The 212,266-nt window shown below is 67.4% G+C and carries 181 protein-coding genes, 4 tRNA genes, 1 other RNA gene, 1 pseudogene and 1 riboswitch; of the genes and pseudogenes, 70 read left to right on the forward strand and 117 right to left on the reverse strand.

Translation table 11 applies throughout. From position 1 onward, the window contains the following. Positions 1-71: 71 nt before the first annotated feature. From pgsA to AC1Q5A_RS07730, 7 genes are all read right to left on the reverse strand, one after another. Positions 72-671 carry a CDP-diacylglycerol--glycerol-3-phosphate 3-phosphatidyltransferase gene (gene pgsA, locus AC1Q5A_RS07700; protein WP_492699866.1) on the reverse strand — a complete coding sequence of 200 codons (600 nt, stop codon included), beginning with the start codon at positions 669-671 and terminating at the stop codon, positions 72-74. 72 nt (positions 672-743) lie between these two features. Next, on the reverse strand, positions 744-2,585 hold the full coding sequence (gene uvrC, locus AC1Q5A_RS07705; protein WP_492699868.1) for an excinuclease ABC subunit UvrC: 1,842 nt from the start codon (positions 2,583-2,585) through the stop codon (positions 744-746). A 39-nt stretch (positions 2,586-2,624) separates the two neighbouring features. Then, entirely contained in the window at positions 2,625-3,404 is a 780-nt protein-coding gene (kdsB, locus tag AC1Q5A_RS07710) for a 3-deoxy-manno-octulosonate cytidylyltransferase (RefSeq protein ID WP_492699870.1), read from the reverse strand. 54 nt (positions 3,405-3,458) lie between these two features. After that, the gene (gene aroA, locus AC1Q5A_RS07715) at positions 3,459-4,769 is read right to left on the reverse strand and encodes a 3-phosphoshikimate 1-carboxyvinyltransferase (protein ID WP_492699872.1); all 1,311 of its coding nucleotides are present in this window, start codon (positions 4,767-4,769) and stop codon (positions 3,459-3,461) included. Next, positions 4,766-5,854 carry a prephenate dehydratase gene (gene pheA, locus AC1Q5A_RS07720; protein WP_492699874.1) on the reverse strand — a complete coding sequence of 363 codons (1,089 nt, stop codon included), beginning with the start codon at positions 5,852-5,854 and terminating at the stop codon, positions 4,766-4,768. The genes aroA and pheA overlap by 4 nt, the downstream gene beginning before the upstream one ends. Before the next feature lie 323 nt (positions 5,855-6,177). Then, a complete protein-coding gene (serC, locus tag AC1Q5A_RS07725) occupies positions 6,178-7,266 on the reverse strand; it encodes a 3-phosphoserine/phosphohydroxythreonine transaminase (RefSeq protein WP_492699875.1) in 1,089 nt (362 codons plus the stop codon). A 79-nt stretch (positions 7,267-7,345) separates the two neighbouring features. Further along, the gene (locus AC1Q5A_RS07730) at positions 7,346-8,113 is read right to left on the reverse strand and encodes an FHA domain-containing protein (protein WP_492699876.1); all 768 of its coding nucleotides are present in this window, start codon (positions 8,111-8,113) and stop codon (positions 7,346-7,348) included. 89 nt (positions 8,114-8,202) lie between these two features. Between AC1Q5A_RS07730 and AC1Q5A_RS07735 the strand changes: the two genes are divergently transcribed. Both AC1Q5A_RS07735 and infA read left to right on the forward strand, forming a co-directional pair. Beyond that, positions 8,203-8,478, forward strand: a complete 276-nt coding sequence (locus tag AC1Q5A_RS07735; protein ID WP_492699878.1) for a polyhydroxyalkanoic acid system family protein — start codon at positions 8,203-8,205, stop codon at positions 8,476-8,478. Positions 8,479-8,593: 115 nt separating this feature from the next. Beyond that, positions 8,594-8,812: a translation initiation factor IF-1 gene (gene infA, locus AC1Q5A_RS07740; RefSeq protein ID WP_007508585.1), complete on the forward strand. Its 219-nt coding sequence runs from the start codon at positions 8,594-8,596 to the stop codon at positions 8,810-8,812. Between the two features lie 109 nt (positions 8,813-8,921). Here infA and clpA read toward each other — a convergent pair whose 3' ends face one another. Both clpA and clpS read right to left on the reverse strand, forming a co-directional pair. Next, positions 8,922-11,192 carry an ATP-dependent Clp protease ATP-binding subunit ClpA gene (gene clpA / locus AC1Q5A_RS07745; RefSeq protein WP_492699880.1) on the reverse strand — a complete coding sequence of 757 codons (2,271 nt, stop codon included), beginning with the start codon at positions 11,190-11,192 and terminating at the stop codon, positions 8,922-8,924. A 67-nt stretch (positions 11,193-11,259) separates the two neighbouring features. After that, a complete protein-coding gene (gene clpS, locus AC1Q5A_RS07750; RefSeq protein WP_492699882.1) occupies positions 11,260-11,586 on the reverse strand; it encodes an ATP-dependent Clp protease adapter ClpS in 327 nt (108 codons plus the stop codon). A 122-nt stretch (positions 11,587-11,708) separates the two neighbouring features. On the opposite strand from clpS, the gene AC1Q5A_RS07755 reads away from it, so the two are divergent. The 3 genes from AC1Q5A_RS07755 to hflD are packed head-to-tail and all read left to right on the forward strand — an operon-like array spanning position 11,709 to position 13,973. Further along, positions 11,709-12,194 (forward strand): NUDIX hydrolase, encoded by a 486-nt coding sequence (locus tag AC1Q5A_RS07755; RefSeq protein ID WP_492699884.1) that lies wholly within the window; start codon positions 11,709-11,711, stop codon positions 12,192-12,194. Continuing rightward, entirely contained in the window at positions 12,191-13,339 is a 1,149-nt protein-coding gene (gene mnmA, locus AC1Q5A_RS07760; protein ID WP_492699886.1) for a tRNA 2-thiouridine(34) synthase MnmA, read from the forward strand. Before AC1Q5A_RS07755 ends, mnmA begins: the two co-directional genes overlap by 4 nt. 10 nt (positions 13,340-13,349) lie before the next feature. Beyond that, on the forward strand, positions 13,350-13,973 hold the full coding sequence (hflD, locus tag AC1Q5A_RS07765) for a high frequency lysogenization protein HflD (protein ID WP_492699888.1): 624 nt from the start codon (positions 13,350-13,352) through the stop codon (positions 13,971-13,973). Between the two features lie 290 nt (positions 13,974-14,263). On the opposite strand, the gene AC1Q5A_RS07770 is transcribed toward hflD, so the two are convergent. Beyond that, positions 14,264-15,547 (reverse strand): porin, encoded by a 1,284-nt coding sequence (locus tag AC1Q5A_RS07770; protein WP_492699890.1) that lies wholly within the window; start codon positions 15,545-15,547, stop codon positions 14,264-14,266. Between the two features lie 194 nt (positions 15,548-15,741). Here AC1Q5A_RS07770 and rnt point away from each other — a divergent pair, with 194 nt between their 5' ends. The 6 genes from rnt to phoU all read left to right on the forward strand — a co-directional run bounded on the left by rnt (position 15,742) and on the right by phoU (position 21,069). Beyond that, entirely contained in the window at positions 15,742-16,401 is a 660-nt protein-coding gene (gene rnt, locus AC1Q5A_RS07775) for a ribonuclease T (protein ID WP_492699892.1), read from the forward strand. A 123-nt stretch (positions 16,402-16,524) separates the two neighbouring features. Further along, a complete protein-coding gene (gene pstS, locus AC1Q5A_RS07780) occupies positions 16,525-17,559 on the forward strand; it encodes a phosphate ABC transporter substrate-binding protein PstS (RefSeq protein WP_492699893.1) in 1,035 nt (344 codons plus the stop codon). Positions 17,560-17,665: 106 nt separating this feature from the next. Then, the gene (gene pstC / locus AC1Q5A_RS07785) at positions 17,666-18,661 is read left to right on the forward strand and encodes a phosphate ABC transporter permease subunit PstC (protein WP_492699895.1); all 996 of its coding nucleotides are present in this window, start codon (positions 17,666-17,668) and stop codon (positions 18,659-18,661) included. Next, positions 18,661-19,527: a phosphate ABC transporter permease PstA gene (gene pstA, locus AC1Q5A_RS07790; RefSeq protein WP_492699897.1), complete on the forward strand. Its 867-nt coding sequence runs from the start codon at positions 18,661-18,663 to the stop codon at positions 19,525-19,527. Before pstC ends, pstA begins: the two co-directional genes overlap by 1 nt. After that, positions 19,520-20,329 (forward strand): phosphate ABC transporter ATP-binding protein PstB, encoded by an 810-nt coding sequence (pstB, locus tag AC1Q5A_RS07795; RefSeq protein WP_492699899.1) that lies wholly within the window; start codon positions 19,520-19,522, stop codon positions 20,327-20,329. The genes pstA and pstB overlap by 8 nt, the downstream gene beginning before the upstream one ends. Before the next feature lie 17 nt (positions 20,330-20,346). Further along, positions 20,347-21,069, forward strand: a complete 723-nt coding sequence (gene phoU, locus AC1Q5A_RS07800) for a phosphate signaling complex protein PhoU (RefSeq protein WP_492699901.1) — start codon at positions 20,347-20,349, stop codon at positions 21,067-21,069. 106 nt (positions 21,070-21,175) lie between these two features. Here phoU and sugE read toward each other — a convergent pair whose 3' ends face one another. From sugE to rnr, 4 genes are all read right to left on the reverse strand, one after another. Continuing rightward, positions 21,176-21,493, reverse strand: coding sequence for a quaternary ammonium compound efflux SMR transporter SugE (sugE, locus tag AC1Q5A_RS07805; protein WP_492699903.1), 318 nt, complete (start codon positions 21,491-21,493; stop codon positions 21,176-21,178). Between the two features lie 76 nt (positions 21,494-21,569). Next, positions 21,570-21,839, reverse strand: a complete 270-nt coding sequence (locus AC1Q5A_RS07810) for a CBU_0592 family membrane protein (protein ID WP_492699905.1) — start codon at positions 21,837-21,839, stop codon at positions 21,570-21,572. Next, entirely contained in the window at positions 21,836-22,582 is a 747-nt protein-coding gene (gene rlmB / locus AC1Q5A_RS07815; RefSeq protein WP_492699907.1) for a 23S rRNA (guanosine(2251)-2'-O)-methyltransferase RlmB, read from the reverse strand. Before rlmB ends, AC1Q5A_RS07810 begins: the two co-directional genes overlap by 4 nt. Further along, a complete protein-coding gene (rnr, locus tag AC1Q5A_RS07820; RefSeq protein WP_492699909.1) occupies positions 22,579-25,086 on the reverse strand; it encodes a ribonuclease R in 2,508 nt (835 codons plus the stop codon). The genes rlmB and rnr overlap by 4 nt, the downstream gene beginning before the upstream one ends. A gap of 261 nt (positions 25,087-25,347) precedes the next feature. Between rnr and AC1Q5A_RS07825 the strand changes: the two genes are divergently transcribed. Then, a tRNA-Leu gene (locus AC1Q5A_RS07825) sits at positions 25,348-25,434 on the forward strand. Between the two features lie 129 nt (positions 25,435-25,563). On the opposite strand, the gene AC1Q5A_RS07830 is transcribed toward AC1Q5A_RS07825, so the two are convergent. Continuing rightward, positions 25,564-25,971, reverse strand: a complete 408-nt coding sequence (locus AC1Q5A_RS07830) for a VOC family protein (protein WP_492699911.1) — start codon at positions 25,969-25,971, stop codon at positions 25,564-25,566. Between the two features lie 216 nt (positions 25,972-26,187). After that, a riboswitch (glycine riboswitch) is annotated at positions 26,188-26,288 on the forward strand. Positions 26,289-26,327: 39 nt separating this feature from the next. Between AC1Q5A_RS07830 and gcvP the strand changes: the two genes are divergently transcribed. Further along, positions 26,328-29,228, forward strand: a complete 2,901-nt coding sequence (gcvP, locus tag AC1Q5A_RS07835; RefSeq protein WP_492699913.1) for an aminomethyl-transferring glycine dehydrogenase — start codon at positions 26,328-26,330, stop codon at positions 29,226-29,228. Positions 29,229-29,451: 223 nt separating this feature from the next. On the opposite strand, the gene AC1Q5A_RS07840 is transcribed toward gcvP, so the two are convergent. The 3 genes from AC1Q5A_RS07840 to AC1Q5A_RS07850 form a co-directional block, all read right to left on the reverse strand. After that, on the reverse strand, positions 29,452-29,718 hold the full coding sequence (locus AC1Q5A_RS07840; RefSeq protein ID WP_492699914.1) for a hypothetical protein: 267 nt from the start codon (positions 29,716-29,718) through the stop codon (positions 29,452-29,454). Between the two features lie 211 nt (positions 29,719-29,929). Beyond that, the gene (locus AC1Q5A_RS07845; RefSeq protein ID WP_492699916.1) at positions 29,930-30,688 is read right to left on the reverse strand and encodes an anti-sigma factor family protein; all 759 of its coding nucleotides are present in this window, start codon (positions 30,686-30,688) and stop codon (positions 29,930-29,932) included. Continuing rightward, positions 30,685-31,176, reverse strand: a complete 492-nt coding sequence (locus tag AC1Q5A_RS07850) for an RNA polymerase sigma factor (RefSeq protein WP_492699918.1) — start codon at positions 31,174-31,176, stop codon at positions 30,685-30,687. Before AC1Q5A_RS07850 ends, AC1Q5A_RS07845 begins: the two co-directional genes overlap by 4 nt. Positions 31,177-31,297: 121 nt before the next feature. Here AC1Q5A_RS07850 and AC1Q5A_RS07855 point away from each other — a divergent pair, with 121 nt between their 5' ends. Beyond that, positions 31,298-32,545 (forward strand): S8 family serine peptidase, encoded by a 1,248-nt coding sequence (locus tag AC1Q5A_RS07855; RefSeq protein ID WP_492699920.1) that lies wholly within the window; start codon positions 31,298-31,300, stop codon positions 32,543-32,545. 106 nt (positions 32,546-32,651) lie between these two features. Continuing rightward, positions 32,652-33,677, forward strand: coding sequence for a hypothetical protein (locus tag AC1Q5A_RS07860; protein WP_492699922.1), 1,026 nt, complete (start codon positions 32,652-32,654; stop codon positions 33,675-33,677). A 112-nt stretch (positions 33,678-33,789) separates the two neighbouring features. On the opposite strand, the gene alr is transcribed toward AC1Q5A_RS07860, so the two are convergent. Next, positions 33,790-34,866, reverse strand: coding sequence for an alanine racemase (alr, locus tag AC1Q5A_RS07865; protein WP_492699924.1), 1,077 nt, complete (start codon positions 34,864-34,866; stop codon positions 33,790-33,792). After that, entirely contained in the window at positions 34,866-36,146 is a 1,281-nt protein-coding gene (locus AC1Q5A_RS07870) for a D-amino acid dehydrogenase (RefSeq protein WP_492699926.1), read from the reverse strand. Before AC1Q5A_RS07870 ends, alr begins: the two co-directional genes overlap by 1 nt. Before the next feature lie 147 nt (positions 36,147-36,293). Here AC1Q5A_RS07870 and AC1Q5A_RS07875 point away from each other — a divergent pair, with 147 nt between their 5' ends. Beyond that, complete coding sequence (locus tag AC1Q5A_RS07875) at positions 36,294-36,806, forward strand: Lrp/AsnC ligand binding domain-containing protein (protein ID WP_492699928.1); 513 nt, start codon at positions 36,294-36,296, stop codon at positions 36,804-36,806. An 80-nt stretch (positions 36,807-36,886) separates the two neighbouring features. On the opposite strand, the gene AC1Q5A_RS07880 is transcribed toward AC1Q5A_RS07875, so the two are convergent. The 8 genes from AC1Q5A_RS07880 to AC1Q5A_RS07915 all read right to left on the reverse strand — a co-directional run bounded on the left by AC1Q5A_RS07880 (position 36,887) and on the right by AC1Q5A_RS07915 (position 45,506). After that, entirely contained in the window at positions 36,887-38,179 is a 1,293-nt protein-coding gene (locus tag AC1Q5A_RS07880) for an adenylosuccinate synthase (protein WP_492699930.1), read from the reverse strand. Positions 38,180-38,241: 62 nt separating this feature from the next. After that, complete coding sequence (locus tag AC1Q5A_RS07885) at positions 38,242-38,424, reverse strand: DUF2065 domain-containing protein (RefSeq protein WP_492700186.1); 183 nt, start codon at positions 38,422-38,424, stop codon at positions 38,242-38,244. 10 nt (positions 38,425-38,434) lie between these two features. After that, positions 38,435-39,301 (reverse strand): protease modulator HflC, encoded by an 867-nt coding sequence (gene hflC / locus AC1Q5A_RS07890; protein ID WP_189339716.1) that lies wholly within the window; start codon positions 39,299-39,301, stop codon positions 38,435-38,437. Beyond that, the gene (gene hflK / locus AC1Q5A_RS07895) at positions 39,301-40,371 is read right to left on the reverse strand and encodes an FtsH protease activity modulator HflK (RefSeq protein WP_492699933.1); all 1,071 of its coding nucleotides are present in this window, start codon (positions 40,369-40,371) and stop codon (positions 39,301-39,303) included. Before hflK ends, hflC begins: the two co-directional genes overlap by 1 nt. A 167-nt stretch (positions 40,372-40,538) precedes the next feature. Further along, positions 40,539-41,840, reverse strand: coding sequence for a ribosome rescue GTPase HflX (gene hflX / locus AC1Q5A_RS07900; RefSeq protein WP_492699935.1), 1,302 nt, complete (start codon positions 41,838-41,840; stop codon positions 40,539-40,541). A gap of 57 nt (positions 41,841-41,897) precedes the next feature. After that, positions 41,898-42,185: an RNA chaperone Hfq gene (gene hfq, locus AC1Q5A_RS07905; RefSeq protein ID WP_492699937.1), complete on the reverse strand. Its 288-nt coding sequence runs from the start codon at positions 42,183-42,185 to the stop codon at positions 41,898-41,900. 134 nt (positions 42,186-42,319) lie between these two features. Further along, positions 42,320-43,288: a tRNA (adenosine(37)-N6)-dimethylallyltransferase MiaA gene (gene miaA / locus AC1Q5A_RS07910; RefSeq protein WP_492699939.1), complete on the reverse strand. Its 969-nt coding sequence runs from the start codon at positions 43,286-43,288 to the stop codon at positions 42,320-42,322. 100 nt (positions 43,289-43,388) lie between these two features. Continuing rightward, positions 43,389-45,506: a hypothetical protein gene (locus AC1Q5A_RS07915; RefSeq protein ID WP_492699941.1), complete on the reverse strand. Its 2,118-nt coding sequence runs from the start codon at positions 45,504-45,506 to the stop codon at positions 43,389-43,391. Between the two features lie 139 nt (positions 45,507-45,645). Between AC1Q5A_RS07915 and tdh the strand changes: the two genes are divergently transcribed. The 3 genes from tdh (at position 45,646) to kbl (ending at position 51,809) form a co-directional block, all read left to right on the forward strand. Next, on the forward strand, positions 45,646-46,680 hold the full coding sequence (tdh, locus tag AC1Q5A_RS07920; RefSeq protein WP_492699943.1) for an L-threonine 3-dehydrogenase: 1,035 nt from the start codon (positions 45,646-45,648) through the stop codon (positions 46,678-46,680). Between the two features lie 212 nt (positions 46,681-46,892). Beyond that, a complete protein-coding gene (locus AC1Q5A_RS07925; protein WP_492699945.1) occupies positions 46,893-50,522 on the forward strand; it encodes a DUF748 domain-containing protein in 3,630 nt (1,209 codons plus the stop codon). 87 nt (positions 50,523-50,609) lie between these two features. Next, a complete protein-coding gene (gene kbl / locus AC1Q5A_RS07930; RefSeq protein ID WP_492699947.1) occupies positions 50,610-51,809 on the forward strand; it encodes a glycine C-acetyltransferase in 1,200 nt (399 codons plus the stop codon). Positions 51,810-51,840: 31 nt separating this feature from the next. On the opposite strand, the gene AC1Q5A_RS07935 is transcribed toward kbl, so the two are convergent. From AC1Q5A_RS07935 to acnD, 5 genes are all read right to left on the reverse strand, one after another. After that, the gene (locus tag AC1Q5A_RS07935) at positions 51,841-52,620 is read right to left on the reverse strand and encodes a pseudouridine synthase (RefSeq protein ID WP_492699949.1); all 780 of its coding nucleotides are present in this window, start codon (positions 52,618-52,620) and stop codon (positions 51,841-51,843) included. A gap of 121 nt (positions 52,621-52,741) precedes the next feature. Then, the gene (locus AC1Q5A_RS07940; protein ID WP_492699951.1) at positions 52,742-53,854 is read right to left on the reverse strand and encodes an OmpA family protein; all 1,113 of its coding nucleotides are present in this window, start codon (positions 53,852-53,854) and stop codon (positions 52,742-52,744) included. A gap of 359 nt (positions 53,855-54,213) precedes the next feature. Then, a complete protein-coding gene (locus AC1Q5A_RS07945; protein ID WP_492699953.1) occupies positions 54,214-55,665 on the reverse strand; it encodes a bifunctional 2-methylcitrate dehydratase/aconitate hydratase in 1,452 nt (483 codons plus the stop codon). A gap of 133 nt (positions 55,666-55,798) precedes the next feature. After that, a complete protein-coding gene (gene prpF, locus AC1Q5A_RS07950) occupies positions 55,799-56,983 on the reverse strand; it encodes a 2-methylaconitate cis-trans isomerase PrpF (protein WP_492699955.1) in 1,185 nt (394 codons plus the stop codon). Between the two features lie 121 nt (positions 56,984-57,104). Continuing rightward, positions 57,105-59,714 (reverse strand): Fe/S-dependent 2-methylisocitrate dehydratase AcnD, encoded by a 2,610-nt coding sequence (gene acnD, locus AC1Q5A_RS07955; protein WP_492699957.1) that lies wholly within the window; start codon positions 59,712-59,714, stop codon positions 57,105-57,107. Between the two features lie 313 nt (positions 59,715-60,027). Here acnD and AC1Q5A_RS07960 point away from each other — a divergent pair, with 313 nt between their 5' ends. Continuing rightward, positions 60,028-60,699: a TerC family protein gene (locus tag AC1Q5A_RS07960; RefSeq protein ID WP_492699958.1), complete on the forward strand. Its 672-nt coding sequence runs from the start codon at positions 60,028-60,030 to the stop codon at positions 60,697-60,699. Positions 60,700-60,749: 50 nt separating this feature from the next. On the opposite strand, the gene prpC is transcribed toward AC1Q5A_RS07960, so the two are convergent. Both prpC and prpB read right to left on the reverse strand, forming a co-directional pair. After that, entirely contained in the window at positions 60,750-61,895 is a 1,146-nt protein-coding gene (prpC, locus tag AC1Q5A_RS07965; protein WP_492699960.1) for a bifunctional 2-methylcitrate synthase/citrate synthase, read from the reverse strand. A gap of 115 nt (positions 61,896-62,010) precedes the next feature. Further along, complete coding sequence (prpB, locus tag AC1Q5A_RS07970; protein WP_492699962.1) at positions 62,011-62,895, reverse strand: methylisocitrate lyase; 885 nt, start codon at positions 62,893-62,895, stop codon at positions 62,011-62,013. A 122-nt stretch (positions 62,896-63,017) separates the two neighbouring features. On the opposite strand from prpB, the gene AC1Q5A_RS07975 reads away from it, so the two are divergent. The 3 genes from AC1Q5A_RS07975 (at position 63,018) to ahpF (ending at position 66,760) form a co-directional block, all read left to right on the forward strand. After that, on the forward strand, positions 63,018-64,244 hold the full coding sequence (locus tag AC1Q5A_RS07975) for a citrate/2-methylcitrate synthase (protein ID WP_492699964.1): 1,227 nt from the start codon (positions 63,018-63,020) through the stop codon (positions 64,242-64,244). 231 nt (positions 64,245-64,475) lie between these two features. Then, positions 64,476-65,039, forward strand: coding sequence for an alkyl hydroperoxide reductase subunit C (gene ahpC, locus AC1Q5A_RS07980; RefSeq protein ID WP_492699966.1), 564 nt, complete (start codon positions 64,476-64,478; stop codon positions 65,037-65,039). Positions 65,040-65,170: 131 nt separating this feature from the next. Beyond that, the gene (gene ahpF / locus AC1Q5A_RS07985; RefSeq protein ID WP_492699968.1) at positions 65,171-66,760 is read left to right on the forward strand and encodes an alkyl hydroperoxide reductase subunit F; all 1,590 of its coding nucleotides are present in this window, start codon (positions 65,171-65,173) and stop codon (positions 66,758-66,760) included. A gap of 100 nt (positions 66,761-66,860) precedes the next feature. Here ahpF and prpE read toward each other — a convergent pair whose 3' ends face one another. The 3 genes from prpE to AC1Q5A_RS08000 all read right to left on the reverse strand — a co-directional run bounded on the left by prpE (position 66,861) and on the right by AC1Q5A_RS08000 (position 71,192). Beyond that, positions 66,861-68,756, reverse strand: coding sequence for a propionate--CoA ligase (gene prpE, locus AC1Q5A_RS07990; RefSeq protein WP_492699970.1), 1,896 nt, complete (start codon positions 68,754-68,756; stop codon positions 66,861-66,863). A 163-nt stretch (positions 68,757-68,919) separates the two neighbouring features. Then, the gene (locus AC1Q5A_RS07995; RefSeq protein ID WP_492699972.1) at positions 68,920-69,903 is read right to left on the reverse strand and encodes a malate dehydrogenase; all 984 of its coding nucleotides are present in this window, start codon (positions 69,901-69,903) and stop codon (positions 68,920-68,922) included. Positions 69,904-69,992: 89 nt separating this feature from the next. Further along, positions 69,993-71,192: a pyridoxal phosphate-dependent aminotransferase gene (locus AC1Q5A_RS08000; protein WP_492699974.1), complete on the reverse strand. Its 1,200-nt coding sequence runs from the start codon at positions 71,190-71,192 to the stop codon at positions 69,993-69,995. A 212-nt stretch (positions 71,193-71,404) separates the two neighbouring features. On the opposite strand from AC1Q5A_RS08000, the gene AC1Q5A_RS08005 reads away from it, so the two are divergent. Continuing rightward, a complete protein-coding gene (locus tag AC1Q5A_RS08005; RefSeq protein WP_492699976.1) occupies positions 71,405-71,671 on the forward strand; it encodes a GlsB/YeaQ/YmgE family stress response membrane protein in 267 nt (88 codons plus the stop codon). A gap of 119 nt (positions 71,672-71,790) precedes the next feature. On the opposite strand, the gene AC1Q5A_RS08010 is transcribed toward AC1Q5A_RS08005, so the two are convergent. The 3 genes from AC1Q5A_RS08010 to AC1Q5A_RS08020 form a co-directional block, all read right to left on the reverse strand. Next, positions 71,791-72,222 (reverse strand): YidB family protein, encoded by a 432-nt coding sequence (locus tag AC1Q5A_RS08010; RefSeq protein ID WP_492699978.1) that lies wholly within the window; start codon positions 72,220-72,222, stop codon positions 71,791-71,793. Positions 72,223-72,361: 139 nt separating this feature from the next. Next, on the reverse strand, positions 72,362-72,871 hold the full coding sequence (locus tag AC1Q5A_RS08015; protein WP_492699980.1) for a peptidylprolyl isomerase: 510 nt from the start codon (positions 72,869-72,871) through the stop codon (positions 72,362-72,364). 76 nt (positions 72,872-72,947) lie between these two features. Continuing rightward, positions 72,948-74,738 (reverse strand): 3-hydroxybutyrate oligomer hydrolase family protein, encoded by a 1,791-nt coding sequence (locus AC1Q5A_RS08020; protein ID WP_492700188.1) that lies wholly within the window; start codon positions 74,736-74,738, stop codon positions 72,948-72,950. A 151-nt stretch (positions 74,739-74,889) separates the two neighbouring features. On the opposite strand from AC1Q5A_RS08020, the gene AC1Q5A_RS08025 reads away from it, so the two are divergent. Next, on the forward strand, positions 74,890-75,549 hold the full coding sequence (locus AC1Q5A_RS08025) for a response regulator transcription factor (RefSeq protein WP_492699982.1): 660 nt from the start codon (positions 74,890-74,892) through the stop codon (positions 75,547-75,549). A 54-nt stretch (positions 75,550-75,603) separates the two neighbouring features. Here the strand turns inward: AC1Q5A_RS08025 and AC1Q5A_RS08030 are convergent, their stop codons facing one another. The 4 genes from AC1Q5A_RS08030 to AC1Q5A_RS08045 form a co-directional block, all read right to left on the reverse strand. Further along, positions 75,604-77,217 carry a glucosyltransferase domain-containing protein gene (locus AC1Q5A_RS08030; protein WP_492699984.1) on the reverse strand — a complete coding sequence of 538 codons (1,614 nt, stop codon included), beginning with the start codon at positions 77,215-77,217 and terminating at the stop codon, positions 75,604-75,606. 191 nt (positions 77,218-77,408) lie between these two features. After that, entirely contained in the window at positions 77,409-80,717 is a 3,309-nt protein-coding gene (locus AC1Q5A_RS08035) for a PAS-domain containing protein (RefSeq protein WP_492699986.1), read from the reverse strand. A gap of 805 nt (positions 80,718-81,522) precedes the next feature. Next, the gene (locus AC1Q5A_RS08040; RefSeq protein ID WP_492699988.1) at positions 81,523-82,545 is read right to left on the reverse strand and encodes an extracellular catalytic domain type 2 short-chain-length polyhydroxyalkanoate depolymerase; all 1,023 of its coding nucleotides are present in this window, start codon (positions 82,543-82,545) and stop codon (positions 81,523-81,525) included. Between the two features lie 163 nt (positions 82,546-82,708). Next, complete coding sequence (locus AC1Q5A_RS08045) at positions 82,709-84,931, reverse strand: TonB-dependent receptor (RefSeq protein ID WP_492699990.1); 2,223 nt, start codon at positions 84,929-84,931, stop codon at positions 82,709-82,711. A 199-nt stretch (positions 84,932-85,130) separates the two neighbouring features. Here AC1Q5A_RS08045 and AC1Q5A_RS08050 point away from each other — a divergent pair, with 199 nt between their 5' ends. The 3 genes from AC1Q5A_RS08050 (at position 85,131) to AC1Q5A_RS08060 (ending at position 90,082) form a co-directional block, all read left to right on the forward strand. Beyond that, positions 85,131-86,528 (forward strand): GntP family permease, encoded by a 1,398-nt coding sequence (locus AC1Q5A_RS08050; protein ID WP_492699992.1) that lies wholly within the window; start codon positions 85,131-85,133, stop codon positions 86,526-86,528. Positions 86,529-86,678: 150 nt separating this feature from the next. Then, positions 86,679-88,508, forward strand: coding sequence for a translational GTPase TypA (gene typA, locus AC1Q5A_RS08055; RefSeq protein ID WP_492699994.1), 1,830 nt, complete (start codon positions 86,679-86,681; stop codon positions 88,506-88,508). Positions 88,509-88,756: 248 nt separating this feature from the next. Next, on the forward strand, positions 88,757-90,082 hold the full coding sequence (locus AC1Q5A_RS08060; protein WP_492699996.1) for a carbohydrate porin: 1,326 nt from the start codon (positions 88,757-88,759) through the stop codon (positions 90,080-90,082). 15 nt (positions 90,083-90,097) lie between these two features. On the opposite strand, the gene AC1Q5A_RS08065 is transcribed toward AC1Q5A_RS08060, so the two are convergent. Next, a complete protein-coding gene (locus tag AC1Q5A_RS08065; RefSeq protein ID WP_492699997.1) occupies positions 90,098-91,048 on the reverse strand; it encodes a LysR family transcriptional regulator in 951 nt (316 codons plus the stop codon). Positions 91,049-91,309: 261 nt separating this feature from the next. Here AC1Q5A_RS08065 and acnA point away from each other — a divergent pair, with 261 nt between their 5' ends. After that, positions 91,310-94,060: an aconitate hydratase AcnA gene (gene acnA, locus AC1Q5A_RS08070; RefSeq protein WP_492699999.1), complete on the forward strand. Its 2,751-nt coding sequence runs from the start codon at positions 91,310-91,312 to the stop codon at positions 94,058-94,060. A gap of 96 nt (positions 94,061-94,156) precedes the next feature. Here acnA and AC1Q5A_RS08075 read toward each other — a convergent pair whose 3' ends face one another. Next, entirely contained in the window at positions 94,157-94,603 is a 447-nt protein-coding gene (locus AC1Q5A_RS08075; protein ID WP_492700001.1) for a hypothetical protein, read from the reverse strand. Between the two features lie 139 nt (positions 94,604-94,742). Here AC1Q5A_RS08075 and AC1Q5A_RS08080 point away from each other — a divergent pair, with 139 nt between their 5' ends. Further along, positions 94,743-96,425: a long-chain-fatty-acid--CoA ligase gene (locus tag AC1Q5A_RS08080; protein ID WP_492700003.1), complete on the forward strand. Its 1,683-nt coding sequence runs from the start codon at positions 94,743-94,745 to the stop codon at positions 96,423-96,425. A 70-nt stretch (positions 96,426-96,495) separates the two neighbouring features. Here the strand turns inward: AC1Q5A_RS08080 and AC1Q5A_RS08085 are convergent, their stop codons facing one another. Further along, positions 96,496-96,867 carry a PilZ domain-containing protein gene (locus AC1Q5A_RS08085; protein WP_492700004.1) on the reverse strand — a complete coding sequence of 124 codons (372 nt, stop codon included), beginning with the start codon at positions 96,865-96,867 and terminating at the stop codon, positions 96,496-96,498. Between the two features lie 42 nt (positions 96,868-96,909). On the opposite strand from AC1Q5A_RS08085, the gene AC1Q5A_RS08090 reads away from it, so the two are divergent. From AC1Q5A_RS08090 to arsC, 5 genes are all read left to right on the forward strand, one after another. Next, positions 96,910-97,446: a hypothetical protein gene (locus AC1Q5A_RS08090; protein WP_492700006.1), complete on the forward strand. Its 537-nt coding sequence runs from the start codon at positions 96,910-96,912 to the stop codon at positions 97,444-97,446. A gap of 308 nt (positions 97,447-97,754) precedes the next feature. Beyond that, entirely contained in the window at positions 97,755-98,687 is a 933-nt protein-coding gene (locus AC1Q5A_RS08095; RefSeq protein WP_492700008.1) for a segregation and condensation protein A, read from the forward strand. 38 nt (positions 98,688-98,725) lie between these two features. Further along, positions 98,726-99,499 carry an SMC-Scp complex subunit ScpB gene (scpB, locus tag AC1Q5A_RS08100; protein ID WP_492700190.1) on the forward strand — a complete coding sequence of 258 codons (774 nt, stop codon included), beginning with the start codon at positions 98,726-98,728 and terminating at the stop codon, positions 99,497-99,499. Then, entirely contained in the window at positions 99,496-100,989 is a 1,494-nt protein-coding gene (locus AC1Q5A_RS08105; protein ID WP_492700010.1) for a pseudouridine synthase, read from the forward strand. Before scpB ends, AC1Q5A_RS08105 begins: the two co-directional genes overlap by 4 nt. 10 nt (positions 100,990-100,999) lie before the next feature. Next, positions 101,000-101,344: an arsenate reductase (glutaredoxin) gene (gene arsC / locus AC1Q5A_RS08110; RefSeq protein ID WP_492700012.1), complete on the forward strand. Its 345-nt coding sequence runs from the start codon at positions 101,000-101,002 to the stop codon at positions 101,342-101,344. Positions 101,345-101,394: 50 nt separating this feature from the next. On the opposite strand, the gene AC1Q5A_RS08115 is transcribed toward arsC, so the two are convergent. From AC1Q5A_RS08115 to AC1Q5A_RS08125, 3 genes are all read right to left on the reverse strand, one after another. Beyond that, complete coding sequence (locus AC1Q5A_RS08115) at positions 101,395-102,195, reverse strand: amidohydrolase (protein ID WP_492700014.1); 801 nt, start codon at positions 102,193-102,195, stop codon at positions 101,395-101,397. Between the two features lie 2 nt (positions 102,196-102,197). Further along, positions 102,198-103,340, reverse strand: a complete 1,143-nt coding sequence (locus tag AC1Q5A_RS08120) for a pyridoxal phosphate-dependent aminotransferase (protein ID WP_492700016.1) — start codon at positions 103,338-103,340, stop codon at positions 102,198-102,200. A 61-nt stretch (positions 103,341-103,401) separates the two neighbouring features. Continuing rightward, the gene (locus tag AC1Q5A_RS08125; protein ID WP_492700018.1) at positions 103,402-104,376 is read right to left on the reverse strand and encodes a LysR substrate-binding domain-containing protein; all 975 of its coding nucleotides are present in this window, start codon (positions 104,374-104,376) and stop codon (positions 103,402-103,404) included. Between the two features lie 113 nt (positions 104,377-104,489). Between AC1Q5A_RS08125 and AC1Q5A_RS08130 the strand changes: the two genes are divergently transcribed. Together AC1Q5A_RS08130 and AC1Q5A_RS08135 are read left to right on the forward strand one after the other, a co-directional pair. Beyond that, on the forward strand, positions 104,490-105,074 hold the full coding sequence (locus AC1Q5A_RS08130; RefSeq protein ID WP_492700020.1) for an FMN-dependent NADH-azoreductase: 585 nt from the start codon (positions 104,490-104,492) through the stop codon (positions 105,072-105,074). Between the two features lie 144 nt (positions 105,075-105,218). Beyond that, complete coding sequence (locus AC1Q5A_RS08135) at positions 105,219-106,886, forward strand: amidohydrolase (RefSeq protein WP_492700022.1); 1,668 nt, start codon at positions 105,219-105,221, stop codon at positions 106,884-106,886. Between the two features lie 54 nt (positions 106,887-106,940). Here the strand turns inward: AC1Q5A_RS08135 and AC1Q5A_RS08140 are convergent, their stop codons facing one another. Further along, the gene (locus AC1Q5A_RS08140; protein ID WP_492700024.1) at positions 106,941-107,726 is read right to left on the reverse strand and encodes an SDR family NAD(P)-dependent oxidoreductase; all 786 of its coding nucleotides are present in this window, start codon (positions 107,724-107,726) and stop codon (positions 106,941-106,943) included. Between the two features lie 270 nt (positions 107,727-107,996). Between AC1Q5A_RS08140 and AC1Q5A_RS08145 the strand changes: the two genes are divergently transcribed. Genes AC1Q5A_RS08145 through AC1Q5A_RS08165 form a run of 5 tightly spaced genes read left to right on the forward strand, consistent with a single transcriptional unit; the run spans position 107,997 to position 111,299 of the window. After that, positions 107,997-108,338 (forward strand): hypothetical protein, encoded by a 342-nt coding sequence (locus tag AC1Q5A_RS08145; RefSeq protein ID WP_492700026.1) that lies wholly within the window; start codon positions 107,997-107,999, stop codon positions 108,336-108,338. A gap of 3 nt (positions 108,339-108,341) precedes the next feature. Then, the gene (locus tag AC1Q5A_RS08150) at positions 108,342-108,731 is read left to right on the forward strand and encodes a GntR family transcriptional regulator (RefSeq protein ID WP_114342546.1); all 390 of its coding nucleotides are present in this window, start codon (positions 108,342-108,344) and stop codon (positions 108,729-108,731) included. Then, a complete protein-coding gene (locus tag AC1Q5A_RS08155) occupies positions 108,728-109,585 on the forward strand; it encodes an ABC transporter ATP-binding protein (protein ID WP_492700028.1) in 858 nt (285 codons plus the stop codon). Before AC1Q5A_RS08150 ends, AC1Q5A_RS08155 begins: the two co-directional genes overlap by 4 nt. After that, complete coding sequence (locus AC1Q5A_RS08160) at positions 109,582-110,556, forward strand: hypothetical protein (protein WP_492700030.1); 975 nt, start codon at positions 109,582-109,584, stop codon at positions 110,554-110,556. Before AC1Q5A_RS08155 ends, AC1Q5A_RS08160 begins: the two co-directional genes overlap by 4 nt. Positions 110,557-110,588: 32 nt before the next feature. Next, positions 110,589-111,299 (forward strand): YggN family protein, encoded by a 711-nt coding sequence (locus AC1Q5A_RS08165; protein ID WP_492700031.1) that lies wholly within the window; start codon positions 110,589-110,591, stop codon positions 111,297-111,299. Positions 111,300-111,513: 214 nt separating this feature from the next. Here AC1Q5A_RS08165 and AC1Q5A_RS08170 read toward each other — a convergent pair whose 3' ends face one another. Then, positions 111,514-112,896, reverse strand: a complete 1,383-nt coding sequence (locus AC1Q5A_RS08170) for a class II fumarate hydratase (RefSeq protein ID WP_492700032.1) — start codon at positions 112,894-112,896, stop codon at positions 111,514-111,516. A gap of 229 nt (positions 112,897-113,125) precedes the next feature. On the opposite strand from AC1Q5A_RS08170, the gene purB reads away from it, so the two are divergent. Beyond that, complete coding sequence (gene purB, locus AC1Q5A_RS08175) at positions 113,126-114,493, forward strand: adenylosuccinate lyase (protein WP_492700034.1); 1,368 nt, start codon at positions 113,126-113,128, stop codon at positions 114,491-114,493. Positions 114,494-114,625: 132 nt separating this feature from the next. Here the strand turns inward: purB and gstA are convergent, their stop codons facing one another. Then, positions 114,626-115,246, reverse strand: coding sequence for a glutathione transferase GstA (gene gstA, locus AC1Q5A_RS08180; protein ID WP_492700036.1), 621 nt, complete (start codon positions 115,244-115,246; stop codon positions 114,626-114,628). Positions 115,247-115,404: 158 nt separating this feature from the next. On the opposite strand from gstA, the gene AC1Q5A_RS08185 reads away from it, so the two are divergent. Together AC1Q5A_RS08185 and AC1Q5A_RS08190 are read left to right on the forward strand one after the other, a co-directional pair. Then, complete coding sequence (locus tag AC1Q5A_RS08185) at positions 115,405-115,788, forward strand: winged helix-turn-helix transcriptional regulator (protein WP_492700038.1); 384 nt, start codon at positions 115,405-115,407, stop codon at positions 115,786-115,788. Between the two features lie 215 nt (positions 115,789-116,003). Next, positions 116,004-116,504, forward strand: coding sequence for a hypothetical protein (locus tag AC1Q5A_RS08190; protein ID WP_492700040.1), 501 nt, complete (start codon positions 116,004-116,006; stop codon positions 116,502-116,504). 112 nt (positions 116,505-116,616) lie between these two features. Here the strand turns inward: AC1Q5A_RS08190 and cysK are convergent, their stop codons facing one another. Both cysK and cysG read right to left on the reverse strand, forming a co-directional pair. Next, positions 116,617-117,558, reverse strand: coding sequence for a cysteine synthase A (gene cysK / locus AC1Q5A_RS08195; RefSeq protein ID WP_492700042.1), 942 nt, complete (start codon positions 117,556-117,558; stop codon positions 116,617-116,619). Between the two features lie 68 nt (positions 117,559-117,626). Beyond that, the gene (cysG, locus tag AC1Q5A_RS08200; RefSeq protein WP_492700044.1) at positions 117,627-119,096 is read right to left on the reverse strand and encodes a siroheme synthase CysG; all 1,470 of its coding nucleotides are present in this window, start codon (positions 119,094-119,096) and stop codon (positions 117,627-117,629) included. Positions 119,097-119,404: 308 nt separating this feature from the next. On the opposite strand from cysG, the gene AC1Q5A_RS08205 reads away from it, so the two are divergent. Further along, positions 119,405-120,400, forward strand: a complete 996-nt coding sequence (locus tag AC1Q5A_RS08205; protein WP_492700192.1) for a LysR substrate-binding domain-containing protein — start codon at positions 119,405-119,407, stop codon at positions 120,398-120,400. Between the two features lie 142 nt (positions 120,401-120,542). Here the strand turns inward: AC1Q5A_RS08205 and AC1Q5A_RS08210 are convergent, their stop codons facing one another. From AC1Q5A_RS08210 to AC1Q5A_RS08220, 3 genes are read right to left on the reverse strand one after another with little or no spacing between them, the layout of a single operon-like run. Then, complete coding sequence (locus AC1Q5A_RS08210; protein ID WP_492700045.1) at positions 120,543-121,265, reverse strand: phosphoadenylyl-sulfate reductase; 723 nt, start codon at positions 121,263-121,265, stop codon at positions 120,543-120,545. Further along, positions 121,262-122,962, reverse strand: coding sequence for an assimilatory sulfite reductase (NADPH) hemoprotein subunit (cysI, locus tag AC1Q5A_RS08215; protein WP_492700047.1), 1,701 nt, complete (start codon positions 122,960-122,962; stop codon positions 121,262-121,264). Before cysI ends, AC1Q5A_RS08210 begins: the two co-directional genes overlap by 4 nt. A gap of 1 nt (position 122,963) precedes the next feature. Beyond that, complete coding sequence (locus AC1Q5A_RS08220) at positions 122,964-124,763, reverse strand: assimilatory sulfite reductase (NADPH) flavoprotein subunit (RefSeq protein ID WP_492700049.1); 1,800 nt, start codon at positions 124,761-124,763, stop codon at positions 122,964-122,966. Positions 124,764-124,931: 168 nt separating this feature from the next. Between AC1Q5A_RS08220 and AC1Q5A_RS08225 the strand changes: the two genes are divergently transcribed. The 9 genes from AC1Q5A_RS08225 (at position 124,932) to pilH (ending at position 136,035) form a co-directional block, all read left to right on the forward strand. Then, positions 124,932-125,684, forward strand: coding sequence for a sulfite exporter TauE/SafE family protein (locus AC1Q5A_RS08225; RefSeq protein WP_492700051.1), 753 nt, complete (start codon positions 124,932-124,934; stop codon positions 125,682-125,684). A 34-nt stretch (positions 125,685-125,718) separates the two neighbouring features. Beyond that, complete coding sequence (locus tag AC1Q5A_RS08230; RefSeq protein WP_492700053.1) at positions 125,719-126,912, forward strand: JmjC domain-containing protein; 1,194 nt, start codon at positions 125,719-125,721, stop codon at positions 126,910-126,912. Then, positions 126,909-127,856: a GNAT family N-acetyltransferase gene (locus tag AC1Q5A_RS08235; protein ID WP_492700055.1), complete on the forward strand. Its 948-nt coding sequence runs from the start codon at positions 126,909-126,911 to the stop codon at positions 127,854-127,856. The genes AC1Q5A_RS08230 and AC1Q5A_RS08235 overlap by 4 nt, the downstream gene beginning before the upstream one ends. Positions 127,857-128,143: 287 nt before the next feature. Continuing rightward, positions 128,144-130,984: a 2-oxoglutarate dehydrogenase E1 component gene (locus tag AC1Q5A_RS08240; protein ID WP_492700057.1), complete on the forward strand. Its 2,841-nt coding sequence runs from the start codon at positions 128,144-128,146 to the stop codon at positions 130,982-130,984. An 84-nt stretch (positions 130,985-131,068) separates the two neighbouring features. Further along, the gene (gene odhB / locus AC1Q5A_RS08245) at positions 131,069-132,268 is read left to right on the forward strand and encodes a 2-oxoglutarate dehydrogenase complex dihydrolipoyllysine-residue succinyltransferase (RefSeq protein WP_492700059.1); all 1,200 of its coding nucleotides are present in this window, start codon (positions 131,069-131,071) and stop codon (positions 132,266-132,268) included. Positions 132,269-132,410: 142 nt separating this feature from the next. Then, on the forward strand, positions 132,411-133,850 hold the full coding sequence (gene lpdA / locus AC1Q5A_RS08250) for a dihydrolipoyl dehydrogenase (RefSeq protein WP_492700061.1): 1,440 nt from the start codon (positions 132,411-132,413) through the stop codon (positions 133,848-133,850). A 132-nt stretch (positions 133,851-133,982) separates the two neighbouring features. Then, positions 133,983-134,579 carry an LOG family protein gene (locus AC1Q5A_RS08255; protein ID WP_492700063.1) on the forward strand — a complete coding sequence of 199 codons (597 nt, stop codon included), beginning with the start codon at positions 133,983-133,985 and terminating at the stop codon, positions 134,577-134,579. Between the two features lie 22 nt (positions 134,580-134,601). Then, positions 134,602-135,600, forward strand: a complete 999-nt coding sequence (locus AC1Q5A_RS08260; protein ID WP_492700065.1) for an acrylyl-CoA reductase family protein — start codon at positions 134,602-134,604, stop codon at positions 135,598-135,600. A 69-nt stretch (positions 135,601-135,669) separates the two neighbouring features. Next, positions 135,670-136,035 (forward strand): twitching motility response regulator PilH, encoded by a 366-nt coding sequence (gene pilH / locus AC1Q5A_RS08265; protein ID WP_008435575.1) that lies wholly within the window; start codon positions 135,670-135,672, stop codon positions 136,033-136,035. 69 nt (positions 136,036-136,104) lie between these two features. On the opposite strand, the gene AC1Q5A_RS08270 is transcribed toward pilH, so the two are convergent. Together AC1Q5A_RS08270 and AC1Q5A_RS08275 are read right to left on the reverse strand one after the other, a co-directional pair. Further along, complete coding sequence (locus AC1Q5A_RS08270) at positions 136,105-137,004, reverse strand: DnaJ C-terminal domain-containing protein (RefSeq protein ID WP_492700067.1); 900 nt, start codon at positions 137,002-137,004, stop codon at positions 136,105-136,107. Between the two features lie 96 nt (positions 137,005-137,100). Next, on the reverse strand, positions 137,101-137,559 hold the full coding sequence (locus AC1Q5A_RS08275) for an Hsp20/alpha crystallin family protein (RefSeq protein WP_492700069.1): 459 nt from the start codon (positions 137,557-137,559) through the stop codon (positions 137,101-137,103). A 142-nt stretch (positions 137,560-137,701) separates the two neighbouring features. On the opposite strand from AC1Q5A_RS08275, the gene AC1Q5A_RS08280 reads away from it, so the two are divergent. Then, entirely contained in the window at positions 137,702-138,184 is a 483-nt protein-coding gene (locus AC1Q5A_RS08280; protein ID WP_492700071.1) for a peroxiredoxin, read from the forward strand. A gap of 46 nt (positions 138,185-138,230) precedes the next feature. On the opposite strand, the gene gyrA is transcribed toward AC1Q5A_RS08280, so the two are convergent. The 41 genes from gyrA to AC1Q5A_RS08485 form a co-directional block, all read right to left on the reverse strand. After that, positions 138,231-140,849 carry a DNA gyrase subunit A gene (gene gyrA, locus AC1Q5A_RS08285; protein WP_492700072.1) on the reverse strand — a complete coding sequence of 873 codons (2,619 nt, stop codon included), beginning with the start codon at positions 140,847-140,849 and terminating at the stop codon, positions 138,231-138,233. A gap of 139 nt (positions 140,850-140,988) precedes the next feature. Then, positions 140,989-141,399, reverse strand: a complete 411-nt coding sequence (locus tag AC1Q5A_RS08290) for a GtrA family protein (RefSeq protein WP_492700073.1) — start codon at positions 141,397-141,399, stop codon at positions 140,989-140,991. After that, positions 141,399-142,415, reverse strand: a complete 1,017-nt coding sequence (gene mtnA / locus AC1Q5A_RS08295; RefSeq protein ID WP_492700075.1) for an S-methyl-5-thioribose-1-phosphate isomerase — start codon at positions 142,413-142,415, stop codon at positions 141,399-141,401. Before mtnA ends, AC1Q5A_RS08290 begins: the two co-directional genes overlap by 1 nt. Positions 142,416-142,469: 54 nt before the next feature. Continuing rightward, positions 142,470-143,537: a class III poly(R)-hydroxyalkanoic acid synthase subunit PhaC gene (locus AC1Q5A_RS08300; RefSeq protein WP_492700076.1), complete on the reverse strand. Its 1,068-nt coding sequence runs from the start codon at positions 143,535-143,537 to the stop codon at positions 142,470-142,472. Positions 143,538-143,548: 11 nt separating this feature from the next. Next, positions 143,549-144,517 carry a poly(R)-hydroxyalkanoic acid synthase subunit PhaE gene (locus tag AC1Q5A_RS08305; RefSeq protein ID WP_492700078.1) on the reverse strand — a complete coding sequence of 323 codons (969 nt, stop codon included), beginning with the start codon at positions 144,515-144,517 and terminating at the stop codon, positions 143,549-143,551. Positions 144,518-144,640: 123 nt separating this feature from the next. Further along, positions 144,641-146,746, reverse strand: coding sequence for a polyribonucleotide nucleotidyltransferase (gene pnp, locus AC1Q5A_RS08310; RefSeq protein WP_492700080.1), 2,106 nt, complete (start codon positions 146,744-146,746; stop codon positions 144,641-144,643). An 82-nt stretch (positions 146,747-146,828) separates the two neighbouring features. Beyond that, positions 146,829-147,098, reverse strand: a complete 270-nt coding sequence (rpsO, locus tag AC1Q5A_RS08315; protein ID WP_114342474.1) for a 30S ribosomal protein S15 — start codon at positions 147,096-147,098, stop codon at positions 146,829-146,831. A 166-nt stretch (positions 147,099-147,264) separates the two neighbouring features. Then, positions 147,265-148,191, reverse strand: a complete 927-nt coding sequence (gene truB / locus AC1Q5A_RS08320; protein WP_492700082.1) for a tRNA pseudouridine(55) synthase TruB — start codon at positions 148,189-148,191, stop codon at positions 147,265-147,267. Positions 148,192-148,218: 27 nt separating this feature from the next. Then, the gene (gene rbfA / locus AC1Q5A_RS08325; protein WP_492700084.1) at positions 148,219-148,602 is read right to left on the reverse strand and encodes a 30S ribosome-binding factor RbfA; all 384 of its coding nucleotides are present in this window, start codon (positions 148,600-148,602) and stop codon (positions 148,219-148,221) included. A 125-nt stretch (positions 148,603-148,727) separates the two neighbouring features. Continuing rightward, positions 148,728-151,526, reverse strand: coding sequence for a translation initiation factor IF-2 (gene infB / locus AC1Q5A_RS08330; RefSeq protein WP_492700086.1), 2,799 nt, complete (start codon positions 151,524-151,526; stop codon positions 148,728-148,730). 130 nt (positions 151,527-151,656) lie between these two features. After that, positions 151,657-153,162, reverse strand: a complete 1,506-nt coding sequence (gene nusA / locus AC1Q5A_RS08335) for a transcription termination factor NusA (RefSeq protein WP_492700088.1) — start codon at positions 153,160-153,162, stop codon at positions 151,657-151,659. A gap of 238 nt (positions 153,163-153,400) precedes the next feature. After that, positions 153,401-153,943: a ribosome maturation factor RimP gene (gene rimP / locus AC1Q5A_RS08340; RefSeq protein ID WP_492700090.1), complete on the reverse strand. Its 543-nt coding sequence runs from the start codon at positions 153,941-153,943 to the stop codon at positions 153,401-153,403. A 196-nt stretch (positions 153,944-154,139) separates the two neighbouring features. Then, positions 154,140-154,216 (reverse strand) — tRNA-Met (locus AC1Q5A_RS08345). Positions 154,217-154,294: 78 nt separating this feature from the next. Further along, a complete protein-coding gene (gene nuoN / locus AC1Q5A_RS08350) occupies positions 154,295-155,749 on the reverse strand; it encodes an NADH-quinone oxidoreductase subunit NuoN (protein WP_492700092.1) in 1,455 nt (484 codons plus the stop codon). A gap of 12 nt (positions 155,750-155,761) precedes the next feature. Then, a complete protein-coding gene (locus AC1Q5A_RS08355) occupies positions 155,762-157,270 on the reverse strand; it encodes an NADH-quinone oxidoreductase subunit M (protein ID WP_492700093.1) in 1,509 nt (502 codons plus the stop codon). A 14-nt stretch (positions 157,271-157,284) separates the two neighbouring features. Then, positions 157,285-159,330 (reverse strand): NADH-quinone oxidoreductase subunit L, encoded by a 2,046-nt coding sequence (nuoL, locus tag AC1Q5A_RS08360; RefSeq protein WP_492700095.1) that lies wholly within the window; start codon positions 159,328-159,330, stop codon positions 157,285-157,287. A 4-nt stretch (positions 159,331-159,334) separates the two neighbouring features. Continuing rightward, positions 159,335-159,640 (reverse strand): NADH-quinone oxidoreductase subunit NuoK, encoded by a 306-nt coding sequence (gene nuoK, locus AC1Q5A_RS08365; RefSeq protein WP_492700097.1) that lies wholly within the window; start codon positions 159,638-159,640, stop codon positions 159,335-159,337. Next, positions 159,637-160,284 (reverse strand): NADH-quinone oxidoreductase subunit J, encoded by a 648-nt coding sequence (locus tag AC1Q5A_RS08370; RefSeq protein WP_492700099.1) that lies wholly within the window; start codon positions 160,282-160,284, stop codon positions 159,637-159,639. Before AC1Q5A_RS08370 ends, nuoK begins: the two co-directional genes overlap by 4 nt. A gap of 8 nt (positions 160,285-160,292) precedes the next feature. Further along, positions 160,293-160,784, reverse strand: a complete 492-nt coding sequence (gene nuoI / locus AC1Q5A_RS08375) for an NADH-quinone oxidoreductase subunit NuoI (protein ID WP_492700101.1) — start codon at positions 160,782-160,784, stop codon at positions 160,293-160,295. A gap of 3 nt (positions 160,785-160,787) precedes the next feature. Continuing rightward, positions 160,788-161,816 (reverse strand): NADH-quinone oxidoreductase subunit NuoH, encoded by a 1,029-nt coding sequence (nuoH, locus tag AC1Q5A_RS08380; protein WP_492700103.1) that lies wholly within the window; start codon positions 161,814-161,816, stop codon positions 160,788-160,790. A gap of 5 nt (positions 161,817-161,821) precedes the next feature. After that, positions 161,822-164,164: an NADH-quinone oxidoreductase subunit NuoG gene (nuoG, locus tag AC1Q5A_RS08385; RefSeq protein ID WP_492700105.1), complete on the reverse strand. Its 2,343-nt coding sequence runs from the start codon at positions 164,162-164,164 to the stop codon at positions 161,822-161,824. Continuing rightward, the gene (nuoF, locus tag AC1Q5A_RS08390) at positions 164,161-165,471 is read right to left on the reverse strand and encodes an NADH-quinone oxidoreductase subunit NuoF (RefSeq protein WP_492700107.1); all 1,311 of its coding nucleotides are present in this window, start codon (positions 165,469-165,471) and stop codon (positions 164,161-164,163) included. Before nuoF ends, nuoG begins: the two co-directional genes overlap by 4 nt. Next, a complete protein-coding gene (gene nuoE, locus AC1Q5A_RS08395) occupies positions 165,471-166,040 on the reverse strand; it encodes an NADH-quinone oxidoreductase subunit NuoE (RefSeq protein ID WP_492700109.1) in 570 nt (189 codons plus the stop codon). Before nuoE ends, nuoF begins: the two co-directional genes overlap by 1 nt. 21 nt (positions 166,041-166,061) lie before the next feature. Continuing rightward, a complete protein-coding gene (locus AC1Q5A_RS08400; protein WP_492700111.1) occupies positions 166,062-167,315 on the reverse strand; it encodes an NADH-quinone oxidoreductase subunit D in 1,254 nt (417 codons plus the stop codon). A 2-nt stretch (positions 167,316-167,317) separates the two neighbouring features. Then, positions 167,318-168,052, reverse strand: coding sequence for an NADH-quinone oxidoreductase subunit C (locus AC1Q5A_RS08405; protein ID WP_492700113.1), 735 nt, complete (start codon positions 168,050-168,052; stop codon positions 167,318-167,320). A gap of 26 nt (positions 168,053-168,078) precedes the next feature. Further along, positions 168,079-168,636, reverse strand: coding sequence for a NuoB/complex I 20 kDa subunit family protein (locus AC1Q5A_RS08410; RefSeq protein ID WP_114342441.1), 558 nt, complete (start codon positions 168,634-168,636; stop codon positions 168,079-168,081). Next, positions 168,627-168,983, reverse strand: a complete 357-nt coding sequence (locus AC1Q5A_RS08415; RefSeq protein WP_114342439.1) for an NADH-quinone oxidoreductase subunit A — start codon at positions 168,981-168,983, stop codon at positions 168,627-168,629. The genes AC1Q5A_RS08410 and AC1Q5A_RS08415 overlap by 10 nt, the downstream gene beginning before the upstream one ends. A 275-nt stretch (positions 168,984-169,258) precedes the next feature. Further along, positions 169,259-169,612 (reverse strand): PilZ domain-containing protein, encoded by a 354-nt coding sequence (locus AC1Q5A_RS08420; RefSeq protein WP_492700115.1) that lies wholly within the window; start codon positions 169,610-169,612, stop codon positions 169,259-169,261. A gap of 105 nt (positions 169,613-169,717) precedes the next feature. Continuing rightward, positions 169,718-170,731, reverse strand: coding sequence for a PIG-L deacetylase family protein (locus tag AC1Q5A_RS08425; RefSeq protein WP_492700117.1), 1,014 nt, complete (start codon positions 170,729-170,731; stop codon positions 169,718-169,720). Next, a complete protein-coding gene (gene holB, locus AC1Q5A_RS08430; RefSeq protein ID WP_492700119.1) occupies positions 170,722-171,657 on the reverse strand; it encodes a DNA polymerase III subunit delta' in 936 nt (311 codons plus the stop codon). The genes AC1Q5A_RS08425 and holB overlap by 10 nt, the downstream gene beginning before the upstream one ends. After that, complete coding sequence (gene tmk / locus AC1Q5A_RS08435) at positions 171,654-172,295, reverse strand: dTMP kinase (RefSeq protein WP_492700121.1); 642 nt, start codon at positions 172,293-172,295, stop codon at positions 171,654-171,656. Before tmk ends, holB begins: the two co-directional genes overlap by 4 nt. Beyond that, positions 172,292-173,320: an endolytic transglycosylase MltG gene (gene mltG, locus AC1Q5A_RS08440; protein WP_492700123.1), complete on the reverse strand. Its 1,029-nt coding sequence runs from the start codon at positions 173,318-173,320 to the stop codon at positions 172,292-172,294. The genes tmk and mltG overlap by 4 nt, the downstream gene beginning before the upstream one ends. Next, positions 173,317-174,144, reverse strand: a complete 828-nt coding sequence (gene pabC / locus AC1Q5A_RS08445) for an aminodeoxychorismate lyase (RefSeq protein ID WP_492700125.1) — start codon at positions 174,142-174,144, stop codon at positions 173,317-173,319. The genes mltG and pabC overlap by 4 nt, the downstream gene beginning before the upstream one ends. Further along, the gene (locus AC1Q5A_RS08450) at positions 174,144-175,490 is read right to left on the reverse strand and encodes an aminodeoxychorismate synthase component I (protein WP_492700127.1); all 1,347 of its coding nucleotides are present in this window, start codon (positions 175,488-175,490) and stop codon (positions 174,144-174,146) included. The genes pabC and AC1Q5A_RS08450 overlap by 1 nt, the downstream gene beginning before the upstream one ends. 2 nt (positions 175,491-175,492) lie before the next feature. Continuing rightward, positions 175,493-176,731 carry a beta-ketoacyl-ACP synthase II gene (gene fabF, locus AC1Q5A_RS08455; protein WP_492700129.1) on the reverse strand — a complete coding sequence of 413 codons (1,239 nt, stop codon included), beginning with the start codon at positions 176,729-176,731 and terminating at the stop codon, positions 175,493-175,495. 240 nt (positions 176,732-176,971) lie between these two features. Continuing rightward, the gene (acpP, locus tag AC1Q5A_RS08460) at positions 176,972-177,211 is read right to left on the reverse strand and encodes an acyl carrier protein (RefSeq protein WP_007513179.1); all 240 of its coding nucleotides are present in this window, start codon (positions 177,209-177,211) and stop codon (positions 176,972-176,974) included. A 197-nt stretch (positions 177,212-177,408) separates the two neighbouring features. Next, complete coding sequence (gene fabG, locus AC1Q5A_RS08465) at positions 177,409-178,152, reverse strand: 3-oxoacyl-ACP reductase FabG (protein WP_492700131.1); 744 nt, start codon at positions 178,150-178,152, stop codon at positions 177,409-177,411. A gap of 35 nt (positions 178,153-178,187) precedes the next feature. Next, the gene (gene fabD / locus AC1Q5A_RS08470) at positions 178,188-179,141 is read right to left on the reverse strand and encodes an ACP S-malonyltransferase (protein ID WP_492700133.1); all 954 of its coding nucleotides are present in this window, start codon (positions 179,139-179,141) and stop codon (positions 178,188-178,190) included. A 144-nt stretch (positions 179,142-179,285) separates the two neighbouring features. Continuing rightward, entirely contained in the window at positions 179,286-180,260 is a 975-nt protein-coding gene (locus AC1Q5A_RS08475) for a beta-ketoacyl-ACP synthase III (protein ID WP_492700135.1), read from the reverse strand. 157 nt (positions 180,261-180,417) lie between these two features. Further along, the gene (rpmF, locus tag AC1Q5A_RS08480; protein WP_068091089.1) at positions 180,418-180,612 is read right to left on the reverse strand and encodes a 50S ribosomal protein L32; all 195 of its coding nucleotides are present in this window, start codon (positions 180,610-180,612) and stop codon (positions 180,418-180,420) included. An 84-nt stretch (positions 180,613-180,696) separates the two neighbouring features. After that, positions 180,697-181,170 carry a YceD family protein gene (locus AC1Q5A_RS08485; protein WP_492700194.1) on the reverse strand — a complete coding sequence of 158 codons (474 nt, stop codon included), beginning with the start codon at positions 181,168-181,170 and terminating at the stop codon, positions 180,697-180,699. Positions 181,171-181,356: 186 nt separating this feature from the next. Between AC1Q5A_RS08485 and AC1Q5A_RS08490 the strand changes: the two genes are divergently transcribed. Genes AC1Q5A_RS08490 through AC1Q5A_RS08515 form a run of 6 tightly spaced genes read left to right on the forward strand, consistent with a single transcriptional unit; the run spans position 181,357 to position 186,965 of the window. Further along, positions 181,357-181,812 (forward strand): hypothetical protein, encoded by a 456-nt coding sequence (locus AC1Q5A_RS08490; protein WP_492700137.1) that lies wholly within the window; start codon positions 181,357-181,359, stop codon positions 181,810-181,812. Then, positions 181,809-182,405 (forward strand): Maf family protein, encoded by a 597-nt coding sequence (locus AC1Q5A_RS08495; RefSeq protein WP_492700139.1) that lies wholly within the window; start codon positions 181,809-181,811, stop codon positions 182,403-182,405. The genes AC1Q5A_RS08490 and AC1Q5A_RS08495 overlap by 4 nt, the downstream gene beginning before the upstream one ends. 50 nt (positions 182,406-182,455) lie before the next feature. Beyond that, positions 182,456-183,397 carry an AAA family ATPase gene (locus AC1Q5A_RS08500; protein ID WP_492700140.1) on the forward strand — a complete coding sequence of 314 codons (942 nt, stop codon included), beginning with the start codon at positions 182,456-182,458 and terminating at the stop codon, positions 183,395-183,397. Further along, positions 183,397-184,350, forward strand: a complete 954-nt coding sequence (locus AC1Q5A_RS08505) for a DUF58 domain-containing protein (protein ID WP_492700141.1) — start codon at positions 183,397-183,399, stop codon at positions 184,348-184,350. Before AC1Q5A_RS08500 ends, AC1Q5A_RS08505 begins: the two co-directional genes overlap by 1 nt. Then, complete coding sequence (locus AC1Q5A_RS08510; protein ID WP_492700143.1) at positions 184,347-186,332, forward strand: transglutaminase TgpA family protein; 1,986 nt, start codon at positions 184,347-184,349, stop codon at positions 186,330-186,332. The genes AC1Q5A_RS08505 and AC1Q5A_RS08510 overlap by 4 nt, the downstream gene beginning before the upstream one ends. A 48-nt stretch (positions 186,333-186,380) precedes the next feature. Further along, on the forward strand, positions 186,381-186,965 hold the full coding sequence (locus AC1Q5A_RS08515) for a Slp family lipoprotein (protein ID WP_492700145.1): 585 nt from the start codon (positions 186,381-186,383) through the stop codon (positions 186,963-186,965). A 61-nt stretch (positions 186,966-187,026) separates the two neighbouring features. On the opposite strand, the gene AC1Q5A_RS08520 is transcribed toward AC1Q5A_RS08515, so the two are convergent. From AC1Q5A_RS08520 to AC1Q5A_RS08555, 8 genes are all read right to left on the reverse strand, one after another. Then, complete coding sequence (locus AC1Q5A_RS08520; protein ID WP_492700146.1) at positions 187,027-187,371, reverse strand: histidine triad nucleotide-binding protein; 345 nt, start codon at positions 187,369-187,371, stop codon at positions 187,027-187,029. A 24-nt stretch (positions 187,372-187,395) separates the two neighbouring features. After that, positions 187,396-187,998 carry a recombination mediator RecR gene (recR, locus tag AC1Q5A_RS08525; protein ID WP_492700148.1) on the reverse strand — a complete coding sequence of 201 codons (603 nt, stop codon included), beginning with the start codon at positions 187,996-187,998 and terminating at the stop codon, positions 187,396-187,398. Between the two features lie 105 nt (positions 187,999-188,103). Further along, a complete protein-coding gene (locus AC1Q5A_RS08530) occupies positions 188,104-188,427 on the reverse strand; it encodes a YbaB/EbfC family nucleoid-associated protein (protein ID WP_114342394.1) in 324 nt (107 codons plus the stop codon). Beyond that, positions 188,427-190,103, reverse strand: coding sequence for a DNA polymerase III subunit gamma/tau (gene dnaX / locus AC1Q5A_RS08535; RefSeq protein ID WP_492700150.1), 1,677 nt, complete (start codon positions 190,101-190,103; stop codon positions 188,427-188,429). Before dnaX ends, AC1Q5A_RS08530 begins: the two co-directional genes overlap by 1 nt. 81 nt (positions 190,104-190,184) lie before the next feature. Beyond that, positions 190,185-190,281, reverse strand: an RNA gene (gene ffs, locus AC1Q5A_RS08540) — signal recognition particle sRNA small type. Between the two features lie 82 nt (positions 190,282-190,363). Beyond that, positions 190,364-190,453, reverse strand: a tRNA-Ser gene (locus AC1Q5A_RS08545). Between the two features lie 293 nt (positions 190,454-190,746). Further along, positions 190,747-191,505: an MBL fold metallo-hydrolase gene (locus AC1Q5A_RS08550; protein WP_492700152.1), complete on the reverse strand. Its 759-nt coding sequence runs from the start codon at positions 191,503-191,505 to the stop codon at positions 190,747-190,749. Then, positions 191,502-192,239 carry a 3-deoxy-D-manno-octulosonic acid kinase gene (locus AC1Q5A_RS08555; protein WP_492700154.1) on the reverse strand — a complete coding sequence of 246 codons (738 nt, stop codon included), beginning with the start codon at positions 192,237-192,239 and terminating at the stop codon, positions 191,502-191,504. Before AC1Q5A_RS08555 ends, AC1Q5A_RS08550 begins: the two co-directional genes overlap by 4 nt. A 34-nt stretch (positions 192,240-192,273) precedes the next feature. Here AC1Q5A_RS08555 and AC1Q5A_RS08560 point away from each other — a divergent pair, with 34 nt between their 5' ends. Further along, the gene (locus tag AC1Q5A_RS08560; protein ID WP_492700156.1) at positions 192,274-193,317 is read left to right on the forward strand and encodes a glycosyltransferase family 9 protein; all 1,044 of its coding nucleotides are present in this window, start codon (positions 192,274-192,276) and stop codon (positions 193,315-193,317) included. A 13-nt stretch (positions 193,318-193,330) separates the two neighbouring features. Here AC1Q5A_RS08560 and AC1Q5A_RS08565 read toward each other — a convergent pair whose 3' ends face one another. From AC1Q5A_RS08565 to hisS, 3 genes are all read right to left on the reverse strand, one after another. Further along, on the reverse strand, positions 193,331-193,729 hold the full coding sequence (locus tag AC1Q5A_RS08565; RefSeq protein WP_492700158.1) for a DUF6165 family protein: 399 nt from the start codon (positions 193,727-193,729) through the stop codon (positions 193,331-193,333). Positions 193,730-193,757: 28 nt separating this feature from the next. Next, positions 193,758-195,653: an HAL/PAL/TAL family ammonia-lyase gene (locus AC1Q5A_RS08570; protein WP_492700159.1), complete on the reverse strand. Its 1,896-nt coding sequence runs from the start codon at positions 195,651-195,653 to the stop codon at positions 193,758-193,760. A gap of 63 nt (positions 195,654-195,716) precedes the next feature. After that, a complete protein-coding gene (hisS, locus tag AC1Q5A_RS08575; protein ID WP_492700161.1) occupies positions 195,717-197,096 on the reverse strand; it encodes a histidine--tRNA ligase in 1,380 nt (459 codons plus the stop codon). Positions 197,097-197,262: 166 nt separating this feature from the next. Between hisS and AC1Q5A_RS08580 the strand changes: the two genes are divergently transcribed. After that, positions 197,263-197,339, forward strand: a tRNA-Pro gene (locus AC1Q5A_RS08580). A gap of 139 nt (positions 197,340-197,478) precedes the next feature. Continuing rightward, a pseudogene (locus AC1Q5A_RS08585) lies at positions 197,479-197,694 on the forward strand (transposase); the annotation flags it as partial. Between the two features lie 187 nt (positions 197,695-197,881). Here the strand turns inward: AC1Q5A_RS08585 and lhpI are convergent. Both lhpI and AC1Q5A_RS08595 read right to left on the reverse strand, forming a co-directional pair. Continuing rightward, a complete protein-coding gene (gene lhpI, locus AC1Q5A_RS08590; RefSeq protein WP_492700163.1) occupies positions 197,882-198,856 on the reverse strand; it encodes a bifunctional Delta(1)-pyrroline-2-carboxylate/Delta(1)-piperideine-2-carboxylate reductase in 975 nt (324 codons plus the stop codon). Positions 198,857-198,902: 46 nt separating this feature from the next. Next, positions 198,903-200,204: a purine-cytosine permease family protein gene (locus tag AC1Q5A_RS08595; protein ID WP_492700165.1), complete on the reverse strand. Its 1,302-nt coding sequence runs from the start codon at positions 200,202-200,204 to the stop codon at positions 198,903-198,905. 176 nt (positions 200,205-200,380) lie between these two features. Between AC1Q5A_RS08595 and AC1Q5A_RS08600 the strand changes: the two genes are divergently transcribed. Further along, a complete protein-coding gene (locus AC1Q5A_RS08600; RefSeq protein ID WP_492700166.1) occupies positions 200,381-203,080 on the forward strand; it encodes a winged helix-turn-helix domain-containing protein in 2,700 nt (899 codons plus the stop codon). Positions 203,081-203,150: 70 nt separating this feature from the next. On the opposite strand, the gene AC1Q5A_RS08605 is transcribed toward AC1Q5A_RS08600, so the two are convergent. Both AC1Q5A_RS08605 and AC1Q5A_RS08610 read right to left on the reverse strand, forming a co-directional pair. Further along, positions 203,151-203,390 carry a hypothetical protein gene (locus tag AC1Q5A_RS08605; protein ID WP_492700168.1) on the reverse strand — a complete coding sequence of 80 codons (240 nt, stop codon included), beginning with the start codon at positions 203,388-203,390 and terminating at the stop codon, positions 203,151-203,153. 26 nt (positions 203,391-203,416) lie between these two features. Continuing rightward, the gene (locus AC1Q5A_RS08610) at positions 203,417-204,610 is read right to left on the reverse strand and encodes a M24 family metallopeptidase (protein WP_492700170.1); all 1,194 of its coding nucleotides are present in this window, start codon (positions 204,608-204,610) and stop codon (positions 203,417-203,419) included. Positions 204,611-205,174: 564 nt separating this feature from the next. On the opposite strand from AC1Q5A_RS08610, the gene AC1Q5A_RS08615 reads away from it, so the two are divergent. The 4 genes from AC1Q5A_RS08615 to AC1Q5A_RS08630 are packed head-to-tail and all read left to right on the forward strand — an operon-like array spanning position 205,175 to position 212,106. Further along, positions 205,175-207,442: a TonB-dependent receptor gene (locus AC1Q5A_RS08615; RefSeq protein WP_492700171.1), complete on the forward strand. Its 2,268-nt coding sequence runs from the start codon at positions 205,175-205,177 to the stop codon at positions 207,440-207,442. A gap of 48 nt (positions 207,443-207,490) precedes the next feature. Continuing rightward, positions 207,491-209,587, forward strand: coding sequence for a hydantoinase/oxoprolinase family protein (locus AC1Q5A_RS08620; RefSeq protein ID WP_492700173.1), 2,097 nt, complete (start codon positions 207,491-207,493; stop codon positions 209,585-209,587). After that, the gene (locus AC1Q5A_RS08625; RefSeq protein ID WP_492700175.1) at positions 209,580-211,250 is read left to right on the forward strand and encodes a hydantoinase B/oxoprolinase family protein; all 1,671 of its coding nucleotides are present in this window, start codon (positions 209,580-209,582) and stop codon (positions 211,248-211,250) included. Before AC1Q5A_RS08620 ends, AC1Q5A_RS08625 begins: the two co-directional genes overlap by 8 nt. Continuing rightward, the gene (locus tag AC1Q5A_RS08630) at positions 211,243-212,106 is read left to right on the forward strand and encodes a hypothetical protein (protein WP_492700177.1); all 864 of its coding nucleotides are present in this window, start codon (positions 211,243-211,245) and stop codon (positions 212,104-212,106) included. The genes AC1Q5A_RS08625 and AC1Q5A_RS08630 overlap by 8 nt, the downstream gene beginning before the upstream one ends. The last annotated feature ends 160 nt before the right edge of the window (positions 212,107-212,266 follow it).

The raw sequence follows: 212,266 nt of genomic DNA on the forward strand, positions 1-212,266 counted from the left end.
CGCATCGGAGCCGCGCATTCTAATACGTGAATGCAGATCGTCAAGCCCGGGCCACGTCGTCCTGGACGCGCTCAACCATGCCGCACGCCCGATACCCCGTCGGCACGGAGGCTCGGCCAGGCGGCCCGCAGGTAATGCAGGCCCGACCAGATCGTGAGCACGCCGGCGATCACCAGCAGCGCCTCGCCGATGTGGTACAACCGCAGCGCTTCGGCGGCCTTCTCGTGCTGCACGATCAGCACCACCAGGGCGATCATCTGCATCACCGTCTTCAGCTTGCCGATGAAGGCGACCTTGACGGTAGCGCGCATGCCGATCTCGGCCATCCATTCGCGCAGCGCCGACACGCTGATCTCGCGCCCCACGATGACCGCCGCGGTCACCGCCATCAGGATGCCGGACCAGCCGCCGCGATGGGATTCGACCAGCAGGAACAAGGTCACCGCCACCATCAGCTTGTCGGCAACCGGGTCGAGGAACGCGCCGAACGCCGAAGTCAGGTTCATTCGCCGGGCCAGGTAGCCGTCCAGCCAGTCGGTGACCGCCGCCAGCAGGAACACGATCGCCGCGGTGATGTTGTGGCCGGGGAACGGCAGGTAGAACACCGCCACCATGACCGGCAGCAGGGCAACGCGGAAGAGGGTCAGCCAGGTCGGCAGGTTGATGCGCATGATTCGTTCCAGGGATTTGAGGCAGTCTCGCACGAGGGCACGCCAGTGCCGAGTGAAGGCGTGCGCCGATGTTCAGCCATGCAGGCTGGCGTAGATGCGTTCGGCCAGGCCCCGGTCGATGCCTTTCACCTGCATCAGTTCCTCGACGCCGGCGCGCTCCAGCCCCTGCATGCCGCCGAACGCCTTCAGCAGTGCGGAACGCCGGCGTGCGCCGATGCCCGGCACGTCTTCCAGCACGCTGCGCTCGCGCGCCTTCTCGCGCCGCTTGCGGTGGCCGCTGATGGCGAAGCGGTGCGCTTCGTCACGCACCGCCGCGACCAGGTGCAGTGCGGGCGATGCGCTGCCCGGATGCAGCTCGCGCCCGGGACTTCCCGATTCAAGTCGCGCGAGCACCAGCGTCTCCTCGCCGGCGCGCCGCCCCGGCCCCTTCGCCACGCCGACCACCTCGATACCGTCGACGCCAAGTTCCTTCAGCACATCCAGCGCCTGCGCCACCTGGCCGCCGCCGCCGTCGATCAGCAGCACGTCGGGACGCGCGCCCTCGCCTTCAGCCACCTTGCGGAAGCGCCGGGTCAGCGCCTGGTGCATCGCCGCGTAGTCGTCGCCGGGCGTGATGCCGGTGATGTTGAAGCGGCGATAGTGCGATTTCTCCGGCCCCTCCGGGCCGAACACCACGCACGAGGCGACAGTCAGCTCACCCAGGGTGTGGCTGATGTCGAAGCACTCGATGCGCCGGGGCGACACCGCCAGTCCGAGCACCTTCTGCAAATCGTCGAAGCGCGTGCCCAGGGTCTGCCGGCTGGCCAGCCGCGCGGTCAGCGAGGCCTGCGCATTGCGCTCGGCCATCTGCAGGAATTGCGCACGCTCGCCGCGCACGCTGGACTTCAGCTCCACCGCATGGCCGGCCTGCTGGCCGAGCAGCTCGGCGAGGATCTCCTGGTCGGCCAGCGGCTCGCCCAGGATCAGCTCGCGCGGCACCGGCCGGTCCAGGTAGTACTGCGCGATGAACTGCGCCAGCACATCGGCCGGCTCGGCATCCAGCGGCAACCGCGGAAAGAAATCGCGCGTGCCCAGGCTGATGCCGTTGCGGAAGAACAGCACGCTGACGCAGGCCAGGCCCGCCTCGATGCGGCAGGCGATCACGTCCATGTCGGCGCTGGCGCCCTGTACGTGGTGCTGCGCCTGCAGCTGGCGCAGCGCGGCCACCTGGTCGCGCAGTTTCGCCGCGCGCTCGAACTGCAGCGCCTTGCTGGCCTGCTCCATCGCCTCGGCCAGTTCGTCGATCACCGCGTTGCTGCGCCCTTCCAGGAACATCTCGGCGTGGCGCACGTCGTTGCGGTAGTCCTCCACGCTGATCAGCCCCACGCAGGGCGCGCTGCAACGGCCGATCTGGTACTGCAGGCAGGGCCGCGTGCGGTTGCGGAAGTAGCTGTCCTCGCACTGGCGCACCTTGAACAGCTTCTGCATCAGGCTGAGGCTCTCGCGCACCGCGTAGGTGCTCGGGTATGGCCCGAAGTAGCGCCCGGGCAGGTTCTTCGCGCCGCGGTGGAAGGCCAGCCGCGGATAGTCCTCACCGCTGGAGAGGTAGATGTACGGGTAGCTCTTGTCGTCGCGCAGCAGGATGTTGTAGCGCGGCTTCAGCGACTTGATCAGCTGCGATTCCAGCAGCAACGCCTCGCCCTCGGTGCGGGTGACGGTGATCTCGACGCGGGCGATCTGCGCCACCATCGCCGCGATGCGCGGTTCCATCCGCGGCTTCAGGAAATAGCTGCCGACGCGCTTCCTGAGGTTGCCCGCCTTGCCCACATAGAGCAGCTCGCCGGCCGCGTCGAAGTGGCGGTAGACGCCGGGCGAGGAGGCCAATGTGCGGACGAAGGCCTTGCCGTCGAAGGGGAGCGGTTGCGCGGACTGCATGGGGTCATTCTAGCGGCGATGATCCATGCAGATGGAGGCTCATGGCCGTGCGCGCAACCACTGCTCCGCGCGCACCAGGTCGGCATCGGTGTCGATGCCCGGCGGGAACGGTTCCGGGGTCAGCCGCACCGCGATCGCGTGGCCATGCTCCAGCACGCGCAGCTGTTCCAGCGATTCGGTCTGTTCCAGCGGCGTGCGCGGCAAACGGCTGTAGCGGTCCAGGAAGCCGGCCCGGTAGGCGTAGATGCCGATATGCCGCAGGAACGGCGAACCGGACGGCAACGCATTGCGGTCGATGGCGAACGCATCGCGCGCCCACGGCAGCGGCGCGCGGCTGAAGTACAGCGCGCGGCCGTTGGCGGCGCGCACCAGCTTCACCACGTTCGGATCGAACAGTTCCTCGGCGTCGATGATCGGCGTGGCCAAAGTCGCCATCGGCGCGTCGTCGCCGGCCAGCGCCTGCACCACCGCACGGATGCCGGCGGCCGGCGCGAACGGCTCGTCGCCCTGCAGGTTCACCACGATGCTGTCGGCGGCCCAGCCGTAGTGTTGCGCGCACTCGGCCAGCCGGTCACTGCCCGAGGCGTGGTCGCTGCGGGTCATGCACACGTCCACCCCTTCCAGGCCGGCCAGTGCGTCGGCAATGCGGCGGTCGTCCACCGCCACCACCACCTGGCTGGCGCCGGCCTGCAGGGCGCGTTGCGCCACCCGCACCACCATCGGCACGCCGTCGATCGCACGCAGCGGCTTGGCCGGCAGGCGGGTCGAGCCATAGCGGGCGGGAATCGCGACGATGAACGGGGGCACCGCGTTTGACATGGACGATCCTTGGGGTCAGGCGGCAAGCCTAGCGCAACGTGGCGCACCGCCGATTCACGGCGCAGCCTGAAGCGCGAAGCCACAGCCGTTGGCCAGCTCGAGGAAGCCGGGGAACGAGGTGGCGACGTGGCTGCAGTCGCTGATCCGCACCGTTCCGGCGGCGACCAGGCCGGCCACCGCGAAGCTCATCGCGATGCGATGGTCGAGGTGGCTCTCCACCGTGCCGCCGCCGAGTCGGCCGCCGTGGATGATCGCGCCGTCCGGGGTTTCCTCGATCGCCGCGCCGAGCGTGCGCAGGCCGGCGGCCATGGTGGCGATGCGGTCGGATTCCTTGACCCGCAGTTCGGCTGCGCCGCGGATCACCGTCGTACCGTCCGCCACTGCGGCGGCGATGAACAGCGCGGGAAACTCGTCGATCATGTCCGGCACCAGCGCCTCGGGCAGCTCGACGCCGTGCAGCGGCGCGTGGCGTACCACAAGATCGCCCACCGGCTCGCCGCCGGCTTCGCGCTGGTGCTCGACCGCAATGTCCGCACCCATCAGCCGCAGCGCCTGCAGCAGGCCGGTGCGGCGTGGATTCAGGCCCACCGCCGGCAGGCGCAACTCGGAGCCGGGCACGATGCTCGCGGCGACCAGGAAAAACGCTGCCGAGGAGAAATCGGCCGGCACCTCCACGTCGGTGGCGCGCAGCACATGGCCGCCGGAGAGTTTCGCCCGGCCCGGCGCGAACGCGATCGGCCAGCCGAACGCGGCCAGCATCCGCTCGGTGTAGTCGCGGGTCGGGTGCGGCTCGATGATCTCGGTGTCGCCCGCCGCATACAGGCCGGCCAGCAGCAGCGCGGATTTCACCTGCGCGCTGGCCACCGGCAGCTCGTAGCGGATGCCCTGCAGTGGCTGGCCGCCATGCACGTGCAGCGGCGGCAGGCCGTCGTGCGTGTCGATGAGCGCACCCATCAGCGCCAGCGGCCCGGTGACCCGGCGCATCGGCCGCTTCGACAGCGAGGCGTCGCCGATCAGGGTGCTGTCGAACGCCTGTCCCCCCAGCAGTCCGGCCAGCAGGCGCATGCCGGTGCCGGCGTTGCCGCAGTCCAGCGCTTGTGCCGTACCACGCAGGCCGTGCAGGCCCGCGCCGTGCACCACGCGCTCGCCGGACGACGGCGTGTCGATGCGCACGCCGAGCTGCGCCAGCACGGCGGCGGTGGCGCGGGTGTCCTCGCCTTCGAGAAAGCCGCAGATGCGCGAGTCGCCCTCGGCGATCGCCGCCAGCATCAGCGCGCGGTGCGACACCGACTTGTCGCCAGGCACCCGCACGCTGCCGTGCAGCGGACCGCTCGCCCGGCTGCTCCAGTCCAGGCGGCCGCTCAAGGCAGCGCCACCGGGTAGGAGCCCAGCACGCGGACGGTCGCCGCCGACGTTCCGATCTCCTGCACCGCCGCCTGCAGCGCGGGGCTGTCGATGTGGCCGGAGACGTCGATGAAGAACGCGTACTGCCACTTGCCGGTATGCGCCGGCCGCGACTCGATCCGGTTCAGGCTGACGTCGTGCTTCGCGAACGGGCTGAGCACGTCGTACAGCGCGCCGGGCTTGTCGTTGACCGTGATCAGCAGCGAGGTGCGGTCGTTGCCGGACGGCGGGAACAGCGAGCGGCCGATCACCAGGAAGCGCGTGGTGTTGTCGGCGCGGTCCTCGATACCCTGGGCGACGGCCTTCAGGCGATAGACCTTGCCCGCCGTCTCGCCGGCGATCGCGGCCGCATCATCGGCATGCAGGGCCAGCCGTGCGGCCTCGGCGTTGCTGGCGACCGCGATGCATTCCACCTCGGGCAGGTTGATGCGCAACCAGGTCTTGCACTGCTGCAACGACTGCGCGTGGGCGTAGACCCTGCGCACGTCCTCCAGGCGGCCGCTCACCGAGTGCAGGCACTGGTGCACGCGCAGCTCGATCTCGCCGCAGATGGTGGCTTCGGAGGTGAGGAACATGTCCAGGGTGACCTGGATCATGCCCTGCCCCGAATTCTCCACCGGCACCACGCCGAAGTCGGCGTGCCCGGCGGCTACTTCCTGGAACACCTCCTCGATGCTGCCCAGCGGCAGGCCATAGGCGGCGTGGCCGAAGTGCTTGCGCACGGCCTGCTCGCTGAAGGTGCCCTCCGGGCCGAGGAAGCCGATCTTCAGCGGGTCTTCCTGGGCCAGGCATGACGACATGATCTCGCGGAACAGCCGCACCATCTCGGCGTCGGACAGCGGGCCCTGGTTGCGGTCCACCACCATGCGCAGCACGTGCGCCTCGCGCTCGGGGCGGTAGTAGTCGATCGCGGAAAGCCCTTCCCCCTTTACCTTGGCCACGGTCTGCGCGTGCCTGGCACGTTCGGAAATCAACTGCTGGATCTGCCGGTCGATGCTGTCGATGCGCTCGCGCATCTCGCTCAACGGGGTCTTCGGGTCGGTCATGCGTACAGCCGCCTGGATGGATGGAAGTCCAAATGATGAAGCGGCATCTTGCCTGAAAATACCGCTTTCGTGCGCTCAGCGCTTGTGAAGAAAACCACTTCCTGTGGTTTTCTTCTGTCGCGAGTCCGGTACACGCCCGGACTCGCTCACATGAAACAGTCACTGGCGTGACTGTTTCATGCCCGGCCCTCGGGCAACTGCCCCCGGCATCGCCTCAACTCGGGCATCGGGCAACCGCTCCTGCGTTGCCTCCACTCGGGCATCCATGCCCTCGCCATGCCCTCGCCGTGGCCGGTCTGAGAGGTTGAAAAACTCACAACCTCTCAGCCATGTCGCTGCGCGAAATCCCGCATGAACGCCGCCAGCGCCTCGACCGCTTCCAGCGGCACCGCGTTGTACAGCGAGGCGCGCATCCCACCGAGCGCCTTGTGGCCCTTCAGCGCGAGCAGGCCCGCTGCCTCCGACTCCTGCAGGAATGCCGTGTCCAGCGCAGCGTCGTGCAGGGTGAAACGCACGTTCATGCGCGAGCGCGCTGACGGCTCGATCGGGTTGCGGTAGTAGCCGCCAGAGCCGTCGATGGCCCGGTACAGCAGTTCGGCCTTGGCCCGGTTGCGCGCCGCCATCGTGCCGAGCCCGCCCTGTTCCTTGAGCCACTGGAAGGTCAGCCCGGCCACGTACCAGCCCCAGGTGTTCGGCGTGTTGAGCATCGAATCGGCGGCGGCGTGCTCGGCGTAGCGGAAGATCCGCGCCATCGGCCGGCCGGCCCGCTGCAGCAGGTCGCGGCGGATGATCATCAGCACCAGGCCGGATGGCCCGATATTCTTCTGCGCGCCAGCATAGATCAGCCCGAAGCGGCTCACCTCCAGCGGCTCGGACAGGATGTTCGAGGACAGGTCCGCCACCAGCGGCACCGTGCCGCCGACGTCGGGGATGTCGTGGAACTCGACGCCGTGGATGGTCTCGTTCGGCGTGTAGTGCACGTAGGCAGCGCCCGGGTCGAGCCGCCAGCTGCCGCGCGAGGGCAGCTTCAGGTAGTCGTCCGGCTCGTTGCTGGCCGCCACGTTCACCCGCACGTAGGGTTTGGCCTCGCTGACTGCCTTCGCGCTCCAGTGGCCACTGACGACGTAATCCGCGCTGTCGCCCGCGCCGGCCAGGTTCATCGGGATCTGCGCGAAGTGCTGGGTGGCGCCGCCCTGCAGGAACAGCACGGCGTAGTCGGCCGGTACCTGCATCAACTCGCGCAGATCGGCCTCGGCCTGGGCGGCCATCGCGATGAAGCGCTTGCCGCGGTGGGACTGCTCCATCACCGAGGCGCCGCTGCCGTTCCAGTCCAGCATGTCGCGCTGGGCGCGTTCGAGTACTGCCAGCGGTAGTGCCGCTGGGCCGGCGCTGAAATTCCAGACTCTGCTCACGTGCGCTTGCGTCCTGTCGATGGTGTTCGCGCATTATGGCGCGGCGCAGCACGGCGCGGTCAACCCTCGGCGCAGGCTCTCAGAAGCGGATCAGCAGGACCAGGGCGATGCCCAGCGCCAGCACGGCGGCGGTGACGATCAGCCACCACACCTCGCCACTGGGCCCGGCGGCCTCTTCGGGCAGGTGTTGCGACAGCGGTTCGGGCAGCGTGATTTCGGGCTCGGGCTCCATGCCCGGTCCATCCACCACGAAACGGTGCATCGCCACGCCAAGCTGGTCGCCGGGCTGCAGGGCCAGTTGCTGCACGGCGACGCCGTTGACCCGCAGCAAGTGCTGTGCGGACGGCTGGATGACTTCGAGCAGCAACTGACCCTCGTGCCAGGAAATGCGCAAGGCGATGGCATCGCCCTGCGGCAACTCGAGCGGACAATCGCCGTGGGGGCCGAACTCCAGGCTGTCCCGCAGCGGCAGCACCCGTCCGGACAGCGGGCCGGCCACGGCGCGGAGCGCCACCGTGCAGCGCCCCTGTTCGGGCACGCTCAGCGGTGGGCGCAGTGCCGGGTCCTCGTCGGCACGCAGCAGCATGCGGCAATCGCCCACGCTGACCACGTCGCCGGCACGCAGCAGGGCGCGCTCGCGCACCGGCCGGGCGTTGACGTAGATGCGATCGGCCGGCGGCAGCACCTGCAGCACCCAGCCGCGGCGATCCTGCTGGATCCGCAGGTGTTGCGGCGCCGCCTGGCCGGCGGCCAGCACCAGGTCGTTGTCGGCCGCACTGCCGATGCGCAACTGCGCCTGCGTCCAATGGAAATCCTCACGGGCCGCATTGGGAAATTCGATACGCATGGATGAGCCGGTCGATGGACGGTGGAACTCTAGCATGCGGTCCGCCGCGCTCCAGGCATTAAGATGCGTCGTTTCCGCCGGAGTCCGCCATGCCCAGGATCGATATCCACCACCCGCATCAATTGCCGGTTGCCGAGGCCCGCGCCGTGGTCGACCGGGTGGCCGCGCGCATGCGCGAAAAATTCGGCACGGACGATCGCTGGCAGGGCGACACCCTGCTGTTTTCCCGTCCCGGCGTCAGCGGCTCGATTGCCGTCGGCAGCGACGCGATCCAGGTCAGGGCCGAGCTGGGCCTGCTGCTGGCGCCGCTGAAGAGCACCATCGAGCAGGAAATCCGGCGCAAGCTGGATGAGCATTTCGCCTGACGCCGATCCGGCTCGATCCGCCGATCCGTGCTGACGATTCTTTGACCAGGCCTCCATCCGTGGCATAATCGACGGCTTACGCGGCCATGACGGCTGCGCGTGAACCCCGGAACACATGGCCAAAGACGACGTCATCGAAATGGAAGGCACGGTCCAGGAGACCCTGCCCAACACCATGTTTCGTGTACAGCTGGAGAACGGGCACGTCATCATCGCCCACATCTCCGGCCGCATGCGCAAGCACTACATCCGCATCCTTACCGGCGACAAGGTCAAGATCGAGATGACCCCGTACGACCTGAGCAAGGGACGCATCACCTACCGCATGAAGTAGCCCGGCTGCGCCTGCGCGCGGCGATGCGGCAACGGGGCGGCGGTGTCGGACAAGCAAAGGCGGCGCAATGCGCCGCCTTTGCTTTGCCTCGCCGTTTTTCCCGCGGTGGTTATTCGACCACCGCCGGCAGCTTCCCGGCAGCCTTGCACTCGACCTTCAGCTCGCCGTCGGCCACGCTCAGGTGCACCACGCCGCCATCGACCAGCTTGCCGAACAGCAGCTCGTCGGCCAGCGCACGCTTCACCTTCTCCTGGATCACCCGCGCCATCGGCCGCGCACCCATCTGCGGATCGAAGCCGTGCTCGGCCAGCCAGCGGCGGGCGTCAGCGTCCACGTCCAGGCTCACGCGCTTCTCGCCGAGCTGGCTCTCAAGCTCGATCAGGAACTTGTCGACGACGCGCAGGATGTGCTCGAAGTCGAGCGCGCCGAACTGGATGATCGCGTCCAGCCGGTTACGGAACTCCGGCGTGAAGATCCGGCGGATCACTTCCATCGCGTCCGACTCGTGTTTCTGCTCGATGAAGCCCATGCTGCGTCGTGCGGCAATGGCCGCGCCGGCGTTGGTGGTCATCACCACCACCACGTTCTTGAAGTTCGCCTCGCGGCCGTTGGTGTCGGTCAGCACGCCACGGTCCATCACCTGCAGCAGGATGTTGAACACGTCCGGGTGCGCCTTCTCGATCTCGTCCAGCAGCAGCACGGCGTGCGGGTGCTTGGTGATCGCCTCGGTCAGCAGGCCGCCCTGGTCGAAGCCGACGTAGCCCGGGGGTGCACCGACCAGCCGCGACACCGAATGCGCTTCCATGTACTCGGACATGTCGAAGCGGATCATCTCGATGCCCAGCTGCATCGCCAGCTGCCGGGTGACCTCGGTCTTGCCGACACCGGTCGGGCCGGCGAGCAGGAAACAGCCGATCGGCTTGGACGGATCGGCCAGGCCGGAACGGGCCATCTTGATCGAGGCGGCCAGCGCCTCGATCGCCGGATCCTGGCCGAATACCACCATCTTGAGATTGCGCTCGAGGTTCTTCAGCACGTCGCGATCCGACGCCGACACCTGCTTGGCCGGGATCCGCGCCATCTTCGCCACGATGTACTCGACCTCGCCGACGTCGACCCGGCCGGTGCGCTGCTCTTCCGGCAGCAGCCGCTGGCGTGCGCCGGCCTCGTCGATCACGTCGATCGCCTTGTCCGGCAGCAGCCGGTCGGGGATGTGCTTCACCGACAGGTCCACCGCCGCCTTCAGCGCCTCGTTGGTATACGCCACGTGGTGATGCTCCTCGAAGCGCGAGCGCAGGCCCTTGAGGATCTCGATGCTGTCGGCCACGGTCGGCTCGACCACGTCGATCTTCTGGAAGCGGCGGGCCAGCGCGCGGTCTTTCTCGAACACGCCGCGGTATTCCTGGAACGTGGTCGAGCCGATGCAGCGCAGCTCGCCGGAAGCCAGCATCGGCTTGATCAGGTTCGACGCGTCCATGGTGCCGCCCGACGCCGAGCCGGCACCGATGATGGTGTGGATCTCGTCGATGAACAGGATCGCTCCCGGCTGCTTCTTCAGCTGCGCGATCACGCTCTTCAGGCGCTTCTCGAAGTCGCCGCGGTACTTGGTGCCGGCCACCAGCGCGCCCAGGTCGAGCGACCAGATCGTGGCGCTTTCCAGCACCTCGGGCACCTCGCCGTCGACGATGCGCTTGGCCAGGCCCTCGGCCAGCGCGGTCTTGCCCACGCCGGCCTCGCCCACATACAGCGGGTTGTTCTTGCGCCGGCGGCACAGCACCTGGATGGTGCGCTCGATCTCGTCGGCGCGGCCGATCAGCGGGTCGATCTTGCCTTCCAGCGCCAGCTCGTTGAGGTTGCTGGCGAACTCGTGCAGCGGGTTGCCCTTCGGCTCGCCGCCCTCCTCGCCCTCACGCTCGCCGCCGGAGACCCCGGCGGCCGGTTCGTCGCCGATCTTGGCGATGCCGTGCGAGATGTAGTTGACCACGTCGAGCCGGGTGATCTCCTGCTGGTGCATGAAATACACCGCGTGCGAATCCTTCTCGCCAAAGATCGCCACCAGTACGTTGGCGCCGGTGACTTCCTTGCGGCCGGAGGATTGCACGTGATAGACGGCGCGCTGCAACACGCGCTGGAAGCCCAGCGTGGGCTGCGTATCGCGCTCGTCGCCGGACGGCAGCACCGGCACGGTTTCGTTGATGATACGCACCAGGTCGGCCGACAGCCGCGGCAGGTCCACACCACAGGCGCGCAGGGCGCCGAGCGCCGACTGGTTCTCGGTCAACGCCAGCAGCAGGTGCTCCACCGTCATGAACTCATGGCGCTGTTCGCGGGCCTGCTTGTAGCACTGGCCGATGGTGACTTCCAGATCCTTGCTGAACATTCGGATCGTCTCCGCTTGCAATGGTTGAGCGGCCTGCGGCGCCGCGATCAGCACAAAATGGGGGCGCTCAGAGCTTTTCCATAGTGCACAGCAACGGGTGCTGATGGGAACGTGAATACTCGTTGACGTGGGTTACCTTGGTCTCCGCCACCTCGCGGGTGAATACGCCGCATACGCCCCGCCCGCGGGTATGTACGTGCAGCATCACCTGCACCGCCTGCTCCTGGTCCAGGTTGAAGAAGGTGCGCAGCACGTCGACCACGAAATCCATCGGGGTGAAGTCGTCGTTCAGCAGCAGCACCTGGAACAGCGGCGGCCGCGCCACCTCCGGTTTCGCGGTTTCCAGCGCCAGGCCGCGGCCGCTATCGTGCTCATGTTCGGGTTCGTGGGCCATCGTGGGTCGTGGTATGAACTCTGGGTCAAAGTATACGCCGCGGCGCCGGATCCACCCGCGACGGTGCGGCATGGAAGGTGATGGCACAATGACACCTTTTCCAGCCCCGGCGTTCCCCCGACATGGCCGACTTCCCCGCCCCCGCCGAGATCTGGCGACCGCACGTCACCGTCGCCTGCGTGGTGGCCGATGGCGAGCGCTACCTGATGGTCGAGGAGCGGGTCAACGGCCGGCTCGCCTGGAACCAGCCGGCCGGCCACCTGGAAGATGGCGAAACGCTGCTGGCGGCCGCCTTGCGCGAAACGCTGGAGGAAACCGGCTGGACCGTGCAGTTGCAGCACCTGATCGGCGTGCACCAGTGGCGCAGCACCGAGCACGGGGATGCGGTGATCCGCTTCAGTTTCGCCGCCCGCCCGATCAGTCACGACCCGGCGCGCCCGCTGGATGCCGACATTTGCCGTGCCAGCTGGCTTACACGGACCGAGATCGCCGCCCTGGGCGACCGCCTGCGCAGTCCGATGATCCTGCAAAGCATCGACCAGTGGCTGGCCGGCCGGCGGCTGCCGCTGGACGTGCTGAGCCACCTGCCCGGAGGCGGCGCATCGTGAAGGTGATGCTCGGCATCTCCGGCGGCGTCGATTCCTCGGTCGCCGGGCTGCTGCTGCAGCAGGCCGGCTACGAGGTGGAGGGCCTGTTCATGCAGAACTGGGAGGAGGACGACCGCTCCGGTCCCTGCACCACCGATGCCGACCGCAAGGACGCCGTGGCGGTGTGCGGGCGGCTCGGCATCCCGTTCCACGCGCGCAATTTCGCCGCCGAGTACTGGGACGGCGTGTTCGAGCACTTCCTCGCCGAGTACCGTGCCGGCCGCACGCCGAACCCCGACGTGCTGTGCAACCGCGAGATCAAGTTCAAGACCTTCCTCGACGAAGCCCACGCGCTTGGCGCCGACAGGATCGCCACCGGCCATTACGCCCGCGTCGACTGCGTGGACGGCCGCTACCGCCTGCTGCGTGCGGTGGATGCGGCGAAGGACCAGAGCTATTTCCTGCACGCGCTGGGCCAGCGGCAGCTGGCCGCCACCTTGTTCCCGCTGGGCGGCCTCGAGAAATCGCGCGTGCGCGAACTGGCCCGCGCGGCAGCCCTGCCGACCCACGCGAAGAAGGACTCCACCGGCATCTGCTTCATCGGCGAGCGCGACTTCCGCGACTTCCTCTCCCGTTACATTCCGGCCCGCCCCGGCGAGATGCGCACCCCCGGCGGCGAACTGGTCGGCGAACACCAGGGCGCGATGTACTACACCCTGGGCCAGCGCAACGGGCTGGGCATCGGCGGCCGTCACGGCGCCGGCGGCGAGGCGTGGTACGTGGTGGGCAAGGACGTGGCGGCAAACGTGCTGTACGTGGCCCAGGGCGGCGAGAACCGCTGGCTGTATTCGCAGCGGCTGCACTCGGAGACGCCGGGCTGGATCGATGGCGCGGCGCCATCCGCCCATTTCCGCTGCACCGCCCGCACCCGCTACCGCCAGTCCGACCAGGCCTGCACGGTCGACGTGCGACCCTGCGGCCTCGAGATCCGCTTCGACGAACCGCAGCGCGCGGTGACGCCGGGGCAGTCGGTGGTGCTCTACGATGGCGAGGTCTGCCTCGGCGGCGCGGTGATCGCGGCCACCGACGCACCCTACGGCGGCCTGCTGCCGCCCTTCATCCCTTCCACCCCGCACCCTGCAAGAGAATCATCGCCCCGTGTTTGAAACTTTTTCCGTGACTGAAGAACGCGTGCTCGCCCTGGCCGGCCTGTTCCAGGCCTGCGCGCTGGCGCAGCAGCTGGCCAATGACGGCCGTTGCGACGAAGGCGCGATGGAGGCCAGCGTGGCCAGCGTGTTCCGCATCGACGCGCCTTCGGTGGTCGGCGTGTACGGCAGCATCTCCAACGTCCGGCTCGGCTTGCGCAGCCTGATCGCCCAGCTCGACGAAAGCGACCGCGACATGGCCATGACCCGCATGGCGGTGACCGTGATGCGGCTGGAACGCAGCCTGTCAGCCCGGGCAGACCTGCGCGACAAGCTCCAGCAGGGCATCCTCGCCGCACAACGCCAGGTCGATCATTTCGGCGTGGATTCCAGCCAGGTCTGCGGCCGGCTGGCCGAGGTGTACGCCTCCACCCTGTCGATCCTCAAGCCGCGTGTCATGGTCAGCGGCAACCCGCTGCAGCTGCAGCAGCCCGCCGTGGTGGAAAAGGTGCGCACCAGCCTGCTGGCGGCGGTGCGCTCGGCGGTGCTGTGGCGGCAGGTCGGCGGACGCCAGTGGCAACTGCTGCTGCACCGGCGCCAGTGCAGCATGCTGGCACGCGGCCTGTTGACCGGGGCGACGCTGGATCAGCGCTGAGAGGTTGTGACTATTCAACCTCGAAACCCGGCCATGGATGGCCGGACGCGAATCGGGCACGAAAGTGCCCGATTCGCGTGAGCGAGTCCGGACATGTGCCGGACTCGCGACGGAAGAAAACCACAGGAAGTGGTTTTCTTCACAAGCGCTGACGGCAGACGGTTCGGGTCGCGGAAAAGCAAACGGCGGGCAATGCCCGCCGTTTTCCGTCCATGGGTGGAACTCCGTTGCGATAACCGTAGCCGGCTGCCGTCCGGTTGGAGGCAGTATGCCGCGGCAATGTGACGGTTTTAGAACGAAACCTCGCCGAACACGCCGATCTCGTTGGTCTTCACGTTCTGCACGTGCGGCGGCACCGGGGTGGTGACCGACTTGTCGGCCTTCTCGTGCTTCCACACGCCGGCCAGCTTGAAGCCCTTGGTCACCTGGTACTCCAGGCCGAGGTTGTAGTAGACGTCCTTGGCCTTGCGGTCCAGGTCCTTGCTGAGCTTGGCGTTGTCGTAGCGGGTGAACAGGGTCAGGCCGTCGGCGACCAGCACGCTGCCCCACACCGAGTAGCCATTGGCCTTGTCCGCCTGCGGGCTCAGCACGTTGTTCCAGTTCTTGGCGGTGAAGTACTCGGCGCCGAGGCGGAACGACTTGTCGGCGTAGGCCACCATGAAGTCGCCGCGCTGGGCGGTATGCGCCGCGCTGATGTTCTGCGTTTCCTTGCCCAGATGGCCGCTGTAGCCGCCGATCGCCACGACCATGTTGTCGAACGGCACGAAGCCGACACGGCCTTCGACGTCCACGCCCTTGGTGCGGCTGGGATTCTTGTAGCCGCCGCCGTTCACCACGGACACCGCGTAGTTGAGCGACTTGCTGGCGCCCAGGTCGCCGCCCATGTGCAGGCCCCAGTCGGCCGAGGTACCGTACTTCAGGCGGTCGATCAGGGTGTTCTCGACGTAGCGGAAACCGTAGTAGTTCTCGGCGAACGGCACCCACGGCAGATCGGCCGAACCGATGCGCAGCACGGCGGCGTCGTCGAACTTGCCCTGCACGTAGGCCTTCTTGATGTAGACGCTGGTCTGGCCGATGGCGCTGGCGTAGTTGAAGTCGGTGGTCAGGTTGGCCGACCACACGTCGTTGAACTTGTGGGTGACGCCGAAGTAGAAGCGCTTGACGTCGATGCCGGTGCCCGACTTGTTGGTCTTGCCCTTGTCGCTGTTCTTGTCGCTGATGTTGGTGAAGTCGAAGAACATCTTGCCCGAGATGGAAGTGTTGTTGATCGCCTTCTCCAGCGCCGCCAGCTTCTTGTCGCTGGACGCGGTCACGTTGGAGGCCTTCTCCACCGCCTGGCCGGTGCTGACGTTGATCTCGGACTGCGCATCGGTGCGCTGTTCCAGCTCCTCCACCTTGGACTGCAGCGCGGCAAGCTGCGCCTTCAGCGTCTCGACTTCGGCATTGCTGGTAGCCGGGGCCGTGGTGGTCTTGTTGTGCGACTTGTGCGACTTCTGTGCCGGCGCCGCAGCGACGGTGAAGCTGGTGACGCCGAGGCCGGCGGCAATCGCTACCGCAATCAGTTTGGAACGCATGTCATTCTCCGCAAGTTTGGTGGAAAACATCTCGATCGCCCCTTCGACCTGACGGTTGGCCAGCGATTCGTTAAAAGTTTGCCTAGGCTTCTTTACGGTTGGATGCTTCTTTGATGACAAATTAAAGACAACTCCCCCGGCATTCCCCGCAGGCATGCGGCTTATGCCCATGCACCGGCTGATATGCTTCATGGATGGACAAGCCCGAAAACAACCATATTCCGCGCATGGCCGACCGGTTTCGCGGTTTTCTGCCGGTGGTGGTCGACGTGGAGACCGGCGGTTTCGACGCCGAGCACGATGCCCTGCTCGAGATCGCCGCTGTGCCGCTGGCCATGGATGCCGCCGGCTATGTGCACCGGCAGCCCACCGTGTCCACCCATGTGGAGCCGTTTCCGGGGGCGAATCTGGATCCGCGCTCGCTCGAGATCACCGGCATCGACCCGGGCAACCCGTTGCGCGGCGCCTTGGCCGAACAGTTGGCACTGGGCCTGATCTTCAAGGTCGTGCGCGAGGCGGTGCGCGAGGCCGGCTGCCAGCGGGCGATCCTGGTTGGCCACAACGCCGCGTTCGACCTTGGCTTCCTGAACCAGGCGGTGCGCCGTACCGGGCACAAGCGCAACCCGTTCCACCCGTTCAGCTGCTTCGACACGGTCAGCTTCGGCGGCCTTGCCTATGGCCAGACCGTATTGAGCAAGGCCGTGCTGGCGGCTGGCCATGCCTTCGACAGCAGCGAGGCGCATTCAGCGGTCTACGACGCCGAGCGCACCGCCGAGCTGTTCTGCAGCGTGGTCAATCGCTGGCGCCAGCTGGAATTGATCGAGCAGGTCCACGCCGGCCTCGACGCGGCCTGAACACGGCCGGGCGACCGGAAATGATGACAGTTTGTCATTTGGCTGCAACATTCATTTCATTCAATGGCAACACGCAGAGCCTGAAATGACCGGGTTGCATCCGACCTCACCCAAGGAGCCACCGTGTTGATCAACCATAAATCCCCGCTTCGCTTCGCTGCCGTCGCCGCACTGGCGGTGGCTTCGACGTTCGGCGCAGCTGCGAACGCCACCGACATCACCGGTGCCGGTTCCAGCTTCGTCTACCCGGTCATGTCCAAGTGGTCGGCTGCGTACGCCGAGAAGACCGGCAACCACCTCAACTACCAGTCGGTCGGCTCCGGCGCCGGCATCGCGCAGATCAAGGAAGGCACCATCGACTTCGGCGCCTCCGACGCGCCGCTGAAAGCCGAGGACCTCAAGAAGTTCGGCCTGGGCCAGTTCCCGGTCGTGGTCGGCGGCATCGTGCCGGTGGTCAACATCGCCGGCGTGCAGGCCGGCCAGATCAAGCTCGACGGCGCCACCCTGGCCGAGATCTTCCAGGGCAAGATCAACAACTGGAACGACCCGAAGATCGCCGCACTGAACGGCGGCGTGAGCCTGCCGGCCGGCAAGATCACCGTGGTGCATCGCTCGGATGGTTCGGGCACCACCTTCAACTTCACCAACTACCTGTCCAAGGTCAGCCCGGAATGGGCCGAGAAGGTGAAGTTCGGCACGGCCGTGGAGTGGCCGACCGGCGTGGGCGGCAAGGGCAACGAGGGCGTGTCGCAGTACGTGCGCCAGATCAAGGGCTCGATCGGCTACGTCGAGTACGCCTACGCGGTGAAGAACAAGATCAGCTGGGTCAACATGAAGAACGCCGCCGGCAAGGTACTCTCGCCGAACGCCGAAAGCTTCGCCGCCGCGGCTGCCACCGCCGACTGGGCCCATGCGAAGGATTTCAACCTGATCATGACCAACGCCCCGGGCGAACAGGCCTGGCCGATCACCGCCACCACCTGGGTGATCATGTACAAGTCGCCGAAGAACGCCGCCAACAGCAAGGTCGCCTTCGACTTCTTCAAGTCCGCCCTGGAGCATGGCCAGGCGGCCGCGAGCGAGCTGGACTACGTGCCCCTGCCGGCAGCGCTGGTCAGCCAGATCGAGGCGTACTGGGCGTCCGAGTTCAAGCACTGATAACGTAAAGCAAGAAAGCCGACGCCCCCGCCGGCCCTGCCGTCGGGGGCGTCGGATTTTTCATCCCTCCTACTGGATCGCCATGCCAGCCATCGAAGCATCCATCATGTCCACCGACATCCTGGAACAGCGCAGTCGCCGCGATGCCCGCAACGAACGGCTGTTCCGCTGGCTGCTGAAGGGTTGCGCGCTGATCGTGCTGGCCTCCCTGCTGGGTGCCGCCGGCGCCACGCTGTGGGGCGGCCGTGATGCGTTCGGCACGTTCGGCTGGCACTTCCTGGTCAGTTCGGAATGGGATCCGGGCAACGATGTCTATGGCGCGATGGTGCCGGTCTACGGCACCGTCGCCACCTCGTTCATTGCGCTGCTGATCGCGGTGCCGATCAGCTTCGGCATCGCGGTCTACCTCTCCGAGGTCGCGCCCGCCTGGATGCGCACCCCGGTCGCCTCGGCCATCGAGCTGCTGGCGGGTATCCCCTCGATCATCTACGGCATGTGGGGCCTGTTCATCTTCGCCCCGTTCTTCGCCGACCATGTCAAGCCGTGGCTGACCAGCAACCTCGGCAACAAGCCCGACGACGGCAAGCTGTCGTGGGTCGCCGGGCATGTGCCGTTCGTCGGCAAGCTGTTCGGCAGCGACTATCCGTTCGGCGCCAGCATCCTGGTCGCCGGCATCGTGCTGGCGATCATGATCATCCCGTTCATCTCCTCGGTGATGCGCGAGGTGTTCCAGACCGTGCCGACCCGGCTGAAGGAATCCGCCTACGCGCTCGGCTCCAGCACCTGGGAGGTGTCCTGGGACATCGTGCTGCCGTATACCCGCTCGGCGGTGATCGGCGGCATCTTCCTCGGCCTCGGCCGCGCGCTGGGCGAGACCATGGCGGTGACCTTCGTGCTGGGCAACGCCATGCACCTGTCGGCCTCGCTGCTCGACCCCGGCGCCTCGATCGCCTCGACCATCGCCAACCAGTTCAGCGAGGCGGCGGGCCTGCAGAAGTCCGCGCTGATGGCGCTGGCCTTCCTGCTGTTCGTGGTCACCTTCATCGTGCTGCTGATCGCCCGGCTGATGCTGCGCCGGCTGGCCAGCAAGGAAGGTCGCTGATGAGCGCGCTGTACCTGCGCCGCCGCCTCACCAACGCGGTCGCGATGACGCTGAGCATGCTGGCCACCCTGGTCGGCCTGGCCTTCCTGGCCTGGATCCTGTGGGAAACACTGCGCCAGGGCATCGGCGCACTGGACCTGAAACTGTTCACCAAGGTCACCGCCTACGGCGAGGACGGCGGCCTGCTGAACTCGATGGTGGGCAGCCTGATCATCAACTTCATCGGCATCGCCATCGCCACCCCGATCGGCGTGCTGGCCGGCACCTGGCTGGCCGAATACGCCGACCGCACCCGGCTGGGCGAATCGATCCGCTTCCTCAACGACATCCTGCTGTCGGCGCCGTCGATCGTGATGGGCCTGTTCGTCTACACCATCATCGTGCTGCCGAGTACTGCCCTCACCCACGGCAACACCACCTTCTCCGGCTTCGCCGGCGGCGTGGCGCTGGCGCTGATCGCGCTGCCGGTGATCGTGCGCACTACCGACGAGATGCTGCGGCTGGTGCCATCCACCCTGCGCGAGGCGGCGCTGTCGCTGGGCGTGCCGCAATGGAAGCTGACCCTGCAGATCCTGATCCGCGCCGCGCGCTCTGGCATCATCACCGGCGTGCTGCTGGCGCTGGCCAGGATCAGCGGCGAGACCGCGCCGCTGCTGTTCACGGCGTTCGGCAACAACTACATGGCGCTCAACCCGATCGACAAGATGTCCAGCCTGCCGCAGATCATCTACCAGTACGCCAACGACCCGGGCGAGGCGATGCATGCGCTGGCCTGGGCCGGCGCGTTCGTGGTCACCATGTTCGTGCTGCTGCTCAGCCTGGCTTCCCGCCTGATCCTCTTCCGCACCAAGGTATCCCATGACTGATTCCGCTCTCGCCATGAGCTCGGCGCCGGAGACGGCTGCAGCGACGTTGGCCCCGAAGCTCATCGTGCGCGATCTGCACTTCTACTACGACGGATTCCATGCGCTGAAAGGCATCGACATGGATATCCCGGAAAAACAGGTCACCGCGATCATCGGTCCGTCCGGCTGCGGCAAGTCGACCCTGCTGCGCGTCTTCAACCGCATCTACGCGATCTATCCGAAGCAGGAGGCCAAGGGCCGGATCCTGCTCGATGACGAGGACGTCCTCGGTCCTGGCTACTCGCTGAATCGCCTGCGCAGCAAGGTCGGCATGGTGTTCCAGAAGCCGGTGCCGTTCCCGATGACGATCTTCGAGAACGTCGCCTACGGCATCCGCCACCACGAGAAGCTGTCGAAGGCGGACATGGAGAAACGGGTGGAACAGGCGCTGCGCAGCGCCGCGCTGTGGGACGAAGTGAAGGACAAGCTGAAACAGAACGCGCTCGGCCTCTCCGGCGGCCAGCAGCAACGCCTGTGCATCGCCCGCGCGATCGCGCTGAAGCCCGAGGTGCTGCTGCTGGACGAGCCGACCTCGGCGCTCGACCCGATCGCCACCAGCCGTATCGAGCAATTGGTGGAGGAGTTGAAAAGCCAGTTCACCATCGTCATTGTCACCCACAACATGCAGCAGGCGGCGCGCGTCTCCGACCTCACCGCCTTCATGTACCTGGGCGAGCTGATCGAGTTCGACCGGACCGAAAGGATCTTCACCAAGCCGGGCAAGAAGCAGACCGAGGATTACATCACCGGGCGCTTCGGCTGATCACACAGGACCCCACCATGAATACCGGCACAGACCACATCATCAAGAGTTACGACAGCGAGCTGGCCCGGCTCACCGGCGAGATCGTGCGCATGGGCGAACTGGCGGTGACCCAGCTGGAAGCAGCCATCGACGTGCTCGAACGGCGCGACGAGCGCGCCGCGCAGCGCGTGGTCGGCAACGACGACGCGATCGACCAGATGGAGCAGGAGATCGGCCACGACGTGGTGCGCCTGCTGGCGCTGCGCGCGCCGATGGCCGGCGACCTGCGCAACGTGTATGCCGCCCTGCGCATCGCCTCCGACATCGAACGCATCGGCGACTACGCCGCTAACGTCGCCAAGCGATCGATCCCGCTGTCGATGGTGGCGCCGGTGGCGCCGGTCGGCGGACTGCGCCACCTGGCCGAACTGGCCGCGGAGGAAGTGCGCGAGGTGCTGCTGGCCTATCGCGACCGCGACGCCGAACGCGCCTACCAGGTGTGGAAGGCCGACGCCGTGCTGGATGAGGCCTATACCGGCTACTTCCGCCAGCTGCTCACCTACATGATGGAAGATCCGCGCAACATCACCCCGTGCACCCACCTGCTGTTCATGGCCAAGAACATCGAGCGCGTCGGCGACCACGCCACCAACATCGCCGAGAACGTCTGGTTCCAGGTCACCGGAGAGCCGCTGGACAAGCAGCGCAGCAAGCGCGACCTCACCTCGAACCCGGAAATCACCAAGCTCGGCGAATGACCGGAACGTACGCCGCCCGTAGGGCGGGCACTGCCCGCCGGCTTTTGCAGTCGAATGATTTCCCGGGAGCGGCGGGCGATGCCCGCCCTACGGGATCGGGCTTCGGCTAGCCGGCGGTGAGCTTCAGGCCCGCGATGCCGATCAGGATCAACGCCACGCACAGCAGCCGCGGCGGCGTGGCCGGATCGCCGAACAGCACGACGCCGAACGCTACCGCGCCGACCGCGCCGATGCCGGTCCAGATCGCATACGCGGTGCCGATCGGCAGCGTCTTCACCGCCGTCGCCAGCAACACGATGCTGACCGCCATCGCCGCCAGCGTGCCGAGCGTGGGCCACAGCCGGGTGAAACCCCCGGTGTACTTGAGGCCGATTGCCCAGACCACTTCGAACAGGCCGGCCAGCAGCAGATAGATCCACGCCATGATGACGCTCCTAAGGTTTGCTGCAGGGCCGTCCCCGCGATGGAAAGGCGCACGGGGTCGTCCCCGTGCGGCGGGTTCACGGCAGCCCGCGGGTCTCGCGACGGCGCTGGATGCCGCGCACGATGCCGTAGCTGCCGATCAGCAGCCAGGCCACCTGCATGACGAACGCCGACAGGTTGAAGTTGCCGAACCCCAGCGACAGCATCACGCCGATCGCGCCCAGCACGTTCATCAGCTGGTAGACCAGCCCGCTGCCCTGCAACTTGCGCTCCTGCAGCAGGAAAAACGCCAGCAGCACCAGTGCCACGCCGAGGTAACCGGCCCAGTCGTACCAGAAGAAATTCATCGTTTTGCCCCCCGCTGGCGCAGCGCCTCGAACAGTACGACGCCGGTGGCGACGGAAACGTTGAGGCTTTCCATCGCACCCGGCATCGGGATCTTCGCCACGAAATCGCACAACTCGCGGGTGAGCCGGCGGATGCCTTCGCCTTCGCTGCCCAGCACGAGTGCCACCGGCCCCTTGAAATCGACGCCGTAGATGGTGGTGTCGGTGTCGCCGGCCAGGCCGGTGATCCACACGCCGGCGTCCTTCAGCTCGCGCAGCGTGCGCGCCAGATTGGTCACCGCGATCAGCGGCACCCGGTCGGCGCCGCCAGCCGAGGCGCGACGCGCCACCGGGGTGAGGCCGACCGCACGGTCCTTCGGCACGATCACCGCGGTGACCTTCGCCGCCGCGGCGCTGCGCAGGCAGGCACCGAGGTTGTGCGGATCGGTGACGCCGTCGAGCACCAGCACCAGCGAGTCGCCGCTGTCCCGCTTGAGCAGGCCGACCAGGTCGCTCTCGTGCGCCGCCGGCGCCGCCTCGTAACGCGCCGCCACGCCCTGGTGGCGCGCTTCGCCGGCCAGTCTGTCCAGTTCGTCGCGCGGGCGGTGCCGCACCGGGATGTCCAGTTTCCTCGCGCGCTCGGCCAGCTCCAGCACGCGCGCATTGCGCTGGCCGTTCTCGACCAGTACCTCACGCACGCGCTCGGCGTCGTTGCTCAACGCGCCCTCGACGGGATTGATGCCGACGATCCAGCTCTCGCTCATGACTTGCCTTTCGGTTTGCGGCCGCGTTGCTTCCTGGGCTCCGGTGCAGCCGGCGCCGCTCCCCGCCCGCGCGTGGTGGCGGTGGCCTTGCGCGGATGCTGCGCACCAGCATGCGGGCGAGCGCCGGCATGCGAGGGTGGCGGATTATCCCCCGGCGCGGCCTTGCGCGGTGCCGGCGCTTCGGCCACGGCCTCCTTGCGGCCGAATGCGCGACCGATCGCCTTCGCGGCGCGGCCGAACATGCCAGGCGCCTTGGCCGCGGCCTTCTTCGGCAGCGAATAACGCTCGCCCGCGGCGGCGTAGTCGTAGGCCTTGCCCCCTGCGGACGGCGGCGCGACCGGCGTGCGCGGCGAGACCAGGCGGAAGTCGATCTTGCGATCCTCCAGGCTGGCGCGCAGCACCTTGACGCGCACGTGGTCGCCCAGGCGGAACTGCGCCCCGGTGCGCTCGCCCTTGAGCAGCTTGCGGGTGGCGTCGAAGTGGTAGTAGTCGTTCATCAGCTGGCTGATGTGCACCAGGCCGGATACCTTCGACTCGTCCAGCTCCACGAACAGGCCGAACGAGGTGACGCCGGTGACCACGCCGTCGAACTCGCTGCCGATGTGTTTCTCCATCCATGCGCACTTGAAGCGCTCATCCACATCGCGCTCGGCCTCCTCGGCGCGACGCTCGCGCTGCGAGCAGTGGATCGCCATCGCCGCCATCCCGGCAGGCGTATAGGTGTAGTCGCCCGGCTTGCCGCCGGTCAGCGCATAGCGGATCGCACGATGCACCAGCAGGTCGGGATAGCGGCGGATCGGCGAGGTGAAGTGCGCATAGGCCTGCAGCGCCAGGCCGAAGTGGCCGCGGTTGTCCGGCTGGTAGGCCGCCATGCTCTGCGCGCGCAGCAGCACGCTCTGGATCAGTTCGCGCTCGGGGCGATCCTGCACCATGCGCAGGATCTCGGCGAAATCCGCCGGCGTCACCTCGTCCACCGGCGGCATGCGCAGCTTGAACTCGCGCAGGAACTGCTGCAGGTCCTCGTACTTCTCCGCCGGCGGCGGCTCGTGCGCGCGGAACAGTGCGGGTATCCTCTTCTTCTCCAGGAACAGCGCCGCCTGCACGTTGGCGGCAATCATGCATTCCTCGATCAGCTTGTGCGCGTCGTTGCGTTCGGTGGCGCCCATCGATTCGACACCGCCGGTCTGGTCGAGGCGGAACTTCACCTCGGGCGTCTCGAAGTCGATCGCGCCGCGGCGTTTGCGCTGGCCCGCCATCGCCTTGTACAGCGCATGCAGGTTCTCCAGCTGCGGCAGCACGTCGGCCACCTCGTGGCGCGCGTCCTGCTCGCGCAAGCCCACCGCCTGCCACACCCTGTCGTAGGTAAGCCGCGCGTGCGACAGCATCACCGCGTCGTAGAACTTCGACCTGGTCACGTTGCCCTCGGCGTCGACCAGCATGTCGCAGACCATGCACAGCCGTTCGACCTTCGGGTTCAACGAGCAGATGCCGTTGGACAGCGTCTCCGGCAGCATCGGCACCACGAAGCCGGGGAAGTAGGTGGAGGTGCTGCGCTCGAACGCTTCCTTGTCCAGCGCGCTGCCGACCTGCACATAGTGCGAGACGTCGGCGATCGCCACGATCAGCCGCCAGCCGCCGCCACGCCTGGGTTCGGCGTATACCGCGTCGTCGAAGTCGCGCGCGTCGGCGCCGTCGATCGTCACCAGCGGCAGCTGGCGCAGGTCGGTGCGGCCCTCGCGCTCGGCGACGGTCACCGCCGACTCCACCTGCGCCGCGTCGCGCAGCACCGCGGCCGGCCATTCGTGCGGCAGGTCGTGGCTGGCGATCGCCATCTCCACCACCAGCGACGGCTGCAGGCGTTCGCCCAGCACCGCGCGGATCTCGCCGATCGGGCCGCGTTGCGGCGTCGGCGGGTCGGTGATCTCGGCCACCACGATCTGGCCCGAGCGGGCGTCCTGCTCCTTGCCCGGCTTGATCATCACGTCCTGGACGAGGCGGCGGTCGTCCGGCGTCACCAGGGTCACGCCGTTGTCGATCACCACCCGGCCGACCAGCCGCGGCGAGCGGCGCTGCAGCACTTCGGCGATGGCGCCCTGCCGGCGGCCGCGGCGGTCGATGCCGACCACGCTGGCCAGCACGCGGTCGCCGTGCATCACCGCGCGCATCTGCTGCGGCGACAGGTACAGGTCGTCACCGCCCTCATCCGGGCGCAGGAAGCCATAGCCCTCGGCATTGGCCAGCACCACGCCGGCGATCAGGTCCAGTTTTTGCGTCGGCGCGTAGCCGCCGCGCCGCCCGAGCAGCAGCTGGCCGTCGCGCACCATCGCGGCAAGCCGTTTGCGCAACGCCTCGAGGTCGGTTTCGTCGTGGAGATCCAGCGCTTCGGCGATGCGCGCCTCGGTCAGCAGTTCACCGCGTTCCTCCAGCAGGGCGAGGATCGCCTCGCGGCTGGGAATCGGGTGCGCGTAACGCTGCGCCTCGCGATCTGCATTCGGATCGCGCACGGCGCCTGCGGCGGCAGCCTTGTTGCGCTTGTCCGGTGCAGCGGCGGCCCGCGGTGCCCGCCTGGCGGGCTCCTTCGCGGAATGCGTGCCGCCGGGATTCCCGGAACGGGGGGGAGTTTTTCTGGTCACTCAGGATCCTTGTGATGTTTGCGCCGCGGAGAATGCCACGTCGCCATGAACGGATGTGAAAAAGTGTTGACAACCCGTCGGCAGATGCCTAAATTACGCGGCTCACGCAGCTCGCCGAGCGACGTGACACCTGCCCAGGTGGCGGAATTGGTAGACGCACTAGCTTCAGGTGCTAGCGGGGGCAACTCCGTGGAGGTTCGAGTCCTCTCCTGGGCACCAATTGTAAACGAAGCCCGCAGCAATGCGGGCTTTCGTCTTTTCCGAGCCTGATTGAAGTCGGAAGGCCAGCGGGCAGTGCCCACCCTGCAAGATCGCGCGTCGTAGGGCGGGCACCGCCCGCCGGCTTTTTCAGGCGACCGCCGGCCCCTTCAGCTCGATCATGTTGCCCTGCGGGTCGTACAGGTAGATCGACGGGCCTACGCCGCGCGCGCCGTAGCGCGAACCCAGCTCGCCGATGCGCACGCCATGCGACTTCAGGTGCGCCAGGATCGCCGTTTCGTCGTAGTCCTCCACGCGCAGGCACAGGTGATCCATGTTGTGACCCTCCCCGCCCGGTGCGGCGCCGCCATGGCGGCCGAGCTTGCCGTCGACGGCCACCAGGTCGATCAGCGAGGCACCGGCGCGCAGCTGCACCAGGCCGATCTCGTCCTGCCGCCGTTCCTCGCGGCAGCCGAGCACCTCGCAGTAGAAGCGTTGCATGGCCACGGGGTCGATGGCACGCAACACCACGTGGTCGATTTCGCCGATACGGATCATGGGGCTCGGGCGGTCGGGGATGGGAGTGTCCGAGCATAGCGCGGGCCGGCGAGCGGGTTCCCTGAACCGCGTCCACGGGCTGCAACACGCCCCGGATCCGCCTGTATAATCGGCGCGGTAAACGCATGGTGGGAGAAGCGGGCGGCCCGAAGACCGGGCACGTGCCGCTGCCGAAGACGCAACGCCCGTAATCGCTCAGGCTCCCATACCACCACGCGCAAACACTCTGGAGAGACCGGTTGAATCCGGCGCCGAAGGGGCACGAAACGCGGCCACCGCGCTTCCAAACTCTCAGGCAAAAGGACAGAGGGGCGCCCCGCGTGCGGCACGGCACGCGAGTCTTCGGATGCCCACCCATGAGCCACAACTCCTCCCCTTCCCTGCGTGACCTCGAACACCACGGCGCCTTCATCGAGCGCCACATCGGTCCGGACGACGCCGAGATCGCGCAGATGCTTCACGTGATCGGCCACGATTCGCTGGAGTCGATGACCGACGCGATCGTTCCCGGCTCGATCAAGTCCGCCGCTCCGCTGGCGTTGCCGCAGGCGGTCACCGAAGAGGAAGCGCTGGCCAAGATCCGCGCGATCGCCGACCGCAACCAGGTCTTCCGCAGCTTCATCGGCCAGGGCTATTACGGCACCCTCACGCCGAACGTCATCCTGCGCAACATCCTGGAGAATCCCGCCTGGTACACCGCCTATACGCCGTACCAGGCGGAGATCTCGCAGGGCCGCATGGAAGCGCTGATCAACTTCCAGACGATGTGCGCCGACCTCGCCGGCATGGAGATCGCCAACGCCTCGCTGCTGGACGAAGCCACGGCCGCGGCCGAGGCGATGACCCTGGCCAAGCGCTCGTGCAAGTCGAAGTCGAACGTGTTCTTCGTGTCGAACGGCGTGCACCCGCAGACGCTGGAAGTGGTGCGCACGCGCGCCGAACCGCTGGGCATCGAGCTGGTGGTCGGCGCAGACGCCGACGCCGCCGGCACCGAGGCGTTCGGCGTGCTGTTGCAGTACCCCGACACCTTCGGCGGCATCCATGATTACCAGGCCATCGCCGACGCCGTGCACTCGCGCGGCGGTCTGGTCGCGGTGGCCACCGACCTGCTCGCGCTGACCCTGATCGCCGCACCCGGCGAATGGGGCGCCGACATCGTGGTGGGCAACTCGCAGCGCTTCGGCGTGCCGTTCGGCTTCGGCGGCCCGCACGCCGCGTTCATGGCCTGCCGCGATGCGTACAAGCGCTCGATGCCGGGCCGGCTGATCGGCGTGTCGATCGACACCGAAGGCAAGGCCGCCTACCGCCTCACCCTGCAGACGCGCGAGCAGCACATCCGCCGCGAGAAGGCCACCTCCAATATCTGCACCGCGCAGGTGCTGCTGGCGGTGATGGCCTCGATGTACGCGGTCTACCACGGTCCCAAGGGCCTCGTCCGCATCGCCCGCCGCACGCATCGCCTGGCCGCGATCCTCGCCGCCGCGCTGCGCCAGGCCGGTGCCGCCGTGGGCAAGGATTTCTTCGACACCCTGCACGTCACCGGCGTGGATGCCGCCGCGCTGCACGCCAGGGCCGCCGCGGCGCGCATCAATCTGCGCCGCATCGACGGCGGGAGCGTCGGCATCAGCCTCGACGAGAGCACCACGCGCGCCGACGTGATCGCGCTGGCTGCCCTGTTCGGCGGCAACATCGCAGACATCGATGCGCTGGACGCCGCCACCGCCGACGCCCTGCCTGCCGCCCTCGCGCGCAAGAGCGCGTTCCTCACCCACCCGGTGTTCAACACGCACCACAGCGAGCACGAGCTGCTGCGCTACATGCGCGCGCTGGCCGACAAGGACCTGGCGATGGATCGCACGATGATCCCGCTGGGCTCCTGCACCATGAAGCTCAACGCCACCGCCGAGATGATCCCGATCACCTGGCCGGAATTCGCCAACATGCACCCACTGGCCCCGGCCGCACAGGCGCAGGGCTACAAGGAGCTGATCGACGGCCTGGAAGCGATGCTGGTCGAATGCACCGGCTACGACGTGGTGAGCCTGCAGCCGAACTCCGGCGCGCAGGGCGAATATGCCGGCCTGCTGGCGATCCGTGCCTGGCACCGCGCCAATGGCCAGTCGCAGCGCGACATCTGCCTGATCCCCGAATCCGCCCACGGCACCAACCCGGCCTCCGCCCACCTGTGCGGCATGACGGTGGTGGTGACCAAGTGCGACGCCAACGGCAACGTCGACGTCGAGGACATCCGCCGCGCTGCGGAGAAATACAGCGACCGCCTCGCCGCGCTGATGATCACCTACCCGTCCACCCACGGCGTGTTCGAGGAAGACATCGTCGCGATCTGCGACATCGTCCACCAGCACGGCGGCCAGGTGTATACCGACGGCGCCAACATGAACGCACTGGTCGGCGTGGCCAAGCCCGGCAAGTGGGGCTCGGACGTGTCGCACCTCAACCTGCACAAGACGTTCTGCATCCCGCACGGCGGCGGCGGCCCGGGCGTGGGCCCGTGCGCGGTGAAGTCGCACCTGGCACCGTTCCTGCCTCGCACTTATGCCGACATCCCTGTCGGCGGCGATCAGGATGATCGCAAGGCACAGGTAGGTATGGTGTCGGCTGCCAGCTTCGGCAGCGCCTCGATCCTGCCGATCTCGTGGATGTACATCACCATGATGGGCCAGCAGGGCCTGAGGAAAGCCACGCAAGTCGCGTTGCTCAACGCCAACTACATCGCAAAGCGGCTGGCAGCGCACTACCCCACCCTGTACACCGGCCGCAACGGGCTGGTGGCGCACGAGTGCATCCTCGACCTGCGCCCGATCAAGGACGCCACCGGCATCGGTGCCGAGGACGTGGCGAAGCGGCTGATCGACTTCGGCTTCCACGCGCCCACGTTGAGCTTCCCGGTGTCCGGCACCCTGATGGTGGAGCCGACCGAGAGCGAATCGCGCTACGAGCTGGACCGCTTCATCGACGCGATGATCCAGATCCGCGACGAGATCCGCGCGATCGAGGAAGGCAAGCTGGAGCGCGAGGACAATCCGCTGAAGAACGCGCCGCACACCGCCACCATGGTCAGCGGCAGCGAGTGGACCCACGCCTACCCACGCGAACTGGCCGCCTTCCCGCTGGCCAGCCTGAAGCTGCAGAAGTACTGGCCGCCGGTGGCCCGCGTCGACAACGTCTACGGCGACAAGAACATCATGTGCGCCTGCATCCCGGTCGATGCGTTCAAGGAAGAAGCCGAGGCGTAAACCGCTTCGCCGATTCGCGCAGCACGGTAAAAGGCCCCGCTCGCGGGGCCTTCTGTTTCATTCCGCCACGGTGCGGTTGCGATCCTGCTGCTCGGCCTGGTGCAGCCGCTTGTCCACCGCGCCAATGAACGACTGCAGTTCGTCGTCAGGCTGGTCAGCTGCTGCCCGGTGCGCTTGCGCTCGCCTTGACAGGCACTCTTCAATGCCATCGCCGCACAGCGGACTATTCCTCCGGCTCCGGCTGCATCTTCGCCAGCACCTCTTCCAGGTCGACGATCACCGCTTCCAGCGCCTCGTGCAACTGTCCCTGGCGATCCATCAGGTCGGCGAGCTTGTCCGCCTGCTTGAGCCTGGACAATTCGCCATCGAACAGCAGCCATGCCGCCGTCAGCGTTTCCACATTGTTCTTCGAGTAATGCCGCATCTCCTTGAGCTGCGCCACCGTATCGACGATGTGGTCGGCCGGCGTCTTCGCATTTTCATCGGACATGGGATGGGTCCTCCTGGCGAAATGTGGCGGCCATTCGACCGCTGCCGGCAGCATGCAATACCGACGTATCGGGCCGTCGGCCCTGACGGTAGCGACGCGGATGCGAAGTGCGGGTCAACATCCTGCCCAGGACTCGTTGTCCGTCACGACAACCTGATCAGACCTACGGAAGGTCCCGGCCCGGGACGACGCGTGGCAATCGGCTGCGCGCCTAACGCCAGCCGGCGTCGCGCGCCGCGCGCTCCTGCTGCGCGTCAAAGACGTTGCCGCGCAGGCGGGTATCGACCGCGGCCTGCACCGCAGGCGGCAAGGCGCTCGCCGCCTGGCGCAGTTCGCCGCCTTCCGGGGGAAGCGCTGCACCGAGCACAGGCAGCGCCCAGCCCGTGTCACCGTGGCAGGCAAGGCCGGCCCGCGCCGGCGCAGGACGCAGCAGGAAGGTGCGGCAGATGCGCCCGTCGGTACTGCGGAAACTCAGGCCGATCGCCACCGGGGCATTCGCATCCGGTTCGCTCGCCAGCGCATGGTCGAGCGCGCGCTCCAGCGCGCCCGCGGCAAACGACTGGCTGCCCTGCATGCGCACCAGCTCGCCGCCGGGTCGCCATGACCACAACGCCACGGCGAGCAGCGCCACCGACGCGGCCAGCGCGGCACCCTGCACGAACCAGCGGCGCGGTGCACGACGGCGTATGGTGCCCGTGCGGTGCCCGCCTGCAGACACGACGAGCGGCGCGGCAGGTATCGCCGCCCGCGCGGACGGCGGCTGCAACAAGGCGGACAGCCGCCCCGGCACTGGCTCGTCGAGCACCGGATCGAACGCTGCGCGCAGCTGCGCGCGCACCGCACGCGCCTGCCGCACGCGGCGGCCCAGCACGTCGTCGTGCGCCAGCGCGGCGTCGATGCTCGCCGCGGCGGACGCGTCGAGTTCGCCATCCACGTAAGCCTGCAAGATATCGTCGTCGATCGGATTCATGCGTCTTTCCCAAGATGGGCCTGCAAGGTGGCGCGGGCGCGAGCCAGGCGACTGGTGACGGTGCCCACCGGCACCTCCAGCAGCTCGGCGGCCTCGCCGTACGACATGCCCTCGACCAGCACCAGGGCCACTACTTCGCGATGGTCCGGCGGCAATGCCGCCAACGCCATCGCCAGTTCCAGCTGCTGCGCGGGCTGGGCGCTGGCGCGGTCGGCGGCCATTTCACCGGCCTCCTCGGGCGCGAACAGGTGTTGCGCCCGGCCGCGCGCGCGCAGCTCGTCCCGCCAGGCGTTGCGCGCGATCGCGAACACCCAACGATCCAGCGCGGCGTCCGGCCGCCACTGCGCGGCGCGGGCCAGCGCACGCTCCAGCACGATCTGCACCAGGTCGTCGGCATCGGCGGCCTGGCCCGCCAGCGCCCGCGCCAGGCGGCGCAGGCGCGGTAACAGCGGGATCAGCCCTTCGCGCACGGCGTCGCTCGCATTCACGCATCACCTTCCACTACGTCCGAACCGGAGGATTCCTTCCCTCGCCCGCATCGGCGCAGTTCGAGGGCGTAAAGCGGGCCCATGCTAGCATCCGGCCCCGTCGCTCCCGAGGCCCCCGGCCATGCCATTGCACCGCCCGCCCGCCATGCTCGTCCCGTTGCTGGCCATCGCGCTTGCCGTGCTCGGCGCGACGCCTGCACGGGCGCAGGTACTCGGGCCGGTGCAGGGCCTGCCCAACCTGCAGGTACCCGGCACGAACCTGCCCGGTGTCGTTCCGGCCTCGCCCTTGCGCAGCGTCGACGATCTGCTGCGCGGACCGCTGGCCATCACGCGCAAGTTACAGGTGGAGTTGCTGCTGCGCAGGGAATCCCGGCGCGTCGACGTCGATCCCCGCGGTGCGCCGATCCTGCGCGGCGAATTCCTCGCCATGGGCCTCTCGGCTGCGCAACGCGATGCGCTGCAGGCGCTGGGTTTCGCGGTGGATCGCGAGACGCCGGCGGACGCGACGCTGGGGCTGAACTACGTGGTGCTGCACGATACCCGCGGCCGCCGCACGGCCATCGCCATGCGCGCCCTGCAACAGGCTGCGCCCGATGCGACCTTCACCTACCAGCACCTCTATCTGCCCGCGGGCGTCGGCGAGCCGGCCCGTGCAGCGACCTTGGCAGCCCCTTCGTCCAGCGCACCGACGCAGCGCGTGGGGCTGATCGATGGCGGCGTCGATCCGGCCAATCCCGCGTTGGCACACGCACGCATCAAACAGCACGGTTGCAGGACGGCGAACCCGTCGAAGCACGGCACCGCGGTCGCCGCCCGCCTCGTCGCCGGCGACCCGGACATGCTGTATGCCGCCGACCTGTGGTGCGGCGACGCGGTCGGCGGCGCCACCTCGAACCTAGTGGACGCGCTGGCATGGATGGCGCGCGAGCGCGTGGCGGTGGTCAACATCAGCCTGGTCGGCCCCGACAACCCGGTACTTGCACGCGCGGTGCAGGCGATGATCGCGCGCGGCCACGTACTGGTCAGCGCGGTCGGCAACGACGGCCCCGCAGCGCCGCCGCTGTATCCCGCGGCGTACCCGGACGTGATCGGCGTCGGCGGCGTCGACGCGCACGACCGCGTGCTGCCCGAATCCGGCAGTGGCGACCAGGTGGACTTCTGCGCGTCCGGCGTGGTCGGCAGCGGCCGCGACGCATTGCGCGGCACCTCGTTTGCGGCGCCGATCGTGGCGCGGAAAGCCGCCCAGCTGCTGGACGCACCCCGCACGGGAGCCGCGGCGCAGGTGCAGCAGCGCCTGATCGGTGAAGCCCGGCGCCCCGGCAGCGCGGGCCGCGACCCGCGCTGCGGCTATGGCCTGCTGTCGCCCTGAATCTGAACAGCAACCAACCGCAGCCCGCCGACAGGGAAGGATCTTCCCGGCACGAACGTACAGGACCTCGGAAGCCGCGGATCGGCCGCAGGCAGGAGGTCCTCACATGCGCAACACGACTCTCAGCAACAAGACTCTCAACAGCGCCCTGCTCGCCAGCGCGCTCGCCTTGGCCATGATGGCCCCGGTGCAGGCCCAGGTGCTGGGCGGCGGCTCGCTCGCCGGCGGCATCGCCGGGAGTGTGGGCGGCCCGATCAATTCCACGATGGGCCAGGTGGGCGGCCGCATCGACGGCTCTGCGCGCGGCATGGGCAACATCAGCACTCCCGATCTCGACCAGCGGGCGGCCGAGCGACGTGCGGAACGCCTGCGCCAGCGTGCCGCCGCGACCGCCGACTCGGCCACGGGTACCGCCGCACAAGCCGCCCGCCAGGTGAACGGTCAGGCGGTCGCCGGCGCTGCCGGCGGCCTCACTGGCGTGGCTGCCGCCAACGCCGGCAACGGCAATGGCAATAACGCCGCGCTGGATGGCGCAGGGGAACTGGGCTCGTCCGCGTCCGGCGCCATCGATACTTCGGGTACGCGCGATGCCGTGGCCGGCACCGCAGGCCAGGCCGCCAGCCAGGCGCGTTCAGCCGTCTCGACGGCCAAACACGACACCCGCAATGCGATGAACCGCGTGCAGAATGCAGCCAGCAACGCGTCGGCGAGCGCCGAGGGCGAGGCCGCGGGCTCGGCCAATGCCGGCCTGGGTACAGCCCAGCAAGCCTCTGCCTTCGGCACGCAGTCAGCCCGGAGCGCCGGCTCGTTTGGCACGGATGCCGCAGGCAGCGCATCGCAGGCAACCTCGACTGGTTCGGGTACCCAGTCGGGCAGCGAAACCGCCCCGGAGCATGGCCTGCTGTCGCACGCATCCAACGCTGTACACGGTGCCGGGGACAAATCGGTCGACGTATCAGGTTCGGGTGCAGCCCATGGCAACACCGACGCGAACGCCGGCTCGGCTGCAGGCAGCAGCGGCTCGGCCAACGCCAGCGGCCAGGCCAGCGCGCACGGCTCGGCCCGCAGCGGCGTGTCCGCCTCGACGCAGGCCGACGGCGACGCCAGTGCCAGCGCGAATGCGCAACACTGAGTCATTGGCAGCGTAAAACCAGGAGCCCCCGCTTGCGGGGGCTCCTTCTTTTCGTAGCCTTCCTCCTCAGGAGCGAAGAGCGGAATAGCCTATACGCGAAGGAGCAGAGGACTCACCACTCATTGACGTAGCTGTGCGGCACGCGCTTCAGCCCGCACAGCAGCTGGTACGCACTGCTTTCGCTGTGCAGCGCCAGTTCGCTGACCGGCACCTGGCCGCCCCACAGCTCGACGCGGCTGCCGAGGCCGGCGGCGGAGTGGTCGGTGAGGTCGACGGTGAGCATGTCCATCGACACGCGGCCGACCAGTTCGCCGGGCCGGCCGTCGATGCTGACCGGGGTGCCGTTGGGGGCGAACTGCGGGTAACCGTCGGCGTAACCCATCGCGACGACGCCGATGCGGCTGGGGCGTTGGGTGACGAAACGGGCGCCGTAGCCGATCGGTTCGCCTGCCGCCAGTTCGCGCACGCCGATCACCTTCGACTCCACCGTCATCACCGGGCGCAGGCGATCGGCGACGGGGTGCGCGCCGGCAAATGGCGTGGCGCCGTACAGCATCAAGCCCGGTCGCGCCCACTCGCCCTGCGTCTCGGGCCAGCCGAGCAGCGCGGGGGAATTGCCGAGGCTGGTGGGCAGGTGCAGCTCGTCGCACACCTGGTGGAACAGGGTCTGCTGCTCGGTGGTGCGTTCGCAGTCCAGCTCGTCGGCGCGGGCGAAGTGGGTCATCGCCACCACCTCGCGCACCTGCGGCATGGCCTGCAGGCGCTGCAGGCTGGCGCGGTAGTCCGTTGCGGCCAGGCCGAGCCGGTGCATGCCCGAATCGAGCTTCAGCCAGATCGTGAACGGCCTGGCCGGGCGCGCCCGCTCGATCGCGTCGATCTGCCACCCGGCCTGCACCACGCACCACAGGTCGTGGGCGTCGATCAGCGCCAGCTCGTCGGCCTCGAAGAAACCTTCCAGCAGCAGGATCGGGGCGCGGATGCCGGCCTCGCGCAGTTCCAGTGCCTCCTCGATGCAGGCCACGCCGAAACCGTCGGCCTCAGCCTCCAGCGCCTGCGCGCAGCGCACGGCGCCGTGACCATAGGCGTCGGCCTTGACCACGGCCAGCGCCCTGCGCCCGCCCAGCTCGCGCGCCAGGCGGTAGTTGTGGCGCAAGGCGGCCAGGTCGATCAGGGCACGTGCCGGACGCATCAGGCAGGGACTCTCGCGGAGGGGCGGCTACTGTAGCGCGAGATGTCCAGGCCCTCGCTGCTGATCTGCGGCTGGCGTCCCGCGATCAGGTCGGCCAGGTAGCGGCCCGAGCCGCAGGCCATGGTCCAGCCCAGGGTGCCGTGGCCGGTATTGAGATAGAGGTTGTCCAGCCGGGTGGCGCCGACCACCGGCGTGCCGTCGGGAGTGGCCGGGCGCAGGCCAGTCCAGAAAGTGGAGCGGCTCAGGTCGCCGCCATGCGGGTACAGGTCGCCGACCACTTTTTCCAGGGTGGCGCGGCGGCGCGGAGACAGCGACAGGTCGAAGCCGGACACCTCGGCCATGCCGCCGACACGGATCCGCTGGTCGAAGCGGGTCACCGCCACCTTGTAGGTTTCGTCGAGGATGGTCGAGGTGGGCGCCAGCGCCGGGTCGGTGATCGGCAGGGTCAGCGAATAACCCTTCAGCGGATACACCGGCAGGCGGATGCCCAGCGGCGCCAGCAGCTGCGGGGAGTAGCTGCCCAGCGCCAGCACGTAGCGGTCGGCACGTTCGAGCTTGCCGTCGATGCGCACGCCGGTGAGGCGGCCACCGTCGTGTTCGAGTTTTTCCACGGTGGCGCCGAAACGGAACTCGACGCCGGCCGCCTGCGCCCGCGCGGCGAGCAGGCGGGTGAACAGTTCGCAGTCGCCGGTCTGGTCGTTCGGCAGGCGCAGCGCGCCGCTGAGCTGGTCGACCACTCCGGCCAGCGCCGGTTCCACCCGCACGATGCCGGTGCGGTCGAGCAGCTCGTACGGCACGCCGTATTGCTTGAGCACGGCGATGTCCTTGGCCGCGTCGTCCAGTTGCGCCTGGGTGCGGAACAGCTGCACGGTGCCGAGCTGGCGGCCTTCGTAGTCCAGTCCGGTCTCGGCGCGCAGTTCATCCAGGCAGTCGCGGCTGTATTCGGACAGGCGCACCATGCGCGCCTTGTTGACCGCATAGCGGCTGGCGGTGCAGTTGCGCAGCATCTGCAGCAGCCACAGGTATTGCTGCGGGTCGAGCCCGGGGCGGATCGCCAGCGGCGCGTGGCGCGTGAACAGCCACTTCAAGGCCTTCAGCGGCACGCCGGGGGCGGCCCACGGCGAGGCGTAGCCGGGCGAGATCTGGCCCGCGTTGGCGAAACTGGTTTCGCGTGCCGGCGCGCTTTCGCGGTCGACCACGGTCACCTCGAAACCGGCACGCGCCAGGTACCACGCGCTGCACGTTCCGATCACGCCACTGCCCAGAATCAATACCCGCATCACGCTCCCCCTTCCGCCGGTTGGCCCGCGGGCCGGCCGCAGGAATGATCGCCGGCGAGTATAGGAACGATCGCCCAGGCTTGTTTTCTGTCTTTATCTATATTCGTGGGTAAAATCACTGCAAGATTGGCAATCCATGGTGGACACATGACGGTTAAGCGGCGCGAATTCGACAAAATCGACCGGAAAATCCTCCGGGTGCTGCAGGACGAGGGGCGCATCTCGTTCACCGAGCTGGGCGAGCGGGTCGGCCTGTCCACCACGCCGTGCACCGAGCGCGTGCGCCGGCTGGAGCGCGACGGCGTGATCACCGGCTACCACGCGCGGCTCGACCCGCACCTGGTCGGCGCCGGCCTGCTGGTGTTCGTGGAGATCAGCCTGGCCTACAAGTCGGGCGACATCTTCGAGGAATTCCGCAACGCCGCGCTGCGCCTGCCCAACGTGCTGGAGTGCCACCTCGTCTCGGGCGCGTTCGACTACCTGATCAAGGCGCGCATCTCGGGCATGGCCTCGTACCGCAAGCTGCTGGGCAATACCCTGCTGACCTTGCCGAACGTGCGCGATTCGAAGAGCTACATCGTGATGGAAGAGATCAAGGAAACGCTGAGCCTGCCGGTGGGCGAGCGCGGCGGGCGCAGCGAAGCCAACGCCGCCGGTTAGCAGGAAGCCGCTCCATCGACGGAAACGGACAGGCCCCGCATGGGCGGGGCCTGTCGGTCTGACGCACGGAAAAACGGCAATCAGGCGAACGGGTCATCCAGGCTGATGGTGTCGTCGCGGTCGGCGCCGGTGGCGACCAGGGCGAGTTTGCAACCGGAGAGTTCCTCGACCGCGCGCAGGTAGGCACGGGCGGCGGGCGGCAGCTGGTTCCAGTCGCGGATGCCGGCGGTGGATTCCTGCCAGCCGGAGAATTCCAGGTAGACCGGCTTGCACTCGTCCCAGCCGTCCGCGTCGAGCGGTGCCAGTTCGCGGCGCTTGCCCCGGTATTCGTAGGCGATGCAGACCTTGACCGTGTCCAGTCCGTCGAGCACGTCGAGCTTGGTGATGGCCAGGCCGTTGATGCCGTTGATCTGGGTGGCGCGCTTGAGCGCGACCAGGTCGATCCAGCCGCAGCGGCGCGGGCGGCCGGTGCTGGCGCCGAACTCGTTGCCCTTCTTGCGCAGCAGCTCGCCCATCTCGTCGTGGAGCTCGGTCGGGAACGGGCCGCTGCCGACGCGGGTGGCGTAGGCCTTGCAGATGCCCAGCACGTAGTCGATGTCGCCCGCGCCCACGCCGGTGCCGGCCAGCGCGCCGCCGATGGTGGTGTTGGACGAGGTGACGTACGGGTAGGTGCCGTGGTCGATGTCGAGCAGCGCGCCCTGCGCACCCTCGTACAGGATGTTGCCGCCGTCGCGGCGCACGTCGTGCAGGATGGTGGCGACGTCATCGACCATCGGGCGGATGTACTCGCCCCAGGCCAGCGCGTCGTCCAGCACCTTCTGGTAGTCGACCGGCTCGCACTTCAGCCACTGGGTGAGGATGAAGTTGTGGTAGTCCACCGCAGTCTTCAGCAGCGCCGGCAGCTCGTGCGGGTACATCAGGTCGGCGACGCGGATGGAGCGACGGGCGACCTTGTCCTCGTAGGCCGGACCGATGCCGCGGCCGGTGGTGCCGATGGCCTTGCCGCCGGCGGCGATCTCGCGCGCTTTGTCCACCGCGATGTGGTACGGCATGATCAGCGGCGTGGCCGGGCTGATCTTCACGCGCGAACGCACCTCGACGCCGTTCGCTTCCAGCTCGGCGATCTCGGTCATCAGCGCGGCCGGCGACAGCACCACGCCGTTGCCGATCAGGCACAGCGCATCGTCGCGCAGGATGCCCGAGGGGATCAGGTGCAGCACGGTCTTCTTGCCCTTGATCACCAGCGTGTGGCCGGCGTTGTGGCCGCCCTGGAAACGTGCCACGGCGCTGACCCGCTCGGTCAGCAGGTCGACGATCTTGCCCTTGCCCTCGTCGCCCCACTGCGCACCCAGAATGACTACCGACTTGCCCATGCTGCATTACTCCGAGATGTTCTCGATCAGGTTGGTGGCGTTCCGCAACGGGACCGCACGCATCAATGAAAAAACTGCAACAGCGCCAGACCGGTTGCCATCGCGCCCGCGCCGAACAGCCGCAGCGTACGCGACGGCAGTTTCAGCGCCTGGCGCACCATCGCCCGCCAGCCTTCGGGTGCCGCGAACAGCAGCAGCCCCTCGAGCACCAGCATCAGGCAAAACGCGGCGACCAACCGGTGCATCGCCATCGGCTCAGCGCTTCGGCGCAGGCTGCCCGAAATAGCGCAGGAACTCGTCGTCGGGCTTCATGATCAGCACGCCCTTGCCGTCCTCGAACGAGGTACGGTACGCGGCCAGGCTGCGGTAGAACGTGAAGAATTCCGGATCCTGGGTGTATGCCTGCGCGTAGATGGCCGCCGCTTCCGCGTCGCCCTCGCCCTTCACCTTGGCCGCATCGCGCTGGGCGTCGGCGCGCAGCACCTGGCCCTGGCGATCGGCATCGGCCTGGATCTTCTCGGCTGCTTCCTGGCCGGTGAAGCGCAGTTCGTTGGCCAGCTGCAGGCGCTCGGCGCGCATGCGTTTGTACACCGACTCGCTGACCTCGTTCGGCAGGTCGATGCGCTTGATGCGCACGTCGACCACGGCGATGCCGAGGTTCTTGCGCGCCGAGGCGTCGGTCTGCGCGCGCACCCGTTCGGTGATGTCCTTGCGCCCGCCGGAGATCAGGTCGGGCAAGGTGCGCGCGTTGAACTCGAAGCGCAGCGCATCCTTCACGATCGGGGTGAGCCGCTGCGCCGCCTGCAACTGGTCGCCGCCGGTGGCCCGGTAGTAGGCGGCGTTGTCGGCCACCCGCCACTTCACGTAGAAGTCGACGTTGACGCTCTTCTTCTCGGAGGTGAAATAGCGTTCCGGCGGCGCATCCAGCGACAGGATGCGCTTGTCGAAGTGCATCACCTGCTGCATCACCGGCAGCTTGAAGTGCAGGCCCGGCTGGTAGTCGGTGCGCACGATGCGGCCGAACTGCAGCAGCAGCGCGCTGTGTCCTTCGCTGACCACGAACATGCTGTTCAGGCCGAGCAGGACGATCACCAGCGCGACGATGACGGAACCGATCCTCATCATGGCTGCGTCCCCTTCTGGGCCTTGCCGCCGGTCGGCTGCGACACCACTGCGCCCGTGGTGCCCGTCTCCGCCTGCGCCGGCACGGAGCCGCCCTGCGACGCCGGCAGGTTGATGATGTTGCGGCCGCCAGAGCCGTCGATCACCTTGGGGTTCTTCGCCATCACCTGTTCCATCGTTTCCAGCCACAGCCGCTTGCGGGTCACTTCCGGTGCGGCCTTGTACTGCTTCAGCAGCAATTCGAAACGGGCGGCGTCACCGGTGGCCCGGGCGACGCGCTCGGCCTTGTAGCCGGCCGCCTCGGCGGCGATGCGCGCGGCATCGCCGCGTGCCACCGGCACCACCTTGCTGGCGTAGGCCAGAGCGGTATTCTCGATGCTCTGCTTGTCCTCGCGTGCATTGTTGACGTCGTCGAAGGCGTCCTTCACCTCGTTCGGCGGCGCCACGTTCTGGAAGCTGACCTCGGTGACGCGCAGGCCGGAATCGTAGGTGTCCAGCGTCTTCTGCAGGGTTTCCTGCGCCTGCACGACCAGGTTGGCGCCGGCAGCGGAAAGGATCTGGTCCATGTCGCTGCTGCCGATCACCGAACGCACGGCCGCCTCGGCGGCGGCGCCGATGGTGCCGTCCGGGTCGTTCAGCGAGAACAGGTACTTGCGCGAATCGGCCACCTGGTACTGCACGGTGAAGTCGATCGTGATGATGTTTTCATCCCTGGTCAGCATCGCCACCTTGTCGGTAACCGAGCGGATCCGCGTGGCCTCGACCTTGGTGACCGATTCGATCGGTTGCGGCAGCTTCAGGTGGAAGCCCGGCGGCAACGTGCGCGAGAACTCGCCGAAACGCAGCACCACGCCGGTCTGGCGCGCGCCGATGATGGTGTAACTGCTGAACAGCAGGCCGACCACCAGCAGCACCAGCACGCCGGTAAAGAGGCTCCCGGGGCCATGCCCCAGCTTGCCAAACCGGTTCTTCGCCTGGTTGAGCAGATCGTCCAGCGGTGACTTGCCGCCCTGGCGATTCCTGTTCCACGGATCGCGCTGCCCGTTGTTGCCGGGTTCATTCCACGCCACGAGTCAGTCTCCTTGGGGCCGTCGGGAGGCCGGCAACCACGGCCGGAACACGCGTTGCACCGGGTTGTATACAAGATCCAGCCAAAGCTGTCGGATGCCGCGCAGTCCGCCTTCCGCAGCCGCGCAAACGTCAGGGATTCTAGCAGAGCCCGGCTCGCGCCGGGGCGTCATTCCGCCACGACCAGCAGCTGGCGCAGCAGCCGGGCCTCGTCCGCGTCGCCGCCGCTGATCGGAGCGATCACGCTGCGCGGCGCGTCGATGTGCAATTGCCAGCCGTGTTCGTCCACCGTCTCGTTGCGGATCGCGCCGACGGCCTTCAGCCGTGCATGCAGGCGGCCGGCCGACAGCGGCAGCTGCAGCGCCGACTGCACCCGACCGCCGCCGAGCAGCTCGCCCAGAGCCTGCCGCAGCAGACCCAGCCCGGCGCCGCTGGCGGCGGACAGCCAGACCCGCACCGGCTTGCCGCTGCCGTCGCGCTCGATGCGCGGCTCGGCACCGGCCAGGTCGATCTTGTTCATCACGTGCAGCTGCGGCACGTCGCCCGCGTCGATCTCTTCCAGCACGTTGTCCACGATGTGGTGCAACCGCTCGCGCTCCTCGTCGGCGGCGTCGCTGACGTGCAGCAGCAGGTCGGTGTCGCGCGCCTCGGCCAGGGTGGCGCGGAACGCGGCGACCAGGTCGTGCGGCAGCTCGCGGATGAAACCGACGGTGTCGGCCAGCACCGCCGGGCCACAGCTGAGATCCTCCAGCTTGCGCACGGTGGGATCGAGCGTGGCGAACAACTGGTCAGCGGCATAGACGTCGCCGGTGGTCAGCGCGTTGAACAGGGTCGACTTGCCGGCGTTGGTATAGCCGACCAGGGCGACCCGCGGCACCGTGTTGCGCAAGCGCGCACGACGTTGCTGGCCGCGCTGGGTCTGCACTTTCTCCAGCCGCTTGCTGAGCATCTTGACCCGTTCGCCGAGCAGGCGACGGTCGGTTTCCAGCTGGGTTTCGCCCGGGCCGCGGTTGCCGATGGCGCCGCCGCGCTGGGCGTCCAGATGGGTCCAGCCGCGGACCAGCCGGGTGGCCAGATGCTTCAGCTGGGCCAGCTCCACTTCCAGCTTGCCTTCGTGCGAGCGGGCACGCTGGGCGAAGATGTCCAGGATCAGGCCGGCACGGTCGACCACGCGGATGCCCAGATGTTTCTCGAGGTTGCGTTCCTGCACCGGGGTCAGCACGTGGTCGACCAGCACCAGGTCGGCCTCCAGCGCACGCGCTGCCTCGGCCACTTCGTCGGCCTTGCCGGTACCGATGTAGTAGCGGGGGTTGGGATCCTCGACGCGGGCGCTGATCACGCCCAGCACCTCGGCCCCGGCGGATTTCACCAGCTCGGCGAACTCTGCCGCGCGCCGCGCCGCATCGCCCTCGCCGCGCGAATGCGGCAGGACCAGCACGGCGCGGTCGCCTTTCTTTTGTCGGTCAAACACGAGTGGGCATGGTCCTTCGGGAGCAGATCCACTTCATGCGGGCTGACACCGCGGCTATCAAGCGTCCGTGTCGGTGGAGGCGGTCAGCGCGTCGGCGTGATGGTCGCCGCCCTCATGGCCTTCGTGGCCATTGCCGATACGCACGTTGCGGCTGGGTACCACGGTGGAGATGGCGTGCTTGTAGACCATCTGGCTGACCTGGTTGCGCAGCAGCACCACGAACTGGTCGAACGATTCCACCGTTCCCTGCAGCTTGATGCCGTTGACCAGGTAGATGGCTACCGGCACGCGCTCACGCCGCAACGCATTCAGAAACGGGTCTTGCAACGACTGCCCCTTGGACATTTCTTGTTCTCCCCTTGCCTCGGACAGACCGGAGAAAAAACGCCGACGGCGCCCCGGCCCAACATGTACGGGGATGTTAGCTGCTTTCAAATGATTGATGAAAGGAGATTTTCGCGCCGCGCTGGTGCACCGGGTCACGCTGGCGGGGTTGCCCGGCCCGGTTGGCCCAGAAACAGCTGCACCGCGGTGGCGGCGCGGGCAGCCACGCCGGCTTGGTCCGGGTCGAACAGCCGGGCGCCGTGCTCGCTGCGTAGCCAGGTGATCTGCCGCTTGGCCAGCTGGCGGGTGGCGAAGATGGCGCGGTCGCGGAACCCGAGCGCATCGGTCTGGCCGTCCAGGTGCTCCCATGCCTGCCGGTAGCCGACCGCGCGGATCGCCGGCAGGTCGACGTACAGGTCACCGCGCGCGCGCAGCGCGCGTACCTCGTCCAGCAAGCCTTCCGCCAGCATCGCGTCGAAACGCCGGGCGATGCGCTCATGCAGCATGCGCCGGTCGGCCGGCAGCAGGGCCAGTTTCAGCACGCGCCACGGGAAGTGCGTTGCCGCACCGCCGTTCTGCAGTTCGGACAGCGGCCGGCCAGTCAGTTCGATCACCTCCAGCGCGCGCTGCAGGCGCTGCACGTCGTTGCAGCCGATGCGGCCGGCGGCAGCCGGATCGAGCGTCGCCAGCCGCGCATGCATGGCCGGCCAGCCGAGTTGCCGCGCCTCCGCGGCCAGCCGCGCGCGGGTCGCCGGGTCGGCTTCCGGCAAGTCGGACAACCCCTGCTGCAACGCGCGGAAATACAGCCCGGTACCGCCGACCAGCAGCGGCACCCTGCCCTGCGCGCTGATCCGTTGCATCACCGGCAGCGCGTCGGCGCGGAAGTCCGCCGCCGAATACGGCTGGCCGGGATCGCGGATGTCGACCAGCGCGTGCGGATGGCGCGCCAGCGTCGCCGGGTCGGGCTTGGCCGTGCCGATGTCCATGCCGCGGTAGACCAGCGCCGAATCGACGCTGACCAGGTCCAGCGGAAACCGTTCGCCCAGCTCGCAGGCCAGCGCGGTCTTGCCGGAGGCGGTGGGGCCTATCAGGAAGATGGCGAGGGGGCGGGTGTCGATCGGCATCTCGACAGTTTAGAGGTTGCCGCAACGCAAGAGGCCCGCATCGACGACGCGGGCCTTGGTGCTTGCCAAGTCACACGATGGCGGCCCGCATCGGGGCAGCTCAGCGGCAGGACTGCCCGGCCGGCGGCGGCAGCGCCAGGAACACCGTGCTCCACAGCTGCGCGGCGTTGGATTCGTCCTCGTGCGCGCCTTCCGCACCGAAGGGTTCGATGCGGTAATGGCCGTCGGCATAGGACCAGGACCACAGCTCCGAGGTTCGCACCGCGCCAGCCGCGCAGATCGCACGCCACAACCCCGCCTGTGCCGCCTCGAGGTGCCGACGGGTCGCGGCGGACAGGTCGGCGCGGGCCAACTGGCGCTTCAGGCCGGCAGCCATGATGGCCTGCTGCCAGGCCCAGACCACGGTGCCGTGGTACGCGTTGTTGCCGAAGCGCGTCCACACCTCGCGATCGGCATAGGCGGGATTGGCGACCACCATGCCCACGTCAGTCATCAGGCCCGCCGGGAACGGCCGCATCAGGCTGCTGACGTTGCGGTCCAGCACGGCGGCGTCGGGCTTGCCGAACAACAACCGGAAACCCTCGTCCGAATGCAGCACCGGAATCGGCTTGCCCTGCGCATCCAGCGCGATCGCAGGGAATTCCAGGCTGGCGCCACCCATGGCCTTCAACGCGGCTGCATCGGACACGCCGATCTGCTTTGCGTAATCGCGCACCTGACGGGTAGCACGATCGTTGGGCAGGCGCACGGTGAACAGGGCGCTGGCGTGCTGTTCCCAGTCGCCGGCGCTGACCGCAGCCGCACGCAGGCGTTCGCGTTGCGCCGGCGTGGTGTAGTCGCCCAGCAGGCCGGCATCGAGGAACTCGCCGATCGCGCGCAACGCGGCCGGCATCCACACCGCGTTGACGTCGTAGGGATAGCGGCCGCGGCCGATGCCCTCGTTGCTGTCGCGCCATTGTCCCACCTTGGCGCCGGGCTTGAGCGCAACCAGGTTCGCATACACCGGCTTGCGCGCGAAGGCTTCGCTGCTGGCGGCGACAAACAACAGGTTGCGCACCAGCGCATCGCCCTGCCGCCCTGCCCCGAGCTTGCCAGCCAGGAAGGCGCGGGCGCCTTCGCGCCCACGCGGATCCTCCAGCAACCATGCGGCCGCGACCGGCGGCAGCATGACGTTGCCGTCGATCATCGTGTAGTCGTAGATCGGCGCAGCCGACGGCTTGCCCTGCTCCTTGAGGTGCTGCAACACCGCGAACTCGCCGATGCCCTCCTCGTGCGCGACCTGGCCATCCGGCGAGAGACGCGCCAGCACCGAAGCGATCCCGGCGTCGACCGCGGCCGGCTGCAGCACCGGCATCAGCAGGCGCAGCGACATCAGCGTATCGCGCCCGAAATAGGTATCGAAACGCCAGGAGCCGGCGAGGAATTTTTCGCGGTAGCTGAGGAACCGCAATGCCTCGCGGCTGCGCAGATCGGGTTGCGCATGGTCGTTGAGCAGGTCGGTGAACGGGGTCAGCGGGGGCTCGCCGGTGCTGGCTTCGATGCGCAGGTGCAGCGCCTCGCCCGCGCGATCCGGGCGCAGCACGATGTGCCCGTCCTCGCGGACGAAGTTGCCGTTGTCCGTGCTCAGCGCGATGGCGTAACCCGGCGCGCCGTCCAGCCGCTGGCGCTGCCAACGGATCGAGCGCCCGGTGAGCTGCGGCGTGGCGACGATCTGCGGCGTGGCCGCCACCTGTGCGGTGTAGCCCTGGCCGAGCTGGTAGTCGCGCAACACACGGATGCTGCCGAGCACGGCATCTTTCAGCACCAGCCGGTCAGCCGTGACACTGGCATCGGCGGCGATGCCGCTCCAGGCGTGACCCTCCACGGTGCGCTGCTGGCCCATCACCCGCCCCAGAGACCAGTGCACCGGTTTGTCGGTCGGCTCGAACCACACGCCCGCACCGCTGTTGCCGGCCGGGAACGCCACCAGCACGCGCGGCTTCTCGCCGGAGCTGAGCAGCAGATGGGCGGCGACGCTGCCATCCTGGAAAAACGCGTTCTCGATGTTCCCCTCCGTGATGCGGAACTGCAGCGGTGTACTGGCCCCCTGATCCGGCGCCGCCCGCGCCGCCGGCATGGCCGCCAGGCCCGCCACCAGGGCCAGCGACGAAACGACGGAACGCCACCGCCGCTGCCGTACCGCCGCCCCCATCAAACTCCCGATCGTGCTCAAACGCATTCGTCCGCTCCGTTCATTGATACACAGTCTTGCGACAGTAAAAGCATGGACCCGGGACCACAACGCTGCACTGCACGAAGCCGGTCTTCCGCACGCCTCCTATAATGCCTGTTTACCTGCCCTCCCCACGGAAATTCCCATGCCGCAGACGATGAAAGCCCTGGTCAAGCGCAAGCCCGAGCAGGGCATCTGGATGGAAGAGGTGCCGCTGCCCGAGGTCGGCCCGAACGAGGTGCTGATCAAGATCGAAAAGACCGCGATCTGCGGGACCGACCTGCACATCTACAAGTGGGACGAGTGGAGCCAGCGCACGATCAAGCCGGGCCTGACCATCGGCCACGAGTTCGTCGGCCGCATCGTGGAGATCGGCCCCGGCGTCACCGGCTACAAGGTCGGCGACCGCGTCTCGGCCGAGGGCCATATCGTCTGCGGCCACTGCCGCAACTGCCGCGCCGGGCGCCAGCACCTGTGCCCGAACACCATCGGCATCGGCGTGAACCGCAACGGCGCGTTCGCCGAGTACATGACCATGCCGGCCTCGAACCTGTGGCCGATTCCGGACCAGATCCCGTCCGAGCTGGCCGCGTTCTTCGACCCCTACGGCAACGCCGCGCACTGCGCGCTGGAGTTCGACCTGATCGGCGAGGACGTGCTGATCACCGGCGCCGGCCCGATCGGCATCATCGCCGCCGGCATCGCCAAGCACGTGGGCGCGCGCAACGTGGTGGTCACCGATGTCAACGACTATCGCCTGAAGCTGGCCGCCGAAATGGGCGCCACGCGGGTGGTCAACGTCGCCAACCAGTCGCTCCGGGACGTGATGAAGGACCTGCACATGGAGGGCTTCGACGTGGGCCTGGAGATGAGCGGCAACCCGCGCGCGTTCAACGACATGCTCGACTGCATGTACCACGGCGGCAAGATCGCCCTGCTCGGCATCCAGCCCAAGGGCGCCGGCATCGACTGGGACAAGGTGATCTTCAAGGGCCTCACCCTGCAGGGCATCTACGGCCGGCGCATGTACGAGACCTGGTACAAGATGACCCAGATGGTGCTGACCGGCTTCCCGCTGCAGAAGGTGCTGACCCACCAGATCCGCATCGACGACTTCCAGAAGGGCTTCGACCTGATGGACGCCGGCAAGTGCGGCAAGGTGGTCTGCTCCTGGAGCTGAGCGCAGGCGCAGCAGGAGTTCACGGAACGGCGACGTCCGTTCCGTGAATGTGACCGGGCCACCCTAACCGCTGCTGACGCGCAAGTCGGCCGGTCCTTCAACCATCCCTGGCTTCTTCGTAGACTGCACCGATCCGCGCTGAGCGGCAGGATGGCCAATGGCCGGCACGGCGTATTCCGCGCCACCAGGCCGGGTGCCCCGGGGAGTTGTCCATGCTCGATCGTCATTTTCTCGCCGGGCCACGCTGGGTCGCCGTGCGGGAACGCGCCGAGCGGCTGTACCGCTCGCACCGCCTGCGCCGCAACCTGCTGATCGCCGCGGTCGTGCTGCTGGTGTTCGGCCTGCTGGGCTTCTTTGCGGCGCCGCCGATCATCCGCTCGCAATTGCAGACACGGCTCGGCGCGGCACTGGGACGCACGGTGACGATCGGCGCTGCGCACCTCAACCCGTACACGCTGCGCCTGGATCTGGACCGGTTGCACATCGCCGAAGCCGACGGCCGCTCGCCGTTCGTGGACGTGGACCGGCTCACCATCAATGCGTCATGGACCTCGCTGTTCCGGCTGGCGCCGGTACTGGACGAGCTGGCCGTGCAGCAGCCGCGGATCCACCTGGTGCGCACCGGGCCGCAGCGCTTCAATTTCTCGGACATGGTCGAGCGATTCTCCGGTCCGGCCGACCCGAACGCGAAACCGGCACGCTTCGCGGTCGCCAATATCAGCGTGCACGGCGGCGACATCGCGTTCGACGACCAGGTGCTGAAAACCAGCCACCGCGTCGACCGGATCGAGGTGGGGATTCCGTTCCTGGCGAACCTGCCCGCCGACACCGACCTGTTCGTGCAGCCGCTGCTGGCGATGCGCGTGGACGGCAGCCCGTTGCGCATCGACGGCCAGACCAAGCCGTTCGCGAACAGCCGCGAATCGGTGATGACGTTCCAGATCGATCACCTGGACCTGCCAAAATACCTCGCCTACGCGCCGACGCCGCTGCCGGTCGCGGTGCCTCGTGGCCAGCTGTCCGGCAAGCTGGAACTGCATTTCGTGGCGGCCCCGGGCGGCAACCAGCTGCGCCTGGGCGGCGGCCTGGCACTGGACGATTTCGCGCTGAACAACCCCGACGGCGTGGCCTTGCTGGAACTGGGGCACGGCACCGCCGAACTGGTCGACGTGCAGCCGCTGCAGTCGCACTACCACCTGGGCGCGATCTCGCTGGACAAGGCCACCCTGCACTACCATCGCACCGCCGGCGGCCACAGCAACTTCGATTCGCTCGTCGCGCCCACGCCTGCCGCCCCAGCCGGCCAGTCGGCCGGCAAGCCCAGCGAGGTAAGGATCGACACGCTGAGCCTGAACGCCGGCCGTTTCGACTACGCCGACCTCGGCTCCAGCGGCGATGCGCCCGGCACGCTGCAACTGGAGAACCTGCATGGCACGCTGCGCGGGTTGTCCACCGTGACGGCGCCGGCAGCCACGCTCGACATCGCGGGCCAGCTCAATGGCGGCGGTATCGCCGGCAACGGCGGCCTGGATCTTGCCGCCGCACGCTTCAACGGCAAGCTCAAGCTGCAGGGCGTGCAACTGGCGCCGCTGCAGCCGCTGGCGCTGCCGCAGCTGAAGGCGACCGTCGCCGGCGGCGCATTGGATGCCGACGGCCAGTTGCGGGCCGAATGGGGCAAGGCGGTGAACCTGCACCTGGAGCCGGCCACCCTCGTGGTGAACGGCCTGGCCCTGAAACGGCGCGACGACCAGGCCACGCCGCTGGCCTGGAAATCGCTGCGGTTGAAGATCACCAGCCTCGACCTCCTCAGCCGCGAGGCCCGCCTCGACAGCATGCTCGTCGACGGGCTGAAGCTGGACCTGCAGCGCCTGCGCAACGGCACGATCGACCTGGCCGCGCTGATGGGCACACCGCCGGCGCCCGCCAAAGCTGGCACGGCCGCAACTGCGCCGGCGTGGCGCTGGAGCGTGGCGAACCTGCAACTGCAGGGCAGCGATGTGACGTTCAAGGATCTCGCTGCCGACCGACCGATGCCGCTGCTGGTACATGCCGGGCACTACAGCATCGACGGGTTGTCCAGCGACTTGCACAAACCCCTGAAGCTGGCGCTGACCGGCCAGCTGGGCAAGGGCAAATACAACGTCGAGGGCAGCGTGCGACCGCAGCCGCTCGATGCCGACCTGCGCCTGAAGACCTCCGGCGTGGATATCGCGCCGCTGCAGTCGCTGATCAGCGTGCCGCTGAACGTGCACATCGCCAGCGCCCTGCTCAGCCTGGACGGACGCGCACGCTACAGCGACCGGGGCAAGACTCCGGCCCGACTGGACTACCGCGGCCGGGCCACGTTCGGCCGGGTCCGCATCCAGGACAAGCTGACCGGCGACGATTTCCTGCGCTGGCACTCGCTGAACGCCTCGGGCATGGCCATCCGGCTGGGCGAGGGCGCGCCGCGCGCCGACATCGACGGCATCGCGCTGAGCGACTTCTACGCCCGCGTGATCATCAACGCGAACGGTCGCCTGAACCTGCAGGACGTCGTCGCGAACCCCGCGGCGGCCCCGGTATCGGTGACCCGCGAACAGGGAGCCGCGGCGAACCCCGCCAAGTCCAAGCCGGCTCCCGCCGCGGTGGCCGCGGCGCCGAACGCAGGAGGGCCGGCCGCGGAAGTCCGTATCGGCCAGATCACCCTCGCCCGCGGCGAATTGAACTACACCGACAACTTCATCAAACCGAACTACACCGCGAACGTCACCGGCCTCACCGGCAAGATCGGCGCCTTCGGCACCGCCGGCGGCGCAGCGCCGGCGGAGCTGGTACTGCAGGGCAAGCTCGACGAAAACTCGCCAGTGGACATCAACGGCACCATCAACCCGCTGACGCCGGTGGCCTTCCTCGACATCAAGGCGAAGGCCGATGGCGTCCAGCTGCCGCATCTGTCGCCGTATTCGGGCAAGTACGCCGGCTACCCGATCACCAGCGGCAAGCTCAACGTCGACGTGCACTACCAGCTCGACCAGCGCAAGCTGGTCGCGAACAACCACATCTTCATCACCCAGCTGACCTTCGGCGACCGCATCGAGGGCACCGGCGTGAGCCACCTGCCGGTGAAGCTCGCGGTGGCGCTGCTGAAGGACACCGATGGCAACATCGACCTGAACATCCCGGTGTCCGGTTCGCTGGACGATCCGCAGTTCAGCATGGGCAGCCTGGTCTGGCATGCGTTCGTGAACCTGATCACCCGTGCCGTGACGTCGCCGTTCCGCCTGCTGGCGTCGATCGGCGGCGGCAACAAGCCCGACCTGGGCTACGTGGAATTCGCGCCGGGCTCGGCCGTGCTCGATGCCGAGGCCAGGTCGCGGCTGGGACAACTGGTGGCGTTCCTGCAGTCCAAGCCATCGCTGACGCTGGACATCTCGGGCCGCATCGACCCCGGCGTCGACGAGAACGGCCTGCGCAAGGTGATGGTCGACGACCTGGTGCGCCAGGCCAAGGCCGACGACGACGGCAAGCACGAGGATCCGGCCGCGCTCCAGCTTACCCCCGACGAATACCAGCATTACCTGGTGCGGGTGTACAAGCGGGCCAAGTTCCCGAAACCGAAGAACATCATCGGCCTGACCAAGTCGCAGCCGCCGGAGGAAATGCACCAGTTGCTGGAGACCAACATGCCGGTCGACGCCGAAGCCATGAAGCAACTGGCCGAACGCCGTGCGTTGGCGGTGCAGGCCTGGCTGAAGGGCAAGCTGGACGACAAGCGCATGGCACTGCAGGCACCGAAACTCGACGCCAAGGGTATCGAGGACAAGGGCAAGACGACGCGCGTGGATTTCGGCTTGCGCTGACGGAGCAGTGGGAACGGAGCCAGACGCCCGTTTCCTGGCCGTGGTCGGCCGCTACAATGGGCTTTTCCCCAAGCCCGGAATCCTGCCATGACCTACCCTACCAAGGCGCGCTACGCCAGCGAACTGGACTCCATCCGCGAACAGGGGTTGTTCAAGGCCGAGCGCATCATCACCTCGCCACAGTCCGCCGAGATCGAGCTGGAAGGCGGCCGCAAGGTGCTAAACTTCTGCGCCAACAACTACCTTGGGCTGGCCGACCATCCCAAAGTGATCCAGGCCGCCAAGGACGCGCTGGACAGCCACGGCTTCGGCATGGCCAGCGTGCGCTTCATCTGCGGCACGCAGGACCTGCACAAACAGCTGGAGGCGAAGATCGCCGCCTTCTTCGGCACCGAGGACACCATCCTCTACGCCGCCTGCTTCGACGCCAACGGCGGCCTGTTCGAGCCGCTGCTGGGCGAGGAGGATGCGGTGATCTCCGACGCCCTGAACCATGCCTCGATCATCGACGGCATCCGCCTGTGCAAGGCCAAGCGCTTCCGCTACGCCAACAGCGACATGGCCGACCTGGAGGCCCAGCTGAAGGCCGCCGACGCGGCCGGCGCGCGGACCAAGCTGATCACCTCCGACGGCGCATTCTCGATGGACGGTTTCATCGCCAGGCTCGACGAAATCACCGCGCTGGCGGCGAAATACGACGCCATGGTGCATATCGACGAGTGCCACTGCACCGGTTTCCTCGGCGACACCGGCCGCGGCTCGGCCGAGGTCAACGGCGTGATGGACAAGATCGATATCTTCACCGGCACCCTGGGCAAGGCACTGGGCGGTGCGCTGGGCGGCTTCACCACCGGTCGCAAGGAAGTGATCGAGCTGCTGCGCCAGCGCTCGCGTCCGTACCTGTTCTCCAACTCGCTGCCGCCGCACGTGGTCGCCGCCGCGATCAAGGTGTTCGACATGCTGGCCAGCGCCGGTGATCTGCGGAACAAGCTCAAGCAGAACACGCGCTACTTCCGCGGGCAGATGACCGCCACCGGCTTCGACATCAAGCCGGGCGTGCACCCGATCGTGCCGGTGATGATCTACGACGCGCCCAAGGCGCAGGCGATGGCCAGCGCCCTGCTGGAGGAAGGCATCTACGTCACCGGTTTCTTCTACCCGGTGGTGCCGCAGGGCCAGGCGCGCATCCGTACGCAGATGAGCGCTGCGCACACCCGCGAGCACCTCGACCGGGCCATCGCCGCTTTCACCAGGGTAGGCCGGAAACTGGGCATCATCCCGGCCTGACCGCGGTTGCGGAAGTCCACCGGCGGTGCTCCTACCGGACGGATGGCGCGGCAAGCGAGCGTACTTCGTCGGCGCTCAGCCGCCGCCATTGCCCCTTCGCCAATCCGCCCAGCGCCAGCGGTCCGATCGCCACCCGGATCAGGCGCAACACGTCGAAACCCAGCACGGCCAGCAACCGGCGGATGTGCCGGTTGCGCCCCTCGTCCAGCACCACCTCCAGCCAGGCGTTCTTTTCGCCCGTGCGCAGCAACGACGCGCGGCGCGCCACCAGCCGATCGCCGGCGTCCTCCACGCCTCTCAACATCGCCTCCAGGGTCGATGCGTCGGGCCGGCCAGCCACCTGCACGTGGTAGGTCTTGTCCAGGTGCGTGGCCGGGTCGGTGATGGCGGCGGCCCAGCTGGTGTCGTTGCTCAGCAGCAACAGGCCTTCACTGGCCTTGTCCAGCCGGCCCACCGGCCCCAGCCACGGCAGCCCGGCGGCAGCCAGCGCGGTATAGACCGTGGCGCGTCCGTGCTCGTCGGATGCGCTGACGACCAGCCCGCGCGGCTTGTTGAAGGCGACATAGACACACCCGGCAGGCTTCACCACCTGGCCATCGACGGCTACCTTTTGCCGGTCGATCAAGGTCGGATGGTACGGATCGCGAACCACCCGACCCTCCACGCTGACTCGGCCGTCACGAACCCACTGCTCGGCCTGGCTGCGCGAGCATGCGCCCAGCTTGGACAGCACCCGCGCCAGCCCGTGGCGTGACGGCCGGGGTGCGGATGCTGCGGCAGGACGTGCGGAGCGGAAAGGCGGACGAGGCATCGCGCTAGCGTATAGGCCGGAGTCGCGATGCGACAACAAGACGCACCGCAACTACAGGGGAGAAACCAAAAAAAAACCCGGCCGAAGCCGGGTTTTTTCATTGCTGCATTACGCGATCCGATTACTGCTGGACCTGCAGTTCGGTACGGCGGTTCTGCGCACGGCCGGCGTCGGTGCCGTTATCACCGATCGGGTCGTTCTTGCCGTGGCCGATCGGCCCCTCCAGACGGCTGGCAGCGATGCCGTGGCCGGTCAGGTAGTCGTACACGATCTTCGCACGACGCTCCGACAGGCTCTGGTTATAGGCATCGGTACCCTTCGCATCGGTGTAACCGGCAACCGTCACCTTCACCTGCGGATACCGCTGCAGGGTGTCGATGGCCTGGTTCAGCACCGAGATCGAATCGGCGCTCGGCTCGGCCAACGACTTCGAGATATCGGTCTCGCCCTTCTTCGGGCGATCGAACTTGAAGTTCACGCCGCGCAGGTCGATGACGACCTTCTGTGGGCAGCCATCCGGACCGACGATCGTGCCTTCCGGCAGATTCGGGCACTTGTTGTCGCACAGGTTCACGCCGTTGCGGACCTGCTTGGAGCAGTCCGGGGCGGCCGGGGCGGCAGCCACCGGGGCAGCAGCGGCAGCCGGCGCACCGAAGCGCGAAACGATGCTGAAGCCCAGGAACCAGTCGCCGTAACCGCTCTTCGACGGCTGCGACTTGTCGTCCCAGTCATAGCGGTAGCCGGCTTCGGCACGGAAATCCGAGCTGTCGGTGATCGTCTTCGACACGCCGCCACCCAGCTCGGCAGCCGGCGACCAGCCCTTGTCGCCGGAATTGTGGTGGTTGCTGCCCATCACGCCGGCCAGCAGGTACGGGCGCCAAGCGTTCCAGTCACCCGCATAGAAACGCGCGGCCACGCCAAGGTTGTTGTTGGACCAGCTGCCGCCACCGACTTTGGAGTCACGAGTGCGCTTGGTGCGGTCAATGAACCCGTCAATCGAGACATTCGGCGCGATGAAACGACCCACGCCCAGCCCGTAATAGAACTGACGGCTGTTGGTGTTGCGGTCGGTGTCGTTGTAATAACCGCCCACCGTCGGCGCGATATACCAACGACCGTCATAGGAAGAAGTGGCAGCGGTGGTATCGGCGGGAGCGGCGGTGTTCTGCGCATGAACGGCACCTACGCCGCCCAGGGCCAGCGCGATCAGAAAATACAAGCCCTTACGTTTCATCAGGTGTCTCCTCGTTTATTAGATTTCGCATCCGTTCAACCCCAACCGGAAGTCGCACGTCAGAACTGAACTGCCTCATTCAGGACTCTTGCAGCCCCTGCTTGGTGTTTTCCTGCAACAAGCGGCGGAGAGTGTAGCAAAAACGTTAAGTAGGTAGCGCTTCAACATCGTTGCCACACCATGGCTGGTGAGGCTTTGTTCAGGAAAGTTTATTGACTTGCACATGCCGGATCCCGGTAGGGAAGCCGGTGTCACATGCAGCCACTGCACCAACATAGGATCCCAGGCGGAAGCGGATGGGCAAGGCAGCAGCCAGCTCATTGCGACTGCCTGCCATTAATCTTCCACTCACACCGTCTTTACAATGTGAAGAGCCCGAGGAACTGCTGCAGCGGCATGGCGTCCAACTGCGCCGGATTCTCGACTGCCGCCATGATCGCCCTGACCTGATGCGCCGGAAGCTGGCCACGCATGACCGCCTCGAACTTCCGCAGCAGCACCGGAATGCCTTCAGCGCGACGCTTGCGGTGGCCGATCGGGTAGTCGATCGAGACCTTTTCGGTGCTGCTGCCGTCCTTGAAGAACACCTGCACCGAATTGCCGATATAGCGCTTGGCGGGATCGAAATAATCCCGGGTGAACTGCGGGTTCTCCACCACCGTCATCCTGTCGCGCAGCGCGTCGATGCGCGGATCGGCGGCCACGTCGTCGTTGTAGTCGCTGGCCACCAGTCGGCCGAAGATCAGCGGCACCGCCACCATGTACTGGATGCAGTGGTCGCGATCGGCGTAGTTCGCCAGCGGGCCGGTCTTGTCGATGATGCGGCAGCCCGCTTCCTGGGTCTCGATGACGATCTTCTCGATCTGGTCGAGCCTGCCCGCCACTTCGCCGTGCAGCTTCATCGCGCACTCCACCGCGGTCTGCGCGTGGAACTCGGCCGGGTAGCTGATCTTGAACAGCACGTTCTCCATCACGTAGCTGCCGAACGGACGCTCGAACTCGAACGGCTTGCCCTTGAACGCCACGTCGTAGAAGCCCCAGGTCTTCGCCGACAGCGCCGACGGATAGCCGACCACGCCGCGATACACCGCGTTGATCGCGTGGGTCACCGCGCGGCGGCAGGCGTCGCCGGCGGCCCAGCTCTTGCGCGGGCCGGTGTTCGGCGCGTGGCGATAGGTGCGCAAGGCGCCGTTGTCGATCCAGCTGTGCGACACGGCGGTGGTGATCTGCTCCTTGTCGCCGCCGAGCATCGCCGTGGCCACCGCGGTGGAAGCCAGCCGCACCAGGATCACATGGTCCTGGCCAACCCGGTTGAAACTGTTCAGCAGCGCGTAGCAGCCCTGGATCTCGTGCGCCTTGATGGCGTAGCCGAGCACGTCGCGCACGGTCAGCGGCCGGCCGCCCTCGCGCTCCGCCTTGCGGCTCAGGTAGTCACCCACCGCCAGGATGCTGCCGAGGTTGTCCGACGGGTGGCCCCACTCGGCCGCCAGCCAGGTGTCGTTGAAGTCGAGCCAGCGGATCTGCGTGCCGATGGCGAACGCCGCCTGCACCGGGTCCAGCTCATGGCTGGTGCCTGGCACGCGCGCACCGCCCGGCAACGTGGCGCCCGGCACCAGCGGGCCGAGGTGCTTCACGCACTCGGGGAACTTCATCGCCAGCATCGCGGTGCCCAGCGAGTCCAGCAGCATGTAGCGCGCGGTGTCGTACGCCTCCTTCGAGTCGATCTGATAGTCGACCACGTAATCGGCGATGTCGACCAGCGGCTGGTCGGGATCGGGACGGACGGCGGAGCGGATGTCGTGCGCACCCATGAGGCTCACCTCCTGGCAACAGGGAGACCGCCATTATCCGACGAATTGTCCAGCCCTGTCGCTTGACGCAGACCTTGTCGAAGCTTCCCGGCCGTGTCGCCGTCGCAACAGGGAGCCTCCTGCTCCTGCAGGCTCATGCCGCAGGCACGCGTACCCAGCCTTCCATCAGGACGCGTGCGCTGCGGCTCATGATCGCCTTGGTGACGGTCCACGTGCCGTCGACCAGCGCCGCCTCGGCGCCCACGCGCAGCGTCCCCGATGGATGGCCGAAGCGCACGGCATGACGCTCGCCGCCACCCGCCGCCGCATTCACCAGGGTGCCGGGAATCGCCGCCGCGGTGCCGATGGCGACCGCCGCCGTGCCCATCATGGCGTGGTGCAGCTTGCCCATCGACATGGCTCGCACGAGCAGGTCGATGTCGCCTGCCTTCACGGGCTTGCCGCTCGAGGCGACGTAATCGGCCGGCCGGGCGACGAAAGCCACCTTGGGCGTGTGCTGGCGGGTGGCGATCTCGTCGAGCGACTTGATCAGGCCCATGCGCAGCGCGCCGTGCGCGCGAATGGTCTCGAACATCGCCAGCGCCTTGGCATCGCCGTTGATGGCGTCCTGCAGCTCGGTGCCGGTGTAGCCGATCGCCGCTGCCTCGACGAAGATCGTGGGGATGCCGGCGTTGATCATGGTCGTCTTGAGCGTGCCGACGCCCGGCACGTCCAGGTCGTCGACCAGGTTCCCGGTCGGAAACATCGCCCCGCCCGCGCCATCCTCCTCGGCGGCCGGGTCCATGAATTCCAGTTGCACTTCGGCCGCCGGGAAAGTCACGCCGTCCAGCTCGAAATCGCCGGTTTCCTGCACCACGCCGCCGGTCATCGGCACGTGGGCGATGATCGTCTTGCCGATGTTCGCCTGCCAGATGCGTACGATGGCGATGCCGTCGCGCGGCAGGCGCGCGGGATCGACCAGCCCACCCGCGATGGCGAACGGACCGACCGCCGCCGACAGGTTGCCGCAGTTGCCGCTCCAGTCGACGAAGGCTTTGTCGATCGCCACCTGGCCGAACAGGTAGTCCACGTCGTGGTCCGACCGGCTGCTCCTGGACACGATCACCGTCTTGCTGGTGCTGGAGGTGGCACCGCCCATGCCGTCGATCTGCTTGCCGTAGGGATCGGGGCTGCCGATCACGCGCTGCAACAGCGCATCGCGCGCGGCACCCGGCACCTGCGCCGCCTCGGGCAGATCCTGCAGGCGGAAGAACACGCCCTTGCTGGTGCCGCCGCGCAGGTAGGTGGCGGGAATGCGGAGCTGGGGAGCGGGTGCCATGGTCGTGTTTGTCCTGTAGTGACCAGGCTCCGCCTGCGCGACGCAAGCGGAGCCGCCAATGCGAGGTGATACCACATGGAATAACCCGTCATTCCCGCGAAAGCGGGAATGACGGCAAGAATCACGCCGCCTGCGAAGCCTCGATGAAATCCTGCGCGAAGCGCTGCAGCACGCCGCCTGCCTCGTAGATCGACACTTCCTCGGCGGTGTCAAGGCGGCAGGTCACCGGCACCTCGACGCGTTCGCCGTTCCTGCGATGGATGACCAGCTTGAGATCCGCGCCCGGCGTGCGCGCACCCGTCACGTCGAAGGTCTCGCTGCCGTCGATGCCCAGGGTCTTGCGGTTCGTGCCGGGCTTGAACTCCAGCGGCAGCACACCCATGCCGATCAGGTTGGTGCGATGGATGCGCTCGAAGCCTTCGGCCGCGATCGCCTCAACGCCCGCCAGGCGCACGCCCTTCGCCGCCCAGTCGCGCGAGGAGCCCTGGCCGTAGTCGGCGCCTGCGATCACGATCAATGGCTGCTTGCGGTCCATGTAGGTCTCGATCGCTTCCCACATGCGCATCACCTTGCCTTCCGGCTCCACGCGGGCCAGCGAGCCCTTCTTCACCTGGCCATCGACCACCGCCATCTCGTTGGTCAGCGTCGGGTTGGCGAAGGTGGCGCGTTGCGCGGTGAGGTGGTCGCCGCGGTGGGTCGCGTACGAATTGAAGTCTTCTTCCGGCAAGCCCATCTTCGCCAGATATTCGCCCGCGGCGCTGCTGGGCAGGATCGCGTTCGACGGCGACAGGTGGTCGGTAGTGATGTTGTCGCCGAGCACGGCCAGCGGGCGCATGCCGGTGAGCGTGCGCTCGCCGGCGAGGGCGCCCTCCCAGTACGGCGGACGGCGGATGTAGGTACTCTGCGCGCGCCAGTCGTACAGCGGCGCGGCGCGGGTGCCGGAGCGGCCGGTGCGCGCGAACATCGGCTCGTAGACCTTGCGGAACTGCTCCGGCTTCACGCTGGAAGCCACGATCGCGTCGATCTCCTCGTCGCTGGGCCAGATGTCCTTCAAGGTCACCGGCCGGCCGTTGGCGTCGTGGCCCAGTACGTCCTGCTCGATGTCGAAGCGGATGGTGCCGGCGATGGCATACGCCACCACCAGCGGCGGCGAGGCCAGGAAGGCCTGCTTGGCGTACGGGTGGATGCGGCCGTCGAAGTTGCGGTTGCCGGACAGCACGGCGGTGGCGTACAGGTCGCGCTCGACGATTTCCTGCTGGATCTTCGGATCGAGCGCGCCGGACATGCCGTTGCAGGTGGTGCAGGCGAACCCGACGATGCCGAAACCAAGCCGCTCCAGCTCCGGCAGCAGGTTCGCCTCCTTCAGATACAGCTCCACCGCCTTGGAACCGGGCGCGAGCGAGCTCTTCACCCACGGCTTGCGTGCGAGGCCGCGCGCGTTGGCATTGCGTGCCAGCAAAGCCGCCGCGATCACGTTGCGCGGGTTGCTGGTGTTGGTGCAGCTGGTGATGGCGGCGATGATCACCGCGCCGTCGGGCATCTGGCCCGGCTGTTCCGTCCATTCGCCGGCGATGCCGCGTGCGGCGAGATCGGACGTGGGCAGGCGCTTGTGCGGATTGGACGGGCCCGCCATGTTGCGCGCCACCGAGGACAGATCGAACGTCAGCGTGCGCTCGTACTGCGCCTGGGCCAGCGCATCGGCCCACAGGCCGGCGGCCTTGGCGTAGATTTCCACCAGCCCGACCTGCTCATCGCTGCGGCCGGTGAGGCGCAGGTAGTCGAGAGTCTGGCCATCGATGAAGAACATCGCGGCGGTGGCGCCGTACTCGGGCGCCATGTTGGAGATGGTGGCGCGATCACCCAGGGTGAGGCTGGCCGCGCCTTCGCCACGGAATTCCAGGTAGGCACCGACCACCTTCTCCTTGCGCAGGAATTCGGTCAGCGCCAGCACGATGTCGGTGGCGGTGATGCCGCTCTGGCGCTTGCCGGTGAGCTCGACGCCCACGATGTCGGGCAGGCGCATCCACGAGGCTCGGCCGAGCATCACGCTCTCCGCCTCCAGGCCACCCACGCCGACGGCGATCACGCCGAGCGCGTCCACGTGCGGCGTGTGGCTGTCGGTACCTACGCAGGTATCGGGATAGGCCACGTCCCTGCCTTGATCATCGTGTTGCACCTGGATCACCGGCGACATCTTCTCCAGGTTGATCTGGTGCATGATGCCGTTGCCCGGCGGAATCACGTCGACGTTCTCGAACGCCTGCTTGGTCCACTCGATGAAATGGAAACGGTCCTCGTTGCGGCGATCCTCGATCGCACGGTTCCTGGCGAACGCGTTCGGATCGAAGCCGCCGCACTCCACCGCCAGCGAGTGGTCCACGATCAGCTGCACCGGCACCACCGGGTTCACCTTGGCCGGCTCGCCGCCGCGCTCGGCGATCGCATCGCGCAGGCCGGCCAGGTCCACCAGCGCGGTCTGGCCGAGGATGTCATGGCACACCACGCGCGCCGGGAACCACGGGAAGTCGCGCTCGCGCTTGCGCCCGATGATCTGCTGCAGCGACTCGGTGAGGATCGCCGGATCGCAGCGGCGCACCAGGTTCTCGGCGAGCACGCGCGAGGTGTACGGGAGCGTGTCGTAGGCACCCGGCCGGATCGCCTCCACGGCGGCACGCGCATCGAAATAATCCAGCGAAGTGCCTGGAAGGGCTCGGCGGTAGACGGTATTCATGAGTATCAAGACCCCTCGGGGGCGAACCCCCCGGCTGATGTGTTCATGGTGCATTTCAGGGTGTGGAAGCCCATCCCCTGAGGATTCCGGATTGACTGCGGTGCATGTCGGCACCCACAATGGCCGAGTACGGATCCCAAGAGGGAGTAGTTCCGGACGCCGCTTCATCAGGCGCCCGTGCAATGGTCGTCATCACGAGCGGGGCACCGTTCCGGCCACTGCAGCGGCTCTGCCGCGGACGAGACTTTTGCGGTGACAACGGGCTGCGCGTGCCTGTCGTTGCTGCAACTGTCTCACGCGCGGAGATCGACACATGACACCCACCGACTTCCTCTCCGGCCTGTCCACCATCGTGCTGCTCGACTTGGTGCTGGCCGGCGACAACGCCATCGTGATCGCGCTCGCCGCGCGCAAGCTGCCCGCGTCGCTGCAGAAGAAAGCCGTGTTCTGGGGCAGCTTCGGCGCCGTCGCCGTGCGCATCGCGCTTACCGCCGTCGTGGTCTGGCTGCTGGAGTTGCCGGGCCTGATGCTGGCCGGCGGCCTGTTGCTGCTGCCGATCGCGTGGAAGCTGCTGAAGCAGGACGAAGCGCCGCACGATGTCGCCACGGCCGACAGCTTCTGGGCCGCGCTGCGCACCATCATCGTCGCCGACGCCCTGATGGGGCTGGACAATGTGCTGGCGATCGCCGGCGCGTCGCGCGGCAACCTGCTGCTGGTAGTGCTTGGCCTGGCGATCAGCGTACCGCTGGTGGTATGGGGTTCGACCCTGATCCTGAAGCTGATCGGGCGCTTCCCCGTCATCGTCTACTTCGGCGCCGGCGCGATCGCCTGGACCGCGGCGCGCATGATCGCGCACGATCACCTGCTGCACGACCTGTTCGCCGCGCGTGGCTGGTCCGGCTGGCTGCTCGATGTCGTGCTGGTCGCCGGCGTCTGCGGCGGCGGCTGGCTGGCGCGACAGCAGTCCGCCGATGGCTGCGATTGACGACAAGGGAGCCGGATCGACTCCCTTTTCGCGCCCGTTCCCGCGCATGCTCAACGCTTGTCGATCGGCACGTAGGCCTGGTCTTCCGGGCCGGTGTAGTTCGCGCTGGGGCGGATGATCTTGCCGTCCTGGCGCTGCTCGATCACGTGTGCGCTCCAGCCGGAGGTGCGCGCGATCACGAACAGCGGCGTGAACATCGCGGTGGGCACGCCCATCATGTGGTAGGCGCTGGCCGAGTACCAGTCGAGGTTGGGGAACATCTTCTTGATCTCGCCCATCACCTTCTCGATGCGCTCGGACACCTCGAACAGCACCGGGTTGCCGCCGTCCGTGCACAGCTTGCGCGAGAGCTCCTTGATGATGACGTTGCGCGGGTCGGACACCGTGTAGACCGGGTGGCCGAAGCCGATCACGATCTCCTTGCGCTCGACGCGGGCGCGGATGTCGGCCTCGGCCTCGTTCGCGTTGCGGTAGCGCGCGATGATCTCCATCGCCACCTCGTTCGCACCACCGTGCTTCGGGCCGCGCAGCGCGCCGATCGCGCCGGTGAGGGCCGAGTACATGTCCGAGCCGGTGCCGGCGATCACGCGCGCGGTGAAGGTGCTGGCGTTGAACTCGTGCTCGGCGTACAGCACCAGCGACTTGTCCAGCGCGTTCGCGTGCAGTTCGCTGGGCGCCTTGCCGTGCAGCACGTGCAGGAAGTGCGCCGCGATGGAGTCGTCGTCGGTCTCAGTCTCGACGCGCTTGCCGTTGTGGCTGAAGTGGTACCAGTACAGCAGCATCGAACCGAAGCTGGCCATCAGCCGGTCGGCGATGTCGCGCGCGCCGGTGACGTTGTGATCGTCCTTCTCCGGCAGCACGGTGCCCAGCACCGAGCAGCCGGTGCGCAGCACGTCCATCGGATGGGTGGCGGCGGGCAGCAGTTCCAGCGCTGCCTTGACCGGCGCCGGCAGGCCGCGCAGGCGCTTCAGCCTGGCCTTGTAGTTCTGCAGCTCGGTCCAGTTCGGCAGCACGCCGTAGACCAGCAGGTGCGCCACTTCCTCGAAGCAGCCCTTCGCCGCCAGATCGTGGATGTCGTAGCCGCGGTAATGCAGGTCGTTGCCGCTGCGACCGACGGTGCACAGGGCCGTGTTGCCTGCCGCTACGCCGGACAGCGCCACGGATTTCTTGGCCTTGGGAAGGACTTGCTCGCTCATCGGATGTCTCCAGTGATGCAGGGGATTTCAAATGGTGGAACGATGTGTTTCTGCAGGAGCGCACCCGGTGCGCGAACGCTCTTCGCGCGCTGGGTGCGCTCCTACATGGCCGGCGTCAGCCCTTCTGGGCGAACAGCGCGTCGAGCTTGTCCTCGTAGGCGTGGTAGCCCAGGAAGTCGTACAGCTCCTCGCGCGTCTGCAAGGTGTCGATGATGTTCTTCTGGGTGCCCTCGCGGCGTACCGTCTCGTAGAAGTTCAGCGCCGCCTTGTTCATGGCGCGGTAGACGCCGCAGCAGTACAGCGCGATGTCCACGTTCGCGCTCCTGAGTTCCTCGGTGGTGAAGAACGGCGTGGAACCGAACTCGGTGAGGTTGGCCAGGATCGGCACCTTCACCGCCGCCTTGAACTTGCGATAGTCGTCCAGCGTCTTCATCGCCTCGGGGAAGATCATGTCGGCGCCGGCCTCGACGTAGGCCACCGCGCGCTCGATCGCGGAATCGATGCCCTCGACTGCCGCCGCGTCGGTGCGCGCCATGATCACGAAGCCCGGATCGGTGCGCGCGTCCACCGCCGCCTTCACGCGGTCGACCATCTCCTCCTTCGGCACCACCTCCTTGCCGGGGCGATGGCCGCAGCGCTTCTGGCCTACCTGGTCCTCGATATGCACCGCAGCCACGCCGATACGCTCGAAATTGCGGATGGTGCGCGCGATGTTGAAGGCGCCGCCCCAGCCGGTGTCGATGTCGACCAGCAGCGGCAGGCCGGTGGCGTCCACGATGCGACGGGCGTCGGTGAGCACGTCTTCCATCGTGCTGATGCCCAGATCCGGCATGCCCAGCGAATTGGCAGCCACGCCGCCGCCGGACAGGTACAGCGCCTGGTAGCCCACGCGCCTGGCCATCAGGCCGGCATAGGCGGTAATCGCGCCGATCACCTGCAGTGGCGATTCAGCGGCAAGCGCGGCCCGGAAGCGGGCGCCGGCAGAGTCGAGTGGGGACATGGTGGTTCTCCGAAACCTCACATTGTAGGCGATGCGCCGCCGCGCCCATGTCGCAGCGCATCGGACGGCGGCTACTCTGCGCCCGCCAAACATATTGATCAATCTTGATCTAAACGATCAATATGTCTGCCATGCGCACCGTCTACCTTCCCGCCCGCGACGCCGCCGCCCGGCTCGGCATCAGCCTGGCCACGCTGTATGCCTACGTCAGCCGCGGCAAGGTCGATTCGCGCCCCGGCCCGGACGGCCGCAGTCGCGAATACCGGGCCGAGGACATCGAGCGCCTGATCGAGCACCGCCAGGCCGGCCGCGGCGCCGCGCAGGGCGCGGCGCACAGTCTCACCTGGGGGCTGCCGGTGCTGGAGACGCGGATCTCGCTGATCCGGCCGCACGGCCACTACTACCGCGGGCAATCGGCCATCGAACTGGCTCGGGACGGTGCCAGCCTGGAGGAAGCCGCGACGCTGCTATGGGAATGCGGCGACCACGATCCGTTTGCCGCGCCACCGCTCGCCGCATGGCCACCCGTCGTGCAGGGCCTGCTACGCCGACGCGGCGTGCCACCGCTGGAGCGCACCGCCGCGGCGCTGCCGCTGCTGGCGCTCACCGCGCCACATGCGCACAGCACCGATCCGCTGCAGCGCCGCGAGGGCGCCGCCCGGCTGTTGCGCGAGACGGCCGCCCTGCTCTGCGCAACCAGGCCGGACCGGCGCCCAATCCACCAACTGTTCGCCGCGGACTGGCGCCGCCCGGACGCGCATGCCGCCTCCCTGCTGCGCAGCGCCCTGGTGCTGTGCGCGGACCACGAACTGAATGCTTCCGCCTTCGCCACCCGCGTGGCGGCCTCGACCGGCGCCAGTCTGCACGCGGCCGCCGGCGCAGGGCTGGCGGCGCTCTCCGGCCCGCAGCATGGCGGCGCTGCCGCCCGCGCCTATGCGCTGATCCGCCAGGCCTTGCGCGCACGCCATCCCGCGGATTGCGTGCGAGAGCGCCTGCGTCATGGCGACGAGCTTCCCGGCTTCGGCCATCCGCTGTATCCGGACGGCGACCCGCGCGCCGCCTTGCTGTTGCACATGCTGGCCGGCTCGCGCCCGCGGCTGCCGGGCATGGCGCGCGTGCAGCGCCTGGTGGACGCGGCGGCCGCAAGCAGCGGACGCGCGCCAAGCCTGGATTTCGCACTGGCCGCGATCGCCCTGCTGCACGGCCAGGATGCGGACGCGGCGCTGTCGCTGTTCGCCGCCGGGCGCATGGCCGGCTGGCTGGCACATGCGCTGGAACAGCAGGAGGCCGGCGGGCTGATCCGCCCCCGCGCGAACTATGCCGGCACCATGCCGGCGCGCCAGCGCTGAAGGCCGCAACCCCGTAACCACCCATCTCCATGGGACCGGCACGGCTTTCGCACGATGTCGCCCGTCCCCCGCCTGCACAGTGCCGCCGGCCTGCCGGGCTCCGCCGGAAGCGGAGCCCATCGATAGGATTGGTCAATTCGTTCAATCTCGATAATCAATTGGACCAATCGTTGGCAATCCTTACAATCAACCCCATCGATTCACCCATCCACCACCAACGGAGACTGCAACGTGTCTTTGATCAATACCGAAGTGAAGCCGTTCAAGGCCCAGGCCCTCAAGGCTGGCAAGTTCATCGAAGTCACCGACGCCAACCTGAAGGGCAAGTGGTCGGTCGTGTTCTTCTACCCGGCCGACTTCACCTTCGTCTGCCCCACCGAACTCGAGGACCTGGCCGACAACTATGCCGAGTTCCAGAAGCTGGGCGTGGAGATCTACTCGGTGTCCACCGACACCCACTTCGCGCACAAGGCCTGGCACGACACCTCCGACGCGGTGAAGAAGATCCAGTACACCATGGTCGGCGACCCGACCCACCAGCTCTCGCGCAATTTCGACGTGCTGATCGAAGCCGACGGCATCGCCGATCGCGGCACCTTCGTGATCGATCCGGCGGGCAAGATCCAGATCGTCGAGATCACCGCCGGCGGCATCGGCCGCGACGCCAAGGAACTGCTGCGCAAGGTCAAGGCCGCGCAGTACGTCGCCACCCATCCGGGCGAAGTCTGCCCGGCCAAGTGGAAGGAAGGCGAGAAGACCCTGGCGCCGTCGCTGGACCTGGTCGGCAAGATCTGATTCGCCTCGCGCATTGCGCGCCGGATCCGGGGTTCTCCCGGATCCGATTCACCGAGACACAACGTAACGCGACGCCCGGGTTCGCCCGGGTGCTCGCCACGCACACCCCGAAAAAACCCACGGAGTCCGCCATGTTGGATGCCAACCTCAAGACCCAGTTGAAGGCCTATCTGGAAAAGGTCACGCAGCCGATCGAGATCGTTGCGTCCCTTGACGACAGTGCCAAGTCCGCCGAACTGAACGAGCTGCTCGAGCAGATCGCCTCGTTGTCCGACCGGATCAGCCTGGTGCGCCGCGACGACGACGCACGCAAGCCCTCGTTCGCAATCAACCGCGTCGGCAGCGACATCGGCGTGCGCTTCGCCGGCATTCCGCTGGGCCATGAATTCACCTCGCTCGTGCTCGCCCTGCTGCAGGTCGGCGGACATCCGTCCAAGGCCGCCGCGGACGTGATCGAGCAGGTACGCAATCTCGACGGCGATTACCAGTTCGAGACCTATTTCTCGCTGTCCTGCCAGAACTGCCCCGACGTGGTGCAGGCGCTGAACCTGATGAGCGTGCTCAATCCCAAGATCCGGCACGTGGCCATCGACGGCGCCCTGTACCAGGACGAGGTCGAGGCGCGCCAGGTGATGTCGGTACCCACCGTCTATCTCAACGGCGAACTGTTTGACCAGGGCCGCATGAGCCTGGAGCAGATCCTGGCCAAGCTCGACACCGGCGCCGGCACCCGCGAGGCCGAGAAGATCAAGGCCAGGGACGCGTTCGACGTGCTCGTCGTCGGCGGCGGCCCGGCCGGCGCGGCAGCGGCGATCTATGCCGCGCGCAAGGGCATCCGCACCGGCATGGCGGCCGAACGCTTCGGCGGCCAGGTGCTGGACACCATGGCGATCGAGAACTTCATCTCCGTGCCCTACACCGAGGGCCCGAAGCTGGGCGCGGCGCTGGAGCAGCACGTGCGCGACTACGACGTGGACGTGATGAACCTGCAGCGCGCCGAAAAGCTGGTACCGGCCAGCGAACCGGGCGGGCTGATCGGGATCGAATTGGCCAACGGCGCCACGCTGAAGTCGAAGACCGTGATCCTTTCCACCGGCGCGCGCTGGCGGCAGATGGGCGTGCCTGGCGAAGAGGAGTACCGCAACAAGGGCGTGGCCTACTGCCCGCATTGCGACGGCCCGCTGTTCAAGGGCAAGCGCGTGGCGGTGATCGGCGGCGGCAATTCCGGCGTGGAGGCGGCGATCGACCTGGCCGGCATCGTGGCCCACGTCACCCTGGTCGAATTCGACGGCAGGCTGCGTGCGGACGAAGTCCTGCAGCGCAAGCTGCGCAGCCTGTCCAACGTCGACGTCATCGTCAGCGCGCAGAGCACCGAGGTGCTCGGCGACGGGCAGAAGGTCACTGGTCTGGTCTACAAGGACCGTACCGACGGCGTGATGCACAGCGTCGCGCTGGACGGCATCTTCGTGCAGATCGGCCTGCTGCCGAACACCGAATGGCTGAAGGGCACGCTGGAACTCAGCCCGCGCGGCGAGATCGTGATCGACGCGCGCGGCCAGACCTCGCTGCCCGGCGTGTTCGCCGCCGGCGATGCCACCACCGTGCCGTACAAGCAGATCGTGATCGCGATGGGCGCCGGCTCCACCGCCGCGCTGAGCGCGTTCGACCACCTGATCCGCAGCCCGCTGGCCGCGGTGGAAAAGAAGGCGGTAGCGGCCTGACCGCAGCGTCGCACGGCGGGCACCGCCCGCCGCTCCTGATTCCCTGCCAACCGCTGCACGAAGCAGAACCCGGCGGGCATTGCCCGCCCTACGCAGCAGATCAGCTGCCCTGGTCGGGGCCACGCTCCAATGCACGGCGAATGTCGTCGAGCGCGCCCGGGTCGTCCAGCGTGGACAAATCGCCCGGGTCGCGTTGCTCCGCCAGCGCCTGCAGCGAACGGCGCAGCAGTTTGCCGGAGCGGGTCTTCGGCAGCGCGTTCACCACGTAGACGCGTGACGGTTTCGCCACGCCGCCGAGCTGGTCGACCACGCGCTGCTGCATCGCCTTCGCCACCGCATGGGCGCCGTCGCCGGCATCCTGCTTCAGCGTGGCGAACACGATCGGTACCTGCCCTTTCAGCTCGTCCTTCACACCGATCACCGCCGCCTCGGCCACCGCCGGGTGGCTGGCCACCGACTCCTCGATTTCGCGCGTGCCGAGGCGGTGCCCGGCCACGTTGATCACGTCGTCGGTGCGGCCGAGCACGAAGGTGTAGCCGTCCTCGTCGCGAACCGCCCAGTCCAGCGAGCTGTACAACAGCTCGCGGAAGTGGCTGAAGTAGCTGTGCACGTAGCGGTCGTCGTCGCGCCACACGGTGGTCAGGCAGCCCGGCGGCAGCGGCAGCTGGAACACCAGCACGCCCTTGCTGCCGGCGGCGACTTCCTTGCCGGTATTCTCGTCGATCACCTTCATCCGGTAGCCCGGCGCCGGCAGGCCGGGCGAGCCGAATTTCACCGTCTTCAGCTCCAGCCCCGGCATCAGGGTGATCGCCGGCCAGCCGGTCTCGGTCTGCCAGTAGTTGTCGATCACCGGCACGCCGAGCGCGTCGGTGATCCACTGCGCGGTCGGCTCGTCCAGCGGCTCGCCGGCGAGGAACAGCCACTTCAGCTTCGACAGGTCGTACTTCTTCAGCCAGCTCTCGTCCTGCTTCTTCAGCACGCGGATCGCGGTAGGCGAGGAGAACATGGTGCGCACCTTGTAGCGCTCGCACAGCTGCCACCAGATGCCCGCATCCGGTCGCGTGGGCAGGCCCTCGTACAGCAGCGAGGCGCCGCCGCCGATCAGCGGTCCGTAGACGTTGTAGGAATGTCCCACCGCCCAGCCCACGTCCGAGGTGGCGAACATCACCTGCCCCGGCGCGATGTCGAACACGGTGCGGATCGACAACGCCATCGCCACGGCGTAGCCGCCCACGTCGCGCTGCACGCCCTTCGGTTTGCCGGTGGTGCCGGAGGTGTACAGGAGGTAGCTGGGTTCGTTCGATTCCAGCCACGCCACCGGCACTTCGGCACCCTCGTGGCGCGCACGCAGCTCGGCGTAGTCGAGGTCGCGCCCGGCCACCCGGGTCATCTGCGGGTCCAGCTTGCGGTCGACGATCAGCACGTGCGGCGGCGGTGCGGAGGACTCGTTCAGCGCCGCGTCGACCAGCGGCTTGTACGGGATCACGTTGCCCGCGCGCATGCCGGCATCGGCGCAGACCAGCAGCTTCGGCTGCGCGTCGTCGATGCGCAGCGCCAGGTTGTGCGCGGCGAAGCCGCCGAATACCACCGAATGGATCGCGCCGATGCGCGCGCAGGCCAGCATCGCGAACACCGCCTCGGCGATGTTCGGCAGGTAGATCACCACGCGGTCGCCCTTGCCCACGTCCAGCGACTGCAGCACGGCGGCGAATACGTTCACCTCGCGATGCAGCTGGCGGTAGGTGAATTCGCGGGTGATATCGGTTTCGCTGGAGATCGCCACCAGCGCCAGTTGCTCCGCGCGTTCGGCCAGGTGCCGGTCGATCGCGTTGTAGCAGAGGTTGGTGGTGCCGCCGACGAACCAGCGCCGGAACGGCGGATTCGACTGGTCGAGGATCTGCCGCGGCGGCGTATCCCAGTGGATCAGCCGCGCCTGCTCGGCCCAGAACTGCTCCGGCTCGTCGATCGACTGCCGGTAGAAATCCTCGTAACGCATGGGCGGGCTCCGGGGCTTCGTTGCAGCAAGCCTAGAACACGCCGGCGGCCGCATCATCGCGACGATGGTCGTAGTCGTCGATGGCCGGGAGCAGCCCGGGGCAGAAAGCAGGAGGGCGGCCCATGGCCGCCCTCTTTCGTCTGCGAAGAACCTGCGTACTCGCTTACTTCGCGAACAGGTGCTCGACGCCGGCGCGCTCCTCGCGCAGCTCCTTGTGGGTGGTGTCCATGCGGGCACGCGAGAACGCGTTGATCTCCAGGCCCTGCACGATGGCGTACTTGCCGTTCTTCACGGTCACCGGGTAGCCGTAGATCACGCCCGGGGCGATGCCGTAGGAGCCGTCCGACGGAATGCCCATCGAGACCCAGTCGCCCTCTTCCGTGCCCAGCGCCCAGGTGCGCATGTGGTCGATCGCGGCCGACGCGGCCGACGCGGCCGAGGAAGCGCCGCGCGCCTTGATGATCGCCGCGCCACGCTGCTGCACGGTGGGGATGAAATCGCCCTCGTACCAGGCCTGGTCGACCAGCGACAGCGCCGGCTTGCCGTCGACGAGGGCGTGGTGCAGGTCCGGATACTGGGTGGAGCTGTGGTTGCCCCAGATCGTCATCTTCTTCACGTCGGTGTTGTGCTTGCCGGTCTTCTCGGCCAGCTGGCTCATGGCACGGTTGTGGTCGAGGCGGACCATCGCGGTGAAGCACTTCGGATCCAGGTCCGGAGCGTTCTGCTGGGCGATCAGCGCATTGGTGTTGGCCGGGTTGCCCACCACCAGCACCCTCACGTCGCGCTTGGCATGTGCGTTCAGCGCCTTGCCCTGCGGGCCGAAGATCGCGCCGTTCGCCTCCAGCAGGTCCTTGCGCTCCATGCCGGGGCCGCGCGGACGGGCGCCGACCAGCAGCGCGTAGTCGACGTCCTTGAACGCGACGTTGGCGTCATCGGTGGCGACCACGCCGGCCAGGGTCGGGAACGCGCAGTCGTTCAGTTCCATCACCACGCCCTGCAGCGACGGCAGCGCCGGGGTGATTTCCAGCAGCTGCAGGATCACCGGCTGGTCCGGACCCAGCATGTCGCCGGCGGCGATGCGGAACAACAGGGCATAACCGATCTGGCCAGCGGCACCAGTGACGGCAACTCGAACGGGGGCTTTCATCATTTGATCTCCGTAAAAAGGGAATCGGAAGGGGGATCGGGAGATCGGCATGGGGCGATTTCCCCATGCCCGGCTCCCGATCCATGTTTTCAGGTCAGTTCGGCAAAGAACTGCTGGATTCGTTGCAGGCCCGGCTGCAATTGTGCGGTCGGGCAGGTGTAGGAGATGCGCATCGCGCGCGGTTCGCCGAAAGCGGAGCCCGGCACGCAGGCGACGCCCTTGGCCTCCAGCAGCGCGGCGCAGAACTCCACGTCGTTGTTGATCTTCGTGCCATGGTGGCTTTTGCCGAACGCCACGGAAATGTCGGGGAACGCGTAGAACGCCCCCTGCGGCCGCGGGCAGGCCACGCCGGGAATCGCGCCCAGCGCGGCGACCACGAGGTCGCGTTTGCCGGCGAACTCGGCGCACTTTGCCCGTGGGACGTCCTGCGGGCCGCTGAACGCCGCCACCGCCGCCGCCGTGATCACCTCCGGCAGGCTGGTGATGTGGTTGGAATTGAGCGTGGTGACCGCCTTGGCCACCGCTTCGGGGCCAGCCATCAGGCCCACGCGCCAGCCTGGCATGCCGTAGGTCTTGGATACCGAATCGACGAAGATCACCCGCCCGCGCAGTTCGGGCCTGGCGAACACGAAGTTGTGGTAGCCGATGCCGTCGAACACCATCGAGTTGTAGATGTCGTCGGTGATCACCCAGGTGTCCGGGTGCTTAGCCAGCACGTCGGCCAGCGCCGCGATCTCCCCGGCGCTATAGACCATACCGGTGGGGTTGGACGGGTTGTTGAACAGGAACACCTTCGGCTTGCGCGCCAGCGCGGCGTCCAGTTGGGTCGGGGTGAGCTTGTAGTCCTGCTCCGGCCCGCAGTGCATGACGTTGGCCTTCGCACCCACGATGTCGGCGATGTCGCGGTAAGTGGTCCAGTACGGCGCGGCGAAGCAGATCTCGTCGCCCTCGTCCAGCAGTGCCTCGGCCAGGTTGTACAGCACCTGCTTGGCGCCGATGCCGATCGACAGGTTCATCCGCGTGTAGCCGGTGAAACCCAGCGCCTCGATATGCCCGAGGAACGCATCCAGCAGGGCCTCGGCACCGCGGTTGCTGCCGTACTGGCCGGAGTCGTGCGACAGCGACTCGCGCGCGGCGGCGTATACATGCTCGCCCGGCAGGAAATTCGGCACGCCGATGGAGAAGCTGATGATGTCGCGGCCGGCAGCCTTGAGCTGCTTCGCCTTCTCGGCAATCACCATGATCGCGCTGGGTTTGGCGCGGCCGACGCGCTGGGCGAGCTGGGGCATGGGTTCCTCGACGGCAGTGGGTGAGGTCTGCAAACCGGGGAATTTTAGCATGCGGCACTGCGGCATCCAGCGATCCGCAAAACCTTGCGGGATCAGGCGCCTATGGCGTAATCCGGGCAACTCCATGCATGATGCGGACGCCGCCGCACCATCGTGCACACGGTCGCTGGTGGAATTGGTCGAATCAACAACAACCCGGGAGGTAGATGTCCATGCTCCACTTGATATGGTCCATCATCGTCGGCTTCTTCGTCAGTCTGATCGGCAAGTTTCTCCTCGTCCACATCTTCCATGCCGACATCCACCTCGGCTTCTGGCTGACGGCCATCGTCGGCATCGTGGGTTCGGTCATCGGTGGCCTGATCGGCAGGATGATCAGCGCGCCGCCACCCGACTCCAAGTTCCATACCGCCGGCTTCCTGATGTCGATCGTGGGCGCCGTCATCCTGCTGCTGGTCGTGCACTTCGTGGTGCACTGAGCTTCGTCGGCAACCGGGGCGCAAGCGTCCACCCCGATTGACCGTGCAAAAAGAAAAACGGCGGGATAACTCCCGCCGTTTTTTCTTTAGTGAACCGCTCCGCTTTCAGGCCAGCCGCTTCAGGCCTTGCTGCCGAGCAGCTTGCCGGCGAGGCCTTCGAGCATGCCGAGGTCGAAACCACCGCCCTGCTGGCCGATAGCCGGAGCCTGGCCGTCCGGCGTCAGGTGATCGACCGCATGCGGCAGCACCTGCGACAAACCATTGAGCACCACACTGGGGTCGACGCCGAGTTTGCTGGCAGCTTCCTGCACCACCGAGCCCATGCCGCCGCTCTGCAGCGCCTGGCCGAGCTGCTCGCCAGAAACCGGCTGGTTGGCGCCGGTGCCGATCCACGACTGCACGGCATCGCCCAGCCCATGCTGCTGCAACATACTGGCCAAGCCCTGCACCCCACCCGCCTGCTGCAGCAACTGGCCGGCCACGCCGACCAGCGAACCCGTACCACCGGCCTGTTGCCCCTGTCCCCCGAGCAAGCTGTCGAGAAATGACATGGTCGTTCTCCTTCATCAAGTGAATGGGTGCGTAGCCAGCCGATCATAGGCACGCGAAACCGTATTTGTCATGACGTTCGCGCACAAAAAGAAACCGCCGGCTGGAACCGGCGGTTTCCTGCGCATCCGTGACGAAAACTCAGCCGCGCCGGTCGAGCACCGCGTTCCATTCCGCCACGCGATCGGCCTGCGCCGCCAGCAACGCGTCGACGTCGCCCTCGACGGTGACCTTCTCGATCGTGTCGTCCTGCCGGATCGCGTTGACCACGTCCATGTCGGCCGCGCCGACCACCTCGCCGAACACGCTGTGCTTGCCGTCCAGCCACGGCGTCGGACCGTGGGTGATGAAGAACTGGCTGCCATTGGTCCGCGGGCCGGCATTCGCCATCGACAGCACACCCGGCTTGTCATGGCGCAGCGACGGGTTGAACTCATCCTCGAACTTGTAGCCCGGGCCGCCGCGGCCGCTGCCCTCGGGGCAACCGCCCTGGATCATGAAGTCGGCGATCACGCGGTGGAACGACAGGCCATCGTAATAGCCGCGACGGGCCAGGTTGACGAAGCTGGCCACCGTGACCGGCGCCTTGTCTTCATGCAGGCGCAGGTGGATCGGGCCGCGGTTGGTGGTGAAGGTGACGTTGATGGTCATCGCAAATCCTTGGGTTTGAAAGCTGCTCCGCGCCGGGGCGCCGGCACGGGGTTGGTCAAGGATAACCCAGCGCCCTCTACAGACCCAGCATGCCTCGCGCCAGCGGCCCGGCACCCCGCGGCCGCGCTGCCGGCGCCGGCGCGTCGAGCGGCCACGCCGCATCTTCGTACAGGTGCGCCCACAACCGGTCCAGCGCGGCATAGCCATACGGCAGCAGCGGCACGTAGTGCTCACCGAAACCGGGCAGCACCAGGAACGCATCGAAGTGCTGCGCGTGCGGCACCTTCCAGTAGATCGGGTGGCGCCCCTCGTCGCGCAGCCACGCCACGTACGGTTCGGAGCTGAATGTGGTGGGCAGCAGGCCGTCGCCGGCGCCGTGCAGCACCCACAGCGGCAGGTCGCGGCGCGGCAGCCTCGCCGCAGTGGCCGCGACGGCGGCGTGCAGCATCTGCGATTCGTGGTCGTCGCCGGTCCACAGCGCGCGCAGGCACTCGCTGCCGACGAGGGCGGGATCGGCCGAGACGTTCATGCCGCCGAACAGGCCGATGCCATTGCCCGGCGGAATGCCGGAGCCATCCGCCCACCAGCTGGCCCGCGTCACCGGATCGGCCACGCCGGGCAGCCCGCCCGCACCGATCGCCGCGTAATGAAAGCCGCACGGCATGTCCGTGGCACCACGGCGCAGGTAGGCGGAGGCGTAACCCGCGGCGATCACCCGCCACAGGTCGAAGGCGGTCGTGCTGGCCGCCGTCTGCATCGCCTCGTCGGTCCAGCCGCGCGCGTGCAGGTATTGCCGCGCCTGCTCCGCCTGCACGGCCAAGGTGTTGCCGCCGAGCTTGCCCTGCACGCGCAGGCTGGCGCAGCGGATCGGCCAGGCCGACAACGGCACGCCGCGCGGTCCGCGCGCCAGCGGCACCGGCGCAAAAGGCGCTGCGCTCAACGCACACGGCAACCAGATCGCCGCCTCGGTGGCGTAGTCGTACAGTGCACGGCCGCGGTCCTTCACGTGCACGTTAGGTTCCAGCGCCACCACGCCGGCGAAGAAGTGTTCCTGGTCCAGTCCCGCCGCCTGCAGCACGGCGCCGCCGCCATTGGAGATGCCGACGGCGATGATCTTCGTGTTCTGCGGCGTGAACGGCGCTTCGCCGGGAAACGCGCGGTCGAGCATGGCCAGCCCGAACTGCGCCGCCTGGATCACGTGGCGGCCCCAGTCCCCCTCGGGGTTGTCGCCCGAATGCGCATGCTTGACCGCGATACCCGCAGCGGGCGACGCCGGCGGCGGCTGGAATTCCAGCTCCGCCTCGCCGCGTTTCGCGCGACGGCCGTCCAGCGCCACGCCGCTGTCGTCGGCGTAATCGAAGTAACCCGCCCCGGTGCCCTTGTCGGTGTATGCCACCGCGCAGCCGTGCGGCAGGCCCCAGGCGCCTGCCAGCGCAATCGCGCCATAGATGCCGCGCGAACCGGACGAGGCGGTCACCACCAGGCAGCGTTTCTGCCGATCGAAGTGGTCCGGCAGCTGCAGCAGCACGCGATGCGGCGAACGGGCGCCGGGGATGCGCGCGAACGCCTGGTATTCGCGCCCCGGCACGTCCGGCACGGCGCCGTAGACCGTGCCGTAACCACCCAGTGGGCCGAGGTCGGCGATGCCTTTCCAGCTGGCCTGGATCGCGCGCCGGCGCAGTTCCTCCGCGGTGGGAGCCAGCGGATTGGCGAACGGCGACGGCAGGCCCGCCAGTCCCGCCAGGCCCAGCCCCGCGCTCAGCAGATCGTCGGGGCCACGATGCTCGGTGACCCGCACGTTGCCGTAATCGACCTCACGCATGGCGGATTCCCTCCTCGTTCCGTGGCCGGCACACCCCGCCAGCATGACCGATACGAGGGCGAACAAGAACAGCAGCGGAGAAATGCGGGAAAAGTTCTTCATCCAGTCACCCTAGCAAGCGCATCGGCGACCGCCATCGTACGAAAGTCCATGCGCCGAACTCGACGCGGCCGCCGCGGCCCGTTAACTTCGGGGGATGACCGCCCTGCTGATCGCCGACGACCATCCGCTGTTCCGCGCCGCGCTGCGCCTGGCCGCCGGCGAGAGCCTGCCCGGCTGCCGTGTGCAGGAAGCCGCCGACCTGTCCGGCGTGCTCGAGGCGCTGGCCGCCGAACCGGATACCGACCTGGTCCTGCTCGACCTGCACATGCCCGGCAGCCGCGGCCTGTCCGGGCTCGCCGCGTTGCGCGGGCAGCATCCCGGCGTGGCCGTGCTGGTGGTGTCCGCCCACGACGACCCGCGCATCGTGCGCCGCGTACTCGACCATGGCGCCGCCGGCTTCATTCCCAAGAGTGCCGGCCCCGCCGAAATCGGCAGCGCGATCAGGAGCGTGCTCGACTGCGGCAGCTGGCTGCCGCCCGGCCTCGCCGACGCCGTCGCCGCGTTGCCGGCCGACCCCGTCGACACCGATCTCGCCCGCCGCCTCGCCCGCCTCACCGAACAACAGTCGCGCGTGCTGGCACTGCTCGCCGAAGGCCTGCTCAACAAGCAGATCGCCGACCGCCTGGGTATCCAGGAACGCACGGTCAAGGCGCACGTCACCGCCATCTTCGAGAAACTGAAGGTGCGCAACCGGACCCAGGCCGGGATGGCGCTGCGCTCGCTGGACCTGGAAACCCCAACGCGGGAAGCCTGAGCGCGGCGCGGTGCCGATCGCCGTGCATCGCGCCACGCATCCGCCGCCCGCCCGCTACATCCGGGGCAGGCTCGCGCCGGCGCCCGTGCCGCCGGCGCAACGCTGCGCAAGCACGGAGCCGAACGTCACCACCACGGTATCGCCCACCAGGCGCAGGGTGTAGGCGCGGGTGCGGCGAGCCACCGGCGCCGCGCAGGCCTCCGCCAGGATGGCGGTCACCCGCTGCGTCGCCACGGAGTCGGTCCGGAAGCGCATGTCCACCAGCTCGGGGACGTAGTAGTTGAGGAAATTGTGGCTGGCGAACATGTCGTCCACGGAAAGATAGATCGGCACCAGCGCGCGGACCAGCGGGAACTGCTCCACGACGTGCGCCGCGGGGGGCGCGTATCCCGCCGTGCCGTCGAGCAGGTAGCCGCGCAGCGGCCCGGCGGCTCCCAGCTCGGCAAGGTCGTCGGCCAGTCGCGCGGCAATCCGCTCCTCGTAGTTTTTCTGCTCGCCCATGGCATTGCCGTAGACGCTGGCGATGGCGCACATGCCGAGGGCGAGCATGCCGGCGACGGCCACCACCCACCGCGCCGAGCGACGCCATTGCCGCAGGGCCGCCTGCATGACGATCAATGCCGCCGCCAGCAGGGCGCCCACGCCCACCAGCACGCGCGGCTCGATCTCCGGCTTGAGCAGCACCAGCATGGGCCCCGCCACGCAGAGCAGCGCCGCCAGCGGCAGCGCGAAGCTGGCCGCGAACAGCATCGCGCCGACCCAGGCCGGATGCGCGTGGCGAACCCGCCGCGCATAACGCAGACCGATCGCGACGGGAAACAGCGCCAGCAACACCAGGACCGGGGCGAGATACATCCACCAGTGGCGGTTGAAGCTGCTGCCGATGAACCCGTAGAAATCGATGATGTTGTCCTTGATCAGCGGCAGGTCGTGCAAGCCGTGGATCGGCTCGGCCTTCTGCTTCACCCAGCCGTGGATGTGGATACCGACGAGCACCTGATAGACCAGCATGGCGAGGCCGACCTGCCCTGCCCGTGCCAGGAGCCGCCTGGTCCAGCGCCGCAATGCCTCCCCGTGCAACTGGGCGAGCACCACCTCCAGCAGCACGAAGATCAGATAGGCATTGATGGCGGCCTGGTAGAAGCAGAGGCTGGCGAAAATCGCCAGCACGCCCCACCACCATCCGCTGCGGCTGTCCCTCAGCGCGATGAGCGGCAGCAGGGCGAGCAGCATCGCCATGCTCATGCTCAGGGCATCGAACTTGTAGGAAAGATTCTCCAGGTAAAACGGCTGTGCACCCAGCGGAAACGCCACCAGGGCGGCCACCCACGGCGAACGGATGGCGTAGCGGCGCGCGATCATCACGCCAGCCCACGCGAGCACCACGACGGCGCCGATCTGGATCAGCGGGGAGAGGTCGACCAGCGCCGAGTCGTAGCACTGCAGCAGTTTCATCAGCAGGGTCGTCAGCGGCCTGCCATTGGAATCCCAGCCGGTATGGCCGATCAGCGCGCGCTTCAGGTCGTCCATGTAATAACGGTTCGCGCGCAGGATCGGGTAAAGGACCAGGACGTACAGCGCGAGCAGGATGACGAAGACGCCGCGGCCGGCGCGCCGTGAAGCGGCGGCGCCAGCGCCGGGCATGTCCTGCGGCATCGGCTGGCTCATGGTGCAGGGCTCGCTGCTGCGGCGCCCACGGCACCGCATGCGTCTCGGGGAGTATCAGCCCACGTCGTCAGCCATGTCTGCCGCATCGGAAATTCCACCGGAAAATGGGCGCCGCCGCTTGGATCGCCCTGCCGGAATGATGAGGGATCGACACGGGCGACCGGAAGTGCCCAGGGTCGCCGCCATGCCGGTCAGGCCCGCGCCGCGCCCGCGATCACCCGCTGCAGCACCTGCCGCAACGCCAGCGGTTTCAGCGGTTTGTACAGCACCCCCACCCCGGCTTCGAGCAGGCGCTGGCGCAATTCGCCGTCGCGGTCGGCGGTGAGCATCACGGTGGGCACGTCAGCGTAGCGGGCGCGCAACAGATGCCACACGTCCAGCCCGGTCTGCCCGCCGTCGAGATGGAAATCGAGGATGTGCAGGTCGGGCTGCCACGGTGCGGCCAGCGCCTGCTCGGCGTTGCGGGCGACGTGGACGTGCCAGCCCCAGCCGGCGAGCAGGCTGCCAAGCGCGGCCAGCGCCGCCGGTTCGTTGTCCAGCAGCAAGGCGCGGCCGGCAGGCAGCGGCTGTGGCGCATGCGCGGGCGGCGCGGATCGCGCCACGGCCTGCGTCACCGGTGTGTCGACATGGAACACGCTGCCGCGGCCGGGCCAGGAACGCAGCCCGAGCGGATGGCCGAGCAGGTCGGCCATCCGCTGGGCGATCGACAGTCCCAGTCCCAGGCCCTGCCCGCCAGCGGCGCTGCCACGACGGAACTCCTGGAAGATCAGCCGCTGCTCTTCCGGCGCGATGCCGGGGCCGGTGTCCCACACCTCGATGCGCAGCTGCACACCGCGCCGACGCGCGCCGAGCAGCACGCGGCCACGTTCGCCATAGCGCAGCGCGTTGGACAGGAAATTCTGCAGCACCCGGCGCAGCAGTTGCGGATCGGAGCGCACCCAGGCGCGCGTGCCGACCACGTCCAGCCGCACGCCGCGGTCGATCGCGATGGCACGGAACTCGGCGGCCAGCGGATCCAGCACCTCGGCCAGCGCGAACGCGCGCGGCTGCGGATGCAGGCGGCCACCCTCGAGCCGGGCCACGTCGAGCAACCCGGTGAGCAGGCCTTCGGTGGCAGCGAGCGCGCCGTTGAGATGCCGCACGCTGGCCCCGCCGGTGCCGCTTTCGGTGAACGAGTGGGCGAACAGCTGCGCCGCGTGCAGCGGCTGCATCAGGTCGTGGCTGACCGCGGCGAGAAAGCGGCTCTTCGCTTCGTTCGCCGCCTGCGCCTCGGCCGAGGCCGCGGCCAGTTCGCGGGTGCGTTTCTCCACCCGCAGTTCCAGCGTCTCGTTGACGCGCTTCAGCGCGGCCTCGGTCTGGCGGAACGCGGTGACGTCGGTGAAGGTGGCGACAAAGCCGCCGCCGGGCATCGGATTGCCGCGGATCTCGACGATGGTGCCGTCGGGAAAGCGACGCTCGGACAGATGCCGGGTGCCCTCGCGCATGTGCGCCAGCCGGCGCTGCACGCGCTGCTCCACCTCGCCCGGGCCGAGCATGCCGGTATCGATGTTGTGGCGGGTCAGCTCGGCCACCGGCCGGCCCACCTGCAACATCTCCGGCGGATAGTCGAACAGTCGCGCGTACGGCGTGTTCCAGGCCACCAGGCGCAGCTCGGCGTCGACCACGCAGATGCCCTGGCTCATGTTTTCCAGCGCCGCCTCCAGCACGCGCTGGTTGAAGCGCAGGTCCTGCGCCGCCTCGCCCACGATGGCGACCACCGTATCGAGGTCGTCGCGGCCCTGCCGATGCACCACCTCCAGCAACAGGCGCGCGGAGGCGGCGCCGATCACCGCGGCCAGTTCGTGCTCGACCTCGGCGACCCGCGCGCTGCCGGCCGGCCCCGCCGCGGGCGTGCTGGCGAACAGGTACTCGACCCGTTCCGGCGGCAGGAAGCGCGCCGCCAGCGCGCGCAGTTCGACCAGACCGACATCGCCCACGCTGACCGTGCGCGCCACCCTGCCATAGCGCGAGCCGGCCATCACCAGCATCACCGCGACGTTGACCAGCAGGCTCACCGCCACGGCCCGACCGAGCCGGTTCCAGTTGCCCAGCCCGAGCAGGCCGTCCGGCGCCAGCCAGTGCAGGCCGAACGGGCCGTTGTGCAGCCACGCCGGCATGGACGACAGCAATGCCGGCAGCACCGCATACATCCACACCAGGGTGCCGGCGGCCAGCCCGGCCATGACCGCGCGCGAGCCCAGTTGCGGCCGGTACACCGCGGCCAGCAGCGCCGGGGTCAGCCCGGCCAGCGCGGAGAACGAAATCGCGCCGATGTCGGCCAGCGCCTCATTGCCCGCCAGCAGCCGGCTGTAGGCCCAGGCCAGCAGGATCACCACCAGGATCGCCACGCGCCGGTAGTTCAGCAGTTCGCCGCGCAGATCGCCGTGCTCGTCGCGACCCCAGCCCGCCCGCACCCGCAGCGGTGCGATGAAGTGGTTGACCACCATCAGGCTCAGGGTCAGCGTGGCGATCACCACCATGCTGGTGGCGGCGCTCAGGCCACCGAGGAAAGCGACCAGCGCCAACCCGTGTTCGCCGCGCGCCAGCGGCAGCGCCAGCACGTACATGTCCGACGACACCCCGCTCGCGCCCAGCCACGCGTCGCCCAGCCGCGCCAACGGCAGGATCGGCAGCGAGATCAGCAGCAGGTACAGCGGGAACAGCCAGCGCGCGGTGCGCAGCTGGCCATCCTCGCGGCATTCCACGATGCCGGCGTAGAACTGGTGCGGCATGGTGAACATCGCCAGCGCGCCGAGCAGGATCAGCGCCGGGAAGCCGCTGCTGTCCGGCGGCACCGGCACGTTCGCCGGCAGATCCGCCGGCAACGCGGCGAACAGCAGCGTGCCCAGCGCCAGCATCGCGCCCAGCTTGAACAGCGATTCGAACGCCATCGCCAGCACCAGCCCGCGGTTGTGCGCCATGGTCGAGGCGCGTCGGGTGCCGAACAGCATCGCGAACAGCGCCATCAGCAATGCCACGTACAGCGCGCTGTCCTGCCACGGGCTGGACTCGGCCAGCTGGCCGTGGCTGAGGATGCCGTAACTCATCGCCACCGCCTTCAGCTGCAGCGCGATGTACGGCACGATGCCGATCACCACCACCACCGTGACCAGCGCCGCCAGTCCCGGGTGCCGCCCCAGCCGCACCGCGATCAGGTCGGCCAGCGAACCGGCGTTGTACTCGCGCACCAGTTGCACCATCCGGCGCAGGAAACCCAGCGCGAACAGGTACATCAGGATCGCCCCGACGAAGGTCGGCGGCAGCCACCAGCCCGAGCGGCTGGCCTGGGTCACGGTGCCGTAGAACGTCCACGAGGTGCAGTGGATCGCCAGCGACAGCGCGTACACGATCGCCCAGCGCTTCTCGAAAATGTGGGGGCGGCGTTCGCCGAGCAGGGCCACGCCGAACAGCAGGCCGAGCCAGCACAGCGCGGCGACGGCGATGATGCTGGCGCTCAGCATGGTGTTTGCGCTTGCGCGAGTGGCTTTAGCCGCAACGCTTCGATCACGCCCAGCTGGTTCAGAGCGAAGAGCTTTCGACCTCCTGCGGAGGCCGAGTTACTTCTCTTTTGCTTGTCCAAAAGAGAAGTAACCAAGAGAAAACGACACCCCGCTTGGCGCTTGCCGCCCATCCATGGGCGGCAAGTCCGTGAGCCGGGGCCGGGCTTTTCGAGCGGGCTCCTGCCCGCGCGAAAAGGAGCCGACATCCCTGTCGGCTCCCGCTGCGCGGCCTGTCGACCCCGACTCACCGCCGCACAGGGGCCCCGGGTAGAGCAGCGGGCCATCCTGGCCCGCACTCGGTGGAAAGACGAAAGGCCGAAGCAACAACAAGGCGTCGCCCTGCTTCTGCTCTGCTCTTGACCTGGCTCTTCCGAAAAGTGCGCGCAGGATGCGCGCCGCTCTACCCGGGGTCCCCTCTGAAGCGGCGGACGGGTGGAGGAAAAGCCCGCAGGGTGGTTCGCATGGATGCGAACCAGTTTGTCGTCAGGGCAGGATGCCCTGTCGACAAACCCCGGAACCCGGCCGCGGACCTTGCGGGCAGGATGCCCGCAAGGCGCGTAAGCGGGGTGGCCTTTCTCTTTGGTTACTTTCTCTTTGGCCACGCAAAGAGAAAGTAACTCGCGCGCCGAAGGCGCACGAAAGCTCTTGCCTCTGATGCTTTTCGCTCCGAACAAAGCAAGAGCAAGAGCATCGCGCACGACCGAAGGAAGCCCCTTGTGGACAAGGTCCGTTCCTACAACGTCGAGACCATCGGCATGGGATGCGATCAATGGCCGGCAGGCAAACCCAAAGCGCGCACCGCATTCACCACCCAGCGCAACTGCACGCCCTGGCGTGTGTCGTAGTCGGCTCCGGAGTATCCCCACCAGTCCCAGCATGCCTGCGGATTCAAGGGCGCGAAACTTGCGCGGGTCTGAGGATATAGCACCGCCACGGCATACGCGTCGGCCCAGCGGTTGAAGCCGGCATCCTCGACGAAGGCCTTGCCCACCGCGGCGGCGTTCTGCTTGCAGCCGTGGAACGCCACCACCATGCCGCACGGCTTGCCGGCCAGGCAGGCCGGCGGCAGGTAGACGTAGCCGGTGTCGGCCAGGAACGCATCGGCGCCGCCGGGGCGCAGCGCATCCTGGTCGAACGTGCGCAGCTCGCCCTGCGCCCTGCCCGCCGCGCGCGGCGGCTTGCCGAACATCTGCGCGAAAATCTCGCCGGCCGCGTCGAAGCCGCAGCGACCCAGGTATGGCGCCACCGACTTGTCGCAGTCGTCGCCGCTGGCGGCCACCGGCAGGTTGTGCGCGAACGCGCGCTGTCCGTCGTCATGCACCTGCATGCCCTTCAGCCCCGGCGTGGCGTCGCGCAGCCGCCGGTAGAACTGCGCGCCCGCATCGGCCACCGCGGGTGCCACCAGCGCGTCGTCCTTGCCATGCAGCAGGTAGACGCGAGCGTGCGCGAGGTCCTTCAACGCACCGAGCTCGCCGGCGGCGGAGCGCCTGCCGGCGCTGGCCACCAGCGCGCCGACGTCCGGCGCCGGCACGCCCTTCATGCAGCTGCCCAGTGCCACCTCCAGCTTGCCGCCGGCGCAGCCGTACAGGCCGCCGGCGACGATCGCCGCATTGGGGAACAGCTCCGGGTAGGCCAGCTGCACCTGCGCCGCCATATAGGCGCCGGAGGAAAGGCCCACCACGGCGCTGCGCGAGGCGTCGATCTTCAGGGTCGGCAATGGCGGCGCGTCACCCGCGCGGGCCAGCGGCGCGACCAGCAGCAGGGCCAGCAGGCCGAGGGTGTTGCGCATGCACGTTCTCCGTTGGCGGACCGGCAAGTATCGGCCGGAGCCGTGAAGCCGCGCGGAGGCGGCCGGAACCGCGATGGTACCCGTCCCGACCCGTGGCGGCAGCGGGAAAAAACGCCCTGCGGTAGCGCTGGGCGCTCCCGCGGGGCGGGGAGAAACGATCGCGTCAGAAGCGGTACTTCGCGCTCAGCGTGACCATCCGCGGGGCGCCGTAGAAGCCCGTGTAGATGCCCAGCGCGCCGATGTTGTAACCGGTGGTGCGATAGGACTTGTTGGCCAGGTTGGTGCCCTGCAGGCTGAGCGACCACGGCTGGTTGATCTGCCAGATCACGCCGGCGTTCCACAGGCCGTACGCGGGCTGGGCGATCAGCGGCGACAGCGTGGTCTCCGGGTACACCATTGACTGGTAGGTGTAGTTCACCCGCGCGCTGATGCTGCCGCCGTCGGACAGCGGCGTGGTGTTCTCCAGCGACAGGCCGCCGGACCACTTCGGCGCGTTGGTGAACTTCTGCCGGTCGGCGATGTTGACACCGCGGGTCATGTACTCGGTGTACTTGGTGTGCAGGTAGGCGACGTTGCCGCGCAAGGTCCAGTTCTCGGCCGGCTTCCAGGCGAACTCCTCCTCCAGGCCGTCGATGTGGCCCTTGCCGGCATTGGTGAAATCGCCGAAGAAGCCCTGGCTGCCGTTGGGCAAGGTGTAGGAGCTGAATACCGACAGCTGGATGTTGGTGTAGAGGTTGTGGAACAGCGCCGTGTTCATCATCAGCGCATCGTCGAGGAAGGTCATCTTGCTGCCCAGCTCGAACGACTGCACCTTCTCGTCGTCGATCGGGCGGCACGAGCTGGGCACCGCCACGCAGTTGGCACGGATGTTGTAGCCGCCGGAGTGGAAGCCCTCCGAGTAGCTGGCGTAGAGCTTCACCTGCCCGCTCACGCTCCAGTCCAGCGAGACCTTCGGCGAGACGTTGCTGGTCGCGTGGGAACCGCTGAAGTTGGCCAGCGTGCTGGTCCGGGTGGTGAAGGTCTCGTCCGAGAAGCCGAAGTTCTGGATCAGCGCGGTCTTGGTCTCGTGGGTGTAGCGCAGGCCCACGTCCAGGCTCCAGCTGGAATTGATGTCCCAGGTGAAATCGCCGTAGCCCGCGTAGCTCCTGGTGCCCATGCGCCCGCCGGTGCTGCCGTACTGCGAGAGGTGCAGCGTGGAGTACGGCGGCGAGCCGAGGAAGATGTTGTGGATCTCGCCGTCGGCGTGGCCGTCGAAGTAGTACGCGCCGAACACGCCGTGCAGGCTGCCGCCGGCGTCGTAGTTGGCCTGCAGCTCCTGGCTGAACTGATGGTCCTTGTAGACCGCGTTCACGTCGGCGATCTTCTCCGGCAGCGTGTCGAAGTCGATGTTGGTGTCGGTCGAGGAACCTCGCACCGCGGTCACGGATTTCAGCGACCAGTTCGGGCTGGCGATCCAGTTCATCGTCAGCGCGGTGCCGTACAGCTTGGTATGGTTGAGCTGGGCGAAGCCGCTGCGGGTGTCGAAGTCGCTCGACAGCGGCTGGTAGGCCCGGTCCAGCTTGTTCACCGTCAGCATCTTGGCGCCGCGCGGGTTGGAGTTGTCGCGCACGCCGTCGACCGACAGCTGCGCATTGAACTGGCTGGACGGGAAGAAGCCGAGCGTGGCGCGCGCCGAGTTGCTGTTCTTGTTGCCGTTGCGGCTGCCGCTGAGGAGGTCCTTGCCGAAACCGTCGTTGTGCCCGCTGGCGTAGGCGATGCGCCCGCGCCACACCTGGTCCGCGCTGGCGCCGCCGAGGCTGGCCTTGACGTCCTTCTCGCCGTGGGTGCCGACGGTGGCCTCCACCGAGCCCTCGGTCTTCACCGGCAGCGGGTTGGAGACGTACTTGATCGCGCCGCCGATGGTGTTCTTGCCGTACAGCGTGCCCTGCGGGCCACGCAGCACCTCGATGCGGCTGACGTCGAACACGTCCAGCACCGCCCCCTGCGGACGCGCCAGGTAGACGTCGTCCAGATAAATGCCCACACCCGGATCGAAGCCCCAGGTCGGGTCGGCCTGGCCGACGCCGCGGATGTAGGCGGTGAGCGTGGTGTTGGAGCCGCGCGCGGCGTAGATCTGCAACGAAGGCACCTTGCCCTGCAGGTCGGCCAGGTTCTGCACGTTCTGCCGTTCCAGCGACTGCGCGGTGAAGGCGCTGACCGCGATCGGCACGTCCTGCAGGGTCTCCTCGCGCTTGCGCGCGGTCACCGTGATCTGGTCGAGCTGCTTGACGCCGGTGGTCTTCGCCGGCTTGCCGCCGGTGCCGGCGGCCTGCTGCGCATACAACGGTGCTGCGGACAGCAGTCCGGTGGCCAGGCCGATCGCCAGACTCAGGTACGTGCGCTTCATGGTTTCCCCTTTCCTGTGGTGTGACCGACAGTGGACGCAGCCATCGATGATGGGTGCCGATGAAGCGAGCTTAGGCATCCGCCAGAGGACGGACACTTGTACCTTCGTACAGTGCCGCCAGCGACTGGCGCTGCGGATACTCCGGGGCCATTGTCCCGGCCAGCGCCGCTGGCCGGGCTCACCTCGAGGAGATTCACGGATGGCGTTCCTGATCGTGCTGGCCGCGCTGTGCTTCCTGATGTTCGCGGCGTATCGCGGCTACAGCGTCATCCTGTTCGCGCCGATCGCCGCGTTGGGGGCGGTGCTGCTGACCGATCCGGCGCTGGTGGCGCCGATGTTCACCGGCCTGTTCATGGACAGGATGGTCGGCTTCCTCAAGCTCTACTTCCCGGTGTTCATGCTGGGCGCGGTGTTCGGCAAGCTGATCGAGCTGTCCGGTTTCTCCAAGGCGATCGTGGCGGCCACCATCGGCCTGGTCGGGCGCAGCCGGGCGATCCTGTCGATCGTGCTGGTGTGCGCGCTGCTGACCTATGGCGGCGTGTCGCTGTTCGTGGTGGTGTTCGCGGTGTACCCGTTCGCCGCGGAACTGTTCCGTCAATCGGACATTCCGAAACGGCTGATCCCGGGCACCATCGCGCTGGGCGCGTTCACCTTCACCATGGATTCGCTGCCGGGCACGCCGCAGATCCAGAACATCATCCCCACCTCGTTCTTCGGCACCAATACCTGGGCCGCGCCATGGCTGGGCACGATCGGCGCGGTGTTCATCCTGATCGCGGGCCTGGGCTATCTGGACTGGCGCCGGCGCAAGGCCGCCGCGGCCGGCGAAGGCTACGGCGGCAACCTGGTCAACGAACCGGCTCCGTTCGAGGGCGGCAAGCTGGCCCATCCGCTGGTTGCGCTGCTGCCGCTGGTGCTGGTCGGCGCATGCAACAAGCTGTTCACCGACCTGATCCCGCGCCTCTACGGCGAAACGCAGTCGTTCCTGCCCAGCGTGGTCGGCGGCGCGAAGCCGGTGGTGCAGGAGGTGTCCAAGGTCGCCGCGATCTGGGCGGTCGAGGGCGCGTTGCTGGTCGGCATCCTGTGCGTGCTGGCGTTCGCCTGGCGCGCGGTGATCACGCATCTCGCCGCCGGCAGCCAGGCGGCGGTCGGCGGGGCGCTGCTGGCCTCGATGAACACAGCTTCCGAGTACGGCTTCGGCGCGGTGATCGCCGCCCTGCCCGGCTTCAAGCTGGTCGCCGACGCGCTGCACACGATCCCGAACCCACTGCTCAACGAGGCGGTCACCGTCACCGCGCTGGCCGGCATCACCGGCTCGGCTTCCGGCGGCATGAGCATCGCACTGGGCGCGATGGCCGAGACCTTCATCGCCAACGCGCACACCGCCGGCATCCCGATGGAGGTGCTGCACCGGGTCGCCGCGATGGCTTCCGGCGGCATGGACACACTGCCGCACAACGGCGCCGTGATCACCCTGCTGGCGGTGACCGGGCTGACCCACCGCCAGGCCTACAGGGACATCTTCGCGATCACCGTGATCAAGACCCTGGCGGTGCTGGTGGCGATCGCCGCGTACTATTTCCTCGGCGTGGTGTAGCGGCAGCGGCGATGTCCGCGGATCGTCGGACGCAGGCTGGATGAACGGATCGAAGAAATGACGGGCAAGTTGTCACACAAGTCCGTATAATCGGTCAATTCGCCCTTCAAAAACCTGCGTGACGGCCTCCGAGCCGCCCGAGCCGACCCCATGTCCATCGAAAAACTGCGCAATATCGCCATCGTCGCCCACGTCGACCACGGCAAGACCACTCTCGTCGATTGCCTGCTCAAACAGTCCGGCACGCTCAGCGAGCGCACCGTGCTGGCCGAGCGCGTGATGGACTCGAACGACCAGGAAAAGGAACGCGGCATCACCATCCTGGCCAAGAACACGGCGATCACCTGGCAGGGCAACCGTATCAACATCGTCGACACCCCCGGTCACGCCGACTTCGGTGGCGAGGTGGAACGCGTGCTGTCGATGGTGGACTCAGTGCTGATCCTGGTCGACGCGATGGACGGCCCGATGCCGCAGACCCGCTTCGTGACCCAGAAGGCGTTCGCGATGGGCTTCAGGCCGATCGTGGTGGTGAACAAGGTCGACCGTCCCGGTTCACGCCCCGAGTGGGTCGTCGAGCAGGTCTGGGATCTGTTCGATCGCCTGGGCGCCACACCGGAACAGATGGATTTCCCGATCGTCTACGCCTCGGCGCTGAACGGCTATGCCAGCCTCGACGACAGCGTGCGCGAAGGCGACATGACCCCGCTGTACGAGGCGATCATGCAGCACGTCAGCAAGCCTGACGTCGATCCGGACGGCCCGTTCCAGATGCGCATCAGCCAGCTGGACTACAACAACTTCGTCGGCGTGATCGGCATCGGCCGCATCCAGCGCGGCACGCTGAAGAAGAACATGCCGGTGGCGGTGATCGACCGGCACGGCAAGAAGCGCCAGGGCAAGGTGCTGCAGGTGCTCGGCTTCCTCGGCCTGGAGCGCATCGAGCAGGACAGCGCCGAGGCGGGCGACATCGTCGCCATCTCGGGCATCGCGGACCTGACCATCTCCGACACGATCTGCGCGCTGGACACGCCCGAGGCGCTGCCCGCGCTGACCGTCGACGAGCCGACGATCAGCATGACCTTCCAGGTGAACAATTCGCCGTTCGCCGGCAACAAGGATCTCTCCGGCGGCAAGTTCCTCACCAGCCGCCAGCTCAAGGACCGCCTGGAACGCGAGCAGGTGCACAACGTGGCGCTGAAGGTCGAGCAGGGTTCGGACGCCGACAAGTTCCTGGTCTCCGGCCGCGGCGAGCTTCATCTGTCGGTGCTGATCGAGAACATGCGCCGCGAGGGCTACGAACTGGCCGTGTCGCGTCCGGAAGTGATCATCAAGGAAATCGACGGCCAGAAGATGGAGCCGTTCGAGCAACTGGTGGTCGACGTCGAGGAGACCCACCAGGGTCCGGTGATGGAGCGCCTCGGCATGCGCAAGGGCCAGCTCAAGAACATGGAGCCCGACGGCAAGGGCCGCGTGCGCCTGGAGTACATGATCCCGGCGCGCGGCCTGATCGGCTTCCAGAACCAGTTCAAGACCCTCACCCAGGGCTCGGGCCTGCTGTTCCACGTGTTCGACCATTACGGTCCGAAGGAAGAAGGCCAGATCGCCAAGCGCCTCAACGGCGTGATGATCGCCAACGCCGGCGGCACCACCCCGGCCTACTCGCTGGGGCCGCTGCAGGATCGCGGCAAGCTGTTCGCGGCCGAGGGCGACAACGTGTACGAAGGCCAGCTGGTCGGCATCCACGCCAAGGACAACGACCTCACGGTGAACGTGATCAAGCCCAAGCCGCTGACCAACATGCGCGCCTCGGGCAAGGACGATGCGATCCAGCTGACCCCGGCGATCAAGTTCACGCTGGAACAGGCGCTGGACTTCATCGACGACGACGAGCTGGTCGAGGTCACCCCGAAGGAAATCCGCCTGCGCAAGAAGCACCTCACCGAGAACGACCGCAAGCGCGCCTCGCGCGGCTCGTGACGAAGACCGGCGGCGCACGCAACCGGTATTGACACGCCGGTCGCGCGCGCCGATCATGCGCGCGCCCCGCCCGGGGCCCCAGCGGATAATTGCAACCCAGATGAACGACGATCCCGCCAGTAGTCGCAGCGGCAGCCCGACGCGCCAGCGTCGCCATGCCCACCGCAGCCATACCATCACGGCACGGCCGTGAGCGGGACCGTACCGGTCTGACCTGCTCGCTCCGTGCCCCTGCACGGAACGAGACCATGCGCTTCTCCCGTTTCCTCCTCACCGCGCCGCTGGCGCTGGTCGCCACGCTCACCCACGCCGGTGACGCGCCCCTGTTCGTGCCCCAGTGGCTGGGCGCGCAGTACACCTTCGTCGACCAGCACCAGTCCTCGCTGCATTCGCCCTATGCCGGCCCGCTGAGCCTGCACGCCCGCAGCGATACCAGGCGCTCGGACACCTTCGGCGCATACTTCGGCGTGGCCCTGCCTGCACGCCTGCAGTTCTACTTCGACGTGGAAATGTTCAAGGGCGCCGGCGTCAGCGACGCCACCGGGCTGGGCGGCCTGACCAACGGCGACGTGATCCGCGCCGGCACCACCGGGCTCGGCAAGGGCCCCTATGTCGCCCGCCGTTTCCTGCGCTGGACGCTGCCGCTCGGCGACGCCACCTCGACCGTGGAGCGTGCCCAGGATCAGCTGCCGGGCGCGGAAGCCGTGCGGCGGATCGAGGTCAAGATCGGCAAGATGGCCGCCAGCGACGACTTCGACAAGAACCGCTACGCCGGCAGCACGCGCACCCAGTTCATGAACTGGACGCTGTTCAACGACACCGCCTGGGATTTCGCCGCCGACACCCGCGGCTATACCGACGGCGTCATGCTGGCCTGGGTGGATGCCGGCTGGAGCCTGCGCTATGGCGTCTACCGTATGCCCTTCCACGCCAACGGCCAGCGCCTGGTGCCCTCGCTGCGCCGCGCCCGCGGCGAGCAGACCGAGCTGACCGTGCAACCCGATCCGGACGGCTGGGCACTGCGCCTGCTGGTCTACCGCAATACCGCCTCGATGGGCGTGTACCGGCAGGCCATCGCTGCCGTGCTGGCCAGCGGCAGCGTGCCCGACATCACGGCCGACGAGCGCCCGGGCCGGCACAAATACGGCTTCGGCCTCAACGGCGAGCTGCCACTGGCCGACCACGGCGACACCGGCCTGTTCATGCGCGCCGGCTGGAACGACGGCCGCACCGAATCGTTCGCCTTCACCGAGGTCGACCGCACCCTCAGCGGCGGCTTCCAGTTGTCGGGCGTGCACTGGAACCGTCCCGGCGATCATCTTGGCGTCGGCGTCGCGTTCAACGCGCTCTCGCCGGGACATCGCGAATACCTAGCGCTCGGCGGCGACGGGTTCGTGCTCGGCGACGGCGCGCTTCACTACGGCCAAGAGCAGATCCTCGAGACCTATTACAACCTCTCGGTCGGCAAGCACCTCACCCTCAGTCCGGACCTGCAACTGGTGCGCAACCCGGGCTACAACCGCGATCGCGGCCCCGCCCGTTTTGTGGCGCTGCGGATACACCTGGAGCTCTGATCGCCACGGGTTTCCTCAGGGCGAAGCCGCCTTCGCTTTTGCCACGGTCACACGCAACCCCGGTCGTTGCCTTGCCAGCTTGCGCAGCAGTTCGGCAAACGCCTGCAGGTCGTCGTGCCACGGCGAGGCGTCGCGCCAGTACAGCGCGATCTCGCGGCCGCTCGCCTGCTCCTGGAGTTTCGCCAGCGCAATGTTCGGCATCGAGGCCAGCCGCTCGTGTGCCAGCGCCGGCACCAGCGCATAGCCGCCGCGCAGGCTGACCAGGGCGGCCAGACTTTCCAGGCTGACGTCCTGCACGTGACCGTGTTCGCTGCCGCCGCCCTGCAGGCCGTCGGCGTGGCTTTCGGCCATCAGCGTGGCCTCGGCCGGATCGAGCCGGGCCAGCGCAATGCTGTCCTGGCCGGCCAGCGGGTGGTCGGCGCGCAGCATCAATTCCCACGGCTCGAAGAACAGCGGGCGCGAAGCGATCCCGCTGGTCGCCGCTGCCGGCGGCGCCAGCACCGCGTCGAGTTCGCCTTCGCTCAACCGCCGCAACAGGCCGCGCGGCTTGCCTTCGGAGATACCCAGCCGCGCACCGGGAAAATGTTGCGGAAACGGCGCGATCAGGTGCGGCAGCAGGTACGGCCCAAGCGAAGCCGGCACGCCCAGCCGCAACTCGCCGCCGAAGGCGACCTCGCCGGCGCGGGCAACCTGTTGCAGGTGTTCGGCGGAGGCCAGCACCGCGTCGATCTGCTGCAGCAGCCGCTGGCCGCCCGCGGTCGGCACGATCTTCCGGCCGCCGCGCTCGAACAGCGGTGCGCCCAGCGCCTGCTCCACCTTCTGCACCTGGTGCGACAGTCCGGACGGGCTGATGTGCATCGCCCGCGCCGCACTGTTGAAACTGCCGTGGCGATGCACCGCCTGCACCAGCGCGAGGTCGCGCAGCGAGACGGCGGCCAGGCCCATCGAAATCATCGAATGCTGCATGTCATCAAAGGCGTTTGCGTGCGGTGGCCATCGGATCCATCCTGTGCGGCGGAGTCGCCACGAGTGTCGGCGCAGTGTACCCGTCGATGCCGCCTGCCGGCGCCCGCGGCCATGCACGCCGCCTTCACCCGGGCGCAGTCGGTTCACGACCCTGCGGAGTTTGCGCGATAATTCCGTTTTGCCGGAACGACATACCCATGTGGCGTCCGGCGCCGCCACACAGTCATCCCAGCCGCAGGATCCAGCCAGGAGCACGTCCCCATGAAAGACACCTTTTCCGTACGCGACACCCTCGAGGTCAACGGCCAGCGCCATGTCTTCGCCAGCCTGGCCAAGCTGGGCCAGCGCTACGACCTGAAGCGGTTGCCGTACTCGCTGAAGATCCTGCTGGAGAACCTGCTGCGCCACGAGGATGGCGTCGACGTCACCGCGAAGGAAATCGAGGCGATCGCGAAGTGGGACGCCAAGGCCGAGCCGGCGACCGAGATCGCCTTCATGCCGGCGCGCGTGGTGCTGCAGGACTTCACCGGCGTGCCCTGCGTGGTGGACCTGGCCGCGATGCGCGACGCGGTGGTGAAGCTGGGCGGCGACGCCACCCAGATCAACCCGCTGGCCCCGGCAGAACTCGTCATCGACCACTCGGTGCAGGTCGACGTGTACGGCACGGAAAGCGCGCTGGAACAGAACGTGGCGATCGAGTTCGAGCGCAACCAGGAGCGCTACTCGTTCCTGCGCTGGGGCCAGAAGGCGTTCAACAACTTCAAGGTGGTGCCGCCGCGCACCGGCATCGTGCACCAGGTGAACCTGGAACATCTGGCCCGCGTGGTGTTCACCGCCGACATCGGCGGCGAGAGCTGGGCCTACCCGGACACCGTGTTCGGCACCGACTCGCACACCACCATGATCAATGGCCTCGGCGTGCTGGGCTGGGGCGTGGGCGGCATCGAGGCCGAGGCGGCGATGCTGGGCCAGCCCTCCTCCATGCTGATCCCGCAGGTGGTCGGCTTCAAGTTGACCGGCAGGTTGGGCGAGGGCGTCACCGCCACCGACCTGGTGCTGACCGTCACCCAGATGCTGCGCAAGCTCGGCGTGGTCGGCAAGTTCGTCGAGTTCTTCGGCAATGGCCTGAAGCACCTGCCACTGGCCGACCGCGCCACCATCGGCAACATGGCACCGGAATACGGCGCCACCTGCGGCATCTTCCCGATCGACCAGGAAGCGCTGAACTACATGCAGCTGTCCGGCCGCAGCGCCGCGCAGATCAGGCTGGTCGAGGCGTACGCCAAGGCGCAGGGCATGTGGCACGACGAGAACAGCCCGACGCCGGAATACACCACCACGCTGGAACTGGACCTTGCCGACGTGCGTCCGTCGATGGCCGGCCCGAAGCGCCCGCAGGACCGCGTGCTGCTGGAAGGCGTGCAGCAGAGCTTCCATGACGTGGTCGGCGCGCTTACCGCGAACCGCCGCCCGAAGAACGGTGCCGTCTCGGCGTTCGCCAACGAGGGCGGCGCCACCGCGATCGGCAATCCGGCCAACGCCATCGGCGAAACCGGCGTGCTGGTCGAGAAGGACGGCGAGAGCTTCCGCGTCGGCGACGGCTCGGTGGTGATCGCCGCGATCACCTCCTGCACCAACACCTCCAACCCGGCGGTGATGCTGGGCGCCGGCATCGTGGCGAAGAAGGCCGCCGCGAGGGGCCTGAAGGCCAAGCCGTGGGTGAAGACCTCGATCGGGCCGGGCTCGAAGGTGGTCAGCGACTACCTGGAGCAGACCGGCCTGCTGAAGGAACTGGAAAAGATCAACTTCTACATCGTGGGCTACGGCTGCACCACCTGCATCGGCAACTCCGGCCCGCTGCCGGTGGAGATCAGCAAGGGCATCGCCGACGGCGACCTGGCGGTGGCCTCGGTGCTCTCGGGCAACCGCAACTTCGAGGGCCGCGTGCACCCGGAAGTGAAGATGAACTACCTGGCCTCGCCGCCGCTGGTGGTCGCCTATGCGCTGGCCGGCACGCTGGACATCGACCTGACCAGGGACGCGATCGGCACCGGCAACGACGGCAAGCCGGTCTACCTGAAGGACATCTGGCCGAGCAACCAGGAAATCTCCGACGCGATCGCCGGTGCGATCAACCCGGCCATGTTCGAGAAGAACTATGCCGACGTGTTCAAGGGCGACAGCCGCTGGAACCAGATCGCCTCGCCGGACGGCGCGGTCTACCGCTGGAATGATTCCACCTACATCAAGAACCCGCCCTACTTCGACGGCATGACGATGGCGCTGGGCAAGGTGGAGGATATCCACGGCGCCCGCGCGCTGGGCGTGTTCGGCGACTCGATCACCACCGACCACATCTCGCCGGCCGGCTCGATCAAGAAGGACAGCCCGGCGGGCCGCTTCCTGATCGAGAAGGGCGTGCAGCCGAAGGACTTCAACTCCTACGGCTCGCGCCGCGGCAACGACGACGTGATGGTGCGCGGCACCTTCGCCAACATCCGCATCAAGAACCTGATGCTCGACAACGTCGAAGGCGGCTACACCCTGCACGTGCCGTCGGGCGAGCAGCTGGCGATCTACGATGCCGCGGTGAAGTACAAGGCAAGCCGTACTCCGCTGGTGGTGCTGGCCGGCAAGGAATACGGCACCGGTTCCTCGCGCGACTGGGCGGCCAAGGGCACCCTGCTGCTGGGCGTGAAGGCGGTGATCGCCGAGAGCTTCGAGCGCATCCACCGCTCCAACCTGGTCGGCATGGGCGTGCTGCCGTGCACCTTCAAGGACGGCCAGAACGCGCAGACGCTGGGCCTCACCGGCAAGGAAACCTTCGACATCACCGGCCTGGACGACGGCAACTCGAAGGAAGCCACGGTCGTCGCCACCGCCGCCGACGGCAGCAGGAAGCAGTTCAGCGTGAACGTGATGCTGCTGACCCCGAAGGAACGCGAGTTCTTCCGCCACGGCGGCATCCTGCAGTACGTGCTGCGTCAGCTGGCGGGCAAGAAGGCCGCCTGATTTCCCGCCCGGAGCTGCACAAGACGAAAGACCGCCCTGCTGTCCGGGGCGGTCTTTCCGTTTGCGGAAAATCGAATGGCGCCAGCGACGCGGCGCCTACAGCGCGTGCGTCCAGGTGGCCGAGTAGCAGCGCCACGCGCCGTCTTCCTCGCGCCACGCCGATTCGACCTGGTACAGGCCCAACTGGTCGGGCAGCAGCCTGCCGCCGCTGGTCAGGGTGACGGTGAACGAGGCCACCATCCGTTCGCCGCGATGCTCGATCGACACCGGTCCCATCGTCACGCCGATATGCTCGCCACGCAACGCGAACAGCCGCACCATGTCGACCAGCTGGCGCCGGTCCAGCGTGCCGGCATTGCCATCGAAATCTTCGCTCAGCGGTTTGCCTACGCCACCGGCCGAGCCTGCCTCGGCCGCCTGGACCACCGCTGCGATCGCTTCGCGCACCTGCACTTCATCAGGCGTGCGGCGACAGGCCGGCAACGCCAGTACCAGCAACGCGAGCGCGGCCAGCAGACAGGCGTTTTTTCTCGGGAAGATCATCGATGGAACTCGCTGCGGTGAGGCTTGCCGCTATACGCGGGCGTATGCTCCAATGAAACGACGCGTGGGGCATGATGGAGCCGCGTCATCCTAAAGCCATCGTCCACCTGCCGTCATCGACAAAACAGGGAACCCGAGCATGAGCAACGAACGTCCTTGGCTGGATCACTATCCAGCCGGCGTACCCGCAGAAATCGACGTCAGCCAATACGCCTCGGTGCCGGCCGTGCTGGAAGAAGCGTTTGGACGTTTCAGCGATCGCCCGGCGTTCTCCAGCTTCGGCCGCCAGCTCAGCTACGGCCAGATCGACGCGCTGAGCCGCCAGTTCGCCGGCTACCTCACCGGCGTGCTCAAGCTCGGCAAGGGCGACCGCATCGCGATCATGATGCCGAATGTGCTGCAGTACCCGATCGCGCTGTTCGGCGCACTGCGCGCCGGGCTGGTGGTGGTCAACACCAACCCGATGTACACCGCGCGCGAGCTCAAGCACCAGCTCGACGACGCCGGCGCCAAGGCGATCGTGGTGCTGGACAATTTCGCCGCCACCGTGCAGCAGGTGGTGGCCGACACCGGGGTGCGGCACATCGTCACCACCGGCATCGGCGACCTGCTCGGCTTCCCCAAGGGCGCACTGATCAACTTCGTGCTGAAGCACGTGAAGAAGATGGTGCCGGCGTTCCACCTGCCGCAGGCGGTGCGCTTCCGTGACGCGCTGGCGCGCGGCGCGGCGCATCCGCTGCAGCCGGTCGCACTGGGCCACGACGACATCGCCTTCCTGCAGTACACCGGCGGCACCACCGGCGTGGCCAAGGGCGCCATGCTCAGCCACGGCAACATGATCGCCAACATGCTGCAAGCCGACGCCTGGATCGGCGCCAACGCCAAGCCAGGCCAGGAAGTGATCATCACCGCGCTGCCGCTGTACCACATCTTCTCGCTGACCGCGAACGGGCTGGTGTTCATGCGCCTGGGCGGGCTCAACTGGCTGATCACCAACCCGCGCGACATGCCGGGTTTCGTCAAGGAGCTGGCCAAGTCCGGCTTCACCGCGCTGACCGGCGTCAACACGCTGTTCAACGGGCTGCTGCATACGCCCGGCTTCGCCGAGCTCGACTTCTCCCGGCTGCACCTGACCCTGGGCGGCGGCATGGCGGTGCAGCGCGCGGTGGCCGAACGCTGGCAGAAGGTCACCGGCTGCACCCTGGCCGAAGCCTATGGCCTGACCGAGACCTCACCCGCGGTCTGCATCAATCCGCTGGATCTCAAGGAATACAGCGGCTCGATCGGCCTGCCGGTGCCGTCCACCAACGTGGCGATCTGGTCGGAGGACGGCAAGCCGCTCCCCGTCGGCGAGGTGGGCGAGCTGATGGTGCAAGGACCGCAGGTGATGAAAGGCTACTGGCAACGCCCGGACGAGACCGCCAAGGTGCTCGGCGCCGACGGCTGGCTGCACACCGGCGACATCGCGAGGATGGACGTCAACGGCTACTTCTACATCGTCGACCGCAAGAAGGACATGATCCTGGTGTCCGGCTTCAACGTCTATCCGAACGAGGTCGAGGACGCGGTGATGCAGCACCCCGGCGTGCTTGAAGTCGCCGCAGTCGGCGTGCCGGACGAGCATTCCGGCGAAGTGGTGAAGCTGTTCGTGGTGCGCAAGGACCCGAACCTCACCGAGGACGCGCTCCGGCAGTTCTGCCGCGAGAATCTCACCGGTTACAAGCGGCCCAAGTTCATCGAGTTCCGCGACAGCCTGCCGAAGAGCAACGTGGGCAAGATCCTGCGCCGCGAGCTGCGCGACGAGAAGAAAGCCACCGCCTGAACGGCGATCCGGCCTCAAAACGGAAACGCCCGCACCATGCGGGCGTTTTTCTGCGGCAGCGGAGTTTCGCTCAGCCCTCCTTCCAGTGCTCCAGGATATCGGCGTATCCGCCAAGCAGGTTCCACAGCGGCACCTGCTTGTCCTCCGGGATGTGGCTGTACGAAAATCCGATGTGGTGGTCGGAGATGCGCGCGATCACAGCCTCCAGGTGGATGTGCAGGTTGCGCCCGAAGATCATGTCGAGCACCCAGCTCTGCCCCACCTCGCCGGACCAGCCCAGCGGACGCCGCAGCAAGGCGCCGGTAGCCGAGATATCGACCAGCTCGGTCGGCTGCGACTCGCCGTGCCGGCTCATCAGTACCGTCGTCTCGATCTGCATGCGCGCCGGGCGCAATTGCTCCTTGCCCGTGCCGTCTGGTCCACGCTTGTTGTCGTTCGCCATCAGTCCACCATCCGCCTGCGCCCGCCCTACGGCCACCACAGCGTGGCCAACATCATCCTGAAACCTTCCTGCCGCATCATGCACATGGATGCCTCGCGCATTCCGTGCATGACTCACGCCCTCACTGTCCAGCGTATCGGCGGGCCGTGTTCATCGTGGATATTACAAGCAACCACCATGCCATCCATTCCGGCCGGCCGGCCGGATGCAGGTGCCGATCAACACCTGCCGAAACCGCGCCTGGCGGGCCTCGGAATCACGCCGGGTTCGCCACGGCTACCCGCCGTCGACGCGGGGCTGCGTCTGACGCGGCCAAGTCGCATCCGACGCATTGGGTCACATGCCGCCCTGCACCGCTGGAATCCCCGATTCACCCGGCGGGACCGGCGTATTGTGCCGATCATGGGGGTACGCATGGAGTCGGCGAACGCACCGGATTCCAATTCCGGCACATGCGCCGCTGGACTTGCCGCCAGCCAGACGCTACTCTTTGCCCACGCGTGGTTCCAGGAAACGGTTGCCGATCACCTCGGGCACCCAGTGGCTTCCATGCGATTGCTCTCTGAACCGACCCGTTGAACCGTCAGTGGCGCCACCCCTCGCCGCCCCTGGCTTTCGCCCTTGCCGTGGCTGACAACCCGGAGCCGGCGTACAACGGTCGCTTGCGGCCAGCCTGACCGAACCGCCATCGAGCGGCATCGTCATGCCCGTCGTGGCGATAGCGCCCGTCGCGCCCCGACCGAAATTGTGAAAAACGCAGTACCCCGGGAATGCCGCCTCACCGCCGTGTTCCGAGTGCGGACACCCCATGGTTGTGCCGGCATGTGGATGATTCCGATCGTGTTGCACACTGCCAGCCGCCGCAGGCGGCCCGATGACATGTATTGATGAGCACTGAGCCCGTCGAGCCACAGAGCCCGGATGCCGTAGCGCAGGATGCGTTTGCATCGGTACCGCAGCAGCAGGAAATGCCGCTGGCCATCGTGCGCGGCCAGCCGATGCTGCAGATGCCGCAGGACCTGTACATCCCGCCGGATGCGCTCGAGGTCATCCTGGAGGCGTTCGAGGGTCCGCTGGACCTTTTGCTGTACCTGATCCGCCGGCAGAACCTGGACATCCTCGACATCCCGGTCGCCGAGATCACCCGGCAGTACATGGCCTACATCGAGCTGATGCGGGACGTGATGCGGCTGGAGCTGGCCGCCGAATACCTGCTGATGGCCGCGATCCTGGCCGAGATCAAGTCGCGGCTGCTGCTGCCGCGGCCGCCGGCCGAGGAAGGGCTGGAGGACGATCCCCGTGCCGAGCTGGTGCGGCGCCTGCAGGAGTACGAGCGGTTCAAGCGCGCGGCCGAGGACATCGAGGCGCTGCCCCGGCAGGAACGCGACAGCACGGTGGTGCACGCCGACGTGGGCGAGCGCAACGTGATCAAGCTGCCGCCGCCGCTGGAGCTGACCGAACTGCTGCTGGCGCTGAAGGACGTGATGCACCGCGCCGAATTGTTCGGGCATCACGCGATCAAGCGCGAGGCACTCAGCGTGCGCCAGCGCATGGGCGAATTGTTGAGCCGGCTCGACGACAGCAGCTTCCATCGCTTCGAGAGCCTGTTCGACGTCAGCGAAGGCCGCCTCGGCATCGTGGTGACCTTCCTGGCGATGCTGGAGCTGGCCAAGGAAATGCTGGTCGAGATCGTCCAGGAAGAGCCGCTGGCGCCGATATACGTGAAGGCGAAGGCGACCACTTCCGGACATGCCGCCGAGGAACCGGCGGACGACACCGCGACGGGCGAATCGGCGCTGGTCGAGTCGTCCGGCGAATGAACGATACCCACCTGAATCCGCAACCGACTCCGAAGGTCATGCAGATCGAGCAACTCAAACCCATCATCGAGGCCGCCCTGCTGGCCTCCACCCAGCCGATGACCGTGCAGCAGCTGGGCGACCTGTTCACCGAGGCCGACGACGTCGGCCGCGAGCAGATCGCCCACGCGCTCGAGGCATTGGCCGGCGACTGCGCCGGGCGCGGCATCGAGCTGAAGGAAGTGGCCTCCGGCTTCCGCTACCAGGTGCGCCAGGACGTGCATGCCTGGATCTCGCGGATGTGGACCGAGCGGCCCAGCCGCTATTCGCGCGCGCTGCTGGAGACGCTGGCGCTGATCGCCTACCGCCAGCCGATCACCCGCCCCGAGATCGAGCAGATCCGCGGCGTGGTGGTGTCCTCCAACATCATCAAGACGATGGAGGAGCGCGAGTGGATCCGCGTGGTCGGCTACCGCGACGTGCCCGGCAAGCCGGCGCTGTTCGGCACCACCCGCGCCTTCCTCGACTACTTCAACCTGAAATCGCTGGACCAGTTGCCGCCGTTGTCGGAAATCCGCGACATGGAAGACCCGCAGCTGCGCTTCGAACCCGAGCCGCTGCCCGCCCGCATCGTGCGCGACCTGCCGATCGATCCGGACGAGGAAACGCCCGACGCCGAGACCCCGGCCATCGACCCCGTATCCGGCGACGCCGGCTCCGATCCGAGCCTGCACGCCGAGACCCCTGCAACCACTGCCGACGAGGCAGCGACCCCCGCCGCGGACGCCGAACCCGACGCCGCCGAGCCAGATCCCGAGGAGTACCGCGCATGACTGCGCCGCAAAAATCCGTCCTGTCCCTGAAGCGCGAACCCCGTGCCGACGCCGACGCTCCCGCCCTGGAAGAGCGCCTGCACAAGGTGCTGGCGAATGCGGGCCTCGGCTCGCGCCGCATGCTCGAAGTGCGCATCCAGTCCGGCGAAGTCGAACTCAACGGCAGCCCCGCCACGATCGGCGCCAGCGTGCACGCCGGCGACCGCGTGGTGATCGACGGCAGGCAGTTCGTGGTCGCCACCGACAGCCGCGACGCCGCCGAGGTGGTGATCTACCACAAGCCCGAAGGCGTGCTGACCACCCGCGACGACCCGGAGGGCCGCCCCACCGTGTTCGAACAGCTGCCGCGCCTGAAGGGCGCGCGCTGGGTCGCTGTGGGCCGCCTCGACATCAACACCACCGGTCTGCTGCTGCTGACCACCGACGGCGAACTGGCCAACGCGCTGATGCATCCGAAGAGCGGGCTGGAGCGCGAATACCTGTGCCGCGTGCATGGCGAGGTGCCCGACGAGGTCATCGAACGGCTGAAGGCCGGCGTGCAGCTGGAAGACGGCCCCGCCCGCTTCGACGAGATCGCCGTGATCAGCCGCGGCGGCAGCCACAGCTGGTTCCGCGTGGTGATCCGCGAGGGCCGCAACCGCGAGGTGCGCCGCCTGTGGGACTCGCAGGGTTTCCTGGTCAGCCGGCTCAAACGCATCCGCTACGGCACGATCGAGTTGCCGCGCCACCTGCGTCGCGGCGAATGCGAGGCGCTGGACGCCGAGAACGTCAAGCAGCTGCGCCAGACCGCCGGCCTCGGTGCGCCGCAGCCGGTGCTGACCCTGAGCCCGGTGCTGCACCAGCGCCGCGCCAATCGCAACGTCACCGAATACCGGCCCGAGCGCGGCGCCGGCACGGCCTGGACCGGCGGCCAGGACGAGGCGCGCGAACTGCGCGCGTTCGACCGCATCCGCGAGGAACCCGTGCGCGGCCGCAAGCCGCCACGCGGCGGCGGCAAGGATGTCAACGGCAACGTCGCCCGCCCCGAGCGCAGCGACGGCGGCAGGCGCGGCGGCAAGGGCCGGCGCGTGGCGCCGGGCCAGGAACTGCCGTCGGTGCGCACCTGGTTCGCCGGCGAAAGCCGGGACGGCGGCGCCCGCCCGAGCGGCCCGCGCGGCGCTGCCGGCGCCGGCAATCGCCGGCCGAGCGGTGGCGGCAAACCGTTCGGCGGACACGGTCACCACGGCGGTGAAGGCCGCACCGCCGGCGGCAGCCCGTACAGCGGTTTCGGCGGCGAGGCACGCGGCCATGGCGCCGGCGGCAACCACGCACCCGGCAACCGCAGTGCCCGCCCGCAGAGCCAGGGCAATCGCGCCCACGGCGGTCCCGCACACCCACAAGGCCATGGCGGCAATCGGCCCGCGGGCCGGCCGCAGGGCGGCGGCCGCCACGGCGGTCCCGCCGGCGGACGGCCACCCGGCCGCGGTGGCAACCGCTCCGGCAACCGCTGAGGAACCGGCGATGGTGCGCATCTACCACAACAACCGCTGCTCCAAGTCACGCGCCACGCTGGCCCTGCTGGAAGAGCGTGGCGGTGCGATCGAGGTGATCCACTACCTCGACACCCCGCCGAGCGCTGCCGAGCTGACCGCCCTGCTGAAGCAGCTGAACATGGGCGCCCGCCAGTTGCTGCGCAGCGGCGAAGAGGAGTTCCGTTCGCTGGGACTGGACAATCCGGCGCTCGACGACGACGCCCTGATCGCCGCGATGGTGGCGCACCCGAAGCTGATCGAACGCCCGATCGTCGTCGCCAACGGCAAGGCCGCACTGGGCCGGCCGCCGGAAGCGGTGCTGGCGATACTCTGAGGAGTCCGCCGTAGCGCTTCCAGCGCGCTACCGTGCTTCGCTTGCCCTGCTCAATCCGGATCGAGCGAAAACGCGTCGGCATCCATCCACGCCGGAAAACGCTCGCGGTGCGCCAGCAGCGGCGCCGGGTCCAGCGTGACCGTCACCACCTGCTCCTGCGCGCCCAGCTCCAGCAGCGGCTCGCCGACCGGATCGATCACCGCGCTGTCGCCGGCATAAGGCAGCTCGTTGCCGTCCACGCCGACCCGGTTCACTCCGGCCACGTAGCTCAGGTTCTCGATCGCCCGCGCGCGCAGCAGGGTGCGCCAGGGCTGGCGGCGCGGCGCGGGCCAGTTCGCCACGAAGATGGCGAGGTCGTAGTCCATGCCGCCGGCGGCGGAGGCCAGCCGGCGATTGCGCAGCCATACCGGGAAGCGCAGGTCGTAGCAGACCTGCGGCAGGATGCGCCAGCCCTTCAGCTCCACCACCAGCCGCTCGCTGCCGCCGCCGTAGCGGGTGTGTTCGCCGGCCATGCGGAACAGGTGGCGCTTGTCGTACTGCGCGAAGCTGCCGTCCGGCCGCACCCACAACAGGCGGTTGTAGACGACGCCGTCCTCGCGGATCGCCAGGCTGCCGCAGATCACCGCGCCGACCTCGATCGCCAGCGCGCGCAGCCACGCCACACCCTCGCCGTCCATGGTTTCCGCGCTGGCGCGGGTGTCGTTGCTGAAGCCGGACAGGAAGGTTTCCGGCAGCACGATCAGGTCGCTGCCTTTCGCCTGGCGCACCAGTGCGCCGTAATAGTCGCGATTGGCCGGCGCGTCGTGCCAGCGGGTGGCACCCTGCACCAGCGAGACCCTCAGCGCTTGCATGGTCAGAGCCGGCATAGCCGCTCCGCCGCCGCATCCATCGTGGCGTCGCTCTTGGCGAAGCACAGCCGCAGCAGGCGCGTGCCCGGCGCGCTTTCGTAGAAAGGCGTCAGCGGGATCGCCGCCACGCCGCCCTGCTCGACCAGCCACCTGCTGAAGGCGAGGTCGTCCTCGTCGCGGATCGCCGAATAGTCGACCAGCTGGAAATAGCCGCCCGGCACGTCGAGCAGCTTGAAGCGCGACGGCGCCAGCAGCGCGCGGAAGCGGTCGCGCTTGGCCTGGTAGAACGCCGGCAGTTCCAGGTAGTGCTGCGGCGTGCTGGCCATGAACTCGGCGAACGCCACCTGCGCCGGGTGGAAGGTGCAGAACGTGAGGTACTGGTGCACCTTGCGGAACTCCGCCGACAGCGCAGCCGGCGCCACCGCATAGCCGACCTTCCAGCCGGTGCAGTGGTAGGTCTTGCCGAACGAGGAGATCACGATGCTGCGCCCGGCCAGCTCCGGGTGACGCAGCACGCTTTCGTGCTGGGCGCCGTCGTAGACGATGTGCTCGTAGACCTCGTCGGACAGCACCACGATCTTCGTGTCGCGCACGATCGTCGCCAGCTGCTGCAGGTCATCCGCCGACAGCACCGCGCCGGACGGGTTGTGCGGCGTGTTGATCATGATCATGCGGGTCTTCGGCGTCACCGCGTCGCGCACGCGCTGCCAGTCGATCGCGAACGTCGGCACGGTCAGCGGAATGTGCACCGCACGCGCGCCCTGCAGCTCGATCGCCGGCTCGTAGCAGTCGTAGGCCGGGTCGAATACGATCACCTCCTCGCCCGCGCGCACCGTCGCGGCGATCGCCGCGAAGATCGCCTCGGTGGCGCCGGAGGTGAGCGTGATGTCGGTATCGACGTCGAGCCGGCGGCCGTACAGCCTTTCGGTCTTCAGCGCGATCTGCTCGCGCAGCGCGGCGGTGCCGTGCATCGGCGCGTACTGGTTGCGGCCTTCGTTCATCGCGCGGGTCAGCGCATCGCGCAGCCCCTGCGGCGGCTCGAAGTCGGGAAAGCCCTGGCCCAGGTTGACCGCCTGGTGCTGCAGCGCGAGCTGGCTCATTACGCTGAAGATGGTGGTGCCGACTTTGGGAAGCTTGGTCGCGATCATCGTTTGGCCGTATAAATGTCCGTGAACCCGGCAGCGTACTGCATCGGGGCGATCGTGCGCATCACGCCACGGGAAGTTCGTCCTGCGCGCGCTGCTTGCATTGCTCGTGCTTCTGCAAGGTAGTGGCCGGCAACCGCTCGGCCAGGAAATCCACCAGTGCACGCACGCCCGGCAGCATGCCGCGGCGGCTGGGATAGACGAAGTGCATGGTGCCCTCGGGCACGCTCCACTCCGGCAGTACCACTTCGAGCTCGCCCGCGGTGATCGCCGGCGCGCAGACGAACTCCGGCAGCAGCGCCACGCCCATGCCGCGGCTGGCGGCTTCCAGCAGCACCGCAAAATCGCCGGTGATCAGCCGCGCCTGCACTTCCACGCTGGTCTGCGCGCCATTCGCACCGATCAGCTCCCACAGCTGGGCACCCTCGTGCTCACTCATCGACAACGCCGGCAGGCGGGCCAGGTCGTCTGGCTGCAGCGGGTGCCCCTGTGCCTTCAGCAGGGCCGGGCTGGCCACCAGCTTGGTGCGCGACAGGCCGAACGTGCGGATCACCAGGTTCGCGTCGGTATCCAGCTTGGTGCGCACGCGGATCGCCAGGTCATAACCCTCGCCGATCACATCGACCCGGCGGTTGCTCGACAGCAGCCGCACCTGCATCTTCGGGTACTGCGCGAGGAAATCCGGCAGCACATGCGCCAGCACGGTCTGCGCCAGCGAGACGGGGCAGCTCAGGCGCACCACGCCGCGCGGCTCGGCGCGCAATTCGTCCACCGCATCCTGCGCCGCCTGCGCTTCCTCCAGCACGGCGCGGCAGTGCGCGTAGAAACGCTCGCCGACCTCGGTCACCACGAAGCGCCTCGTGGTCCGTTGCAGCAGGCGCACGCCGAGGCGCTCCTCCAGCTGGGCTACGCGCTTGCTCAGGCGCGACTTCGGTACGCCCAGCGCGCGGCCGGCCGCGGAAAAGCCGCCGTGCTCGACCACCGCGGCAAAAAAGTACAGATCGTTGAGGTCCTGCAGGGCGCCACTCAATACGGTCATCGACTGTTTCCTGTTAGGAACGATAAGTCTGACAAATCCTATCTTATCGCCAGATTGTCCCAACCCTATCCTTACTCCATCGCCGGCCAGCCGGCTCGACCAGGAATAACGCCATGAAACTCTTGCATATCGACTCCAGCGCGCTGGGTGGCTACTCGGTGTCGCGCCAGCTGACCGCCGACATCGTAGCCGAGCTGAAACGCAGCACGCCCGATGCCGCCGTCCATTACCACGACCTGGCCGCGCAGCCGCTACCGCACTGGACCCCGGTAGCCGACGCCAGCGATCCGGCCGCCGTGCTCGGCGCCGAAATGCTGGAGGAATTCCTCGCCGCCGACGTGGTGGTGATCGGTGCGCCGATGTACAACTTCGCCATTTCCAGCCAGCTCAAGGCCTGGGTCGACCGCATCCTGGTCGCCGGCAAGACCTTCCGTTACACCGCGAACGGCCCCGAGGGCCTGGCCGGCGGCAAACGGATGATCGTCGCTTCCAGCCGCGGCGGCGTCTACAGCAAGGATTCGGCGGCCGCCGCGATGGACTTCCAGGAACCCTACCTGCGCGCCGCGTTCGCCTTCATCGGCATCAACGACATCGAGTTCGTGCGGGCCGAAGGCGTCGCGATCGGCGACGAGCAGAAGGCTGCGGCATTGAACTCGGCGCGCAGCACGATCGGGACGCTGGTCGCCAAGGCCGCCTGACCCCGCCTGCAGCGCGAACGCAAACGCCCTCTCCCCGCGGAGAGGGCGTTTTTCGTTGCAGCGCCTGCAGCCGGCGACCGCCCGGTGGAAAAACCGCACGCATGCCGACACACTGCGGGTTCACCCACCCACCGGAATCCGCGCATGAACCGCTTGCTAGGCCTGTCCATGCTCGCCCTGCTGGCGCTGGCGCCCACCGTGCAGGCCGCCGACCTGCTGGTCGACAACGTCAACGGCTACACGCTGGACGGCCACGGCAAGCTGCAACATTTTCAGGCGTTGCTGGTCGACCAGGGCAAGGTGGTCGCCACCGGCAGCCGTGCCGAACTGGCCGGCCGCGCCGGCGACGCCAGGGTGATCGACGGCCGCGGCCATACACTGCTGCCCGGCCTGATCGACGCCCACGGCCACGTGCTGGAGCTCGGCTACGCGCGCAACAGCGTCGACCTCACCGGCACGAAGTCGCTGGACGAGGCGTTGGCCAAGGTGAAGGCGTATGCCGCGGCACACCCCGAGGCGAAGTGGGTCCTCGGCGGCGGCTGGAACCAGGAAATCTGGAAACTCGGCCGCTTCCCCACCGCGAAGGAACTGGACAGCGCGGTGCCCGGTCGCCCCGTCTGGCTGAGCCGCGTCGATGGCCACGCCAGCTGGGCGAATACGGCCGCAATCCGGCTGGCCGGGGTGAGCAAGGCCAGCAAGGATCCCGACGGCGGCCGCATCGAGCGCGACGCCGACGGCAATCCGGCCGGCGTCTTCGTCGACGGCGCCACCGCCCTGATCGATGCGAAAGTCCCGGCGCCGACTCCGCAGCAGAAGGCCGCCGCGCTGGATACCGCCTTGGCCGAGTTGGCCAGCGTGGGCCTCACCGGCGTCGCCGACGCCGGCATCGACCTGGCCAATTACCGGCTCTATCGCCGCTACGCCGACGAGCACAAGCTCACCGCGCGCATCTACGCGATGATCCGCGACACCGGCGAGGATTTCGACACGATCAGCAGGGACGGCCCGCTGATCGGCTACGGCGACGGTTTCCTCACCGTGCGCGCGGTCAAGCTGTTCGCCGATGGCGCGCTGGGCAGCCGCGGCGCGGCGATGCTCCAGCCCTACGCCGACGACCCGCACAACCGCGGCCTGCTGTTCATGCCGCCGGCGACGATGACCGCGAAGATCGACAAGGCGTTCGGCAAGGGCTACCAGGTGGCCATCCACGCCATCGGCGACCGCGCCAACCGCGAAGTGCTGGACAGTTTCGCCGCCGCCTACACGACCCACCCGGACGCCATCGCGTTGCGCAACCGCGTCGAGCACGCGCAGATCGTGTCGCTGCAGGACATTCCCCGCTTCGTGCCGCTCAAGCTGATCGCCTCGATGCAGCCGACCCACGCCACCTCCGACATGAACATGGCCGAGGACCGCATCGGCCGCGAGCGGATCAAGGGCGCCTACGCCTGGCAGCGTTTCCTCAGGCAGGGCACGCTCGTCGCCGGCGGTTCGGATTTCCCGGTGGAATCGCCGAACCCGTTCTACGGCCTGTACTCGGCGGTTACCCGCGAGGACCACCAGGGCCAGCCGCCCGGCGGCTGGCACCCGGACCAGGACATGACGCCAAGCGAGGCATTGCGCGCGTTCACCCTCGACGCAGCGTACGCGGAACACGCGGAAAAGAGCCTGGGCACGCTGGAGCCGGGCAAGTGGGCCGACTTCATCGTGGTCGACCACGACATCTTCAAGGACCCGTCAAGCAGGATCTGGAACACGAAAGTGTTGCAGACCTGGGTCGGCGGCAGGCAGGTCTACGCCGCGCAGGATTGATCGGGCAATCCCACGCGCAACGGCCGGCCCAGCCGCCGGCCCTTGCGTGGCTGATCAGATCGCCGAGGTCCTGCCCCCGTCCATCGGGATGATCGCGCCGGTGACGTAGCTGGCCCGAGCCGAAGCCAGGAATACCGCGACATCCGCGATCTCCCCGGGCTCGGCCATGCGGCCCAGCGGGATGTCGGCGAGCTGGCGGGCCAGCACCTCCTCGCGCGGCAGGCCGCTGGCGCGCACCGCGGCATCCAGGCCCTCGTCGATCCGGCTGGTACGGGTGATGCCCGGGTTGATCGCGTTCACGCGCACGCCCTTGCCCGCGTACGCATTCGCGTAGCCCACCGTCGCCAGCATCAGGGCGGCGTTGGCCGAACCGCCGGCGATGTGCTGCGGGTTGGCCTGCCGCCCGCCCTGCCCGATCACGTTGACGATGCTGCCACGGCCGCGCGCGCCCATGCGGCGGATCACCGGGTCGATCGCGTGCATGTAGCTGAGGTACTTCGCCTCCATCGCCGCCAGCACCGCTGCGGCATCGAGTTCGTCCGGCGTTGCGCGACGCGCGGCGCCGGCGCAGTTCACCAGCACGTCGAGCGGGCCATGCGCATGCTCGATGCGTTCCATCACCTGCTGCGCCGCCACGCTGTCCTTCAGGTCCCCCGGCTGCACTGCCAGCGCCCGGCCCAGCGAGCCGAGCTGCTGCTGCGCCGCCTGCAGGTTCGCCGGATCGCGCGAGATGCCCACCACCTTCGCGCCCTCGCGCGCAAACGCGATCGCGCAGGCCAGCCCGATGCCCTTGCTGGCGCCGGTGACCACCACGACCCGGCTGGCCAATTCGAGATCCATGCGTGCCCCCGCGCGGCTGATATCGGCGCATTGAACCACGCCGGGCAGCCGCGGAATGACGGTTGTCAGCAACGATGGCCGAGGAATGCCCCTGTGCGGCCGCCGCCACAGGCCCCAGCATGGGCTGCCCGCCTGCCGGCACCGCCGGGCTCCCACCGGGCATAGGCCATCAGTCATGTTGCGAAATCGCATCGCGCCTATTGACGACTCGAAGTTCAGTGTTATAGTTAACTATAACACCACTAAACGAGATCACTAAGGAGGCCCGTCATGAAAGCGCAGAACCTGATCGCCAGCGCCGCCGCCGTCCTGTTCACCTTCGCCAGCCTGAGCGCCGTCCACTACAACGTCGACAGCCAGCCCGTCCCCGCCGGCAAGACCAGCGTCATCCCCGTCATCGACCTGGCCCCGGTCCAGGTCCGTCCCAGCGCCGCCGAGATGCGCTCCGCCGCCCTGTTGAACGAAATCGGGGTCGCCGGAATCGCCACCATCCCGGCCATGCGTCACCTGGAAAATCCCGGCAATACCGAGCAGTTCAACCTGCTCGGGTCGCAGCTGGTCATGCCCTACTATGCGTTTGGCAACAAGTTCGGCCGCATCGCGAAGGAATAAAACATGACCATGACCTGGAACGACAGCGTCCCGATCTATCGCCAGCTGCAGCAACGCGTGGTGGCGATGATCCTGGACGGCGCCTTGAACGAGGGCGACCCGCTGCCGTCGGTACGCCAGGTGGCCGCGGACTTTCAGATCAACCCGCTGACCGTGTCGAAGGCCTACCAGGAACTGGTCGACGAACAACTGGTTGAAAAAAGGAGGGGACTGGGCATGTTCGTCATCGAAGGCGCGCGCGAGGCGCTGCTGAAATCGGAACGCGAGCGGTTCCTGCGCGAGGAGTGGCCGGTATTGTTTGCCCGGCTGCAGCGACTGGGACTGGACCTGAAGACGCTTATGCGCGAAGCCCCGACCGAAAAGGGCAACGCCGACAAGGAGGAGAAATCATGAGCGCAGTCATCACGGCCAGCAGCCTGAGCAAGCGGTACAAGTCGGCGCTGGCGCTGGACGACGTCAGCTTCCAGGTCGAGCCCGGCCGCATCGTCGGCCTGATCGGCCCCAACGGCGCCGGCAAGACCACCGCGCTGAAGGCGATCCTCGGCCTCACCGATTTCCAGGGCGAGCTGAGCGTGCTCGGCCTCGATCCGCGCAGGCAGCGCGGCAAGCTGATGGAACAGGTCTGCTTCATCGCCGACGTCGCCGTGCTGCCACGCTGGATCCGGGTGCGTGAAGCCGTCGACTTCGTCGCCAACGTGCACCCGCGCTTCGACCGCAAGAAATGCGAGGCCTTCCTGGCCCGCACCAAGCTGCAACCGAATCAGCGCGTGCGGCAGCTGTCCAAGGGCATGATCGTGCAGCTGCACCTGGCGCTGGTGATGGCGATCGACGCCCGCCTGCTGGTACTGGACGAGCCCACCCTGGGTCTGGACATCCTCTACCGCAAGCAGTTCTACCAGAACCTGCTGGAGGACTACTTCGACGAGAACAAGACGATCATCGTCACCACCCACCAGGTGGAGGAAGTCGAACACATCCTCACCGACCTGATGTTCATCCGCGACGGCCGGATCGTGCTGGATGCCGACATGGACGCCGTCGGCGAGCGCTTCGCCGAGGTGATGACGAGCGCCGACAACGCAGCCGCCGCCCGCGCGCTGAAACCGCTGGACGAGCGCCAGGTGTTCGGCAAGAGCATCTTCCTGTTCGACGGCGCCGACCGCGCGCGACTCGAGGCGCTTGGCGAGATCCGCCGCCCCTCCGTCAGCGACCTGTTCGTCGCCACCATGAAAGGGACCTACGCATGAAAACCCGGGCTCTGAACGAAATGTACTGGTTGGTGAAGCGCGAGTTCTGGGAACACCGCGGCGGCTTCCTGTGGGCTCCGCTGATCACCGGCGGCGTGTTCCTGCTGCTGAACCTGATGGGCATCATCGCCGGCGAGGTAATCGGCGCGCAGCACGGCATGCACTTCATGTTCAACGACCGGATCCACATCCTCGACCATACGCTGAGTGCGGACGAGGTGGTCAGGGCCGGCACGCTGATGGACATGGTGATGTACTCGACCACGTTCATCATCAGCATCGTGCTGGGCTTCGTGGTGTTCTTCTACTGCCTCGGCGCGCTGTACGACGACCGTCGCGACCGCAGCCTGCTGTTCTGGAAGTCGCTGCCGCTGTCGGATACTGCGACGGTGTTTTCCAAGGTGGTATCCGCTACCCTGCTTGCTCCGCTGATTGCGCTGGTCTGCGGCGTGGTCACCGGCATCGCGATGCTGTTGCTGTTCGTGATCGCGCTGTCCTTCCACGGCGTCGGTGCCTGGCATCTGCTGGCCTACGCGCATCCGTTCCAGGTCGTCGCCAACCTGGTCGGCAGCATTCCGCTGTATGCGCTGTGGTCATTGCCGAGCGTGGGCTGGCTGCTGCTCTGCTCCGCCTGGGCGCGCAGCAAGCCGTTCCTGTGGGCCGCGCTACTGCCGGTGGCGGTGGGCATGATACTGGGCTGGTTCAACCTGATGGGTGGGCCTTTCATAGGCAACGGCTGGTACTGGGGCGACGTGTGCGGCCGCATCCTGCTCAGCGTGTTTCCGGGCAGCTGGCTGGGCGCTGGCAACTACCAGAGCGTGAGCAGTGGCGCGGAACACACGCTGGAAGCCCTGAACCTCGGCAACGCCTACGGGGTCATGGGCACGCCCCGTTTCTGGATCGGCGCGGTCGCCGGCCTCGTCATGCTCGCTGGCGCCATCTGGCTGCGCCGCTGGCGCGACGACACCTGATATCCGACCACATTCAAACGGGGAGAACATCGATGAAAACCAACGTCATCGCCATCGGCATCCTTGCCTCCGCGCTGTTGCTGCCGCTGGCCGCCTGCAGCCGGTCCGGGCAGGACACCGCCCAGCCGGGCGCCACCAGCGACATGACGCAGGCAGCGAAGGAAGTCCGCGAGCAGACCTCCTCGTCGATGATTGCCGTCGAGGTCCGCAAGAGCATCGAGCAGGCCAAGAAGGAGCTGGTCAGCAAGGACGTCAGCCTGGGCAATATCCACATCGGCGACGGTCCGCACCCGCACGACGGCTCCCTCCCCAAGGCGGTGATCACCCCGCAAGGCGAGCTGGTTATCGCCGGCAAGCCGGTATCTGCCACGCCGGAACAGCACACCCTGCTGGTGGATTACCGCCAGCAGATCGTCGGCATTGCCGAGGCCGGCATGGACATCGGCGCCAGCGGCGCGGACATCGGCGTCGCCGCAGCGAAGCAGGCGATCTGGGGCGCGTTCACCGGCAAGACCGACAAGGAGATCGAGGCCAGCATCAAGCCGCAGACCGAGCAGATCCAGGCCGCCGCCATGCAGTTGTGCAAGCGTCTGCCCGACATGCTGGTCTCGCAGCAGAAGCTGGCCGCCGCCATGCCCGCGTTCCAGCCCTATGCCACGATGACGCAGAAGGACGTCGACGATTGCGGCAAGAACATGAAGGACAAGGACGGCAAGAGGGGCTTTGCCGTGTTCTCCGACTGATCCGGGCATCCCTCTTGCATCATGCAACGAGGACTCTGGATGGAATGTCACTTATTCAAACGCCGTCATCCCCGCGAAAGCGGGGATCCCGTGTGACCGGATGACAACCGAGGCACTGGATCCCCGCTTTCGCGGGAATGATCGAGAGACGAGAAGTGAAGGTTCCGCACTCAAGCAAGCGCCATCTGGCTCTGGACGCATCCATCGCTGGCTTCTACTCGCCGTGGATGCCGCCCCTGGTCAGCGCCATCGGGTCGAGCAGTTTCTGCAGCTCGGCCTTCGACAATCCCGTCGTTTCCAGCGCGACCTCCATGATCGGCCGGTGCTGCTTGTACGCCAGCTTGGCGGTGGCTGCGCCCTTCTCGTAGCCGATCACCGGGTTCAGCGCGGTGACCAGGATCGGGTTCATCGCCAGCGCCTGGTTCACCCGCGCCTTGTTGACCTTGAAGCCGGCGATGGATTTGTCGGCCAGCAGCATGCTGACGTTGGCCAGGATCCCGATCGACTGCAGCAGGTTGTGCGCGATCAGCGGCAGCATCACATTGAGCTGGAAGTTGCCGGACTGGCCGGCGATGGTGATGGAAGCATCGTTGCCGATCACCTGCGCGGCGACCATCGCGGTGGCCTCGGGAATCACCGGATTGACCTTGCCCGGCATGATCGACGAACCCGGCTGCAGCGCGGGCAGCTCGATCTCGCCCAGGCCGGCCAAGGGGCCTGAATTCATCCAGCGCAGGTCGTTGGCGATCTTCATCAGCGCCACCGCCAGCGTCTTGAGTTGGCCGGACAGCTCCACCGCGGCGTCCTGCGCGGCCATGCCCTCGAAGTAGTTTTGCGCCGACTCGAACTTCACCCCGGTCAGCTTCTTCAGCTGCGTCGCCATCGCCGGGCCGAACTTCGGATCGGCGTTGATGCCGGTGCCTACCGCCGTGCCACCCTGCGGCAGCCGGCGCATGCGTTTCAGCGCATCCCCGATGCGCTCGATGGCGGAGCCGATCTGCGCCGACCAGCCTGACAGTTCCTGGCCGAAGGTGATCGGCATCGCGTCCATCAGATGGGTGCGACCGGTCTTCGGCGTGCTGCGCAATTCACGCGCGCGCCTGTCGATGGTCTGCTTCAGGTGCTTCAGCGCCGGCAGCAACTGCTCGCTGGCGGTGAGCGTGGCGCTGACGTGGATCGCGGTGGGGATCACGTCGTTCGAGCTCTGCCCGTAGTTGACGTGGTCGTTCGGGTGCACCTTGGCGCCGGCCGCCACCGCCAGGTGCGCGATCACCTCGTTCGCATTCATGTTGGTGCTGGTGCCCGAGCCGGTCTGGAAGATGTCGATCGGGAACTGCGCGTCATGCTGGCCATCCGCCACCGCCAGCGCCGCCTTGCGGATCGCCGCGGCCTGGTTCTTCTTGAGATGCCCCATCGCCAGGTTGACCTCGGCGGCCGCGGCCTTGATCAGCCCCAGCGCGCGGATGAACTGGCGCGGCAGGTGCAGGCCGGAGATCGGGAAGTTGTCGATCGCACGCTGGGTCTGTGCGCCGTACAGCGCGTCGGCGGGGACCTTCAGCTCGCCCATGCTGTCGTGTTCGATGCGGAAGTTGTTCATGGTTTGGTCCTTCGGTGGATGGAGAAAACCGAATCCTGGGGAACTCCCGTCGCCCCAGCGCAAGCTGGGGCCCAGTGACTCAGGGCCCTTGAAGACCACAGGCACTGGATTCCTGCTTGCGCAGGAATGACGAGCAAAAAAAGCCGTTTCATGGCTCGCCACTATAGGCCGCAACGCATCGCGCCGCCGTCAATGTAAAATGCCGGTTTTCCCCTTGCCGGAACCAGCGATGTCCTCCCACGCCCTCACCGCCCTGTCGCCGCTGGACGGCCGCTACGCCAGCAAGGTCGAAGCGCTGCGCCCGATCTTCAGCGAGTTCGGCCTGATGCACCGCCGGGTGCAGGTGGAAATCGCCTGGCTGCTGGCGCTGGCCGCCGATCCGCGGATTGTCGAGCTGCCGCCCTTCGACGCGGGCCAGGTCGCCACCCTGCAAGCGATCGCGGACGACTTCAGCGAAGCCGACGGCGAGCACATCAAGGCGATCGAGGCGACCACCAACCACGACGTCAAGGCGGTGGAGTACTTCATCAAGGAGAAGATCGGCGCCGACGCCGGCCTGGCGCAGGCCAGGGAATTCGTGCACTTCGCCTGCACCAGCGAGGACATCAACAACCTGTCCTACGCGCTGATGCTGCGCGACGCGCGCAGCCAGGTACTGCTGCCGCAGCTGGACGCGGTGATCGCCAAGCTGCGCGAGATGGCGCACGCGAACGCCGCGCTGCCGCTGCTCTCGCGCACGCACGGCCAGACCGCCTCGCCCAGCACGCTGGGCAAGGAAATCGCCAACGTGGTGGCGCGGCTGGAACGCCAGCGCAAGCAGCTCGCTGCCGTGGAGATTTCCGGCAAGATCAACGGCGCGGTGGGCAACTACAACGCCCACGCCATCACCTACCCGGAACTCGACTGGCGCGCGTTCTCGCAGCGCTTCGTGGAAAGCCTCGGCCTCGACTTCAACGCCTACACCACCCAGATCGAGCCGCACGACAACGTGGCCGAATACTGCGACGCGGTGCGCCGCGCCAACATCATCCTGATCGACCTGGCCCGCGACATCTGGGGCTACATCTCGCTCGGCTACTTCAAGCAGACGCTAAAGGCCGGTGAGGTGGGTTCCTCCACCATGCCGCACAAGGTCAACCCGATCGACTTCGAGAACGCCGAAGGCAACCTCGGCCTCGCCAATGCCCTGCTCGGCCACTTTGCCGAGAAGCTGCCGATCAGCCGCTGGCAGCGCGATCTCACCGACTCCACCGTGCTGCGCGCGCTGGGCACCGCGTTCGGCCACAGCCTGGTCGCGCTGGAATCGCTGAAAAAAGGCCTGGGCAAACTCAACGTCAACGCCGAACGCATCGCCGCCGACCTCGACGCCAGCTGGGAAGTATTGGCCGAAGCCGTGCAGACCGTAATGCGCCGCTACGGCCTGCCGCAGCCCTACGAACAGCTCAAGGCGCTGACCCGCGGCCACGGCATCACCAAGGAGTCGATGCGCGAATTCATCGCCGGCCTCGACCTGCCGGCCGACGCGAAGCAGCGCCTGCTGGAACTCACGCCGGGCGGCTACATCGGCTTGGCGGCGGGGCTGGCGCGGGATATCTGATCCTGCCGTCACCCCAGCGCAAGCTGGGGTCCAGCGCCTTGGCGCCGGCCAAACGGAGGCACCACGTTCCCGCCTGCGCAGGAACGACCAGCAACGACGGGCCGCGCGTCAGCACGCGCGGCCCGATGCATCTCAGGCTAGAGCCTTCTTCACCAACCCCTCGGCCTCCAATGCTGCCTGCACCGCGGGACGCGCGACCACGCGATTCTGGAACGCCAGCAGTGCCGGGAAGCCGGACAGGTCCAACTCGACCGGCTTCGCCCAGTTGGTCACGGTGAACAGGTAGGCGTCGGCTGCGGTGAACGCATCGCCCAGCAGGAACGGCTGCTTCGCCAGCACGTCCTCGATGAACTGGTAGCGCCGCTTCAGGTATTCCTTGCGCTCGGCGCGGGTGGCTTCCGGCGTGTCCGGCTTGAACAGCGGGCTGTAGCTCTTGTGGATCTCCGAGTTGATGTAGCCCAGCATTTCCTGCAGGCGGTAACGCGCCGGCGTGCCGTTGGCGGGCGCCAGGCCGCTGGCCGGCTTCTGGTCGGCCAGGTACTGCACGATTGCCGGGCCTTCGGTCAGCAGTTCGCCGTTGTCCAGCGCCAGCGCCGGCACGTAGCCCTTGGGGTTGATCTGCCAGAAATCCGCGCCGCCCTCGGTGCGCTTGGCCTTGCCGTCGACCTTCTCCAGCGTGAGCGGAATGCCGGCCTCGAGCGCCACGATGTGCGGGGAAAGCGAGCAGGCGCCAGGGGAGTAGTAGAGCTTCATGCGATGACTCCGTGTGGATGGGGGACACGGATGGCACACCGGACCAAGCGGCACGCCTCCGAACCGCGCATGCTACGCCGCCATGGTTACCATTGGATACCACCTAACCGCTGGTTGGTCCTAGAATGCGGTAACTCCCCGGTTACCGAGCCACCCGCATGGGCCTCCCCGTCCGCAAAAGCAAGGTCGCGCCGCCGCCCGCCTGCCCGCTCACCGAAAGCCTGGCGCTGCTGCGCGGCGCCTGGGCACCCAACGTGATCTGGTTCCTCAGCGGCGAACCGCGCCGCTTCGGCGAACTGCGCCACGACATCCCGCGCATCTCCGCCCGCGTGCTCAGCGCGCGCCTGCGCGAACTGGAATCGCGCGGCCTGGTCAGCCGCCGCCTGCTCGACACCTCCCCGCCCTCCGCCGAATACGCGCTCACCGAGCTGGGTCGCGAACTGCTGCCGGCGATCAGCGCGCTGGCGCGCGTGGGGCAGAAGCTGATTGCGGAGTGGAATTCGCGGGCTTCGCTGGTGAAGCAGGCGCGCGTGGTGGGGTGAGGTGCACTTGCTTGCCACCGGGACGGGCTCGTGGAACGATGCCACGGTCGCTTCCAGCGTTGCCAAATGCTGCGCGATTAGATTGCAGAGTCAGGCTGCAACCGGGAGATTCAAGTCGTTGATATTTTCAGGCTTGCACCACACCAGCTGCACTGACGGCACGAATTAGGCTGCGGGATTACACTGCAATCTGACACCTACTTCGAGTCAGGCCGATGGAAAGCACGCTGCTTGACGTCTCGCTCAAGCTACTTGCCGGGCTCGGAGTTACATCCGTCGCCGGCTTCCTGAGTCTGTATGCAGCTTGGATATCTTTTCCGCCAGAACTGGTAGTTGATGCTGTCATCGACAAGAGCAAGAAGTTCAACTCAGAATCGCGCATCAAGATCAAGAACAGCGGAAAGTTGCCGGCGCTTGCAGTCCAAGCCGATGCTGAGAATGTATGCGCGCGAATTGGCGGGCTCACGATGAGGAATTGCGGGTTCTTCAATGGACCTCATGTCTTCCCGCGCTTGTCTGGAGGGGAGGCTGCAGAGATTTCTGTCAGTCCCGGCATTGGCTTCGGTCAAGCTATGCAGATATCAGAGTTCTCGTATCGCCTGACGTTCATATACCGAACCAAGCTGCTCTTCCTCGGAAAGAGCTTCAAGAAGTCATGGGTTGTGGAACTGAGGAACTTCGAAGATGGATACGCGTGGAATGTCACCCCGGCCTAACAGATCGTCCGACGCGGACACGCAGCGGCATTGCGCCGCGAGGCGCGCTGGCGAGCGTACGCCCCGCGGCGCAATGCTGCTGCGTGCCGGTCGACTCCGACGTTAGATGCCCTCACCCCACCTCATCCGACCCCTCATTCACCCCCTCGAACAGGAACGTCGACAAGTAACGCTCGCCGGTATCCGGCAGCATCGCCAGCAGCACTGCACCTTGCGGTGCCTCGGCCGCCACCTGCAGCGCAGCAGCCAGCGTGGCGCCGGAGGAGATGCCGGTGAAGATGCCTTCCTGCTGTGCCAGGGCGCGCGAGGTGTCGCGGGCCAGTACGTCGTCGACCGGCACGATGCGGTCGACCACCTCGGGGTTGAGCACGGCCGGCACGAAGTCCGGCGTCCAGCCCTGGATCTTGTGCGGCTGCCATTCCTTGCCGGAAAGCAGCGCCGCGCCGGTCGGTTCGGTGGCGATCACCTTCACTTCCGGGCGCGCCACCTTGAGCACCTCGCCCACGCCGGTCAGCGTGCCGCCGGTGCCCCAGCCGGTGACGAAGTAGTCCAGCCGGCGGCCGGCGAAGTCGCGCAGGATCTCCGGCGCGGTGGTCTGCCGGTGATACGCCGGATTGGCGGGATTCTCGAACTGGCTGGCGAGAAACCAGCCGTGCTTCTGCGCCAGTTCCTGCGCCTTCGCCACCATGCCGGTACCGCGCGCGGCGCCGGGCGTGAGCACCACCTTGCCGCCGTAGGCGCGGATCAGCTTGCGCCGCTCGACCGAGAACGTATCCGACATCACCGCCACGAACGGGTAGCCGCGCGCCGCGCAGATCGCGGCCAGCGCCACGCCGGTGTTGCCCGAGGTGGCCTCGATCACGGTCTGGCCGGGCTTGAGCGTGCCGCGCTGTTCGGCGTCGAGGATGATCGCCAGGGCCAGGCGGTCCTTCACCGAACCGGCGGGGTTGAACGCTTCCACCTTCACGTACAACTCGACGTGCTTGGGGGCAAGGCGGTGAAGCCTGACGATCGGCGTGTTGCCGATGGTGTCGAGGATGCTGTCGTGGATCATGGGAAGGCTCCGGGTGGCAAGCTGAAAGGCGGTCGCGAGAGCATGCTCGCGCCCGGGTGAAACTATCGTCAGGCGCGGTGCACCGCTGCCAGTACGTCGGTAGCGGCCGGGCCGGCCGCGCGCGCGGGGCGGATGTCGTGTATTGCGGCGCCCAGCGGGGGCGCCCCGAACCAGGCCAGCGAGGTGGCCAGCGACGCCACTTCGCCCAGGATCAGCAACGCCGGCGAACGCACCCCGTGGGTCGCGGCCCGCTCGGCCAGGTGGGCCAGGGTGCCGGTGACCACCCGCTGCTCCGGGCGCGAGCCGTTCTCGACCAGGGCGAACGGGGTCGACGGCGCGCGGCCGTGCGCGACCAGCCGGGCCTGCAGCTCGGCCAGCTCGGCCACGCCCATGTACACGGCCAGGGTCTGCCGCTCCTGCGCCAGCGCGGCCCAGTCCAGGCTGTCGCGCGAGGACTGGCAGTGCGCGGTGACGAAACGCACCGACTGCGCGTGGTCGCGATGGGTCAGCGGCACGCCGGCGTAAGCCGCGCAGGCGACGGCCGCGGTAATGCCGGGCACCACTTCGTAGGGGATGCCGTGGGCGTGCAGGAATTCCAGCTCCTCGCCGCCGCGGCCGAACACGAACGGGTCGCCGCCCTTCAACCGCACCACCCGCCGCCCCGCCCGCGCGTGCTGTAGCAGCAACGCGTGGATGCCGTCCTGGGTGGTGTGGTGGTGGCCGGCCTGCTTGCCCACCTCGATCCGCTCGGCGTCGCGCCGGGCCAGCTCCAGCACCTCGGCACTGACCAGCCGGTCGTGCAGGATCACGTCGGCTTCGTTCAGCGCACGCAGCGCGCGCAGGGTCAGCAGGCCCGGATCGCCGGGGCCGGCGCCGACCAGCACCACCGAGCCCGTCCGGGTGGGCGACGGCGCCGCCAGTGCCTGCCCGGCCGCCTGCCAGGCCTCGTCCGGCCGGCCCTGGCGCAGCAGCGCGGCGACCGGACCGGCAAACAGTTCCTCGTAGAACCCGCGCCGCGCCGCCGGTTCCGGGTAGCGCAGGCGGATGCGCCGGCGCAGGCGTGCCGCCAGCGTGGCCAGCGCGCCCAGCGAATGGTCGAGCAGGGTTTCCAGCCGCTCACGCAGCAGCCGCGCCAGCATCGGCGCCTCGCCGCCGCTGGAGATCGCGATGGTCAGCGGCGCGCGATCCACCACCGCCGGCACGTGGAAGCTGGACAACGCGGCGTCGTCGACCACGTTGACGAAGATCCGCCGCAGCCCGGCAAAGGTGGCGATCAGCCGGTTCAGCTCGGCGTCGGAGGTGGCCGCCACCACCAGCCAGACCCGCTCCAGCCACGCCTCGCGAAACGCATCGGGGCGGTGGGCGATGCGCCCCGCCGCCGCCCAGCGCTGCAGCTGCGGGGTGAGCTCGGGTGCATTCACCGTGACCTGCGCCTGCGCGCCGAGCAGGGCCGCCACCTTGCGCTCGGCCACCGCGCCGCCGCCCACCACCAGCACGGCGCGGCGGGACAGGTCGGCGAACAGGGGATAGAGTTTCATCCGGGCGGAACCGCGGCGTGCAAGGGAGGGCGAAACCACGCTACGCAAGCGCCGTCGCGCCGGCAAATGATCTGCGCTTACGTCCATATGCCGCCGCGTCATGAAGCGCGCCGGACTTGACCATTCCAAAAAATGGACGTATAGACGTCCAATCATGATCATTTGCCGCCACCACGAACCAGCCCCCGGCCCCAGGCTGTCCGCCTGCGTCCAGGCTCCATGCACGCTGCCGGCCCGTGCCATGCGATGTATCCGTGTTCCGTCCGCGCCCCGATCGCACGATCCCGACCGCCCACGAGACCATCGCCATGACGCTGACCCAATTACGCTACCTCGTTGCCATCGCCGACTCCGGCCTCAACATCACGCTAGCCGCCGAGCGCGTCCATGCCACCCAGCCCGGCCTGAGCAAGCGGCTCAAGCAGCTTGAGGACGAGCTGGGCTTCCAGCTGTTCGTGCGCAAGGGCAAGAGTCTGGACTCGGTGACCCACGCCGGCCGGCACGTGCTGGAACGCGCCCGCACGATCCTCGCCGAGGTGGCCAACATCCGCTCGATCGCCGCCAACCTGCGCAACGAGGCGCGCGGCGAGCTGCGCATCGCCACCACCCACACCCAGGCCCGCTTCGCCCTGCCCGCCGCGATCGGCGCGCTGAACCGCAGCTACCCGCAGGTCAGCGTGCACCTGCAGCCGGGCCGCGACAGCGAAGTGCTGGCCCAGCTGGAGGCCGGCCGTGTCGACCTGGCGGTGATCAGCACCGCCGGCGCGCCCCCGGCCACGGGCATCGCGCTGCCGGCCTATCGCTGGCACCGGGTAATCGTGGTGCCGCAGGGACATCCGCTGGGCGCGGGCGGGCAACCGCCCACGCTCGACCAGCTGGCCGTGCTGCCGCTGGTCAGCTACGACTCCTCGCTGAAGCCCGACTCGTCGCTGCGCCGCGCGTTCGAGGCCGTCGACCTGCATCCGCAGATTGCGATGACTGCCGGCGACGCCGACCTGATCAAGACCTACGTGCGCACGGGTCTGGGCATCGGCGTGCTGGCCGAGATGGCGATGCTGGAAAGCGACACCGACCTGCGCGCGCTGCCGGCCGACCACCTGTTTCCCCAGTGCACGACCTGGATCGTGCTGCGCCGCGAAAGCGTGCTGCGCGAATACGTGCTGGAGTTCATCGCGCAGTTCGCGCCGCACCTGGACCGCCGCGACGTGGTGCGCGCCCTCGCTGCCGATGCTGCGCCCATCGAGTGGCCAGCGGTACCGCACTGGCGGGAGCGTCCGCCCACCGCGCTGCCCGACGCCGCCTGAAACCGTCCAGTCACGCAGGGCGGGCGCCGCCCGCCGCCCTTTCGGCACCCTGCGACGAAGTGTGGGAAGAGCGGCGGGCACTGCCCGCCCTACGGCGCTGCGAAGCTGCCGGATGCGGGCTGGACGAACCAGCGCGGGGAGTCTACGCCATGGTGTGCAGTCCGCATTCGCGCTTGAGCCCGAAGAAACGGGTGTCCTCTGCGTCCATGCCCGGCTCCCAGCGATGGCTGGTGTGGCTGTCGCCGATCGAGACGTAGCCCTGCTGCCACAGCGGGTGGTACGGCAGGCCGTGGCGCGCGAGGTACTGGCCGATGTCGCGATCGCTCCAGTCGGCCAGCGGATGGAATTTCCAGCGGCCGTTGCGGATCGCCGCGAACTCGATCGCTGCCCGGCTCCGCGACTGCCCGCGGCGCAGGCCGGCGAACCAGCCGGCGGCGTGCAGGTCGGCCAGCGCACGCTGCATCGGCTCGACCTTGCGCAGCCGGTTGTAGTGGTCGAGCCCGGCCACGCCCTGCTCCCACAACCGTCCGTGGCGCGCTTCCATCCAGGCGGGGCTGAGCGGCGAGCTGTACACCTTGAGGTTCAGCCCGAGCCGCCCGGTCAACTCGTCGACGAAGCGGTACGTCTCGGGAAACAGGTAGCCGGTGTCGATCAGCACCACCGGCATTGACGGCCGCTGGCGGGTCACCAGGTGCAGCGATACCGCCGACTGCGCGCCGAAGCTGGACGACAGCACGTGCTCGCCGGCGACGTTTTCCAGCGCCCATGCCACCCGGCGTTCGGCGTCGAGCCGGGACAGCATGGCGTTCAACGCGGCCAGCGCGCGCGGTTCGTGCGGCGCCTGCTCGAGCAGCACGGCGCTCACGCGAGCAGTTCCGCCGGAATGCGCCGCGACGGCAGCGGCGCGAGGATGCCGGCACGCAGCAGGAAATCGCCGAAGCCCTCGCCGTCCGCACGCTCGGCGGCGTAGCGCGCGAACAGCGGATCGAGCGCGGCGAGGATCGCCGCTTCGTCCACGTTCTCGCGGTAGACCTGGTTCAGCCGCTGGCCGCTGAAGTCGGCGCCCAGACGCAGGTCGTAGCGCCCCGGCCCGCGCCCGACCAGGGCGATCTCGCCAAGGTACGGCCGCGAGCAGCCGTTCGGGCAGCCGGACAGGCGCAGCAGGATCGGCGCGTCGGCCAGGCCATGCCGATCGAGCAACGCCTCCAGCTTCGGCAGCAGCGCCGGCAGGTAGCGTTCGCTTTCGGCCATCGCCAGGCCGCAGGTGGGTAGCGCCACGCAGGCGATCGCGTGGCGGCGGATCGCACTCTGCTCGCGGTAGCCGTCCAGTCCGTGTTCGCGCACGATCGCGTCGATATGCTCGCGCTCGCCCGCCGCGACGTTCGCCACGATCACGTTCTGGTTGCAGGTCAGGCGGAAGTCGCCGGCATGCACCTTCGCCAGCTCGCGCAGGCCGCTGAGCCAGCGGCGCCCGCCCGTGTCGGCGAGCCGGCCCGATTCGATGTGCAGGGTGAGATGCCAGCGGCCGTCGCTGCCTTCGACCCAGCCGTAGCGGTCGCCGTTGTGTTCGAAGCGGTACGCGCGCGGCGCGGCGAGCGCGTGGCCGAGGCGCGATTCCAGCTCGGCCTTGAAGGCGTCCAGGCCGTGCCGGTCCAGCGTGTACTTCAGCCGCGCGTGCTTGCGTTCGGCACGGTCACCCCAGTCGCGCTGCACGCGGATCGCCGCCTCGGCCACCGCGAACAACTGCTCCGGCGTGGCGAAACCGATCACGCTGGCCAGCCGCGGGTAGGTGCTGGCATCGCCATGGGTCGCGCCCATGCCGCCGCCGACGGCAATGTTGAAGCCGCGCAGCGTGCCCTGCTCGATGATCGCGATCAGGCCCAGATCCTGCGCGAACACGTCGATGTCGTTGAGCGGCGGGATCGCCAGGCCGATCTTGAACTTGCGCGGCAGGTAGGTGGCGCCGTACAGCGGCTCGCTCTCTTCCACGGGATCGCCGTGCAGCTTCTCGCCGTCCAGCCAGATCTCGTGGTAGGCGCGTGTCCTGGGCGCCAGCTCGGCGGAGAGCCGCGTGGCCCAGGCATACGCCTCAGCATGCGCGGCCGACTCCACCGGATTCGCCGTGCTGACCACGTTGCGCACCACGTCGCCGCAGGCGGCGATGGTGGTGGCCAGCGCCTCGTGGATCGCCGCGATGGTCGGCTTCAGCTGGCGCTTGATGATGCCGTGCCACTGGAAGGTCTGCCGCGTGGTGATGCGCAGCGTGCCGCTGGCGTACTCGCGGGCGATGCGGTCGAACACCAGCCACTGCGCCGGGGTCACCACGCCGCCGGGCAGGCGCGCGCGCAGCATGAACGAGTAGGCCGGTTCCAGTTTCTGCTTGCGGCGCTCCTCGCGCAGGTCGCGGTCGTCCTGCTGGTAGCTGCCGTGGAATTTCAGCAGCTTGGTGTCGTCGTCGCTGATCGCGCCGGTGACCGGGTCGGCCAGACCCTCGGCGATGCCACCGCGCAGGAAACGGCTGGCCGCCTTGATGTGTTCGAGGTGCGAGAGTTTCGTGCTCATGTCAGTACACGTCACGGGCGTAGCGGCCCTGCTGCAGGAGATCGCCGAGCCAGGCGTTCGCCTCGTCGGCTGAGCGGTTGCCGTGGGCCACGATCACGTCGACCAGCGCGGCGTGAACGTCGCGGGCCATCTGCTTCGCATCGCCGCAGACATAGAGGTGCGCACCGTTCTTCAGCCACGCATGCAACTCGGCGCCGCGCTCGCGCAGGCGCTGTTGCACATAGGTTTTATGCTCCGCGTCCCGCGAGAACGCCAGGTCGAGCCGGTGCAGCGAGCCGTCCTGCAATGCCTGCTGCCACTCCACCTGGTAGAGGAAATCACTGGCGAAGTGGCGGTTGCCGAAGAACAGCCAGTTGCGGCCCGTGGCACCGCTTTCGCGACGTTCCTGCACGAACGCGCGGAACGGCGCCACGCCGGTGCCCGGCCCGATCATGATGATGTCGCGCGAGCCGTCGGCCGGCAGGCGGAAGCGCTCGTTCGGCTCGATGAATACCGGCAGCTTGCCGTCCTCGCCGGTCGCGGCAAGCAGCGAGGAGGCGGCGCCCCAGTGCGCGCTGCCGTGCGCCTGGTAATCCACCACGGCCACGGTCAGGTGCACCTCCTCGCCCACCGCCTTCGTGCTGGAGGCGATCGAGTACAGCCGCGGCGCCAGTGGCCGCAGCGCCGCCAGCAGCGTTTCGGGTTGCCATGTCGCCGGGTAGCGGCGCAGCAGGTCGATCGGCTGCTCGTCGGCCAGTACCGCCGCGAACTGCGCCGACTGCTCCGGTTGCAGCAGCCTGGCCAGTTCGTCGTGGCCGCCGGCGGTCGCCAGCGCACTGATGAAGCCGCGGTGCAGCCGGGTGATTTCGCGCTCGCGGCCCAGCCACTGCCGCAGCGGCAACGTGCGCTGCTGGTGGGTCACCGGCTGCGCGCCGTCCAGTTGCAGGGCTTCCAGCCATTGCTCGACCAGTGCCGGCGGATTGTGCGGCCACACGCCCAGCGCATCGCCCGGCTGGTAATGCAGGCCGGAGCCTTCCAGCGACAGCTCGATATGCCGAACGTCGCGCGCGCTGTCGCGCGCCACGATGCGCTGGTTGGCCAGCACGGTGGCGGCGAACGGCTGTTCGCGCGACCAGGCGCTGCGGCTCGGCACCACGTGCAGCGGGGTCGCCCGCGCCGGGGCGCCGGCCTGGCGCAGCCGCTCCCGCGCCTGCTCCAGCGCCTGCTCCACCCACGGCGCGGCGACGGCTTCGACCTCGACGTCCGCTTCGCCGAACGCGGCGAGACGGCTGCCGCCCAGCTCGGCCAGGCGAGCGTCGAGCTCGCGCCCGATCGTGCAGAACTGCGGGTAGCTCGAATCGCCCAGCCCTAGCACGGCGAACTGCAGCGCCGGCAGCTTCGGCGCGCGCTTGCCGGTGATGAACTCGAACAAGCCGCGCGCGTCGTCCGGCGGCTCGCCGTCGCCCTGGGTGCTGATCACCACCAGCAGATGGCGTTCCTGCGCCAGCTCGCGCTGCGGATAGGCATCGGCGCGCAGCAGCCGCACCGGCAGGCCGGTCGCTTCAGCACGGCTGGCCAGCTGCTCGGCGATGCGCTTCGCGTTGCCGGTCTGGCTGCCGTAGACGATACTGAGCCGCTCAGCGCTGCGCTCGGCGACCGCGGAGGGGATGTCCCGCTGCGCCTGCGCCGCCTGCGCGGCACTCCACGCGGCGATCCAGTACAACTGGGCGACCGTCAGGCTCTCCAGCTCGCGGGTCAGCCTGGTCAGCTTTTCCGCATCCAGGTTCGGCGCTGGAAGGTTCGGCACGGCGACGGTATTCACGATGACTCCATTTGGACGTCCAAACTCTCGACGTGCAAATTATTTTCCGGGCGCCTGCTTTGGAAAGGATGTGTCGGCATGTGCATATGCCGAGTGCTTATTTCCGCGCGCGGAGGCCTCTTCCGATACTTGCTACACTTTTGCATCGCGCACGGATGTCTTCTGCCCATGCCACCGCTTTCCGAATTCTTCACCTTCGCTGCCGTAGGCGCATTCGCCCAGTTGGTCGACGGCGCGCTGGGCATGGCTTACGGCGTCGTCTCGGCGGCGATGCTGCTGGGGCTGGGGCTGCCGCCCGCGGTGGCCAGCGCCAGCGTGCATTACGCCGAAACCTTCACCTGCGGCGCCTCCGGCCTCAGCCACCTCGCTGCCGGCAACGTGCGGCGGCAGCTGTTCTGGACGCTCGTCATCCCCGGCATCATCGGTGCCGTGATCGGCGTTTGGGTGGTCACCCATGTCCCGGCCAGCTGGATGCGGCTGCTGCTCACCCCCTACATGCTGGGCATGGGCGTGTTCCTGCTGCGGCGGGCGACCCGGCGCGACCGCAGTCATGACGACGCGGTGCCGCGCGCCACCCGCCCGCTGGGCCTGGTGGCCGGTTTCGCCGATGCCGTGGCCGGCGGCGGCTGGAGCGCGCTGACCGTGACCACCCTGGTCGCCCGCGGCGCCACGCCACGCACGGTGATCGGCACGGTGCACCTGGCCAAGTGCGTGGTCAGTGCCGCCGCCAGCGTCAGCTTCCTGCTGCATGTCGGCGCCACCAACGGCGTGGCCGTGCTCGGCCTGATCGCGGGCGGCGTGGCCGCCGCGCCGCTGGGCGCCCTGCTCGTCCGCTACCTGCCGGCACGGGCCGCGACGCTGCTGGCCGCCACCGCGGTGCTGGCGCTGGGGCTCAACAACGTGATGAAGGCACTGTACTGACGTCGCCCCCGCCGGTCGCCGCTACAATGCGCGCATGACCAGGCCAGCCTCCTTTCCGATCGAAGTCCGCGGTTCCGCGAAGCAGCCGCTAGGCATGCCGCCGGCCCGTTTCCTGCGCGACTACTGGCAGAAGCGCCCGCTGCTGATCCGCCACGCGTTCCCCGATTTCAAGCCGCCGCTGCAGCCGGACGACCTGGCCGGGCTGGCCTGCGAACCGGCCGCGCTGGCGCGGCTGATCGTGCACGACGAGAAGCGCGACCGCTGGCGGGTCAAGTCGGCCCCGCTCGACGAGGCCGACTTCGCCGGCACCCCCGACAGCCACTGGACCTTGCTGGTGCAGGACGTCGACAAGTGGGACGTGGACGTGGCCGGCCTGCTGCACCACTTCAGTTTCCTGCCGACCTGGCGCGTGGACGACGTGATGGTCTCCTACGCCGAGCCCGGCGGCGGTGTCGGCGCCCACGTCGACCAGTACGACGTGTTCCTGCTGCAGGGCCTGGGGTCGCGGCACTGGGCGATCAGCGACGATCCGCTGGCGCCGAAGGCGTTCCGCCCCGACGTGGAGCTGAAGCAGCTGGTGCATTTCGAGCCGACCCACGAATGGCTGCTGGAACCGGGCGACATGCTGTACCTGCCGCCGGGCGTACCGCACGACGGCGTCGCCTTCGGCGGCCCGTGCATGACGTTTTCGGTGGGCATGCGCGCGCCCTCCCAGGCCGAACTGACCGGCGACCTGGCCGACTACATCGCCGAGCGCCTGCCGGAGGAACTGCGCTACGCCGACCCGGACCTCAAGCCGGCCACCGCTGCCGGCGAAATCGACCGCGCGGCGATCGAGCGGCTGAAGGACGCGCTGCCGTTCGCCGCGGCACTGCGCGACGACGCGCTGCGCGACTGGTTCGGCCGTTTCATCACCCGCTACCGCAGCGCGCAGGTGCCGGCGCTACCGGACAAGCCGCTGACCGACGCCACGCTGGCGAAGCAGCTCGATGCCGGTGCGCAGTTGCTGCGCCACCCCTGGTCGCGGCTGGCCTGGAGCCGCGGCAAGTCCGATTGCACGCTTTACGTCAACGGGCAGGCGTACCCGGCCACGCCGGCGCTGGCGCAGCAGCTGTGCGAGCAACGCGCGCTCACCATCACCCGCAAGCTTGACGCCACCGGGCTGGCCCTGCTGCTGGCCCTGGTCAACGACGGCCACCTGCTGCCGCGCAAACCCCGCCGCCGATGAAACTGCAGGACTTCCACGTCGAGATCGCCGACTGGTCGCGCGCCGACCAGCGCAGCGCCCTGCTCGATCTGCGCGAGGTCGTATTCATCCGGGAACAGGCAGTCCCCGAGCAGCGCGAACGCGACGGACTGGATGCGGACTGCTGGCACGTGCTGGCACGCGACGAGGCCGGCCAGCCGATCGGCTGCGGCCGGCTCACGCCGCAGCACAAGATCGGCCGCATGGCGGTGCTGCCGGCATGGCGCGGGCGCGGCGTCGGCATGGCGCTGCTGCGCGAGCTGCTCGCCCGTGCCCGCGCGCTGGGCTGGCCACAGGTGGCGCTGGATGCCCAGGTCAGCGCGATCGGCTTCTACCAGCGCCAGGGTTTCGTGGCATACGGCGACGAGTTCGAGGATGCCGGCCTGCCGCACCGGGCCATGCACCTCGAACTGGCCGCCGCCGGCCCGCAGGAGCCGCCGCGCGACGGCATTGCCCTGCCCACCGGCAGCCGCAGCGAGATCGCCGCCGCGCGCCTGCTGCTGCTTCGCGACGCCCGCCACCGGCTCTCCATCCGCCTGCCGCTGCTGGAGAACGACTGCTACGCCGGCACGGAGGAACTCGCCGAGCTGCGGCGCATCGCGACCTCCGGCCGCGTCGCGCAGATCCGCATCCTGCTGCACGACCCGGCCGCGGCCCAGCGCGACGACCACCGCCTGGTCGCGCTGGCGCAGCGTCTGTCCAGTACGATCCAGATCCGCACGCCGGTGGAGGAGGCCGACCTGACCTACGCCTCGGCCTGCCTGCTCAACGACGCCGGCGGCTACCTGTTCCTGCCCGAGGCGGATCGCGTGCAGGGCCGCGCCTCCCGCCTCGACCGTCCGGCCCAGGTGCCGCTGCAGCAGCATTTCGACGAAGTCTGGGAGCGCTCCGAGCGCGCCAGCGTGCTGCAGGCGCTGGATCTTTGAGCCGACGGGGCCCCCGCGCCTTCCCTGGATGACACCGACTGTGCGGCAAACCGCAAGAAACCGCAGCCTGCGGCAAAACGTGCCCTAGACCATCGTCGAAATGCCCGCCGGCAGCCCGTTCCGGGCGGTTCGCGGGTTGCCGCGTCGCAGCAGCCAAAGGCTATAATCGTCGGGATTCTCCCCAGTCATCCGTACGAGCGGTCTACCGGGCTTGAAAACCGGACGGAAGCCGCGACCTCAAAGGTCACACGGATGGCCGCAAGCATCCCTTCCCTGCCGGTGGTGACGTGACTACAAACCTGATTCGCGAGTTCTTCGAATCCTCCCAACTCGCTGGCGGCAACGCCGATTACGTCGAATCCCTCTATGACGCCTGGCTGGCCGACGCCTCGTCGGTGCCGGCCGAATGGGCCAATTACTTTGCCTCCTTCAAGGGCCGCGAATCGGGGGACGTCTCCCACACCGCGGCCATCGCGCGCATCGAGGCGGCGCAGAAGCAGCGCCACAACGGCGTCGCCGCCGCGCCGGTGAGCGACGAACACGCGCGCAAGCAGGCCGGCGTGCTGCGCCTGCTCACCGCCTACCGCTCGCGCGGCCACCTTGCCGCCGACCTCGACCCGCTCGGCCTGACCGAGAAGATGCCCGCGCCGGACCTCGGCCTCGCCTTCCACGGCCTCGCCGATGCCGACCTCGACACCGAATTCGACACCGGCAACTACGCCGGCGGCGGCCAGCGCCTGAAGCTGCGCGAGCTGCTGGGTCGCCTGCAGAAGACCTACGCCAGCACGATCGGCGCCGAGTTCATGCACATCAGCAACCACGAGCAGCGCAACTGGATCTACAGCCGGCTCGAGCAGGCCACCGGCCAGAGCGGCCTGGACAAGGCCGGCAAGCAGCGCGTGCTGGACGGCCTCACCGCCGCCGAGGGCCTGGAGCGCTATCTCCACACCAAGTACGTCGGCCAGAAGCGCTTCTCGCTGGAAGGCGGCGACAGCCTGATCCCGATGCTCGACGACGTGGTGCGCGCCGCCGGCGACAACGGCATCAAGGAGCTGGTGATCGGCATGGCCCACCGCGGCCGCCTCAACGTGCTGGTCAACATCCTGGGCAAGCCGCCGAAAACCCTGTTCGACGAGTTCGAGGGCCGCTTCGACCACCCGGACGATCCGGCCCACTCCGGCGACGTGAAGTACCACATGGGCTTCTCCGCCGACGTCAAGACGCCGAAGGGCGGCGTGCACGTGGCGCTGGCGTTCAATCCCTCACACCTGGAAATCGTCAACCCGGTGGTGACCGGCTCGGTGCACGCGCGCCAGACCCGCCGCCGCGACACCGCGCACATGCAGTCGATGGCTGTGCTGATCCATGGCGACGCCGCGCTGGCCGGCCAGGGCGTGAACATGGAACTGTTCAACATGTCGCAGGCGCGCGGCTTCAAGATCGGCGGCAGCCTGCACATCGTGATCAACAACCAGGTCGGCTTCACCACCTCCAATCCGCAGGACGCCCGCTCCACCATGTACTGCACCGACCTGGCCAAGATGGTCAACGCGCCGGTGCTGCACGTGAACGGCGACGACCCGGAAGCGGTGATCCTGGTGACCCGGCTTGCCTACGAGTTCCGCAAGCAGTTCCGCAAGGACGTGGTGATCGACCTGGTCTGCTACCGCCGCCACGGCCACAACGAGGCCGACGAGCCGGCCGCCACGCAGCCGGTGATGTACCAGATCATCCGCAAGCGCCCGACCGCGCGCGACCTGTACCAGCAGCAGCTGGTGAAGGAAGGCGTGCTGGCCGAGGGCGAGGCCGCGAAACAGTTCGACGCCTACCGCGCGCGTCTGGAAGCCGGTGCGCCGATGACCGAGCTGAACCCGGCGCCGGTGCGCGACGGCCACGTCGACTGGGTCCGCTTCCTCGGCGGCAAGCTGTCGATGCCGGCCGACACCACGGTGCCGAAGCAGAAGCTGCTGGAGCTGGCCGGCAAGATCCTCGCCCTGCCGGCGGACCTCACCCTGCAGGCCCGCGTGGCGAAGATCTACGACGACCGCCGCAAGATGGCCGCGGGCGAGCTGCCGGCCGACTGGGGCTTCGCGGAGAACCTCGCCTACGCCACCCTCGTCGAGGGCGGCTACGACATGCGCCTGGTCGGCCAGGACTCGGGCCGCGGCACCTTCTTCCACCGCCATGCGGTGCTGCACGACCAGAAGGACGGCCACACCTGGATGCCGCTGGCCACCGTGCGCGGGGGCGCCGACGTCGAGGTGATCGACTCGCTGCTCAGCGAGGAAGCGGTGATGGCGTTCGAGTACGGCCACTCCACGACCGATCCCGACACGCTCAACATCTGGGAAGCCCAGTTCGGCGACTTCGCCAACGGCGCACAGGTGGTGATCGACCAGTTCATCAGCTCCGGCGAGGCGAAGTGGAACCGCCTGTGCGGCCTGGTGCTGCTGTTGCCGCACGGCTACGAGGGCCAGGGTCCGGAGCACTCCTCCGCGCGTCTGGAGCGCTTCCTGCAGCTGTGCGCGATGGACAACATGCAGGTCTGCGTGCCGACCACGCCGGCGCAGGATTTCCACATGATCCGCCGGCAGATGCTGCGTGCCGCGCGCAAGCCGCTGATCGTGATGACGCCGAAGTCGCTGCTGCGCCACAAGCTGGCGGTGTCCACGCTGGACGAGCTGGCCAACGGCAGCTTCCAGCTGGTGATCGGCGAGCATCGCGAGCTGGCCGCGAAGAAGGTCAAGCGCGTGGTGCTGTGCTCCGGCAAGGTCTACTACGACCTGCTGGAGGAAGCCGAGAAGAGCAACCTCGCCGAGGTGGCGATCGTGCGCGTGGAGCAGCTCTATCCGTTCCCGCGTGCCGAGGTCAGCGCCGAGCTGGACAAGTATCCGTCGGCCAAGGAAGTCGTCTGGTGCCAGGAAGAGCCGATGAACCAGGGCGCCTGGTTCCAGATCCGCCACCACCTGCAGGCCTGCATCGGAGCCAAGCACAGCCTCTCGTACGCGGGGCGCGCACGCTCGCCGGCGCCGGCCGCCGGCCACCACAACACCCACGTCGCCGAACAGGCAGCACTCGTCGAACAGGCGCTGACCGCTCCGATCGGCACCGACCATTCTGCGGAATAAAGCAGCTTCTCTGAACAGTGCGGCCAGGATGGCCGCTTCTTGATCTTCGCGATCATGGACGAGCGCACTAACTCAAGGATTCACATGTCCATCGAACTCAAAGTCCCCGTCCTGCCTGAGTCCGTCTCCGACGCCACCATCGCCACCTGGCACAAGCAGGCCGGCGACGCGGTGAAGCGCGACGAGAATCTGGTCGACCTTGAAACCGACAAGGTGGTGCTGGAAGTGCCCTCGCCGGTCGACGGTGTGCTGAAGGAAATCCGGCACCAGGTCGGTGACACGGTGAACAGCGAGCAGGTCATCGCGATCATCGAGGCCGGCGCCACGGCTGCCGCACCGGCTCCGGCTCCGGCAGCCTCCGCTCCGGCGCCCGCGGCCGCGGCCCCCGCCCCCGCTGCGTCGAAGGCCGCCGCCGAGCTTTCCCCCGCCGCACAGCGCGTCGCCACCGAGAACAAGGTCGACACCTCCACCATCGCCGGCACCGGTCGCGATGGCCGCATCATCAAGGAAGACGTGGTCAACGCCGGCTCACGCCCTGCCGCGGCTCCCGCCGCCGCCCCGGCCGCGAAGCCGACCCCGGGCGCGCGTCCGGAAGAGCGTGTGCCGATGACCCGCATGCGTGCACGCATCGCCGAACGCCTGATGCAGTCGAAGAACTCGATCGCCATGCTCACCTCGTTCAACGAGGTGAACCTGGCCGAAGTGGTGAAGATGCGCAAAGCCCTCGGCGACGCGTTCCAGAAGGAACACGGCATCAAGCTCGGCTTCATGAGCTTCTTCGTCAAGGCCGCCGCCGAGGCGCTGAAGCGCTACCCGTTCGTCAACGCGTCGGTCGACGGCAACGACGTGGTCTACCACGGCTACCAGGACATCTCGATCGCCGTGTCCACCGACAAGGGCCTGGTGACGCCGGTGCTGCGCGACGTGCAGGACATGAGCTTCGCCGAGGTCGAGCAGGGCATCGCCAACTACGCCGCCAAGGCGCGCGCGAACAAGCTGTCGCTGGACGACCTGCAAGGCGGCACGTTCACCATCACCAACGGCGGCACCTTCGGCTCGCTGCTCTCCACCCCGATCGTCAACCCGCCGCAGAGCGCGATCCTCGGCATGCACACGATCAAGGAGCGTCCGATCGTCGAGAACGGCCAGATCATCGCCGCGCCGATGATGTACATCGCGCTCAGCTACGACCACCGCATCATCGACGGCAAGGACGCGGTGCTGTTCCTGGTCGACATCAAGAACCAGCTGGAGAATCCGCAGCGCATGCTGTTGGGTCTCTAACCGCCTGAACCCCTCTCCCGCCGGGAGAGGGGCTGGGGTGAGGGTCCGCTGATACCGCAACGCCTCACCCCATCCGAACCCTCATCCGGCGCTTCGCGCCACCTTCTCCCGGCGGGAGAAGGAAAGAGCAAAGAGGAAAACCATGAGCGACAAATTCGATGTCATCGTCATCGGCGCCGGCCCGGCCGGCTATGTGGCCGCGATCCGCGCTGCACAGCTGGGCCTGAAGACGGCCTGCATCGACGCGTTCGCCGGCAAGGACGGCAAGCAGGCGCTGGGTGGCACCTGCCTCAACGTGGGCTGCATCCCGTCCAAGGCGCTGCTGGATTCCTCGCGCCAGTTCCACAACCTCACGCACAACTTCGCGGTGCACGGCATCAGCGCCGACAACGCGAAGATCGACGTGCCCACCTTCGCCGGCCGCAAGGACAAGATCGTCAAGCAGTTCACCGGCGGCGTGGCGCAGCTGTTCAAGGCGAACAAGATCACGCCGTACTTCGGCACCGGCAAGCTGCTCAAAGGCAACAGCGTCGAGATCACCGGTAACGACGGCGCCAAGCAAACGGTCAGCGCCACCAACGTGATCCTCGCCTCCGGCTCGGTGCCGATCGAGCTGCCGTTCGCGAAGTTCGACGGCAAGGCGATCGTCGACAACGCCGGCGCGCTGGACTTCACCGAGGTGCCGAAGCGCCTGGGCGTGATCGGCGCCGGCGTGATCGGCCTGGAACTGGGCAGCGTGTGGAAGCGCCTGGGTTCCGAAGTCACCATCATCGAGGCGCTGCCGGAATTCCTCGCTGTCGCCGACGCCGATGTGGCCAAGGTCGCCGCCAGGGAATTCGCCAAGCAGGGCCTGGACATCAAGCTCAACGCCAAGCTCAACAAGGCCGAGGTGAAGGACGGGCCTGATAAGAGCCGCGTCGTGCACCTCACCTACACCGACAAGGACGGCGAGCAGAAGCTGGTCGTCGACAAGCTGCTGGTCGCCGTGGGCCGCCGCGCCTACACCGCCGGCCTGCTGGCCGACGACACCGGCGTGAAGCTGGACGAGCGCGGCCGCATCGTGGTCGACGAACACAACCACACCGGCGTCGACGGCGTGTGGGCGATCGGTGACGCCGTGCGCGGCCCGATGCTGGCGCACAAGGGCTCCGAGGAAGGCGTGGCGGTGGCCGAGTGGATCGCCGGCAAGGCCGGCCACGTCAATCTCGATACCGTGCCGTGGGTGATCTACACCGAGCCGGAGATCGCCTGGGCCGGCAAGACCGAGAAGCAGCTGAAGGACGAAGGCGTGCCGTACAAGGTCGGCAGCTTCCCGTTCGCCGCGATCGGCCGCGCCGTCGCGATGAACGAGGCCGTCGGCCAGGTGAAGATGATCGCCCATGCCGAGACCGATCGCATCCTCGGCGTGCACATGGTCGGCCCGGGCGTGTCCGAGCTGATCGCCGAGTGCGTGGTGGCGATGGAGTTCAAGGGATCGTCCGAGGATCTGGCGCGCATCGTCCACGCCCACCCGACCCTGTCCGAGGCCGTGCACGAGGCCGCGCTGTCGGTCGACAAGCGCGCCATCCACAAGGGCAATTGATCGCCCGGCGCTCAGCCAACACGGCCCGCTCCTGGCGACATGGGCGGGCCGCGTTGTTTTCGGCGAAGCCGAAAACAACAAATTGACACGGCGCTCTCCCATCATCTTTGCCCTGACCAAGCCGACATCGCCATGCCCCTACCCACCGCCATCTGCGTCTACTGCGGCTCCAGCAGCGGGCGGCATCCCGAGTACGCCGAACAGGCGCGCGCCTTCGGCACCGAGATGGCCCGACGCGGCATCGCACTGGTCTACGGCGGCGGCAAGGTCGGCCTGATGGGCGTGGTGGCCGACGCGGTGCTTGCCGGCGGCGGCAGGGCGGTCGGCGTGATCCCGCGCCAGCTGGTGGAGCTGGAGGTGGCGCACCCGGGCCTCAGCGAGCTGGTGGTCGTCGAGACCATGCACCAGCGCAAGACGCGCATGTACGAACTGTCCGATGCCTTCGTCGCCCTGCCCGGCGGCTTCGGCACGATGGACGAGATGTTCGAGATGTTGACCTGGGCCCAGCTCGGCCTGCACCGCTATCCCTGCGCCTTCCTCGACGTGCGCGGCTACTATCGCGACCTGCGCACGATGATGGAGCACATGGTCGACGAACATTTCGTGCGCCCCGAGCAACGCGACAGCATCTGGTTCGGCGACAGCATGGCCGCCCTGTTCGAGTGGATGCAGGCCTACCAGGGCAGCTACATCCCAAAGTGGATCGACACCAGCAGCGTCAACGCCTGAACGACTGCCGAGGAATACCAAGATGACCAGCTTCCGCGCGTTCCGCATCCGCAACGACGACGCCGGCTACCGCGCCGGCATCGAGGCCATGGACACCGATGCACTGTCGCCCGGCGAAGTGCTGGTCAAGGTCGCGTACTCCTCAGTCAACTACAAGGACGCGCTGGCCGGCACCGGCAAGGGCCGCATCCTGCGCACCTACCCGCTCAACGGCGGCATCGACGTGGCCGGTCACGTGGTCGCCTCGACCGATCCCGCCTTTCGGGAAGGCGACGCGGTGCTGTGCACCGGCAGCGGCCTGTCCGAGACGCGCGACGGCGGCTATGGCGAATACGCGCGCCTCGATGCGCGCTGGACGATCCCGCTGCCGGCCGGCCTGGGCTTGCGCGAAAGCATGATCATCGGCACCGCCGGCTTCACCGCGGCGCTGGCGCTGCTGCGCATGCAGGACAACCGGCAGACGCCCGCGCTGGGCCCGATCGCGGTGACCGGCGCCAGCGGCGGCGTCGGCATGCTGGCGATCGACATCTTCAGCCGCGCCGGCCATGAGGTGCACGCGATCAGCGGCAAGGCCGACCACTTCGATTTCCTGCGCGGTCTCGGTGCCAGCGAATGCATCGACCGCCACCAGCTCGCCCTCAGCGGCAAGCCGATGGACTCCGTCCGCTTCGGCGGTGCGCTGGACAACGTCGGCGGCAGCATGCTCGGCGGCCTGCTGCCGCTGGTCAGCCCGTACGGCAACGTGGCGATCTGCGGCAACGCCGGCGGCATCGCCTTCGACAGCACGGTGATGCCGTTCATCATTCGCGGCGTGAGCCTGCTCGGCATCGCGTCGGCCGGTACGGCGCGCGATCTCCGCGACGCGGTCTGGCGGCAGCTCGCCGGCGACTGGAAACCGCGGCACCTCGACCGCATCGCCACCGATGAAGTCGGCCTCGACGAACTCCCCGGCGTGTTCGCGCGCATGCTCGCCGGTGATTCCTTCGGCCGCACCCTGGTGCGCATCGGCAACACGGTTTGACGAAGCCGTGCTTGGAAGTACCATCGCCACGGCTTAGAATCATCGAAACTCGCAGGGGATTATCACCTTATGGCACGCATCCTGATCGTCGACGACTCCCCGTCGCAACTGCTTGGCATCAAGCGGATCGTCGAAAAACTCGGGCATGAGACCCTTTCTGCCGAGGACGGTGCCGCCGGTGTGGAAGTGGCCAAGGCGGAGAAGCCCGACCTGATCCTGATGGATGTGGTGATGCCCAACCTCAACGGCTTCCAGGCCACCCGCACGATCAGCAAGAACGCCGAGACCGCACACATCCCGATCATCCTGGTCACCACCAAGGACCAGGAGACCGACCGGGTCTGGGGCATGCGCCAGGGCGCCAAGGCCTACGTGACCAAGCCGATCAAGGAAGAGGAACTGCTCAAGGCGCTGCAGGAATTCCTGCCCGGCTGATCCTTGCATCCAAGCTTCTGCAAAAACGGCGCCCCTGGGCGCTGTTTTCATTCAGGCGTTGCGCGCCGCTCAGTGGCGGGGATCGAAGCCCTTGAACGCCTCGTGCAGCGCCTCGTAGGCAGCGTGTTGCTTGTCGCTGTCGGCCGGTGGCGTGCGGATCGACAGCTCCACCAGCTGATCGCCCGGATGCGCGCCGGGCATGCCGCGCCCCTTCAGGCGCAGCTTGCGGCCCGATTGCGAGCCCGCCGGGATGCGCAGGTCGACCGTGCCGGCCAGGGTCGGCACCGGCACCGTGGCGCCCAGCGCCGCCTCCCACGGAGCGATCGGCAGCACATGCACCACGTTGCGACCGTCCAGACGGAAACGCGCATCGTCGCGGATGCCCACTTCCAGCAGCAGGTCGCCGTTCGGGCCGCCGGCGGCGCCACTGCGGCCCTGGCCGGACAGGCGGATCACCTGCCCCGGCTGGATTCCGGCCGGAATCTTCACCTCCAGCACGCGCTCGCCACCGGCCGGATCCTGCATCGCCAGCCGCGTGCGGCCGCCGTCGAAGGCGGTCTGCAGGTCGATCTGCACCGACGCCTGCACATCCTGGCCGCGCCGCGGCCGCGGCTGGCCACGATGGACGCCGCCGCCAGCGGTACGGCCGAACAGGCTCTCGAAGAAATCGCTGAAGTCGCCGTCGTCGCCGCCGCCGAAACCCTGCTGGCCCTGCCAGCCCGGCGGCGGCCGGAACTGCTCGCCCTGCCGGTAGCCGCCGGCACGCAGTTGGTCGTACGAACGCCGCTTCTCGGCGTCCCTGAGCACTTCGTTGGCCTCGTTGACCGCCTTGAATTTCTCCTCGGCGCCGGCTTCCTTGTTCTTGTCCGGATGGTATTTGCGCGCCAGCTTGCGATACGCCGCCTTGATCTCGGCCTCGCTCGCCTCGGGCTTCACGCCCAGGATCTCGTAATAGTCTTTGAATTCCACGTACCACTCCCGCCGATTCGATCTCTTCCACACACGACGACCTGCCGCGGATCATTGTCCGCGGCAGGTCGCCGGCGCAATACTCGCGGAAATGTTTCAGCTACCAGTATTGATGGTGATGCGGCGCGGCGTGGTCTCCGCCTTCTTCGGAATGACGATTTCCAGCACGCCATCCTTGCCGTGCGCGGTGACGCCGTCGGCATCGGCGCTGTCGGGTAGCGCGAAGCGGCGGTAAAACAGGCCGTGCGAGCGCTCCAACCGGGTGAACTTGCCGTTCTGCTCGCGGTTCTCCACGGTGCGTTCGCCCTTGATGGTGAGGATGCCCTTCTCCATGCTCACCTCGATCTTCTCCGGGTCCACGCCAGGAATGTCGGCGTAGATCACGAAACGCCTGTCCTCTTCCTTGATGTCCACGCGCGGCGCCCACTGGCTGGTCACCACGTTGGACTGGTCCGCCTCGGCCGGGTTGCCAAGCAGGCGATCGAACGCCTCGCGGATGTCGCCGATGTTGGCCGTGTTGGCCGGATTCCAGGGAAAGTTGCGACTCAGATTCATGCTCGTATCTCCTCGTCGGTGGGGTTTTGCGGCTCAACGCCGCCTGTCCAGAAAGTGGGTTTTCATGGCTGCCGATTCAAGGCGACAAGCTTCTTCCCGCAGCGCTAGCATGGCGGTACCATCCACGGAGGAAGTCGTCACCATGACCATTCAGATCGGCCAGCCGCTGCCGGATGTCGAGCTGTCGGCGGTCGGCGAGGAGATCCGCCCCTGCCGGACCGGCGAACTGTTTGCCGGAAGCCGCGTGGTGCTGTTCGCCGTCCCCGGCGCCTTCACGCCGACGTGTTCCAGCCGGCATCTTCCAGGCTACGTGCAACGCTACGCCGACTTCCACGAAGCCGGGGTGAAGGTGATGTGCCTGGCGGTCAACGATGCCTACGTGATGCAGGCCTGGGCCCGCGCCCAGCAGGTTCCCCCGGGCCTGCTGATGCTCGCCGACGGCAACGCCAACTTCACCCGCGCGCTGGGCCTGGAACTGGACGGCAGCGCCTTCGGCATGGGCCAGCGCGCGCGGCGTTTTGCGCTCTACGCGGAAGACGGCGTGGTGCGCCTGCTGCAGGTCGAGGCCCCCGGAGAGCTGCGCGTCTCCAGTGCGGAGGCGATGCTGGCGGCGATCGGCCGCTAAAAGAAAAACCCCGGCGTGACCGGGTTTTTCTCAGCTTGCCGCGGGCCTACTCGCCGGTCTCCGCCGGGAAGCCGCCGCCATCCGCCGGTCCCGGCGCCTCGGTGGATTCGGCATCCTCGCCGTTGCCCTCGTCCGCCTCCAGCCGCACCACGCTGACCAGGGTCTCGTCGGCAGGCAGGCGGATCAGGGTGACGCCCTGGGTGTTGCGGCCGAGTCGCGAGACTTCCGCCACGCGGGTGCGCACCAGCGTGCCCTTGTCGGAGATCAGCATCAGCTCGTGCGCCTCGCTGACCTGCACCGCGGCCACCAGTGCGCCGTTGCGCTCGGAGCACTGGATACCGATCACGCCCTGGGTGCCGCGGCCCTTCTTGGGGAACTCGTCCAGCGCGGTGCGCTTGCCATAACCGCGTTCGGTCGCGGTGAGGATGTCCCCTCCGAGAACCGCTCCCTCGGCTGCCACGATCAGCGAGACCACCGCCTCGCCCTCGGCCAGGCGCATGCCGCGCACGCCGGTGGCGGTGCGCCCCATCGAGCGCACGGTGCCCTCGTCGAAGCGGTTGACCTTGCCGTTGGAGGCGAACAGCAGGATGTCGCTGTTGCCGTCGGTGAGCTCCACGTTGACCAGTGCGTCGCCCTCGTCGAGATTGATCGCCTGCTTGCCCTTCTGCAGCTGGTAGGCGAATTCGGTGAGCGGGGTCTTCTTGACCGTGCCGTGCTTCGTCGCGAAGAACACGTAGCGGTCGTCGGCGTACTCGCGCACCGGCAGCACTGCCTGCACCTTTTCGCCGGCGTTCAGCGGCAGCAGGTTGATGATCGGCTTGCCGCGCGCACCGGAGCCGGCCTCCGGCATCTGGTAGACCTTGAGCCAGTAGACGCGGCCGGTACTGGTGAAGGTGAGCAGGGTGTCGTGCGTGTTGACCACCCACAGCTGCTCGACGACGTCCTCGTCCTTCAGCGCGGAAGCCGAGCGGCCCTTGCCGCCGCGCTTCTGCGCGCGGTACGTGCTGGCCGGCTGGCGCTTGACGTAGCCGGTGTGCGACAGCGTGACCACCACGTCTTCCGGCGCGATCAGGTCGAGTACGTTGAGGTCTTCCTGCGAATGCTGGATCTCGGTGCGACGGGCATCGCCGAATTCGGCCTTGATCGCCTCCAGCTCCTCGCGGATCACCTGCAGCAGGCGGTCCGGGTTCTCCAGGATCTCGATCAGGCCGCGGATGGTTTCCAGGATCTGCCGGTATTCGTCGGAAAGCTTTTCCTGCTCCAGCCCGGTCAGGCGATGCAGGCGCATCGCCAGGATTTCCAGTGCCTGCGCCTCGGACAGCTGGTAACCGTCGGCCTTCAGGCCGTCGCGCGGGTCCATGTCTTCCGGCCGCGAGGCATCGGCGCCGGTGGCGGACAACAGGGCCCGCACCAGGCCGGCTTCCCAGCGCCGCGCCACCATGCGCTCGCGCGCTTCGGCCGGCGACGACGAGGTCTTGATCAGCTCGATCATCTCGTCGATGTTGGCCAGCGCGACGGTAAGGCCCTCGAGGATGTGCGCGCGGGCACGCGCCTTGCGCAGGTCGAAGATGGTGCGACGGGTGACCACCTCGCGCCGGTGGCGGATGAACGCCTCGAGGATGTCCTTGAGATTGAGCAGCTTCGGCTGGCCGTCCAGCAGGGCCACCATGTTGATGCCGAAGGTGACCTGCAGCTGGGTCTGCTGGAACAGGTTGTTCAGCACCACGTCGCCCATCGCATCCTTGCGGATTTCGATGACGACGCGCATGCCGTCCTTGTCGGACTCGTCGCGCAGCTCGCTGATGCCTTCGAGCTTCTTCTCCTTGACCAGCTCGGCGATCTTCTCGATCAGCCGGGCCTTGTTCACCTGGTACGGCAGCTCGTGGACGATGATCGTCTCGCGGCCGTTCGGCTCGGTCTCGATCTCGGCCTTGGCGCGCACCAGGATGCGGCCGCGACCGGTGCGGTACGCCTCGATGATGCCGGACGAACCGTTGATGATGCCGTGGGTCGGGAAATCCGGGCCGGGGATGTAGTGCATCAGGTCGTCGATCGAGAGCGCAGGCTCGTCGATCAGCGCGATCGTCGCCGCGATCACCTCGTTGAGGTTGTGCGGCGGGATATTGGTGGCCATGCCGACCGCGATGCCGGCCGAACCGTTCACCAGCAGGTTCGGCACGCGCGTGGGCAGCACCAGCGGCTCGTGCTCGCTCTCGTCGTAGTTCGGGCCGAAGTCGACGGTTTCCTTGTCGATGTCGGCCAGCAGCTCGTGGCTGAGCCGCGACATGCGCACCTCGGTGTAGCGCATCGCGGCGGCGCTGTCGCCGTCGACCGAGCCGAAGTTGCCCTGGCCGTCGACCAGCATGTAGCGCAGCGAGAACGGCTGCGCCAGGCGCACGATCGCGTCATAAACCGACTGGTCGCCGTGCGGATGGTACTTACCGATGACGTCACCGACCACGCGGGCCGACTTCTTGTACGGCTTGTTCCACACGTTGCCGAGTTCGTTCATCGCGAACAGCACGCGGCGATGCACCGGTTTCAGACCGTCACGGACATCCGGGAGGGCGCGGCCCACGATCACGCTCATGGCGTAATCGAGATAGCTCTGGCGCATCTCGTCTTCGATGTTGACGCGAATCACTTCTTTGGCGAGTTCTGCCATGAATCGGCTTCCCTGATAACGAAAAAAGGACGCTGGCGCCGCGCCTCAAGCGCATGCGCAATGCGACCCGAAATCAACCCGTGGAGTGTAGCACGAACGGCGTCAAAACTACAGTATTTAATCAATATGAATCAATAGTTTAGGACGATGTCCTGGTAGACCTGAAAAGCATCCCGCGCGCTGTCGAAAAATTGATCAGCGCAGCCACGGCGGAACCGGCGGCGGCGGCCGGTGCCGGCCAGCGCTGCAACAGCGGGAAGCCCACCAGCAGCAGGGCGTAAACCCCGTAATTGACCACTGCGCCAAGGCTCATCAGCCCCAGCCAGTGCAACCATTCGGCATGTGCCGCGCGGTTGCTGCTGCGTGCGGCAAAGGTGTAACGGCGGTTCCACCACCAGGTCACCGTTGCCGCGACCAGGAACGACAGCATGCGGGCCAGATAGGGATTCCAGGCGGCCCAGCCAACCAGCGCCTGCACGATACCGGCGTCGACCAGCAAGCCCAGCACGCCACCCACGGCGAACAGCGCGATCTCGCGCGGGAGTTTCATCATCCGAACATGGCCTGCATCGCCAGGCTGTTTGGCCGCTCGATCACGCCGCGCTCGGTCACGATCGCGTCGATCAGTTCCGCCGGCGTCACGTCGAATACCGGATTCCAGGCCTGTGCACCCTCGACCACGACGCGACGACCGGCGATACCGAGCAGCTCGGCCGGGTCGCGCAGCTCGATCTCGATTTCCTCGCCGCTGCCGGTGGCCATGTCGACGGTGGAGGAAGGTGCCACCACCATGAATTTCACGCCGTGGTACTTCGCCGCGATCGCCAGCTGGTAGGTGCCGATCTTGTTCGCGGTATCGCCGTTCGCGGCGATCCGGTCGGCGCCCACGATCACCCACTGCACCGCGCCGGATTTCATCAGGTACGCGGCGGCGGAATCGGCGATCAGCTGTGCCGGGATGCCGTCGCGCACCAGCTCCCACATGGTCAGCCGCGCGCCCTGCTGCCACGGCCGGGTTTCGCCGGCGTAGACCCGCGCGATCCGGGCCGCCGCCACGCCGGCGCGGATCACGCCCAGCGCGGTGCCGTAGCCGGCGGTGGCCAGCGAACCGGTGTTGCAATGGGTCAGCACGCCCGAACCGGCGGCAATCAGGCTGGCGCCCGACTCCCCCATCCGCCGGTTCGCGGCCAGGTCTTCATCCTGGATCGCCTGCGCCTCGCGCCGCAGCACGTCGGCGTCAGCGCCGGTGGCGATGCGCCGTTTCATCCGGTCCAGCGCCCACATCAGGTTTACCGCGGTGGGTCGCGCGGCGCGCAGCATGGCCAGCACCGGTTCCAGCGGCACGCCCTGCTGCGCCGCCATCGCCACGCCCCACGCGGCGGCAATGCCGATCGCCGGTGCGCCGCGCACCGCCAGGTCGCGGATCGCCTGGGCGACCTGCGCGGCGTCGCGGCAGTCGATCCAGCGCTCCTCGCCGGGCAGCACGCGCTGGTCGAGCAGGCGCAGGTGATCGCCCTGCCACTGCACGGCGCGGATGGAATCGTGGGTGTCGGTGGATGCGCTCATCCATCCATTATCGCCTGCCGCGTGCGTATTTCACACGGCAGGCGCGGGGACGGTTCAGTCGCGCTGGCGCAGCCACTGGTGGATTGCCGGCGGTACTTCGCGTTGCGCGCGGCCCGACACGTAGATGCCGATGTGCCCGCCCTTGAACGCCAGCTGGGTGTAGTCGGTGCTGCCGACGTGCTTGCCCAGCGCGCGCGACGCATCCGGCGGCACCAGATGATCCTGCTCGGCGAAGATGTTCAGCACCGGCTGGGTGACCATGCCCAGATCGACGGCCTGGCCGCCGATCTCCAGCGTGCCCTTGACCAGCTTGTTGCCCTGGTAGAAATCCTTGATGAACTGGCGGAATGCTTCGCCGGCCTGATCGGGCGAGTCGAAGATCCAGCGTTCCATGCGCAGGAAGTTCTCCAGTTCGACCGGGTTGTCGAGGATGTCGACCAGGCCGATGTACTTCTGCTGGTTCAGCCGCAACGGCTTCAGCGTGAGGTAGACATAGTTCATCAGCCCGGCCGGGATGTTGCCCATGGTGTCGACGAACAGGTCCACGTCCATGTTGCGGCACCAGCCCGACAGCATGTTGTCCGGTGTGTGGAAATCCACCGGGGTGACCATGGTGACCAGGTTCTTCACCTTGTCCGGATGCAGCGCGGTGTAGCACAGCGAGAACGCGCCGCCCTGGCAGATGCCGAGCAGGTTGACCGCGTCCAGCCCGTGCCGCTCGCGCACCGCATCCACGCAGCGGTCGAGGTAGCCGTTGATGTAATCGTCCAGGGTCAGCCAGCGATCGGCGCCGTCGGGGTAGCCCCAGTCGATGAGGTAGACGTCCTCGCCCTGCTCCAGCAGGTTGCGCACCATCGAGCGGTCGGCCTGCAGGTCGGTCATCCACACCGTGTTGACCAGCGCGTAGACGATCAGCAGCGGGGTTTTCGAGCTTGCCTTGGCGTGGCCGGTGAAGTGCCACACCTTCAGTTTGTCCTCGCTGTAGACCAGCTCGCGCGGGGTGTTCGCGTACGCCGGCTCGTGCATGTCGCGCAGATGGTCCATGCCGGCGGCCAGCTTGCGCTGGAACGTGGCGATGTCGGCCAGCACCCTGGCCGGGTCGATGCTCAATGGAGTTTGCATGGCGGGTCTCCTTACTGCCGCCTGCGCGGGCTCGGAACGGACGCGGCAGCCGGTTTGCGCGCTGCTTTTGCCGGCGCCTTCTTCGCTGCCGCCGCGGGCTTGGCGGGCGTTGCCTTGGCTGTCGCCGCCGCCTGATTCCCGGCAAGCCGGCGCTTCAACGCCGCCAGCTCGCGGCGCATGGCCTGCAGCCGCTCACCGAGGCTCGAGACCTCGCTGCGCGTCGGTACGCCGAGCTGCTGGCAGAGCTGTTCGGTCTGCTGCTGCTGCAGTTTGCGCACGCGCATCTGCGTGTTGACCATCTCGCCGTAGACCTCGCGGAACTCGTCGGACAGCGCGATCTCGGCATAGGCTTGTTCCGAGGCGTCCACCCAGAGGTCGTACAACCCCTTCAACGAATCGATCTGGCGATCCGGCTCGACATGCTGGGCCAGCTTCTCCTGCAGGCGTTGCATCCCTTGCGCGTTGGCGCGCTGGATCAGCTCCTGGTACCGCGCAGACGCCTGCATCGCCTCCAGCAGCGCTGTGGCCAGGACCTGCTGCTGCATCTGCTGCTCGCGGTTCAGGCCGAACGCCGGTGCCGGTCCGTACGCACCCGGCAGGTCGCCGAAACCGCCATGCCGGGTCGCCTGCAGCCAGGACTGCCACTGCCGCGCAAAACCTTCCGCACCAGCGCTGTCGATGTCGCCGAACGCCTGCGCGAACGGCTGGCTGGTGCCGCCGAACATCTGCTGCAGCTGCTGGCGCCAGTCGCTGCCCGGCTGCGGAGCAGCGCTGCCGGCAGCGGCCGCCTGCATCCAGTCGAAGTATCCCTTCAGGCCGGTCAACGTGCGCTCCAGCATGTCGTTGCCGGCAACCGGCGCCGGCGGTGGCGCGAACGGATTCGCCGCAGGCTGCGGCTGGAACTGGCGCGACCAGGCATCCCACGACTGCTGCGCCAGCGTCTGGTAGTCCCTGATGAAATCATTGGCCGGATCGGTCATCGGTGCATCCTCGTGCAAGGTTCCTCGGCATCCTAGCAAAAGCCTGTTGCACAAAATCATCGGCGCCAAAATGCACAAGGCCCGACGTGAGCCAGGCCTTGTGGAATCGCCTTGTCCGGAAACTCAGACGCCGGCGCGTTCTTCTTCGGTCACCGCCTTCATCGACAGGCGGATGCGCCCCTGCTTGTCCACTTCGAGCACCTTGACCTTGACGATGTCGCCTTCCTTCAGCTTGTCGGAGACCTTCTCCACGCGCTCGTCGGAAATCTGCGACACGTGCACCAGACCATCCTTGCCCGGCATGATCGTGACGAACGCGCCGAAGTCCATCAGCTTCGCCACCTTGCCTTCGTAGATGCGGCCCGGCTCGACGTCGGAGACGATCTGCTCGATGCGCTTGCGTGCCGCTTCGCCCGCCTCGCGGTTGACCGAGCCGACGACGATGGTGCCGTCGTCGCTGATGTCGATCGTGGTGCCGGTCTCCTCGGTGATCGAGCGGATCGTGGCGCCGCCCTTGCCGATCACTTCGCGGATCTTGTCCGGGTGGATCTTGATGGTGATCAGGCGCGGGGCGTACTCGCTCATCTCGGCACGGGCGGTGCTGATCGCCTTGTTCATCTCGCCGAGGATATGCAGGCGACCACGCTTGGCCTGGGCCAACGCCACCTTCATGATCTCCTCGGTGATGCCGTCGATCTTGATGTCCATCTGCAACGCGGAGATGCCTTCGGAGCTGCCGGCCACCTTGAAATCCATGTCGCCGAGGTGATCCTCGTCGCCCAGGATGTCGGACAGCACGACGAAGTCTTCTCCTTCCTTGACCAGGCCCATCGCGATGCCGGCCACCGGTGCCTTCAGCGGCACGCCGGCGTCCATCATCGCCAACGAGGAGCCGCACACCGAGGCCATCGACGAGGAACCGTTGGACTCGGTGATCTCCGAGACCACGCGCAGCACGTACGGGAACGCCTCGATCGTCGGCTTGACCGCCTGCACGCCACGCTTGGCGAGGCGACCGTGGCCGATCTCGCGACGCTTCGGCGCACCGAAGCGACCGGCCTCGCCCACCGAGAACGGCGGGAAGTTGTAGTGGAACAGGAACGGATCCTTCGACTCGCCGACGGGCGCGTCGATGATCTGCGCGTCGCGGGTCGTGCCCAAGGTGACGACGACCAGCGCCTGCGTCTCGCCGCGGGTGAACAGCGCCGAGCCGTGGGTGCGCGGCAGCACGCCGACACGGGCGGTGATCGCGCGCACGTCGTCCAGCTGGCGGCCGTCGATGCGCACCTTGGTCTTCAGCACGCTGTCGCGCATGGTGTGGTATTCGAGTTCTTCGAATTCCTTGGCCAGCGAACCGGCCGCCCAGCCCTTCTCTTCAGCCTGCGCCTTGAGCCCGGCCAGCACGTCGGTCTTGATCGCGGCGATTGCGTCGCGGCGCTGCAGTTTGTCGCGCACCTGGAACGCCTCGGCCAGCTGGTTGCCGACAGCACCCTTGACCGCTGCCGCCAGCGACTCGTCACGGGCCGGCGCCTGCCAGTCCCACGACGGCTTGCCGGCCTCGGCGGCCAGCTCGGCGATCGCATGGATCGCGGCCTGCATCTGCCGGTGGCCGAACATCACCGCACCGAGCATCACGTCCTCAGACAGCAGCTCGGCTTCTGATTCCACCATCAGCACGGCGCCGGCGGTGCCGGCGACGACCAGGTCCAGCTGGGAGGTCTTCAGCTCGGTGGCCGACGGATTCAGCAGGTACTGGCCGTTCGCGTAGCCGACGCGGGCAGCACCGATCGGGCCCTTGAACGGGATGCCGGCCAGGCTCAGCGCGGCAGAGGCGCCGAGCAGCGCGGGGATGTCGCCATCGATTTCCGGATCGAGCGAAACGACCTGGGCGATGACCTGCACTTCGTTCTTGAAGTCGTCGGGGAACAGCGGGCGCACCGGGCGGTCGATCAGGCGCGAGGTCAGCGTCTCCTTCTCGGTCGGACGGCCTTCGCGCTTGAAGAAACCGCCGGGAATGCGACCGGCGGAGTAGAACTTCTCCACATAGTCGACGGTGAGCGGGAAGAAGTCCTGGCCTTCCTTCTGCTTGGCGGCGGCCACGGCGGTGACCAGCACTACCGTACCCCCCATGCTGACCATCACCGCACCGGACGCCTGGCGGGCAATTTCGCCCGTCTCCAGTGTGACTTGGTGGTTACCGTACTGGAATGACTTGGTTACTTTTGCCACGTGCTTAATTCCTGATCTGATGGAGGAGTGCGCCCACGGATAGGCGCCTCTTGATCTCTGCGTTCACGGATGAACGCACGAATTACCGCCGGAGGCCGAGGCGTTCGATCAGGGTCTGATAGCGCGCAAGATCGCTGTCCTTCAGATAGCTGAGCAGGCGCTTGCGCTGGTTGACCAGCTTCAGCAGGCCACGGCGGGAGTGGTGGTCCTGCTTGTGTTCCTTGAAATGGTCGGTGAGATGGTCGATGCGGGCGGACAGCAGCGCCACCTGGACTTCGGTCGAACCGGTGTCGTTCGGCACCCGGCCGAAATCAGCAATGATCTTGCCGGTCTGTTCTGCGGTAAGAGACATGAATATACGTTTCCTTGGAAGGCGATGCGAAGCTTGCGCTTGCGTCATCGCGATGACGCAAGCGCAAGCTTCGCCTAGTTGAATGAAAGCGTTGAAATAACTTGTGTATTCTACTGATGGGAACGGTGTTACAACAAGTGCGGCGCGGTCAAACCATGCGAATCCGTCAATCCGGCGGAAGGTTGAAGCCGCGCAGGATCCGCGCGCGCCCCTCGGCGTCGGGTTCCAGCAGCGCCAGCAACGCACCATCGCTGGCGTACGCCACGCAGCGCCCGGTTTCCGCCAGACCCGGCAAGGCGATCTGCTGGCCACGCGAGATCGCCATGCTCTGCGTCTCATCGAGCCGCAATACCGGCAGATCGGACAGACCGGCCGATACCGGCAGCAGCCAGGCCAGCAAAGCCTCGTCGCCCTGCTCCGCCGCCTGTTCCAGCTGCGGCAGGGTGACCATCCGCGGCTCGCGGAACGGTTCGACCCAGATCCGGCGCAGCGCGGTCAGGTGGGCGCCGCAGCCCAGGTCCTCGCCAAGGTCCACCGCCAGCGAACGGACGTAGGTGCCCGAGCCGCACTCCACCAGCAACTGCAGCGTGTCATCGGTACGCGCCAGCAACTCCAGCCGGTACACATCCACTTCACGTGGCGGCACCTCGACGGTTTCGCCGCGACGCGCCTTGGCATACAACCGTTCGCCGCCCTGCTTCAGTGCGGAATACATCGGCGGCACCTGCAGGATGCGGCCGCGCAATTTGGCCAGCGCCGCCTCGATCGCGACCACGTCGAGCTGCGGCACCGGACGTTGCCGGACGAGCTCGCCTTCACTGTCGGCGGTATCCGTGGTGAGGCCGAGCCGGCACTCGGCCAGATAGGCCTTGCGTGCCCCCAGCAGGCTGCCGGCCAGCTTGGTCGCCTCGCCGAAGCAAAGCGGCAACAGGCCGGTAGCCAGCGGATCGAGCGCGCCGGTATGGCCGCCCTTGGCCGCACGCAGCAGCCGGCGCACGGCCTGCAGCGCCTGGTTGGAACTCAGCCCCTGCGGCTTGTCGAGCAGCACGATGCCGTGCAGGTCGCGAAACTGGATGCGCGGCGGACGGCTCATCGGCTCGGCGGTGCCCAAGGGCTGCGGTCAGCCCTGCTTGTCGCCGTTCGGCGGCGCCAGGTCGCGCGCCTGCTGACGCAGCAGCGACTCGATGCGCTCGCCCTTGTCGACCGAATCGTCGTACTTGAACTTCAGCTCCGGCACCCGCCGCATGCGCATGCCGCTGTGCGCCAGCGCGTGGCGGATCTCGTGGCTCATCTCGTTGAGCGCCTTCACCGCCGGCAACCCCTGCTTCGGCAGCATGGTGGTCACCCACACCGTGGCCCAGTCGAGGTCACGGGTGATTTCCACGTCGCACACGCTGGTCGACGGCAAGCCGTGATCGCGCACGGCCGCGTGCACCAGCAAGCCCAGCTCGCGGCGCAGTTCGGCGCCGATGCGGTCGGTACGTTTGAAATCGCGGGAAGGCATGGGGAAAGGCCGGGAATCGAGAATAGGGAATGGGAAGAGCCAAAGCACGCCATGCGGGCAAGGATCGGGAATAGGGACGGCCGCCTTGGCTATTCCCGATTCCCGCGCTGTAACGCCCGAGGGCGTTACAGCGTGCGCGCGACCTCGGTGCGTTCGAAGCACTCGATCTGGTCGCCCGGCTTGACGTCGTTGTACTGCTTCACGGCGATGCCGCATTCCATGCCAGCACGCACCTCGTCGACCAGGTCCTTGAAGCGGCGCAGCGATTCCAGCTCGCCCTCGAAGATCACCACGTGGTCGCGCAGCACGCGGATCGGCTTGTTCCGCTTGACCGAGCCTTCGGTGACCATGCAACCGGCCACGGCGCCGAACTTGGAGCTGCGGAACACGTCGCGGACCTCGGCGGTGCCGATGATGTCCTCGCGCACTTCCATGCCGAGCAGGCCGGTGGCCGCCTGGGTCACCTGGTCGATCACGTCGTAGATGATCGAGAAATAACGCACATCCACGGCGTTCGTCTCGATCACCTTGCGCGCCGAAGCATCGGCACGCACGTTGAAGCCGATCACCAGCGCCTTCGAGGCGGCGGCCAGCGTGGCATCGGACTCGGTGATGCCGCCGACGCCGGAAGCCACCACGTTGACCCGGACCCGATCGTTGCCGATCTGGATCAGCGACTCGCGCAAGGCCTCGACCGAGCCCTGCACGTCGCCCTTGACCAGGATGTTGAGCGTCTGCTGCTCCACGCCCTGGCCCATCTTGGCGATGATGTCCTCGAGCCGGTTGCTCTTGCTGACCATCCGCGTCTCGCGCCGCTTGAGCTGACGCTCCTCGGCGACCTCGCGGGCCAGCCGCTCGTCCTCGACGGCGACGAAGTCGTCGCCGGTTTCCGGCACGCCGGACAGACCCAGCACCTGCACCGGAATGGAGGGGCCGGCTTCGGCCACCTGCTTGCCGGTTTCGTCGATCAGCGCGCGCATGCGGCCGTATTCGACGCCGCAGACCACGAAATCGCCCTTGCGCAGCGTGCCCTGCTGCACCAGCACGGTGGCCACCGGACCACGACCGCGGTCCAGGCTGGATTCGATCACCACGCCGGAGGCGCGGCCGTCGACGACCGCCTTCAATTCCATCACCTCGGCCTGCACCGAGATCGCGTCGAGCAGATCCTCGACGCCCATGCCGGTCTTGGCCGACACCGGAATGAACTGGACGTCGCCGCCCCAGTCTTCCGGCACCACTTCCTGCGCTACCAGGCCCTGCTTGACGTTGTCCGGGTTCGCGCCGTCCTTGTCCATCTTGTTGACGGCCACGATCAGCGGCACCCTGGCGGCGCGCGCGTGCTTCACCGCCTCGATCGTCTGCGGCTTGACGCCGTCGTCGGCAGCCACCACCAGCACCACGATGTCGGTCGACTGCGCGCCACGGGCGCGCATCGAGGTGAACGCGGCATGGCCGGGGGTATCCAGGAACGTGATCACGCCCCTGGAAGTCTCCACATGGTAGGCACCGATGTGCTGGGTGATGCCGCCGGCTTCGCCGGAGGCGACCTTGGTGCGGCGAATGTAGTCGAGCAGCGAGGTCTTGCCGTGGTCGACATGGCCCATGATCGTCACCACCGGCGGGCGCGTGACCTTCTCGCCCTCCAGTTCGATGTTCTGGGTATGCGCCGCCAGCGTCTCCTCGGCGTTGTTCTGGTTGTCGGCCACCGGCGTGTGGCCGAGTTCCTCGACCACCAGTACGGCGGTGTCGTGGTCGATGGTCTGGTTGATGGTCGCCATCACGCCCATCTTGAACAGCGCCTTGACCACCTCGGAGCCCTTGACCGCCATCTTCTGCGCCAGTTCGGCGACGATGTTGGTATCGCCCACGACCACTTCGCGCACCACCGGTGCGGTCGGTCGGGAGAAGCCGTGCGGACCGGTCGGTGTGCTGCCACCGGCACGCGGCGAAAGCTCGCGGCCGCCGCTGCGGGCCGCCTTGCCGCGTTTGCCGCTGGAAGAACGGCGGGCACGATCGGCCTCGCTGAGATGCATCTGGCCGCCGGCGAAACGCTTGCTGGCGCTCTCGCGCCCTTCCTTGTCCCCGATACCTTCGTTGCGCTCGCGAGGATGCTTGGTCTTGCCGCGGCCGCCTTCGGCCGTCGCAGCCGCGGTCCCGTCGCCCGCTGCCGGAGCGGCTGCAGGGGCAGGCGCCACGACCGGCTTGACCAGCTTCTCGCGCTTGCGCGGTTCATGGATGCGCGGAAGGATCATGCCCAGCTCACGCTGGTCGATCCGCTGGACCGACGCGTCCGCCTCGCCGCCGGCGCCTGCCGGCGCCGCCTCGGCGACCGGCGTCTCCGGTGCCGCCGCGACAGGTCCGGCCGTGTCCGGCTCGGCGGCGCTGGCTGCTGCCTCGACCTCGATCCGCGCCTTTTCTTCCTGCTCCCGCTGCTCGTCCAGGGCGCGCTGCTGCGCTTCGACCTGACGACGATGCTCGGCCTCGGCCCGCTCGCGCTCTTCCTGCTCGCGCTGCTGCTGCGATTCATGCAGTTTGCGTACGGCCTCCTCGCGCTCGGGCTCGACGCTGGCCTCCTCGGCGATCACGCTGCGCTTGACGTAGGTACGCTTGGCACGCACTTCGACGTTGACCGTTTTGGCCGCACCCGAGGCGCCGCGGCTGCCCGGCGTCGCCACCTTCAATTCGCCGACCGTCCGCCGCTTGAGGGTGATCTGGCGCGGCGCGCTGTCCTCGACTTCCGCCGCGACTCCGCCCCTGCCGTGCGTGCGGCGCAGGAAGCCCAGCAGTTTCACCTTCTCGGTGCTGCTGATGACCTGCTCCTGGTCGGAGAATTTCATGCCTGCCTCGCCCAGCTGCGTCAGCAGCCTGTCGACCGGCATGCCCAGCACCTGGGCGAGTTGTTTGATCGTGACGTCCGACATCGTGTTCTTTGCTCCGCCGTTCCCGCGCTTATCATCTGTGCGGCACCCACTGCACCGCCACCCCCATCCATGGTGAAAGGCCTCTCATGGCCTTTCTCGGCACGCCCGTCCGGGGCGCCGCCGCCTGCGGTTAGCCGCCCTTCTCCAGCCGCGCGATCATCGGCGCCCGCGCGGCCATGATCAGCGCTGCGGCGCGTTCCTCGTCCATGCCCTCGATATCGATCATGTCGTCCACCGCCAGATCAGCCAGGTCGTCGACCGTGGTCACCTCGCGCGCGGCCAGCGCATAGGCGGTCGCCTCGTCCATCCCTTCCAGCGCGAGCAGCTCGTCGGAAGGCTGATGTTCGTCGACGTCCTCCTCCGCCGCCAGTGCTTCAGTCAGCAGGGCGTCGCGGGCGCGGGCGCGCAGTTCCTCGACGATGTCCTCGTCGAAGCCCTCCACCGCCAGCAGCTCGGCGCTGGGCACGTAGGCGATTTCCTCGATGCTGGAGAAACCTTCCTGCACGAGGATGACGGCGATTTCCTGGTCCACTTCGAGCTTCTCCATGAACAGCGCCTTCGTGGCCTCCTGCTCGGCCTCGCTCTTGGCGGTGACCTGGTCCTGGGTCATCACGTTGAGCTGCCAGCCGGTGAGCTTGCTGGCCAGGCGCACGTTCTGGCCGCCACGGCCGATGGCCTGCGAGAGCTTGTCCTCGGCCACCGCGATGTCCATCGAGTGCTTTTCCTCGTCCATGATGATGGACTGCACCTCGGCCGGCGCCATCGCGTTGATGACGTACTGGGCCTGGTTCTCGTGCCACAGGATGATGTCCACGCGCTCGCCGTTGAGATCGTTGGAGACCGCCTGTACGCGCGAGCCGCGCATGCCGATGCAGGCGCCGATCGGATCGGTGCGCGTGTCGTGCGCCAGCACGGCGATCTTGGCGCGGTCGCCCGGGTCGCGCGCGCAACCCTTGATCTCGACCAGGCCCTGGCCGACCTCGGGCACTTCCAGCTTGAACAGCTCGATCATGAATTCCGGCGCGGCGCGCGACACGAACAGCTGCGGGCCGCGGGCTTCGGAGCGCACCTCGTACAGGTAGCCACGCACGCGATCGCCCACGCGTACCGATTCGCGTGGAATCGTCTTGTCGCGCGGAATGAACGCCTCGGCATTGCCGCCCAGGTCGAGGTAGATGTTGCCGCGCTCCACGCGCTTGACGATGCCGGTGACCAGCTCGCCCACGCGGTCGGCGAACGCATCAACCACCTGCTGGCGCTCCGCCTCGCGCACGCGCTGCACGATCACCTGCTTGGCAGCCTGGGCAGCAATGCGGCCGAATTCGGCGTTCTCGATCTGCTGCTCGATGTACTCGCCCACCTGGGCGTCGGCGCGCTCGTCCAGCGCGTCCATCAGGCGCAGCTGGTACGACGGCGACTCCATCTCGCCGTCGTCGGCGATGATTTCCCAGCGGCGGAACGTCTCGTACTCGCCGGTGTTGTGGTCGATCGATACGCGGATGTCCGGCTCCTCGTCCGGGTAGCGTTTTTTCGCGGCCGAGGCCAGTGCGGCCTCCATGGCTTCGAAAATCACTTCCTCCGGCACGCCCTTTTCATTGGCGACCGCGTCGACGACCAGCAAAAGTTCTTTGCTCATTGCAGCAGCTCCATAAACGCCCTGCGGCGTCCGATCGGTAACTTTTGCGTTCATCCCTGAACGCCGGGATCAAGAGGCGGCCATCCATGGCCGCACTGTTCAATGCTTGTGCGTTCGTCCTTGAACACGAAGATCGCGAAGCAGCCCTCCATGGCTGCACTATTCAATGCTTGTGCGTTCGTCCTTGAACGCGAAGATCACAAAGCAGCCCTCCATGGCTGCACTCTTCAACAAAGCCTCAATCAACCTTCTTCTTGCTAGGCGCCTTGCCGCCGGGCTTGGGCTGCGGCGCATAACCGAGCGCCACCCAGTCCGGCACCACGCGCGCGCTTTCCACCAGCGCATGGTCGAATTCGAATGTCCTGCCTTCGGCTTCCAGCACGATGCGCTCGCCTTCCACCGAAACCAGCTTGCCGCGCAGGCGACGGCGGCCTTCCAGCGGCGCCCTCAACAGCACTTTCACTTCCTGCCCACCGACCCGCGCAAACTGCGCAGCCGTGAACAGCGGCCGATCCAGGCCCGGCGAGGAAACCTCCAGCACGTAATGGCCCGGAATCGGGTCTTCCACGTCGAGCAGGGCGGACAGTTCGCGGCTGGCGGTCTCACAATCCTCGATACCGACTTCGCGGCGCTCGCCGTCGCCCGCTTCCTTGTCCAGCAAGTCCAGATAAACGCGCAGGGTACTCTGCCCGTGCGACGGGGTGAACTCCACGCCGAGGCATTCCAGACCCAGATCGGCCAGGACCCCGCTGAAACGTTGCGCCAGTGCCTGTGTATCCATGGATAGCCTTCCCAGATCACCTGTGAGAACCGCAGAAACAAAAAATGGGCTCCAACGGCCCATTTCCCTATCTCGCCGATGTCCCACTCCATGCAGCTCCTTCCGGTGCAGGCGCTGCCCGAGGCGGCCCCGCACGACGCGTCCTGCGCCCAACAAAAAAGCCTCACGAGGAGGCTTTCTTGCATCAAGAAAGATCTGGTAGCGGGGGCAGGATTCGAACCTGCGACCTTCGGGTTATGAGCCCGACGAGCTGCCAGACTGCTCCACCCCGCATCAGAGTCCGAAGAGTTTACCGGGATGGCCGATTTCTTGCAAGCCTCGAACCCCGTGCATTCGTCACCCCGCAGGCATTCACAATCCGAATGCGCGTCGGCACCACGCGAGCAGCGGGCCCCAGTACAGACCCAGCGCCAGCAGCGACAACGCATTGAGCGACAGCACCACGCGCAGCGGCTGGTCCGCCTGCGCCTGCAGTGCGCCACCTTCCACAGGCTTGTCGAAGTACATCACCTTGACCACGTACAGGTAGTAGTACAGGCCGATGATGGCAAACACGATGCCGACGATCGCCAGCCACAGCATGTTCGCGTGGATCGCCGCCTCCAGCACGAGTACCTTGGCCCAGAAACCGAACAGCGGCGGCACACCGGCCAGCGAGAACATCGCCAGCAGCATCAGGAATGCCATCCACGGCGACTTCTGGTTCAGTCCCTTCAGGTCGGCGATTTCCTCGCATTCGAAGCCGGCCCGGGTCATCGCCAGCATCACGCCGAACGCGGCCACGCCCATCAGCGCATAGCAGATCGCGTAGAACATCGCCGCGGCATAGCCTTCCGGGCCGGCGGCGGCCAGGCCCAGCAGCAGGTAGCCCATGTGCGAGATGGTCGAGTACGCCAGCATGCGCTTGAGGTTGGTCTGCACGATCGCAACCAGGTTGCCGATCGCCAGCGAAATCACGGCGAGCACCGCAAGCATCAAGTGCCAATGCTGCGACAGATCGCCCATGCCGGCGTCGAGCAGGCGATAAGCCATGCCGAACGCGGCCAGCTTCGAGCCCGAGGCGATGAAGGTGGTGACCGGGGTCGGCGCGCCCTGGTAAACGTCGGGAATCCACATGTGGAACGGCGCGGCACCCAGCTTGAAGCCGATGCCCACGACCATGAAGACCAGGCCGAACAGCAGCAGGGTCGGCGCCGTGGTGTAACTCATCACGTTGTGCAGTTGGGCCAGGTCCAGGGTCGGCGTGCCGCCCATGCCGGAAGCGCCGTAGACCATCGACATGCCGTACAGCAGCATGCCCGAGGCCAGCGCGCCCAGCACGAAGTACTTGATCGCCGCTTCCGGCGGCAGCTTCGCGTCGCGGTTCAACGCCACCAGCGCATACGACGACAGCGACAGCAACTCCAGTCCCAGGTAGACGGTGACCAGGTTGCCTGCCGAGACCAGCAGCATGATGCCGAGCACGGCGAAGATCATCAGCGTGTAGAACTCGCCGCTGACCAGCTTGCGGTCGATCAGGTACGGGCGCGCATAGACGAATACCATCGCGGTGGTGCCCAGCACGAACACCTTGAGGATCTCGGCCACGTCGTCGCGTACGAACATGCCCCCGAACGCGGTGACCGCCTGCGGCGGCTGCCCGGCGACCACCAGGTAGATCGCCACCAGCAGCACGGCGATCGAGATCCAGTGCAGCAGGGGTCGCTGTGCGGGCTTCATGAAGGCGTCCAGCAGCAACAGCAGGCACGCCGCCGCCACCAGGTAGAACTCCGGCAGCAGGATCAGGATGTCATTGAAAGTCGGCATGTCGGGTCCCGATCAGATCTTGTGAATGGCGAGCTGCTGCACCAGCTGCGACACCGAACTGTCCATCAGGTGGACCAGCGGCTGCGGCCAGATGCCCAGCGCCAGCACGGCGGCGGCGAAGGCGGCCAGCACGAACGTCTCGCGCCCGTTGATCTCCTTCATCTCCGCCACGTGCGGATTGGCGATCGCGCCCCACAGCACGCGCTTGACCAGCCACAGCGTGTAGCCCGCACCGATGATCAGGGTGAACGCGGCGAACAGCGCGATCCACGGATTGGCGGTGAAGCTGGCCAGGATCACCATGAACTCGCCCACGAAACCGCTGGTGCCCGGCAGGCCGCAGTTGGCCATCGCGAACAGCACGTAGAAGAAGCCGAACCACGGCATCGCATTGATCACGCCGCCGTAATCCTTGATCAGGCGCGTGTGCAGGCGGTCGTACATCACGCCGATGCAGGTGAACATCGCGCCGGAGACGAAGCCGTGCGAGATCATCTGGACCATCGCGCCCTGCATGCCGAGCATCGCCATGTCGGTGTGGCCTTGATCGCGCACCAGCATGAAGGCGATGAAGATGCCCAGCGTGACGAAGCCCATGTGCGCCACGGACGAGTACGCCACCAGCTTCTTCATGTCCTCCTGCACCAGCGCGACGTAACCGATGTAGACGATCGCGACCAGGCTGAGCACGATCACCAGCCAAGCGAAATGCGCACCGGCATCGGGCACGATCGGCAGGATGAAGCGCAGCATGCCGTAGGTGCCGACCTTCAGCATCACCGCCGCCAGCACCACCGAACCGCCGGTCGGCGCCTCGACGTGGGCATCCGGCAGCCAGGTATGCACCGGCACCATCGGCACCTTGATCGCGAAGGCGATCAGGAACGCGAAGAAGATCCAGGCCTGCTCGGTGAACGTCAGCGGCAGCGCCGCCAGCGTGGCCAGATCGAACGTATGCGCCTTCTGGTACAGGTACAGCAGCGCGATCAGCATGAAGACCGAGCCGAAGAACGTGTAGATGAAGAACTTCAGCGTCGCATACACGCGGCGCGGACCGCCCCAGATGCCGATCAGGATGAACATCGGGATCAGGATCGCCTCGAACAGCGCATAGAACAGCAGCGCGTCGGTGGCGCAGAACACGCCGATCAGCAGGCCCTCGAGGATAAGCATCGCGGCCATGTACTGGTGCGGCTTGTCCTGGATGACCTCCCACGCGCCGGCGATCACCAGGATGCCCACGAAGGTGGTCATCACGATCAGCGCCACCGAGATGCCGTCGACCGCCAGACCGTAATGGACGCCCCAGGAGGCAATCCACAGGTGGCTCTCGACCAGCTGCATCGCGGCGCCGGCGGGGTTGTACTGCACCAGCAGGAACAGGCTGGCCACGAAGGTCAGCACCGCCACCAGCAGCGACAGCCAACGCGCCAGGTCGGGCCGGGCCGAACCGGCAAGCAGCACCGGGATGGCTCCGACGACGGGTAGCCAGATCAGCAGGCTGAGCAAGTGATTGAACATGGATCCCGTTTCCCTTATTGCCCGGCCAGCCCGGATCCGACCAGCCAATACCCGCCAAGCAGCAGGATCAGGCCGAGGATCATCGCGAAGGCGTAGTGATAGAGGTAGCCCGACTGCAGGCGGCGCATCGTGGCGGCGACACGGTGCACCATGCTCACCGAGCCGTTGACCATCGCGCCGTCGATCAGCGCCGTCTCGCTGGCCTTCCAGAAGCCGCGACCCAGCGCGACACCACCGCGGGCGAACAGCGCGAAGTACACGTCGTCGACCCAGTACTTGCGGTCGAGCACCGTCCACAGCGGCTTCAGCGTGGACTTGATCCGGTCGGCCAGCGCCGGATTGAACAGGTAGATGTAGGTGGTGGTCACGAAAGCGACGAGCACCAGCAGGAACGGCAGCTGGGTGAACCCGTGCAGCGCCATCGCCGCCGCGCCGTGGAATTCATGGCCCAGCTCGGCCAGCACGTTGTTCGCCTCGTCCACATGGATCGCGCCACGGAACCAGTTGCCGAACAAGGTGGGACCGACCGTGAGGAAGCCGACCAGCAGCGACGGGATCGCCAGCAGCACCAGCGGCAGCGTCACTACCCACGGCGACTCCTTCGGCGCATGCGCCAGCACGCCCGGCTCGTGGTGGCCATGGTCGTCATGGCCGTCGTGATGACCGTGGCCATGCGGCTCGACCACGGTGAAACGCTCCTTGCCGTGGAACGTGAGGTACATCTGGCGGAACGTGTACAGCCCCGTCACCAGCGCACCGGCCATCACGCAGAAGTAGGCATAGTGCGCACCCCAGCGGTGCGATAGGCCGACCGCCTCGATGATCGCATCCTTCGAATAGAAGCCGGAGGTGAACGGCACCGCCACCAGCGCCAGCGAACCGATCCACATGGTGATCCAGGTGATCGGCATGTACTTGCGCAGGCCGCCCATGTAGCGCATGTCCTGCTCGTGATGCATCGCGATGATCACCGAGCCGGCGCCGAGGAACAGCAGCGCCTTGAAGAACGCGTGGGTCATCAGGTGGAACACCGCGCCCGAGTACATCGACACGCCCAGCGCCACCGTCATGTAGCCCAGCTGCGACAGCGTGGAGTACGCGATCACCCGCTTGATGTCATTCTGGACTATGCCAATCAGGCCGGTGAACAATGCGGTGGTGGCGCCGATCACCAGCACGAAGCTCAGCGCGGTCGACGACATCTCGAACAGCGGCGACATGCGCGCCACCATGAAGATGCCGGCGGTGACCATCGTCGCCGCATGGATCAGCGCGGAGATCGGGGTCGGGCCTTCCATCGAGTCGGGCAGCCACACGTGCAGCGGCACCTGCGCCGACTTGCCCATCGCGCCGACGAACAGGCAGATGCAGATCACCGTGGCCGCGTCCCACTGCGTGTGCGCGGTGATCTGCAGGGTCTTGCCGGCCAGGCCGGGGGCCGCGGCGAACGCGGTGGCGTAGTCCAGCGTGCCGAGGAAATACAGCACCGCCGCAATGCCGAGCAGGAAGCCGAAGTCGCCCACGCGGTTGACCAGGAACGCCTTCAGGTTGGCGAAGATCGCGGTCGGCCGCTTGTACCAGAAGCCGATCAGCAGGTACGACACCAGGCCCACCGCTTCCCAGCCGAAGAACAGCTGCATGAAGTTGTTGCTCATGACCAGCATGAACATCGAGAAGGTGAACAGCGAGATGTAGCTGAAGAAGCGGGTGTAGCCGTCGTCGTCGGCCATGTAGCCGATGGTGTAGACGTGCACCAGCAGCGACACGAAGCTCACCACCACCAGCATCAGCGCGGTCAGGCGGTCGACCATGAAGCCGATGCTGGCGTTGAACGGGCCGATCTGGAACCAGGTGTAGATGTTCTGGTTGTATTCGGGCGCGCCGCCCACGGTGAGCTGGTACAACACGTAGAACGACAGCGCGCACGACACCGCCACGCCGAGGATAGTGATGCTGTGCGAACCGGCGCGGCCCAGGAACTTGCCCAGGAAACCGGCCAGCACGCAGCCCACCAGCGGCGCCAGTGCGATCGTCAGCAGGATGGAAGTGGAAAGACCCATGTGATCAGCCCTTCATGCTGTCGATGTCGGCGATATTGATCGTGCTGCGCGTACGGAACAGCAGCACCAGGATCGCCAGGCCGATGGCGGCTTCCGCCGCGGCCACGGTGAGGATGAAGAACACGAACACCTGCCCCGCCACATCCCCGAGGAAACGCGAGAACGCCACGAAGTTCATGTTCACGGCGAGCAGCATCAGCTCGATCGACATCAGCAGCACGATCACATTCTTGCGGTTGATGAACATGCCGGCGACGGCGACGCAGAACAGCACCGCGCCGAGCACGATGTAATGCGCGAGCGAGATCATGGCTGCGGCTCCTGTGATGCGGTCGATTCATCGGGGCGGACGGCGGCCATCTTCACGATGCGCACGCGGTCGCGCGGATTGACCTTGACCTGCTGGCTGGCCGATTCGTGGCGCGCGTCGCGGCGCTCGCGCAGGGTCAACGCCACGGCTGCCACGATGCCCACGGTGAGGATCAGCGCGGCGATCTCGAACGGCAGCAGGAACTTCGTGTACAGCGCATGGCCCAGCCATTCGGTATTGTTGGTCACGCCCTCGGCCAGCGCAGGGTCGGCACCCATGACCTTTGTCTGCATCGCGCGCACGCCGATCAGACCGAGCATCTCCACCAGCATCACCGCGGCCACGATCAGGCCGACCGGCAGGAATTTCACGAAGCCCTCGCGCAGCTTTTCCTGGTCGATGTCGAGCATCATCACCACGAACAGGAACAGCACCATCACCGCGCCCACGTAGACCACGATCAGCGCCAGCGCCAGGAACTCGGCTTCGAGCAGTAGCCACAGGCAGGCCGCACTGAAGAAGGTAAGCACCAGCGCCAGCACCGCGTGCACGCTGTTCTTCAGCGTGATCACCGACAATGCCGCGGCGACGGTGACGAAACCGAAGGCGTAGAAACAGATGAGTTGCAACAGTTGGGGGTTCATCGTTGGCCTCAGCGGTACGCCGCATCCTGCGTGCGGTCGGCGGCAATCTGCTGCTCGAAGCGATCGCCGATGGCAAGCAGCTTCTGCTTGTCCACCACGTTCTCGCCACGGTGTTCGAAGTGGTATTCATGGATCGAGGTCTCGACGATCGAATCGACCGGGCAGCTCTCCTCGCAGAAGCCGCAATAGATGCACTTGAACAGGTCGATCTCGTAGCGGGTGGTGCGGCGCTGGCCGTCGCTCTCGCGCGGCGCCGAGTCGATGGTGATCGCCAGCGCCGGGCACACCGCCTCGCACAGCTTGCAGGCGATGCAGCGCTCCTCGCCATTCGCGTAGCGGCGCAGCGCGTGCAGGCCGCGGAAGCGGTTCGACTTGGGGATGTGCTCCATCGGGTAGCGCATCGTGTACTTCGGCTTGAACAGGTAGCGCAGGGTCACGCCCATGCCCTGGAACAGCTCGACCAGCAGCAGGCTCTTGAAATAACCGGTAACGCGACTCATGGCTTATGCCCCCGTGCCGATGCTGGCCAGGCCCCAGTATTTCAGGCAGCCGGCCACGAAGACCCACGCGATGGCGATGGGAATGAACACCTTCCAGCCCAGCCGCATGATCTGGTCATAGCGATAGCGCGGGAAGGTGGCGCGGAACCACAGGAACATGAAGGAGAACAGGAACGCCTTGATCAGCAGCCAGGGGAAACCGCCATGGCCGATGAAACCCCATGAGGCCGGGAACGGCGACAGCCAGCCGCCCATGAACAGCACCGCGGCAAGGAAGCTGAGCAGGATCATGTTGGCGTATTCGGCCAGAAAGAACAGCGCGAACGCCGAGCCGGAATATTCCACGTGGAAGCCGGCGACGATCTCCGACTCGCCCTCGGCCACGTCGAACGGCGCGCGGTTGGTCTCGGCCACGCCGGAGATGAAGTACACCACGAACACCGGCAGCAGCGGCAGCCAGAACCAGTCGAAGATGCCCTTGTTGCCGGCCTGCGCGTTGACGATCGCGCTGAGGTTCAGCGAGCCGGCCAGCACCAGCACGCAGACCAGACACAGGCCCATAGCCAGTTCGTAGGAGATCACCTGCGCCGCCGAACGCATCGCGCCGAGCAGCGCATAGCGCGAGTTGGATGCCCAGCCGGCAATGATGATGCCGTACACGCCCATCGAGGTCATCGCCAGCAGGTACAACACGCCGGCGTTGGCGTTGGACAGCACCATCGTGCTGCTGAACGGCACCACCGCCCATACCGCCAGCGCGGGGACAAGCGCGATCATCGGCGCCATGTAGTACAGGAAGCGGTTCGCCTTGGTCGGCAGGATCACCTCCTTGACCAGCAGCTTGACCACGTCGGCAAAGGCCTGCAGCAGGCCGAACGGGCCGACCTTGTTCGGCCCCATGCGCACGTGCATCCAGCCGAGAACCTTGCGCTCCCAGTAGACGAACATCGCCACCGCCAGCACCAGTGGCAGCACGATGCACAGGATGTAGATGATCGGCCACACGAGCTGGTTGATGAGTTGATCAGCCATGATGCTTATGCCTTGCCCAAGGTGATGGCCGCGCCGTAGGGCGGCAGCGTGACGGTGAGGTCCTGGGCCGCCTCGATCCACGCCGTGCCGTCGGGCACGGCGGTATCGATCACCAGCGGCAGCAGCGCGTCGGCGGCACGCACCCGGTCGCCGGCGGCGAGGCCATGCCGGCCGGCTTCCGCGGCATTCAGGCGCACCGCGGGCGCACGGTTCAGCGGGTGCGCATTCAACGCCGTCGCGCGACGCAATACCGCGTCGCTGCGGTAGATCGGCCAGGTGGCCAGGCGGGTCAGGCCGGTGACCGTCGTACGCACGGCCAGGCCGCTGCGCGACGTCGCCGCACGTTCGGTGATGCCGTCGCGCAGGCCGGCGAGATCGTCGAACTCGAAGCCGGTCAGTTGCAGGGCGCCGCCCAGCGCACGCAACACCTTCCAGCCAGGCCTGGCCTGGCCTGGCGCCTTCGCGCCGGCCGCCACGCCCTGGGCCAGTCCATCGACGTTGACCAGGGTCGCGTCGATCTCCGGCAACAGCGCTATCGGCAGGATCACGTCGGCCACCTCGCGAAGCGCGGCACTGGCATAGGCGCTGAACGCCACCACCTGATCCGCGCCATGCAGCGCCCGCAAGGCCGCGCCGCCATCGGCAAAATCGTGCGGCGGCTCCACGCCGTACAGCAGGTAGCTCTTGCGCGGCTGCGCCAGCATCGCCTGCGCGTCCAGCCCGCCGTTGCCCGGCACCACGCCGAGCCGCGCCAGGCCGACGGCATTCGCGCCGACCGGCAGTTCGTCGTAGCCGGCACCGGTGGCATCGGCGATGAACCGGGCAATCGCACGCAGCCACGACGCCTGCGGATGGGTCGCCGCGGCCTCACCGAGGATTACCACGGCCCTGCCCTGCCCCGCCGCAGCCTGTTTCAACGCGGCAATCGCATCGCTGTCGCCTGCGTCGCTCTGCACGGCGTTGATCGCCTCGGCCAACGCTGCCGGTGCGCTCGCGCCGGCAGCGACCGCCGCCCTGGCCAGCGCCAACAGCGCTTCGACCAGCGCCTGCGGCGCCACGATCGACTCGCCGGCCAGCTTGTAGTTGAAATCGAAGTGCGCCGGATTGACCGCGTAGACCTTCGCGCCCTTCTTGGTCGCCTGATGCAGGCGGTGGTTCAGCAGCGGCATTTCATGACGCAGGTCGGAACCGACCAGCAAGGCGGTCCGCACCTGCCCGATCTCCGCCACCGGCAGCGCGAACGGCCGCGCCACGGCGTTGTCGGCAAAGTCGAGCTGGCGCAGACGATGATCGACGTGCGCGCTGCCCAGGCCGCGGGCCAGCCGCATCAGCAGGTCGCCCTCCTCGTTCGAGGTGGCCGGGTGCAGCAGGATGCCCAGCTCGCTGCCCGGCGCCTTCTTCAATGCCTCGCCGGCGAACTGCAGGGCGTCCTCCCAGGTGGTCGCCTGCCACTGGCCGTTGCGCTTCACTTCCGGCGCACTGATGCGGTCGGCGGCGTACATGCCCTGGTGGCTGTAGCGGTCGCGGTCGGACAGCCAGCACTCGTTGACCGCCTCGTTGTCGCGCGGCACCGTGCGCAGCACTTCGCCGCGGCGGGTGTGCAGCCACAAGTTGGAACCCAGCGCATCGTGCCAGGCGATCGACGGTTTGGCGACCAGCTCCCACGCACGCGCCTTGAACTGGAACGGCTTGTTGGTCAGCGCGCCGACCGGGCAAACGTCGATGATGTTGCCCGACAGCTCGCTCTCGACGTTCTTGCCGATATACGTGCCGATCACATGCCGGTCGCCGCGATCCATGTCGCCCAGCTCGTAGGTGCCGGCGATCTCGCTGATGAAACGCACGCAGCGCGTGCAGTGGATGCAGCGCGTCATCTCGGTGGCAACCAGCGGGCCGAGGTTCTCGTCGGCCACGGTGCGCTTGCGCTCGGTGAAGCGCGACACGCTGCGGCCGTAGCCCAGCGCCATGTCCTGCAGTTCGCACTCGCCGCCCTGGTCGCAGATCGGGCAGTCCAGCGGATGGTTGATCAGCAGGAATTCCATCACGTTGCGCTGCGCGTGCAGCGCCTTGTCCGAACGGGTCAGCACCTTCATGCCTTCGGCCACCGGCGTGGCGCAGGCCGGCTGCGGCTTCGGCATCGGGCGCCCGCCCATCTCCACCTCGACCAGGCACTGCCGGCAGCTCGCCGCGATCGGCAGCTTGCGGTGATAGCAGAATCGCGGAATCGGGACGCCGGCCCGGTCGGTGGCCTCGATGATCATCGAGCCCTTGGGGACCTGGATCGGCTTGCCGTCGACCTCGATGTTGACGAGGTTCGGCGTGGTGTTCTGGGTCGGCTGCGCGCTCATGCGGCGGCTCCAAACTTGTCATCGACCATCGAGCGCCCATGCTCGACGTAGTATTCGAATTCGTGCCAGTAGTGGCGCAGGAAACCCTGCACCGGCCACGCCGCCGCCTCGCCGAATGCGCAGATGGTGTGACCCTCGATCTGGCCCGCCACCGTCTTCAGGCGATGCAGGTCGTCGGCATTGCCCTTGCCGGCGACGATGCGCGTCAGCACGCGGTGCATCCAGCCGGTGCCTTCGCGGCACGGCGTGCACTGGCCGCAGGATTCCATGTGGTAGAACTGGCTGATGCGCTCGCAGGCCCGCACCATGCAGGTGGTCTCGTCCATCACGATCACCGCGCCCGAGCCGAGACCCGAACCGGCCTTCTGGATCGCGTCGTAATCCATGGTGAGGCCCATCATCGTCTCGCCCGGCAGCACCGGCATCGAGGAGCCGCCCGGGATCACCGCCTTGATCTTGTGCCCGTCGCGCACCCCGCCAGCCATCTCCAGCAGCTCCGCGAACGATGTGCCCAGGCGGATCTCGTAGTTGCCGGGACGGTTGACATGGCCGGACACCGAGAAAATCTTCGGGCCCCCGTTGTTCGGCTTGCCCAGGTTGAGGAACCAGTCAGCGCCGTTGCGCAGGATCGCCGGCACCGAGGCATAGGTCTCGGTGTTGTTGATCGTGGTCGGCTTGCCGTACAGGCCGAAGTTGGCCGGGAACGGCGGTTTGAAGCGTGGCCAGCCCTTCTTGCCTTCCAGCGATTCCATCAGCGCGGTTTCCTCGCCGCAGATGTAGGCGCCGGCGCCCAGTGCCGCATAGATGTCCACGTCCAGCCCGGTGCCCTGTACGTTCTTGCCGAGCAGGCCGGCCGCGTAGGCTTCCTTCAACGCCGCCTCGAAGTGCTCGTACGGCTCGTGATGGAATTCGCCGCGCAGGTAGTTGTAGGCCACGGTGGAGCCGGTGCAGTAGCACGCGATCGCCAGGCCTTCGATCACCGCGTGCGGGTTGTAGCGCAGGATGTCGCGATCCTTCGCCGTGCCCGGCTCGGATTCGTCCGAGTTGCACAGGATGTATTTCTGCATGTCGCCCTTCGGCATGAAGGACCACTTCAGGCCGGTGGGGAAGCCCGCGCCACCACGACCGCGCAGACTGCTCTTCTTGATTTCCTCGACCAGCGACGCCGGATCGGGCTTCTCGGCGAGGATCTTCCTCCATGCCTTGTAGCCGTCGACCTTCTCATAGCTTTCCATCGACCACGGCGTGTCGAAATGCAGCGTGGTGTAGACGACCTGGTGATCCTGGGGGGCGGGTCCGACGGCCATCAGTGCTTCCCCTCGGCGTCGTGGGCGTGCGCAGGGCCGTCAATGCTCAGGCCGTCAAGGATCGCATCGAGCTTCTCGATGGTAAGGTGCTCGTGGTAATGCCCGTTCACCGTCATCGCCGGCGCGTATACGCAGGCCGCGATGCACTCCTCTTCCTTCTTCAGGTAGACGCGCCCATCCGGCGTGCTCTCGCCCAGCTTGATGCCAAGCTTCTTCTCGCAGTGGCGCACCAGGCCGTCGGCGCCGTTGAGCCAGCACGAGATGTTGGTGCAGATCGCCACGTTGTTGCGGCCGACCGGCCTGGTCTCCAGCATCGAGTAGAAGCTGGCCACCTCGTACGCCCAGATCGCCGGCAGGTCCAGGTACTTCGCGACCGCGGCGATCAGCTCGTCGGTGAGGAAGCCGCGGTTCTGCTCCTGCGCGCCGAACAGCGCCTGGATCAGCGCCGAGCGCTTGCGGTCCGGCGGAAACTTGGCGACCCATGCATCGATGTGCTGGCGGGTGTGCTCGGTGAGTACGACGAGAGGATCGACGTTCCTGACCTGCTCGTAATGTCCGGTGGCTTTCATGCGTTTCTCCGTCGTGCCGGCTCAGCGATCCACTTCGCCGAACACGAGGTCGTAGGTACCGATCATGGCCACCACGTCGGCGAGCATGTGGCCGCGCACGATGGTGTCCATGGATGACAGGTGGGCAAAGCCCGGGGCGCGCAGGTGCACGCGGAACGGCTTGTTGGCGCCGTCGGAAACCAGGTAGCAGCCGAACTCGCCCTTGGGCGCCTCAACCGCGCAATAGGTCTCCCCGGCCGGCACGCAGTAGCCCTCGGTGAACAGCTTGAAGTGGTGGATGAGCGCTTCCATGTCCTGCTTCATCTCGACCCGCGACGGCGGCGCCACCTTGAAGTTATTCACCATCACCGGGCCCGGGTTGGCGCGCAGCCACGCCACGCACTGCCGGATGATGCGGTTGGACTGGCGCATCTCTTCCACGCGCACCAGGTAGCGGTCGTAGCAGTCACCGTTGACGCCGACCGGGATGTCGAAATCCATCTCGGCGTACTTCGCGTAGGGCTGCTTCTTGCGCAGGTCCCACTCGACGCCCGAACCACGCAGCATCGCGCCGGTCATGCCCCACTGCTGGGCCAGCTCCGGGCTGACCACGCCGATGCCGACGGTGCGCTGTTTCCAGATGCGGTTGGTGGTGAGCAGTTCCTCGTACTCGTCGACCTTCGACGGAAAGTCAGCGGTGAACGCGTCGAGAAAGTCGAGCATCGAGCCTTCGCGCCAGCTGTTGATGCGCTTCAGGTCGGCACCCTTGTGCCACGGCGACTCGCGGTACTTCGACATCTGCTCCGGCAGGTCGCGGTAGACGCCGCCCGGACGGTAGTACGTGGCGTGCATGCGCGCGCCCGACACCGCCTCGTAGACGTCCATCAGTTCCTCGCGTTCGCGGAACGCGTACAGGATCACCGCCATCGCGCCCAGGTCGAGCGCGTTCGAGCCGATCCACATCAGGTGGTTCAGGATGCGGGTGATCTCGTCGAACATGGTGCGGATGTACTGCGCCCGCTCCGGCGCCTCGATCCCCAGCAGGGTCTCGATCGCGCGCACGTAGGCGTGCTCGTTGCACATCATCGACACATAGTCGAGCCGGTCCATGTAGCCGATCGACTGGTTGAACGGCTTGGACTCGGCCAGCTTCTCGGTACCGCGATGCAGCAGGCCAACGTGCGGATCGACGCGGACGATGGTCTCGCCGTCCATCTCCATGATCAGGCGCAGCACGCCATGCGCGGCCGGATGCTGCGGGCCGAAGTTCATCGTGTAGTTGCGGATTTCCTGCATGCTCAATTCTCCCGCCAGTGGTCGGCGGCTTCGGCCCTGGCCTGCATCAGGTCGGCATCGTCACGGATGGTGCGCGGTACCAGCACGCGCGGCTCGATCGACACCGGCTCGTAGATCACCCGCTGCTGCGCGGGGTCGTAGCGCACCTCGACGTTGCCGACCAGCGGGAAGTCCTTGCGGAACGGATGGCCGACGAAACCGTAGTCGGTGAGGATGCGGCGCAGGTCGGGATGGCCATCGAAGATGATGCCGTAGAGGTCGAACGCCTCGCGCTCGAACCAGTTCACGCCCGGCCACACCGGGGTCAGCGACGGCACCAGCGGCAGGCTGTCGTCCGCGCAGAACACGCGCAGGCGCAGGCGGCGGTTGTGTTCGATCGAGAGCAGCTGGATCACCGCGGCGAACCGGCGCGGCTCGTCCCCGCCGTTGTTGCGCGGACGTCCGGCCCAGTCGAAACGACCCTGCGCCTGGCCTTCCACGCCGCGCGAGAAACCGGTGCCGGAAACCGTTTCGGTATCCCACTCGACCTGGCCATAGCCGAGGTAGTCGATGCCGCACAGGTCGATCAGCTCGCTGAAGCGGAACGCCGGCTCGTCGCGCAACGCGGTGGCCACCACGAGCAGGTCGGCAGCGGCCAGCTCGGCGACGGTCTCGTTGCGCACGGTGGTGATGGCCAGCGTATCGCCGAATCGCGCGGCGAGCTGCCCGGCCAGCGAGGTCTTTTGGGTGTCGGTCATGGACTGCGCCTTCGGAAACGTGCCAATCAAGAGCGCGCGATGGTGCTGGTGCGGCGGATCTTCTTCTGCAACTGCAGGATGCCGTGGATCAACGCCTCGGCCGTGGGCGGACAGCCCGGCACGTAGATGTCCACCGGCACGATGCGGTCGCAGCCGCGCACCACGGAATAGGAATAGTGGTAGTAGCCGCCGCCGTTGGCGCAGCTGCCCATCGAGATCACCCACTTCGGCTCGGGCATCTGGTCGTAGACCTTGCGCAGCGCCGGGGCCATCTTGTTGACCAGGGTGCCGGCCACGATCATCACGTCGGACTGGCGCGGGCTGGGGCGGAAGATCACGCCGTAGCGGTCCAGGTCCAGCCGCGACATGCCGGCGTGCATCATCTCCACCGCGCAGCAGGCCAGACCGAAGGTCATCGGCCACATCGAGCCGGTGCGCGCCCAGTTCATCAGCGCGTCGATGCTGGTGGTGGCGAAGCCACGCTGCACTACCGGGTTGTCGCCCGCCGGCCGCAGGATGTCATCGACCAGGTTCAGCGGCTCCGGGTTGTGCATCACCCGGCTGATGGAATCCATCACTCCCATTCGAGCGCTCCCTTCTTCCACACATAGGCGAAACCGACCACCAGCAGCAGCAGGAACAGGCCCATCTCGATCAACGCGACGAGGCCGATCTGCTTGAACACCACCGCCCACGGAAACAGGAAGGCGATTTCCAGATCGAAGATGATGAACAGGATGGCGAGCAGGTAGTAGCGCACGTCGAAGCGCATGCGGGCGTCCTCGAATGCCTCGAAACCGCACTCATAGGGCGAGAGCTTCTCGGATTCGGGGCGACGCGGCCCGGCCAGCAGGCCGATGACCAGCAATGCCACACCAAGGCCGACGGCGACGCCGATGAACAACAGGACAGGCCAGTATTCGGCAAGCACGATGCAACTTACCTCCGCGCCAGGGGCGCATCAGTGACCGCGGGGATTTGCATCCAGCAACGCACGGTCCGGCGACTTCCATTCGGCAGGCCGACGCGGCCACGGGCCTTCCGGCCATGCCTGCAGGCTCTGCCGCCGCGCGCAGGCATCCGATGTTTCGCGGAATGGATCCGCGAATCCCGCCATTGTATCAGTGCGCATGGGCACAACAAGCCTTGACGACCGATGTGATGCGCATTAACACCCGGCTGCGTGCAGACGGAATGATGACGGCATCACATGGTGTGGGTGGGACGCTCGGAGGTCAGCGTGCCGGCCAGGATGTTCTCGATCCGGCTGCGGGCGGCTTCGGCATCGCCCGATTCGTTGAAGTGGATGCCGACACCCGCGGTGCGGTTGCCCTGCGCGCCGACCGGGCTGATCCAGACCACCTTGCCGACCACCGACAGACGCTCGGTCTCCCCGGCCAGGGTCACCAGCAACACCACCTCGTCACCCAGCGAATAGGATTGCGCCGTCGCCGCAAACAGGCCGCCATGCTTGAGGAACGGCATGTAGGCGTTGTACAGCGAAGCCGCATCCTTGATTTTCAACGAGATGATGCCCTGACGGGCAGCCATGGGTTTCATGCTGGGCTCCTGCCGGGCGCCGGAACCGCCCGATCGACGAGACCGATCTTAGAGGCTGCGCCCCACCGGCACCACCGTCACGATGCTTCGGCGAGAACAGTTCGGTCAACCGGCCTGCACGAGGTCCGCCGTCGCACCGGATGTTCGGCCCGGCAGCTCGCACCAGCCCCAGTGATCGAAGATCCACGGCGAGTGCAGGGTCAGCGCCAGCCGCACGAAGCGGGGATGTTCCGTTGCGGCCGGCGGCAGATGGAAACAACCGGCCTGGTCGCGCTGCAGCGGGGCGTCGCGCCAGCGCCAGCTGTGCACGCCCGCCGCACTGGCCACGGTGAGCCGCAACCGCGGCCGCAACCACACCGGCGGTCGCCACGGCAACGCCGTCGCGGCGCCGGACGGCGTTGCCGCCACGTCGGCATAGCGCTCGGGACGGGTGGCAAGCCGGGACAGGCGCTTGCCACTCAGGGCCATCTGGCTGCGATGCGCCGCCAGCGCCGCACGCTTGTTCGCCGACTGTGCCGCCGTGCCGCGGATTTCAACCGGGCGGTGATTGCCTTCCCGGCCGTGCACCAGGTACGCCAGCAGTGCCGACGGTCGCGCCTGCCCGGCCAGCGCCAGGCGCACCAGCACGTGAGCGGCGCCATGGTCGGGATGACGATCCGACAGCGCCGGAACCGCCACCAGGTCGGGGTGGAACTCGTCGATTGCCGTGGTCAGCGTCGCCATCGCCATGCCGTCCGCCTGCAGCAGCACCTCGGTGAGGCCCATGTCCGGCCAGCCCAGCGACTGCAGCGCCGGTTCCGGCACGCCGAGACTCTGCAACGCCTGCAATACCTCCGCATGGCGCCGCCGACCCCAGCGGCGGCGATCGGCCACACCGATCAGCAGGCGCCGTTCCAGCCAGCGCTGCGGCCATGGATTGTTGTCGCCCGCCGTCAGCAGCAGGATCCGCACTTCACCGCCTGCCGCACGCACCTGCTGGATCAGCAGGCCCGTCCCGATGGTTTCGTCGTCCGGGTGCGGCGCCACCACCAGCAAGCGGGTAGCCGCGGAAAAAGGCGGCAGCCCGCCGGCTCGATCCATCGCCGGCGACACGCTGGCGTGCGCTCCGCTCACCGCCATTGCGCCAGCAGTTCCAGCAGCAGCAGGTCGGCGCGCAACGGGCCGCGCAGGCCCTCGCGGCTGCGGTTGGCCGCGTCGTACCAGTGGCCCAGCGCCTCGACGTCCAGCGCACTGGCCAGCGGCCCGTTGCCCGGCAGCGAGCGCGCCCTGATCTCGTCGGCGGCGGCCTGCGCGGCGAACCACAGCCGCTGCGCCGGCTCGCTGTCCAGCCAGCGCTTGACCACCTCGGTCGGCTGGCCGCGGCCCGCGGCCAGCGCGGCCAGGTCCCGACGCACTTCCTGGCGTCGTTCCAGCGCGCCCTCCCCGGCCCAGGCCCTGGCCAGGCCGGGGTTGCCGCCGGCGGCGGCGAGTGCCGCCGGCGCATCGCGCACGCCTTCGGCCTGCAGCCAGGCCAGCGCCTCCGCCGTGGCGGGCAATGGGAACTCGATCCGCTGGCAGCGGCTGCGGATGGTCTGCGGCAGACGCCACGGCGCATCGGCCAGCAGGATCAGCATGGTCTGCGCAGCTGGTTCCTCGAGGGTCTTCAGCAACGCGTTGGCAGCGGCCGGGTTCATCGCGTCGGCCGGGTCGATGAGCGCCACCTGCCAGCCGCCGAACTGGCTGCTCATGGCCAGCCGTGCCGACAGTTCGCGGATCTGGTCGACCACGATCTCACTGCGCTGCACGCCGTCCTTGCGCAAACCGAAGCTCAACGTGACCACGTCCGGATGCGACCCGGCGGCGAGCAGCAGGCAGCTGCGGCAATGCCCGCAGGCGTCGCCGGCCGCCGGCTCGCTGCACAACAGGCCCTGCACGAAGCGCTGTGCGAACGCGCGCTTGCCCAGGCCCGCGGCACCGCACAGCAGCAGGGCGTGCGGCAGCGCCTCGCGCTGCCGTCGGGCCTGCAATCGCGCCCAGTGTTCGGCGTGCCAGGGCGGCCCGTTCATGCCTGCGCCTCTCCAAGCCACGGCGCCAGCGCCCGGATCGCGGCCTGCAACACGGCCGCCGGCGACTGGCTGGCATCGATCACCCGGAAACGCGCCGGCTCGGCTGCGGCGCGCTCGCGATAGCTGGCACGCACCCGCTCGAAGAACGCATCCGCCTCGACCTCAATGCGGTCGGCGTCGCCGCGGCCGGCGGCACGGGCGCGGCCAGTCGCCACTGGCAGGTCGAGCAGCAGGGTCAGGTCGGGTTTTACGCCGGCGCAGGCCCAGCGCTCCAGTTCCGCGATGCGCTCCGCCGGCTGGCCGCGGCCGCCCCCCTGGTAGGCGTAACTCGCATCGGCAAAGCGGTCGCACAGCACCCATTGCCCCGCCGCCAGCGCCGGCTCGATCACCTCGCGCACCAGCTGCGCACGCGAGGCGAACATCAGCAGCAGTTCGGTCTCGGCAGCCAGCCCATGCCGGGCCGGGTCGAGCACGATCGCGCGCACCGCCTCGCCCACGTCGGTGCCGCCGGGCTCGCGCGTCTGCACCAGCGCGAGGCCATGCCGTTCGATGTGCTCGCGCAAGCCTGCCAGCAAGGTGCTCTTGCCGGCGCCCTCGCCGCCTTCCAGGCTGATGAATGTTCCGCGCGCAGTGGTCATCGGCAGCGCTTCCGCTGGTAGCAGTCGACGTTGCGATTGTGTTCCTCCAGCGTGCGCGAGAACACGTGGCCGCCGTCGCCCCGGGCCACGAAATACAGTGTGTCACCATCGGCTGGATGCAGCGCCGCCACCAGCGCCGGCTTGCCCGGCAGGGCGATCGGCGTCGGCGGCAGGCCGGCACGGGTATAGGTGTTGTACGGCGTGTCGGTGGTGAGGTCGCTCTTGTGGATGTTGCCGGCGTAGTTCGCGCCCATGCCGTAGATCACGCTGGGGTCGGTCTGCAGCAGCATATGGTTCTGCAGGCGTCGCAGGAACACGCCGGCGATCTGCGCGCGCTCGTCCGGGCGGCCGGTCTCCTTCTCCACGATCGAAGCCAGGATCAGCGCCTCGTACGGCGTGGCCAGCGGCAGATCGTGCGCGCGTCCTGCCCACAGTTCATCGAGCGTCTTCACCATCGCGGCATGCGCGCGGCGGAGGATGTCCAGGTCGCCGTCACCCTTCACGTAAGCGTAGGTCTCGGGCAGGAAGCGGCCTTCCGGCATTTCGCCGCCGGCGCCGATCTTCTGCATGATTGCGGCATCGTCCAGCCCGGCGCTGTCGTGGCTCAACTTCTCGGCCCTGGCCAGCGCCTGGCGCAGCTCGGCAAAGGTCCAGCCGTCGACAATGGTGAAATTGCGCTGCAGCACCTTGCCGGCCGCCATGTTCGCGAGCAGCCGGCGCGGCGTGATGCCGGGCTCCAGCGCATATTCGCCGGCATGCAGCCGGCCGGCGACGTGCATCTGCCAGGCCAGCAGCCGCCAGTACCACGGGCTGGCCGTGCTGAACCCGCGCTGGCGCAACTCGCCCACGATCGCCTTGAAGCTGCTGCCGCGGCCGACGTCGATGCTCTCGCCCTGCGCCGTCACGTTCAGCGGCGCGGTTCCGAAGCGGGCGTAGTCGTTCCAGCCATAGGCCAGCGCGCCGGCAGCCACCAGCAGCACGATCAGCAGCAGCCATCCATGCCTACGCGTCGGTTTGTCACTCATCCGCCCCGCTCCATCGAAAATCCCAGGTTGCACCAGTGTTGCTGCAGCTGGCGGGCCGTCGCGCCCGGTGCATAGTTGCGGTCATCCAGCGAATGTACCGGCACGATGCCGCGCACGCTCGAACTGAGGAAAACCTCGCTGGCGCCACGCAGCATAGCCAACGTCAGCTCGCCGGTCCGCGCCTGCGGGCACACCGCCAGCACTTCGGCACGAGCCACGCCGGCCACGCCACAACGATCCAGCGCCGGTGTCAGCAGCTCGCCGTCGACCACCGCGAACAGGTTGGCCATGGTTGCCGAAATCACCCGCTCGCGGGTATCGAGCAGCACGCCTTCGACGATCGCCGGATCGTTCCATTCGGCACGCGCCAGCACCTGTTCCAGCCGGTTCAGGTGCTTGATGCCGGCCAGCAGCGGCTGTTCCGCCAGGCGCAGGTCGCAGACGCGCAGGCGCACGCCTTGCGCGTAGGCCGCGGCGGCGACCGGCGGCGGCACGAACGCAGCCACCACCCGGGTCGGTCGCGGCGATACCGGCAGGGCGTAACCGCGCTCCCCCGCGCCGCGTGTGATGGTGATGCGCACGACCGACTGCGGCATGTCGCGGCTGACCTGCAGCGCCTCGCGCCATAGCAGCGCCGGATCGGGCGCCGGAATGCGCAGGCGCGAGCAACCCTCCAGCAACCGTTGCATGTGGCGCATCCACAGCGGCGCCGCCGCGCCGACGAGGCGGATGCTTTCGAACAGGCCGTCGCCATAGGCCAGCCCGCGATCCAGCGCCGATATCCGTTCCGCCGCGACACCATCGACCAGCATGCGTGCCGTCATCAACCCGGCACTCCCAGCGCACGCAGCAGGCCGCGCGCCTTGGCGCGGGTCTCGTCCAGCTCGCTCGCCGCCACCGAATCGGCCACGATGCCGGCGCCCGCACGCAGGCTGACTTCGTCGCCGGCCAGGGTCAGGGTGCGGATCAGGATGTTCAAGTCGAGCTCTCCGTTGCGATCGAGATAGCCCAGTGCACCGGTGTAGGCGCCGCGCGGCGCATCTTCCAGCGCGGCGATGATTTCCATGCAGCGCACCTTGGGACAACCGGTGATGGTCCCACCGGGAAACGTGGCGGCGATCACCTCGCCCGGCGTCACGTCGGCGCGCAGGCGCCCGCGTACATTGGAGACGATGTGGTGAACGTGGGCGTAACTCTCCACCACCATCAACTCGTCCACCTCGACCGTGCCCGGCACGCAGACGCGGCCGAGGTCGTTGCGCTCCAGGTCGATCAGCATCACGTGTTCGGCGCGCTCCTTCGGGTGCGCGCTGAGTTCGCGGATGCGCGCCAGCTCGTCGTCGCCGGGCAGCCGTGGGCGCGTACCGGCGATCGGCCGGGTCTGCGCCACGCCGCCGCGCACCTCGACCAGCCGCTCCGGCGAGGAGCTCGCCACCGCCCAGCCCGGCTGCTGGAACAGGCCGGCGAAGGGTGCCGGATTGGCCCGGCGCAACGCCGCATAGAGCGCCGACGGCGCGGGCGGCGGCGCATAGCGCGCCCGCCAGGCACGCGACAGGTTCACCTGGAAGATGTCACCGGCGTGCAGATGCTCGTGGATACGCGCCACGCCGTCGAGGAACCGCTGTGGCGCATCCTCCTCCCAGGCGACCGGGGCGGCCAGCGGCGGAATCGGCGACGCGGCGGCGAGATCGGCTTCCAGCACATCGAGCAGGTGCTCGTGGCCGGCCTCGGCGACCAGGATCGTGCAATCGCGTCGATGGTCGACGATTGCCGCCACCGGGCAACGCACGGCCAGCGCCAACGGAATGGCGTGAGGTGCATGCAGCCGCAGCGTCGGCTCGATCTCACCGGCCAGCTCGTAGGCCAGCAGCAGCACCCAGCCGCCATGGAACGGCAGCTCGTCGTGCTCCGGTGGCAGGCGCTCGGCCTGCCAGGCGGCATCCAGCGCATCGAGGAAACGCCCTTCGCGCGCGGCACCCGTGCCGTCGCGCAAGCTGCCGTCGGTGTGCAGGGTCAGCCGCTGGCCCGGAAACGCGAACAGGATGTCGTAGCGCGACTGCGCCGTGCCATGCACCACGCTTTCCAGCAGGCACGGATAGCGGCCGGGAAATGAAGCGGCCGGCGCGAGCAGGTCGCGCCTGCCGTCCAGAGTACGGCGATGGCAGGTCACGCTCAGACGCGGCGGAAAGCCAGCGTACCGTTGGTGCCGCCGAAGCCGAACGAGTTGGAGATCGCCACGTCGAGCTTCGCCTCGCGCGCGGTGTGCGCCACGAAGTCGAGGTCGCAGCCTTCGCCCGGTTCGTCCAGGTTGATCGTCGGCGGCATCACCTGGTCGCGCAGCGCCAGGATGCTGAAGATCGCCTCGACGCCGCCGGCCGCGCCGAGCAGATGGCCGGTGGTGGACTTGGTCGAACTCATCGCCAGCTTGTAGGCGTGGTCGCCGAACACCCGCTTGGCCGCCATCACCTCGCCCAGGTCGCCCAGCGGCGTGGAGGTGCCGTGCGCGTTGACGTACTGCACCTCGGCCGGATTGAGGCCGGCGTCGTCCAGCGCGGTCTGCATGCAGCGCGCCGCGCCTTCGCCGCCCTCGCTCGGTGCGGTCATGTGGAACGCATCGCCGCTCATGCCGAAGCCGACCAGTTCGGCGTAGATGCGCGCGCCGCGGGCCTTGGCGAATTCGTATTCCTCCAGCATCAGCACGCCGGCGCCGTCGGACAGCACGAAGCCGTCGCGGTCCTTGTCCCATGGACGGCTGGCCCTGGTCGGCTCGTCGTTGCGGGTGGACATCGCCTTGGCCGAGCAGAAGCCGGCCATCGCGGTGCCGGTGGTGGCGAACTCGGCGCCGCCGGCGATCATCGCGTCGGCGTCGCCGTACTGGATCATCCGCGCGGCCAGGCCGATGTTGTGCGCGCCGGTGGTGCACGCCGTGACGCAGGCGATGTTCGGCCCCTTCAGCCCGAACATGATCGACAGCTGGCCGGAGACCATATTGATGATCGAGCTCGGCACGTAGAACGGCGATACCCGGCGCGGCCCCTTCGCAGCCAGTTCCAGCGTGGTGGCTTCGATCGTATACAGGCCGCCGATGCCGGCGCCGACCGCCACGCCGATGCGCGGCGCGTTCGCCTCGGTCACTTCCAGCCCGGAATCGCGCAGCGCCTGGGTGCCCGCCGCCACGCCGTAGTGGATGAACGGGTCCATCTTCTTGACGTCCTTCGCCGGCATCCATTCGGCCGGATCGAAGCCGCTGACCTGGCCGGCGATGCGCGTGGAATAAGCGGAAGTGTCGAAATGGGTGACCGGACCGATCCCGCTGACGCCCTTGAGGACACGTTCCCAGGCGCTGGCGATGTCGTTGCCGACCGGCGAAATGATGCCCATGCCGGTCACTACCACACGTCGCTTGCTCATGCTGATGTTCCTTACGTGATTGCGTGTTTCTGCCGTTGCCGGCAGCCGTCCCGCGCAGGGAGCGGGGAACGCAGCCCGCTCGTGTCCGGCGGGCGGGCCGCTCACCATACGGGATCGGACGTTACAAATTGCAGAAACGAAAACTGCGCCAAGATGGCGCAGCGTTCGGTGTCACCGCGTGGACGGATCGATCCGCACGAAGCAGGCCGGCCCGGTCGGCGGCGATCGATTCCGTGACGATCAATCCTTGGAGTGGGCCTTGATGTAATCGACGGCCTGCTGCACGGTGGTGATCTTCTCGGCGTCCTCATCGGGAATTTCGGTCTCGAACTCTTCCTCGAGCGCCATCACCAGTTCCACCGTGTCCAGCGAATCTGCGCCCAGATCGTCCACGAACGAAGCGTTCGCCGTGACTTCATCTTCCTTCACGCCCAACTGCTCGACGACGATTTTCTTGACGCGCTCTTCGATGGTGCTCATGTTGCCCATACCTCTCAAGGAGTAATTGATTTGTCTGTGCCGGCGCGAGGCCCGCAAAAGGCCGGCGCATTGTAGTGGCTAAACCGCGAAGCCGCCACGATTGGCCGATGACGAAGGCATGCCGCCCCCCATGATCGGCGCGAAAGCGCAATTGTCGCCTAAAACGGGGCCGCTGGCGACAACTGCATCCAGCTGTCCTACGGCATGTACATGCCGCCGTTGACGTGCAGGGTTTCCCCGGTGATGTAGGCCGCCGCCGGCGAGGCCAGGAAGCCCACCGCCTTGGCTATGTCCGTTGCCTCGCCCAGCCGGCCCAACGCGATCTGGCCGAGCAGCGCCTGCTTCGATTCTTCCGGCAGCGCGCGGGTCATGTCGGTGTCGATGAAGCCCGGCGCCACCACGTTGACGGTGATGCCGCGGCTGCCGATCTCGCGCGCCAGCGACTTGGAGAACGCGATGATGCCGGCCTTCGCCGCGGCGTAGTTGGCCTGGCCGGGGTTGCCGGTGAGGCCGATCACCGAGGCGATCGAGATGATGCGGCCCTTGCGCGCCTTCATCATGCCGCGCAGCACCGCCTTGGACGTGCGGTAGACCGAGGTGAGGTTGGTGTCGAGGATCGCCTGCCAGTCCTCGTCCTTCATGCGCAGCAGCAACTGGTCGCGGGTGATGCCGGCGTTGTTGACCAGGATCGAGACCGCGCCGAACTCCTTCGCGATCGCGTCAACCAGGCCCTCGACCGCAGCGCCGTCGGTGACGTTCAGCACGCGGCCGTGGCCGCCGTGCGCGGCCAGCCGCTCGCCGATCGCGGCCGCGCCGCCTTCGCTGGTGGCGGTGCCGATCACGGTGGCGCCCATCGCCGCCAGCTCGTCCGCGATCGCCGCGCCGATGCCGCGGCTGGCGCCGGTGACCAGCGCGATTTCACCTTGCAGTGGTTTGCTCATGGGAATCGTTCCTTCGGGAATCGGGAAATCTGTGCTCACGCCCATTCGGCGCGGGCGGCGTCGAGTTCAAGGGGGCTGCCGATCGCGCGCGCCTCGATGTTCTTGTCGATGCGCTTGATCAGGCCGGCCAGCACCTTGCCCGGGCCGCATTCGGCGATGCGCGTGGCGCCGCCGGCGGCGAGCTCCTGCACGCATCCGGTCCAGCGCACCGGCAGGTACAGCTGGCGCTGCAGCGCGCCGCGGATCTCCTCCAGCGTGGCGTAGCTCGTCGCCTCGGCGTTCTGGATCACCGGAGTCGACGGCAGCTGCCAGTTCAACCTGGCCATGCGCTCGCCCAGCCGGTCGGCGGCCCCGCGCATCAGCATGCAGTGCGAGGGCACCGACACGGCCAGCTTGATCGCCTTCTTCACGCCCAGTTCGGCCAGCCGGACCAGTGCGCGATCGACCGCCTCGGTGTTGCCGGCAATCACCAGTTGTCCCGGCGAGTTGTAGTTGGCCGGCGCCACTACCTGCCCTTGCGCCACTTCCTCGCACACCTGCGCGATCTGCGCATCGTCGCCACCGAGGATCGCCGCCATCGCGCCCACGCCGGCCGGCACCGCCGCCTGCATCAGCCGGCCGCGCTCGGCCACCAGCGCCGCCGCGTCATGCAGCGACAGCGCGCCGGCGCAGACCAGCGCGCTGTATTCGCCGAGGCTGTGGCCCGACAACTGCGCCGGACGCGCCCCGCCGAGCTTGTTCCACACGCGCCACGCCGCCACGCTGGCCGCCAGCAGGGCCGGCTGGGTGTTCTCGGTGCGGTTGAGCTGCTCCTCCGGCCCCTGCTGGCTCAACGCCCACAGGTCGACTCCGGCGCCTTGCGAAGCCTCGTCGAACGCGGCCCGCACCTCGGCGTGCGCCGCGGCCAGGTCAGCCAGCATGCCGACCGACTGCGAGCCCTGGCCGGGAAAAACGAAAGCGAGCGGAGCGGAAGCGGAAGCGGAACTCATGGATACGCGGATCCCGGTCGACGAAAACCGCCATGGTGCCAGCATCGCCGCCCATACGCAGCTGTATTCAGTATTTTCCGGGACACAAAACACGATGCCGCCCGTGTGGGCGGCATCGTGGCGAACGATCGAACGATCGGCGACTCAGTAGCGCAGCAGCGCCGAAGCCCAGGTGAAACCGCCGCCGAACGCTTCCAGCAGCAGGTTCTGGCCACGCTGCACCTTGCCCGAGCGCACCGCGTAGTCCAGCGCCAGCGGCACCGAACCGGACGAGGTGTTGGCATGCTTGTCGACCGTCACGATGACGCGATCCATCGACATGTTCAGCCGCTTCGCGGTGGCCTCGATGATGCGCAGGTTGGCCTGGTGCGGAATCAGCCAGTCCACCTGCGACTCGTCCATGCCGGCGGCCTGCAGGGTCTCGCCGACCAGCGAGTCGAGCGTCTTCACCGCGACCTTGAACACCTCGCGACCGGCCATATGGATGCGCACACCGTGGCCCGGCTCGTCCTTGAAGCCGACCGACACGCCGACCGGGTTGTACAGCAGTTCCTTGTAGCCGCCGTCGGCATGCAGGCAGGTGGCGTAGATGCCCGGCTCGCTGGACGCCTCCAGCACCACCGCGCCGGCACCGTCGCCGAACAGCACGCAGGTCTCGCGCTCGTTCCAGTCGACCATCCGGGTCAAGGTCTCGGCGCCGATCACCAGCACCTTCTTCGACTGCCCGCTGCGGATGAACTTGTCGGCCACGCCCAACGCGTAGACAAAGCCCGAGCAGGCCGCGTTGACGTCGAACGCGGCGCAGCCGTTCGCGCCGAGGCGGTGCTGCACCAGGCAGGCGGTGGACGGGAAGATGATGTCCGGCGTGGTCGTGCCCAGCACGATCAGGTCGAGCTCGGAAGCCTTGACGCCAGCCGCCTCCAGCGCCTGCTGCGCGGCGCGGAAGGCCAGATCGCCGGTGGTCTCGCCGGGGGCCGCGATGTGCCTCTGGCGGATGCCGGTACGGGTACGGATCCACTCGTCGCTGGTGTCGACGATCTTTTCCAGGTCGGCGTTGGTTACCACGCGCTCCGGCAGCGCGCTACCGGTGGCGATGATGCGGGAGTAGATCTGGGCCATTCAGCTGTCCATCGAACGTAAACTGGGATTGAACGCCCCGAACGGCGCCAGCGCAACCGCCTGATACGGCATTTGCGGTGTTCATTAACGCAAAACGGCGCGTCGCCGCGCCGTCTCGCATGATCGCGTCGGGGAACCCGGGGCTCCGCGAGGACGATCAGTCCTCGACCGACACCGCGCCCTTGGTCTCGACCACTTTCTTGCCGCGATAGTAGCCGTCCTTGGTGACGTGGTGGCGCAGGTGCACTTCGCCACTGGTCGGATCGGTGGACAGCTGCACGGTCTTCAGCGCGTCGTGCGCGCGACGCATGCCGCGGGTGGACGGGGTACGGCGGCTCTTGGCAACGGCCATGGTAGTTCTCCAGCTGAAACCTGATGATTGAAACCAGGATGATCTGTTGCGACATGACCCGGATCGGACGAGCCGGGTCGGTGGTTACTTCTTCAGTTCGCGCAGTACCGCGAACGGATTCTCGGAACGCCCCTCGCCGGCAGGATCCGGGTCTTGGCCTGTCACTTCGTCGGGCAGGCTGCTGCCCGGATTGACCGGAACCAGCGGCAGCGCCAACAGCAATTCGTCTTCTATCACATCCGCCGGATTCAACCGGCCGTCCTCGGCCACCAGCAGCGGTTCGCAATCCGGTGGCAGGCCGGCCTCGTCGCGCTCCTGCCTGATCAGGCCAAGCCGGGTATCGACCGCCATCGGCAGCACGAACGGTTCCAGCGTACGCTGGCAAACCAGCGACAACGACGCCCGGACCCGCACGTCGACGTAGCTGATTCCCAGCTCGTCGCGCCCGAAATCCAGTTCGAACTGCAGCTCGCCATCGGTGCTCGCCAGCATCTTGCTCAGCCGGGACATGGCCGCGATGGGTAGCGTTCCCTCGAACGAACGCCGCGCCGAGACCATGCGCCAAGCGTCCACGGACTCTGGCAGTGTCACGGACATAATCGCGGAATGTTAGGTTCGACTTCACCCGAAGTCAACTGGCACGATGCCCGCCGGCCGGGAGCCTGCCCTGTCGGACGCTCGATTTTGCCTGATCCGCCCCCGATGCGGCAGACTGGATTTCCTTACCCGCCCGAGCCATCGCCCTTGGATCTTTACCTCATGCTCGGCGCCGCCGTGTTGCTGGTGCTGCTGGTTGCCCTGGCCGGCGGCAGCCTGGTGTGGCGTCGACGCCAGGCCCGGCGCAGCAGCAGCCTCCAAACCCTGCTCGACCTGGCCGACCGGCTCGAAACCGACCTGAAGACCTGCCGCAGCGGCCTGCAGCAGGCACATGCGGTGATGTCGCTCAATCCCGACCTGCCCGCCGCCAGCGAACAGGATGCACGGCACGCGACCGACGCCGGCCTGCGCGCCCTGCTGCAGCAGCGATTGTGGATCCGCGACCGCTCGCCACGCGCCAGCCAGCACGAGCTGGACGAGGCCGCCGCCGCGATGCGCGGCACCCGCGATCGCCTGCAACCGTTGCTGCTGGCGCTCAGCCAGGCCCAGACCGACCTGAACAGCGCGATGCGCGAACACATCCGGCGCGACTCGGACACATGACGGCGAACCCTCCCGTGCCCCGCATCGTGCTGGGCTCGACTTCGCGCTACCGCGCCGAACTGCTGCGCCGGCTGCTCCCGGATTTCGAACAGACCGCGCCCGGCACCGACGAAATCCCACGGCCGGGCGAGGCGCCCGCGGCACGCGCCCTGCGCCTGGCGGTCGCCAAGGCCGAAGCGGTCGCGCGCGAGTACCGGAATGCGCTGGTGATCGGCTCCGACCAGGTCGCCGAGCTCGACGGACTGGTCCTCGACAAGCCTGGCAGCGCCGGGCGTGCCCGCACCCAGCTGGCGGCCAGTTCCGGCCACGACGTGCATTTCCATACCGCGCTATGCCTGCTCGATACCCGCGATGGCCGCCGGCACACCCACGTCGACCATACTCGCGTGCGTTTCCGCGAACTGGACACGGCGGAAATCGCCCGGTACGTCGAACGCGAACAGCCGCTGGACTGCGCCGGCAGCTTCAAGTGCGAAGGCCTCGGCATCAGCCTGTTCGAGGCGATCGACAACCACGACCCCAGCGCGCTGATCGGCCTGCCGCTGATCGCGTTGGCACGGCTGCTGCGCGAGGCAGGCATCGAGCTGCCCTGAGCCACGGCTACACTGCGTTTCACCCATCGCCACCCGCACGCCGGATCCCCATGTCAGCGTTGACCCAGCCCCACGACGAACCCCTGCAGCAGCGACTGGACGCCGCGATGGCCCAGGTCAACCGCGTGCTGCTGGGCAAGCCGCGCCAGGTGAAGCTCGCCTTCACCTGCCTGATCGCCGGCGGCCACCTGCTGCTGGAAGACGTGCCCGGCGTGGGCAAGACCACCCTGGCGCATGCGCTGGCGGCCACCTTCGCGCTGGAGTTCCAGCGCGTGCAGTTCACCAGCGACCTGCTGCCGTCGGACATCATCGGGGTCAGCGTGTACGAGCGCGAGACCGGCCAGTTCCGCTTCCACCCCGGCCCGATCTTCACTGGGCTGCTGCTGGCCGACGAGATCAACCGCGCCAGCCCGAAGACGCAGAGCGCGCTGCTGGAGGCGATGGCCGAGAGCCAGGTCACCGTGGACGGCCAGACGCATGCGCTGGCGCAGCCGTTCTTCGTGGTCGCCACGCAGAACCCGCTGGACCTCAACGGCACCTTCCCGCTGCCCGACTCGCAGCTCGACCGCTTCATGCTGCGGCTGTCGCTGGACTACCCGGACGCCGCCGCCGAACGCGCCCTGCTCACCGGCTCGGACCGGCGCGACCTGCTGGCCCAGCTCGTTCCGCAACTCGACGGCAGCGCCCTGCTCGCGCTGCAGCGGCAGGCGCAGGCGATCACCGCCAGTACCGCCCTGCTCGACTACCTGCAGGGGCTGCTCGCCGCCAGCCGCCGACATGCCGACATCCGCGTGGGCCTGTCGCCGCGGGCCGGCCTGGCCCTGCTCGGCGCCGCGCGCGCCTGGGCCCTGCTCAGCGGCCGCGGCCACGTGCTGCCGGAGGACCTCCAGGCACTGTTCGTGCCGCTGGCCGCGCATCGCCTGCTGCCGGTGCGCGGCGCCAACGGCGACACGCTGGCGCGGCAGCTGCTGGCCGAGGTGGCGGTGGATTGATGCGCGACCTGCTGCAGCAGCTGTTGCGACGGGCCGAGCGCCGACTGCCCGCGCTCACCCGCTACCGTCGCCCGGAGGGCCTGCCGATCGAATTGCACCGGCGCCGCATCTACATCGTGCCGACCGGCTTCGGCCTCGGTTTTTCCGTGTTGCTGCTGGTGATGCTGGTCGGTGCACTGAACTACGCGAACAACGCCAGCCTGCTGCTCACCTGCCTGCTCGGCGCGGCCAGCGCGGCCAGCATGCTGGTGGCCTTCCGCAGCCTCGACGGCCTGCGCCTGACCCACATCCGCGCCGGCCACGCGGTCGCCGGCCAACCACTCGAACTCGCCCTGGCGTTCGATTCCAGCCGCCCGCGCAACGCCGTCCGCATCGACCTGGGCGACCGCACGACGGCCTTCGCACTCGATGGCCAAGCCACCGCCGAGGTGAAACTGGGACTGCCCACCACGCAGCGCGGCTGGCAGCCGCTGCCGCGGCTGCGCGTGTGGAATACCTGGCCACTGGGGCTGTTCCATGCATGGAGTTGGCTGCATCCGGAGCAGTCGGTGCTGGTATGGCCGCGGCCGGAAGCCGCCGGGCCACCTCCCCGCGCGCCCGCCGAGGACGCCAGCCACATGCGCCTGCACCGCGGCGATGAACTGGCCGCGCTGCGCGATTACCGCGCCGGCGATCCACAGCGGCGCATCGCCTGGAAAGCCAGCGCCCGCCACGCCAACCTGCTGGTGAAGGATTTCGAGCAGCCACAAAGCCAGCCGCAGTGGCAGCTGGACTGGCGCCAGCTCGGCGAACTGGACCACGAAGCGCGCATCGCCCGCCTGGCACGCTGGGTGAACGAGGCACAGGCCCGACGCAGCCAGTACAGCCTGTGGCTGCCCGGCAACGAGATCGCCAGCGGCAGCGGGCCGCTGCACTACGCGCGCTGCATGAACGCGCTGGCGCAACTGCCATGACCCCGCCGGCGCCGCGCCGAAAATCGCCCGAGCGGCCGATCGACGCCCGCACGTTCGACCTGCTCGGCCTGACCATGGCATTGGTGCTGGGCCTGCATGCGCCGCACATGCCCTGGTGGCTGGTCATGGCCCTTGCGCTGATCCTCGGCTGGCGCTGGTGGCAACGGCGGCACCGCGCTGGCCGCGTACCGGGCTGGCTGAAGCTGCCGCTGCTCGCCCTGCTGACGCTGACCGTGATCGTGCAGTACGGCAGCATTTTCGGCCGCGAACCGGGCGCGGCGCTGGCGGTCGGCCTGCTGGTGCTGAAACTGCTGGAAACCGAGACTTCGCGCGACGTCCGCGTCGGCATCAGCTTCGCCTGCTTCGCCCTGATGGCCGCGCTGCTGTTCGACCAGGGCCTGGTCGCCAGCGTGGTGGTCGCGCTGGGCCTGCTGCCCGCGCTGGCCACCTTGCGTGCACTGGAACCGGGGCAGCTGCCGGCTGCCAGCCTGCCGCACGCGTTGCTGCCGGCGCTGGCGCTGATCGCGGCGGCCCTGCCGCTGGCCCTGCTGGCCTTCCTGCTGGTGCCGCGGCTGAGTTCGCCGCTGTGGGGCGCGCCCTCGCCGAACCAGGCCCGCACCGGCCTCAGCGACAGCATGACGCCGGGCAACTTCACCGACCTGCTCACCGACGACCACCCCGCCATGCGGGTCAGCTTCGATGGTGCGCCACCGCCGGCCGAGCAGCGCTATTTCCGCGCCTACGTGATGTGGAACTTCGACGGCCGCGCCTGGCGCTATTTCGATCCCCGCCACGCCAGCCCGCAGGAACCGGTGCCGGTCGAGGCCGCCAGCGCGATCCAGTACCAGATCAGCCTGCAGCCCACCCACCAGCGCATGCTGCCGGTGCTGGACGTGCCCTTGCAGGCACCGCCCCGGGCCACCCTGCAGACCGACCGCGAAGTGATGGCCGACAAGCCGGTCAACGATCCGCTCAGCTATTCCGTGCGTTCCGCCCTGCGCTACCGGTTGCAGCCCTCGCTGGACGAACGCTCGCGCCGCCTCGGCCTGCGCCTGCCGGAGGGTTTCAATCCGCGCACGCACGCCCTGGCCGCGCAATGGCGGCAGCGCTACGGCAGCGACGACGCGGCGATCGTGCAAGCGGCGCTGGCCCTGTTCCGCGACGGCGGTTTCCGCTACACGCTGGCGCCGGCGCCGCTGGGCCGCGACTCGGTGGACGACTTCCTGTTCGACACCCGCGAGGGTTTCTGCGAGCACTATTCGTCGGCGTTCACCGTGCTGATGCGCGCCGCCGGCATCCCGGCGCGGGTGGTCACCGGCTACCAGGGCGGCTACTGGAACAAGCTGGGCAGCTACCTGCTGGTGCGCTATTCCGACGCCCACGCCTGGAGCGAGGTCTGGCTGGCCGGGCGCGGCTGGGTGCGTGTCGACCCCACCGGCGCGGTGCGCCCGGAACGGGTTTCGCTGGGCGCCGCGGCCGCCGCCGGCAACCAGCTGGCCTGGTACCGCAACGACTGGCTGCAGGGCCTGCGCAATCGCTGGGATATCGTCAACCGCTGGTGGGGTCAGGGCGTTATCGATTTTGATGCGCTACGCCAGCGCGGCCTGCTGACGCCATTCGGCATCCGCGATACCGATACGGCGACGCTCGGCGTGCTGCTGGCGATCAGTAGCGTGCTGTTCATCGCGGTCGGGCTGGCGTGGGCCTTGTTGCGGCGACAGCCACGCGACCCGCTGCGCGATGCGCTGCGCGAGCTGGAGCGGAAGCTGGCACGCAAGGGCATCGCGCGTCGCCCGGCCGAAGGCCCGCAGCACTACCTGAGCCGCGCGGCCCGGGCGCTGCCCGGCCAGCGCGACGAACTGGCAAGCCTGACGAGGAGTTACCTGGAACTGCGTTATGCCCACAACGAACCGCCCACTGAACCATTGCGCGCATTCCGGCGCGCCGTGCGGGATTTCCGCATCGTCAACGTGGTCAAATAAGAGCCGACGCGACGGCACAGGCCGTCGCCCATGTATGGAGAAATCCCCATGACCCTGTACCGCCCACTGACCCTCGCCGCCGCCCTCGCCCTGCTGGCCGGATGCGCGACGGTGCCCAAGCCGCTGGAAGGCACCTATGCCGACGTCTCCACCGCCAGCGCCCAGCAAGGCGGTGCGGGCGGCACCCGCGTGCGCTGGGGCGGCGAGATCATCAAGACCGAACCGGGCCCGCAGCAGACCTGTTTCTACCTGCTGTCACGCCCGCTGGACAGCCAGGCACGCCCGAAGGCCGGCAACGCCGGCGAGAACCAGGGCCGCTTCGTCGCCTGCCGCGAGGGCTTCTACGATCCGGAAGTGTTCGTCCGCGGCCGCGAGCTGACCGTCACCGGCACGCTGCATGGCACGGTGTCGCAGAAAGTGGGTGACTTCGACTACGCCTACCCGCGGGTGGAGGCCGACGTGGTCTACCTGTGGCCGAAGCACCCGGTCATCGTCGACTACCCGCCGGGCTTCTACGACCCGTTCTGGGGACCGGGCTTCGGCCCGTACTGGGGCGGCTATCCGTACTACGGCTATTACCCGCGCCGGGTGATCGTGGTGCAGCCGCCTCCACCGCCCCCGCCGAAGAAATAAGCGCATGCAAGAACGCCGGCTTCGCGCCGGCGTTCTTGCATGCGGGGCGCGGAAGCTGCACTCAGCCCGGCGGCCAGTGCATGCGCCGGCCGGCCAGCAGGTGCAGGTGCAGGTGGTAGACGGTCTGGCCGCCGTCCTCGTTGCAGTTGAGCACCGTGCGATAACCCTGCTCGGCAAAACCCTCCTGTTTCGCGTATGTCGCGGCGGCCAGCAGCAGTTTGCCGAGCAAGGCGGCGTCGCCCGCCGCCGCATCGTTGAGCGTGGCCAGCGGTCGCTTCGGAATGAACAGCAGGTGCACCGGTGCCTGCGGATTCAGGTCGCGGAACGCCAGCACCTCGTCGTCCTCGTAGACGATGTCAGCCGGGATCTCGCGGCGGACAATCTTGCTGAAAATCGTGTCGCTCATGGTCGGTTTCCTGAAGGTAATCGCTCAATCGAGCAGTTGCCGCCCGCCGAACGCATGCGCCAGCGTGCTGCGATCGACGTATTCCAGCTCGCCGCCCAGCGGCACGCCGTGCGCCAGCCGGGTCGGCCGCACCCCGCCGGCACGGGCCAGCTGCGCCAGGTAGTGCGCGGTGGCCTCGCCTTCCACGGTGGGATTGGTGGCGATGATCAGCTCCTCGATCTCGCCTTCGCCCAGACGCTGGGCCAGTTGCGCCAGCCCGAGTTCCTCCGGGCCCAGCCCGTCCAACGGCGACAGCCGTCCCATCAGCACGAAATACTGGCCGCGGTAGCCGGTGGCCTGCTCGATCGCCGCCAGGTCGGTGGGCGACTCCACCACGCACAGCACCTGGCGGTCGCGGCTGGCGCTGGTGCACAGCGCACACAGCGGTTCCTCGCTGAAGTTGCGGCAGCGCTCGCAATGGCCGATGCGCCGCATCGCCTGGTCCATCACCGCCGCCAGCTTCATTCCGCGCTCGCGCTCGCGCTCCAGCAGATGGAAGGCCATCCGCTGCGCACTCTTGCCGCCCACGCCGGGCAGGCAGCGCAGCGCTTCGATCAGTTCGGCGAGAAGGGGGGAGCCGGAGGACATGGATGAGCCAACTAGCGAGTGAAGAGGAGTGAGGAGTGAGGGGTGAGAGAAAAGCGGGAAGCGGCAGGCCGAGGCAGCCTCACTCCTCTGCACTCACTCCTGCCTTCAAAACGGCATCTTGAAGCCGGCCGGCAGGTTCATCCCGGCGGTGACCCCGCCAAGCTTGTCCTTGCTGACCTGGGCGACCTTGTTCACCGCGTCGTTGATCGCGGCGGCGACCAAGTCCTCGGCCATCTCGGGGTCGTCAGCAAACGCCTGCCGGTCGATCTGCACGCGACGCACCTCGTGCGCACCGGTCATCACCACGCTGACCAGGCCACCGCCGGCGCTGCCGGTGACTTCGAGTTTCGCGATTTCCTCCTGCGCGCGCTTCATGTCTTCCTGCATGCGCTGCGCCTGCTGCATCAGCTGACCGATCTGTCCTCTCATCACACGGCTCCGGATTCGTTGTCATAGGGTTTGATGGATTGCGGCACCACGCGCGCGCCAAACTCGCGCTTCAGCGACTGCACCAGCGGATCGCCCTCGATCGCCTGCTCGGCCGCGGCCTGGGCCGCATCGCGCGCCTGCGCGGCGCGCGCCGCCGGAGTCTGCGCGGCGGCGGTCTGGCTGCTGTTGACGAAGCGCAGGCGGATGCGCTCGCCCAGCGCCTGTCCGATGCGCTCCTCCATCTGGCTCACCATCGGCTCAACCGCCAGGCTCATGTGCGCCGGCTGCAACGCCAGCACCAGGGTCTGCCCATCGCGCTCGCGCAGTACCGCATTCTGCGCCAGCAGGCCGAACGGTCCGCGCAGGCCGGCGCGCTCGATCAGCGCCTCCCAGTCCGGCAGTCCGTTGGCATCACGCGCCACCGGCGCAGCTGCCGGCGGTGCCGGCGCCGCCGGCGCGCGCGGCGGCGGAGATTCGTACCGGCGTTCTTCCGCGGCAGCCGGCCGGGCCGGTGCCGCGGACGCGGGACGTGCCGTCGCTGCCGGACTGGCTGCAGCCGGCCGTTCGGCATGCACAGCCGGCTCACCGTCGCCGGGACGGAACGCCAGCATGCGCAGCAACGCCATCTCGAAACCAGTGCGTGCATCCGGCGCCAGCGCCAGGTCGCGGCGACCGGCGGTGGCGATCTGGTAGTACAGCTGCACGTCTTCCGGGGCGATCCGCCCGGCCAGCGCCGCCAGCGCGTTGTCGTCGGCGCCGTCCTCTTCCGGCCGGTAGCCGGGGATCAGCTGGATCAGCTGCAGCCGGTGCAGCACGCTGGCGATGTCGTCCAGCACGCCGCCGAAGTCGGGCGAGTACGAAGCGATCTGCGTGCACTCGGCGAGCAGTCGCCCGCCGTCACCCGCAGCCAGCGCATCGAGCACGCCGATCACCTGCCCGCGCGCCACGCTGCCGAGCATGTTGCGCACGTCGTCGGCATGCAGCGCGCCGCCGCCGTAGGCGATCGCCTGGTCCAGCAGCGACAGGCCGTCGCGCAGCGAACCATCCGCGGCGCGGGCCAGTTCGCCGATTGCGCTGTCCTCGTAGGCGATGTTCTCGGCACCCAGGATGTGCCGCATCTGGCCGGAGATCTGTTCCGGCAGCAGCCGCTTCAGGTTGAACTTCAGGCAGCGCGACAGTACCGTCACCGGCAGTTTCTGCGGGTCGGTGGTGGCGAGCAGGAACTTCACGTGCGGCGGCGGCTCCTCCAGCGTCTTCAGCAACGCGTTGAACGCGTTCTTCGACAGCATGTGCACCTCGTCCACCAGGTACACCTTGAAGCGGCCGCGCGACGGCGCGTACTGCGCGTTCTCGATCACCTCGCGCACGTCGTCCACGCCGGTGTTGCTGGCCGCGTCGATCTCCAGCAGGTCGACGAAACGCCCCTCGTCCACCGCCGTGCACACCGCGCACTCGCCGCACGGATCGGCCGACTGCCCGCGCTCGCAGTTCAGCGACTTGGCGAAGATGCGCGCGATGGTGGTCTTGCCCACGCCGCGGGTGCCGGTGAACAGGTAGGCGTGATGCATGCGCCCGGTGTCGAGCGCATTGGTGAGCGCACGCACCACGTGTTCCTGTCCGACCAGCTCGGCGAACTTGCGCGGGCGCCACTTGCGGGCGAGTACCTGATAGGACATGGCTACCAACGTTGGGGCAAAGGTTGATTGTGCCAAGTCGGCGAAGACAAGTCAGTAAAGCACGCCCCGGAATGGCGGCGGCCCCGCCAGCCACACCCCGGCACCCGAATCATTCGCTACCGTTGCTTCCTTCCGGACCTGGCGGAGTTTGCGAACTATCGTCGCGGGGGGACCGACGGGGCCACCATGGACGTCAAGCGATGCACGCTTGCTGGTTTTGCGGCTGCGCCAGCTTCAGGCTGTCGCGCTTGTTCAGAAACTGGCGGAGAGAGCGGGATTCGAACCCGCGATACGTTTTACCGTATACACACTTTCCAGGCGTGCTCCTTCAACCACTCGGACACCTCTCCGCAACACTAACCTTTCACCACCATCCCGCACCGGGCAGGATTGTTCGGCTCATCCTGAGCCTCACCCCTCACTTTCGTTCGGGGCCAGCCTGGCGGCTGTCCAAATTCGTTCCAGACGAATTTGTCGAACCCGCGATACAGGGATAAGCCGTATACACACTTTCCAGGCGTGCTCCTTCAACCACTCGGACACCTCTTCGCATACTTGACCCTCTTTGCGGCAATCCAAGCCTTCAAAGAGTCGGTAAGAATAACGGCAGCAGGGCCATGCAGGCAAGCGAGCGGGCACGGATTCAGCCAGCGTCGGCCCTGGGTTCCATCGGGGCGGGCAAGGCGACCCGCTCGCCGGGGCTGGCGATGCGATAGCCGAGTGAAGTCAGCGCGGTGCCGTCGGCTTCGCTGCCGTAGTGGTAAAGCAGCAGCCGGGTGCGCAACGCTTCCGGATACTCGCGCTCGACGTCGTCGATGCCGGTGTGCGAGGGGTTGCCGACCAGGCCGCAGTCGTGGGCGATGATTTCGCCGGCGCCGGCACGGCTGGCCAGCACTTCGGGGATCGGCCGGGTGTCGCCGGTGTAGACGAAGCTGCCATCCAGCGCCAGTCCGTACGAGGTGCCCGGCACATGGTGACGGGTGGCGAACACGTCGAACCACAGGCCGTCCAGCCAGAAACCGCGGGTGCACAGCACCAGACGGAACGCCTCCCAGAAGTTGACGCCGCCCTCGGCCAGCACCCCCGGGTAGTCGGCGACGCGCACCTGCAGCCACGGCATCAGCGCCGCGTGGACAAACACCCGGGTGGTGCCGCGCAGGTGCGGGTCGAACCACAGGCGGATGAACAGCTGCTCCAGCCCGGCCACGTGGTCCATGTGGGTATGTGTGATGAAGATGGCCGGCGGCAGCGCGTCATACGCCGCCAGGTAGCGGTCGAGCGTATCGGGGCCGCAGTCGACCAGCAGCAGCGGTACGCGGGCCCGTTCCAGCACCACGGCCGACGAGCCCAGCTCCACCGCGTGGGCGGCGCCCACGCCAAGAAAATGCAGATGCCAGTTCATGGGTTTAGCGTACGCCCATAGCGGTAGAGCAGCGGCTGCCAGATGCGCTTCTCGAACGCCGCCTCGCCACCGGCAGCCGCGCCGAGCTTGAGCAGCGACCGGCGCAGACGCTGCAGGTTCGCCTGTTGCCAGGCCACGGAAGGGATGCGCATGCGGCCGCGATCGAAGTCGATCAGGTACAGCTCACCCGGTGCCACCAGCACGTTGTGTGCGTTCAGATCGGCATGCCAGACGCCGGCACGATGGAAACGCGCCACCAGCGCACCGACCTCCTCCGCCAGTTCGCCATCCAGCCTCCCTGCCGCCAGGCATTCGGCCAGCGTCCGCGCGTCGGCGATGCGACGGGTGATCAGGTCGGCGCTGTAGAACATGCCGTGCCGGCGATACCGCGCGGCCACCACCGCCGGACCGGGCAGCTCCAGCCGGGCGATCTCGGCGAGCAGGCGGAATTCCGCGAACGGGCGCGTGCGGTCGGCCCCGGTCCACAGATACCGATCCCGATCGCCCATCAGCGCGGCGACCAGGCCGCCACGACGATAATGCCGCAGCACGCATTCGCCCACCGGCGTGGCAACGATCGCCACGCCGCCACGACCACCGGCCTGCGTGCGCAGCGCACCGCGCTCGCGCCAGTAATCCGGCGCGAACCAGTCGTGCCCGACTTGTGGCGATGCCTCGGCGTCGAACAGAATCACGCCTGCGGCATCGTTGTGGGTTCGTTCCTGCATCATCATGCCCGGTGACTGCCCCGGATTCTAACCCAGCCCGATGACAAGCCCCTCTTCGATCTGCCTGCTGCGCACCTCCGCCATCGGCGACGTCACCCACGTGGTGCCGCTGCTGCGCACCCTGCAGCAGGCGTGGCCGCAAACCACGCTGACCTGGATCGTCGGCAAGCTGGAACGCAAGCTGGTCGGCGACCTGCCCGGCGTGGAGTTCGTCACCTTCGACAAGGCCGCCGGCTGGGCCGGCATGCGCTCGGTGCATGCGGCCTTGCGTGACCGGCGTTTCGACGCACTGTTGCAGATGCAGGTGGCGCTGCGCTCGAACCTGCTGAGCCTGGGCATCCGAGCCGACCGGCGCATCGGCTACGACCGCGCCCGCGCGAAGGATCTGCATGGCCTGGTGATCAACGAGCGCATCCCCGCGCGCACCGGCGAGCACGTGCTGGACGCGATCGGCAGCTTCTGCGAGCCGCTGGGACTGAAGCAGACCCGGGTGCGCTGGGACATCCCGGTTCCCGCCGAGGCGCACGCCTGGGCCGCCGCACAGCTGCCCGGCGGCACGCCGACTCTGCTGGTCAGCCCCACCTCCAGCCATGCGCTGCGCAACTGGCGGCCGAAGCGCTACGCCGCGGTGATGGACCACGCCGCGGCCCGCGGCTGGCGTGTGGCCCTGGTCGGCGGCCCATCCGCCTTCGAGCGCGGGACGGCCGATGCCGTGCTGGCGGCATGCAAGTCGACACCGCTCGACCTCACCGGCAAGGACACGCTGAAAAAACTGCTGGCCCTGCTCGCTCGCGCGCAGCTGCTGCTGACCCCCGACTCCGGCCCGATGCACATGGCGAATGCCGTGGGCACCCGCGTGCTCGGCCTGCACGCGGCGAGCAACCCGAACCGTTCCGGCCCCTATTCCGACCGCCGCTGGTGCGTGGACAAGTACGACGAGGCTGCGCGCAAATTTCTAGGCAAGCCGGCCAGCGAGATACCGTGGGGCAGCAAGATCGAGAAGCCCGGCGTGATGGACCTGATCGGCGTCGACGACGTGATCGAACGCTACCAGGCCGCCGCACAGGACATGCGGCTGCTGTAGGAACGCACCCGGGTCAGACCGCGCGGTAATCCTGGTACGACTTTTCCTCGACCAGCTGCGAACCGAGCTTGAGGTTGATCTCGCGCTTGAATGCGGCCCGTTCGTCGTTGCGGAAATACACCGAACGCGCCAGCTCGATGAACTCTGCGTCGAACGCCTGCGCCCTCTCCTTCAGGCGGATGCGGTCCTCGATGTCCCACAGCAACTCGTTCACTGCCAGCAGACGCGCACGTTCGTCGCCGATGTCGGTCCGCGAGGCCGCGTCATCGGCCCAGGTCGCGGTGAGCAGGTCCAGTTCGTTGCGCACGTTGGCCAGCTTGGCCGCGTCGGTGATGCGGCGCGACTTGATCTCCAGGATGGTGATCTTGTCGATCAGCTCGCCGTAGGACACTGGGGTCTGGATCAGGCTCATGGTCTTGGCTTCCGTCGGAAAGGGTGGATCATGCTGCCGGGCAAAGCGCGCCCTGCTGCACCAGCGCGCAGACCGTGCGCACGTCGCCGTCCATCGCGCGGTCGCGGTGCATGAAGCCGATGTGCCGGCGCAGGATCGCATGCGCGTCGCGCACGCTGGCACCGGCGTGGAAATCGCCGGCGCCGGCCAGTGCCGCGGCGAGCTGCTGCACTTCGGCGACGAACTGCGCGTAGTGCGGCTGACCTTCTCTTGGCGCGTTGGCGATCTTCGCCGCCAGCGCCTGCCAGCCGCCGCGACTGGCCAGCCGGCGCGCCGCGTTCAGCATCTCCTGGCGGTAGTCCAGTGCCTGCGCGGCGGTGTACAGCTCCAGCGCCAGCACGTGACCGAGGTCTTCCATCATCTCCAGCACGTGGCGCGCCTCGTTCGCGCCCATCGAGACGTGGTCCTCGGCGTTCGCGCTGGTCGGCACCGAATACACACTGGCCGGATGCGCCCGCGTCGCCAGGTCGTTGACCAGCGCCGCAGCGGTGTACTGCACGATCATGAAGCCGGAATCGGTGCCGTCCTCGTTGCCGGTGAGGAAGGCCGGCAGGCCGTCGTTGGTGGCCGGGTCGACCAGCTTGTTGAGGCGGCGCTCGGAAATCGAGGCGAGCACCGGGATGGCCGCCTTCACGTAGCTCATCGCCAGCGCCAGCGGCATGCCGTGGAAGTGGCCGGCCGAGATCACCTGCTCCTCGATGAACGGCGCGTCATCGTTGTCAGGGAAGATCAGCGGATTGTCGGTGACCGAATTCAACTCGATGTCGATCACCCGGCAGGCCTGCGCCCAGGCGTCGCGCACCGCGCCATGCACCTGCGGCATGCAGCGCAGGCTGTAGGCATCCTGCGGCTGGTGCTTCTTGCCGCCCTTGAACGGCAGGAAGCGCGCGTAGAACGCCTCGCGGCCGTGGCGCTGGTTGGCTGGCACCCAGTCCCAGCCGATGTCGAAGCTGAGCGCCTGGTCGTCCGCTTCGCTCCACGCCTCGGCGCTCCACGGCTTGAAGCGCGGCACCAGGTGATACGGAATGTCGAGCAGGGTGGAATCGGCCAGCAGTCCGCGCACGTGCGCGGCGGTCTCCACCTGGCCCGGATGCGGGCGCAGCGCGTGGACATCCGCACGCAGGGCGCCGCTGCGGCCGGCGAAGGCGTCCAGCGTCATCGCCGCGGCGAGGTCGGCAGTATCCAGCAGCTGCTCCAGCGCATCCAGCGCCAGCGCGGCGGTGGCCAGCATCTGCGCGGTACCGTTGTTGAGCGCCAGGCCTTCCTTGAACGACAGCCGGATCGGTGCGAGTCCGGCGCGCTTCAGCGCCTCGGCGCCGCTGACGCGCTCGCCCTGCCAGAACGCCTCGCCGCCGCCGAGCAGCACGATGGCCAGATGCGACAGCGGTGCCAGGTCGCCGCTGGCGCCGACCGAACCCTTCTCCGGCACCACCGGCACCACGCCGGCGTTGAGCATCGCGGCCAGCGCCTCCAGCGTGCCCACCCGGATGCCGGAGTGTCCGCGCATCAGCGTGTTGATGCGGATCAGCAGCATCGCCCGCACCACATCCTCGCCGAACGGTTTGCCCACGCACACCGCGTGGGTGATGATCAGGTTGTGCTGCAGTTCCTCCAGCAGCGTGCCTTCGGAGGGACGATTTCCGGGCAACTCGTCGCGCACGCGATGCGCACCCAGCAGCTTGTCGGCATTGCTGCCGAAGCCGGTGGTGACGCCGTAGGTCGGTTCGCCGCAGCTGACCTTGTCGGCGAGGAAATCGGCAGCGCGCTGCACACGGGCCAGCCCCGCCGGAGCCAGTGAAATCTTGTGGCCATGGCGCGCCACCGCCACCAGTTGGGCGCGGGTGAGGCTGTTGCCGTCGAGGACGATGGTATCGGTTGTGCTCACTGCTGCCTCATGGATGGATTGCGTTGTCTGTTGCAGTTGGCCGGGCAACGGCGGGCCGGGCACTCACCCCATCGCCGCGGCCTGCTCCAGTTCCACCCGCAGCGTCTTGACCAGTTCGCCACGCGCCACCTCGAACTGGTCCTCGCGGCGCAGATCCTTCACCGTCACCACGCCGCGGGCGAGTTCGTCCTCGCCCAGCACCACCACGAAGCGGATGCCGGCGCGATCGGCGTACTTGAACTGCCTGCCCAGCTTGCCGCCTTCCAGCACCACCTCGGTGGCGATGCCGGCGCCACGCAGCTCGCCGGCCAGTGCGAGATAGGCGGGCAGCTGCGCCTCGTCCATCTGGGTCACCAGCACGTCGACCGTGCTCTTCGCCGTATCGATCAGGCCCGCATCGCGCAGCTGCCAGTACAGCCGGGTCAGGCCGATCGAGATGCCGACGCCGGGCAGGTGCGACTTGGTGTACTGGCCGGCCAGGTTCTCGTAGCGGCCGCCGGAGCAGATCGAGCCGATCTGCGGGTGGTCGTTCAGCGTGGTCTCGTAGACCGTGCCGGTGTAGTAGTCGAGGCCGCGGGCGATCGACAGGTTCAGCGCGTAGTGCGTCTGCGGCACGCCGAAGGCATGGATCAGCTCCAGCACTTCCTTCAGTTCGGCGCGGCCCTGCTCCATCGCTTCCGGGCCGGCGCCCAGCGCATCGAGCTGGTCGAACGCGTCCTGCAGCGAGGTCGAGCGCACCTGCACGAAGGCGAGGATCTTCTGCGCCACCTCGGCGCCCAGGCCGAACGCCTCGCCGGTCAGCGTGTCGCGCACATAGTCGGCGCCGCGCTTGTCCAGCTTGTCCACCTCGCGCAGCACCAGCATCTGCTGCTCGCCGTCGACGACTCCCAGGCTCTCGAAGTAGCCGCGCATCAGCTTGCGGTTGTTGAGCTGGATGGTGAACGGGCCGATGTCGAGTTCGCGGAACACGCTGTAGATCACCGCCGGGATCTCGGCGTCGTAGCGCACCGACAGCGCGTCCTTGCCGACCACGTCGATGTCGCACTGGTAGAATTCGCGGAAGCGCCCGCGCTGGGCGCGCTCGCCGCGGTACACCTTCTGCATCTGGTAACGGCGGAACGGGAAGCTCAGGTCGCGCTCGTGCTCGGCCACGTAGCGCGCCAGCGGCACGGTGAGGTCGAAGCGCAGCGCCAGCTCGGGCGTGCCCTCGTCGGCCTTGCCGAGTGCGCCGGTGGACTGCACGAAGTACACCTGCCGTTCGGTCTCGCCGCCGCTCTTGGTCAGCAACACGTCGGAGTACTCGATCACCGGCGTCTCGACCGGGAGGAAACCGAATCGCTCGTAATTGCGGCGGATCACGTCGAGCATGCGCTGGAACGCGATCTGGTCGAGCGGCAGCAGCTCGAGCACGCCGGGCATGGTGCGGGCCGGGGTAAGCGCCATGGAATCCTCTACTGACGATGGGAACATTCCGCCCGGCCACGAAGCGCGCGACGGCAGCCGTGAAGATTAACAGAACGCCATCGGCCTTCCGCAGAAAAATCCCCGGGCGGTTGCATCGAACCTGTTGCCAACTCCCCGAACGGCCATTAAGATACGCGGCTTCCCACGGGGTGTAGCTCAGCCTGGTAGAGCGCTACGTTCGGGACGTAGAAGTCGCAGGTTCGAATCCTGTCACCCCGACCAAAATTCAAGCAGTTACGTCGCTTGTCGATGAAAGGCCCGCCCTCAAAAGCGGGCTTTTTTCGTACTCAACTGTCCCGAAAGTGTCCCGCGCATATCCTCAACATACCTCCGGCGCACCAGTCGATTCACCACCGAGTAGATCATCGGATTCCTGAAGCAGGTCGAAGCGGGCATGGCGGTTGCGAAGTTATGCCGCCAGCACGGTTTCAGCCCGGCCAGCTTCTACCAGTGGCGAGCCAAGTACGGCGGCATGGAGGCAAACGAGGCCCATCGCCTGCGGGAACTGGAGACGGAGAACGACCGGCTCAAACGGCTGTTGGCCGAAGCGCATCTGGACATCGAAGCGCTCAAGGTGGGCTTCGGGGTAAAACGTGAAGCTAGGGGGCTTGGACAGAGTTCATCGGCTGATTCTTTCCCAGGTGGGGACTCTGTACAAAACCATTTGTGCTTGTTTGCTGCGAAAGGCGACGGCTTCATGTGCATAAAAATAGGCAAGAGTGAGCGTACAACGAGAGTGCCGATCGGGAGACTAACTTGTTCCGTCACAACGGCTTCGAAGTTGGTTGTTCAGTCGCACCTAGGAGATAGCCGTAGACCAGTTCCGCGGCGGCCAAGTCCTCGAGTGCCGTGCCGACCGCCTTACACAAGGTAATTTCCTCGTCGCTGCGGCGGCCAACGCACCGGGCGGCGCACATGTCGGCCAGCGTTCCCTGCAAATCGTTCGACGCGAATACACCTTGGGCAATTGCATCTAGCAGGTCGCCCGACTTGACCAGTGCCTCCGACGTGTCGACGAACACGCGTGCGCGCTTAAAACACATCGCATCGGCCTCACGCATGGCCGGCGTGAAGCTGCCTATCAAATCCAGGTGCGTGCCGCTTGTCAGCCAGCGGCCTTCGATCAGCGCGACATTCGACAGCGTCGCGCAACTCACGATATCCGCTGCGGCGACACACGCGGCAAGGTCGTCGCCTACGCGCGCCGGAATCCCCACCTCACCCAAAGCGACGGTCAGACGCTCGGCCCCGGCACGCGTGCGGTTCCAGACCACGACCTCGTCGATCGGACGCACCGCACGCATCGCCTCGGGAATCAGCGCCGCGACGCGGCCGGCACCGACGACGAGCAAACGCCGCGCATCGCGGCGGGCGAGATAGCCTGCCGCAAGCGCGGACGCCGCAGCCGTGCGCCGGGACGTGATTTCGTCGCCGTCGAGTTGCGCGAGCGGTTGTCCCGTCGTAGCGTCGTAGAGCAGATAGGTCGAATGCAGACCCGGCAAACCGCGCGCGCCATTGCCGGGAAAAATCATTACCGTCTTCAGCCCGAAGTAGTGGCCCGCACGCCAGGCCGGCATGATCAGCACTGTGCCGCTCGGTGCAGCGTCATCGCCGCTGGCGATAGCATGCATGTGGCGTTGCGGCACCTCGCATCCGGCGACGAACATCGCGCGCAAAGTACCGATCAGTGCGGGGAAACCGAGATAGTGGCGAGTAGCGGCGGCGTCGAGGATTTGCATTGGGTGCTAGGCGATCTGCTTCGACGCACGCGGACAGTCACACCGCTCAGGGCTTGCCAGCATCCGCGGCAACGCGCGAGGACGCAGCAAACGTCGCGAACCAGTGCAGCACGATGGTCGCCGCCAGCGCGCCGATGATCGAATCGAGGGTAGCGATGCCGGTGATTGAAATTCCCGCGTGCGCGCTCGCCAACCCGAACACGGTACCGACGATCCATGCAGCAATGGCCGACCAGCGGAATGCGGGATCATCGGTGGTGCTCTGCACCGGATGCGTCGGCCGGATCGCCTCGCTGCACTGCACGGCGGCGACGGGCGGCAGCGCAATACTGAGCAATTCGAGGAACGGCATGAAGTGGTCCTCGACATGCAACAGCGCGAGTACCGCGCCGAAGATGCCAACGCCGACGACGATGCGGTTCAACGGCCAGCGCGGAAACAGGTTCGCCAGCGATAAACTGCCAGAGTACATGCAGGCCGAAGAATCCATCCACGCGCCAGTCAGCAGCAAGCCGAGTGCCGGCAGACCAATGCCGAGTGCGGTCAACGCGGCGATGAGATCGGGCTGACCGAGTGCCGTGCTCGGGATCGCCGACATGAACAGCACGAGCGGATAGGCCACCCCGAGCGCCATGAGGCAGGCCAAACCCGCGCCGAGTGGTCGGCGCACGAAGCGGCCGTAGTCGGGCTGGATGGTGATGCCGACGATGTAGGAACCGACGATCGCCGACACCGCGGCGCCGAAGCCGAGCGCGCCGCTGCCCAATCCGCTTACGTTGGCGTCTAGCTTGCCGACCGTCAGCGCTGCCGCGATCGCAAGCAGGATGGCGGTAAGCGGCACGATCACCTGGCCGAGCCGCTCCAGTCCGGTGACGCCTTTGAGCACGACGAAGGTAACCAGAGCGCTCAGCGGAATCGAAATCGCCGCCGGCGGCACGATGACGGCGAAGACGCGCTGCACCGTAGTGCTCATGGTCGCACCGAGTACGCTGACGATGACGCCAAACCAGCCGATCAGCGACAACGCGATCGCGAGCTTGACCACCTGCGCGCCCCAATGGCCGAACGTGCGCTGGGCGAGCAGCGGCAACGACATTCGCGTGCGCGCGCCGGCATACGCGCTCAGGCCGCCGAGCACGCCGCTGATGATCGAGCCGACGATGAACGCTGTAAGCGCGCGGCGGAAGCCGAGTCCCGCAGTCACGTTGGAGGAAAGAATGAAGACCGGCAGACCGCAGCAGCTGCCGGCAACGATGAAGAAGACTGTCCGCGCAGGGCCGGTCGCCTCTTCCGGAACGGCACTATGGGCAAATCCCTGAGCCGATTCGTCGCTTGCACTGTTCGTCATTTGTCCGAATATAGTTAGCGCAAATGCCCATGCCAAGTGCGCATAGGGGTGGGTCGCAGATAACCCCGTTCCTGTCACCTACCCGATCGAGTGATACATAAAACAAGGCTTCCCTGTTTGCCGCACTCCATGCAAGATGCAGCTTGGCGCAAGATCACCCTCAGGTTGGTTTCCGCATGCCGTCCGAGCCCGCCAAAATGCCCGCATCGAGCATTCTCCTCGTCGGCAAGCTAGAGCCGCCGAGCCAGCGCGTAGCGCTGGCCACGCGATCGGCGTTGTCGGCGCGCCTGAAGTCCTGGCGCGAGCATGCGCTGACCTTGCTGGTCTCGCCGCCTGGCTTCGGCAAGACCACCCTGCTCGCGCAATGGTGGCTTGAGTTGCAGTCCGAATCCGACGTCACCGCTGCATGGCTGACCCTCGACGAGGACGATGCCGAACCGGCGCGATTGATCTCGAACATCATCCTCTCGCTGCATCGCGCTGGGCTCGATGTCGGCGCGCTCGAAACGATCGCAGAGAACGGCCTGCTCGAGTCTTCGACCAAGGCCACCCTGCTCTCCCTGCTCAGCCGCATCGCCGCCAATCGCGGTGCCGTCGTGCTGATCCTCGACGACTACCAGCTCGCGCACTGCCCCGCCGCAGCGGGGATCGTGGAAATGCTCCTGCGTCGCGGCGGCCGCAATCTACATCTGGCGATCAGCTCGCGCGACCGGCCGTCGATCCACCTCTCCGCACTGATCGCGCGCGGTCTCGTGCAGACGATCGGCGCGGCCGACTTGATGTTCACCCTGCAGGAATCGGCGACCCTGTTCGACGGCATGCTCGAGCCCGAAGAACACGCGCTACTCTATGCGCGCAGCGAAGGCTGGGCAGTGGTGTCGCAGCTCGCGCGCATCTGGATGCGGCGTGGCCGCGAACACGCGTTGCCCGAATTTGCCGAGCGAAGCGGAGAGATCGCCGACTACCTGAGCGAACAGGTGCTGCGCGACCTGCCGTATGATCTGCAGGAATTCCTCATGGACGCGGCAGTATTCGACCGCTTTAATGCGCCGATGCTGGACTCTGTTCGCGAACGTTATGACAGCGCCGCGCTGCTCGAACGACTCGCCCACCTGGACGCCCTGCTGATTCCGCTCGATCGCGACCGCGGCTGGTTTCGCTTCCATTCGCTGTTCGGCGACTTCCTGCGCGGCCGTCTCGCACTTGCCCATCCCGAGCGCACCGCGGTTCTACAAATGCGTGCAGCCGTTTGGCTGCGCCGACACGGCGACTTGCTCGAAGCCGTACGCCAAGCGCTGCGGGCGGCTGAGCCGGCTCGTGCCATCGCGTTCGTCGAAGAGGCGCGCAGCTGGCAACTCATCCTGACCCACGGCCAGGGCTTCGTCAGCAATCTGCTCAAGTTGTTCCCGCGCGGGGCGTTGGAGAACGATCCGCTGTTGCTCGTGCTGCAGGCCTACCTCGACATCAAGCGCGGCGAATGGTCGAACGCGCGTCGCTGCCTGGAGAGCGTCGGCCCACGCCTGGCCACGCTGAACACCGAACAACGCAACAGCTACACGATCGTCCATGCGCTGTGGGTCGGCTACCTCGACGAGTCGGGCAAACCCGAACGACATGCGGAGATCGACCGTTTCATCGCCTCGCTCGCCGACGACGATCACATCACCCGCGCCACTGCTCAGGCGATCAGCACGATCGATTCCCTTGCCCTCGCCGAGTTCGGCCGCGCCGAGCGCTACAGCCGCGACGGCATAGCCAACATGCAGGCGGGCAATTGCGTCGTCGGCACGACCTATTGCCTGTTTCATCTCGGCGAAAGCCTCTATTACCGCGGCGAATGGGACGCAGCCGAAGACATCTACCGCCGCACGCTGGAACTGGCCGAGGCGAATTTCGGCACGGACAGCATGCTCAAGGCCGCCGCGGGCAGCCTGCTCGCGCCGCTGCTCTACCATCGCAATCGCCTCGACGAAGCGGCCGCGCTGATCGATTCCTCGCTGGCCACGATCGAACGCCAGGACGGTTGGTTCGACATCTACGCACTCGCCTACGAAACTGCCGCGCGCCTCGCCTTCGCGCAGAGCGGAGGCGAGGCCGGGCGCGCCATGCTGCAGCGCGCCCGGGCCAATGCCCGCGTGCGCGGCTTTCGCGAACTTGAACGCCTAGCCGATGCCTGGCAGCTCGAGCTCGACACCGGCAAGGCGTCGCCGGATGCCGCACTGGGCCAGGCCGCAGCCGCGCTCGAGGAACCGCGCCTGCGCGCTGACGCCAGCCAATGCTGGCGCGAACGTTACGCCTGGACAGTGACCGCGGTGAAACTCGCGCTCGCCTGCGGCCAATACGCGCGTGCGCTGCAATGGGCCGATCGCGAAATCACCGTCTGCGTGACGCAGGACCGGCGCGCCGCGGCGGCGAGCCTCGGCGTGCTCGCCGCGCTGGCGCGCAAGGCGCAGGGCGACATCGCCGACGCGGTCGAACGCTTCTCCGCCGCGCTCGATTTCGCCTGCGGCGCAGACGCCGTGGGCCTGTTCTTCAATCTACCACCGTCGGCTGAAGCGCTGATTCGCGAAGCGCTCAACGACGGCCGCGCCCTGCCGCCGCTGGGCGCCGCACGCGCCTTTCTCCTACGCGTGCAGCGCGAATTGCGTGCGCAACAGGCCAATGATGCGAGCGTGCTCAGCGGCCGCGAACTCGACGTGCTGCGCGAACTCCACCACGGCCGCTCGAACAAGGCGATCGGGCGCCTGCTCGGCCTGTCCGAGAACACAGTGAAATTCCATCTGAAGCAGATCTACCGCAAGCTCGGCGTCGACTCGCGCACCGCCGCGCTGTCTGCGGCGCATCGGCTCGCTTTGCCGCTGGACGCGCCCAATTGATCCTGTCGCGTGAGAACCTCACCCGGCCGCATCCACAGAATACGACCCGCCCTACACCGCAGCCATATTTTCAAGCCACCGGATCAGGGCCCAGACCGATCGCCCCCGCTGGACCCAGATCGTGCGGCAACGACCGCCGCGTCGGCCCGAGGAAATCCAGGCTCGCCCATTGGCGATCTCGGGTGAACGCTTTCACGTGAATGCGGACTTCGTCTGCCTTCAATTCCCGAAACGGCAAATCGTCTACCACCAGCACTTTCAGCGGATTGCCCGTGCGGTGGAACCGGACCGCGCGAAAGGTTTCAGGCATTTCCGTTCTTCCAGTCAATCCATCGCTCATTCGGCAAAAGGCCGGTCGATCGCGGGCGACGGCTCGGTGAACCAGGCCGCGCCGTTCTCGGTGACGTAAAAATGGTCCTCGAGGCGAACGCCGAACTTGCCGGCCACGACGATCGTCGGCTCGTTGGAGAAACACATGCCTGGCTGCAACGGCGTGCGGTCGCCGCGCACCAGGTACGGCGCCTCGTGGATCGCAAGGCCGATGCCGTGGCCGGTCCGATGCGGCATTCCAGGCAATCGGTAGCCAGGGCCGAGGCCGCGCCGCTCCTGCAGCGCACGCGCAACACGATCGATCTCCTCGCAGGGGACGCCGGGACGGACGGCCTCGAAGGCCGCGATCTGCGCCTCGGCTTCGATCTCCCAGATCCTGCGCTTCTCGTCGTCGGCCCGGCCGAACACGTAGCTGCGGGTGATGTCGGAGTTGTAGCCCTGCACCGCGCAGCCCGTGTCGATCAGCACCATGTCACCTTCGCAGAGGACGTCGTCGCCCGGCAGGCCATGTGGAAACGCGGTCGATCGGCCGAACTGGACGATGCAGAAAGTGCTTCCGGCACTCCCGATCGCCTTGTGCGCTTCGTCGATGAAGCGCCGTACCTCACTGGTCCGCATACCTGGAGCGAGAATGCGCGCCGCGCACCGCTGCACTTCCAGGGTCATGCGCTTGGCCTGTTGCAACAGCGCGAGTTCGGCGGGTGACTTGATTGCGCGGCAGCCGTCGATGATCGGCGCGGCATCGAAAACCCTGACGGACGGCGAAGCGGAGCGCAATTGCTCAGCCATGCCGAACGGCAATGTCGGGTCGATCGCGAGGTTGGCACTTCCGGTCTCGCGCAGGATACGGGCGACCAGCGCTGAAGGGCTTTCGTGCTCCTCCCACAGCCGCAGATCGACGTCTATCGTGAGGATCGCTTCGAGCGAGCCCTGCTCGAACGCCGGACAAACGAGGTAAGGGCGCCCGCGCGGCGTCAGCACCATCGCCACGAGCCGCTCGATCATTCCCCAGCCGATTCCGGTGAAATAGGACAGGCTGTGGCCGGCGCCAATCAGCAACGCATCGGCGCCCGCATCCGCCATCAGCCGGCGCGCGCGTTCGATGCGCTCCTGCCGCTCCTCGGCGGCGATGGCCGGCGCGCGCTCCGCCCAGGGCCGGATCGAGGCTAGTTCGGCTTGTATCGTCGAGCCGCCGATCATGACACCACCGCCTCGATGCCAAGCTTGAGGCCGCCACCGCGATGGGGTCGCCTCGATGGAATACGGAAGAGTCGAGGCTCCGGAATTGTCGGCTGTTCAGTCATCGCAATACTCCCGGATTCAAAAAGTCGCACCGCATCGACAGTCGACCGATCAGCCGCGATGTAACTCTAGGCTCGGAAAGGAGACTTCCTCAATGGGCGCCAAGGGTGGGCATGTCAAGGCAAAGAGGTTTCGCCTACCCGATCAGGCAGATTCTTCATCGCTCACAGGTCAGCCGGGGTTTCATGCGAAAGCGCGAAGATGGCGAAGAAAAACCCTTCGCCGATTATTTTTCGCCTCTCCGCGTCTTCGCATCTTCGCGCAAATTCTGTTTCTCCGTGTCGCGTGACCGGATAAGCGCGAAAAGCTCTTTCCAAATCTCCGCCGCATCAGCCACCCGATCGGGTATGCCCTGTCCGCGCCTTGGTTGCGGCCTACTCTCGGCCGCCGTGGACAGACACGCCTGATTGTCATCATTCTCGTCGGCGACGGAATTGTCCGTTTTCGCCAACAGGTTTTCACATGAGCGCTAACCATCGTTTGACGCCTGCGCGGTTGAGCATTGCGGTCGCCCTCGCCCTTGGTGCGGGCAGCGGCTTCGCCCAACAAGCACCCTCCGACGGTGAGAAAAATAGCGCGAATGGCGCGGCAACCGCCGCGGCAGCTGCCCCCTCCACCGCGAACGACGCCAATAAGAATAAGGTAACGCTCGAACAAGTCACCGTGACCGCGCGCCAGCGCAGCGAATCGCTGCAAGATGTGCCGATCGCGATCACCGCCTTCACCGCGCAGGAAATCGAACGCGCAAGCATCAACACACCAGCCGATTTCGTTCAGCTCACCTCGAACGTGAGTATGGTCCAGGCACAGAACTCGGGATCTAGCTTCCTCACAATCCGTGGCATCACTCAGGTGCGCAACGGCGAGCCGCCGGTGGCGACGGTGGTCGATGGCGTGCAGCAGATCAGTCCGAACCAGTTCAACCAACAGTTGTACGATATCGATGCGATCGAGGTGCTCAAGGGTCCGCAGGGCGCGCTCTACGGGCGCAATGCGGAGGGCGGTGCAATCCTGATCACGACCACGCCGCCGGGCGATAACTTCGCTGCGACGTTCAAGGCTGGCGTCGGCAACGGCGGCCTGACGAATTCGATGTTCAGCGTCAGCGGACCGATCGGCGACGGCAGGGTGAAATACCTCCTCGCCGGCTCGGCGAGCAACTTCGACGGCCTGATCGATAACACCTACCTCGACAGGAAAGTGGACTACGAGCGCGACCACAACTTCCGCGCACGGATCATCGCCAACGTAAACGACGACCTCGCCATCGACACCCAACTCAGCAGCTCGCGCACCTCAGGCGGCGCGCTCAATTATGTGTTCCAGCCGCTGTACGGCGTCGACGACCCCAACAACACTTCGATCCCGATTCGCGCGAACAACCTGGGCCTCGACAAGCGCGTGCTCGATCATTTCTCAGTCAAGGCCGACTACACGCTCCCGTTCGCGACGCTAACCGGCATCGTCGGCTACGACCACGTCAATGAATTGTTTGCCGGCGATCAGTTCCCCTACTCGCCGGCCATCTCGGCGAACTCGCCCTTCGGTCCCGGCACAGACGGCACGCAGACCCAGTACCTGTCGACGAATGCCACGCAATTCGAGTTGCGCCTGACCTCGCCGTCGGAACAGCGCCTGCGTTGGATCGTCGGTGCTTACTATCTATACGGCCGCCGCTATCTGTCTTCTTCGGATGGACTCGATCTGGGCCTGGGCCTCCTGCCGATCAAGGAAGTTCCCGCCGGCCCCAACAGTAACAATCCAACCACCATATTTCTCGCCGACCATAACGAGCAGAAGGCGAGTGCCGTGTTCGGTCAGGTCGACTATGACCTCACCGAGCAACTCGAGCTCGCCGCAGCGCTGCGCTACGACCGCGAAGACCACTCCCAGAAAAATTCCGCCCCCCTGGCCTTCGATCCCGCTTCGGGCCAGGTACGCAAAGCCGTCTTCGAGAAATGGCAGCCCAAGCTGACGCTGACGTGGAAGGCCAACGACAATCTTCGCTTCTACGGGAGCTATGGCGAAGGCTTCCGCAGCGGCGGTTTCAACCAGGCCGGCACCGGCGCCGCTGCCGCTTCGGCTGGGTTGGTCGGCGTCACCGACCTGTACCAACCCGAATCTGCCAGGAGCCTGGAAGCGGGCTTCAAAAGCCGCCTGGACGATGGCCGCCTGCAGGTCGACGGCAGCGTGTTCCACACCAACGTGAGCAACATGCTGTACTTCGTCTTCGTCGGTCAGCTAGGCACGCAAGTGTTGACCAATCTCAACAAAGTCGATCTCGATGGCTACGAGATCGACGCGAAATACCGCCTGCGCAAGGACCTCACCATCTACGGCGGCTACGGCTACACGCTCAGTGACGTCAAGCGCTTTGCCCTGGAACCGGGCGACGCCGGCAAAAGCGCGCCGTATGTGCCGCGCTACACTTCCAATGTCGGCATCCAATACACGCCGACATTGAACAATGCGCTCAACGGCCTCATACGCATCGACTACGAGCGCATCGGCCAGCAGTACTGGGATCCGGGTGACACCCGCTCGCGCGATGCGTTCGGCCTGCTGAACCTAAGAATGGGTATCGAGTCGCACGACGGCAGTTGGAGCGTCGGGTTGTGGGCGAAGAACGCAACCAACACGAAGTACAACGCTGAATACGTGCTCGGCGGATTCGCCGAGATCGGCGTTCCGCGCACGTTCGGCATCGACTTCCGCTACAACTACTTCTGAACGCACGGCGGCGACCCCAAGCGGGCCGCCGAACCGTCGAGGATTCCCATGTCCACACCCGGCACCATCCGTGTCGCCACCGACGTTGGCGGCACGTTCACCGATCTTGTCTATTTCCGTACCGACCCGCACAACGGGCATCAGGAAGTGATCACGGCAAAGGCCGACACCACGCCGCCGAACTTCGAGCGCGGCGTACTCGACGTCATCACCAAAGCCAAGGTGCCGGTGCGCGAAGTCGCATTCCTCGCCCACGGCACCACGGTCGTCATCAATGCGCTGACCGAACGCAAGGGCGTGAAGGTCGCGCTGATCACTACCGAAGGTTTCCGCGACACGCTTGAGATCGCGCGCGGCAACCGACCCGACTTCTTCAATCTCGGCTATCGCAAACCGGAAAGCTTCGTGCCGCGCCATCTGCGTCGCGAATTGCCAGGGCGGATCGGGCCGAACGGTGCGGAACGCACGCCGCTCGATCTCTCCGCACTGCCGGCAATTGTCGAGGACTTCCGGCGCGAAGGCGTCGTCGCAATCGCGGTCTGTCTGCTGCACTCCTACGCCAACCCCGCTCACGAAGTGAGCGTACTCGACGAGGTGCGACGCCTATGGCCCGAGGTCAGCGCGGTCGCCTCGCACCAGATCACACGCGAATGGCGCGAGTACGAGCGCACCAACACTGCCGTGCTCTCGGCCTACGTGCAGCCAATCGCCGGGCGTTATCTTGCCGGCTTGAAGCGGGGTCTGAACGACGAAGGCCTGGCGGGTCAGCTCTATGTGATGCAATCCAACTGCGGCGTCGACTCGATCGAGCGTGCCAGCCGCATTCCGATCACGATGGTCGAATCGGGCCCGGCGAGCGGTTTCTGGGGCGCCGCCGAACTCGGTCGCCTGATCGGCGAGCCGAACCTTCTCGCGCTCGACATCGGCGGTACCACCGCCAAGTGCAGCCTGATCGAAAACGGCCAGGTGCGCATCATGACCGACTACTGGATCGAGCGCAGCGCGACGAGCGCGGGCTATCCGATCATGGTGCCAGTGGTCGACCTCGTCGAGATCGGCAACGGCGGCGGTAGCATCGCCTGGCTCGACGAGTTCGGCAAATTGCACGTTGGCCCGAAGTCGGCCGGCTCGACGCCGGGGCCGGCCGCGTACGGTCGCGGCGGCACGCAGGCGACGACGACCGACGCCAACCTCGCCCTGCGCCGGATCAATCCGGAGTATTTTTGCGGTGGCACGATCCAGGCCGATATCGGCGCGGTCGACCGCGCGCTCGCGCCGCTCGCCGCGGGCCTCGGCATGAGTTCCACCGAAGTCGCACGAGGCATCGTGCGCATCGCCAATCACAACATGGTCAACGCGCTCAAGCTCGTGTCGATGAACCGTGGCCACGACCCGCGCGACTTCACTCTCGTCGCTTTCGGCGGCGGCGGCCCGATGCACGCGGTCTCGCTCGCGACCGAACTGAACATGCGCCGTGTCGTCATCCCGCGCGCCGCCGACGTGTTCAGCGCCTGGGGCATGTTGATGAGCGAGCTGCGTCGCGACTTCTTCGTCAGCCGGCTCACTCCGCTCGACGGCATGAACGCCGGTGCGATTGAGGCCCTGTTCGGCGAGAGCACTGCGATGGCGCTCGAACAATTCGGTGCTGAGGGCATCGCGCCCGAACGCGTGAAGTTCCTCCGCTATGCCAAGTTGCGCTACGAAAATCAGGAACATCATGTCGAAGTCATGATGCCCGACGGCGCACTCGACGCGGATGCTATCGCTTCGATCACGATCGGATTCCATCAGGTTTACGAACGCGAATACACCTATCGCCTCGACGCTGCGGTCGAGTTCATCGGCCTACATCTGGTCGCGCTCGCCGACGTCGGCAAACTACAGCCAGCCAAGCTGCCGGTCAGCGGACGCAAGGTGAGCGAGGCGCTCAAGAGCCGGCGCGATGTCGATTATGCGACGCAAGGCGAGCATACCGCCGATATCTACGATGGCGCCCTGCTCGAACCCGGCATGCAGTTCCAAGGCCCCGCAGTGATCGAAACCTCGGGTACGACAATACTGATCCACCCCGGCAACCGCGTCCGCATCGACGACTACGGCAACGTCATCGTCGACCTCGACACGAAGGAGTTTGATCATGATTGATTCCAGAAAGACCCTTAGCGCAAGCGATACGATCACACTCGAAATCATTCAGAGCTCGCTGCAGGCGATCGCCGACGAGATGTTCGCGGCGCTGCGCAAGACCGCGATGAGCGCGGTCATCTACGAGGTGCTCGATGCCGGTACTGGCATTACCGACGGCAAGGGCAACCTCGCTTCGAGCGGCGCGGGCATTCCGGGCTTCGTCGGTGTGCTCGACAAGTCTGTCAAGCGCGTGCTCGAACTGCATTCAAAATCGGGCGACATCCAGCCCGGCGACGTATTCATCACCAACGACCCGTACTACGGCGGCGTCACCCACCTCAACGACAACATCCTGCTGATGCCGGTGTTCGCCGACGGCGAGATCGTCGCCTGGACCGCGAACATCGCGCACTGGAACGACGTCGGCGGTGCGTTCCCCGGCTCGCTTTCGCCCGCAGCGAAGGAGATCTTCCAGGAAGGCCTGCGCCTGCCGGCAGTGAAGCTGATCGACCGCGGTCAGCCGATCCGCGCCGTGCTCGACATCATCCGCGTCAACACACGTCTGCCGGCCTTCCTCGAAGGCGACCTATGGGCCGGCGTAGCCTCCGCGCGCATCGGCGCCAAGCGCATCGAAGAGCTCATTGCCAAGTACGGCAAGGGCATTTTCATCGCTGCGATGAGGCACTTCATGGACTACGGCGAGCAGGTCGCACGCAACGGTTTGCGTGCACTACCGAAGGGCCGCTACTCGATCGAGGAAGAGCAGGATTCCGGCGTCGTCTACAAGGCGACGATCGAGATCACCGACGACGCCTTCATCGTCGACCTACGCGACAACCCCAACCAGGATACCGGCCCGAACAACTGCAGCCACGACGACAGCATCGTCTCCGCGCAGATGATCTTCAAGAACATCACCGGCTCCTACGGCGTAACCAACGGCGGCACGTTCCGCCCACTGCAGGTGCTGACCCGCCCGGGTAGCGTGTTCGATGCGCAGGAGCCGGCCGCGGTCGGCATCTACTACGAAGTCGGCATGCGCCTGTACGACCTGCTCTGGCAATGCCTGGCTCCACATCTCGGAGATCGCCTGCCAAGCGGCCATTTCTCCAGCATCTGCGGCACGTTCATTGGCGGCACGAATCCTGACACGGGACGCTACTTCACCATAGTCGAACCCCAAATCGGCGGCTGGGGCGGTTCCGCGCAGGGCGACGGTAACAACGCGATGTTCAGCTCGATGCACGGCGAGACGTTCAACTGCCCGGTCGAGATCGCTGAGACGCGCTACGGCCTCTACGTCGACCGCCTCTCCCTCAACGACGAACCAGGCGGCGAAGGCGAACACCGCGGTGGCAAGGGCATCGTGCTCGAATACCGCGTGCGCAGCGACAACTGCTTTCTCACCGCGTCGTACTCGCGCAATAAGCACCGCCCCTGGGCGATGCGCGGCGGCAAGGAAGGTTCGGCGAACTACATTCGCGTAATCCGTGCCAACGGTGACGCGCAGAATCTTGCCATCGTCAATACGCTCGCAGTCAATCGCGACGATGTGATCCGCATCGTCACCGCGAGCGGCGCCGGCTACGGCGACCCGAAGAAGCGCGCGCGCACTGCGGTCGAAGACGATATCAAGAACGGCTATATCAGTCGCGAACGCGTGGCGGAAATCTATGGCTGATGACAACATGACGTCCGTGATCGCCGGCCAGCTCTGGCGCAACGAATACGATTCGCTGATGCGCCTGCAGGCAGAGATGGACGGCAACCTGCAAGGCATCTATAGCTCGGTTCACAGAGAGCGCGCCGGCTTGGTGCCTGGCGCGATGGCCGGGAGCAATTTGCGCGGCGTCTACCGTTCGCACACCGGTGCGAGTGGAGAATACCGTGTGCGCGGCTGCGTCGCCGCTGCGGCCGACGAAACGAAAGGCCGAGGCATCGCGCTGTCGATCAGCTGGCGCTCGATCGGCAGCCGTGGCGACGATGGCAGGCATTGGGTGTCGGGCATGGGAGGCCAGCTTCTGCAGACGCCACAAGGTCCGCGCCTGCTCCTGCTGCACAACCTCGTGGTCAGTACTGCAAGCGACCGCGGCCCGACGCCGGGATTCCACATCGACAAGCTTCACTTCGACGTTTCCGGCGACGGCGCACTCGAAATCACCACCGCATCCACCGATCGCGCCGAGCCGGACGCGTCCAGTCCGCTGAGCGGCACGTGGGTCTGCTCCATTGCGGGCGATCTGCGCCTGCAATTGAGCATCGACGTTCACGGCGACATCGACGGCAACTTCGTCGGCCACGACGGCGCGACGGGTCGCCTCGTCGGTTTGACCGACAACGAAGCACCCACCGCGGACTTGCCGCGGCAGGCTGTCACTATCGCCACGGCTGCAGCCGCGCGGGCGACCAGTCTTTCCGGCTGGCTCGATCGCGAGCGCGACGAACTGGTCCTGCTCGAGTTGAACAGCGCCGGCACCTCGTATGCCGAGCGATGGCTGCAAACGCGCGCCGAGGGACTTCGTTTCAATCGGGTTTAGTCGGATCGCCATGCGTGACCCGTCCTGATTTAGGTTGACACCTTTTGGGACGGGTCAAATTCGATGAAAAAGCCGGCGCAAAGCCTAATGCCAGTCAGTTAAGCCGACTGGCATTTTTCGTGGGGTATTTCTGGGGTCGCCGCTTGAGTTCACGGGGACA

This window comes from Rhodanobacter sp. GW835-FHT13D09 (genome assembly GCF_058793995.1).

Coding starts and splice junctions, on each gene's coding strand:
- nuoK (WP_492700097.1), bottom strand. CDS start 159,640: ATGATCTCGCTCGCGCATTACATCGTGCTCGGCGCGGTGCTGTTCTGC.
- fabG (WP_492700131.1), bottom strand. CDS start 178,152: ATGAGCAAACCACTGCAAGGTGAAATCGCGCTGGTCACCGGCGCCAGC.
- AC1Q5A_RS08030 (WP_492699984.1), bottom strand. CDS start 77,217: ATGAGCCAGCCGATGCCGCAGGACATGCCCGGCGCTGGCGCCGCCGCT.
- tmk (WP_492700121.1), bottom strand. CDS start 172,295: ATGACCACTGCGCGCGGAACATTCATCAGCCTGGAAGGCGGCGAGGGC.
- fabD (WP_492700133.1), bottom strand. CDS start 179,141: ATGAGTTCCGCTTCCGCTTCCGCTCCGCTCGCTTTCGTTTTTCCCGGC.
- pheA (WP_492699874.1), bottom strand. CDS start 5,854: ATGACCGACCCGAAGACCCCGTTGAGCGAGATGCGCGAGCGCATCGAC.
- AC1Q5A_RS08145 (WP_492700026.1), top strand. CDS start 107,997: ATGAAAGCGCAGAACCTGATCGCCAGCGCCGCCGCCGTCCTGTTCACC.
- AC1Q5A_RS07975 (WP_492699964.1), top strand. CDS start 63,018: ATGTCTGCCATGCGCACCGTCTACCTTCCCGCCCGCGACGCCGCCGCC.
- nuoL (WP_492700095.1), bottom strand. CDS start 159,330: ATGGGTCTTTCCACTTCCATCCTGCTGACGATCGCACTGGCGCCGCTG.
- prpB (WP_492699962.1), bottom strand. CDS start 62,895: ATGTCCCCACTCGACTCTGCCGGCGCCCGCTTCCGGGCCGCGCTTGCC.
- AC1Q5A_RS08140 (WP_492700024.1), bottom strand. CDS start 107,726: ATGGATCTCGAATTGGCCAGCCGGGTCGTGGTGGTCACCGGCGCCAGC.
- tdh (WP_492699943.1), top strand. CDS start 45,646: ATGCCGCAGACGATGAAAGCCCTGGTCAAGCGCAAGCCCGAGCAGGGC.
- AC1Q5A_RS08040 (WP_492699988.1), bottom strand. CDS start 82,545: ATGCGCAACACCCTCGGCCTGCTGGCCCTGCTGCTGGTCGCGCCGCTG.
- rlmB (WP_492699907.1), bottom strand. CDS start 22,582: ATGAGCGAGAGCTGGATCGTCGGCATCAATCCCGTCGAGGGCGCGTTG.
- cysG (WP_492700044.1), bottom strand. CDS start 119,096: ATGAAACTCTATCCCCTGTTCGCCGACCTGTCCCGCCGCGCCGTGCTG.
- nuoH (WP_492700103.1), bottom strand. CDS start 161,816: ATGGCTGATCAACTCATCAACCAGCTCGTGTGGCCGATCATCTACATC.
- AC1Q5A_RS08130 (WP_492700020.1), top strand. CDS start 104,490: ATGAAACTCTTGCATATCGACTCCAGCGCGCTGGGTGGCTACTCGGTG.
- pstB (WP_492699899.1), top strand. CDS start 19,520: ATGACTGATTCCGCTCTCGCCATGAGCTCGGCGCCGGAGACGGCTGCA.
- AC1Q5A_RS08520 (WP_492700146.1), bottom strand. CDS start 187,371: ATGAGCGACACGATTTTCAGCAAGATTGTCCGCCGCGAGATCCCGGCT.
- AC1Q5A_RS08275 (WP_492700069.1), bottom strand. CDS start 137,559: ATGAATCTGAGTCGCAACTTTCCCTGGAATCCGGCCAACACGGCCAAC.
- AC1Q5A_RS07925 (WP_492699945.1), top strand. CDS start 46,893: ATGCTCGATCGTCATTTTCTCGCCGGGCCACGCTGGGTCGCCGTGCGG.
- odhB (WP_492700059.1), top strand. CDS start 131,069: ATGTCCATCGAACTCAAAGTCCCCGTCCTGCCTGAGTCCGTCTCCGAC.
- AC1Q5A_RS08280 (WP_492700071.1), top strand. CDS start 137,702: ATGACCATTCAGATCGGCCAGCCGCTGCCGGATGTCGAGCTGTCGGCG.
- AC1Q5A_RS08485 (WP_492700194.1), bottom strand. CDS start 181,170: ATGGTCTCGGCGCGGCGTTCGTTCGAGGGAACGCTACCCATCGCGGCC.
- AC1Q5A_RS08555 (WP_492700154.1), bottom strand. CDS start 192,239: ATGATGATGCAGGAACGAACCCACAACGATGCCGCAGGCGTGATTCTG.
- AC1Q5A_RS08160 (WP_492700030.1), top strand. CDS start 109,582: ATGAAAACCCGGGCTCTGAACGAAATGTACTGGTTGGTGAAGCGCGAG.
- AC1Q5A_RS08010 (WP_492699978.1), bottom strand. CDS start 72,222: ATGTCATTTCTCGACAGCTTGCTCGGGGGACAGGGGCAACAGGCCGGT.
- AC1Q5A_RS08020 (WP_492700188.1), bottom strand. CDS start 74,738: ATGCTGGCGGGGTGTGCCGGCCACGGAACGAGGAGGGAATCCGCCATG.
- lhpI (WP_492700163.1), bottom strand. CDS start 198,856: ATGCAAATCCTCGACGCCGCCGCTACTCGCCACTATCTCGGTTTCCCC.
- nuoE (WP_492700109.1), bottom strand. CDS start 166,040: ATGAAAGCCACCGGACATTACGAGCAGGTCAGGAACGTCGATCCTCTC.
- AC1Q5A_RS07875 (WP_492699928.1), top strand. CDS start 36,294: ATGACGGTTAAGCGGCGCGAATTCGACAAAATCGACCGGAAAATCCTC.
- AC1Q5A_RS08560 (WP_492700156.1), top strand. CDS start 192,274: ATGACAAGCCCCTCTTCGATCTGCCTGCTGCGCACCTCCGCCATCGGC.
- purB (WP_492700034.1), top strand. CDS start 113,126: ATGTCCTCCCACGCCCTCACCGCCCTGTCGCCGCTGGACGGCCGCTAC.
- mtnA (WP_492700075.1), bottom strand. CDS start 142,415: ATGAGCGCATCCACCGACACCCACGATTCCATCCGCGCCGTGCAGTGG.
- fabF (WP_492700129.1), bottom strand. CDS start 176,731: ATGAGCAAGCGACGTGTGGTAGTGACCGGCATGGGCATCATTTCGCCG.
- rpmF (WP_068091089.1), bottom strand. CDS start 180,612: ATGGCCGTTGCCAAGAGCCGCCGTACCCCGTCCACCCGCGGCATGCGT.
- AC1Q5A_RS07935 (WP_492699949.1), bottom strand. CDS start 52,620: ATGCCTCGTCCGCCTTTCCGCTCCGCACGTCCTGCCGCAGCATCCGCA.
- AC1Q5A_RS07855 (WP_492699920.1), top strand. CDS start 31,298: ATGCCATTGCACCGCCCGCCCGCCATGCTCGTCCCGTTGCTGGCCATC.
- holB (WP_492700119.1), bottom strand. CDS start 171,657: ATGAACGGGCCGCCCTGGCACGCCGAACACTGGGCGCGATTGCAGGCC.
- AC1Q5A_RS07995 (WP_492699972.1), bottom strand. CDS start 69,903: ATGAAAGCCCCCGTTCGAGTTGCCGTCACTGGTGCCGCTGGCCAGATC.
- AC1Q5A_RS08515 (WP_492700145.1), top strand. CDS start 186,381: ATGACCCTGTACCGCCCACTGACCCTCGCCGCCGCCCTCGCCCTGCTG.
- AC1Q5A_RS08495 (WP_492700139.1), top strand. CDS start 181,809: ATGACGGCGAACCCTCCCGTGCCCCGCATCGTGCTGGGCTCGACTTCG.
- arsC (WP_492700012.1), top strand. CDS start 101,000: ATGGTGCGCATCTACCACAACAACCGCTGCTCCAAGTCACGCGCCACG.
- cysK (WP_492700042.1), bottom strand. CDS start 117,558: ATGATCCACGACAGCATCCTCGACACCATCGGCAACACGCCGATCGTC.
- AC1Q5A_RS08605 (WP_492700168.1), bottom strand. CDS start 203,390: ATGCCTGAAACCTTTCGCGCGGTCCGGTTCCACCGCACGGGCAATCCG.
- AC1Q5A_RS08255 (WP_492700063.1), top strand. CDS start 133,983: ATGCCCCTACCCACCGCCATCTGCGTCTACTGCGGCTCCAGCAGCGGG.
- AC1Q5A_RS08080 (WP_492700003.1), top strand. CDS start 94,743: ATGAGCAACGAACGTCCTTGGCTGGATCACTATCCAGCCGGCGTACCC.
- AC1Q5A_RS07735 (WP_492699878.1), top strand. CDS start 8,203: ATGCCCAGGATCGATATCCACCACCCGCATCAATTGCCGGTTGCCGAG.
- AC1Q5A_RS07870 (WP_492699926.1), bottom strand. CDS start 36,146: ATGCGGGTATTGATTCTGGGCAGTGGCGTGATCGGAACGTGCAGCGCG.
- rimP (WP_492700090.1), bottom strand. CDS start 153,943: ATGGATACACAGGCACTGGCGCAACGTTTCAGCGGGGTCCTGGCCGAT.
- pstA (WP_492699897.1), top strand. CDS start 18,661: ATGAGCGCGCTGTACCTGCGCCGCCGCCTCACCAACGCGGTCGCGATG.
- AC1Q5A_RS08405 (WP_492700113.1), bottom strand. CDS start 168,052: ATGACCGACACCCAAAAGACCTCGCTGGCCGGGCAGCTCGCCGCGCGA.
- AC1Q5A_RS08230 (WP_492700053.1), top strand. CDS start 125,719: ATGACCAGGCCAGCCTCCTTTCCGATCGAAGTCCGCGGTTCCGCGAAG.
- kbl (WP_492699947.1), top strand. CDS start 50,610: ATGACCTACCCTACCAAGGCGCGCTACGCCAGCGAACTGGACTCCATC.
- acnA (WP_492699999.1), top strand. CDS start 91,310: ATGAAAGACACCTTTTCCGTACGCGACACCCTCGAGGTCAACGGCCAG.
- AC1Q5A_RS08355 (WP_492700093.1), bottom strand. CDS start 157,270: ATGTTCAATCACTTGCTCAGCCTGCTGATCTGGCTACCCGTCGTCGGA.
- AC1Q5A_RS08205 (WP_492700192.1), top strand. CDS start 119,405: ATGACGCTGACCCAATTACGCTACCTCGTTGCCATCGCCGACTCCGGC.
- phoU (WP_492699901.1), top strand. CDS start 20,347: ATGAATACCGGCACAGACCACATCATCAAGAGTTACGACAGCGAGCTG.
- gyrA (WP_492700072.1), bottom strand. CDS start 140,849: ATGGCAGAACTCGCCAAAGAAGTGATTCGCGTCAACATCGAAGACGAG.
- AC1Q5A_RS08000 (WP_492699974.1), bottom strand. CDS start 71,192: ATGCCCCAGCTCGCCCAGCGCGTCGGCCGCGCCAAACCCAGCGCGATC.
- AC1Q5A_RS07945 (WP_492699953.1), bottom strand. CDS start 55,665: ATGGGTGCGCACGACATCCGCTCCGCCGTCCGTCCCGATCCCGACCAG.
- nuoG (WP_492700105.1), bottom strand. CDS start 164,164: ATGAGCGCGCAGCCGACCCAGAACACCACGCCGAACCTCGTCAACATC.
- AC1Q5A_RS07960 (WP_492699958.1), top strand. CDS start 60,028: ATGACACCCACCGACTTCCTCTCCGGCCTGTCCACCATCGTGCTGCTC.
- AC1Q5A_RS08045 (WP_492699990.1), bottom strand. CDS start 84,931: ATGAAGCGCACGTACCTGAGTCTGGCGATCGGCCTGGCCACCGGACTG.
- dnaX (WP_492700150.1), bottom strand. CDS start 190,103: ATGTCCTATCAGGTACTCGCCCGCAAGTGGCGCCCGCGCAAGTTCGCC.
- AC1Q5A_RS08420 (WP_492700115.1), bottom strand. CDS start 169,612: ATGAAACCCATGGCTGCCCGTCAGGGCATCATCTCGTTGAAAATCAAG.
- pstC (WP_492699895.1), top strand. CDS start 17,666: ATGTCCACCGACATCCTGGAACAGCGCAGTCGCCGCGATGCCCGCAAC.
- AC1Q5A_RS08085 (WP_492700004.1), bottom strand. CDS start 96,867: ATGGCGAACGACAACAAGCGTGGACCAGACGGCACGGGCAAGGAGCAA.
- AC1Q5A_RS07830 (WP_492699911.1), bottom strand. CDS start 25,971: ATGATCCGTATCGGCGAAATCGACCACGTGGTGTTGCGTGCCATCGAC.
- alr (WP_492699924.1), bottom strand. CDS start 34,866: ATGCGTCCGGCACGTGCCCTGATCGACCTGGCCGCCTTGCGCCACAAC.
- AC1Q5A_RS08185 (WP_492700038.1), top strand. CDS start 115,405: ATGGGCCTCCCCGTCCGCAAAAGCAAGGTCGCGCCGCCGCCCGCCTGC.
- AC1Q5A_RS08125 (WP_492700018.1), bottom strand. CDS start 104,376: ATGACCGTATTGAGTGGCGCCCTGCAGGACCTCAACGATCTGTACTTT.
- AC1Q5A_RS07770 (WP_492699890.1), bottom strand. CDS start 15,547: ATGCGTTCCAAACTGATTGCGGTAGCGATTGCCGCCGGCCTCGGCGTC.
- kdsB (WP_492699870.1), bottom strand. CDS start 3,404: ATGTCAAACGCGGTGCCCCCGTTCATCGTCGCGATTCCCGCCCGCTAT.
- nuoF (WP_492700107.1), bottom strand. CDS start 165,471: ATGGCCGTCGGACCCGCCCCCCAGGATCACCAGGTCGTCTACACCACG.
- AC1Q5A_RS08035 (WP_492699986.1), bottom strand. CDS start 80,717: ATGCTGAGCGCCAGCATCATCGCCGTCGCCGCGCTGTGCTGGCTCGGC.
- ahpF (WP_492699968.1), top strand. CDS start 65,171: ATGTTGGATGCCAACCTCAAGACCCAGTTGAAGGCCTATCTGGAAAAG.
- AC1Q5A_RS08410 (WP_114342441.1), bottom strand. CDS start 168,636: ATGGGAGTGATGGATTCCATCAGCCGGGTGATGCACAACCCGGAGCCG.
- AC1Q5A_RS08075 (WP_492700001.1), bottom strand. CDS start 94,603: ATGATCTTCCCGAGAAAAAACGCCTGTCTGCTGGCCGCGCTCGCGTTG.
- nuoI (WP_492700101.1), bottom strand. CDS start 160,784: ATGAGTCGCGTTACCGGTTATTTCAAGAGCCTGCTGCTGGTCGAGCTG.
- acpP (WP_007513179.1), bottom strand. CDS start 177,211: ATGAGCACCATCGAAGAGCGCGTCAAGAAAATCGTCGTCGAGCAGTTG.
- AC1Q5A_RS08115 (WP_492700014.1), bottom strand. CDS start 102,195: ATGCAAGCGCTGAGGGTCTCGCTGGTGCAGGGTGCCACCCGCTGGCAC.
- AC1Q5A_RS07885 (WP_492700186.1), bottom strand. CDS start 38,424: ATGCACCGGTTGGTCGCCGCGTTTTGCCTGATGCTGGTGCTCGAGGGG.
- AC1Q5A_RS08135 (WP_492700022.1), top strand. CDS start 105,219: ATGAACCGCTTGCTAGGCCTGTCCATGCTCGCCCTGCTGGCGCTGGCG.
- AC1Q5A_RS08370 (WP_492700099.1), bottom strand. CDS start 160,284: ATGAACCCCCAACTGTTGCAACTCATCTGTTTCTACGCCTTCGGTTTC.
- AC1Q5A_RS07940 (WP_492699951.1), bottom strand. CDS start 53,854: ATGAAACGTAAGGGCTTGTATTTTCTGATCGCGCTGGCCCTGGGCGGC.
- AC1Q5A_RS08530 (WP_114342394.1), bottom strand. CDS start 188,427: ATGAGAGGACAGATCGGTCAGCTGATGCAGCAGGCGCAGCGCATGCAG.
- hisS (WP_492700161.1), bottom strand. CDS start 197,096: ATGGCGCTTACCCCGGCCCGCACCATGCCCGGCGTGCTCGAGCTGCTG.
- pilH (WP_008435575.1), top strand. CDS start 135,670: ATGGCACGCATCCTGATCGTCGACGACTCCCCGTCGCAACTGCTTGGC.
- AC1Q5A_RS08475 (WP_492700135.1), bottom strand. CDS start 180,260: ATGGCCCAGATCTACTCCCGCATCATCGCCACCGGTAGCGCGCTGCCG.
- AC1Q5A_RS08260 (WP_492700065.1), top strand. CDS start 134,602: ATGACCAGCTTCCGCGCGTTCCGCATCCGCAACGACGACGCCGGCTAC.
- AC1Q5A_RS08425 (WP_492700117.1), bottom strand. CDS start 170,731: ATGGCGGTGAGCGGAGCGCACGCCAGCGTGTCGCCGGCGATGGATCGA.
- gcvP (WP_492699913.1), top strand. CDS start 26,328: ATGAGCCACAACTCCTCCCCTTCCCTGCGTGACCTCGAACACCACGGC.
- acnD (WP_492699957.1), bottom strand. CDS start 59,714: ATGAATACCGTCTACCGCCGAGCCCTTCCAGGCACTTCGCTGGATTAT.
- AC1Q5A_RS08060 (WP_492699996.1), top strand. CDS start 88,757: ATGCGCTTCTCCCGTTTCCTCCTCACCGCGCCGCTGGCGCTGGTCGCC.
- hfq (WP_492699937.1), bottom strand. CDS start 42,185: ATGTCCAAGGGGCAGTCGTTGCAAGACCCGTTTCTGAATGCGTTGCGG.
- AC1Q5A_RS08190 (WP_492700040.1), top strand. CDS start 116,004: ATGGAAAGCACGCTGCTTGACGTCTCGCTCAAGCTACTTGCCGGGCTC.
- AC1Q5A_RS08150 (WP_114342546.1), top strand. CDS start 108,342: ATGACCATGACCTGGAACGACAGCGTCCCGATCTATCGCCAGCTGCAG.
- typA (WP_492699994.1), top strand. CDS start 86,679: ATGTCCATCGAAAAACTGCGCAATATCGCCATCGTCGCCCACGTCGAC.
- AC1Q5A_RS07880 (WP_492699930.1), bottom strand. CDS start 38,179: ATGGGCAAGTCGGTAGTCATTCTGGGTGCGCAGTGGGGCGACGAGGGC.
- AC1Q5A_RS08600 (WP_492700166.1), top strand. CDS start 200,381: ATGCCGTCCGAGCCCGCCAAAATGCCCGCATCGAGCATTCTCCTCGTC.
- AC1Q5A_RS08155 (WP_492700028.1), top strand. CDS start 108,728: ATGAGCGCAGTCATCACGGCCAGCAGCCTGAGCAAGCGGTACAAGTCG.
- AC1Q5A_RS07840 (WP_492699914.1), bottom strand. CDS start 29,718: ATGTCCGATGAAAATGCGAAGACGCCGGCCGACCACATCGTCGATACG.
- infB (WP_492700086.1), bottom strand. CDS start 151,526: ATGTCGGACGTCACGATCAAACAACTCGCCCAGGTGCTGGGCATGCCG.
- AC1Q5A_RS08400 (WP_492700111.1), bottom strand. CDS start 167,315: ATGCAGGAAATCCGCAACTACACGATGAACTTCGGCCCGCAGCATCCG.
- pabC (WP_492700125.1), bottom strand. CDS start 174,144: ATGACGGCACGCATGCTGGTCGATGGTGTCGCGGCGGAACGGATATCG.
- AC1Q5A_RS08005 (WP_492699976.1), top strand. CDS start 71,405: ATGCTCCACTTGATATGGTCCATCATCGTCGGCTTCTTCGTCAGTCTG.
- scpB (WP_492700190.1), top strand. CDS start 98,726: ATGCAGATCGAGCAACTCAAACCCATCATCGAGGCCGCCCTGCTGGCC.
- AC1Q5A_RS08170 (WP_492700032.1), bottom strand. CDS start 112,896: ATGAACAACTTCCGCATCGAACACGACAGCATGGGCGAGCTGAAGGTC.
- AC1Q5A_RS08595 (WP_492700165.1), bottom strand. CDS start 200,204: ATGACGAACAGTGCAAGCGACGAATCGGCTCAGGGATTTGCCCATAGT.
- infA (WP_007508585.1), top strand. CDS start 8,594: ATGGCCAAAGACGACGTCATCGAAATGGAAGGCACGGTCCAGGAGACC.
- AC1Q5A_RS08015 (WP_492699980.1), bottom strand. CDS start 72,871: ATGACCATCAACGTCACCTTCACCACCAACCGCGGCCCGATCCACCTG.
- prpC (WP_492699960.1), bottom strand. CDS start 61,895: ATGAGCGAGCAAGTCCTTCCCAAGGCCAAGAAATCCGTGGCGCTGTCC.
- AC1Q5A_RS08050 (WP_492699992.1), top strand. CDS start 85,131: ATGGCGTTCCTGATCGTGCTGGCCGCGCTGTGCTTCCTGATGTTCGCG.
- hflC (WP_189339716.1), bottom strand. CDS start 39,301: ATGAGGATCGGTTCCGTCATCGTCGCGCTGGTGATCGTCCTGCTCGGC.
- AC1Q5A_RS08165 (WP_492700031.1), top strand. CDS start 110,589: ATGAAAACCAACGTCATCGCCATCGGCATCCTTGCCTCCGCGCTGTTG.
- AC1Q5A_RS08290 (WP_492700073.1), bottom strand. CDS start 141,399: ATGAAACTCCCGCGCGAGATCGCGCTGTTCGCCGTGGGTGGCGTGCTG.
- AC1Q5A_RS08095 (WP_492700008.1), top strand. CDS start 97,755: ATGAGCACTGAGCCCGTCGAGCCACAGAGCCCGGATGCCGTAGCGCAG.
- AC1Q5A_RS07860 (WP_492699922.1), top strand. CDS start 32,652: ATGCGCAACACGACTCTCAGCAACAAGACTCTCAACAGCGCCCTGCTC.
- recR (WP_492700148.1), bottom strand. CDS start 187,998: ATGTCCTCCGGCTCCCCCCTTCTCGCCGAACTGATCGAAGCGCTGCGC.
- prpE (WP_492699970.1), bottom strand. CDS start 68,756: ATGCGTTACGAGGATTTCTACCGGCAGTCGATCGACGAGCCGGAGCAG.
- AC1Q5A_RS08300 (WP_492700076.1), bottom strand. CDS start 143,537: ATGCAAACTCCATTGAGCATCGACCCGGCCAGGGTGCTGGCCGACATC.
- gstA (WP_492700036.1), bottom strand. CDS start 115,246: ATGAAGCTCTACTACTCCCCTGGCGCCTGCTCGCTTTCCCCGCACATC.
- clpS (WP_492699882.1), bottom strand. CDS start 11,586: ATGGCCCACGAACCCGAACATGAGCACGATAGCGGCCGCGGCCTGGCG.
- clpA (WP_492699880.1), bottom strand. CDS start 11,192: ATGTTCAGCAAGGATCTGGAAGTCACCATCGGCCAGTGCTACAAGCAG.
- AC1Q5A_RS07755 (WP_492699884.1), top strand. CDS start 11,709: ATGGCCGACTTCCCCGCCCCCGCCGAGATCTGGCGACCGCACGTCACC.
- AC1Q5A_RS08625 (WP_492700175.1), top strand. CDS start 209,580: ATGATTGATTCCAGAAAGACCCTTAGCGCAAGCGATACGATCACACTC.
- rnt (WP_492699892.1), top strand. CDS start 15,742: ATGGACAAGCCCGAAAACAACCATATTCCGCGCATGGCCGACCGGTTT.
- sugE (WP_492699903.1), bottom strand. CDS start 21,493: ATGGCGTGGATCTATCTGCTGCTGGCCGGCCTGTTCGAAGTGGTCTGG.
- rbfA (WP_492700084.1), bottom strand. CDS start 148,602: ATGCCTTCCCGCGATTTCAAACGTACCGACCGCATCGGCGCCGAACTG.
- AC1Q5A_RS07845 (WP_492699916.1), bottom strand. CDS start 30,688: ATGAATCCGATCGACGACGATATCTTGCAGGCTTACGTGGATGGCGAA.
- truB (WP_492700082.1), bottom strand. CDS start 148,191: ATGAGCCGTCCGCCGCGCATCCAGTTTCGCGACCTGCACGGCATCGTG.
- AC1Q5A_RS08500 (WP_492700140.1), top strand. CDS start 182,456: ATGTCAGCGTTGACCCAGCCCCACGACGAACCCCTGCAGCAGCGACTG.
- AC1Q5A_RS08305 (WP_492700078.1), bottom strand. CDS start 144,517: ATGACCGATCCGGCCAATGATTTCATCAGGGACTACCAGACGCTGGCG.
- uvrC (WP_492699868.1), bottom strand. CDS start 2,585: ATGCAGTCCGCGCAACCGCTCCCCTTCGACGGCAAGGCCTTCGTCCGC.
- AC1Q5A_RS07915 (WP_492699941.1), bottom strand. CDS start 45,506: ATGCGTTTGAGCACGATCGGGAGTTTGATGGGGGCGGCGGTACGGCAG.
- AC1Q5A_RS08610 (WP_492700170.1), bottom strand. CDS start 204,610: ATGATCGGCGGCTCGACGATACAAGCCGAACTAGCCTCGATCCGGCCC.
- cysI (WP_492700047.1), bottom strand. CDS start 122,962: ATGAGCACGAAACTCTCGCACCTCGAACACATCAAGGCGGCCAGCCGT.
- AC1Q5A_RS08025 (WP_492699982.1), top strand. CDS start 74,890: ATGACCGCCCTGCTGATCGCCGACGACCATCCGCTGTTCCGCGCCGCG.
- AC1Q5A_RS08105 (WP_492700010.1), top strand. CDS start 99,496: ATGACTGCGCCGCAAAAATCCGTCCTGTCCCTGAAGCGCGAACCCCGT.
- rpsO (WP_114342474.1), bottom strand. CDS start 147,098: ATGTCTCTTACCGCAGAACAGACCGGCAAGATCATTGCTGATTTCGGC.
- prpF (WP_492699955.1), bottom strand. CDS start 56,983: ATGGCACCCGCTCCCCAGCTCCGCATTCCCGCCACCTACCTGCGCGGC.
- AC1Q5A_RS08550 (WP_492700152.1), bottom strand. CDS start 191,505: ATGAACTGGCATCTGCATTTTCTTGGCGTGGGCGCCGCCCACGCGGTG.
- nuoN (WP_492700092.1), bottom strand. CDS start 155,749: ATGCCGACTTTCAATGACATCCTGATCCTGCTGCCGGAGTTCTACCTG.
- AC1Q5A_RS08615 (WP_492700171.1), top strand. CDS start 205,175: ATGAGCGCTAACCATCGTTTGACGCCTGCGCGGTTGAGCATTGCGGTC.
- pgsA (WP_492699866.1), bottom strand. CDS start 671: ATGCGCATCAACCTGCCGACCTGGCTGACCCTCTTCCGCGTTGCCCTG.
- AC1Q5A_RS07810 (WP_492699905.1), bottom strand. CDS start 21,839: ATGAATTTCTTCTGGTACGACTGGGCCGGTTACCTCGGCGTGGCACTG.
- AC1Q5A_RS08235 (WP_492700055.1), top strand. CDS start 126,909: ATGAAACTGCAGGACTTCCACGTCGAGATCGCCGACTGGTCGCGCGCC.
- nusA (WP_492700088.1), bottom strand. CDS start 153,162: ATGAGCAAAGAACTTTTGCTGGTCGTCGACGCGGTCGCCAATGAAAAG.
- AC1Q5A_RS07730 (WP_492699876.1), bottom strand. CDS start 8,113: ATGCGTATCGAATTTCCCAATGCGGCCCGTGAGGATTTCCATTGGACG.
- AC1Q5A_RS08630 (WP_492700177.1), top strand. CDS start 211,243: ATGGCTGATGACAACATGACGTCCGTGATCGCCGGCCAGCTCTGGCGC.
- AC1Q5A_RS08620 (WP_492700173.1), top strand. CDS start 207,491: ATGTCCACACCCGGCACCATCCGTGTCGCCACCGACGTTGGCGGCACG.
- AC1Q5A_RS08065 (WP_492699997.1), bottom strand. CDS start 91,048: ATGCAGCATTCGATGATTTCGATGGGCCTGGCCGCCGTCTCGCTGCGC.
- lpdA (WP_492700061.1), top strand. CDS start 132,411: ATGAGCGACAAATTCGATGTCATCGTCATCGGCGCCGGCCCGGCCGGC.
- AC1Q5A_RS08510 (WP_492700143.1), top strand. CDS start 184,347: ATGACCCCGCCGGCGCCGCGCCGAAAATCGCCCGAGCGGCCGATCGAC.
- AC1Q5A_RS08225 (WP_492700051.1), top strand. CDS start 124,932: ATGCCACCGCTTTCCGAATTCTTCACCTTCGCTGCCGTAGGCGCATTC.
- miaA (WP_492699939.1), bottom strand. CDS start 43,288: ATGCCGATCGACACCCGCCCCCTCGCCATCTTCCTGATAGGCCCCACC.
- AC1Q5A_RS08120 (WP_492700016.1), bottom strand. CDS start 103,340: ATGATCGCGACCAAGCTTCCCAAAGTCGGCACCACCATCTTCAGCGTA.
- AC1Q5A_RS08565 (WP_492700158.1), bottom strand. CDS start 193,729: ATGAGCCTGATCCAGACCCCAGTGTCCTACGGCGAGCTGATCGACAAG.
- AC1Q5A_RS08505 (WP_492700141.1), top strand. CDS start 183,397: ATGCGCGACCTGCTGCAGCAGCTGTTGCGACGGGCCGAGCGCCGACTG.
- mltG (WP_492700123.1), bottom strand. CDS start 173,320: ATGAGTGACAAACCGACGCGTAGGCATGGATGGCTGCTGCTGATCGTG.